The organism is Nonomuraea sp. CA-143628 (genome assembly GCF_050942315.1).
Classification (GTDB): Bacteria; Actinomycetota; Actinomycetes; order Streptosporangiales; family Streptosporangiaceae; genus Nonomuraea.
In genome coordinates, this window is the sequence record NZ_CP192072.1 from 393,803 (window position 1) to 617,586 (window position 223,784).

The following is a 223,784-nucleotide window of genomic DNA, read 5'->3' on the forward strand; positions in this document are numbered from 1 at the left end:
AAGAAGCTGAGGGACGCGCTCACGCCTTTCGTACAGCACGCTCGTCGGTCCGGTGCCGTGACCACGCGTCGGCGCGGTCGCGGCGGGCAGCGTGCGATGAGCCGCGAGAAGAGCTCGGAGATCCGGCAGTGGGCCAAGGCTCACGGTCTGCCGGTGAGCGAGCGTGGCCGAATCGCCTCTACCGTGGTGGAGAAGTACGAACAAGCTCACTAGAGAGCCATCTCCTGACCATGCGCTTATGCCGCTCGCCTAAGAACCCCGGCGAACGCCATAAGCGCATGATCATTTATAGCTGTCTCTCAAATGCTGGACGGTTCGTGACGGCGATCTTCTAATCGCCCATATGTGATCATTTTGGGCTGCCCGCTCGGTCGATTCCGGGCGGTTTTCTGGCATGGTGCGTTCCAGCCCCCGTGTGGGCTCCCCGGTGCGGCGACGGTCTGGATCGGTAACCGTGACCGTCCGGATCGGTAACCTCGCTGACCGGACCGGCGATTTCGCGGCCCGCGCGTGCCGTCCCGGGATCGGGATTTCGCGGCCTGCCGGGTGCCGTGGTGCGATCGGGATTCCGCGACTCGCGAGTGCCGTACCACGATCGATTGGCGGCGGGCGCGCTTCCTTACATAGGATGTTCGGGTATGGCTCACGGATGAGGCATCGGCGATGCGCGGGCGGGCTCTCTCCCCGGCACCGGCCGCAAGCCGATCCATGTTGATCTGCCGACGTCGTGGCGACCAATTCCAGGCGCTTCACGAGAGCGTCCTAAACATCGTTCGCTTGCGGCGTATCGGGAACACGTAACCCCCGATCGGTAGTTGGATAGAGGGTGAACGCCCTGCTCCCGGGGAACGTCTCTGCTATAGAGCGTGTCAGTGGCAGTGGGCACGGTTCGCCGAGCCAGGGCTAGCATGCGGGATGACGGGACCGGATTTACCGGCCTGACTGACCGCTCTGTGAGGAGCGACGAGATGTTCGAGAGGTTCACCGACCGAGCAAGGCGGGTTGTCGTCTTGGCCCAAGAAGAGGCCAGGATGCTCAACCACAACTACATCGGCACTGAGCACATTCTTCTTGGTTTGATCCATGAAGGTGAGGGCGTAGCCGCCAAGGCTCTGGAGAGCCTGGGCATCAGCCTTGAAGGAGTGCGTCAGCAGGTCGAGGAGATCATCGGCCAGGGCCAGTCGGCTCCGTCGGGGCACATTCCGTTCACCCCGCGGGCCAAGAAGGTTCTTGAGCTGTCGCTCCGTGAGGCTTTGCAGCTGGGTCACAACTACATCGGCACCGAGCACATCCTGCTCGGGCTCATCCGTGAGGGTGAGGGTGTGGCCGCCCAGGTGCTGGTCAAGCTTGGAGCCGATCTCAACCGTGTCAGGCAGCAGGTCATCCAGTTGCTCCACGGTTACCAGGGCAAGGAGCCGGCCGCCGCGGGTGGCCCGCAGGAGTCGGCCCCGTCGACCTCCCTGGTGCTCGACCAGTTCGGCCGCAACCTGACCCAGGCCGCCCGCGAGGGCAAGCTGGATCCGGTAATCGGCCGTGAGAAGGAGATCGAGCGGGTCATGCAGGTCCTCTCCCGGAGGACCAAGAACAACCCGGTTCTGATCGGCGAGCCCGGCGTCGGCAAGACCGCCGTCGTCGAGGGCCTGTCACAGAAGATCGTCAGGGGCGAGGTGCCCGAGACGCTGAAGGACAAGCAGCTCTACACCCTTGACCTCGGCGCTCTGGTGGCGGGTTCGCGCTACCGCGGCGACTTCGAAGAGCGCCTGAAGAAGGTGCTCAAGGAGATCCGCACGCGCGGCGACATCATCCTGTTCATCGACGAGCTGCACACGCTCGTCGGCGCGGGCGCGGCCGAGGGCGCGATCGACGCCGCCAGCATCCTCAAGCCGATGCTGGCGCGTGGCGAGCTGCAGACCATCGGTGCCACGACCCTCGACGAATACCGCAAATACCTGGAGAAGGACGCCGCTCTGGAGCGGCGCTTCCAGCCGATCCAGGTGGCCGAGCCCTCGCTCAGCCACACGATCGAGATCCTCAAGGGTCTGCGCGACCGCTACGAGGCGCACCACCGGGTGTCCATCACCGACGGCGCGCTGGTGGCCGCCGCGCAGCTGGCCGATCGCTACATCAGCGACCGCTACCTGCCCGACAAGGCGATCGACCTCATCGACGAGGCGGGTTCGCGGATGCGCATCCGCCGGATGACCGCTCCGCCGGACCTGCGCGAATACGACGAGAAGATCGCCAACGTCCGCAGGGACAAGGAGTCCGCGATCGACGCGCAGGACTTCGAGAAGGCGGCCGCGCTCCGTGACCAGGAGAAGCAGCTCCAGCTCAAGCGCGAGCGGCGCGAGAAGGAGTGGAAGGCCGGCGACATGGACGTCGTGGCCGAGGTCACCGAGGAGCTCATCGCCGAGGTCCTGGCGACGGCCACCGGCATCCCGGTCTTCAAGCTGACCGAGGAGGAGTCGCAGCGCCTGCTCCGCATGGAGGAGGAGCTGCACAAGCGGATCATCGGCCAGGACGACGCCATCAAGGGCCTGTCCAGGTCGATCCGGCGCACCCGCGCCGGGCTGAAGGACCCGCGCCGTCCCGGTGGCTCGTTCATCTTCGCCGGCCCGTCCGGTGTCGGTAAGACCGAGCTGTCCAAGGCGCTGGCGGAGTTCCTCTTCGGTGACGAAGACGCTCTGATCAGCCTGGACATGTCTGAGTTCATGGAGAAGCACACCGTCTCCCGGCTGTTCGGCTCGCCTCCCGGCTACGTCGGCTACGAGGAGGGCGGCCAGCTCACCGAGAAGGTGCGGCGCAAGCCGTTCTCCGTGGTCCTGTTCGACGAGATCGAGAAGGCCCACCCCGACATCTTCAACTCGCTGCTGCAGATCCTGGAAGACGGTCGCCTGACCGACGCCCAGGGCCGGGTGGTCGACTTCAAGAACACGGTCATCATCATGACCACCAACCTCGGCACCCGCGACATCTCCAAGGGCATCGGGGTCGGGTTCGCCAAGTCCAACGACGCCGACTCCAACTACGAGCGGATGAAGGCCAAGGTCCAGGAGGAGCTCAAGCAGCACTTCCGGCCCGAGTTCCTCAACCGTGTCGACGACATCGTGGTCTTCCACCAGCTGACGCCGGCGGAGATCATCCTGATCGTGGACCTGATGCTCGCTCAGGTCGACGCCCGGATGAAGGACCGCGACATGGGGCTCGATGTCTCGCCCGAGGCCAAGCAGCTGCTGGCCGACCGTGGTTACGACCCGGTCATGGGTGCCCGGCCGCTGCGCCGGACCATCCAGCGTGAGCTCGAGGACTCGCTGTCGGAGAAGATCCTGTACGGCGAGCTCCGTCCGGGGCAGATCGTCAAGGTCACGATCGAGGGCGAAGGCGACAACGCGAAGTTCATCTTCACCGGTGAGGACGCGTCGTCCAGCCAGGTCCCCGACTCGGCCGCGGCGATCGCGGCGCCGATCAAGAACTGACGGCGCCCGAGTTCGACCTAGGAACCCCCGTGTGAGGGATCACACGGGGGTTCCGTCGTTTTCTCCGTCGTTGCCGAATTTTTGGAAACCTGGGTACACCGCCACCGGGAGTAGTACTACACTGCGTAGAGCAATGCCAAGTCTCGCCCAAGTCGTCCCCAAGGCGGCGTTTTCAGGGTGAGGGCTGCTCCCTGGGGAGTACTCGGGAATCAACTCAGGGCGGACGCGTGCGCCCCCCGGCAGCAGGCATGCTCGACAGGTCCGCATGATCCCCAAGGCGGGCGACGGGAACGACCATGCAAGCCGTGGAGGATTAAATGCGTCTGCGTCACCAAGACGGAACGCTGGTGCACCTCGCCTACAACGCAGGCGTACACCCGGCGGAAGACCTGGAAAACCTGATCGCCCACCTGACCCGCTACGCGGTGCCGGTGCGCAAGCGGCTCGGGGTCGAGCGCATGGGCGTCGGGCTGTGGCTCTCGCCCGGCGTGGCCGACCACCTGACGGCCGACCGCATCGAGCTCGTACGACTGCGCAGGTCGCTGGAGGAGCGCGGCCTGGAAGTGGTGAGCCTCAACGGCACCGGCGGGCGCAACCTGGAGGTGCCCGGCCCCGACTGGGCCAAGCCGGAGCGCTACCGCTACACGATGGCGCTGGCCAAGATCCTCGCGTTCCTGCTGCCCGACGACGTACGCTTCGGCAGCATCTCCACCATCCCGATCGGCTGGCGCCACGACTGGCCCGCAGACCTGCACGCCATCGCCACCCGACGGCTCCAACGGCTGGCCAGGGAGTTGCGCGGCATCTACAGCGTCACCGGCAAGACCATCCGCGTCGGCTTCGAGCCCTGGCCCGGTTGCGTGCTGGAGACGACGGAGCAGGCGTTGGAGCGGGTGTGCGGGATCGACTCCGAGCACCTGGGCGTCTGCCTCGACGCATGCCACCTGGCCTGCGGCGACGAGGAGCCCGGCGCGGCACTGCGAGGGCTGGCCGCCGCGGGCGCGCCGGTGGTCAAGCTGGGGCACGTGCACAACCACACAGGGGATACGCCCAGCACGGGCGCGGTGCTGTACGACACGATGGCGGCGATGCTGTCGGGGGCCGTGAGCGGGAGCGCGCACATCGAGGTCGAGACGCACAACCTGGCGGTGCCGGGCCGCGCCAAGGGGCCGGGGGCGCTGGTGTCCCTGCTGGCCGAGCAGCTCGACTGGGCCCGCACCAGCCTGACCGGCCTGGGCCTGCAACTCGCCGCGTAGCCCCGGCCGGGTGCCCGCCGACGGCATGGTCCCGCCTTGGGTTCGCTGCCCACACCTTCGGTATGTGACCCGTGGACCGCTGGGCCGCATGCGGGCCCTACGCGCCCCGGCATGTGACCTGTGGACGGCTGGGCCGCACGCGGGCCCCACGCGCCTCGCCATGTGACCCATGGACCGCTGGGCCGCAAGCGGGCTCTACGCGCCATGGTTCGTGGCGCTGACGGAGCCGTTGCCAGAGGCGCGTCACCGTCTCGTGGTCCGGCGGTCCGATCCCCGAGGCGGCGGGGCCGGACGGGCCGGTCAGGAGTGGGGCAGGCGGTAGGTGCCGTCGTCGAGGTGTTCGGCGAGGCCGTCCGTGATCAGGCCGTCCAGGGCGCGCTCCCGTTGCACCGGGTCGTCCCACACAACGTCGAGCGCCGCCTTGGGCACCGGGCCGTGGGCGGCTCGCAGTACGGCCAGCAGGCGCCCCCGGCACTGCCGGTCCGTCCCCGCGTACGTCTGACCCTTGCGGGCGGGCCCGGCGTGCGGTGGTTTGCCGGCCAGGCGCCACGCGCACAGCTGGGCGATCGGGCAGTCGGCGCAGCGCGGCGTGCGAGCCGTACAGACCAGGGCGCCGAGCTCCATGACGGCCACGCCCCAGCGGGCGGCGCCGAGTTCGGGCAGGAGGGTCTCGGCCAGGCGGCGCTCGGCGGCGGAGGTGGCCGTCGGCGGGTACTCCTCGGCCCGTACCGCCCTCGCGAACACCCGCCGGACGTTGGTGTCGAGAACCGCGTGCCGCCCGCCGTACGCGAAGCTGGCGACCGCGGCGGCGGTGTACTCGCCGATGCCGGGCAGTGCCAGCAGGGTCGCGTGATCTGACGGCACCTCGCCGTCGTGCTCCTCGGTGATGGCCTTCGCGCACGCGTGCAGCCGCAACGCCCGGCGCGGGTAGCCGAGCCTGCCCCAGTGGCGTACGGCCTCGCCGGGGAGCTCGGCCGCCAGGGCCTTCGGGGTGGGCCAGCGGTCCATCCACTCGTGCCAGATGGGCAGGACGCGGACGACCGGGGTCTGCTGCAGCATGATCTCGCTGACGAGCACACCCCAGGGTGTCGCGTCGGGGGTACGCCACGGGAGGTCTCGGGCGTTGTCCTCGTACCACTCCAGAACGGGGACGTGTAGGAGGTTCGGCTCAACCACGCGCCCTAGGGTATGCCGAGATGGTGACCAGCGGCGTGTCGTCACCCTCCGTGGCCAATGGATTACCATGCTGTGAGTATGGATCCGGATACGATGGGTGACGGCAGCGGAGACGTCTACTGGCGACGGCGTATGAGCGTGCTGGTGGCGGTTCTCGTCGTGGTGGCGGTTGTCGCTTGGGCGTGTTCCAGCGGGGGGAGTGGGCCGCAGCGTTCCTCCAACGCGCAGACCTCCGCGAGCGCGTCGCCTTCGACGGATCCACTGCTCGACGGCCTGCGCACTCTCACCATGGGCACGGCCACCCCCACGGTGTCGGTGTCGGTGTCGCCCACACCGAGCTCCAGCAAGGTCACGCTCACGCCCATGACCCGGCCCAAGCGGCCGGGCGAGCCCTGCACCGAGGCCGACCTGGTGCTCAGCATGCAGGGCAAGCAGGACGTCTACGCGGCGGGGGCCCAGCCCAACTTCCTCATCAGCCTGGTCAACACCGGCCCCGTCATGTGCTTGGCCGACGTGGGTCCGCGCTCCATGGAGGTGCGCATCACCTCCGGGGAGGACCGGATCTGGTCGACCTCCGACTGCGTGAGTGGTGAGGCGAGCGAGATCAAGCAGCTGCAGCGCGGGGTTCCGTGGGTGCGCTCGCTCGACTGGAATCGGCGCCGCTCCAGCAGCGACTGCCGTACGGACCCGCCGGCCGCCCTGCCGGGGACCTACGTGGCCGTGGTGCGCATGGGCAAGCTCAAAAGCCAGATGGGCGTCTTCCACCTCCGCTGAGGAACGTCCCACCGAGCACGGCCGCACGGCGACCGCTCCAGGCGTCAGACGTACGGACGTTGTGCTGCGGGCTTGTGGGACGTATGGACGTTGTGCTGCGGGCGTGTTGTGGGAAGTACGGGCGTTGCGTTCTGGACGCGTCAGATGTCGCGCTGCGGGCGGGTCAGACGTAGCGCTCCAGGATGGAGGATTCCGCGAGGCGGGAGAGGCCTTCGCGGACGCTGCGCGCCCGGGACTCGCCGACGCCGCCCACCGCCTGGAGGTCGTCGATGCTGGCCGCCAGCAGCTTCTGCAGCCCGCCGAAGTGGTTGACCAGCCGATCGACCACGGTGGCGGGCAGGCGGGGCACCTTGGCCAGGAGGCGGAACCCGCGCGGGCTGACCGGGCTGTCGAGCGTCTCGTCGCCGCTGTGCCCCAGCACGTGGGCGACCGTCGAGAGGTCGAGCAGCTCCTCACCCGAGAGCTGGTCGAGGTCGTGCATGGCCTCCGCGAGGCGCCGGTGCCGGCGGCCGGCGGGGGCCGGGAGGTAGTCGCGGACGACCAGCTCGCGCTCCGAGTCGACGCCTGCCACCAGCTCGTCGAGCTGCAGTGACAGGAGTCGGCCGTCGGTGCCGAGCTCGACCACGTAGCCCTTGATCTCGTCGGAGATGCGCCTGACCATCTCCAGGCGCTGGGCGACGGCGGCCACGTCACGGACCGTCACCAGGTCTTCGATCTCCAGAGCCGACAGCGTGCCGGAGACCTCGTCGAGGCGGTGCTTGTAGCGTTCGAGCGTGGCGAGGGCCTGGTTGGCCTTCGACAGGATGGCCGCCGACTCCTCCAGCACGTAGCGGATGCCGTCGAGGTAGAGGGCGATGATCCGCATCGACTTGCTGATCGCGATGATCGGCAGGCCGGTCTGGCGGGCGACCCGCTGCGCGGTGCGGTGGCGAGTGCCAGACTCGTCGGTCGGGATGCCGGGGTCGGGCACCAGGTGCACGGCGGCGCGGACGATCCGCTGGCCGTTGCCCACCACGATCGCGCCGTCCATCTTGGCCAGCTCGCGCAGCCGCGTGGCGGAGAACTCGACGTCGAGCTCGAATCCGCCGCTGGACACCTCTTCGACCACTTTGTTGTAGCCGAGCACGATCAGGCCGCCGGTCTGGCCGCGCAGGATCCGCTCCAAGCCGTCGCGCAGTGGTGTGCCCGGGGCCACGGAGGCCAGGGCTTCGCGACGGCGGTCGTCGAGACTCCTGTCGTTTGGCACCTGACCCCCGTGTCGAATAGTCAAGCCAAGCTTAGCCGCGCTATGTGACGTGCGTGAGTGCGTCCCAGACGTTCTCCACCTCGACCACCTCGAAGCCGGCCGCGAACGCCACCGGCCCGACGGGCACCAGCGACCGCTGCCCATCCCGTTGCCCGTTGCGCCGGCCGGTGCCCTGATCGAGGGAGCCGGCGGGCACCAGCCCGCGCTTGAACCCCAGCCTGGCGGCCTCGCTCAGCCGCCGCCGGACGTCCTTCACCGGGCGCAACTCGCCGGACAGTCCCACCTCACCCATGGCCACCAGACCGGCCGGCAGCGGCTTGTCGCCGGCCGCGCTGGCCACCGCCAGCATCACCGACAGGTCGATGGCCGGGTCGGCCAGCTTGATGCCGCCGACGGTCGCGGTGAACACGTCGCAGCCGCCCAGCTTGGCGTTGAGCCGGCGTTCGAGCACGGCCAGGATCATCTGCACCCGATAGGTGTCGAGCCCCGAGGAACTGCGTCTGGGCTGCTGCGCCTCGGTGCGGGCGACCAGGGCCTGCACCTCGGCGGGCAGCGGCCGGGTGCCCTCGACCGTGACGGTCACACAGGTGCCCGGCACCGGCTGGCTGCGCCGCGAGACGAATAGCCCGCTCGGGTCGGTGATGCCCTCGATGCCGCGCTCGTGCAGGTCGAAGCAGCCGACCTCCTCGGTGGGGCCGAACCGGTTCTTGATCGCGCGGACCATCCGCAGCCGGGAGTGGCGGTCGCCCTCGAAGTTGAGCACGACGTCGACCAGGTGCTCAAGGGTGCGCGGACCGGCGATCGAGCCTTCCTTGGTGACGTGGCCGACGAGCACGGTGGCCATGTTGCGCTCCTTGGCCAGCCGTACGAGATTGGCGGCCACCTCCCGCACCTGCGTCACCCCGCCCGGCACGCCGGTGGCCTGCGCGGAGCCGACCGTCTGCACCGAGTCGACGACGAGCAGCTTGGGCTGGACCTTGTCGACGTGCGCGACCAGCGCCGACAGCTCGGTCTCCGCCGCGAGATAGAGGTGGTCGCGGATGGCGCCGATGCGGTCGGCCCGCAAGCGGACCTGGGCCGCCGACTCCTCACCCGTGACATACAGCACGGTGTCGCGCTCGGCGATGCGGGCGGCCGCCTCGAGCAGCAGCGTCGACTTGCCGATGCCGGGCTCGCCGGCCAGCAGCACCACCGCCCCGGGCACCAGCCCGCCGCCGAGCACCCGGTCGAGCTCGCTCACCCCGGTCGTGCGCGCGGCCGCCATCTCGGCCTTGACCTGGCCGATCGGTATCGCCGGCGCGGTCGTCGCGCCGGCCTGGACGACGTGCACCCCGGCACGCGCGCCTTCTTCGTCGACCGTGCCCCACGCCTGGCACTCGCCGCACCGGCCCACCCACTTCGTGGTGCGCCACCCGCACTCGGCGCAGCGGTATCCGGGCTTCTGCGCAGACTTGACCATGCGGAGCAGGCTAGCGGGCCGCGCCGACAAACTTCACGAGGTACGGGTGGACGTTCACAAGGTACGGCCGGTCCTTCACCAGGTACGGCCGGTTAGGCCAGGCCCAGTTCGGCCTCGATCATGCGCTTCGGCTTGGCCCCGACGACCTGCTTGACCGGCTGCCCGTTCTCGAACAGGAGCATCGTGGGCAGCCCCATGACGCCGTAGCGGGCCGAGATCTCAGGGTTCTCGTCGCTGTTGAGCTTGCCGATGGTCAGACCGTGCTCGGCCTCGATCTCCGCGAGTACGGGGGCGACCATGCGGCATGGTCCGCACCATTCGGCCCAGAAGTCGACGAGCACCGGCTGGTCGCTCTTGAGCACCTTCTCCTCGAAGTTCGCGGTGGTCAGCTCGATCATTTCTCTCCTCTAAGAACGCAACCAGGGCACGCCGCGCCCAACTGGGCGGCGACCTCGGCGCGGCGGGCGAGCAGGACGCGGATCTCGTCGTCGATCTGGGCCAGCTTGCGCTGGTAGACGGCGACCGACTCGCTGCAGGAGCCGCCCGTGCTGTGGCCGGAGCGCAGGCAGTCGACGAAGGGCCGCGTGTCCTCCAGCGTGAATCCCACGGACAGCAGCGCCCGGATCTCGGACACCAGCTTGATGTCCTCCTCCGCGTAGTCGCGGTAGCCGTTGGATCCGCGTCTGGCGGTGAGCAGACCGTGCTCCTCGTAGTAACGGAGTGATCGGGTGCTCACCCCGGTCCGTTCGGCCAGCTCTCCGATGCGCATGCCTCCACGGTAAACGTTGACACTGACGTCAATGTCAAGCGGTCTGGGTGCGGTGACCTTCGGTGGGTTCGTCACAGGATCGCTTTGGCTTCTGTGACGGTCCGTGGTGGTTGGTGTCCTTTGGAGGGATACCCCCTCCGGGGGAGCGGAAGAAGGCCGTCCGCAAGGGCCCTGTGGAGGGGACGGAGAGCCGGCGGGCGTCCGTGGACGTGACTCGTGGACGCCGGACCGATCGGGCCGCACCGATCAGTACGAGCACCAGCGCAGCACGTTCGGGTAGGGCAGTTCGAGGCCGGGTGTCTCCGCGATCGCCTGGGCGGCCACCTCGGGGGTGAACTCGATGCGGAGCACCGCCTCCAGGTCCGCCCGGCGGGAGAAGGCCATCCGTAGGTCGAGTGGCTGCCGCCGCCATCCGTGGCGGTCCCAGAAGGACTCCACCGTCCTGGCGGAGTAGGTGGGCACCGTGCGCTGGAACCACCTGCCGAAGGCCCCGCGGGTGGCGTCCAGGTCGATGACGAAGGCCGTGCCGCCCCGCCGTACGACCCTGGAGAGCTCCCGTAAGCCGGGCTCGCAGCCGGGGCCGAAGAAGTAGGCCCACCGCGCCACCGCGACGTCCACGGACGCGTCCGGCAGCGGCAGGGCCTGCGCGGTGGCGGCGTGGATCTCGACGGAGGGGAGCGCGGCGCAGCGGCGGCGGGCGAGCGCGACCAGGTCGCCGTGGGGCTCGACGCCGATCACCTTCGCCGCCTCGGCCGCGAAGGCCGGTAGGTGGTAGCCGGTGCCGCAGCCTATGTCGAGCACCGTGGCGCCGTCCCAGGAGCGCAGGGCGCGCATCGCCGCGTTGGCGGCGCCGTCAGGGTCGACGGCGCGATTCTCCAGCTCGTAGACCTGGGGGGAGTTCCAGATGTTGGGGCTGGGGATGGCGCCTTTGGCGATCCGTGGCATGGTCCAACCGTAGGGCTCGCGCGCCAGATCGGCGTCACCGGCTTAGGCTGGCAACGTGGCTGACGTCATCCGAGTGCCCAGTGCGAAGATCGCATTGTCCACCGCTTCGGTATATCCAGAACGCACCCCCGACGCGTTCGAGCTGGCCGCGCGCCTGGGTTACGACGGGGTCGAGATCATGGTCGGCGCCGATCCCGTGAGCCAGGACATCGACGTGATCGAGCGACTCTCGGAGCATTACGAACTCCCCGTGCTGGCCATCCACGCCCCCTGCCTGCTCGTCACGCAGCGCGTCTGGGGCCGCGATCCCTGGGCCAAGCTGGTCAAGGCCCAGAAGGCGGCCGAACGATTGGGCGCCTCGACGGTCGTGGTGCATCCGCCGTTCCGCTGGCAGCGCGAATACGCGCGCGACTTCGAGGCCGGGCTGGCCCGCATGCGTGAGGAGACCGGGGTCACGTTCGCGGTGGAGAACATGTTCCCGCTCAAGGCCAGGGGCAACGACGTGGTCCCCTACTCGCCCGACTGGAACCCGACCGACTACGACTTCCCGCACGTCACGCTCGACCTGTCGCACACGGCCGTCTCGGGCACCGACGCCATGGAGATGGCCACCAAGCTCGGCGACCGTCTCGCGCATCTGCACCTGGCCGACGGCCTCGGCGTGACGAACAAGGACGAGCACCTCGTGCCAGGCAGGGGCAACCAGCCGTGCGCGCCCATGCTGGAACGGCTGGCCAAGTCCGGCTATGGCGGCCTGGTCGTGCTGGAGATCAACACCCGCAAGGCGGCGAGCCGTACGGAGCGGATCGACGATCTGGCCGAGGCCCTCGCCTTCGCCCGCCTCTACCTGGCGGCCGCCCGATGAGCGTCGGACCGATGAGGAAACTGGGCAAGGTGTTCGACAGCGTCGCGGACGCTTACGACGCGGCCCGGCCGACATACCCCGACGAGATGTACCACGCGCTGTCGGAGGTGTCCGGCGTCGAGTTCGACGGCGCGACGGCGGTCGACGTGGGCGCCGGCACCGGCATCCTGACGCGCGCGCTGCGGGCCCGGGGCTCGCGGGTGATCGCGGTGGACGCGGGCGCGGCGATGCTGGCCCGCCTGCACTCGAAGGTCGAGGACGGCGGCACGGTCGCGGTGCTGGCCGATGGCAACGCGCTGCCGCTGACGGACGGGGTGGCCGATCTGGTGACCTACGCCCAGTCCTGGCACTGGCTCGACCCGGTGGTCTCGATCGCCGAGGCCAGGCGGGTGCTGCGGCCCGAGGGGGCCGTCGTGGGCTGCTGGAACTTCGCCCACGCCGCCCAGGCCGACTGGCTGGCCGCCTATGAGGTACGGCTGGCGGAGGCGTGCCCGACCTATTGGGGCCAGGCGCTGGAGGAGTGGTCCGTGCCGCCCATCGCCGCCGCCCTGGACGTGGTCGAGGAGCGCTGGATCGCCTGGACCAGGCTGATCGGCATCGAGGACTTCCTGCTGGATCTCCGCTCGCATTCCTACATGGCGGCGCTGTCCCCGGAGGCCGCCGACGAGCTCGTCGCACGCCAGCGGACGGAGTTGCGCAAGGTCTTCCCAGAGGGCGTCATGCACGTGCCGATGCGCGTCTACCTGGTTGTGGGCCGGTGACCACCAGGCGGCCGGGGCGGCGGCCGGGGTCGGCGGACACACGGGGGGAGATTCTCGCCGCGGCCCGGCGGGTCTTCGCCGAGAAGGGGTTCGACAAGGCGACCGTGCGCGGCATCGCCAGGGAGGCCAAGGTCGATCCGGCCCTGGTGCACCACTACTTCGACACCAAGGAAGGCATGTTCGCGGCGGCGATGCAACTGCCGGTCAGTCCCGAACAGGTCGTGCCGGTGCTGCTCGACGGGCCGCGCGAGGAGATCGGGGAGCGGCTCGTCCGGCTGCTCCTGACGGTGACGGCTCAGCCCGAGACGCGCGAGCCGATGATCGCGCTGATCCGGTCGGCCATGACGAACCAGCAGGCCGAGATGATGTTCCGGGAGTTCATCACCAACGCCCTGCTCTTCCGGGTCGCCGACCGGCTCGAGGTGCCGCCCCTGCGGATCGAGGCCGCCTTCGGGCAGATCTTCGGCATCGTCATGGGCCGTTACGTGCTCAAGCTGGAGCCGCTGGCGAGCGCCGATCCCGAGGAATTGGTCGAACTGCTGGCCCCGACGATACAGCGCTACTTGACGGGGTAGAGCATTGTTCTGGGCGCGCCACCGGTCATAAGGTTACCAGTCGGTAGGATTCCGGAAGTGCCTGGCCGGTGACGTAACCGTACGCTGGCAGCCAACATCGTCAGTGGGAGGTCCCGTGCTCTGGGTGGCCATCATCGGGCTCGTCATGACCGTCCTGGCGGTCGCCGTGGCGGGCCGCAGGACGCTGTTCCTGTACAAACTCGCCACGGTGGGCCCGCCCGCGCCCGAACGGATCGAGTACGCGAAGACGCACGCGGCCGATGAGCTGAAGACTCAGCTGGTGGAGGTGTTCGGGCAGAAGAAGCTGCTCAAGTGGACACCGTCCGGCGTCGCGCACTTCTTCGTGATGTGGGCGTTCTTCATCCTGCTTACCGTCTACATCGAGGCGTACGGCGCCATCATCCAGGGCGCGATCACCGGTGAGCCCGACTTCCACATCCCGCTCATCGGCACCTGGGCGGTGCTCGGCTTCCTGCAGGACTTCATCGCGGTGGCCTGCCTGCTCGGCCTGGTCACCTTCGCGGCCATCCGGGTCAAGAACTCCCCCAAGGCGCTCGGCCGCAAGTCCCGCTTCTCCGGCTCCCACCTCGGGGGCGCCTGGCTCGTCCTGTTCATGATCTTCAACATCATCTGGACGCTGTTCCTGGCCCGTGGCGCGTCGGCGGCCAACGGCAACTTCCCCTACTCCTCGGGCGCCTTCGCGTCGCTGGCCCTGGGCAAGATCCTTCCCGCCAGCTCGCTGCTGGAGGAGATCGCGCTGCTGCTGCACATCGGCTTCATGCTGGTGTTCCTGGTCATCGTGGTGCACAGCAAGCACCTGCACATCTTCACGGCGCCGCTGAACGTGTTGTTCTCCCGCCGCCCCGACGGCCTGGGCGGCGCGCCCGAGTTGCGCGTTGACGGCAAGCCCGTGGACTTCGAGGACGAGGACCTGGACCCGGAGCGGCTCGGCCGGGGCAAGATCGGCGACACCACCTGGAAGGGCTTCCTCGACTTCTACAGCTGCACCGAGTGCGGCCGCTGCCAGTCGCAGTGCCCCGCGTGGAACACCGACAAGCCGCTGTCGCCGAAGATGCTCATCCTCGACCAGCGCGACCACGCCTTCAAGGTGGCCCCCTACCTGATGGCCGCCTCCACCGAGCACGCCGACACCGACGTGCTGGCGCTGCTGAACAAGCCGCTGGTCGGCGAGGAGGGCGTGATTCACCCAGACGTCCTGTGGTCCTGTACGAACTGCGGCGCCTGCGTCGAGCAGTGCCCGGTCGACATCGAGCACATCGACCACATCCTCGACATGCGCCGCTACCAGGTGATGGTGGAGTCGTCGTTCCCGTCGGAGGCGGGGGTGATGGTCAAGAACCTGGAGAACAAGGGCAACCCCTGGGGCATGTCCGAGATGAAGCGGGCCGACTGGATCTCCGAGCTCGACTTCGAGGTCGAAATGGTCGAGGACAAGATGCCCGAGGACGCCGAATACCTGTTCTGGGTCGGCTGTGCGGGCGCGCTGGAAGACCGGGCCAAGAAGACCACCAAGGCGGTCGCGGAGCTGCTGCACATCGCGGGCGTGAAGTTCGCCGTGCTCGGCCCGATGGAGGCGTGCACCGGCGACCCGGCCCGCCGCCTGGGCATGGAATACCTGTTCAACATGCTCGCCCAGCAGAACATCGAGACGCTCAACGAGGCGGGCGTCAAGAAGATCGTCGCCACCTGCCCCCACTGCTTCAACACCCTGGCCAACGAATATCCGCAGCTCGGCGGCACCTACGAGGTCGTACACCACACGCAACTGCTGGCCAAGCTGGTCGACGAGGGCCTGCTCACCCCGATCACGCCGATCGAGGAGAAGATCACCTACCACGACCCGTGCTTCCTCGGCCGTCACAACAAGGTCTACTCCCAGCCCCGCGACATCATGTCGAAGGTGCCCGGTGTCCAGACCCAGGAGATGCACCGGCACAAGGACCGCGGTTTCTGCTGCGGCGCCGGCGGTGCCCGAATGTGGATGGAAGAGCGCATCGGCAAGCGCATCAACACCGAGCGGGTCGACGAGGCGCTGACCACGAATCCTGACACCGTCTCCACCGCCTGCCCGTTCTGCATGGTGATGCTCGGCGACGCCATCAACGAGAAGAAGAACACCGGCGAGGCGAAGGAGTCCCTCGAGGTCGTGGACGTGGCCCAGCTCCTGATCAAATCGGTTAAAAGCGCCTCCTGACGGGGGAATGTCGGACTCCTCTACAGCGCTTGTAGAGGAGTTCCGCACGTCAGGGGGCCCAAGTGGCGGAAAACTGCCATCCACATAACGGGAAAATCACGGTAACCTCAACGTCGCATGGCTTCATTCGACGGGGAGGGGGCTCGTGATGCGCGTCGTCGTCACAGACGCGGAAGTCACGCTCGCCGACGTGCTCTCCCTGCGACTCGCGATCGAGGAGCCGCTGAGGGAAGGCACAGAGCTCGTGCTCAGGCACCGTACGACGGGGGTCGAGCGGGACGTGTTGCTCGGCACGCCGGGGGCCAGGACGCGGGAGGCCAGCCTGGCGGTGTCGCTGGCGCCGCTGATGCTCAGCCCCGGCCGCTGGGACGCCTATCTGCGCCGCGATGGCAAACGCTCGCGGCTGCGCAGCATCGATCCGGGCTTCTCGCTCGATCACCTCGACGCCTACGCCCTGTGCAAGCGGACTCTCGCCTATCGCTCCTATCGCACCCGCAACGGGTTCCTGGCGCTGAAGATCGCGGACGCCGAGCCGGCGGCGGAGGTGCGCTCGATCTGGTTCAGGGAGGGCCGGTTCGAGGTGATGGGCCTGCTCGCCTACACCGGCCTGGAGAACGACGACTCGCGCCACGAGGCCAGGCTGGCGCTCCAGCGCGAGCAGCCCGCCGGTACGACCATCCGCACGGTGGCCACCGTGCAGGGGGTGCGCTTCCACGCCGCGTTCTCCCTGGTCGACGTCGTCGAGGCCGATCCGGAGTCCTCGGGTGTCTGGGAGCCGTCGCTGGAGGTCGAAGGGGTGCCGACGCCCATGGCCCTAGGTGCCCGGCTCGACGACATCGACGGCAAGCGCCGTCGGCTGCACTACCCGTCCGCCCGGGTCGACGGGGTGGCCGTCAGACCCGCCTACACCGCCGAGGACGAGCTCCGGATCGAGGTGGGCCGGTGAAGGTCAGCATCGTCGTCTCGTCCGCGTACTCCATGCGCGGCGAGGTGCGCTCCACCCTCAACCTCGCCACCGCCCTTGCCGACCGCCAGCACGACGTCGAGGTGATCAGCCTCAGGCGGCACAAGGACAAGCCGTTCTTCCCCGTCAGCCCGAAGGTGGCGCTGCGCCCCGTGGTCGACGTCCGGCCCGGCGTCAGGCACCTGCTGCCGAGGGGGCAGGTACGCACCGAGGTGGCGCTCTGGCGGGTGCTGCGCGGCCTCAAGACCGATGTCCTCATCACCACCAGGCCGGGGTTGAGCGTCCAGGCGGCCAGGCACGCGCCACGGGAGACGCTCAAGCTCGCCAGGGAGTGGACGAACCCGGCGATACCCGGACCCGTCAAACGCTTCTATCCGCGTCTCGACGCGGTCGTCACGGCCACGGAGAGCGCGCAGGAGGAGTGGGGCAGCCTGCTGGGCGAGGGGACGCCCGTACACGCCGTGCCGGACGCGCTGCCGGACGGTCCGTGGCCGCGCTCGCGGATGGACAACCGCATCGTCGCGGCGGGCGGCAGCTGGGAGCCCGTCAAGGCGTACGACAGGCTGATCCGGGCGTTCGCCACCATCGCCGACAAGCGGCCGGACTGGCAGCTGCGACTGTACGGCGGCGGCCCCGAGGAGCGGCGGCTGCGCGCGCTCGTCCGCGAGCTCGACCTGCACAACCACGTCTACTTCATGGGCGTCACGCCGGACCTGGCGGGTGAGTTCGCCAAGGCGTCGATCGTGGCCAACACCTCGAGCACCGCCGATCTCGGCATGACCGTGCTGGAGGCCATGGGCTGCGGGGTGCCGGTGGTGGCCTTCGACGGCGCCAGGGGGCCGAACGAGTTCGTGGCCACCGGCTACAACGGGGTGCTGGTGCCGGCGTCCGACGGTGGGCTGGAGATGTTCGCGGCCGCGCTGCTCGCGCTGATCGACGACGAGCGCCGGCGCCGCTCGCTCGCGGCGGGCGCACTGGAGACGGCCATCCGGCACGAGGCGACAGGAGTGGGCGAACAGTGGGAGAAACTGATCAGCGACCTCCGCTGAGCGATTCCGCTTCCGGGTACCTTAGGAACATGCATGGGTACAGCGGAGACAAGCAGGCATATCTGACGCGGCTCAGGCGCATCGAAGGGCAGATCAGGGGCCTGCAGCGGATGGTCGACGATGATGCCTACTGCATCGATGTGCTGACCCAGGTGTCCGCGGCGACGCGGGCGTTGCAGGCGGTGGCTCTCGGGCTGCTTGAGGAGCACATCTCGCACTGCGTGGCCGACGCCATCAACACCGGCGGGCCCGAGGCGGAGGCGAAGGTCAAAGAGGCGTCAGCGGCGATCGCGCGTCTCGTCCGTTCGTAGGAGACGGCGGGCTCAACTGACTAGTCATGTTGTGCCGTGGTGAACCATCCTTATAAACGACCGTCCCGGACCCCACGGGGATCCGGGACTAGGTCATTAGTGATGGTCTTCAGCGGCTCGCCGAAGTCCGCAATCCGAGCGCGTCGTCGAGCTCGTCCAAGGTCAACCGCCGCTCGCTGATAGCGACAGCGGTGAGCACCTCGGCGTAGAGCGCAATCTCGTCCAACGCGACACGGTCGTGGACCCGAGAGTCCAGGTCGTCGTGCCCCACCGCGTCGTCCTTCCTTCCGCAGCCCACACCCTCTACGAGGTTACGGCGGAGGCCCTTCCGGCGACATGGCCCATCGGAGTCATTCCTTTCAACGTCTCCTGGGCCCCACGGGGATCATTTCCCCAATCCGAGATCACAATTCAGCTAATGGTGCGTTGCCTCAAGTCTTAGAACGATATAGGCGAGGTTAGGGTGAAATATCGGTATTAGTGGTTTAGAACGGCAAGTCATCGCGTTCGGCGATCAAGCGGTGCACGAGCGCCGCCGCTCCCGCGAACCCACGCTCCGGCACCCGCGCTCCTGTGACCCGGCCCCACGCCAGCCCGACGGCGTACGCGGCCCCCAGCACGGCCGCCGCGGCCGCCCGATCGGGCGGCTCGACACCGGATCCTGACGCCCGCAGCCCCTGCCGCACGGGACGCTCCGCCTCAGACGCCCGCAGCCCCTCTCGCACGGGCTGCTCCGCCTCAGCCGCCCGCGGCACACCGAAGCCCGGCGCCCCCTGCGCGCCGTGTGTGCCCGTTCCAGGGAGCGCGTGGGCCCCTGTCTCGGGTATGGCGTGCGCGCCCGTTCCTGGCAGGGCGTGGGATCCCGTTTCGGGTATAGCGTGTGCGCCCGTTTCGGGCAGAGCGTAAGCCCCTGTCTCGGGCAGAGCGTAAGCCCCTGTCTCAGGTATGGCGTGTGCGCCCGTCCTCGGTACGGCCGCGTAGGCGCCCGTCTCCGGCGGCCCGGAGCGCCACGGATAGGGCAACGGCGCCTGCGTGGGGAAGCCCTCGGGCTGGGTGGTCTCCGCCGCAGACGTGCTCGTCAGCCCCGCCCGGGCGAGCTCCTCGTACGCCCGCCGCAACCGATGGTCCAGATACCCGGGAAGCAGCCCCCGCGAGTCGGAGAGGTCCGCCAGGAAGGCCGCCGCCGCCCGGGACGGCTCGGTGGTGAAGTCCAGCGCCTCCAGCAGGTCGTAGACGGTGTGGCGGAAGTGCGTCTCGGGGTCGGTCTCCACCAGCGCCGCCCGGCCCAGCCGCTCCGGCAGCCGGTCGAGCCACGCCTGCCGTACCGAGTGGTCGTCGCGCAGGGCCGCGCGGTCGTCGAGGTGCGGCTGCCTGAGCGTGGGCTCCACCATCGTGAGCAGCGCCAGCGCGCGCGGCCTGAAGCGGGCGTCGGACAGCAGGATCTGGGCCGTGTCGGCCATCGTGGCGGCCAGCCGGAGCGCGGCGCGGGAGTGCCCGGCGCGCAGCCGCTCCGAGACGAGCGTGACGAGGTCGAGCAGCGGCGGCGCGGGCAGCCAGCGCACCCACTCGTCACCGGGCAGCGGACGCCGCAGGTATTCGCCGAAGGCCGTGATGAGCCGCTCGTTGCCGTCGAAGGCGGGCGCGTACGCGCACCACATGATCGTTCCCCAGATCGCGGCGACCGTGCTCGGCACGTCTCTGGCGAAGATCGCGTCGAAGGCGCTCAACGGATAGTCGCGCTCCGACCGGCGTTCCTCGGCCCGCAGCAGCCGCCGGATCTGATCGGTGAGCCCGGCGGGCACGTCTGGACCGACGAACGCCTGCGTGGAGCCCGGCTCGGCGGCGAAGTCCGGCCCGCGGGGGATCACCCGGACGGGCAGCACCGCGGCGGGGTGCCGGGCGTCGCGCGTACGAGCGTCCCTGGGCGGCGGCGACAGGTGCCAGCGGCCGTCGGCGGGGTCGTGCAGGTACCAGCGCGCGTGCGCCCCGAACAGCCACCGGTCCCCTTCGGGCGTCACGAGGGCCCTGGCCGCTATCACCTGGGCGCGATCGGGCACGGGGAGCCCCGGCCAGCGCGGGTCGGCGACCATCGCGCGGACCGTCGCCTCGACGGCGGTGAACGCATTCCAGGACCGCACGGCGGCCATCGTACTGGTCCGTTCTGAATCAACAACGGGCTTTACCCGGCAGAATGTCCGCTATGAGGGCAACGCTAGTAGGGGTTCTGTCGGTCGTGGGTGTGCTCGCCGGGTGCGGCACGGCCACCTCGGTGCAGCCGTCCCCCACCGGCCCCGGCGTCCTGACCCTGAAGGAGGCCTTACCCCCCAAGCCCGGCGGAGAGGTGGGCTCGGCGTCGGACGAGTTCGACACCGCCAAGAATCTGTCGGTGTGGAGCAAGCTGAGCGACACCGAAAAGGACCTCGATCGGATCGCCAAACTCGATGTGAGCACGACCACCAAGGGCTCGCTGTACTTGGAGCCCAAGGTTTCCGCCTGGTTTGACGGCTTCCGGGGCCCGTTCGTCTACCAGGAGCTCGCCGGGGACATCGTCATGCACGCGCGGCTCAAGGTCGAGGGCAAGAAGGGCGCCAAGCCCACGCAGAAGTTCTCGCTCGGCGGCCTGATGGCCAGGGTGCCCAATTCGTCCGGGAACGCGAACTGGCTGTCGTTGACCACCGGCACGGCCGATACGAGCGGCCAGCTGGAGATGACGTACACCAGGAACGGCAGTTCCGCGCCGAAGGAGGCCAAGGTCAAGACCGGCTGGGTGGAGCTCGTCCTGGCCAGGGTCGGGACCGTCGCGGTGGCCCTGTACAAGGAGGACGGCGGCGCCTGGAAGGTCGGCCAGCGGTGGCCGGCCCAGCTGCCCGAGGTGCTGCAGTGGGGGATGACCGCCTACACCGACTGGAACAGCTACAACACCCTCAAGAAGGACGCCGCCAAGGGCAACGCCCAGCAGGTCAAGGGCATCCCCGACGTCAAGATGACCGTCGACTTCGTCCGGTTCCTCCGGCCTGAGCTGCCCGACTACGCGGACGCGCTCAACACCGCCTCGGTGCCGGACGACGTCCTGATCAAAGTGCTGACGCCGTCCGGTGCCTGAGCGCCTTGGCCTGGTAGTTGTCCGGCGTGCGGGCGAAGCTCGCTCGGTCGTCGTCGGTGAGCTCGCGCACGACCTTCCCCGGCACCCCGGCGACCAGCACCCCGGCCGGGATCTTCTTGCCCGGACCGATCAGGGCGCCGGCCGCGACCAAGGTGCCCGCGCCGACGCGGGCGCCGCCGAGCACGATCGCGCCGATGCCGATCAGCGCACCGGCTTCGACATGGGCGCCGTGCACCATGGCCTTATGGCCGAGACTGACCCGGTGCTCCAGGACCGCCGGCTCGCCTGGGTCAGAATGGAGGCAACACAGATCCTGTACGTTGCACTCTTCGCCGATCTCTATCCGCTCGTCGTCACCCCGGAGAACGGAGCCGTACCAGATGCTGGACGCCCGGCCCACCCGAACCCTGCCCACCACGACGGCGCCTGGCGCGATGTACGCCTCGGGATGAATGTCCGGGACTGCTCCGTTGTCCAATGCTGCGATGTACACCCGTCACATCGTAATTCCCGCCCCAGGTCTGGTGTTCCGGTTGCGGACGTGGGCAGATGGCAGGAAAGTCGATTCCTGACGTCTCGACGCCAGACCCTTACAAGCTGCCGGTTTCCCCCGCCTCACGCAAACCCTTAGGTAACCCCCATGACAAACCAGCACGAGAGCATTCCCGATCTGATGCAAGAGGACACCTTCGAAGTCGTGATGCGCGGCTACAACCGCCGTCAGGTGCACGACTACATGATCCGTACCCGTAACCAAGTCCGAGATCTGGAAGAGCGGCTGGCGCGGGCGATCGACCAGGCCGAACAGGGCCGTGTCGAGCTGGCGGAGGCCAGGCGGCGCATGGTGGAGGCGCCGCAGAGTTACGAGGACCTCAGCCCCAGGCTGGCGCAGATCCTCCGGCTGGGCGAGGAGGAGGCCGCCGCCAAGAAGGAGGACGCGGAGGCCGAGGCCGTCAGCGTGCGTGACGCCGCCAAGTCGGAGGCCGACCGGCTGGTCTCTTCGGCACGTGAGACGTCGGACAACATGCTCACCTCCGCCCAGTCGGAGGCGGAGCGGCGCGTGGGCGAGGCGACGGCGGCCGCCGAGCGCATGCTGGCTCAGGCGGGCGCCGACGCCGAGGAGAAGCTGACCAGCGCCCGTACCGAAGCCGAGGACACCGTGCGCGAGGCGCGGGCCGAGGCCGACGGCGTGCTCACCGCCGCCAAGCAGGAGGCCGAGCAGCTCGTGGGGTCCGCGAGCGCGGAGGCCGAGCGGACGCTCGCGAGCTCGCGCGCCGAGGCCGAGTCGACGCTGGCGTCGGCGCAGCAGCGGGCCGATTCGCTCGACGAGCACGCGGGGCGTCGCGTCGAATACCTGAGCAACACGCACACGGAGGTCGTACGGAGGCTGACCGAGATCAGCTCTGTGCTCGGCGACCTCATGCAGACCGAGGGCAAGGCGGGCCCGCTCGTCATCGAACCGCCCACCGCGCCCGAACCCGCCGCTCTGGAGGCCGCCCCGCAGGAGGACCAGGAGACCCAGCAGGTCGAGGTTGCCCAGGTGCAGGAGTTCCAGGAGGTCCACGAGGCCCACGAGGTCCACGAGCCGGAGAGCGTGCCGACGGCGGCTCCGACGCCGCAGGACGACGTGCGGGTCATCGTCGAGGACAACCCGGCCGAGCGTACGGCGGAGGTCGAGCGGCCCGTCTCGGACGACACGGACGTCGACATCATCGGCCGTCTCTCGGACGTTCGCCGGTAATCGGCGCTGGTGGGTTGACCACGGTCCGTCACCCGACCGTCTCGATCGGTGTGACGGCCCGTGGTGGCTGGGGTCCTTAAAGGGGAGTGGCCCCTTCGGGGGGAAGAAGACGATCTGGGATCCCTGCGGGGGAGCAGTAGAACGGATGCCCGGCGAACTCGAAGGGCCCCGCCCGATGTGGCGGGGCCCTTTTCACGTCCCACGGGCGGAAGCCCCCGCCCCCGATCGGGTCGGAGGCTTCCGCGATCGTGGCCCCTATGGGGGCCCGGTGCCGGGGCCGCCGAGTCGCTGACCCCGGCACCGGGCTGCTCGCGAGCGTCCGCGGCGCACCGCTGGAGCGGTCCGTCGCGACGCTGTCACGGAGGCGCGGGACCGGCTCGCGGCTCGTGCTCGTCGGCCCTGCTCTCCTGGTCCCGGAGTTGCTCGCGCAGGCTCTCCGGGTCGTCGGCGTCGATGGTCATCGCACACCCGGCCTCGCGCTGCGCGGCGCTGAGCGGGTGATGTCGCGTGGCCCACCAACGGCCGGCGTCGCTCCGCCAGATGGTCCAGAGCGCGAACTCCCGGGCGATGTCGGCTAGATGCCGATCAAAGGACATCTGATCATCCCTCCGGGACCCGCGCAGGTTCCATCTCCTTGAAGCCTGCGTCACATCTCTAGAGAAGGCAATGATCGCAAGGGACAGGTCAACCTATCGCTTGACATTTCTGCTTGACCTAGGCGTCGAAGTCGTACTGAAGTACGTACGCCGCCGAGTCCAGAACCATCTCGTTGAGCTCGACGGGCTGGCCGTTGGCGGTGTAGGCGGTCCGGGTGATCACGATCACCGGAGTGCCGCCGGGCAGGTCGAGCAGTCCGGTCTCGCGCGGTCCCGGCATCCTGGCGCGCACTTCCTCGGTGAAGTGGGCGGGTGGCAGGCCGAGATCGCGCAGCCGCGCGTACACGCCGCCCGGACCCGTGTCGGGAGCGGTGATGGCGCTGCCCTCGACCAGGCCGGCCGGGAAGTACGACGTGGCCAGCTGCACGGGCCGGGCGTCGACCGAGTAGCGGCGCCGCCGTACCCACACCTCGCCGCTTTCGAGGACGCTCGCGACCTCCTCGCGCGCCCGCTCGCGCGCCACCTCCACCTCGTCCACGGTGAAGGGCCGGCCACGGGTGTCGGCGTCCCAGATGGTACGGCCCTGACCCCATTGCTCACGGGAGAGCCGGCGTGAGCCGTGCCGGCGTATCGGTTTGAACAATCGCACGTAGACCCCCGAGCCTCGCTTCGGTACCGCCAGCCCCTCGTTGATCAGTACGGCGAGCGCCTGCCTGGCGGTGGCGCGGGCGATCCCGTAGTCGGCCATGAGCGTGTTCTCGCCCGGTAGCCGATCCCCGTCGCGCAGTTCGCCGGACAGGATCCGGGAGCGGAGACCGTCGGCGATGCGTCGATAGATCGGGGGTTCGTGGGATACCGGGACTTCAGACACGTTCGACCACCCTCTGTCACCAACCCGTATGGCGTCTCCAGAGAACTTGCCCCGTCTTGTCCACGATCGCACAGATAAGGGGGATGGTCGCGAGCTTCTTTTGAGCGAATCATGCCCGTGTGGTGAAGTCGGCGGGGTTTCAGCGGACCGTTACCTTGGAACGGTCCCGGCCACTACTCGGCTCGCCCACCAGCGGCGAGTAATCAGCGCGGCTATCACGGCTCCCGCTGTGTTGACGATCACGTCGTCGATGGAGGAGAGGCGGCCCAGCCGCAGGCCGTACTGGAGGGCCTCCACGGTGATCGACGCGACGGCCGCCACGGCGGCGACGCGGGCCGTCGACGCCATCCGCGCCGTGCGTACGGGCGCCAGCGCGCCGAGCGCCGCGAATACCAGCAGATTGCCTCCCACCTGCACCAACGCGGTCTCCCAAGGGGCGCTGAGCACGTCGGCGAGGTCCCTGAACGGCACGAGACTGACTCCGCTCTGACCGCTTGCCGGGGTGAGGATCATCCACACCCAGGGGGCGGTTCCGACGGCGATTCCGATGTCGGCGAGGGCGGTGCGCATGGGTGCCGGGTGGCCCGCTCGGGCGCGGTGACGGGCGAGGAGCAAGATTGCCAGTACGGCCAAAGGCAGCGCAAAGGTACCAGCAATAATGACGGTTCCCCACAAATCCCACGTCCGAGCCATCGGACCATGATGGCGGCCGTCCCGTGGGTACGGGAACCTGTCGCTTCGGACAGGTACTTACGGGCGCGCGGGGAGGTGGTCGGCGAGGAAGGCGAGCGCGACCTCCCAGGCCCGCGCGGCGGGCTCCGGTTGGTGGAACATCGGCGACTCGCTGTTGTGGAAGGCGTGCCCGGCCTCCTTCTCGACGTGCATGAGCACGTTGGCCCGGCCCGCCGCGGCCTGCTCGACCGTGGCCACCTGGTCGCGCGGGATGTACGGATCGCTCCCGCCGAACACCAGCAGCAAGGGCGAGCCGATGCGCTCCATCAACCCGGCCGCCTCGGGCACGGCCGAGCCGTAGAAGGACAGCACGGCGTCGAGCTCGGTCTGGGTGGCCAGCATGAACGCGAGCGATCCGCCCAGGCAGAACCCGAGCGCCCCGCAGCCGCCGCTCACCTCGGGCAGCTCGCGCAGCCGGGCGAGGGTGAGCGCGCAGTCGGCCACGGCCTGCGGGAAGTCGAAGCGCCCGGCCAGGTCGATCGAGGCGGCCGTGCCTTCAGGGGTGTGCTCGCCGATCCAGTTGGGCTGGAGCCGCCAGAACAGGTCGGGCGCGGCCACCACGTAGCCGAGGCCGGCCAGTTCCTCCGCCACCTTCGCGATGTACGGCCCGACGCCGTAGATCTCCTGGATGAGCAGGATGCCGGGCCCGCTGCCGCTGTCGGGCAGCCAGACGTGGGCGTCGAAGGAGCCGTCGTGGGCCGTGATGCGTTCTGTGCGCTTCTGCATGGAGTCAAGGATGGCGATCAGCGGGTGGTTGTGCAGCAAGACGGGCCGGTGTGGCACAGATCGGCTATGTACGGCATGGCGCCTGGAGCCGCCGGAGGAGACGATGCTAGAGACATTCCAGGGCCTACCCAAGGAGCAGCCCGATGCAGGACGAATGGTCAGCGGCGGTAGACGCCCGTGCCCACGCGGCCGACCGGTTGGCCGAGGCCGTGCGCTCGGGCAAGCCGTGCGCTCCCGTCAGGGACATGGTCAGCACCGCCGCCGAGGGCTACGCCGTACAGGAGATCAACACGCGGCGGGCGCTGGAGGCGGGGCGGCGGGTGGTCGGCAGGAAGGTCGGCGTCACCAACCCGCTGATGCAGAAGCAGTTCGGCATCGACGAGCCGGACTTCGGCATGCTTTTCGCGGACATGGCCTACCTCGATGGGCTTCCTATCCCGGTGGAGCGGTTCCTGCAGCCGCGGGCCGAGGCGGAGGTCGCGCTGGTGTTCGGCCGTGACCTGGTCGGCGGGCCTTTCACAGCGGCCGAGGTGATCAGGGCGGTGGAGTTCGCGCTGGTGGCCATCGAGATCGCGGACTCCCGCATCGCCGACTGGGACATCACGCTGGCCGACACGATCGCCGACAACGCCTCCGCGGGCGCGTACGTGCTGGGCAACACGCCGGTCTCCCTGATGGGCCTGGATCTGCGCGGTGCCGCGATGACGATGACGCGCGGCGGCCAGGAGGTCTCGACCGGCTCCGGCGCCGCCTGCCTGGGCCATCCGCTCAACGCGGCCGTATGGCTGGCGAGCCGGGTCGGCCGGACCGATCACGCGCTGCGGGCCGGAGACGTGGTGCTGACCGGCTCGCTCGGGCCCATCGTGCCGATCGGGCCGGGCGACGACTTCGAGGCGCACGTCGAGGGCCTGGGGTCGGTTCGCGCGGTGTTCTCCTCATGAAGCCGCGCGGCGTCGTGAAGCCGGGAGCGCTGCCGAGTCCTTCCCGGTCCGGGGCCTGAGGGGAGCGCCGGTGCGCGGGCCACTCCTCGGACTGGTGGTGGTGCTGATGGCGGCGGGCTGCGGTGTCTCGCCCACGCTGGAGTCGCAGCCGGATCCCACGCTCAAGGTCGGCGCGATCATCTCGCAGACCGGGGTCTACGCCGTGCTCGGCGACGACATGGAGGCGGCCATGCGCCTCTACCTGGACCAGCACGGTGGCAAGCTGGGCGGCAGACCGGCCACGCTGGTCGTCGCCGACGACGCGGGCAACCCGGAGAAGGGGCAGCAGCAGGCCAGGTCGCTCATCGCGCGCGATCGGGTGAGCGTGATCACCGGTCTGCTCGCCTCGCCGGTCGCGGTGTCGGTGGTCAAGGAGGCGGCCGGCACGCCGGTGGTGATCGCGAACGCCGGCGCCGACGAGCTGGGCGGGCCCGGCGTCTTCCGGGTCTCGTTCACCAACCACGCGCACGGCTACGCGGCGGGCAGGTACGCCGCCGAGCGGTACGGCAAGGCGGGGGTCGTGCTGATGGCCTCCGACTACTCGGGGGGCACCGAGACGCTCGACGGCTTCACCGAGGGCTACGGGGTCAAGCCGCTCAAGCGCATCCTCACCCCGTACGGGAAGAGCGAGGACCTGACGCCCTACTTCAAGCGCATCCCGCCGGACGCCAAGCTCCTGTACGCCTTCTACGCGGGCGGCGAGGCGGTCACGTTCGCCAAGACCTTCAAGCAGCTCGGCTACGACACCAAGATCGACCTGCTGGCCTGCCAGAACCTCGCCGACGAGGACGTGCTCGAAGCCATCGGGGCCGACGCCGAGGGGATGACCAGCGTCGGGCTCTACTCACCGGCGCTCACCACGCCCGAGAACGCCGCGTTCGTGGCCACCTGGAAGGCCAGGACGGGCCGGAACCCGTCGGCCGTGGCGCTGCAGAGCTGGGACGCCATGCAACTCATCGACCGGGCGGCCGCGCTGGGCGGCGACCTGTCCACGGCGCTCGGCCGGGTGGGCGACCTGGCGAGCCCGCGCGGCACGTTCCGGCTCGACCCCACGACGCACAATCCGGTGCAGAACTGGTACGTCCGGAAGTACGAAAATGGCATCAACCGGGTAATCGCCACGATTCCCCCAGAAAGGAAGTAATCGCGTGCTGGATCGCGACCGCTGCCTCGCGTTGGACGCCGAGGATCCGCTGCGGGACTTCAGGGACGAGTTCGTGCTGCCCGAGGGCGTCGTCTATCTGGTGGGCAACTCGCTCGGCGCGCTGCCCCGCCGTACCTCCGAACGGGTCCGGCAGGCCGTCGAGGACGAGTGGGGCGGGCACCTCGTCGGCGGGTGGAACCACGCGGGATGGTACGCCCAGCCGCTCACCACGGGCGATCGGCTGGCCCCGCTCATCGGCGCGGGCCCCGGCCAGGTGGTGGTGGGCAACACCACCTCGATCGCCATCTACCAGGCGGTCGCGGCCGCGACGCGGCTGCGGCCCGACCGGCGGGTGATCGTCTCCGACGTACGGAACTTCCCCACCGACCACTACATGGTCCAAGGGCTGGCCAGGACGCTGGGCTACGAGATCCGCGACTTCGCCGAGGGACGGTTCGACGACGCGGCCGTGGTGCTGCTGTCCGAGGTCGACTACCGCACCGGCGCCCGCCACGACGTGCCCGCGGTGACCGAGCGGGTGCACGCGGCGGGGGCGCTGATGGTGTGGGACGTGTGCCACAGCGTCGGCGCCATGGAGGTGGACGTCTCGAAGGCCGACTTCGGGGTCGGCTGCACGTACAAGTACCTCAACGCCGGTCCCGGCGCGCCCGCGTTCCTCTACGTGAACCCGCGCCACCAGGCCGCCGCCGAGAACGTCCTGTCCGGCTGGCACGGCCACGCGGAGCCGTTCGCGTTCGAGCGGGACTTCCGGCCGGCCGAGGGGATCAGGAGGTTCGCGGTCGGCACCCCGCACGTGCTGTCGTTCGCGGCGCTGGAGGCGGCGCTCGACGTGTGGGAGCGGGTGCCGATGCGCCAGGTCCGGGCCAAGAGCGTCGCGCTGACCTCGCTCTTCATCGACCTGGTCGGCGACTCCCTGGAGCTCGCCTCGCCGCGCGAGGCCGCCCAGCGGGGCAGCCAGGTCAGCCTCTACCACCCCGACGGCTACCCGGTGATGCGCGCGCTCATCGACCGGGGCGTGTACGGCGACTTCCGCGCGCCGGACATCCTCCGCTTCGGTTTCGCGCCGCTGTACACCCGGTTCGTGGACGTTTACGACGCCGCCGCCGTCCTGGCAGAGGTGCTGGACAAGGAGCTCTGGCGAGAGGAGAAGTACGCCCAGCGGCTCGCGGTCACCTGAGCGAGTCACGTGAGCGAGTCACGCGAGCGAGTCACCTGAGCGGCCGAGTGCCTCCCTCTCGGGAGTGAGGCGGAAGATCGCCTGCGTCGGCGATCCGGCCGGAGGGCGCGATCGACAGGATTGGGGCAGTCGAAATACCGCCTCTCACCTGGAGATATCCCATGAAGCGCACCCATGCCGCCGCTCTCGTCCTCTCGGCCGCCCTCACCGCCGGGGCCTTCACGGGTCCACAGGCTGTGGCTGAAGTAGGGGTGCCGCCCATCAACGCGGCGGCGCTGCAAAAGAGCATCGAGGGCCTGCCCGCCGCCGACGCCACCGCGGCGGACGTACGGGTGAGCGGTTCGGCGGGCTCTTGGCAGGGCGTGTCCGGCGTGACGGACCTGTGGACGAAGCGGCCCGCCAAGGCCGGGGCCCGGTTTCGGGCGGGCAGCGTCACCAAGACCTTCACGGTGTCGGTGGTGCTCCAGCTCGTCGCCGAGGGCAAGCTGTCGCTCGACGGCACGGTCCAGGAATACCTTCCCGGTCTGCTGCCCGCCGACTACCCGGAGGTCAAGGTCGGCCAGCTGCTCAACCACACCAGCGGGCTGCCCGCGCCCAAGGTGAGCGACGACTTCGCCGACATCTACGCCACCCGGTTCGAGAAGTGGACGCCCGAGGAGTACGTCGCCAAGGCGGTGGAGAACCCGATCGAGTTCACGCCCGGCAGTCAGCAGCACTACCTGAACACCAACACCTTCGTCGCCGGCCTGCTCATCGAGAAGATCACCGGGCGCTCCTACGAGCACGAGGTGACGACCAGGATCCTGCGGCCCGTCGGCATGACCGACAGCTACCTGCCGGGCACCACGGTCCGCATTCGGGGCAGGCACAACCAGGGCTACCAGACCGTGCCCCAGGGCTTCCCCGACGCGATCAAGTACGGCGATGGCTACGTGGTGAACATGACCACGACCAGCGTCACCTCGACCTGGGCCTCGGGTGACCTCATCTCCACCACCGCGGACCTGGAGAAGTTCGTCAAGGCGCTGTTCGGCGGCAAGGTCGTGCCCGCCGCTCAGCTGGAGCCGATGTTCACGGTGCCGCCGGTGAAGGCGTACGGCGGCAAGGGCGACGCCGTCTACACCTCGGGGCTGGCCAGGATGGAGCTGCCCGGCGGCCTCGTGGCGTACGGCAAGACCGGCGCCAGGTGGGGCAGCGCGGCCGGCATCGGCGCCACCCGTGACCTGAGCCGCACGCTCGTCTACTCGGTCAACTCCACCGACGCCAAGAGCTCCGGCCAGAACCAGCGCGCCCTCGCCATCGCCCTGGCCGCCTTCGGGAAGTGAACCTGAACGCGGGTGGTCAGGTCTCGCCGTCGAGCACCTTGATCGCCCGCTTCGGCGCGACGCTACCCAACGCGCCGGAACTCGGCCAGCTTGGCGTCGATCCGATCCCTGATCAGCTCGCGGGCCTCCATGCGCGGTACCCCCGACATGAGCAACTGGTCGTAGTCGGTGTCGAGGTGGCGGATCGAGGCCACCAGGGCGAGCGTGATCGCGTTCTCGTCGAGGACCTTGGCCGCCGCCGTGCGCCCGACCCGGCCGCTGCCGCGCTGACCGGCGTGGGCGGCCACCTCCTGGGCCCGCGCGGGCGGGCAGCCGGGGAAGAGCCGGGCGATCTCGGCAGCCATCCGCGCCTGGTATTCGACGTCCTGGTCCGCCCGGCGCTCCCGGTCGCGCTCGCGGCGGCGCAGCCGCACCTCCTCGTCGGCCAGGCAGCGCTCCTCCGCCGCCGCCCTCGCCTGCTCCTCGACCAGCAGCCCTTGGCGCTGGTAGACCTTGCGCCGCCGGTTGTACTGGACGACCACCGCCGACAGGCCGCTCTCCTGCTTCGCCCGGCGGCTGAGCGCCGCGTTGCCCGCCGGCAGGAAGACCAGATGGTCCATGTCCGCACAGGTCAGGCAGCGCTGCCAATCCGCTTCCATGATCAGATAGGGGCCCGTGTCGCCGCAGGTCGCGCACGTCCAGGCGGTGAGCGGGACCATCACCACCAGGTCGGGCGCCTTGCTCTGCCGCTCGGTGAGCTGCCGCACCCGGGCCTCGCTGAGGTCGGGTGAGACCCAGTGGACGCGGAACGCCTGCTGCGCGCGGCCGGCGACGAAGCGCAGCTCGCGGCGGTCGCGGCTGCCGGAGACATAGGGGGTCTCCAGCGGCCGCAGCCCCTTGGCGGTCGCCCAGTCCTTCAGCAGCGCGGCGACCGTGACCAGCCGGTCGTCGTCGACGGGCGTCAGCTCGGCCAGCGTGGCCGCACGGCCCTGCCGCCAGGTGTCGACGTGCCGCGAGTGCACCCAGCGCAGGCCGGTCACGACGTCGATGAACGTCACGTATTTACGGCTGGCCAGCGCGATCTCGGCGGCGTCCGCGACCCTGCGGGCCAGATTCGGCTTGCTCATCGCTCCAGTCTCCCGCGCCTTTGCCGGGAGATGGCCCGGTCGGACGCATTCCTCGTGCCGGTCCAGGTAAGTAGTCAGGCGGATCAGGATATGGGGGGAATCGGTGCGCTTGCTCTGGCTCGGCGTGCTCGTGCTCGCACTCCTCGCCGCCTGCGGGCCGATCGGGCAGGGCCCGCTGCCGGTCGTGACGGGGGCCTTCGGCGTCAGGCCGGTCATCACGATCCCGGACGGCGTGCCGGATCCCCGGCCGCGGGTGACGGTGCTGTCGGCGGGCAGCGGGCGGCCGACCATGCCGGGGGACGTGGTGCTGGCGGACGTCGAGGTCCGCCGGTGGTCGGGCAACCTGCCGTACGCGAACACGTACGACGACCATCAGCCCGCCAGGGTCGTCTTCGACGGGCGGCACGTGCCGGACTCCTGGCGCGAGGCGCTCATCGGGCGGCCGGCGGGCAGCCGGGTCATGCTCGTCGGTCCCGCGGCCCTCTCCTACGGCCCCGGGCCGCCGCTCGGCGGGACCCGCCCGGCCGAGACGCTGGTGCTGGTCTTCGACATCCTGGGCGGGTACCCACCGGACGCCCGCCTCGTCGGGCGGGCCCTGCCGGACGTGCCGAACGACCGCGCGCCCCGCGTCCTCATCGGCGGCTCCGGCCCTCCGGTGCGGGCGGGCGCGAAGGTCGTCGTCCAGTACGTCGCGGTGGAGTGGCCGGGCCGCCGGGTCGTGGACTCGTCGTACCTGCGCGGCGGCCCCAGCGCCTTCACGCTCGGCCCGGGGGCGGCGCCGCCCGGCTGGGTGGCCGGTCTGGCCGGCCAGCGCGTGGGCGCCCGCGTCGCCTTTCCCACCGAGGAGGCGGGCCGTCCCCTCCTGTACGTCGTCGACATCCTCGACGTACTCGACACCAAATAAGACGGCCCTGACACCGGAGGGGATGTCAGGGCCGTCGCACCGTGGCCGAGGGGGATCAGCCGCAGTGCTCGGAGGGGCTTTCATAGGTCGCCGTGCCGACCGAGCCGCCCCACTTCACGCACTTGTTGTCCGCGGCCGCCTTGACGGGCCCCGCGTAGTAGGTGAAGTTGCCCGAGTCGGTGGCCTTCGCCTTGCCGTCCACCTGAAGGAACGCGCTGGTCGCGCTGGCCTTGCCGAGCGAGGTCTTCTTCAGCGTGGCGACGCAGTTGTTGGCGTTGGTGCTGTTGTAGAGCAGGTAGACCGTGCCCGAGGTGCCGAGGGCCTGCGAGTCGATCACCTTGTAGCCGTCGCCGCAGACCTTCTCCGCCGTGTACGGGTTGGTGCCGCCGCCGGAGCCGCCGCCGACGTAGCTCATGTACTTGTTCCAGTCCCAGTGCGAACCGGGGTCGGTGTGGTCCGAGCCGGGCACCTCGACGTGGCCGATGATGTGGCTGCGGTCCTTCGGAATGCCGTACCGGTCGGCGATGTTCCTGGTCAGCGCGGCCGACGAGCGGTACATCTGGTCGGTGAACCAGGAGGCGTCGTTGATGAAGCCCTCGTGCTCGATGCCGACCGACCGGTGGTTGTAGGAGCTGACACCGGCGTGGAACGCGCGGTTCTTCTCACGCACCATCTGCGTGATCTGCCCGTCAGACGAGCGCACCACGTAGTGGGCCGAGACCTTGGCTGCGGAGTTCTGGAACCACGAGATCGTGCCCGCGTACGAGCCCTGGGTCACGTGGATGATGATCCGGTCGATCTTCTCGTCGGTCGGCCGGTTGGACACGGCGTAGTTCGACGAGCTGGCGGCGGCCCAGAGAGCCCCTGGATAGTCGGTGGTGGCCGCGAGTGTGCGCGGGTCCGCGTTGTCGTACTTGCCGCGGTCCGGCTCCACGACCTTCGCGGCGGCTTTCACACCCGCGGTGTTGATGCCGTTGGCCAGCACCTCGTAGACGGCGTCGGCGTAGATCCGGGCGGTGCTCGCGTTGGTCGCGCCGCCGTACGCGGCGACCGCCTCGTACCACTTGGCGGGGTCCTTGCGCTGGGCCGCGGTCAGGCCCAGCTTGTCGGCCTTGGCGCGCAGTACGGCGGCGCCACCGAGCACGTTGGCCGCGTCGTCGGTCTTGAGCTTCGCCGCGGTCTGGGACGTGATCTTGGCCGCGTCCTCCAGCGCCTTCGTGGTGGGGTTGCTGACCAGGTGCATCACGCCGTAGCCGCCGCTGGCGCTGGGCTCGCCACCGTGGCCGTCAAGGTGTGTCTCGGCGTAGCCGAGCGCGACCAGCAGGTCACGTGGCACCTCGTAGGTGGCGGCGGCCTTGTCGAAGGCGGCCGAGAGGGTGACGGCGGTCGCCTGCGCGGAGGTCGCCTGGGCGGAGCCCACCAGGGCCGCCTGCTGGGCGCCCACGATGAGCACACCGGCCAACAGGAGCTTCTTCATCATGATCAGGACCCGCAATGCTCGGAGGGACTGTTCTATGCGCTGACGCCGGCTTTGCCGCCCCACTTGACGCACTCGCCGGCCGCCGCGGCGGTCACCGGGCCCGCGTTGGAGGCGAAGTTGCCGGAGTTGTGATCCTTTCGAATGGGATCTGTGGGACTAGGGTCGGCATTCGGCGCACAAGAATCGTCCAGAACCGATACAAAAGGTGGTCAGGCCTCTAAAGAGGAGCTGATGCACCATGTCGGTCACCTTTCATGTTCTTGGGCCGTTGGAAGTCCGATCGTCGGGACGGTCCGTACGGATCTCCGGCAAGAAGCCGAGGATCCTGCTAGCCACGTTGTTGCTGGACAGCGGCCGTATCGTCGGGGCCGACCAGCTGGTCGAGGTGCTCTGGCCCGATCGCCCGCCACGCTCCGCACAGGCGAACTTACGCACGTATGTCAGCTCCTTACGGACAGACCTCGGTGCCGAGTACCTCCGCGGCGACGGCTCGGGTTACGCCATCGACATCCCAGACGGCGCGCTGGACCTGCTGGCATTCGAGGAGCTGGTCGCGCAGGCCCGTTTCGCCGACGCGCTGGCGCTCTGGCGCGGGGCGCCGCTGGCCGACCTGCCGGGCAGCCCGCTCTGGGACCGCCGCCTCGAACCGCTCAACGAGGTACGGTTACGCGCCGCCGAAGAGCTGATCGGCCAGCGGATCGAGAGCGGCGACCACGCCGGGGCCATCACCCAGCTGCGCGGGCTGCTGGTGGAGCACCCCTACCGGGAAGACCTGTGGAGCCGTCTGGTCCTGGCGTTGAACCGGGCCGGCCGCAAGGCCGAGGCGCTGCGGGCCTACGCCACGATCCGCGCCCAGCTGGTGGACGAGCTCGGCGTGGAGCCGGGCGCCGACCTGCGTCGCGCCCACGAGTCGATCCTGGCCGACGAGGCCCCGCCGGTCGCGCCCCGGCAACTTCCACCGGATCTGCCCGACTTCACCGGCCGGGCCGACCAGCTGGCCCTGCTGGACAAGCCCTTCTCCATCGCGGTCGTCTCAGGTTCGCCGGGGGCCGGGAAGTCGGCGCTGGCCGTACACGCCGCCCATGGCCTGCGCGACGCCTTCCCCGGCGGGCAGCTCTATCTCGAACTCGACGGCAGGGAGCCGGCCGACCTGCTGGCCGAGGCGCTCCGGGCGCTCGGCGTGGAGACGCCGCCGCCGACGATCCACGAGCGCTCGGCGCTGTTCCGGTCGCTGCTGTCCAAGCAATCGATGCTTGTGCTGCTGGACGACGCGCTCGACGCCGCCCAGGTACGGCCGCTGCTGCCCGGGAACGACTGCGCCGTCATCGTGACCAGCCGGCGCCGGATCACGGAGTTACCCGGCTCGATCCAGGTCGACCTCGGAGAGCTGTCCGCGCACGACGCGCTGACGCTACTCGGCAGGATCATCGGCATGGATAGGGTGTCCCGCGAGCATGAGGCGGCCCTGGCGATCGTGGAGGCGTGCGGGCGCCTGCCGGTGGCCGTGCGCAGCGCCGGATCGCGCCTGGCGGGCCGGCCGGGCTGGTCGCTCTCGGTGCTCAGACAGCGGCTGGACGACGACCGGCTGAGCGAGCTGAAAGAGGTGCGGGTCTGCCTCGACCGCAGTTACCGCCACCTACCTGACGATGCCGCCCGTACGCTGGGCACGCTCGGCCTCCTGGGCGCCGTGGCCCAGCCCGGCTGGGTGATCGACGCCGCGCTCGACAGGCACCGCGCCGACGACGTCACCGACCTGCTGGTGGACGTCAACCTGCTGGAGCTGGTCGGCACCGACCCGGTGGGCCAGCCGCGTTACCGGGTGCCCGATCTGATCCGCCGCCACGCGCTCGAACGCGGCTCCGACCGTACCGGCCTGACCAGGGTGCTCGCCGCCTGGACCGCGACCACCGAGCACGCCATGGCCCGGCTGCCCACCACCGTCTTCAGCCTCACCGCCGCCAGGGCGCCGCGCTGGCGGCTGCCCGAGCAGACGCTCGACCGGCTGACCTCCGACCCGCTGGGGTGGTTCGAGGCCGAGCACGAGACGCTGGTCGGGGCCGTCGGCGTCGCCGCGGAGGCCGGGCTGGCCGAGTCGGCCTGGGGGCTGGCCGCCGCGATGGTGCCCTACTTGGACCTGCACTGCCATCTCGACACGTGGGAGCGTACCCACACCGTCGCTCTCGGTGCCGCCCGCGCGTCCGGCGACACCTACGGAGAGGCCGCCATGCTGCGCGGCCTGGCCCAGGTCTCCCTCTACCAGGACCGGTACGAGGAGGCCGTCGAGGACTTCACCCGATCCCGGCGGCTCTTCCACGACATCGGCGACCTGCGGGCGGAGGCGACCTCGATCTGCGGGCTCGGCGCGGTGAGCCAGTTCAGAGGCCGGCACGCCCAGTCGCTCGGGCACTTCAAGCGCGCCCTGGCCATGTTCCTGGCGGCGGACGACCCGCACGGCGAGGCGTTCGCCAGGCAGGCCATCGGCCGGGTCTGCCTCAAGTCAGGCGACCTGGCCCTGGCGTCGGAATCCCTGGGCCAGGCCATGCGGCTGGCCCAGGAGCTCGGCGACGCCCACCGCGAGGGCTGCGTCTGCCTGCAGATGGGCAACCTGCACAAGGCCATGTCCTTCCACCGGCACGCGCTCGACATCTTCGAGTCGCTCGGAGACCGGCACTGCGGCGCGTACGCCCTGCAGAGCCTCGCCGGGCTGCAGGCGGCCCGTGGAGAGTGGGCACCGGCCTCCGCGGGGCTTGAGCGGTCGCTGGAGATCTTCCAGGCACTCGGAGACCGGAGCGGGGAGGCGTCGAGCACGCAGATGCTGGGCGAGGTGCACCACTCGGCCGGGCGCACCGGGCTGGCACTCGACTATCTCAACCACGCCACTGTGCTGCGCCGCAGCCTGCCCGCCTAGCTCCGTGGGTCCAGGTCCGCGCGGATCATGCTGTACAGGACGCCGTCGTGCCACTCGCCTGCGCGGAAGCCGATTCCGCGCAGGACGCCCTCCCTGGTGAATCCGACCTTCTCCAGGGCGCGCTGCTCGGCCAGGTTGCTCACCTCGGTCGACGCCTGGACCCGGTTGACCGTCGAATGGTCGAACAGGTAGCGCACCAGGAGTCGCTGCGCCTGGGTGCCGTGGCCCTTGCCGCGAAACTCGGGTGCCACGATAAGCCCCATCTCCCAGCAGTAGGAGATGCTGGAGGTCGTCTGCTTGCTCCAGGACACCAAGCCCACGCGGTCGTCGCCCTCGGCGATCAGCAGCATGCCGCCGTCGGCGTTGAGCATCCCGTTGTCCTCCCAGCGCCGGCGGAGGCGGTGGGGATCCTGCCAGCCGTACCACTGATGGAGGCCCGTGCTCTCCTGGTCGTTGAACAGCCGGTTGAAGAAGGGCAGATCGTCCTCGGTCACCGGCCGAAGCTCGCTCGTCATGATCCAGACACTATGCGACGGACAAATCGCTTGAGGCGGGATCGCTGCGGCATTCCAGCCAGCGCCTCAAGAGACTCGGCCGCGCTCGGGCGCTTGGCGGGTGAGTGGTCCAGCATCCGGCGCACCACGTCGGGAACCTCGGGACCCTGGGTGTCGGCGCTGGTCGGCAGCTCGCCGGTGAGCAGCTGGTAGGCGATCACCCCGGCCGCGTAGACGTCGGAGGCGGCCGTCATCATCTCGGGCCGCTCGTGGCACTCGGGGGCCACGTAGTGGGCGTCGAGCACGTTGCCCAGCTCGTGGGCGACCGTGTAGTTGCGCGCCCCCGGCTTGGCGTAGTCGAACCCCGTCAGCACCGCGTGCCCGTCGGTCACCAGCACGCAGGCCGGGGTCAGCGCCCGATGGATGACGCCGTGGGCGTGCGCGTGGGCCAGGCCGCGCAGCATGTCCTGGATCACGCCGAGCCGTACGCCGGTGCCCAGGCGCAGGTGCAGCGCCTCGCCGTGCACGTCGTCGAGCACCAGCACGAACCGGCTCTCGTCGTCGATGGCGAAGAAGTCCCGCGAGCGCACCACGCACGGGTGCGGCGGGATGCGGGCCAGCGTCTGATAGGCGTTGGCGATCCGCTGCCGTTCGGCCGCCCGCGACTCCTGGTCGGCGAGCGGGTCGGCCTGGTAGACCCGGAGCAGCACGGTCTCGCTGCCCGGGAGTGTCGAGTTGAAGGCCCGGTATTCGGTCACCTTCGCGTCGCCGCCGAGCTGCTCCTCGACCTCCCAGTTGCCGAACCTGGGCGGCGCGGTGCTCCGGCGTACGGTCTGGTTGAGCGAGTCGAGAATCCCGGTGAGGTACGGCTTGATGCGGTGACTGCACCCGCGCCTGACCCGCGAGACGTCGCTCAGCGTGGCCAGCAGCCCGTCGAGGGTGGTGACGTTGACCGCGTCGCGCCCGGCCGGGTCGACGAGCTCGGCATCGGGCGAGGTGAGGACCACGAGGCTGTCGACGTAGACGCGCTCCAACCGCGTGTCCTTGGAGACCAGCAGCCCCTTCAGCGCCTTCGCGATGCCCCGCAGCTTGGTCACGGGAGAGCCGAACGCCTCCCTGCGCGGCGGGAACCAGCGCGTGCCCGACACCTCGATCCGGCCACGGGTGCCCTTGACGTCGACGACGACCAGCGAGTGGCCGGTCAGCACGAGCAGATCCACCTCGAAGACGTCGTCGCCACGTGGGAGCTCGACGTTGTGCAGCAACAGCCAGTCGGCGGGCGCGTGGTCGCGCAGGAATGAGATCACCCGACGCTCGGCGTCGTTGACCGGACGTCCCCCTCCGACGATCTCTGCCATGGGGCTAATCCTCCCACGTTCCAGCGTCGACAACATGCTGTCAAAGTGACAGCATGTTGTCATGAAGCGGATCGTTCACCGCGCTGTTTACGACACTCTCGCCGCCTGGGAGACCGGTCACCTGACCGCCCACCTCCGAAACGGGCGTTACCAGCGTGACCCGGGAGGTTTCGAGGTTGTCACGGAGGTGCTGATGGCGGCATGAGTGAGGCAAGCGAGGCGAGCGCACTGCTGTCGGCGACCACGCTGATCGCCTTCCGGCTCAACGGCCAGTTTCTGGAGGTCGCCGAGGGGCTGGCCAGGCCTGTGGGGCTGACGGCGGCCTGGTGGCAGGTGCTCGGCGCGATCGTGCACGACCCGCTGCCCGTCGCCGGCATCGCCAGGGCCATGGGTATGACCCGCCAGGGCGTACAGCGCATCGCCGACCTGCTGGTCGAGAAGGGGCTCGCCGAATACCGGCCCAACCCCGCGCACCGCAGGGCCAAGCTGCTGCGGCTGACACCGGACGGACGGGCGGCGATCGGCCAGATCGCCCCGGGCCACCAGAGCCTCGCCGACCGGTTGGTGGCCGAGCTGGGGCCTGCGGCGACGCGCGAGAGCCTGGAGACACTCCAGCGACTGTCCGCCGCCCTGGAGCGGCTGAGCGGACCGCCGCGCACATAGCCGTTCTGGGGACGGTTCATACGCGCGCCTCACAGCGGACGCCGAGCTGCGCGCGGTCGCCGACTGGACGAAACTCACCGCTAGATGGCGGATCGCCACGGCCGGCGACACCGCACTGTCCGTCCCGGCCCGAGTCGACCCCGACGAGCCTCGTAGCGTCATCCGCACGACGCCGCATTGGCGTCGTTCACCGAGATCGACCTGGCTGTCAACGCGACCCGGGACCGCCGCAAGCCGATCTGGATGGCCGTGGTGCTGCCCGATCTCGTCGTACGGGGCGAGCGCGCGGCCGGTCGTCCCGGGTTGCCGGTCGCCCCTCTGTATGACCGGCAAATGGCCGGTCGCCGCCCTGTCGACGGTCCACTCACAGTCTCATCATCAGCAGTACAAGCGCCAGGTAAGCCCATTGATCTCCAGATCAGCGGAGAACCCGTTACAAGAAAGGTGCGAAAAGATGTATCAAACGAAAAAGCTGGCACGCCGAGTGGTCACGTTCGCGATGACTCTCTTCTTAGCCGGGACGGCCATGGTCGGGGCAGCGTCGGCGGATGACACACCTGATCCCACTCCCACCCCGCCGGTCGTGAGTTGGACGGACGAAGCGGGCGACACCTACTTCGCCCAGGCACTCACCGCGGACGAGATCAAGGAGAAGGGCCTGGACAAGTACGTTGACATGGACAACCTGACCATGACCACGCCGAGGCTGGAAGACGCCACGACGTCGGGGATGAAGCCTGCGGAGCCTGAGGAGAGCACCGGCGGAACAGCAGCCGTGAAGGCCAATGGCTGCTGGCATTACTGGTTCGGGTACGGGACGTTCTCATGGCCGCGCCTGTACGGAAAGACCGACGTGGACTGGTGCGGCGACGGACGATGGGTCAGGTACGCCAACTCCTTCTGCTACGGCTATGACGACTACACGACCTACAACTACGAGGGTTGCAGCAATTACCCGAACTACGGCGTCGGCTGGAACCTCTACCGAGTGAAGACCCAATGGAGCCTGTGCTATGCGTACAACCCCATCTGGGGCTCGTGTCTTGCGCGTTCGAAGCCGATTCGGAGTTACCAGTTCCTGGGCAGCGGCGCCGTCCAGTACCTGGGCGCCGGCTGACCGATGAGGAGCCTCCGCTCGCCTTTCGAGGACGAGCGGAGGCCGGCGCACCCCGGAAAGGCGCGAGAGGACCGCAGTCCCCGATCGCCGGTGAATGTCAGAACTTGATGCGGGCCGCGACTGCCAGGTGGTCGCTGCCGGTGGCGGGCAGGGTCCAGGTGGTGACGGAAGTCGCCGCGCGGGTCATAACGTGGTCGATCCGGGCTATGGGGAAGGCAGCAGGCCAGCTGAAGCCGAAACCCTCCTCCGCCGGGGTCATCCGGGAGGTGACGGGAGCCAGGCCCCGGTCATCGAGGGTGCTGTTGAAGTCGCCCAGCAGAACGATCCTGTCCAGCTCTTCCGCGGCGATGGCCGCGCCCAGTGCGGCAGCGCTCTCGTCCCGCCAGCCGGTGCCGAAGCCGTCCGGCAGTCGGATACGGACCGAGGGCAGGTGAGCGACATATACGGCCACGTCGCCGGATGGCGTCCGCAGGGTGGACCGCACTCCTCGGCTCCAGTCTCCTGTGACCTCCGCGGGCCTGATGTCCACCGGCAGAGAGTCCGCAAGGGGATACCTGGACCAGAGCCCGACAGTGCCCACGACCGCGTGGTAGGGATGGCCGGGCGCGAGAGCGGTCTCGTAGACGGGCAGGGCGTCAGGCATCACCTCCTCCAAAGCGATGAGGTCGGCTCCGGCTTGGGCCAGGGCTCGCGCGGTTCCTTCGGGATCGGGGTTCTCGTCGTTGACATTGTGCTGGAGCACGGTCAGGCCGTGAGCCGGTCCCCGATCAGCGGGTAGCAACCGCTCACCGAAGAGGGCGGCCCAGACCGCTGCGGGCAGCACCAGGGACGCCATCGCAGTGGCCGAGCGACGCAGTAGCGCCAGGACCATCAGCACGGGAACGGCCAGGCCACCCCAGGGCAGAAAGGTCTCCAGCAGGCTACCGAGATTGCCCACGGTATTGGGCACGACGCCGGGGAACGCCAGCAGCCCGGCCACCAGCACCGCAACCGCCGCAAGCACCCACCCACGCGTCCAGGACCAGGACGGCCGGCCGGGCACGCCCACTTCGCCGCGAAGCCACCGGCCGACGCGACGAGGGCGCTTCCCCGTAGCGTGAACCTTCCGATCTTCGATGCTCATACGCCCGACCGTACGGGTCACCATCTGTCCTTGTGGACCGCCCGGCCAGGTAGTAAGCAGCTCGCCGGGCGGACCGACGGTTCCTGGGTTCTTGGCGGTACGGCCGGGATATGGGTCCAGTTCAAGATCGCTACTCCGGATAGCGGCCGGAACGTTTCCGGGGGCCGCAGCGCGCAGCCGTTCCGGGACGGTTCAGCGGGCCGTCGCCAGGATGACGCCGGAGCCGTGCGTCAGCTCGACCGCGACCAGCCGATCGTGGTTCAGCAAGGTCTGTCGCACACCCTCCTGCCTGCGGACGAACTCCTCGTCCCAGGTCACCCCGGGGTAGGGCACCATGTCGTCCACCAGCAGCACGCCGTGGGGGTTGAGCGCGGCGATCGTCCGTTCGAGCCCCACCTGCTTGCCCGCACCCGCGTCGGCGAAGATCAGGTCGAAGGTGCCCAGCCCGGCCAGCAACTCCAGCGCGTCGCCGACGCGCGGGTGAACGAACTCCGGCCAGCCCTGAGCCGCGAGCCCGGCCCGTTCGGGGTCGCTCTCGATCGTCGTCACCGTGACGTCGGCCCTCGGCCAGAGCCCGCTGACCAGCCACCCGGCCCCCGCCCCCAGCCCGGTGCCGATCTCCAGAATCCGGCCACCCTCCGGCACCTGGGCGGCCAGTACGGCGAGCAGCCGCCCGACGTCCGGGTCGCAGGAGCGGTCGAACCCGGCCGCTTTCGCCCGCTCATGGGCCGCCCGCACGAGTTCCGGCAGATCAGCGTTCATGACCATTTTCTATCGCACCCCCTCTCGCCGCTGCGGCGCGGACACATCGCCCCCCTGGGGCTCTGGCACGGACGTATCGCACCCACTCTCGCCGCTGTGGCGCGGGCGTATCGCTTCTGTCTCGCCGCTGTGGGCGCGGAGGTATCGCGCCTGCCCCGTCAGCTGTGGGCGCGGACCTATCGCATCCGCCCCCGCGGCTTGAGCACAGACAGCGTGGTGGCGGTCAGGAGCATGGCCAGCTGGCCGCCCAGTACCGCGACCTGTCCCCACTGACGGCCCTCGGCAGGCCGCGTCGCGCCCTCGGTCGCGGCGGCCATCCCCTCGGGGTCGAACAGGAACATCCCCAGGCAGATGACCGACACCAGAAGCACCAGCTTGGCCAGCACCCAGTAGTGGCGGGCCAGTCCCCAGTGACTGGTCAGGCCGAGCGTGATGCCGGTGGCCAGCGCGGTGAGGCTGAACGGGATGCCGCCCGCGAACACCAGGCTCGGCATCAGCCGGTAGGCCGCGTGGGCGAGCCCGAGATCGTCCGTCACCGTCGCCACGGTGTTCAGCACGACGAGCCCCCACACCTCGCCGAGCAACGCGACGGAGGCGATGACATGAACGACGAGCACGCCCTTGCGTACGCGCGGCTGTATGACCCGATTTGCTATCCCGACCACGGTTCGACCTCCGGATTCGCGGACTCCGGCCCATCCTGCTCGGCGGATTCGTCCCCGACGTCCCACCACGGGCGATGATTGAGCTACATCGTTCGGTGTAGTGGTGCCAAGCCCGGGGTGATCCTTGCTAAACCGGCCCGCGCGACAAGCCAATCATTATCGATGCGCGGATAAATGAAACTCGTTTAGCCGTGTACGACGCAAGCGCATATGCAGTTGGCCGGCCGGGGGGCTGGGAAAGTCGAATGCCAAGAAAACGAGGCGCCTCCTTGACCGCGAGCAGGCGTTTTTGGGTTGCGACATCGATCGGCTGCCGCGATTGTTATTGGCGGCACCTTCACAGCCCTGCACAAAACGACTAAGGCGCCGGGAATTCCGCGCCCATCAAACGGAGGAAACAAACATGATCCGTCGCATTCTCGCTGGTGCAGCCATCGCGGGCGCCGCTCTCGGCTTCTGCGTCTCCGCGGCTTCGGCCGACGTCGGCCCGAACCCCTACCACAACGGCCCGTCCATTCTGGGCCAGACCAGCATCCTGGACAGCCTCGCCGAGGTGAGCGACGCGGCCAAGTACACCAACGTTCCGGTCACCGCGAACCTGCAGGACGTCAACGTGCTGAACAACAACCACTGACACCATCGCGGCATAGGCGGGAAGGTCCGCTCCCGGCTCCATGGGCGCATGCCGCCTGGCGTGCCGTAGGGCTTCACGGGCGCATGCCGCTTGGCGTGCCGTAGGGCTGGCTCCATGGGCGCGTGCCGTAGGGCTCCACGGGCACATGCCGTAGGGTCGCCGGCGGCACCTTCCGCCGGATCGACGCTTGTGCGATCCGCCTGAACCAACTCCGTGGATACTCGCGAGGCCACGGAATCCGCTCGGATGCGCACCGAGACGGAACGCTGAGCGGCCCGGGTCACGATCGCGATCACGACCCGGGCCGCGAGGTGCTCCCCTTCCGCCCGCCGCCGGAATGCCCGCTCTTGGCGGAGCGCCCATGCCTGGCGGAGTGCCTGCGCCTGCCGCCGGAATGCCCGTGCCTGGCGGAATGCCTGTGTGTGGCGGAGCGCCCGCGTGTGGCCGAATGCCTGGCCCTTCCGGAATGCTTGCTCTTGGCGGAGTGCCTGCGCCCGGCAGAGTGTCCGCGCCCGCCGCTGGAGTGCCTGCGCCCGGCGGCGTGCCTGTGTCTGCCGGATTGCCTGTGTCTGGCGGAGCGCGTGTCCTTGGAAAGCCCGCTGGTGGATCGCGTGCTGTCGGACCGTGTGCTGCTGGAAGGCGGACTGCTGCGACGTGCGCTGCTGGGACGTGCGCTGCTGGTATGCCCACTGCTGGGACGTGCGCTGTCGAGACGGGCGGGCTCGAGAGGGACGGTTGCGGGACGGACGGTCTCGGGCCGGAGGGTCCCGGGACGGATCACCCCCATGAAATGCGGCTTGTTCAGCGGGTCGAGGCGGACGACCTCCCCGGTGAACGGAGCGTCGACGATCCGTGTGCCGTCCACGGCCAGCCCCACGTGCTCTGGCCCCTGGCGTCGCGGTTTGCTGTCGTAGAAGACGAGGTCCCCTGGCGCGACCTGCTCCTTGGGCACTCTGGCCCCTGACCGCCACTGCTCGTGCGTCGTTGTACCGATCGACACGCCCGCGCTTGCCCAGGCGTACTCCGTGAGGCCCGAGCAGTCGAAGCCCTTGGTCTTCTTGCCGTGTCCGATGCCGTAGCCGGGGCCCTGGGGCCCGCCGCCGCCCCACGAATAGGGGACACCGAGCATCCCCAGCGCGGCCCGCACGGCGACGCCGCCAGCGGCTGCGCCGTCGGCTGCCGCGCCTCCAGCTGCCACGCCGTCGGCTGCCACGCCGCCAACTGCCGTGTCTCCGGCTGCCGCGCCTCCAGCCGCCCTGCGTCTGGCTGCCGCGCCGCCAGTTGCCGCGCCTCCGGCCGACCCGCCTCCGGCCGCGCCGTAAGTTGCCGCGCGGTCGATCACAGCCGCCTGCGGGCAGCGCCCGGTGCTCTTCTCGCACGTCCGCCGGACGTCGGCCGTCGCGGTGCCGGAGTCCGGCGTCGCGAGCGAGCCGCACGCCAGGACCGTCAGCAGCAGGGCCCGTTTCACGTTCACTCCAGGGAGCGTTCCTCATCCCCTTTAGGGATAAAACGCCCTTTAGTTAGGCGGGGCCTGCATATGGTCATAAGATGAAGTTTGTCCACGCCGTGATATGTCGATAAATCGTGACTGTCCGGACATTTGGTGCAAATGGCGATCAAGTGCTAAAGAATTTGAATAGAGAGCTCGCTTCAGAGCTGGTCGCCGGCAGAGTGGAAATTCGTTGGATGGTCATTTATTCAGCGCGTTGACAATGCCATTCTCTCGACAATTCTTCGACCGCCTGAACTGGTTGATCAATTTTACCCGACGCTGTGGTGATTGTGTCGCCGAGCGCTTCTAGATCGGCCGCGACCTTCCGCACGAGGATCTAGACGATCGCGCGGTCGCTAGGTGCGAGTCTCGGGCGGCGGAAGATCCGGCTGCCGGATGGTTCATGACTTCGCTGTAATACGTCCATATTTTCGTGCATATCAGGTGGTGAAACATACTTCGTGTAATGTGAGACCGGGTTCGTGTCGACGACAACCCCCATGCGTGAGGTCTGATTGGGGGGTGCGATGACTGTGAACGGCGAGGCGGCCGAAACGTCGGAGCGCCTGCTGTACGAGGACGACCAGCTGCGCATCTCCCAGCGGGCCAGGTGCGAGGTTCCGGCGCTGGCGCTGCGTGGCGAGATCGACATCACCAACAGCTGCGCCCTCGCCCGGACCCTCGCCGCCGCCCGCGAGGGCGAGACGCACATCATCGTCGACATCGGCGAGCTCACGTTCATCGATCTGTCGGGTCTGCGCGTGCTGGCCATGCCGATGCTCGACCCCGCTGAGCGCTGGATACGGCTGCGTAACCTCACGCCGTTCCAGCGACATCTCCTGAACCTGCTGGGATGGCACTGACACCCGCACGGCACACACGAAACACGCCGCCCGCACGGCAGACGCCGCCCACACGGCCCAAGCCGCGTCAGACGATCATCGCCGCCGAGGTGCCCAGGCCCGTCGGCCCGCCCAGCCGCCACTCCGGCGGCCGGTGGTGGCGCCGTAGCGACGCCTCGTCATAGCGACGGCAGTCGCGATGCCACCTGAGGATGCCCGCCATCCAGTTACGCAGCTCCGCCACGTAGCCGTTCACGGCCGCGCGTGCCTCCCCGTCCAGCCGGAGGTCGTTGTACATGACCGGGAACTCGTGCGCGAAGACGTGCTCGAACCCCTTCATCCGGGACGTCATCAGATCGGCGACGATGCCGAGCGCCACCGGGTAGTCACAGTCGAAGAAGTTCTGGACGACCAGCAGGCCGTTGTGCAGCTCACCCTCGAACTCGATCTCCTTCTGGTACGAGAAGACGTCGTTGAGCAGGGTGGCGTAGTCGGCGGCGGCGTGCTCCAGCGAGACCATCGGCCCGGCCCGATAGACCTCCTCCGGGATCTTCTTCTCGCGGGCCAGGCGGCACAGGCTCATGGTCAGGTCGGAGCCGAAGGTCAGCCGCCGCATCTCGATGTAGTCGACGGGGTCGGGCACCCGGTTCAGCAGCTGGTTGTCCAGCTCCCACAGCCAGGACCGGCACATGTCCTCGATGGCCGCGCGGAACCTGCGTCGTGCGGACATGCTCATCGGCCCCGCCGTACGGGTCCAGAGATCGGACAGGCCCCGCTCCAGAGCGGTCACCGGAGCCGGGGGAGCCGAGCCGTCGAGCGGCATGAAGGCGCCGAACCGGTCGACGGCGGCGCGGGCGGCGGCCAGGTTGCGGGATCGGCCGAAGACGGCGGGGAAGTAGTCGTCGCCGTACGTTCCCCACGCCAGCCAGGCCGCGGCCAGATCCAGCTCCTCCAGCGCCCCGTCGGGATGGAGCCCGGAGGCGCACAGCGCCAGGTCGTAGTCGACGAGCTTCTCCTCGTCCCAGACGGCCGAGCCGGTGACGCCCGGCTGCGCTTCGAGTATCCCCATCGCGCGCGCCCAGGCGACCACGTTCAGGCGGGCGGCCTCCAGGTGGGGCGAGCCGCCGACCTCGAACGGCATGTAGAAGTCGGGGATCCGCGACGGGCCGACGGGCGTGTGCGGGACGTGGGTGAAGCTGCGGATCCGCTTCGCGCCGAGCAGGTCGGCGATCGAGGTCGTGCCCAGTGGTCGGCGGGTCGCGCGCTCGTTCATGTAGCGGCTGGAGGCCATGTGCCATTCGTGGCCGCCCGACTGCCAGTCCTGGAGCCCTTTGACGTAGGCCAGCACGCCCGCGCAGGAGAGCGGGTCGAGGCCCTGCTCCACGAAGAGCGGGCCCAGCTCGGTGAACACGGTGTGCTCGAACTGCTGCAGCCGCGAGGTGAGCAGGTCGTTGACCGCGTCGGCGGCCTCCTGCGTGGTGCAGCCGAGGAACTTCTCCAGCACGAGGACGCCGTTGCTCAGCTCGCCCTCGTCCTGGGTCTCCCGCTGGTAGGAGAACAGGTCGTTACGCAGGTGCACCGCGTCGGCGAAGGTGTCGCGCAGCACCCGCATCGGCCGGGAGCCGGCGACGCGCGCCGGGACCTCGGCCCCCACGGCGTGCTCGACCAGCCCGGCCGACCATGGCGCCCCGCCGACCTTGCGCCGCATCTCGATGTACTCGATCGGATTGGGTATCCGGCCCGCGTTGATGTTGGACAGCTCCCAGAGCGACTCGTTCAGCAGGTTGCGGGTGCTCTCGGCGAAGCGCTCCCGCCAGGCGAGCGACCTGGCGGGGACCGTACGGGCCCACAGGTCGGCCAGCCCAGCCTCGACCGGGTTGGTCGGCTCCGGCGTCGCGCACGACAGGTCCATCGGCATGAAGGCGGGCAGCCGGTCCAGGTAGCGCTTGCCGCCCTCACGGTCATGGCCGCGCTTGAACGCCTCCAGGAAGTGGTCGTCGAAGAAGAAGACCCAGACGTACCAGTCGGTGATCAGCGAGAGCTCGGCGCCGTCGCAGTCGGGATGGGTGTAGCCGCACAGCAGGGCGTAGTCGTGGGCGTCGAGGTCGGCCTGCTCCCAGATGCCCGAGCCCTCCAGCATGCCCATGCCGCGCGCCCACTGCCTGGACTGCGCGCGCGCCTCCTCGACGTGCGGGTTGAGGCGGGCCGGATACGGAAGGTAGAAGTCCGGCAGCTCGAACGGCTGGGCCGCCTCCCCATCCACGGAACGCGTCATCAGCCCATCACCTCGACGTTCTCCAGCATGCCCAGCGCGTCGGGCAGCAGGACGGCGGCGGAGTAATAGGCACTGACCAGGTACGACATGATCCCCTTCCCGTCGATGCCGGCCAGGCGGACACTGAGCCCCGGCTGGTACTCATCCGGAATGCCGGTCTGGTGCAGGCCGACGACGCCCGAGTCCTCCTCGCCGGTCCTGAACGCGAAGATCGAGGTGGTGCCCTCAGGGCTGATCGGGATCTTGTCGCAGGGCAGGATCGGCACCCCGCGCCAGGCCGTCAGCCTGCTCCCGTCGAGCTGGACGGTGTCGGGGTAGACCCCGCGCGCGTTGCACTGCCGGCCGAAGGCGGCGATGGCGCGGGGATGGGCCAGGTAATAACGGGTCTTCTTCCTGCGGCTGAGCAGTTCGTCGAGATCGTCGGGCGTAGGCGGGCCGCCGTACGTGGAGATCCGCTGCCGGGCATCGACGTTGTGCAGCAGCCCGAAGTCCCGGTTGGTGACCAGCTCGTACTCCTGGCGTTCGCGTAGTGCCTCGATGCTCAGCCGGAGTTGCTGGTCGAGCTGGTTCATCGGCTGGTTGTACAGGTCGGAGACCCTGCTGTGCACCCGTAGGACGGTCTGGGCGAGGCTCAGTTCGTACTCGCGGGGGCTGAGTTCGTAGTCGACGAACGTGCCGGGCAGCGCGGGCTCGCCGTGGTGGCCGGCGGCCAGCTCGATCGCCGCCTCGCCATGCTTGTTCTGCGGCCGGGCCCGCCGGTCCTGATGCGCCTCGATCTGCGCCCGCAACGTCGGCGAGACCGCCGTCAGCGCGCGGAACACCGCCCAGGGCAGGAGCAGCACCGTGCAGGTGGTGGCGGCCCTGAGCGTGTACGCCCACCGGTCCTCCCGCTCGGGGAGGTCGTGGCCCGTGTGATCGCCATCGGCCAGCGTCTCCCGCAGGACGCTGGTGCCGTACGGGCCGGTCTGCAGCTTGTCGGCCTTGCCGTGCGCGAGGAGCAGAAGGGCGTCGGCCGGGCGGCCCTCCTGCACGATCGTCTCGCCCCGCGCGTATTCCCGCTGCTCGAACTCCCCGGCCAGGGTGTCGAGCAGCGGGTCGCCGTCGAACCCGTGCAGCAGCGGCAGCTCGGTCAGGCTGGGCGGGATCACCCGCGTCACAGCGCCCGCGCGGGCGAAGCTGACCCGGCCGCCGCCGACCTGATAGGTGAGCCGGCGGTTCACCCGGTAGGTGCCGGCTGCGGTTTGTACCCACGGAAGCGCCCGCAGCAGCCAGCGTGAAGAGATCTCCCGCATCTGCGGGGCAGTCTTGGTCGTGGTGGCGAGCCGGCGTGCCGCCTCCGTGCCCAGGCTCTGCCTTGAGTCCCGCTGGTCCAATTCCGTCAACCGAAACACCGCCAATCATTGGGCCGGGTGAACCGATCCGCGCTCAGCTGCCGAGTGCGACGTCTTCGAGAATGCCGAGTGCGTCAGGAACGAGTACGGCAGCGGAGAAGTAGGCAGTGACCAGGTAGGAGATGACGGCTTTCTCATTGATGTTCATGAAACGCACCGACAAGCTGGGCTGGTATTCGTCGGGGATGCCGGTCTGGTGCAGGCCGACAACGCCCTGGTTCTCGTGCCCTGTGCGCATGAGCAGGATGGAGGTCGTCCGGGCGCCGGTGATCGGGATCTTGTTGCACGGGAAGATCGGCACCCCGCGCCAGGCCGGGATGCGGTGCCCATTGACCTCGCTGGCCTGCGGGTAGATGCCGCGCTTGCTGCACTCCCTGCCGATGGCCGCGATGGCCTGCGGATGCGCGAGGAAGAAGGCGGGCTCCTTCCAGACCGTGGACAGCAGGTCGTCGAGGTCGTCGGGCGTGGGAGCGCCACTGCGGGTGCGGATGCGCTGACTGAAATCGGCGTTGTGCAGCAGCCCGAACTCGCGGCTGTTGATCAGCTCGTGTTCCTGGCGTTCGCGTAGCGCCTCGACGGTCAGCCGGAGCTGCTGGTCGAGCTGGTTCATCGGCTGGTTGTACAGGTCGGAGACCCGGCTGTGCACCCGTAGGACGGTCTGGGCGACGCTCAGTTCGTACTCGCGCGGGGTGAGCTCGTAGTCGACGAAGGTGCCGGGCAGCGCGGGCTCGCCGTGATGGCCGGCGGCCAGCTCGATCGCCGCCTCGCCGTAGGCGTTCTGGGACCGTCCTTCGGCGTCCCGCGTGCCGCGCAGGTGGGCGCGGAGCTCGGGGGACCGGTCGAGGACCGCCTGCAGGTTCTGCCGCGAGAGCGTGAGCACGGTACAGGCGGTCTTGGCCGTCGCCGAGAACGCCCACTGGCCCGGCTCGCCCAGCAGTTCCTCGCCGAAGTGGTCGCCGTCGGCCAGCACCCCGAGGTTCTGCTCGTCGTCGTACGCGCCGCGCCCGGTCTTGGCCACCCGGCCATGGGCGATCAGGACCAGCTGGTCGAGGGGAGCGCCCTCGCGGACGATCTCCTCGCCCGACTCGTACTCGCGCTGGCTGAACCCGTCGGCGAGCGACTGCAGGACCTCGCCGTCGCTGAAGCCGCGCAGCTGGTGCAGCTCGGTGAGCTCCGCCGGGATGACGCGCACGTCCGCGCCACTGGTGGTGAACGTGATGCGACCGTCGCCCAGGGTGTAGGTCAGCCGGCGGTTGACCCGGAAGACGCCACCGGAGGTCTGCACCCACGGCAACAGCTTGAGCAGCCAGCGGGAGGTGATCTCCTGCATCTGCGGGGCGGTCTTCGTGGTCGTCGCCAGGTTCTTGGCGGCATCGGTGCTGAGGCTGAGCTGCTGGCCGTTGGCCTCGGTCGACTCGGTCGTTTCGGTCATCGTGCACCACCAATCTTTAGAGGGTTGCTAGCCGGGGTTTCGAGTGGCTCTGAGTTGCGGGGGGTAGCGGAGTTCGGGCGGAAGGGAGAACGTGAGGGTCTCCTCGGTCAGCGTCACCGGCTCCACGTCGGCGTAGCCGCGGGCGGCGAGCCAGGCCAGCAACTGGCTGACCAGCTCTTCTGGGACCGAGGCGCCCGAGGTCACGCCGACGGTCCGTACGCCGTCGAGCCAGCGCTCGTCGGCGTCGCCGGCCCGGTCGACCAGGTGGGCCGCCCGCGCGCCGGCGTTCACGGCCACCTCGACGAGGCGCCGCGAGTTGGAGGAGTTGGCGGAGCCGACGACGATGACCAGGTCGCACTGGTCGGCGATCCTGGTGATCGCCTCCTGGCGGTTCTGGCTGGCGTAGCAGATGTCGTCGCTCGGCGGGTCGATGAGCTGGGGGAAGCGCTCGCGCAGCCGGGCGACGGCGTCCATGGTCTCCTCGACTGCCAGCGTGGTCTGCGACAGCCAGCTCATCCTGGCCGAGCCGACGCCCGTCAGCTCGTCGGGCCGGGCCGGATCGACCACGTGGATGCGGTCGGGCGCCTCGCCGACGGTGCCCTCCACCTCCTCGTGCTCCGCGTGGCCGATGAGCACGATCTCGTAGCCCGACTCGGCCAGGCGTACGGCCTCTCTGTGCACCTTGGTGACCAGCGGGCAGGTCGCGTCGATCGTGCGCAGACCTCGGCCGGCCGCCTCGTGCTTGATCGCGGGCGAGACGCCGTGGGCCGAGAAGACGACCAGGGCGCCCTCCGGGACCTCGTCGAGCTCGTCGACGAAGATCGCGCCCCGGCCGCTGAGGTCGTCGACCACGTAGGTGTTGTGCACGATCTGTTTGCGCACGTAGACGGGGGGTCCGTAGCGTCTGAGGGTCTCCTCGACGGTGTCGATGGCACGTTCCACACCCGCGCAATAGCCGCGCGGAGCCGCCAGAAGTACTCGTCCCATGGTGTTCGCTCCTACCGGTCCCGGTGCGCGAGCTGTCCGGCCAGCACGGTCAGCGCGTCGCGCGCCTCGGAAGTGATGGGCGCCGCCTCCAGCGCCTTGGCGGCCTCGCGTACCCGCTGGTCGATCATGTCCTCGACCTCGGCCAGCGCGCCGGTGTCGAGCAGGATCCCGCGCAGCTCCGCCGCCCGCTCCTCCGTCAGCTCCTGGTTGCCGTGCCAGCTGCGCAGGTAGGACAGCTGCGCGGGCGTCGCCCGTCTCAGGGCATGCGCGATCAGGACGGTGTTCTTGCCCTCGCGCATGTCGTCGAGCGCCGACTTGCCGGTGTCGGCCGAGGAGCCGAACGTGCCGAGCACGTCGTCGCGCAGCTGGAACGCCTCGCCGATCGGCACGCCGAAGCGCGAGTAGGAGTCGAGCAGGTCGGGATCCGCGCCGGCCAGGGCGCCGCCGATCTGCAGGGGGCGCTCGACGGTGTACTTGGCGGTCTTGTAGCGGATCACCGTCAGCGCCGCCGACACCGTGGCGCCCGCCCGGAGCTGGCCGAGGACGTCGAGGTATTGGCCGCTGATGACCTCGGTGCGCATGGCGTCGAACACGTGGTGGGCGCCGTGCAGCCGGGCCGGCTCCACGCCGCACGACGACAGCAGCGCGTCCGACCAGGCCAGGCTGAGCGCGCCGAGCAGGATCCCGCCCGCCTGGCCGAACGCCTCGGCGCCCGGCCCCTCGTGCAGGTCGGCCAGGCTGCGGTGGATCGTCGAGCGGCCGCGGCGCATGTCGCTGCCGTCCATGATGTCGTCGTGGATGAGCAGCCCGGCGTGGCAGAGCTCGAGCGCCGCCGCCGCACTGATGATCTCGTCGCAGTCGTCGCCCCCGGCTCCCCGCCACCCCCAGTAGCACAGCTGCGGGCGGATCCGCTTGCCGCCGCTGAGGATGAAGCTCGTCAGCAGCTCGTACGCCGCCGCCACGTCCGGATCGGACACAGGCGCGCGCCAGTCGTCCAGGAATCCATTGAGGCGCTTGTCGATGCGAGGTCCCACGGGGTCTTGCCATCCGCCGACCGCCATGCTGCAGGGCTCCTTCTGTAAAGCGTCCGCCACCAATAGTTACTCATCCAATACGGAGAGTGTAAAGTGCCTTTTTGCTGGCTCTCGGAGCGACGGGAGGTGCCCGATCCGCCCGCTCATCGGGTGGATTTGCCGACCCCGGAAACCAAGATCGCCGCTGCTGCTCGCCACGGGACAACCGGGGTTGTTTCCTGGGCGAATGCCGGTTGACGGTGTAATGCGCGGAGCGGCGGGCAGGGCGAAGGGTTGTCATTCGACGTGGTCGGACGCCCGGCGGAGATGAGGAGCTTGTCATGCGCACCCTGCTGGCCCAGTCCTTCACTCTCGATGAAGTGGCCGGGCTACGCCAGTCCGTGGCGGAGCGGGCGGCGGACTGCGGGCTGAGCGGCGCGCGGCTGGAGGACTACATCCTCGCCGTGCACGAGAGCGTCATCAACGCCGTGGAGCACGGCGGCGGGCGCGGGCACTTCACACTGTGGACGGGCGACCGGATGCTCCGCTCGGAGACCATCGACGAGGGCTCGGGCATCCCCGACGAGTACGTCGCCGAGCATCGGCGGCCGCCCGACATCGCGCCCACCGGCCGGGGCATCTATCTCATCCGCACTCTGTGCGACGGCGCCAGCTTCCACACCGGCCCCACGGGCACCACGGTCCGGCTCACGATGTGGCTGCCGCGCCTGGCCCACGTCGCGCTGCAGCGCGCGCCGATCAGGCGGATCAGGGTGGCGGCCGGGAGCGGAAAGAAGCAGCACCACGGATTTCGGGCGTAACTATTTATCCGATATCAACCAAAATTCAACCATGTCACTGCATGGTCATCCTCTGTGACTACGCAACAGCTCTCTCAGGAGCTAACTGATATCCCCCCTCGCCCTCCGGCGGAGGAGGAGGCGTCCGGCAGTGTCGTGGGGATGCTGGAGCTCATCGGCTCCGTGGTGGTCCCGGTGGGCGTCGGGCTGTACGCGATGCTGTACCTGGGCATCCAGCAGATGTACTGGGTCTTCGACATCAATCCCGAACAGGCGGGGATCGACCAGTCCGTCCTGCTCGGGCGGCTCATGGGCACACTGATCATGCTCCTGCTCATCCTGCTGCCCGTTATCGGGGTCCTGGTGGCGGTGGGGTGGCTGCTCGACAAGGTGACGGGCGGTGCGGTGAACCGGCTCGTCCAGGCCGTCAGGCGGCGGCCATGGATCGCGGCGGTGATCGCCGCCGCCTGGTGCGGGGTGACCTATCTCAGCACCACCTACCTGTTCACGCTGGAGCTCTCGCCGCTGCACGTGCTGGGGGCCCTGGTGCTCGGAGTCCTGGCGTTCGTGGTGCCGTTCCGGCTGCTGCGCCGCAAGCCGGTCGGGCGGGCCGGGATGAAGGTGCTCGTGGGCGCCCTCACCGGAATCGGGCTGGGCATGGTCCTGCTCGTCGGGCTCGTCATAGGCGCGGGCGACGTACGTAACACCGGGCAGGCCAATGACCTGCTGAACATGGTGGGGTTCCAGGACCAGTGGGTGGTGGTGAAGGACGGTGACGACAAGCCGCTGTACGACGGGCGCGACCTCATGCTGCTCGGCGAGAGCGACGGCACGTACGTCTTCTACGACTGCGACTACATGACCACCTTCCGGCGACCGGCGGAGTCGACGAACCTGGGGGACATCCGCCTCGATCCCGAGCGGGAGCCGGGCTACACCTGCGGGAGCCTGGTCAAGGACGGGGAGGCGACCAAGCCCGAGAAGAGCTGACCCATCAGGCCGCCCCGGAGCCGCCGTTGCCCGTGAGGGGGCGGCGGTGGGGAGGCTCCGGCGGGGACAGCGCGGCGGTGAGAGCGTCCTGGAGGGTGCTGTGGACCGGCAGGTGCTCACCTATCCGGGTGACCTCGACGATCCGGGCCGGCATGGGCTGCAGCGCCGCCAGGCGGACGCTGCCCCCGTGCTGCCGGGAGAAGGTATAGGTGCTGAGCAGCAGCCGGAGCCCCGCGCTGTCCATGAAGTGCACCTCCGCGAGATCGAACACGAGGTGGTCGCCGGGCCGCTGGCGGCACTCCCGGATGAAGGCGTCGAGCCTGCCCTCGTTCGTGGCGTCCAGCTCGCCGCCGACGGCGATCACCGTCGCGCCGGGCAGGTGCTGGCAGGCGTAGGTCAGCCAGGACATGGGGTGGTCCGTCGGCCACGCATGGCAGCGAGCGGACGCGGCCGCATTGGGGGATAGCTCGCCATGCCTGCACGATAGTCGGTTCGTCGCGGGATATCGCGTTACTGGCGGCTGAATCCCCCCTTTCTCCGAACAGTAATTCGCCCGCTGTTTAGCTATTTATCCGTCCAAAGCAGTACCCAAGGTGGACCCAAACCTCGCGTAGAAGGTGTGGTTTTGCGAGGTTTGGGGGTATTCGTTCACTTTGAGCCCGGTCGGCGTGCCCGCCGGGCAGACGGACGAGACTCGGGGGGATCGCCGTGGCCATGCAAACAGAGATCCGCAGCCTGCTCGGCAGCCGTGTCATCGGTGCGGACGGCGAGGAGATCGGAAAGGTGGGGCAGGTCTATCTCAACGACAGCACGGGCGAGCCCGAGTGGGTGACCGTACGCACAGGGCTTTTCGGGATGAGGCAGACATTCGTCCCGTTGATGAACGCCCGCCGGTCGGGAGAGGAGATCCGCGTTCCCTTCGACAAGGACACCATCAAGGACGCGCCCAACATCGACGTCGACGGCCGCCTCTCGCTGGAGGAAGAGGCCAGGCTCTACCGGCACTACGGCATCCGGCCCACGGGCGTGCCGTCGCAGCGCACGGCCGGCGCCGACATGGGGCTCGGCGATGAGACGGCTCACGTACACATTCACAAGTACGTGGAGGTCGAGGAGGCCATGCGGCTCCAAGGGGAGGAGACGGCGACGAGCCCCGTCGACTACCTGCGCAGCCTCCGTGGGAAGAAGCGGCCGGAGGCGGCCGGCCAGAACCGCGGTGAGCGGTACGAGGCGGAGCGGCGCGAGCCGGATCGCATGCCGCTCGACAGCGGCGACTACATGAACGAGCAGGACGAGGACGTTCCGCCCCCCTGACAGTGACGCGGGTGAGAGCGCACCAATGCAACGGCCGCACGGTGAGCGGGCGGTTGAGCGGGGGTTGAGCGAAGGCCCAGGCCGAAGAATCGGCCTGGGCCTTCGTCATGGCCGCCGGGCGACGGACGGGCAGGCGTTCGTCAGGAGACCGGCGGACGAGCGGCCGTCAAGAGACGGACAGGTTGGCGTTACGGGCCGCTGTCTGTCAGGAGACGGAGGAACAAGTGCTCGTCAGGAGACGGGCGGGTAGGCGTTCTGGAGCAGCTGGCGGAACTGGGCGGAGAACCACTGGCCGGACAGCGGCGCGTCGGGCAGCGCACCCGTCAGGTTGTGGCCGTTGAGGTCGTTGCCGGTGTAGGTGGGGTCGCACATCCGGTCGAACTTCTTGCCCTCGTCGTTCGGGATGTCCTTGCTGGCACCGTCCGACTCACCGGGCGGCTTGACCCACACGTAGGCGTCCAGGCCGGAGTCGGGGTTGGCGGTCGGCCGCGCGCCGAGGCCCGCGCCGCTCTGGTTGCACCAGTTGCCGGCGTGGATGCGCCGGTCGATGCGTGACTGGTCGACGAAGGTGTTGAGGTCCGTCGAGGTGCTCGGGCCGCTCGGGCGGGCGCTGCCGCCCCAGCCGTTGCGCGAGGTGTCGATCAGCATGCCGAGCCCCGACTTGAAGCCCTTGCCGATCAGCGCGGTGCGCAGGGCCTGGGCGAAGGACGTCTCGTCCACGTACCAGTTCCAGTCGACCCACTTGGACTGCCGGACCGAGGTGCCGTTCACCGTGGAGTTGATGGTGAAATACAGCTCCTTGGTGGCGGAGGTGTTGGCGGTGTTGACGATGAATCCGTCCACGCTGTCCACTCCGGCGGCCGCGCCTGCCGCTGTGGAGTAGAAGAGGTTGACCGACGGGTTGAAGTTCGAGTCCCAGCCGAGCCACGCGTGGTGGGCGGCGTCGATGTAGGTGTAGACGTTCGACATCGCGTGCAGCTTGTTCAGCGCGTACTGGACGCCCTGGACGTAGGCGCCGGTGGAGTTGGCCTCGGCGCACTTGGGGAAGCTCAGGTTGGTGATCAGGTTGGGCAGCGAGTCGGGCTCGATGATCGTGACGATCCGCAGGTTCGCGTACTTCGAGTCGCTCATGATGGCGGCGATCGGGTCGATGTACTCGGTCTTGTAGCGGTTGAGGCCGTTCTCGGCGACTAGCAGTTCGCCGTTGGAGGCCAGCGCCGAGCAGTCGCGGTTGGGCAGGTCGTAGATGACGAACTGCACGGTCAGCGGCGCGGAGCCGTTGGCGGCGTCCTGGGTGACGGCCGCGTCCAGGTGCGCCCGCAGGCCCATGACGGACGAGCTGCCGGCGATGGCGGCGATGCGGTCCAGCCACACGGCGGTGGAGGTGTTGGCCACCGCGGCACCGCCCGGCTCGGCCGCGGCCTTGGCCTTCCAGTTGGGGTTGACGTAGCCGGTGGCGCCCGCGTACGGGTTGTCGACGTGCCCGGCGGGCGGGGTGCCGTCGTCATCGGCCTCGGTGGCGGTGACCGTCCGGCTGGTCAGACCGCTGGAGGCGACGGTGAAGGTACGCGTGCCGTTGGTGGTGTCGGAGTCCTGGGCCGCGCCCACGGTAACGGTCTGAGCGGTGTTCCAGTTGGCGGAGGTGAAGGTGAGCGACCCGCCCGAGGTCACGGTGAGGTCGGCGTCGCCGCTGCCGGCCGTGGAGGTGACGGTCAGGTTCGCCGACGGCTGGATGGCCGGCTTGACCGTGTAGGTGGCACTGCCGCCTTCCGGTACGGTCACCGCGGTCGGGGTGACGACCAGCGACTGCGTCTGCGTGGTGTCGTCGTCGACCTCGGTGGCGTTGACGGTGGCGGCGGTGACGCCGGTTCCGCCGACGCTGAAGGCCGCCGTGCCGTTGGTGGTGTCGGAGTCCTGGGCCGCCGCGAGGGTCACGGTCTGGGCGGTGTTCCAGTTGCTCGGGGTGAAGGTGAGCGAGCCGCCGGAGCTCACGGTCAGGTCCGTGTCGCCGCTGGTCCGGGTGGTGGCGACGGTCACGTTGGCGGTGGGCGCGGCCGACAGCTTGGCGGTGAAGGTCGCCGTGCCGCCCTCGTTGACGGACACCGAGCTCGCGGAGGTGACGACTGAGGGCGTCGTCGGGTTACCGCCGCCACAGGTCACGTTGTTGACGGAGAAGGAGGCCGGGTTCGGGTTGCTGCCGCTCCACGTGCCGTTGAAGCCGATGTTGGTCGAGGCGCCGGTGGCGAGGTTGCCGTTGTACGACAGGCTCTGCCCGGTGACGCGGGTCCCGGTCTGGCTCCAGTTGGCGCCCCAGCCGCTCGGGGTGTACTTCTGCCCGGCGGTGGGGAAGTCGAAGGCCAGCGTCCACGCGGTGAGTGGGTCACCGAGGTTCTTGAGGGTGATGTTCGCGGTGAAGCCGCCCTGCCCCGGACTCGTCGTCCACGTGTTGGGTGTGTAGGAGACGTCACAGGCGACCGCGGCCTGTGCGGCCGTGGTCTGGCCGGCGACGAGCCCTAAGGTCGCCAGGCAGGCGGCGGTCGCGGTCACGGCCCATCTGCGCAGGCCGCGGTGGAGTTTCACGAGCAATCATCTCCAGGAGCTAGAGCTGATGTTTGGGAGCGCTCCCATACTGAGCCGTGCTCACGGGCGTGTACAGGGTGCGGTGAAGAGCGGCCGCACCGCCGACCCGGCATGCTCGCCGTATGTCGCGGAACGTCCATGAAACTTTCATGCCACGCAGCCAGGTGGGAGGAAATATGCGGGTCACCGGGACGGCATTCCGTTGACATCTCCATATGGCCACCGACAATCCATTTTGGGAGCGCTCCCACCCCCTACTCCCATGGAGACCTCGTGTCGTACACAATGCTCGCGCGCCTGAGAAGGCGGCTCGCACCGGCTTTCGCGCTTGTTCTCATAGCCGGGGCGACCACCGCGCTGACGGCCGCGCCCGCCAGCGCGGCCGTCGCCTGCGAGGTGACGTACACCACCAATGACTGGAGCCCCGGCTTCACCGCCAGCGTCACCATCAAGAACACCGGCGACCCGATCAACGGCTGGACGCTCGGCTTCAGTTTCCCCTCGACCACACAGAAGCTCAGCCAGGGCTGGAGCGCCACCTGGGCGCAGAACAACCAGGCCGTCACCGCCAAGAGCCTTGACTGGAACGGCAATCTGGCCACCGGCGCCTCCACCAACATCGGCTTCAACGGCACCTACATCGGCAGCAATCCGAAGCCCACCGCCTTCACCGTCAACGGCGTCACCTGCGGGGGAGCCGGCGTCAACAAGCCGCCGACCGTGGCGCTGACCTCGCCGGCCGCCGGGCAGACGTTCGCGGCGCCCGCCACGGTGCCGATCGCCGCGACCGCCGCGGACTCCGACGGCACGATCGCCAAGGTCGACTTCTACCAGGGCAGCACGCTGCTGAACAGCGACACCGCCGCCCCGTACGCCTACAGCTGGCCGAACGTGCCCGCCGGCAGCTACTCGATCACCGCCAGGGCCACCGACAACCTCGGCGCCACCACCACCTCCTCGCCCGTCGGGATCACCGTGACGGCCGACAACACGCCGGCGCTCGTGGTGAGCCCGACGAGCCTGGCCGTGCCGGAGAAGGGCACCGCGACGTTCGGCGTCCGGCTGTCGCGGGCGCCCACTGGCAACGTGGCCGTCGCCACCGCGCGGACCAGCGGTGACACCGACCTCACGGTCAGCTCGGGCGGCAGCCTGACCTTCACCACCGCCAACTGGAACACCGCGCAGAACGTCACCCTGGCCGCCGCCGACGACACCGACACGACCGCCGGCTCGGCCACCTTCACGGTGAGCGCCAGTGGCTACAGCCCGATCACGGTCACCGCCACCGAGGCCGATGACGACCTGCCGGGTGGCGACAACGAGTACGTCAGGCGGTTCACCGAGCTCTACAACGAGCTGCACGACCCCGCCAACGGCTACTTCTCGCCCGAGGGCGTGCCGTACCACTCGCTGGAGACCTTCATGGTCGAGGCGCCCGACCAGGGGCACGAGACCACGTCGGAGGCGTTCAGCTACTACCTGTGGCTGGAGGCGGTCTACGGGCAGATCACCGGTGACTGGGCCAAGTTCAACACCGCCTGGGCGACGATGGAGAAGTACATCATCCCGGCCACGGCCGACCAGCCGACCAACTCCTTCTACACCCCGTCGAAGCCGGCCACGTACATCCCCGAGTCCACCTCGATCAACAACTACCCGTCGCCGCTGGACACCAGCGTGACCGTGGGCTCCGACCCGATCGCCAACGAGCTGAAGAGCGCGTACGGCACCGGCGACATCTACGGCATGCACTGGCTGCTGGACGTCGACAACACCTACGGCTTCGGCCGCTGCGGCGACGGCACCACCAAGCCCGCCTACATCAACACCTACCAGCGCGGCCCCGAGGAGTCGGTCTTCGAGACGATCCCGCAGCCGTCCTGCGACCAGTTCAAGCACGGCGGGCCCAACGGCTATCTCGACCTGTTCGTCAAGGACAGCTCGTACGCGAAGCAGTGGAAGTACACCAATGCCCCCGACGCCGACGCACGAGCCGTGCAGGCGGCGTACTGGGCGCAGACCTGGGCCAAGGCGCAGGGCAAGGAGTCGCAGATCTCGGGGTCGGTCGCCAAGGCCGCGAAGATGGGCGACTACCTGCGGTACGCGATGTACGACAAGTACTTCAAGAAGCCCGGCTGCACCAGCCCCTCCTGCGCGGCGGGCACCGGCAAGGACGCCTCCAACTACCTGCTGTCCTGGTATTACGCCTGGGGCGGCGCGACCGACGCGAACGCCGGTTGGGCCTGGCGGATCGGCTCCAGCCACAACCACTCCGGCTACCAGAACCCGCTGGCCGCCTGGGCCCTGTCGAACGTCGCCGAGCTCAAGCCCAAGAGCTCGACCGGCGTCACCGACTGGAGCACCAGCCTGACCCGGCAGCTGCAGTTCTACACCTGGCTGCAGTCGGCCGAAGGCGCCATCGCCGGTGGCGCGACCAACAGCTGGGAAGGCCATTACGGGACGCCGCCGGCCGGTCTGCCCAAGTTCTTCGGCATGACCTATGACTGGCAGCCCGTCTACCACGACCCGCCGTCCAACCAGTGGTTCGGCTTCCAGGCGTGGACGATGGAGCGGGTGGCCGAGTACTACTACGCCACCGGCAACGCCAACGCCAAGACGCTGCTCGACAAGTGGGTCACCTGGGCGCTGGCCAACACCACGATCAACGCGGACGGCTCGTACCAGATCCCGTCCACGCTGCGCTGGACCGGTCAGCCCGCGAGTGACTTCAGCTCCACGAGCGGCATGCCCGCCGCCAACCCGGGCCTGCATGTGTCGATCGTGGACTACACGCAGGACGTCGGCGTCACCGGCGCCTACGCCAAGGCCCTGATGTACTACGCCGCCAAGGCCAACCACACGGCGGCCAGGACCACGGCCAAGGCGCTGCTCGACGGCGTCTGGAAGTACCGCGACGCCAAGGGCGTGTCGGTGCCGGAGACCAAGACGGACTACAAGCGCGTCGGCGACCCGGTGTACGTCCCGCCGGGCTGGAGCGGCACCATGCCGAACGGCGACCCGATCAACTCCAGCTCGACGTTCCTGTCGATCAGGTCCTTCTACAAGAATGACCCCGACTACGCGAGGGTCGACGCCTTCCTCAAGGGCACGGGCCCGGCGCCGGTCTTCAACTATCACCGGTTCTGGGCGCAGGTGGACGTCGCCGTCGCCCTGGCCGAGTACGGGCGGCTCTTCCCGTGATCCGTCCTTCATGATCGCCCCGCCCCGCCGCGTCCTGCCACGTCGGCGGGGCGGGTCACCATCGAAAGGCCGCCCATGAGAACCCGGCTCGCGGCGCTCGCCGCGCTGTTACTCCCGCTGCTCTTCCTCTCAGCTCCTGCGCACGCCGCCACCGGCATTCATGTGAGCGGTACGAAGATCCTCGAAGCGAACGGCCAGGAGTTCGTCATGCGCGGCACCAGCCACGCGCACACCTGGTACCCCACCCAGACCAAGGCGTTCGCCGACATCAAGTCCCTGGGCGCCAACACCGTCCGAGTCGTGCTCAGCGGCGGGCGCTGGACCGCCAACAGCGTCTCCGACGTGGCCGACATCGTCTCCCGCTGCAAGGCCAACCGGCTGATCTGCGTCCTGGAGAACCACGACACCACCGGGTACGGCGAGCAGAGCGGCGCCTACACCCTTGACCAGGCGGCCAACTACTGGATCAGCGTCAAGAGCGCCCTGGTCGGCCAGGAGAACTACGTCATCGTCAACATCGGCAACGAGCCGGTCGGCAACAACGCCGTCACCCCTGACTGGACCACCGCCACCGCCAACGCGGTCAAGAAGCTGCGCGCCAACGGCTTCGAGCACGCGCTCATGGTGGACGCGCCCAACTGGGGCCAGGACTGGCAGAACGTCATGCGCGACACCGCGCGGACCGTCTTCGACGCCGACCCCGCCAAGAACACGATCTTCTCGGTGCACATGTACGGCGTGTACGACACGGCCGCGGAGATCACCACCTACCTGGACGCGTTCAGGACCGCCGGGCTGCCGCTGGTGATCGGCGAGTTCGGCTTCAACCACTCCGACGGCGACCCGGACGAGGACACGATCATGGCCCAGTCCGTGAGCCGGGGCCTCGGCTACCTGGGCTGGTCGTGGAGCGGCAACGGCGGCGGCGTCGAGTACCTCGACCAGGTCACCAACTTCGACGTCAACCAGCTCACGTCATGGGGTCAGCGGCTCTTCAACGGCGCCAACGGCATCGCGGCCACCTCGCGCGAGGCGTCGGTGTACGGCGGCGGCACCCCCGACCCGACCCCGCCCAGCGTGCCCGGCACCCCGGTCGCCTCCGGCGTCACCTCGACGGGGGCCACGCTGAGCTGGACCGCCTCCACCGACAACGTGCGCGTGACCGGGTATGACGTCTACCGGGCGCCGAGCACGCTGCTCGGCCAGTCGGCGACCAACTCGATCACGCTGAGCGGGCTGACCCCCGCGACCGCCTACCAGGTCTACGTGAAGGCCAGGGACGCGGCGGGCAACGTGTCGGGGCAGTCGGGCCAGGTCACCTTCACCACCCTCAGTGGTGGTGGCGGGGGATGCACGGCCGTCGCGACCGTACAGACCCAGTGGAGCAGCGGGTACGTCGTGCAGCCCGTGACTGTGACCAACACCAGCGGCGCGGCCAAGACCAGCTGGACGGTGACGTTCACGCTGCCCGCCGGGCACGTGCTCACCGGCTCATGGAACGCCGCGGTGACGGTGAGCGGGCAGACCGTGACGGCCAGGAACCTGAGCTACAACGGCGCGCTCGGGCCGAACGCGAGCACCGCCTTCGGCTTCCAGGCCAGCCGGCCGAACGGCCAGACCACTGTGCCGTCCGGCTACACCTGCGCGAACTGAACCACGGACCGGCCGGTGCGGCTCGCCACACCGGCCGGTCAACGCCTGCGAACCGGCCGGATCGGTCGATCCGGCCGGTCGACGAGCCCGGCCGGTCGATCTGGCCGGTCGGTGAGCTCGGCCGGTCGATGAGGAGGTGGTGCCGACAACTGTCACTGGTGGAACCGTTCCATGACACCATCCCGCCCGGATGGCGTGGCCGCGGCCGGCCGCGAGACCTCCCCCTCCTGCCGGCCGCGTCCGCATGCCAGGCGGCGGGTCGGGCGCCACCAGGTCATCGGGCCGTCACCAGGGCGAACCTCTGGCGGGCCGCCTCGATCGCGTCCTCGTCGGCGAACTCGCCGAACGCCTCCTCCTGATACCGCTGGGGTATCACCTGCCGGACCCGCTCGGGGTAACCGGCGCCCGGCGTGGGCACCCGTACCAGAGGTGGATCGCCGAGCCGGACGGCGATCGGGCCCGAGGCGCGCACCGAGACGGCCCACCCGGCGCCCGGACCGGTGATGGCGCACATGTGGCGGGCATAGACCCACTTCACCTGGGCCGCCGTGGTCGCGGTCGGCGGGTCGAAGCCGAACGGATCGACCGCGCACACGACCCGGCCGGCCTGCTCGCCGAACTCGTGCCCGTGGTCGTGGTGCTCGGCCGGGGTGGATCTCTCAAGGATGTCCGTGACCTGGGCGGCGAGCTGGTCGCGCAGGTCCGATCGCCCCGCCTGGTGCAGGCCCACGAACAGCGCCGCACCGGCGACGGGGATCAGGGCCACGACGGCGATCGCCGCGGCCCTTCTGGTCCTCACTTCTTCCGGAATGCGCATGACCTACGGGCTGGTGCAGGTCAGCGTGGGTGCGGGGCTGGGGGCGGTGCCTGTGGCGTTGAACCCGAACGAGGTGGTCGCGTTCGGCGCGAGCTGCCCGTTGTAGGTGGCGTTCTTGACCGAGACGTTGGGCGGCTGCGCGCTCAGCACGCCGTTCCATGGCGACCCGTCGAAGCCCTGCCCGCCGCTGAAGGTCCACTTGACCGTCCAGCCGTTGAGCGCGGTGGTGCCGTTGTTCTTGACCGTCACGTCGGCCTGGAAGTGTCCGGGCCAGCCGGGGTTGTCGGTCGCGTGCCAGGTGGCGGAGCAGGCGCCCGGCGTTGGGGGAGTCGGTGTGACAGTGGGGTCGGGCGTGCTGCCGCCGTTGGGTCCGACGCCGGTGACCTCGCCGTGGCCGCCGTCGAAGACGACGTCGGAGCAGCTGAAGAAGTTCTCGGCGCTGTCGGAGCGGATCCAGTCGACGTAGATCATGTGCCGCCCGCTCTTGCCGGACGGGAGCTGGACGTTCCAGTAGTAGTAGTTGAGCGCGCCGGGCCCACCGGTGGCCGGCGGGTTGGTGACGCTGCCGAACGACTCCAGGTCGGACCACTTGAGCGGGGCGTTCGGGTTCCAGCCGTTCTTGGTGATGTAGTAGACGAACGTGCCGGGGTGCTGGGCCCAGTTGCTGTGCCACATCTGGATGCTCGCGCCCGAGGTCAGGTGGGTCTGCGGCCAGTCGGAGCGGACGGCGTTGTAGGCGGTGAAGTCGTACGGGCCGCCGGTGCCGCCGCTGCAGAGCTGCCCGTCGGGGATGAAGCCGCTGGTACGGCCGCCGGCGTCGGAGCGCAGCACGGCGAACCAGTTGTACAGCGGCGTGGCGCCGCTCTGCGCGACGGCAGCGGCGCAGGCCGGGTTGTAGGGGATGATCTGCCCGTTGTCCCGCAGACCGTCCTTCCAGCACAGGTAGGTACGGGCACCGGGGAACATCGTGACGCCATGCGCCTGCGCCTGGGGAGCCACCAGGGCGGAGGCGAGCAATGTCGCCACCAGCGCGGCGGCGAAGGCCACCGACCGGATGAATCTCATGGGGATTCCCTTGTTCGTGCGACAGAGATCCCGCCCACGACCTGCCCGCCCGGCAGCTAGACGGATTGAACCACGCGCCGACCCGGCCGACAACGCGGCGTGAAACTTTCACCCCGTCCCGGTCAGGGTTTGCCTGGTCGCTCGCCTCGCTGCGGGCGATGGCACGGACGCGCGCTTGCCGGGGGCCACGTCGGCCGTGATGCTGCGTTGTGGGAGCGCTCCCAAACCTCCTTGTCAGAGAAGCGGGAGCAACATGCCATGAGGCGCGTGCACATCCACCTGATCATCGCGGCGATCGGCTCGATCCTCGCCGCGGGACTGTTCGCCGTACCGGCCCAGGCCGCCCCGGTGATCTGCGGGAAAGTGGACTCCACCAGCATCCAGGGCAACAAGTACATCGTCCAGAACAACATATGGGGAGCCGACACGGCGCAGTGCATCGACGTCAACCAGGCCGCCGCCGGCTTCACGATCACCCAGGCGGCGCACAACAAGCCGACCAACGGCGCACCCGCCTCCTACCCGTCGGTCTACGCGGGCTGCCACTACGCCCTCTGCACGACCGGGAGCGGCCTGCCCATGCGAGCCAACGCGAGCGGCTTCGGCAACGTGCGCACCAGCGTCACCATGAGCTACCCGAGCGCGGGCACCTGGGACGCGGCCTATGACATCTGGTTCGACCCGACCCCGCGCACCGACGGGCAGAACACCGGGGCCGAGATCATGGTCTGGCTCAACAAGCAGGGCTCCATCCAGCCGGTCGGCTCGCCCGTCGGCACGGTGAGCCTGGCGGGCGGCACCTGGCAGGTCTGGTTCGGCAACACCGGCTGGAACGTGATCTCCTACGTCCGCACCTCGGCGGCGTCCTCGCTGGACTTCGCCGTCGACACCTTCCTCGCCGACGCGATCAGCCGTGGGTACGCCCAGCGGTCGTGGTACCTCACCAGCGTGCAGGCCGGGTTCGAGCCCTGGGTCGGCGGGACGGGGCTGGCCGTCAACGCGTTCTCGTACACCACCTCGGGAGGCGGCACCGACACGACGCCCCCGACCACGCCGTCCGGCCTGACGGCCTCGGGCACCACGTCGAGCGGCACCAGCCTGTCGTGGACCGCCTCCACCGACTCCGGCGGCAGCGGGCTGGCCGGATACGACATCCTGCGGGCGACCGGTACTGGCGCCTTTGCCCAGGTCGGCACGAGCACCACCACCTCGTACGCCGACAGCGGCCTGAGCGCCGCCACCACCTACCGCTACCAGGTACGGGCCCGGGACGGCGCGAACAACCAGTCACCGGTGTCGAACACGGTCAGCGTGACCACCTCGACCGGCGGCGGGGGCGGCGGCTGCTCGGCCGTCGGGACCGTACAGAACTCCTGGAGCAACGGCTATGTCGTGCAGCCCGTGACCGTGACCAACACCGGCACCGCCACCAAGAACGGCTGGACGGTCATCTTCACGCTGCCCGCCGGTCACACCGTCACGGGTTCCTGGAACGCGACCCTCACGGTCAGCGGGCAGACCGTGACGGCCAGGAACCTGTCGCACAACGGCACCCTGGCGCCCGGCGGCAGCACCACGTTCGGCTTCCAAGCGAGCCGGCCCGACGGCAACACCCAGGCGCCGTCGGGGTACGGCTGCAGCTGACCGCGTGTGAGGGGTGCGGCCGCGCGTGAGGGGTGCGGTCCAGCCGCACCCCTCACTGCGGGCCCAGCGCGGTGGCGATCCGCTCACACCGTCGCGGAGCGGCCGGGTGCGAATTGCCGGATATTGGCCTCGGTGACACCGTCAGCGAGGAGATCGCCCAGAGCCTCGCCGACCGCCGGCGCGTACTTGAATCCTCCGCCGGAGAATCCGACGGCGACCGCGACGTGCGCGGCGCCCGGGAGCAGCCCGACGACGGGCCGGCCGTCCCCCGTGTACGACTCCACGTGCACCGTGGTCTGCACAGGACGCGGGTTGAGCCGGGGCAGCCACCGCCCGACGACCTCGCGGACCTCCGCCATGTGCTCGTCGGTGAGGTGGGGGTCCGGTCGCGCCGGGTCGGCCACCTCTGGGTGCGGGCGGGTCTTCACGCCTATCTTGACCGTGGCGCCGTCCAGGCTCGGAAAGCCGTAGACGGAGGCGCCGTCCGGCAGGCCGGCCCGTTCGAAGACCGGAAAGCGTTCCGCGCTGTACTGCGACGGGTCGTCCGGTACGAACCAGGTCTGCGCCAGCCGACGGGCGGTCAGCCCGGCCACCCCGATCGCCTCCCGCACCCTCTCCGGCAACAGCGTGGCCGCCCAGGCGCCGGGGGCCACGACCACCGCGTCGAACGTCTCGCTGCGAGCGCTTCCTCCCGTACCGCGGTAGGTCAGCTCGACCGTGTCGGACCTCACGTCGATGTCGAGGACCTCGGTATCATGGCGCACCGTCGCCCCGAGCGTCGTGGCCTGTTCGATCGCGGCGAGGATGGCCGGCTCGGGACGGAGAAAGCCGGTCGCGGAGTCATGGACGGCGATGTCCTCGTCGTCGACGGCGTGCTGGGGGAAGCGCTGCCGCAGGTCCTGTGCGTCGAAAACGCGGTGGGCCAGCCCCCACTTCTCGCAGCTGGCCACGGCCTGCCGGACGGAGGGGCGGTCCGCGGGCCCGAGGATCAGTCCTCCGGTCTGCTCAAGCAGACGTCGTCCGGTCGCCTCCTCCAGCCGGCGCCACAGCCGCTCGGCCCGGAGAACCAGCGGCGGCAGGTCCGGGTCTCCCATGCTGATGACCGCGAACCGGCGGCTCTGCCCGCCGGAGGCCCCGCGGTGGTGCGGGACGCCCCAGCGATCGAAGGCATGCACGTCCAGGCCGCGCTCGGCCAGCTGCCAGGCGGCCATGCTCCCCACCGCTCCGGCCCCGATGACCGCCGCCCTCCTTCGAGCGGATCCGACCGTTCTCATGCCGCCCTCCTTCGAGCGGATCCGACCGTTCTCATGAGGCCAGCGCCGGAGCGGCGAGGTACTTGAGGTTCTGGTACTCGATGAGCCCTTCGGCGCCGCCCTCCCTGCCGAGCCCGGACTGCTTGATCCCGCCGAACGGCGCGGCCACGTGGGACAGCAGCCCCCGGTTGATGCCGACCATGCCGCTGTCCAACCGGCCCGCGACTCGCGCGATCCGGTCGCTGTCGCGCGCCACCAGGTATGCCGCGAGCCCGAACGGAGTGTCGTTGGCCAGCGCCACCCCCTCCTCCTCCGTCCGGAACCGGCGGATGCCGGCGACCGGGGCGAAGACCTCCTCCTGCTGCAGGAGAGCGTCGGCGCTGAGATGGTCGAGCACCACCGGGGCGAACCAGCTGCCGGGTCCGTCGGGTACGCCGGAACGCCCCAGAACAGTCGCTCCCTTCGAGACGGCGTCGTCGACCAGCCGGTCGGCCTTGGCCACCGCACGGTCGTCGATGAGCGGACCGAGATCGACGTCCGAGGTGCCGAGCCCGACCCTGATCGCGGTGAGGGCCTCGGTAAGACGGGCCGCGAACTCGTCGGCCACCGGTTCCTGGACGAGGAACCGGTTGGCCGCCACGCACGACTGACCCCCCAGGCGCATCTTGGCGATGACCGCCTCACGGACCGCGAGGTCGAGGTCGGCGTCGTCGAAGACCAGGAACGGGGCGTTGCCGCCGAGTTCCATCGACGTACGCAGCACGTGCGCGCCGGCCTGCCGCAGCAGCAGCTTTCCGACGGGGGTGGACCCGGTGAAGGACACCTTCCGCAGTCGTGGGTCGGCGATGAGGGCGCCGCAGACCGCCCCTGGATCCGTGGTGGTGACCACGGTGAGGACTCCTGCCGGAACCCCCGCGTCCTGGGCGAGTCGAGCGAAGGCCAGCGAGGTCAGCGGGGTGAGCTCCGCCGGTTTCAGCACGACCGTGCAGCCGGCGGCCAGGGCGGGCGCGACCTTGCGGGTGGCCATCGCCAGCGGCACGTTCCACGGGGTGATGAGCAGGCAGGGGCCGACCGGGCGCGGGACGGTGACGATGTGCCAGCCGCCGTCGGGGGTAGGGGTGCTCCGGCCGGAGCTGCGGACCGCCTCCTCGGCGTACCAGCGGATGTACTCGGCGGCGTAGCGGACCTCGCCGCGGGACTCGGTGAGGGTCTTGCCGACCTCCAGGGTGATGAGGGCCGCCAGGCGGTCCTCATCGGCGAGCATCGCCTGGTAGAGCCGGTGCAGAATGTCGGCCCGCAGCCGGGTCGGGGTGGCCGCCCAGGCGGGGAACGCCTCGCTCGCCGCGGTGAGCGCGAGCAGTCCGTCATCCGGCTCGCAGTCGGCGACGGCGGCGACCGGCCGGCCGAGCGCGGGATCGGCGACGGCGAAGGTCCGCCCGGAGCGCGGCGCCGTCCACTCGGCGCTCAGGAAGCCACTGGGCAGCGACGCGGCCGCGGTCTCGGTGAGTTCGCGGTGCCGGGCGAGGTCCGCCGACGCCGGCGTGGGCTCAGGCGGATTCGAGGGCACGGGCACGGTCGAGAGCGGACTTGAGGACGTCAGCGGCACGGGAGATCTCCTCGGCGGTGATGACGAACGGGGGACTGACGTGCAGGGAGTTGTCGGCCAGCAGCCGGGTCAGGACGCCCTGCTCACGCGCGGCGCGCAGCACGGGGCGGGCGTCGACGTCGGGGGCCAGCTGGACGGCCGCGAGCAGGCCGACCCCGGCCCGGACGTCGACGACGGCTCCATGGTCGACCAGCGGGGCGAGGGCCTGGGCCAGGACGGGTTCGAGGTCCAGGACGCGCTCCAGCAGACCTTCCTCCTCAAGGATGCTCAGGTTCGCCTCGGCGGCGACGCAGGCCGCGGCGTGGCCCGAGTACGTCAGGCCGTGGCGGAAGGTCGGGGCGTCGGAGGTCTCGGCGAAGAAGGGCTCCCAGACGCGCCGGGCCACCAGCACGCCGCCCAGCGGCAGGTAGCCGGAGGTGATGCCCTTGGCCATGGTGAGGAGGTCCGGCTCGATGCCGAAGCGCTGACAGGCGAACCACTGCCCGACCCGGCCGAAGCCGGTGATGACCTCGTCGGCGATGAGCAGGATGTCCAGGCGGCGGCACAGCTCGGCCAGCCCGGTGAGGTAGCCGGGCGCGGGCAGCAGCACTCCTCCGGTGCCGATGATCGGTTCGGCGATGAGGGCGGCGATGTTGTCGGGTCCGAGCCGGAGGAGTTCCGCCTCGGTGGCGGCCAGGTCGTCCCATGGCACGCGGGCGGTCTCGGGGATCAGCGAGTCGCTGCCGTACCCGTCGCGGTTACTCTGGATGCCGGTGATGCTGGTACCGAACCCGTGCAGGCCGTGGTAGGCGTGCTCGCGGGAGACGATGACGCGCTTACCGGGCCGCCCGGCCACCTGCCAGTGCCGGCGCGCCAGCTTGCAGGCGGTGTCGACGGAGTCGGAGCCGCCGCTGGTGAGGAAGACCTTCGCGTCGGGGATGGGACTCAGCGCGGCGAGGCGCTCGGCGAGCCGGATGGCGGGGCGGTTGGCCATGCCCTGGAACAGGTGGTAGGTCTCCAGGACGTTCATCTGCTCACGAACGGCGTCGGCGATGCGGGCTCGGCCGTGTCCGACGTTGGCGTGCCACAGGCCGGCCGGCAGGTCGAGCAGGTCCTGGCCGTCCTCGGTACGTACCCAGGCTCCCTGCCCCGACGCGATGACGGTGCGGGTCTCCTCGATGGTGGACATCGCGGTCTGCGGATGCCACAGGCTGGTGCTGGTCAAGAAAGGCTCCTCATCACGTCGGGGGAGTGCTGCCGGTGGTGGCGGGAACGGCGTGGGTCAGGCGGCGGCCACGACGTCCTCGACGACCTCGGCGTGGATGTGCAGCATCCGGGCCACCAGGCCGTTGCCGCGAGTGAACTTCAGGTCCTCCGGCGCCACGGCGTCGTCCGCGCCGGTGAAGAACGCGGCACCCTGGTCCATCGACTTGTCGGACTTGTCATCGGGGTAGAGCGGGTTGATCGTGTTCTCGATCTTCGGCCACAGGGCTCGGGCGGCCTCGGTGCTCTCGAACTCCAGCGTCATCACCAGCGTGTTGGAGATGAGCTCCCCCGCGCACTCGCGCAGAACCGAGCCCCCGAGGTATCCGGGGTGGCCCTCCAGACCGCGCAGCCAGTCGATGAGGCTGGTGCGGGCCTGGTCGACCTTGGTGGGCTCGGCAACGAAGATGAAGACGTCACGACGCTTGGACATGGTGTTCTCCTGTCTCGCCAGTGCGGCGGGGATGGCATGGGGCCTGCGCGGCGGTCACCGCGAGGAGCGCGGCAGGTCGTAGAAGACCGCGCCGGTGGCTCCGTTCGAGTCGTCGTGGATGAGCTGGGCGCCGAAGGACTCCCAGAAGGCGACGGCGCCCGGGGAGTGCTGGTAGGTGTGCAGAGCGATGGCCTCGTAGTGCCCCTCCTGGTCAGCGCGGTCGAGAACCGCGTGGACCAGGGCTCTGGCGATGCCGCGGCGGCGGGCTTCCTTGCGGACGTAGACGCGTACGAGCTGGCCGTGCCGGCCGTCCTCGTACCGGTCGACGACGTGTCGCGGGGTGCGGCCGGGCTTCAGCCGTCCGCTGCGGATCCCGCCTGTGGCCAGGACCTCGTCCGTGCTGTCGTCGGTCACCACCAGGAGGAAGGGGCCGGCTCCGGGGGCGTAGTGGGTCAGCGGGTCGTCGACGTCGGCGTGGATCAGCGGGTCGTAGGCGTCGCCGAAGTCCTCGGCGATGCTGCGTCGCATCACCGACTGCGCGCCGGGCAGGGTGCGCTCACTCAGCGGGTGGATCGACCATCCCGTCGAGCCGTTCACGGGGGTCACCGCGCGCCCTGCGCGGCGAGCTTGGCCCGGTACGCCTCCCGGGCCTCCTTCGAGGCGTGGTGGTCGGACAACTCGTGGAGGTCGTCGGGCACCACGCCGTCGAAGGTGGGGTGAACATGGACGGTGACCCGGTCGAGGTTGCCGACCGCGTGCATCAGGGAGTGCTGCACGTCCTCGGCCACGCGGTGGGCCTCGATGATGCTCAGCCGGGCGTCGACACCGATCTCGGCGTCTCCCTCCATGCGGTGACCGGACCAGCGGGCGCGCACGCCGCCGACGGTCTCGACGCCGGCGACGCCGGCGATGGTGGTGCGCATCCGGTCGATCGTCGCCGGCTCCACACCGTCCATGAGACGCCGGACGATGATGACCAGGGAGTTGATCAGGATGCCGGTGATCGCCAGGGCGATGAGCAGGCCGACGATCGCGTCGGCGCGGCTGAACCCGAGCCACACGCCGATCACGCCGGCGACGACGGCGATCGAGGTGTAGCCGTCGGCGCGGGCGTGCTGGCCCTCGGCGATCAGCGCCGCGGATCCGATGCGACGGCCGGCCCGGATGCGGTACACGGCCACCACCTCGTTTCCGAGGAAGCCGACGATTCCGGCGGCGAAGACCCACCACAGGTTGGTCGGCGGGTGCGGGTTGAGCAGCGCGTCGATCGACTCCCAGATGATCAGCGCGATCGAGGCGACGATGACCAGGGAGATGAACAACCCGACCAGGTCCTCGGCGCGCCGGTAACCGTAGGAGTACTTCTTCGACGCCGCGCGCCGGCCCAGCCGGAAGGCGATGATCAGTGGGATCGTGGTCGCCGCGTGTCCCAGGTTGTGGATGGTGTCGGCCAGCAGGGCGATCGACCCGGACATCGCGACGATGACCATCTGCCCGATCGCGGTGGCCATCATCCCGGCCAGCCCGATCCAGGCCGTGCGGATCCCGTGGTTGGCCGATTCCTCGGCGGTCTGGATCGCTTCGTTGGCGTCGTGGGCGTGGGGGATCAACGTGTGCTTGATCCGCGCCCACAGGCCGGTCCCGTGGTCGTGGCCCTCGTCGTGGCCGTGCCCATGGCCGTGCCCGTGACCGTGCCCATGCCCGTGACCGGTGGTGGCCGACGCCTCGGCCGCGTGGTGATCGGCCGCGTGGTCGTCGTGGGCGTGATCGGAGTGGTCGTGCCCGTGGTCGTTCACGGTGGCGGGCGCGTCGTCGTGGGGGTGGCCGTGACCGTGGCCATGGCCGTGTCCGTGATCGTGTCCGTGATCGTCTGGGGTCGTGGAAGCTCGCATCGGGAGTCCGTTCGTGCCGGCGGGGAGGGAGTCGCGGGGCCGGGAGATTGTCGGCCGGCTGCCGAGTGGCGCCTGCCGCGTGACCACATCTTGTGCACAACCGCCAGCGGCGGTCAACTGTTGTCAACAATCTTCCGGTGGCAGGAAGGGAAACTCCAGCAGCGAAAGTCAGCGCCACGACCTGGAAATAGTCGTTCAACCGGCTTATGAAGATCAAAGAAAGGCCGGGAAACGTACTCGTTACAAGTGGGCAACTCGAAATTGTTGACAACAGAGAATCGGGTCCTTAGCGTTCCAGACACCACGCCGACTGGCCGCCTCGGACGGCTCGCACCGGGCGTGATATCTCGCCGCTTCGCCGCCTGCCCAGTCGCACCGACGGGCTCCGGCCCTCACCGGACCGACCACCGACGCTCCCACACCCACCGGACCGACCCCCACCGGAGGAACTGCTCGTGGACCTGACCAGTGTGCGCCCCAAATACATCACTTTCGATTGCTACGGGACGCTGACCAGCTTCGACCTCAACCTCACCGTCAAGCCGCTGGTCGCCGACCGGATCTCCGAGGAGGACATGCCGGTCTTCCTCAAGGACTACCGCGCGTACCGGATGGACGAGGTGCTCGGCGAGTTCAAGCTCTACCCCGACGTGCTCAAGGACTCCTTCAAGCGCACCTGCGAACGCTGGGGCATCGGCTACCGCCCCTCCGACGGCGAGGCCATCGTGGCCTGCGTACCGACCTGGGGTCCCCATGCGGACGTTCCCGCGAGCCTGGCCAAGCTCGCCGACGCCTACCCTCTGGTGATCCTCTCCAACGCCGTCGACGAGCAGTTGCGGCACAACGTCGACCAGCTCGGCGCCCCCTTCCACAAGGTGTTCACCGCCGAGCAGGCCAGGGCGTACAAACCGCGCTACCAGGCCTTCGAGTACATGCTCGACCAGCTGGGCTGCGAACGCGACGAGATCGTCCACGTCTCCTCGCACATCTGGTACGACCTGATCCCCGCCCACGAGCTGCGGATCCCGCACAAGATCTACGTCAACCGCGGCTACGACCCCTCTACGCCCTTCTACCAGTACGCCGAAACCGCCGACCTGTCCGGCGTCCCCGCCGTGCTGGGTCTGTGAAGCCCGCGAGGAGCACGTCGTGAAGCTGACCAGCTACTGGCTCGACACCGCCGAACCGCCCGGCGACTTCCGCCGCACCGAGCTCCCTGAGAACGTCGATGTCGCGATCATCGGTGCCGGGTTGACCGGGCTGTCCGCCGCGCTGCATCTCGCTCGCCGTGGCGCCAGTGTCGCCGTGCTGGAGTCCCACACCGTGGGCTGGGGGGCCTCCGGCCGCAACGGCGGCATGGCCACGACCGGCCTGGCCATCTCCCTCCCCGCCGCGGTCAAGCGCTACGGCCCTGAGCGTGCGGCCATGATGTTCACCGCCTACGACAACGCGATCGACACCGTCGAGAAGATCGTCACCGAGGAGCGGATCGACTGCCACTTCGAGCGCTCCGGCAAGCTCACCCTGGCCGCCAAACCGGCGCACTACGCCGCTCTGGAGCGTTCGGCGCGGGTGATCGAGAAACTTGTCGGCCGCACGGTTCAGCTGGTCCCCCGCGGCCGCATGCGGGACGAGCTCGGCAGCGACCGCTACTACGGTGCGCAGGTCGACCCGAACGGTGCGGGCGCCCACGTCGGGAAGCTGGTCATGGGGCTGGCCCGTGCCGCGGTCGGTCACGGGGCCCTGATAGCGGAGAACGCCGCGGTAACCGGCGTCCGCCGCGGCGGACGGGGGCACCAGGTGCAGACCACGCGTGGCGCCCTGACCGCCTCCGACGTGCTCATCGCCACCAGCGGCTACACGGGGAAACTGACCCCGTGGCTGCGCCGCCGCATCGTGCCGGTGGGCAGTTTCATCGTCGTCACCGAACCCCTGCCGGACGACCTCGTCGCCCAGCTCATGCCGCACCGGCGGATGGCGTCGGACACCAAGAACCTGCTGTACTACTTCCGTCCCACACCGGACAACCGGTTGCTGTTCGGCGGGCGGGCCCGGTTCGCCCTGTCGGACGCCCAGTCGGACCTCAAAAGCGGGGAGATCCTGCGCAAGGCCATCGCCGAGGTGTTCCCGCGGTTGCGGGACGTCCGGCTGGACTACTGCTGGGGCGGGCTGGTCGACATGACGATGGATCAGATGGTCCACGCCGGCGTACGCGACGGGATGCACTACTCCGTCGGCTACAGCGGCCACGGGGTCCAGATGGCCACCCACATGGGCAAGGTCATGGCCGAGGTCATCGGCGGCGATTCCACGGCCAACCCGTGGCAGGGCCTGGCGTTCCCGCCGGTTCCCGGTCACTTCGGGCCGCCGTGGTTCCTGCCGGCCGCCGGGGCGTTCTACCGCGCGCTCGACGCCGTTCGCTGATCGATCCGAGAACGTGTGACGACCCGGAGGTATCCCGAGTGTTGTACATGCTGAGGCGGTTCGCCGTCCTCGTGACGACCCTGCTGGTCGCCTCTTTCCTGGTGTTCCTCATCCCCTACGTCACCTCCGGGGATCCGGCCGCGCGGATCCTGCGGGCCCGGGTGGGCGACCTGGTCCAGGACCCGGCGACGCTGGCCCGCCTCCGGCTCGAGTACGGGCTGGACCGGCCGCTGCTCCAGCAGTACCTGTCCTGGCTGGGCTCGGCACTGCAGGGTGATCTCGGCCGGTCGTTCACCAACGGCACGGAGGTTCTTCCTCAGCTGATGCGGGCATTGTCGGTCACCGCCTCGATCGCCGTTCTAGCGCTCCTGCTCGCCCTGTTGGTCGCGGTTCCGCTGGGCGCCCTCTGCGCGGTACGGCGTGGAACCAAGCTCGACGGGGCGATCACCGGCATCACGCAGGCATTCGTGGCCGTCCCGGAGTACTGGCTCGCCCCGGTCCTGGTGCTGGTGTTCGCCCTGCAGCTCGGCGTGCTGCCCTCCTCCGGCTGGCAGGGGCCGTCGTCGCTGGTGCTTCCCTGCCTGACCCTGGCGCTGCGGCCGATGAGCTACTTCACCCAGGTCGCCCGCTCGTCGATGGTCGAGGTGCTCGAGGCGCCCTACATCACCGCCGCCCGCGGTCGCGGGCTGAGCTTCGCCCAGACCATGCTGCGTCATGGGCTGCGCAATTCCGTCCTGCCGGTCCTGACCCTGTTCGCGGTCTGGCTGGCCGGTCTGCTCGGTGGGTCCGTCGTCGTCGAGGTGATCTTCGCTGTGCCCGGGGTGGGGCGGCAGATGTACGACGCGGTCATCAACAACGACGTCCCGCTCATCCAGGGTGGGGTCGTGGCGGTCGTCGGCCTGGCCGTGATCATCACCACCCTCACCGATGTGCTTTACACCGTCATCAACCCGACTGCGAGGACGAGCCGTGTCCGTGCTTGACGTCTTCGGCGACAACACCCGTCGCGACAATTCCGGTGCTGAGCATCCGCCGTCACCGGCCGGAGCCACCACCGCCCCGGCCCGCCGGGGGCGCGGAAGCTGGCCGCCGGCGTTGCTGGCCGGGTCCATCATGTTCGGTGTGATCGCCCTGCTCCTGCTGCTGGCACCGTGGCTGTCGCCCTATCCACCGGCTCAGCAGAACCTCGCCGCCCGTCTGGAAGGCGCCTCCGCGGCCCACCTGCTGGGCACCGACCACCTGGGCCGTGATGTGCTCAGCAGGCTGCTGGACGGGGGCCGGTTCTCTCTTGCCGTCGCCTCGGTCACGCTGGTGATCTGCGCCGTCACCGGCACTCTCGTGGGGTTCCTCGCCGCCCGGCGGGGTGGCCTGCTCGACACCCTCGTCATGCGCGTCACCGACATCCTGCTGGCCTTCCCCGAGATGGTGGTCGCGCTCTTCCTCGTCGCGGTCCTCGGCACCGGAGACCTGACGCTGCTGCTCGCCCTGACCATCGGCGGGTGGACCCCGTTCTGCCGGCTGGCCCGTGGTGTCGCCCTGGAACTCAACGGCCGTGACTTCATCGAAGCGGCTCAGGCCCTGGGGTGCTCGGGGTGGTTCATCATCCGCCGCCACCTGCTTCCCAACGCCATGCCCCCGTTGCTGGCCCACACGGCACTGCGCTTTGGCCACAAGCTCATCACCGTCGGCGCCCTGTCCTTCCTGGGACTCGGCGTCCAGCCGCCGTCCTCCGACTGGGGATCGATGCTGTCCGAGGCCACCCCGTACCTCGACCGCCTGCCGATGCTGGTCCTGGCGCCCGGTGCCGCGATCTTCCTGGCCGCCCTCAGCGTCACACTCGCCGGCCGCGGCCTGGAGACGCGCCGGGCCCGGGCAGGCGGGTCCTCATGACCTGCGGAACGCCGCTGAGCCCGCGCGGCGATCAGACTGGAAACGCTCACGCCCTCCTGCGCCTGCGGACTGTGAGTAGCGGAAACGGCCCACAAACCCGGAGAAGCACACCCATGACCGCTCAGACCCCGGCCCCGGCGGCCAAGACCTCGAAGCGCACGCTGACGGAGGTGGTCACCGGGCTGCTGCGTAACCGCATCCTCAGCGGGGAGTTCCCGCCCGGAACCCAGATGAACGAGGTCGAGCTCGCGGCCTCCTTCGAGGTCTCCCGCGGCCCGTTGCGCGAGGCGATGCAGCGTCTGGTACAGGAAGGTCTGCTGGTCAGCTACCCCCGTCATGGGGTCTTCGTCCCCACCTTGACCATTGAGGACCTGGAGGACATCTTCGTCGCCCGCCAAGCGATCGAGCGGGAGGCGCTGCGCCGGGTCACCACCCGAGGGGTCTCCGCGGGCCTGGTCGCCGACCTCGAAGTGATCGTCGCGCGGATGAAGGACGCCGCCGGCGGCCCGGACAGGAGCGCACTGGCCGCCCTGGACCTCGCCTTTCACCGCCGGTTGGTCAGCGGTGCCGGCAGCACCCGGCTGGATCGGCTGTACGGACTCATCTCCAACGAGATGCAGCTGTGCTTCCGGTTGATCGTCGACAGCTACAGCGATCGTTCCGAGTTGCCGACCGAGCACGAGCAACTGCTGCACGTCATCGCCAGCGGTGACAAGTCCGCCGCCCTGGCACTTCTGGACCGGCACTTCGCCGAGGTGGGCGAACTTCAGGCGGCGACATCGGGCAAGCCACACAAGCACCACCTTCGACCTCAACCGCATCACCACCAGGATCCGTTGGCGCATGAACAGATCTTTCACGAACACGCCGACGGCTACCGCCACGGAGACGACCACAAAGCCCCACCGCAACCCCGGGAGCAGCCATGAGCGCACGCCTGGAGGTCCGTGACCTGACCGTTCACGCTGGTCGGCCTGGACAAGCCCCGCCCATCCTCGACCGTGTCAGCCTGACCCTGGACCCCGGCGAGGTGCTGGCCCTGGTCGGTGAATCAGGGTCGGGCAAGAGCATGGCCGCCCACTCGATGCTGCGCATGCTGCCGACCGGGTTGCACATGCACGCCGAGGCGCTGCGGCTGGGGGACCTGGACCTGCTCGCCGCCTCCTCACGGGCGTTGGACGGCATCCGCGGCCGGCGCATCTCCATGCTCTACCAGCAGCCCAAGCGCATGCTCGACCCGACCGCGACGATCGGCAGCCAGGTCGCCGAGCCACTGCGCCGCCATCTCGGCATGAGCCGGCCGGCCGCCCGCCGCCGGGTCGTGGAGTTGCTCGCCGACGTCGGGATCCCCGATCCCGAACGCCGCGCCGGTGACCATCCGCACCAGATGTCCGGCGGCATGGCCCAGCGCGTCATGATCGCCATGGCGCTGGCCACCCACCCGGACGTCCTCATCGCCGACGAACCCACCACCGCCCTGGACGTCACCGTCCAAGCGCAGATTCTCCGTCTCATCGCCTCCCTGCAGGCCGAGACCGGAATGTCGGTCCTGTTCATCTCCCACGACGTCACCACCGTCGCCTCCATCGCCGACCGCATCGCCGTCATGTACGCGGGCCGCATCGTCGAGGACGGACCGGCCGACGAGGTCATCACCGCCGCCGAGCACCCTTATACCCAGGCCTTGCTGCGCTGCTCCACTCTGCAGACCGACGACACCGGTCATCTGCACGTCATCCCTGGCAACGCCACCTCGGCACGCGCCGCCGGTAACGGCTGCCGATTCCGCCCACGCTGCGCCGTCGCGGACGGCGACGCGAAGCTGGGCTCCCACTGTGACAGCGAGGAACCCGACCTCACCTTCTGCGGCACCCATCGCAACTCACGCTGCTGGGTCACCATCGACACCCCACGACAGGTTCCGGCATGAACGACCTCGCCCAGAACTCCGACATCGCCGTCCTCGACCATGTCAGCAAGCACTATCCGTTGTCGCGGACCGGTTTCGGCCGCCGGCCGCACGTGCACTCCGTCGACGACGTGTCCCTGCGCATCCGGGAGGGGGAGGTGCTGGGGCTGGTCGGTGAGTCCGGCTCGGGCAAGAGCACTCTGGCTCGGCTCCTGCTCGGCCTCGTACCAGCCGACGCCGGACTGATCGACGTCGATCGGCTGAGGGTCGGCAAGCTGCGCGGCGCCCAACTGCGGCAGCTGCGCCGGTCGGCGCAGCTGGTCTTCCAGGACCCGCACTCCGCGCTGGACCCGCGCATGACGCTGCGGGAATCGCTGCTCGCCCCCCTGCGACAACACCGCATCGGTACGCCGCCGGAGCGCCTGCGGCGAGTCGCCACCGCGCTGGCGGAAGTGGGCCTGGACGACAGCTTCCTGGAGCGCCGGCCGGGCGACTGCTCCGGTGGACAGTTGCAGCGGGTGGTCATCGCCAGAGCTCTCCTGCTGGAACCCAAGTTGCTCGTCTGCGACGAGCCCGTGTCGGCCCTGGACGCCTCGGTGCAGGCGACCATCCTGAACCTGCTGGTCGATCTGCGTCGCTCGCGGGGGCTGAGCATGTTGTTCATCTCCCACGACCTGAAGGTGGTCGAGTTCCTCGCCGACCGGGTGGCGGTTCTGTATCTCGGACAGGTCGTGGAGACGGCCACGCACGAAGGCATCTTCACCGGCGCCCTGCACCCCTACACCCTGGCACTGCTGCATTCCGGTCGTGGACACCGCATCGACGCCGGTGCGGCGGATCAGCTGAAGGGCGAACCACCGAGCCCTGTCTCCCCGCCTTCCGGCTGCCGCTTCAACACCCGCTGTCCGCTGGCCACCGACCATTGCCGTACCGAGCCACCCGACCTCGTCGACATCGGAGACGGCCACCAGGTCCGCTGTCACCGCTCGGCGGAGACCCGGAGCCGGCTGACAGTTGAGGAGCTCCCCGTATGAGCCTCATGACCGGACGCGCCGCCACGGCGGCCACTCGCTGGACCCCGCCCGGCAAAGCGTACGCCGCCGGACGCTGGCGGGAAACGGAACGGCACACCACCATCACCGACCCCGAAACCGGCGCTTTCCTCGGCGAGGTCGCCGACAGCACCGCCGCGGAGGTACGCGAGGCCGTCGACGCGCTGGTGCACACCTTTCGGGCCGGCGCCGCCGACCGTACCGGCTGGCCGCTGTGGCAACGCCGGGAGGCCCTGCACCGCGCCGCCGAACTGCTGAGGCAGCACGCCGGGCGGTTCACCGCCATCGTGAGCTCCGAGGGATGTAAGACCATCAGAGACGCCCGCCGGGAGGTGGCCCGGGCAGCGGAGACCTTGCAGCTTTCCGCCGGTGCGGGACACGCCCTGCAGGGCACCAGCGTGCCGTTCGAGGACACCTCCCGCGGCGCGGACCGGCTCGGGTGGAGCAGCAGGGAACCGCTCGGGGTCGTCGCCGCCATCACCCCGTTCAACGACCCGCTGAACCTCGTGGCGCACAAGGTCGGCCCGGCGCTGCTGGCCGGCAACGTCATCGCGGTCAAGCCGCACGAGGCGACGCCGCTGTCCGCGCTCGCCCTCGCCGAGCTGCTCCTTGAGGCCGGTGTTCCCGGCGACCGGATCGCCGTGCTGCCGGGCGGCCCGGCAGCCGGACGGGAGCTGGTGTCGCACCCCGGCATCGACGTCGTCTCCTTCACCGGCGGGGTCCGCACCGCCGACGAGGTGGCCCGGCTGGCCGGCGCCCGGACCCTGCTGATGGAGCTGGGCGGATCCAACCCGGTCATCGTCGACCATGGCGTGGACCTGGCGGCGGCCGCGCGGGCCATAGCCGAAGGGGCGTTCGGGTGCGCGGGCCAGAACTGCCTGTCGGTGCAGCGGGTTTACGTGGTCGCCGAGCACTACGACGAACTGCTCAGCCACCTGACCCAGATGACCGCTCACCTGAGCGTCGGCAGCAAGCACGACGAGAGCACCGACGTCGGGCCGCTGATCGACACGGCGGCCGCGCGGCGTGTGGAGCGCCGGGTCGAGGAGGCCGTCGCCCGCGGCGCGGTCGTACGCGCGGGAGCGGTCCGTCAGGAAGCCATCTACCAACCGACCATCCTCACCGACCTCGCCCCCGACGATCCCATCATCACTGACGAAATCTTCGGCCCCGTGGTCAGCGTGCTGCCCGTGGCCGATCTCGACGACGCCGTGATCCAGGCCAACCGCGCGGCCACCGGCCTGCAGGCCGGGGTCTTCACCCGCGACACCACCTCGGCCCTGCGCACGGCCCGCCTGCTGCGAGCCGGCGCGGTAATGATCAACGACACGTCCGACTTCCGCATCGACGCCATGCCGTTCGGCGGTTTCCACCGCAGCGGCATCGGCAGGGAAGGCGTCACCAGCGCCGTCGTGGCGATGACCGCACCCAAGGTCATCGCGGCCCGGTTGACCTCCATCAGCTGAGCTCACTAACCCACAACACCCATCGGCTCTGCCAGCCCGACCGGGACGAACAGCCGTCAGCGGGTCATGTCGTGGTGCCCATTTCCCCTTGCTCTCCCCCCAACGACGTTCCGGAGGAACACCAGCATGGCCCGCACCCTCAACACCATCGCCGGATTGTCGACAGGCCTCGTCCTGCTCGCCGGCTGCTCGTTCGACTCAGGAAGCCCCGACGCCACCACGAGCGGCACCTCCAAGCTGGTGATCGCCGACCTGTGGGCGCCCGACTCCGGGTACGCCCTGGAGACCGACGACGCCTTCACCCTCACCCGCGCCGGCTGCCTGGAGACCTTGGTGGCCGTGGACAAGGACAACCAGGCCCAGCCCGCTCTGGCGACGGAATGGAAGCAGTCGGCGCCCAAGTCCTGGACGTTCACCATCCGTGAGACCAAGTTCCAGAACGGCACCGCGCTCACCGCCAAGGTCGTCGCCGACGATCTCAACCGGCTGCTGAAGGCCACCGCACCGCCGCGCAGCTTCTCTCCCAGCGTCATCTCATCGGTCACCGCCGTCGACGACCGGACCGTACGGATCGAAACACCGGAAGAGGACCACTTCCTGCCGCTACGGGTCAGCGTGCCCAACACCGGGATCCTCGCCCCTGAGGCGTTCTCCGGCACCACCACCAACCCGGTCGGCACCTGCACCGGGCCGTTCAAGATCACCAGCACGGGAACGGGGCAGTCGCTGGCACTGACCGCCAACGCCGACTACTGGGGCGGGGCCGTCGCCCTCGGCAGCGCCGAGATCCGCTACGCCGAGAGCGGCGCCACCCGCGCCACACAGCTGCGTACCGGTGAGGTCTCGGTGGCCGCCAACCTCCCCGTCACCACTCTCACGACCCTGAAGGGCGACAGCAAGATCGCCCTTCAGCAGACCGCACTGCCCCGCACCACCGGCCTCTACCTCAACACCCGCAAAGCCCCCTTCGACAACGTAGAGGCCCGCCGCGCGATCCAGAAGGCCCTCGGACTCGACGCCATCGTCAAGGGGGTCTACGAGGGCACCGCCACCCCGGCGGCCGGACCGTTCACCCCCGACGAGCCCTGGACACCGGCCGAACTGAAGCCGGTGCAGGGAGACGCCGCGGCGGCCAAGGCCGCCATGGCCGCCGCCGGAATCGACCCCGGCTCCCTCGGCTTCGAGCTCATCGCCTACTCCGACCGGCCCGAATTCGCCGACCTCGCCCAGGTGATCCAGGCGCAACTGGCCGAGGCAGGCATCACCGTCAAGATCCGCACGGGGGACTACGCCTCGGTCGAGGACGACCTCATGAGCGGCAAGTTCCAGGCGACCCTGCTGTCGCGCAACCACCTCATCGACATGTCCGAGCCCATCAGCATGCTGCGCTCGGACGAGACCTGCAAGGGCAGTTTCAACCTCGCCGGATACTGCAGCCCGAAGGTCGACGGGCTGGTCAAGGAGGCCGGGAGCACGGCGGACACGACCAAGCGCCACGCCCTCTACGGTCAGATCGCCACCCAGCTGGCCACCGACGTGGCGTTCATCCCGCTCGTCCACGAGAGCCTCACCATGGGCGTGGCGGCCGCCGTCAAGGGCCTGCCGACCGACCCGCTGGAGCGAAGCCTGCTGACGAAGGACACGAAGCTGTCGTGACCACCACCCCCGAACACACCGGCCCCGGGACGACACGGCGCTACGTCGTCGACGTCGTCCCGGGGGACGGCATTGGCACCGAGGTCGTCCCCGCCGCCGTCCGCTGCGTCGACCACCTGGCCGGAACCTTCGGGTTCACCATCGAATGGCGCGACCGCGCGTGGGGCTGCGACCACCACCGGACGCACGGGCGCATGATGCCCGTCGACGGTCTCGAACAACTGGCCTCCTCAGACGCCATCCTGCTGGGCGCCGTCGGAGCGCCGGACATCCCCGATGACATCACCCTGTGGGGTCTGCTCATCCCCATCCGCCGGGAGTTCGTGCAGTACGTCAACCTCCGGCCGGTCCGATCCCTGCCCGGAATCCGCTCCCCGCTGCGGTCGGATGTCCCGATCGACCTGGTCGTCGTACGGGAGAACGTCGAAGGCGAGTACAGCGAGGTCGGCGGCCGGGTCAACCGCGGCCGGCCCGGTGAGTTCGCCGTCCAGGAGGCGGTGTTCACCCGGACCGGCATCGAGCGCGTCGCACGCTTCGCCGCCGACCTGGCCCGGCGACGCTCGGGCCGGCTGATCTCGGCGACGAAGTCGAACGGCATCATCCACACGATGCCGTTCTGGGACGAGGTGGTGGCCGAGGTGGCCGACGGCAGCGGGGTGGAGCTGGAGAAGGTCCTCATCGACGCCCTGGCCGCCCGCCTCGTGCTGCGGCCGGAGTCCGTCGACGTCATCGTCGCCTCCAACCTGTTCGGCGACATCCTCTCCGACCTCGCCGGTGCCCTGGCCGGGTCGATCGGGGTCGCGCCCAGCGCCAACCTCGACCCCACCAAGACGTACCCGTCGATGTTCGAGCCGGTGCACGGATCGGCACCCGACATCGCCGGCATGGGCATCGCCAATCCGGTAGGCACCCTCTGGGCGGCGGCCATGATGCTGGACCATCTCGGCGAACCCGCGGCCGCGGCCGGGCTCGTGTCCGCCTTCGAGCACGTCCTCCGTGCGGGGACCGCCACACCCGATCTCGGCGGCACGGCGAGCACCGAGCAGTTCACGACCGCCGTCGTCCACGCCCTCGCCGAGGGAACGCCGTGAGCACGCGCCCGCGCGTGCTCGGCTCGGCGGTGAGCGCGTGCCCGAGATTGGAGACTCGGCGGTGAGCACGTGCCCGAGATTGGAGGCCCGGCCGTGAGCACGCACCTGCGGGCCGAGGCCCGGCCGGATCCACTGGACGCGACCGCCGTCCGGCGTCATCTGCACCGGCGGCCCGAGATCGGCTTCCTCGAGATCGAGACCGCGGACCTGGCCTGGGACCTCCTCTCCGATCTGGGCTGGCGGCTGCGCGGCGGCGGCGACCTCGTCGACGTACACGATCACCCTGGTCTGCCGAGCCGCGACGAGCTCGACGCCGCCGTCCAGCGGGCCGTCGCGCGGGGTGTGCCGGAGTCATCGGTGCGGCGCTTCCGCGACGGGAACACCGCCTTCGTCGCGGAGCTGCGGGGCGTTCGCCCGGGTCCGCTGATCGCCCTTCGGGTGGACATGGACGCCCTGCCGATCCAGGAGAGCGGCGTAGGCAGCCACCACCCCGCGGCCCAGGGTTTCGGCTCGGAGATCGACGGCGCGATGCACGCCTGCGGACACGACGGGCACGTGGCCATCGCGTTGCGGGCCGCGGCCCTGCTGTCCGACAGGCGGTTCGCCGGCACCGTACGGCTGCTGTTCCAGCCGGCCGAGGAGGGTGTCCGCGGCGCCGCTCCCATGGTGGCCGCCGGGCTGGTCGACGACGTCGACGTCCTGCTGGCCGTCCACCTCGGTTTCGGCACCCCGGACGGGTGCGTCGCGGCCGCGACCGAGCTGTACGGGACCTCGAAGCTGCGCGCGGAGTTCACCGGGGTCGCCGCCCATGCCAGCGGAGCGCCCGAACAGGGCCGCAGTGCCTTGGTGGCGGCGGCGTCCGCCGTTCTGGGCCTGCACGGCCTGCCCCGCTACGCGACGGCGACGACCCGCGTCAACGTCGGGGCGCTGCACGCACCCGGTGCGGCGAACATCGTCAATGCCCACGCCGTCCTCGACGCCGAGGTCCGGGCGGACGCCGCCGCCGAACACGACGACCTGGAGCGGCGTGCCCGCGCTGTCCTCCACGGCGCGGCCGCCATGCACGGTGTCACCGTGGACATCACCAGAACCGGCTGGGCGACCAGCGCGACCACCGACGGCGCGATCCTCGCCAGGGTCGAAACCCTCGCCCCGAGCTGCGGTCTGCGTCTTCTGCCGCCGCTTCCCTTGCGCGCGAGCGACGACGCGACGCTGTTCATGCGGCACGTCCAGGAACGCGGGGGACTTGCCGGATACCTGCTCGTGGGTGCCGGAACATACGGACCCCATCACTCGCCGACCTTCGACCTGGACGAGACCGTGCTGACCCCGGCCGCCGACCTCCTGGCCACGCTCATCCGATCTCTAGAGGATCCTTAAGGGATGTCAGGCGCGGGGAAGGGGCCCGCGTCGGTCAGGGTTCGCTGTTCGGCGGATCAGGCAGGTCCTGGAGGAAGTCGGCGCTCGGGACGAAGAAGAGCGTGCCGGTCACGGCCGTCGAGAAGTCGAGGATCCGGTCGTGGCCGGCCGGCGGGGCGCCGAGGAACATCCTTTCGAGCATCCGCTCGGTGACCGTGGGGGTGCGGGCGTAGCCGATGAAGTACGTGCCGAACTCGCCGCGGCCCACGGCGCCGAAGGGCATGTTGTCGCGCAGGATCTGCCGTTCGGTGCCGTCGGCGTCGACGATCGTGGTCAGGGAGACATGCGAGTCGGCCGGTTTGCTGTCGTCGTCCAGTTCGATGTCGGTCAGCTTCCTGCGGCCTATCACTTTCTCCTGCGCCTCGACCGTCAGCGCGTTCCACGCTCGCAGGTCGTGCAGGTACTTTTGCACGATGACGTAGCTCCCGCCGGCGAACGCGGGATCCTCCTCGCCGATCAGGACCGCGTCGCGCGCATCGGCACCGACGGGGTTCTCCGTTCCGTCGACGAAGCCGAGCAGGTCACGTACGTCGAAGTACTTGAACCCGTGCACCTCGTCGCGGACGGTCACCGCGCCGTAGAGCCGGTCCATGATCTCCGATGCCAGCGCGAAGCACAGGTCGAGGCGCTGCGCCCGGATGTGGAACAGCAGGTCACCGGATGTGGACACGGCACGATGCCGGCTTCCGGCCAGTTCGCGGAAGGGGTGGAGCTCGGCGGGGCGAGGCCCGGCGAACAGCCGGTCCCAGGCGTGAGAGCCGATGGCGGCGACGCAGCTGAGCGTGCTGTCCGGCGCCCGAAAACCGATGGCACGCTGCAGCGCGTCCAGGTCGGAGAGGAGGCCTCGGACTGCCGGTCCGCCACCCGGATCGATCGTCGCCACGATGAAGATCGCCGCTCTGGTCAGCGGGCTCAGCACCTGTTGGGGGAGCGCGTCCGTGGGTTTCGCCATGCCGCTCCTCCTCAAGCGTTCGTGTTCATCGTAGCCCTGCTCAGCACCGACGACTGGGACCTGGGCAGGGCTGTCCGACGTCGTGGCGTGTGGCCGGTCGTGCCCCTCATTGGGGGCCCAGCGCGGTGGCGATCTCGTCGAGACGGGCCTGGAGCTGTGTTCGGCAGGACGGTGTGAGGCGGCCTTCGCGCTCGCGGTCGGCCAGCTTGCGCCTCAGTTCCGCCATGCCTGGCTCGATCGGGCCGGGGGTGTCGAGCACGCCCTGCAGGACCTGCTGGAGGTCCAGCGTGACGTCGTGATCGATGGCCCCGCACGCCGCGGCGCCCGACAGCGTTCCGTGGAAGCCGGCCACCGCCTGCCGGGCCGTACGCTCCTGGCCGGCCGACCGCAGGACGGTGTGGGTGGACGGCCCCTCGGTGACAGCAGGTCCTGTGGTGCGAGCCGGGTCCGCGGTGGCCGGCGGCAACGCGGTGGCGGCAGGGCTCGTGGACGGCCCGGCCGTGACGGCGCCGTCGCCGGATGTGCGCGGGACGGCCGCATCGCCGGGCGCTCGCGTAGCGGGGGTCATGTCCGATGCGCGCGGCGGGGTGGTGGTGGACGCTCGGGGTGCGGCCGTGGTGCCGGCGGGGGGTGAAGGCGAGGTGGGGAGGTGGTCGACCGGGCGGTTGAGCCACAGCACCGAGGACAGCACCATCACGCCCGTCCCGGCGATGGCCAGGCCATGCCGTACCCGCCGGCCGAGAGCGGCGCCCCTGAGTGTGGCGGCCAGCGAGTCCGCGATCTCCGCCGCCGTCGGCCGCCGCGCCGGGTCGTGCGCGAGGCAGTTGCGGCACAGTGAGGCGATGCCGTGCGGCACGCCGGTCACCCGGGGCGGCGGCGAGGTACGGTGGGCGGCCTCGATCTGCTCCCAGGTGGTCTCCGGATAGGGCGTACGCCCGGTGAGCATGGCGAACAACAGCACCCCGAGCGCGTACACGTCGACCGCCGGATGGGTGGGGGCGCCGGCCAGCCGTTCGGGGGCGACGTAGGGCGGGGTGCCCCGGTCGTCGTCGGGATCACCGGAGGCGGCCGCGATCCCGAAGTCGAGCAGCTTCGGGCCGGACGCGGTGAGCAGCACGTTGTCGGCGGTGACGTCCCGATGGACCACGCCGCGGGCGTGCCCGTCGCGCAGCGCCCGCGCCAGCCGCAGGGCGATGGCCGCGGCCTCGGTCCAGGGCAGCGGCCCCTCGGCGATGCGCTCGCCGAGGGTGGAGCCGTCGAGCAGCGGCATCACCACGTAGGCCGCCACCTCGCCGTCCTCCGTCACGGTTTCGCCGTAGTCGTAGATGTCGATCACGTCCGGATGGAGGAACCGGGCGGCGGCGCGGGCCTCACTGCGTACGCGGACGCGCTCGCCGAGCCCGGCCTGGAGCGACGCGGTCAGCACCTTGACCGCGACCAGCCGGTGCAGCGACTGGTCGAAGGCCCGCCAGATCATCGACATGCCGCCGCGGGCGAGGGGATCCAGCAGCAGGTATCTGCGGGCCAGGACGTCACCCGGGTCAAGCCGACTCACGGATGACCAGTTCCGTGGGGAGGACGGGGTCGATGCCGGTCGTCCCGGCCAGCAGCAGCCGGGTGGCGACCATCGCGAGCTCCTCGACCGGTTGCCGGACCGTGGTCAGCGCTGGGACGGTACGCCGGGCGACGGGGGCGTCGTCGAAGCCGATCACCGCGACGTCCGCGGGGACCCGGCGACCGGCGCGGCGCAGGGCTTGGACGGCGCCGGCGGCCATCAGGTCGGAGGCGGCGAAGACCGCGTCGAGCCCGGGGGCGTGCCGCAGCAGCCACTGCATGGCGTGCGTGCCGGAGGCGGCCGTGAAGTCGCCGTATGCGACGGGCACCTCCGTCGCTCCGGCGGTGCGCAGCGTACGCACCAGGCCGTCGAGCCGATCTCGCGCCCCTGGCAGGGACGGCGGGCCGCCGATGGCGGCGATCGTCCGGCGGCCCGACAGCAGCAGGTGCTCGGCGGCCTGCCGGCCGCCGTCGTGGTTGTCCACGTCCACGTACGGGAGTTTGAGGTCGTGCGGGGGGCGGCCGACGTTCCGCACGGGCACGCCCGATGTGCAGAGCTTGATGGCCAGGGGATGGCGTTCGCGGGCGCCGATGAGGAGCACCGCGCCGCCTAACTCGGGAAGCACCGACGCGGTCGGGGTCACCGTCGTCACCATGAGCTGCGTGCCGTGCTCGGCCAGTACGGCACCGGCGGCCGACAGCAGCCTGGCGTAGTAGGGCTCGGAGAATAATCGGGGCAGATGGTCACAGACCACCGCCGTCACCCCGGCGGCCGGTCCTCTGGCCCCCGTTCCCCTGGGTGCGCGATGACGTACGTATCCCATACGGGACACCGCGTCGTAGACCTGCCGGCGGGTCGAGGTGCTGACCCGTACGGAGCCGGTGAGGACCCTGGATGCGGTCGCGGGCGAGACCCCCGCTTCGGCCGCTACCTGTGCCAGTGTGGGCTGCTCAGACATGGGAGCACCTCGCGGAAAAAGATCCTGGGAGCGCTCCCACGTTACCAATGTTTCGCCGCTGTTAACAGGGCGATTTGACAGTGTTGTCAGCACGAGACCCGCGAGCACGGCGTGCTCGCGGGTCTCGGAACGCCGTATCGGCTAGTGGGGGAGCGTGTTGTCGATGATGGGGTCTTCGGTGTCAGTGTCGGTGTCGGTTTCGTCGTCCGGCGTCGTCCGTACGGGAGCACAGCCCTGACCGCAGCCGCCGAAGCGGGCGGAGTTGATCGGCGTGAACGGGGTGGGCTCGGTGTCCTTCAGCGCCGCCAGCATGGTGTCCTTCCAGATCGGCCCGGGCACGCTCGCGCCGAACACCTCTGGGAAGTACTGGCCACCGATGGTGATGTTGTTGAGCTTGTGCTCCTGGGAGCCCCGGATGTCGCCGATGCTCACCGCTCCGGCCAGGTCGGGGGTGAACCCGGCGAACCACGCGGTGGCCTGGTTGTCGGTGGTGCCGGTCTTGCCCGCGGCGGGCCGGCCGATGCCGCCGACCTTTGACATCGTGCCCTTGGTGAACACCCCGCTCAGGACGTTCGCCGTGGCGTCCGCGACCTCGGGGTCGAGGCCGGCCGCCTGGTGGCACTTGGGGTTGTACTTGGTGACCTTGCCGTCGCGGTCGGTGATCTGGGTGATGGCCATCGGCTCGCAGTACTTGCCGCGGGCGGCGATGGCGGCGTAGGCGTTGGCGACCGTGATCGGGTCCATCTCGTTGATGCCGAGCGTGAAGGTCTCGTACTCCTGCAGCTTGTTGCCGTCGGCCCGCTCGATGCCGAGCGACTTGGCGGTCTTGATGGTGTCGCAGAGGCCGACGCGCTGCTCCAGCGTCAGGAAGAAGGTGTTGACCGAGCCCCAGGTGCCGGTCTGCAGCGACTTGAAGCCGGTGCCGCCCTCGTCGTTGCTGACGGTGTGCGTCGGGTCACCGATGTTCTCGCCCTTGCAGTTCTTGAAGGAGGAGTAGTAGGGGGCCCGATAGGTGCTGCCGACGGTGAAGCCGTCGTTGATCTTCATGCCCTTCTTGAGGGCGGTGATCAGCGTGAACGTCTTGAAGGTCGAGCCGGGCTGGAAGCCGATGCCGCCGCCGTGCTCCACGTTGGCCACCACGTTGAGCGACACTTCGCGCTTCCGCTTGGACGTGCCGTATTTCCTGCTGACCGCCATCGCCTTGATCTCTCCGGTGCCCGGTTTGATCAGGGCCTCGCTGGCGATCGGGTTGTCGCTGGCGAACACGTGCTTCCTGATGGCCTTGTCGGCCGCCGCCTGCATCATGGGGTCGAGCGTGGTCTTGACCTTCAGGCCACCCCGGCTGAGCAGCGCGGTGCGGATCTTCTGCGTCTTGCCGAAGATCGGGTTCTTGGTGATCTCGTTGCGTACGTACACGCAGAAGAACGGGTATTTGCTGGACTCGCAGCCGCCGGGCAGCGGGGTGCCCTTGTAACCGAGCTTCTTGGCCTTGGCCTCGGCGGCCTCCTGCGGCGTGATCTTGCCGAGTTCTTGCATCCGGTTGAGTACGGTGTTGCGGCGGTTCACCAGGCGATCCCGGAACTTCTTGCCGAGGTTGGGGTCGGTCGAGTTGGGGTCCTGCACGGCGCCCGCCAGAGTGGCCGCCTGCGCCAGGCTGAGCTGGGAGGCGTGCACGCCGAAGAACCGCAGGGACGCGGCCTCCACCCCGTAGGCACTCGCGCCGAAGTAGGCGATGTTCAGATATTTCTCGAGGATCTGGTCCTTGGTGTATTTCTCCTCGACGGCCATCGCATAACGCAGCTCGTTGAGCTTGCGCGCGTAGGTGGCCTCCAGCGCCTTGTTCTTGTCCTCTTCGGTGGTGGCGTTGTTGAGCAGCACCTGCTTGACGTACTGCTGGGTGATGCTGGAGCCGCCTTGCGCCGTCCGGCCCGAACCCAGGTTCTTCGCCAGCGCGCGGATCGTGCCCTCGATGTCGATCGGGCCGTGCTCGTAGAACCGGTAGTCCTCGATCGAGATGATCGACTTCTTCATGAGGTCGCCCATGTCGGCCAGCGGGATGACCTTGCGGTACTGCTCGTAGAACTGCGCGATCTGGTTGCCCTTGGCGTCGAGGATCGCGGTCATCTCGGCCGGCGGCTCCTCGGGGAGATCTGTCGCCTTGAGATTCAGCTCGGCGGAAGCGGTCTTGAACAGCGCCCCCGCGCCGCCCACCGCGGGCAGGGCGATAGCGGCCACCAGCACACCCGCAGCCGCTCCCGCTCCGGCAAGACGCGCGATACTCCTGGTGATCACGTCAGTCCCCCCTATTAGTATTAGGATTAATCCTATAGCCTTTAGGGTTGCGGGGCGGACGATGCGTAAGAGACTAACGCGGCAGACGACGATAGATGGGGCGATCGCCTATGCCGATGAGCACGGCATCGACGCCCTGTCCATCAGCGCGCTGGCCCGCCATCTGGGCGTGGCACCACCCAGCCTGTACGTCCACCTGCCCGGCGGGCTGCGTGACCTCCGGATCGCCCTGTCCGTCAAAGGACATCGCGACCTGGCCGAACACTGCCGCCGCGCCGCCACCGGCCGGTCGGGAGCCGACGCCTTGAGAGCGCTGGCCCACGCCCAGCGAGCATATGCGCGCGAGCATCCGGCCCTGTACGCGGCCACGCACTTCGAGGTGGACGGCTTCGACGACGAGGAAGTACGCAGTGCCGCGGACGAGGCGGCGGCCGTCACCGTCGACGTCCTGGCCGTCGGCTCGCTGACCGGAGCCGCCCTGGTGCACGCCGCCCGCGGCATCCGCAGTGCGGTCCAGGGGTTCTGCGCGCTGGAGTCGGCCGGGGTGTTCGCGCTGCGCGTCTCGCTGGACGACAGCTTCGCCTGGCTGGTGGACGCGCTGGTGACCAAGGCCATGGCGGCCACCGCGCTGTCCACAGGAGCCGCCGCGCTGTCCACGGGGGCCACCGCCGTTTGGGAGAGTGGGCCTCGGCCAACCTGATGGGAGCGGCGGTGACGCCCCTCGTCGCGCGCCCCCTGCCAGGAGAGTTTGGTGTGATCAGGGGGCCTTTGTCGAGCATTTCGAAGATTCTGAAAGCGCCCGCCACCCCGTGAGCCGGACCCAGGTCGGGGTGTGACAGCCGAGGCTCGATACTGGGGAGATGGTGATGGACGCGGCGCTCGTGGCCCGGCTGTTCGACGGGTCCATCGATCGCTGGGCGAATCTCCTGGAGAGTGCATCAACGTGAGCGACATCCTCTTCCCCGTCCGGCGCATCGGCCGCCGCGAGTTCGACTTCGCGCGCCAGGTGGCCATCATGGCGATCGTCAACAGGACGCCCAACTCCTTCCACGACCAGGGCCGGACGTTCGAGCTCGACCGGGCCGTCGAGGCGGCGCGGGCCGCCGTCGCGGCCGGCGCCGACTGGGTGGACGTCGGCGGGTTCGCGTTCAGCGCCGATCAGGACGGCATCAGCGTCGGCGAGGAGGCCGACCGGGTGGTCCCCGTCATCGCTGAGATCCGCAACGTGACGGACGCCGTCATCTCGGTCGACACCCACCGCGCCGACGTGGCGAAGGCGGCCCTGGCGGCCGGCGCCGACGTCATCAACGACACCAACGGCCTGCGCGAGCCCGGCATGGCCGCGGTCGCGGCGGAGAGCGGCGCGACCGTGATCGTGACCCACAGCCTCGGCGGCCCGGGAAGGGCGGTCGTCCGGCCGGCGTACGGCGACGTCGTGAAGGAGGTCGCCGACTTCCTGCGCGAGCGGGTCCGGTTCGTGCTCGACTCCGGCATCCCCGCCGAGCGGATCATCATCGACCCCGGCCACGACCTGAACAAGAACACCTTCCACTCGCTGGAGCTCATGCGCAGGCTCGACGAGATCACCTCGATCGGCTACCCGACCCTGGTCGCCCTGTCGAACAAGGACTTCATCGGCGAGACCCTCGATCGCCCGCAGCGCGAGCGGACGGAAGGCACGATCGCCGCGAACGTGACCGCCGTCCTGAAGGGCGCCCGGATCCTCCGCGTGCACGACGTCCCCACTACGGTCGCGGCCGTACGGATGACCGAAGCCATGCTCGGCTGGCGGGCCCCGATCGCGCCCCGGCATAATCTTGGGTGAGAAGAGGGGTCGCGGATGACAGAGCGCAAACCAGGTGGGATGAGCTTCGAGTCATGGATCGACCGGCAGATCCGTGAGGCGACGGAGCGCGGCGAGTTCGACAATCTGCCCGGCTCCGGCAAACCTCTTCCCGACCTCGACAAGCCGTACGACGAGATGTGGTGGATCAAGCAGAAGGTGCGCAGCGAGGGCCTGTCGATGCCGCTGCCGCCGACACTCGCCCTGCGCAAGGACGCGGAGGAGGCGCGCGCCGAGGCCGTGGGCGCCAGGTCGGAGACCGAGGCGCGGCGGATCATCGAGGAGATCAACGCGCGCATCCGCGAGGCGATCAGGACCGGGCTGCAGGGCCCGCCGCTCAACCTGATGCCGTACGACGTCGAGCGCGTCATCTCCGAATGGCGTGACCGCCAGGGCCGCTAGCGCCAACGGCGACCCCAGCCACCACGGACCGCCTACCCCCGAAGGGGTATCCCCCGAGGACCCCAGCTACGACGGGCGGCCTTCTTCCATCCCCCGAAGGGGTATCCCCCTTAAAGAGCCCCAGCTACGACGGGCGGCCTTCTTCCACCCCCCGAAGGGGGTATTCCCCGTAAAGGACCCCAGCCACGACGGACCGTCACAGGGATCGAGGCGGGTCCCTGTGGTGAGGATGCCCCTCTACTACCGGGTCCAATAGCTGTCGATGATCGGCTCGCGGCTCAGCAACTCCGCGAACAGGTCCTCCCACAGCGGCATCACCGAGTCGGCGTGGTAGTTGGCGGCCGTCCGCTTGGCCGCCGCCCCCATCCGCACCCGCAACGCCTTGTCCGACATCAGCTGGTCGAGCGCGTCGGCGAGCCCGGCGACGTCCCCGGGCGGCACGAGCAGCCCGTCCTTGCCCGAGGTGAGCACGTCGGCGGGCCCGGTGGGGCAGTCGAAGGCGGCGATCGGCAGCCCCTGCCCCATCGCCTCGATCATCACCATCGGCAGCCCCTCGAAGCGGGACGAGAGCGCATAGATCGACGCCCCGGCCAGCTTCTCCTCCAGGCGGTCCGTACGGCCCATCAACTGCACCCGGTCCTCCAGACCGAGCTCGGCGATGAGCGCGTTGAGCTCGGCCTTCCTAGGCCCGCCGCCGTACACGCGCAGTCGCCAGTCCGGATGCCGTCGCGCCGCCTGCTGGAAGGCCGGGATCAGCAGGTCGAAGCCCTTCTGCTTGACCAGCCGCCCGGCCGCCACCACGACCGGGTTGACCTGCTTGGAGACCGGCCCTGACGTGTGCAGCGCGTTGGGGATGCGCACGATGGGCGTGTCAGGCAGGAGGATGCGGTATTCGATCTGGTTCTTCGTGGTCAGCACGACGACCGCGTCGAAGCGGCCGTAGTAGCGGGCGATGTCCCGGGTGATCGTCTCGGGGTAGGCGCCGACGTTCATGTGGTCCTGGGCGACGCAGATGACGCTCTTGGGAGTACGGCGGGCGGCGATCAGATTGAGCGCGGGCCGGGTCGTGACGAGGATGCCGCCTTCGAGGCGCGAGACATAGTCGATGACCGCCCTCTCCACCCGCTCGGTGAAGTAGTCGGCGGCGAACTCCCCGAAGGGCACGATCTTGCCGCGCATCCTCCGCCACAGCTTGCGGCCCAGCGAGTCGACCGGCACCCCGGCGCGCTGGTCGGCCAGCGGAACCAGCGTCACGCGGGGATCGATGGGGAACTGGGGCTTGTCGCGCCGTCGTACGGCACTGGCGATCTCCACCTCGTGACCGAGCGCGACCATCGCGTTGGCCTGGTTGATGACGGTACGGATCGTCCCGCCCTGCCCATAGGCATGCAGCAGCAGATATCGGATCTTCATGAGTATCCCCAGCTCCGGCACATGGCCTGGAGCGTGTCGGGCACCTCCTCAGGTGTGGGAAGTTCGCGGCCCGGCTGCACGCTGCCGGAGCGGATCTTGTCTCGCCAGTCGCCGAGCCCCTTGGTGAGCACGTCGGGCCGGCCGTACGTGAGCATCTCCGGCTCCCAGGGGACGCCCAGGAACTCGCAGACGGCTCTCGTCTCGCGCTCGGGGTCGGCGGTCAGGTCCTCGTAGCGCATGGTCAGGCCGGTGTGCGCCTTCCTGGCCCGCTGGACCGCCTTCATGTAGCGCAGCGCGTCGGCCGCGGCCGCTTCGCGGTCGCGCTTGTCCGGACTGGCCTCGTGCCAGGAGGCGGCGATGGAGGCCGGGTGGCGCAGCAGGAAGATGAAGCGCGCGTCGGGCCAGCAGGTGGCGATGCGCTGGTGGGCGAAGGCGTTGGCCGGGGTCTTGTCCACGATGTGCCGCTTGCCGCTGCGGACCAGCTCGCGGTGGAGCACCCGGTCCCAGAGCAGGTGTTCCAGATCGGCCCGGTTGTGGCCGAGCGCCGCCATCGACCGTTCCGCCAGTGACGTCCCGAACTCGACCCCGAGCCTGCGCACATGCAGCTCGTGCGGGGCGTGGACCAGGGAGTGGGCGTCGAGCATCGCGCGCAGCAGGGTGGAGCCCGATCTGACGGGCGACAGGATGAACACCGGCTCGCTCAACAGCCTGTCGGCGGGGTCGGCAGGTGGCCTTGCCGGGCTCTCCGGAGCCGCCTTGCTGACCCGCGAGAACTGGACGCCGGCATATTTGCCGAGCGCCTTGTTGATCTTGTGCTGCCAGGTCATGCGCTTGGAGGTTACCCAGCGTTCCTGGCAATTGGCTGGCAGCGGGCAATCGGCGCGGGTCAGGTGAAGAGGGAGTTAACGCTGGTGCAGCAGCGGATGATCGCCTGCGGGCAGGCAGGTGAGCGGGCCCGGCGACCGTGCGTACCCGCCATAAAGTCGCATCCGCAGGCGGACGAGGAGGAACCCGATGGCGCACGGCTACCCCACATCGGTGCCCTACCGGGCGGGCACCGACGGTTACCACACCTTCCGCATCCCGGCGGCGGTGGTGACCAGGGCCGGGACGATCCTGGCCTTCGCCGAGGGGCGGCACGGCTCGGCCGGCGACTCGGGCCACATCGACATCGTGCTCAAGAGGTCGACCGACGGCGGCGCCACGTGGGACGGACCGCGCGTGGTCGCCTCCGAACCGCACAAGGGCACCGCGGGCAACCCCGCCCCCGTCGTGACCCGCGACGGCCGGATCGTCCTGGTGTACGTACGCAATGGCCCCGCCGCCACCGAGGACAAGATCAGGCGCGGCCAGGTCGCCGCCGCCGACGGCCGCCGCGTGTACGTGCAGGCGAGCGACGACGACGGCGTCACCTGGTCGGCGCCCCGCGAGATCACCGCGAGCGCGAAGCGGCCCGAGTGGCGCTGGTACGCCACCGGCCCTGGCCACGCGGTCGAGCTGCGGCAGGGGCCGCACGCGGGCCGCCTCGTCGTACCCGCCAACCACTCGGTGCCCCCGACCGGTCGCGACAACGGCACGGAGGGCAAGTACAACGGCGGCCACTGCCTGCTGAGCGACGACGGCGGCACCTCATGGCGCATCGGGTACGTCGACGGCAACCCCGACGGCTACCTCAACATCAACGAGTCCACGGCCACCGAGCTGCCGGACGGCCGCCTCTACGTCAACTCCCGCACCGACTCCACCGCTCCCGGCAACCGGGCCGACGCCTACTCGGCCGACGGCGGGCAGACGCTCGAAGTGCCGTTCCGCCCGCAGGCCGACCTGGTCTGCCCGGTCGTGGAGGGCAGCGTGCTGCAGTGTTACGCGCCGGACGTCCTGCTGTTCTCCGCCCCGGGGGCGCCCGACGCCAGGGCGGTGCTGACGGTACGGGCCAGCGCGGACGGCGGCGTCACGTGGCGGCCCGTGCACACGGTGTCGGGCCTGCCCGCGGCCTACTCGGACCTGGTCAGGGTGGACGCGGACACGGTCGGGCTGCTGTACGAGACGGGTGACACCAGCGCCTACTCCACGATCGCCTTCCGCCGCGTCCCCATCGCCGAGCTCAGCTGATCCGGCTCTCCAGCCAGGGCCGCCGAGCTCACCCGGTCCGGCTCTCCAGCCAGGGCCGCCGAGCTCACCCGGTCTGGCTCTCCAGCCAGGGCCGCCGAGCTCACCCGGTCCGGCTCTCCAGCCAGGGCCGCAGGACCGGCAGGACGTTGGCGACCTGCATCGCCTGTATGTGGTCGAGGCCGTCGAGCACGCGCACCTCCCAGCCGAGCGCTTCGAGTTCGGCGCGCCGGTTGACCATCGGCCCGGCGATGTCCACGTCCACGCCGCCCCACCGCTCGCCGTATTCGATCTTGTCGGCCGAGCCCGCGAAGCACAGGCGCGGGCAGCTCAGGCTCGCCTGCGCCGCCCGGTCGTCGAAGTCCTGCAGACCCTCGTAGAGCGTGACGAACTGCCTGGTCTGGGCCTCCGTCATGGTGACCTCCGCGGAGTCCCAGTCGTACTCGTCGGCCTTGCGCTCCGTCTGCTGCGGGGCGGGGTCCTGGCCGGACATCTCGTAGGTGGCCATGGTCACGCTGAGCATCTCCGCGTACGGTCCGTCGAGCGGCGGGTAGCCGCCCATCACGAGCGCCGACAGCCGGTCGGTCCTGATCGCCAGCTGCAACCCGCTGAGCGCGAGCCACGAGTAGCCGTAATAGGCGAACCGGTCGGCGTCCACGGCGTCGGCGACGGCGAGCAGGTCGGCGGCGATGTTGGCCGGGGTCAGCGTGTCCGGCTTGGGGGTGGCCAGGACGTGGCCCTCGTAGTCGAAGGCGACGACCCTGAACGCGTCCGACAGCCCGTCGATGAGGTTGCGGCCGAGCGCCGGGTCGACGCCCCATTTGCGCATGTCGTCGGCCTTGGTGCCTTCGATCGGCACCGGGTTGACCGGCAGCAGCACTGTCGGGCCCCGGCCGTGCACCTCCAGGTGGATCGTGCTTCCGTCGTGCAGTTTCGCCTCGGTCATCAAGGATCTCCTTCTAACTCCATACGCCGTAAACCAATCATCCACACAATAGCTTATGCCGTAAAGAGTTGAGGGTGGCGACTAGCCAAGTTTCCGCAATGCGCGATAGCATTCCATTATTCGGAATACGCTAGGAGAATCCATGGCCGAGGCCCAGTCGCCGGTGGGCAGCGTCGACCGCGCCCTGCTGATCCTTCAGGAGATCGGCAAGCACAGCCGAGGGGTGACGCTCGACGAGCTGGCCACCCGGCTCGGCCTGCCCAAGAGCTCGCTCCACCGGTTGCTCGGCGCGCTCAAGCATCGCGGCTTCGCCGCGCAGCCGGAACCCAGCGGGCCCTACTTCCTCGGCACCGAGATGCTCGCCACGGCCTTCAGATTCTACGAAACCATGGACCTGCGCACGCTGGTGCGCCCGTTGCTGCTGCGGCTGAGCGAGGAGTTCGCCGAGACCGTGCACATGGCCATGCTGGACGGCGGCGAGGTCGTCTACCTGGACAAGGTCGAGGCGGTGCGGTCCATCACGATGACCTCCGTGGTCGGCGGGCGCAACGCGGCCCACTGCACGGGCGTGGGCAAGGCGCTGCTGGCGTGGACCTACCCGACCGACGAGGCGATCAAGGCATGGGCCGACCGCTACGGCCCGCTCGCGACCAGGACCCGCAACACGATCACGAACCCGGCCAAGCTGGCCACCCACCTGGACCAGGTCCGGCAGCGCGGCTACGCGCTCGACATGGAGGAGAACGAACCCGGCGTGCGCTGCGTGTCCGCCCCGGTCTTCCTGGGGCGGACGGCTCCCGTCGCCGCGGTGAGCGTGACCGCGATCAAGGACAGGATGTCACCTGCCCGGATGGAAGAGGTGGGCCACAGCCTGCGGCGGGCGGTCGCGGAGCAGGGCTGATCGGTTGACAGCGCGATCTTCCGGGTGATCTCCTGGCAGTCTATCTGGAATGCCGTTCTGACATACGGAACAAAGGAGTGGCGATGGAGGTCGTACCCGTACCGCGCGCGCGGCTGGGTGAGGGGCCGTGCTGGGACGAGCGGACGGGGACGCTGCTCTGGGTGGACATCCCCGCGGGCCTGGTGCACCGGCTCGACCCCGCCGACGGCTCGCACGAGTCGATCGACGTGGGGCAGCCGGTGGGTGTGGCGGTTCCGCGCGTCTCTGGCGGCTTGGCGCTCGCCGTCAGGGACGGTTTCGCCGTACATGATGGAGAGCTGACCGTCGTCGCGCCTGTGACGGCGGCCGAACGACCCGGAAACCGGATGAACGACGGCGCGTGCGATCGCGCGGGCCGGTTCTTCGCCGGGACCATGGCGCAGGACGACACCCCCGGCGCGGGCTCGCTCTACCGCCTCGGTCCCGACCGCCGGGTCGAGCGGATCCTCGACGGCGTCGCGATCTCCAACGGCATCGGATGGAGCCCGGACGAGCGGCTGCTCTACTACGTCGACACGCTCACGGACCGGGTCGACGTCTTCGACTACGACCCGGCGACCGGTCAGGTCGCGGATCGCCGGTTGTTCGCTGTGCTCCCGAGCCCCGACGGCCTCACGGTCGACGCGTCGGGGCACGTGTGGGTGGCGCTGTGGGGCGGCGGGAAGGTGGTCCGGCTGCGGCCGGACGGGCAGCTCGACCTGACGGTGGAGGTGCCCGCCACCAACGTGACGAGCTGCGCCTTCGGCGGCCCCGACCTCGACATCCTGTACGTCACCACCGCCTGGGACGGCCGGACCGGCGGCGAGCTGTGGCGTCGCCGCACCTCGTTCACCGGCCTGCCCACCAACCCCTACCGCGACCTCATCCCGTGACCGGGACCTCGGCCCTCGCGCCGCTCAGTCCGTGACCGCCCCGATCAGCCCTTGACCGCGCCGGTCAGCGCCTGGACGAACCGGCGCTGGCCGAACAGGAACACGCCCAGCACCGGCAGCGTCGTCAGCACCGTGCCCGCCATGATCGCCGGCCAGTCGGCCCGGTGCTGGCCCTGGAACGACGTCAACCCCACCTGCACGGTGTAGTTGGCGTCCGAGTTGATCGCCACCACTGGCCAGAACAGATCATTCCAGGCGGTGATGAACGTGATGACCGCCAGCGCGGCCAGCGCGGGCCGGGCCACCGGCAGCACTACCTTGAAGAACACCCCATACCGCGAGCAGCCGTCGATCCGCGCGGCCTCCTCCAGCTCCCTCGGGAAGGACTGGAAGAACGAGGTCATCAGGAAGATGCCGACCGCCGAGCTGAGCTGCGGCACGATGAGCGCGCCGAGCGTGTCGGTCAGCCCGACCTTGTTGAAGATCAGGAAGGTGGGGATCACCGTGAGCTGGAAGGGGATCAGCGCGGTGGCGATGACCAGGACCAGCGTGATCCTGGAGCCGGTGAACCTGATCCTGGCGAACGCGTAGCCCGCCAGGCTGCAGAGCGCCAGCTGGGCCAGCACGATGGCGCCCGACACGATCACGCTGTTGAGGAACCAGCGCGGGAAGTTCGAGCCGTTGAGCACCGTACGGTAGCCGCCCAGGTCGATGCCCTCCGGCCAGAACGGCGGCGGGAACCGGTTGAGCTCGCCCTGGGTCATCACCGAGCTGAGGATCATCCAGACGAACGGCAGCACGGTCACCACCGACATCGGCAGGAGCACCAGATGCCACTTGCTGGGCAGGCGGAGTTTCACGCCATGGCCCCTTTCCTGCGCGCGATCAGGAAGCCGCCCACGATCAGCACGAGGGTGCCGACGAACAGGACATACGCCACGGCCGCGCCGTAGCCGGCCGTGAAGTAGTTGAAGGCGAGCTGCCAGATGTAGTAGACGATCGTCACGGTCGCGTTGGCCGGGCCGCCCTTGGTCGTGGTCATGACCAGGTCGAAGAACTGCAGCGCGTCGATCACGCCCCAGACCGTGAGGAAGAGCGTCATCGGCCGTACGGACGGCACGATGATGTGCCGGAACGTGGTCCACCGGCCCGCCCCGTCGATCGAGGCGGCCTCCAGGATCTCCTTGTTGATCTCCTGGATCGCGGCCAGATAGATCACCACCGCGAACCCGAACCGGGTCCAGAAGAAGATCAGGGTGAGTACGAACATGGCCTGTGAAGGGCTGCTCAGCAACCCCTGCACCGGCAGCCCGAGCTTGACGAACAGCCCGTTCATCAGCCCGAAGTCCCGGTCGAAGATGTAGCCCATCAGCAGCCCGGCCGAGGTCGCCGAGGCGATGTAGGGCACCAGGAAGCAGGTCCGGTAGAACCCGATCCCGCGTACCTTCCTGTTCAGCAGCACGGCCACGAGCAGGCCCGCGATCAGCGACGCCGGGATGTAGAGCGCGACGAGCAGCCCGGTGTTGCGCAGTGCCTGGAAGAAGACGGGGTCCTCCAGCAGCGCCCGGTAGTTGGCCAGCCCCACGTTCCGCCCCGGTGTCTGCAGGTCGGAGTCGGTGAAGGACAGCGCGAGCGCCCACACCATCGGGATCAGCGAGAAGCCGAGGATGATCAGCGAGGCGGGGCCGGCGAAGGTCCAGCCGGCGACGTTCTCGGCGAGTCTGCGGCGGTCGCGCGGCTGCCGGTGGCCGACGGCGGCCCGGTCCAGGGCCGGCGCGGTGCTGTTCACGATCCTGGTACGGCGAGTGCCGCGTCGGCCTTGGCGGCGGCCTCGTCCAGGGCCGTCTTGGGATCGGCCTTGCCGAGCAGGGTCTGCGCGATGGCCTCGGCCACGAACGCCGACACCCGCGGATATCTGGTCGTCGGCGGCCTGACCCGCTTGGCGTTGGCCAGGTTGGTGGAGATCACCTCGATGCCCGGATATTTGGTGAGGTAGTCCTGGTAGCCGGGCAGCTTGGTGATCGACTCGCGAATGGGCAGCGAGCCGGTGTCCTTCATCCACTCCAGCTGCTGTTCGGCCGCGGTCAGCCAGGTCAGGAACGTGGTGGCGGCCTTGACCCGCCGGTCGTCGTGCTTGAACACCACCCAGTTGTCGGGCCCGGAGACCGTCTCGTGGTTGCCGTTCGTACCGGGGAGCTGGGCGACGCCGTAGTCGACCTTGGCGGCCTGTAGGTCGGGCAGCACCCAAGGACCGGCCAGGAACATGCCGAGCCGGCCCGATTCGAAGAGCTTCTGGCCCTTCTCTGCCGGGCTGGAGTCCAGGTAGAGCGACTTGTCGTCGATGGCCATGCCGCGTAGCAGGCCGAGCGCCTGCTGCCCGGCGGCGGAGTTGAAGACGGCCTTCTTGCGGTCGGGGGAGAGCACGTCGCCGCCCGCCTGCCAGACCAGCGGCCACAGGCCCCAGACGGCCTCCTCGCCACCGCTGATCGCCCAGGTGGTGCCGAAGGTGCCGGACCCGGCATCGGTGGTCTTCTTGGCGATCGCCCGGAAGTCGTCCCAGGTCCAGTCGGGCTTCGGCGCCTCGATTCCGGCCTTGGCCAGCAGCTTCTTGTTGTACAGGACCACCATGTTGTCGACCACCGCGGGGAAGCCGATGACCTTGCCCTCGACGGTGGCCGCCTCCCGCTCGCTGGCCCAGAAGTCCGCCCAGCCGACGGCCGGATCCTTCGCGTACTGCGTGAGGTCGGCCGTCTTCGGGTTCCTGGCCAGGTTGGGCGCCCAGGAGCCGTAGAGGTAGGCGATGTCGGGATAGGCGTCGGAGGTGAGCGCGGCGGTGAGCTTGGGCAGCATGCCGTCGGCGGTCGCGGCCCCGGACTCGAGGATCACCTTGATGTCCGGATGGGCCTGGTTGAACCGGGCCACCAGCTTCGCGATCGACTTGGCGGCGGCGTCCGACTGGCCGTCCCAGACGGTGATCCGCACCGGGCCGCTCGCCTGCTCGCTCCCGGCCGGCGAGCCGCAGCCGGTCGCGAGCAGGGCGAGGCCCGTGACGGCGGCCAGGGCGCGCCTGATCGGACGCCCTTGGGTAGCGGTCAGGGCGCGGCTCATCGGACGCCCTCGGGAAGGAGGTCGCCGTGGGCGGCGATCATCTCGTCCACAAGGTCGTGGATCTGCTGGAGGGTGAGCGTGGCGGCGGCGTTCGGGTCGAGCATGGCCGCGTGGTAGACGTGGTCGCGGCGGCCTTCGAGCGCCGCCCGTACCGTCAGGTCGCCGACGTTCAGGAACGTCTGGTTCAGCGCGGCGAGCTGGGGCGGCAGGTCGCCGATCCGGGTCGGGCGCATCCCCGACCGGTCGACCAGGCAGGGCACCTCGACGCAGGCGTCGGGCGGCAGGTTACTGATCAGCCCGTCGTTGCGCACGTTGCCGTGGACCACCCTGCGGGTGCCGGTCTCGATCGAGTGGATGACCTCGGAGGCCAGCTCCATCGCGGGCTCGATCTCCACGCCCTCGCCGGCCGCCAGGCGCCGCTTGGTCTCCTCGTAGGTGTCGAGGTTCTCCTCCGACCAGCGCAGGTAGATGTCCACCGGGATGCGGAAGTGCGCCACCTGGTCGTCGTGGTGCAGGAACCAGGGCAGGTATTCCGAGCCGTGCTCGCTCGACTCGGTGGGGAAGTAGCCGAAGCGGCGGTACATCTCCACCCGCACGGTCCTGCGCAGGTCGGGATCCCGGGCGATCACGTCGTCGAGCGCCGGGTAGAGGTCCTGGCCACCGTGCTCGAAGCGCAGCACGAACGCCTGGTGGTTGGCCCCGGCCGTGACGAAGGAGACCTCGTCCTCGGGTACGCCCACGAGCGAGGCGAGGCGGGCCTGCGTGTCGCGCACCGAGTGGCAGAGCCCGACGACCCGCTTGAAGGGGGTGCCCTGGTAGACGGCCCGGGGGATCATCGCCATCGGGTTGGTGTAGTTGAGCAGCAGTGCGTCCGGTGCCAGCTCGGCCAGGTCGTTCCCCAGCCCGACCATCACCGGGATCGTACGGAGCGCGCGGAAGATGCCGCCGATGCCGAGGGTGTCGGCGATCGTCTGGCGCAGGCCGTAGCGGCGCGGGATCTCGAAGTCGACGCGGGTCGCGGCGTGCCCGCCGACGGCGATCTCGTTGATGACGTAGTCGGCGCCGTCCACGGCGGCGCGGCGGTCGAGGTGGGCCTCCACCTTGGCGCCGAGGCCGAGCGCGGCGACCATCCACTCGGCCATGGCCGTCGCGGTGGCGAGCCGCTCGGGGTTGATGTCATGGAGGACCAAGGTCGAGTCCCCCAGCTCGGGGAAGGTCAGGATGTCGGAGAGGACGTTTTTGGTGAATTCGACGCTGCCGGCGCCGATGAAGACGATGCGTGCCATCGGGCTCTTTCCCTCCACAGACCACGGCGGGCGTGAGGGCCCGCTGCGTGCGGCGAGTATAGCCATCTATCCACGATACAGACTAGCGTTCCGTTATACGGAAAGCTCTGAGAGAACGTCCTGGTCGGCGTTGCACGCCTTTTGCGGGGAATTCTCGACATCGAGACAAGATTGACAACACATGATCTTGCCCGATTTCCTTGATGTTGGAATCGCATTCCACTCCTCGGAATAGAAGGTGTGAGTATGGTCAACCTCCGATCGTTCTTCACCCGGTCCGCCGTGGTCGCGGCGCTGGTCATCGCGCCGGTGGCGGTCCTCGGCGCCGCCGAATCGGCCACCGCCGCCACGGCTGCTCCCACGGCCGCCGCCACGTCCGCTCCCCAGGCCGCCGCTCGTGCGGCGATCTGGAAGCCTCCGCTGCAGAGCCGCTGGCAGTACCAGCTCCAAGGCAACTCCGCCTATCCCGCCACCGGCGGCGTCAACGTCGACATCTGCCAGGTCCCGCAGACCGGCGGCGCCTGCGTGAAGCCGACGGTGTTCGACATCGACCTCTACGCGGACGCCGATGTGGTGGGCAACAACACCACGCTCAACACCGCCGCCGTCTCCGCCATCCACGCGAAGGGCGCCAAGGCGATCTGCTACGTCGACGCCGGCTCGATCGAGGAGTATCGGCCCGACTACCAGACGTTCGTCGACTGGGACAACAGCCACGGCAATTCCCTGCTGGGCAAGCCGTTCAGCGAGGAGTTCCCGAACGAGCGCTGGGCCAACATCAACAACGACCAGGGCCAGCGGGACTTCCTGCTGACGATGATGGCGGCCCGGGTCGACAAGTGCGCCCAGGCCGGGTTCGACGGCGTCGAGTTCGACGTGGTGAACGCGCACGAGGAGGGCAAGTCGGTCACCGGCTGGACGGTCACCCCGGCCACCCAGCTCATCTTCAACCGGGCCCTGGCCGCCCTGGGTCACGCCAAGGGGCTGTCGGTGGCGCTGAAGAACGACCTCTCCCAGGTGTCCGACCTGGTGGGGGACTTCGACTACGCGGTCAACGAGCAGTGCTTCGAGTTCGACGAGTGCGGGGAGCTGACGCCGTTCATCCAGGCGGGCAAGCCGGTGTTCCAGGTGGAGTACCTGACCTCGCCGGCCGGCTTCTGCGGCAAGGCGGCCACGCTCAACGTCAACGCCATCAAGAAGGCGACCGACTACTCCCTCAAGGATCTGCCCTACAAGCCCTGTAGGTAGGCGGGCGAGGTGGCCCCACCGGAGTCGGGGCCACCTTTCCGTGAAACAGAACGCTGTTCCGGGCTACCCGCAGGTTATGAGCAGACTCCAGGGGCCAATGGAACCCGCTGTACTTTCCGAATAGCAGAATGCTCGTGCGTATAGCGGAACCAATGCTACGTTCGGAGCCGAGTCGCGACAGTGGAGGGCATCATGCGTGGACTGGCCGGAAAGCGGGTGCTGATCAGTGGTGGCAGCAGCGGCATCGGCGCCGCCACCGCGCGCCGGTTCCTGGAGGAGGGCGCCCGGGTCATCCTCGGCGGCCTCGACGAAGCCGAGGTGGACCAGGCGGTGACCGAGCTGGCCCCGCTGGGCGAGGTGCACGGGCTGGCGGGCGACATCAGCTCGGAGGGCGACGTCGCCCGGCTGGTGGACGGCGCGATCTCGGCACTGGGCGGGATCGACGTCCTGATCAACAACGCGGGCATCGCCTGGCGCGAGCCGTTCCTGGAGATCACGCCCGACCACTGGGACCGGATCGTGTCGGTGAACCTGCGGGGGATGTTCCTGGTCGCCCAGGCCGTGGCCAGGCATCTGGTGGCGCGCGGCACCGGCGGAGTGATCCTCAACATGTCGTCCACGAACGGGCTCGGCGGCGAGGCCGACTATGCGCATTACAACGCCTCCAAGGGAGGCGTGCTGCTGCTCGCCAAAACCATGGCCGTGGAGCTCGGGAAACACGGCATCCGCGTCAATTCCCTTTGTCCCGGATATATCAAGACCCCATTGAATTCCACCATCTCGGCCGGGCTGGCGGACGATTTCGTGTCGGCGTACGAGCGCGACCACATCCCGCTCGGCCGGGCCGGACTGGCCGAGGAGGTCGCGGCCGGATACGCCTTCCTGGCCTCGGACGACGCGGCTTTCATCCACGGTACCGAGCTGGTCATCGACGGCGGGCAACTCGCCATCATGTGAGCACTTTTCTCGCTGATCGCGGCTGAATCGCCGTTATTAATTCGCGTGGACTTTCCGATGAATCCGCGGTCTCATATCCCCGCCGGTGTCGCCGAGTGGGGAGAGATGAATGCGGAGAATAGTGGGCATCGCCGCGACCGTCGCGGTCACGATCGGCCTCGCCGCCGTGCCCGCAGCCACGGTGGCGAGTGCCTCGCCGCAGCCCGTCGAGATCACCCGTTTCCTCGGCGAGCAGCGTCTGCCGTTCAAGATGTCCTACGCCGGCACCACGGTCGGTGGCCTGTCCGGACTCGATCGCGACCCGCTCACCGGCACCTGGTACCTCATCTCCGACGACCGCGGCCGCTACGGCCCGGCCCGCTTCTACACCGGGCGACTCGCCTTCGACTGGCGGACCGGCGCGTTCACCGGCGTGCACCTCACCGGCGTCAACACCTTCCTGCGCCCCGACGGGAGCACCTACCCGCCGTACGGCGAGCCCGGGTCCGCCGACCCGGAGACCATCCGCTACGACCGGTGGACCGACCGGTTGCTGTGGGGTGACGAAGGCGACCGTCCGGACGCGGGGCACCCGGACATCTCGCCGTCCGGCCTGTACGTCCACCGGGCCGACGCTCAGGGCCAGCAGGTCGGCGAGCTGCCGATGCCCGCCAACCTGCTCATGACCACCACGGGCAGCGGGCCCAGACGCAACTTCGGCATCGAGGGCCTGGCACTCACTCCGCGCATGAAGCTGTACGAGATCGACTCGCAGCCCATACCATCCGATCTCCAAGCGCCTGGTTACCGGACCTCGACGAGGCCCGGACGCCAGTACAGAACCTGGAGAGCGTCTTCGGTTCCCTGTGTTTACCTAGGTAAAGCGGACATCAGCGTAGCCTCGTCGCATGCCGGCCGAGGCCGGGAAGCGATCCGGTGGAAGCCGAAGCCGCGTCCGTCCGGCAAACCGGGCGGACCGTGGTTGGAGAACCGCGTTGTCGGGGCCTGACTGCCCACTCCTGGAGGAAGTGCGCCTCTTGGGCCACCGCCCCGCCGGACGCTATCCCGATGGTGCGGACACCAACGGGGACGGGGACCGAGCGCCAGTCAGGCACCCGGCTGTGACAGAAAATTACCGCACGATTACCAACCGTCGCAACCGATCGCGTCAGAGAAATCCAACAACAGTTCTCACGGTAGCCATCGGCTCGCATAGCGCACGACAGTTCATACCCTGGCCGGGGCCCGCGGCTGCGCACGGGCGAGTGCACGCTGGTGGTCGGGTTCGACGACAACTTCTCCGCCGAGGAGACGACGCAGTTCCTGGCGTTCGCCACCCGGAGCTGCTGAACTCGCTCCTACTCGCTTCGCAAAACGGTGAAGCATCGCAGGGCGTCGGGGAACCCGAACTAGCCTGACTTTTCATGACGTACCGGCCGCCGCAACAGCCACCGTATCCACCCCATCACCAGCAGCAGTTCAACGCCCCGTATCCCCCACAGCAGCCTCCTACCTTCGCCCCGCCTCCCGTGGTGATCGACGTCGGCGGGGACGCCAAGACGAAGGCGTTGATCGGTGGCTCCGTGGCAGGGGTCATCGGGCTCATCACGATCGTGTCGACGCTCACCGGCCAGGTCAGGGGCGGCGCCGGGAGCACTGTCGTCGCCGGGTTGTTCGGGCTGCTGTTCCTGGCCATCGGGGCCCTCCCGATCATCACGTGGCGCAAGCTCAGCCGCCCCCGCAAGCTGGTCTTCGACGGTTACGGGGTGCGCTGGGACGATCCCCAGGGCAGGCCGTGGGCGGCGCCGTGGGCCGAGTTGTCGGGGGTGGGCATCTCGCGCACCCAGCAGCGCCGGGTCAAGCTCGCCGACTACATCATGCGCAAGGTGATGGTGCGCCTCGATCTCTTTCCCGCCGACCCCGGGTTTCGCGCCCGACACCCGGAGTTGGAGCACCTGTGGGAGTTCCACACGGTCAAGAACGGTTACCGGCTGCCCCTTGGCTCCAACCCCAAGTACATTCCGGTCATCGAGCGGGCGATGCAGCAATATCGTCCTGCGGCCTACCTGGGGATCCGGGACGAGGGGTTCATGGTCGGGCTGGTGTAGGACCGCGATGGTTCCTGGGGGTTCGTCACACGACCGTCTCGATTCCTGTGACCGTCTGTGGTGGCTGGGGTCCTTCTGGGAGAAAACCCCTTCGGGGGTGAGGAGGGCGACCTGAGGTCCCTCTGGAGAGGTGCCCCCTTCGGGGGTGAAGAGGAACATGGCGTGGTGGCTGGGGGTCCTGAGGACGGATAGCCCGTCCGTCGGGGAGGGGGTGCCTCTGGACGGCCTCAGTGGGGGCGGGAGAGGCGGCGGGCGGCCAGTAGGAGAGAGAACAGGCCGACTCCGGCGGTGACGGCGAGCTCCATGAGGACGGGCGAGTGGACGGCGGCGGGCTCCGGCCGGGCGAGGTAGGGGGCGATGGTCCGCCGGAGCAGGTCGATCACGTAGGTGAGCGGGTTGGCCATCATGAGAGCGGTCAACCAGCCCGGCAGGCCCGCGATCGGGAACAGCGCGCCCGACAGGAACACCAGCGGCGTCAGCGCGCACCCCAGCGCCGCGTGGAAGGACGGCGTCGGGGAGATGACCACGGCCAGCAGGGCGACGAACGCGGTCATGGTGAACGCGATCAGCGCCAGCTCGGCGACCAGGGCGAGCATCAGCTCAGGCGCGTACGGGATGTGCGCCACCCCTGCCAGACCCAGGACGAACACGCCCTGACAGGTGGCCACCGTGGCGGCGCCCGCGCACCGGCCCGCCAGCAGGCTCACCCGATGGACGGGCGCGACCAGCATCTCCCTGAGGAAGCCCGCCTCGCGGTCGACCGCGACGGAGGCGCCGATGGCGATGGCGGGCGCCTGGACGGTCATCAGCAGTACGCCGGGAAACAGGTAGGTGAGATAGCCGTCACCCCCTGGGAGCATGGCGCCGAGCCCGGTGCCGAGGACCAGCAGGTACACGACCGGCTGGACCAGGGTCATGATCAGGCGGGCCGGGTCGCGGACATAGTGGAGCAGTTCGCGCTGCCACACCACATGGGCGGCCCGCGTCTCCCACCAGACCCGGCGCAGGAGACGTGACCAGAGGGAGGGACGGGCGTCGACGGTCACGGCCACACCCCCGGACGTGACACGCCGTCCAAGGTCCGGCCGGTGTAGCGCAGGAACACCTCGTCGAGGCTGGGACGGCGTACCTCGATCGAGTGGACGGGCACCCGCAGCACGGTGCACACCCAGGGGATGGCGGTGGCCGCGTCGGTCACCTGGACGTACAGGCCGTCAGGCCCCCACGCGCTGGACAGGCCCAGATAGTCGGACAGCGTGGCGGCCGCGGCCTGGTCGTCGCCGGTGCGCAGATGGATGCGGTCGGTGCCGATCAGTCGCTTCAGCGCGGCCGGGGAGTCGTCGGCGACCACCCGGCCCCGGTCGACCATGGCGATGTGGTCGCAGTATTCGGCCTCCTCCAGGTGGTGGGTGGTCAGGAACACGGTGATGGCCCGGCGATGGCGCAGCTCGCGCAGATGCTCCCAGATCTCCGCGCGGGCCTGCGGGTCCAGGCCCACCGTGGGCTCGTCGAGGAACAGCACCCCCGGCTCGTGCAGCAGCCCGCGGGCGATCTCCAGCAGGCGTCTCATGCTGTCGGACAGGGTGCGTACCAGTGTGTCGCCGCGGCCGGTCAGGCCCACGAGGTCCGCGGCCTCGGCCACGCGGCGGCGCGCGTCGTGTTTGCCCAGGCCGTAGAGCGTGGCGTGGAAGGCGAGGTTCTCGCGTACGGTCAGGTCGGCGTCTACGGTCGGCTCCTGGAAGACCAGCCCGATGCGCCGGCGTACCTCCTTCGGGTCGTCGCGCACGTCGATGCCCGCGACGAGCGCCCGGCCGCCGCTGGGCCGCAGCAGCGTGGACAGCATCGAGATCGTGGTGGACTTGCCGGCCCCGTTGGGCCCGAGGAAGCCGAACATCTCCCCGGCCTCGACGTTCAGGCTGATCCCGCACACAGCGCGCATGCCCTGGTAGGACTTGCGCAGTGAGCGGGTGTGGATCGCCCCCGGCCTCATGGGGCGGTCTGGGGGGCCGCGACGGTCATGATCGGCCGGTAGTAGCCGGCCGGGTAGGACTCGCCGACGGGCTGCCCGTTCACCTGCACCCAGGCGTGCGCGCGGAACGGCTCCACGCGCACCCCCGCGCACCAGGTGGGCCAGGTGCCCCGGAGCCGGCACAGGATGGCCGTCGCCAGCGAGCGCTGCAGGCAAGCGGGCCCGGCGCAGCGCCTGCTCACGGCGACCACGTCGTCCCTGGCGGCCAGGGCCTGCGCGGCGGTGGCGGCGACGGCGCCGCGCCGGATCACCCCTAGGACGCGCCGGATGCGGTACGGCCTGAGCCCGGCCAGTGGCCGGGCCGCGGCGACGGCGAGGAGCGCCGCCGATGTCCTGGCCAGTGAAGTCCGAGCGCGTGACTCGGAGGTCATCGGGTGGCTCACGGCGTCACCAGTCCGGCTCGGCGCAGGGCCGCCAGCAGGTGGGCGACGTCGCGGTCCGCCTGCTCGACGGACAGCCCCGGGTGGTTGCCGGTCAGCCTCTTGGCCACCTCGCCCGGAGAGGCGCCGCAGAGCAGGGCGCGCAGGATCAGCGTGGCGGTGGCGTTGAGCTGCCAGTAGCGGCCGGCGTGCTCGTCGAGCAGCACCATGCCGTCGATGGAGTGCGCGGCGGACACGCCGCCGCGCAGGCTGAAGGGCATCAGGAGTCTCCCGTGGTCATGGCCGGCATCCGGTGTGGGGTCAGTGAGCGCAGCCATATCTCGCAGGCGAGCGTCTGCGACAGGGGTTCCATGACGTGTGGCCGCGGGTGCACGCCGAGCAGGGCGGCACGCAGGGCGCCGGTGTCGATCAGCCCGAGCCGGCCCAGCTCCGACGCCTCGAACAGCTCCAGCACGCTGTCACGATGGCGCCGCCAGCCGGCGTAGAAGTCGGCGCCGTATTCGCCCTTGGTCGAGCGCTCGAGCATCTCGGCCGGCACGACGCCGTCCATCGAGGCCGCCAGCAGCGGCTTGTAACGGCCGAGGCCGGCGCGCTCGTCCGGCCGTACCGACAGCGCGGCCTCGATCACGGCGTCGTCCAGGTACGGTGCGGCGTACGGGAGACCCAGGCGTGAGGTGGCCTGGTCGATCTGGCGCAGCCCGGCCCCGCCGGTGCGCGCGTAGAGCAGGGTCTGGTGCTGGGCGCGCCGCGGCGACAGCGGCGCCGGCCGCGCGGCGGCGATCCCGGCCAGTACGTCGCGGGCCGCGTGCACGGCGCAGGCGGTGGCCCAGGGCGGCATGCGCAGCGGCGGTCCCCAGGCCATCGAGTACGGGTCTGCGGTCGCGGCCGTGGTGCTCAGATCGGCGACGCAGCCTTCCAGCCAGGCCGGGTGGTCGGTGCGGTCGGCCACCGCCCGCAGCATCCGCCACCAGGAGCTGCGCCAGCGGGCCCGGCGGGCGCGCAGGTGTGCGGGCGCTGTGAACGGCCGGTCTCTGACCAGATCGTGGAGGTAGGGCGGAAGCGCCGAGAACAGCTCGTCGCCGCCGACCCCCATCAGGTGCAGCCGGGAACCGGCGGTGCTCAGCCGCCAGGCCAGGTCGGCCAGCCGCGCCGCGTCGCGTACCCAGCCGGAGGGTTCCTCCATCGACGGCTGGGGCTCGGTCAGCCCGGCGAACCACAGCGGGAGCTCGTCGCTGCCGATGACGTGGTGCGTCGCATCCGGCAGGCCGGTGGCCGCGCGGAAGGCCCAGGCCGGGTCGTCGTTGCCGGGGTCCATGCCCTCGCAGTGCACGGTGATCAGGCTCGCCCGGCCGCGGGCGGCCAGGAAGCAGAGGCTGGTGGAGTCGATGCCGCCCGACAGGTCGGCGCTGATCGTGCCGCCGTCGGCGGTGCACGCGTCCACGGCGCCGGTCAGCGCCTCGCGCAGCGCCGTCGCCCCCTGGGCCAGGGGCAGGGCCGGTTCGGGTGGGTGCCACCAGGTGCGGATGCCGGTCATGCCGGTGGGCTCGATCAGCAGCGTACGGTCGGGGGGAAGGCAGCTGACGTCGCGCCACACACAGAGGTCCTGCAACGGGCCGACCACCCCGCTCGGTAGCAGCCGCGTGGCCAGCACCCGCTCGTCGATCCGCCCGCCGGTCGCCCACGCGAGCACGTCGGAACGGCTGGCGGCCACGGTCACACCGCGTACGCGGGCATGGAAGACGCGGCGGACGGCCGAGGCGGTGCCCCGCACCGCGACCCGGCCGTCGATCGAGGCGACCAGGTGGAAGCTGCCCGTCAGCCCCGCGACGACCTGCTCGATCCGCTCCACGTCGGGTATCCGGGCCAGCCGCAGGGCCAGGTCAGTGGCGGTGACCGGACAGCGCCCGATCACCGCCACCCGTGCCGCTCCCGCCGCCGCCAGACGGATCTGGTGGCCGGGCCAGTCCCCGATCAACCACGGCCGCCCGGAGGCGTGGTCGATCACCTGGCTGGCTCCAGGAAGCAGCACGCCTGCCGCGGCAAGACCGGCTTCACCATCGGGGAGGACGGCGAACCACATCTCACCTAGCACCGATGCTCCCGCCCGTCAGCCGGAGAACCACTGGAACGGCTGGGGGGCCCAATCAAGGACGAAGCCTGACGGGAAACCGCGCGTCAGGTCGGCGAAATCGCCGACTTCGGCCAGGGCCGGCGGCTCGTACGCGGCTGGTGTGTGCATGACCTTCTCCTTTCAGAGATGATGTCGGTCACGCCCATGTCTATCTACCTGGCACTGTCACTGACAGTAGCTATTCAGTTACTAATAGCGATGACCATGGTCACGGTTTCTGTGCCGACCGGCTACTGGTCGCAGGGGACTGGGGACGGGCACGCAGAGGGGCCGGCAGGGACGGGCACCCGGGGGGTCAGGGACGGGCACGCAGCGGGTTGGGGACGGGCACGCAGCGCATCTCGCCGCCGTCGGCGCCGAGCCAGCGCAGTAGCAGGTTGGCCTTGGCGGGCACGTGGTCGGCGGCCAGCAGAGTGCGGACCTCTAGGTGATCCGCCGCGTACCCGGCGAGCAGATCTCTGGCCCCCGCCCACAGCTCGCCGCCGAGGCCGGGGTGGCGCTCCTCGATCGCGCCGGCGATCTCCCAGAGATTGTTGGTCACCAGGCAGTAGACCAGCCGCTCCCAGCCATAGGCCGCGCTGACGCGCGGTGTCGTGTCCGGGTGCCGGTCGGCGACCAGCTTGACGCCCTCGTGGTCACGGAAGATCACCTGCGCCGGGGCGCCGGTGGCGTCCACGCCGATCAGTACGTTCTGCAGGTGGCACTCCAGGACCACACCGTGACGCAGGTACGCGTGCAGGACCGGCGGTACGACGTGCTCCAGGTAGCCCTGCCACCAGGCGAGCGCCCGGTCCTCGTCGAGGCCGTCGAGCGGGTTGCCGGGAAAGCCCTCGCTGATGCCCGCCGCCAGCAGCGCCGTCAGGCCGGGCCGCAGGTGCGCCCCCAGGCCGTCGCGAACGACCACCGCCAGCGCCTCGCCGCCATCGCCGAGGTCCACGGTGCGGTAGCCCCGGTCGGAGAGTACGGACGGTCTCGGCAGGTGGGCGGGCAGGTCGTCGAAGACCTCCCGCAGCCGGCTGTCTATGGTTGTTAGCCGGCGCAGGTCGTGGGCCCAGAGGCGGCGCACGTCGTTCGTGATCCGGACGTCGAGACTGAACTTGCAGAACAGGTCCGTGTCGGGCAGGTACACGGTGCGCAGCGAAGAGGTGGGCACGGCTATGGCGGTGCTTTCGCCGAGATAGCGCAGTCGGCCGTCCCGTACGGCGGCGGTCTCGCCCAGATTCCGCAGCCGCCCGTCCCGTAGGGCGGTATGGCCGCCCAGCAGCTCCAGTTGCCAGGGGTGGGCGGGCAGCAGGACGCCGCCATCGGGCGGCGGCGGTCCGAGGGCGTCCAGCGCGGTGGCGTCGCCCTCCTCCAGCACGATCTCGGGCGCCAGCCCGAGCAGGATCAGCGGGAAGCGGGCGCGGGCCTCGGGCGCGTAGGGGAGCCAGGCGTCCGGGCCGAGCCCGCCACGGGCCTTGGGCGCCGGGTGGTAGCGGTGCCCGGCGACCAGGGCCTGCTCGGACCGTAGGAACAGCTCGGTGGGTTCGATGAACGGCTGGGTGCTGGATGTGGGGGTTCGCCGGGTGGACAGCAGGGTGGCGACGACGTCCCTGCTGTGGCGGATCTCGCCCGCGAGGGTGTGGTTGGACACGCCGGTGTACGCGGTCAGCTCCTCGGCGGTCAGCGCCACCAGGAGGTCCAGGGACAGGGGGAGCCAGCCACCGGGCGTGTAGAGGGCGGGGTGGCCGGGGTAGCGTCCGGCGCGTACGCGCAGCAGGTGGCCGGTCGTGGGCAGACGGTAGGTCCGGTGGCCGTCGTTCTGGCCGCTCTCGGGGCTGACCACTTCACGGACCAGGCAGTTGAGGAGAGCCGTCATCGTCAGGGCGTCGGCGCGGTCGTGGTCCGGGTCCCGGTCTCGGTCGCCGTCCCAGTACCGGGCGTGGTTCCAGTCTCGGTTGCGGTCCGGGTCGGATCGGACGGTCACCTGTACCGCGTCCGGCCCCTCGGGATGGTGCGCCATCGCGGATCCCTCACCACTCGTATCGGTGGTCATACACGGGGTAACTACCCGTTATGAGTATTGAATTGGAGGATCCCCCTCAAGGCCGGGCAGAAGCGGAATTTGCCGCAAAGCTGGCACAGGTCCGTCCCGGTCTGGCCGCCGCCTACGCCGAGGCGCTGCCCGGGGCGCGGGCCACCATCCTGGGCCTGCTCTGGCGGGGCCTGCTGTACGAGCCGGTGCCCGGGTCGGCCGGGCGGGAGAGCCCAGACGGGCCGGGCAGCCCAGACGGGCAGGACAGCGCGGCCGGGCGGGTCCGGTTGGCCGATGGGCGTCTGCTCACCGGGCCCAGCCGCCTGGCGTACGACCTGGAGATGGGGGAGGACTCGGCGGTGCTGCTGGATGGGCGGGCCTACACGCGGCCGGGCGAGCTGCTGGCCGCGCTCGGGCTGCCGGGATCGGAGCGCTTCGGCGCTGATCTGGACCGCAGTGTCGCCTCACTGGCACTCGCGCGTGCCGGAGCCAGGCTGGGGCTGGGGACCGAGGCGGAGGAGGGGTCGCTGGAGTGGTTCGAGCAGAGTGTGGTGGACGGGCATCCCTATCATCCGTCCTGCCGTAACCGGCCAGGGGTGTCGGTGGCGGAGCAGTTGGCGTACATGCCCGAGCACCGGCCCGTCGTCGATCTGGATCTGGTGGCGGTGCCGGCGTCCCGGTGCGTGGTCATCGGGGCCTGGCCCGACTGGCTGCGCGACGGTGACCGGCTGCTGCTGCCCGCCCATCCGTGGCAGAGCAGGCATGTGCTGCCGGAGCTGGGGTTCCGGCCGTTCGTGGCCGGTGGGATAGCGGCCAGGCCGCTGATCTGCGTACGTACACTCGCGCCCGTCGGCGGCGGGCCGCATTTCAAGACGGCGTTCTCCACGCGGCTGACGTCCAACGTACGGGACATCTCGCCGGGCTCGATCCGTGACAGCGCGCCGCTCTCGGCCATGCTGGTGCACCTGGCCCGGCGGCTGGGCGGGCCGCTGCGGATCACCCGCAACCTGGCCGCCGCCTGCGCGGTGGTGGATGGCGAGCCCAGTGCCGACCTGGCGGTCCTGGTGCGCGAGTCGCCGACGGAGTACGCGGGTGCGGGCGAGACCGTGCTTCCCGTGGCGGCCCTCATCGTCCGGCCTCCGACCGGTGGGCCGCCCTTGATTCACGGCGTCGTCCGGTCTTCGAGCGGTGGCCCGCCCTTGATTCACGGCATCGTCCAGCCTCCGACCGATGGCCAACCGTTCATCCATGGTGTCGTCCAGTCTCCGTCCGGCAGTCCACGTCTGGATGCGGCCGTGGAGTGGCTGGGGGAGTTCGCGCGGCAGGCGCTGGAGGCGGCGCTGGGGCTGCTGGCGTACGGCGTGACGCTGGAGGCGCATGGGCAGAACCTCCTGGTCGTCCTGGACCGTCACGGCCGCCCGATCCGCCTGGTCTACCGGGACCTGGCCGACATCCGAGTCAGCCCCGCGCGCCTGCGCCGCAACGGCCTTACGCCGCCGCCGCTCAGCGCCCGCCTCATCACCGACGATCCGGAGGAGCTGCACGCCAAGCTGTTCGGCTCGCTCGTCGGCACCACCTTCAGCAGCCTCGTCTCAGCTCTCGGGCAGGGCGACCGGGAGGTGGAGGGGCGGCTGTGGGCGGTGGTGGCGGCGGTGGCCGGTCAGGTGTTCGACGACCTGCCCGCCACCGCGGACACCCGCGCCGATCGGGCGGCGCTGTTCGGCGCGGAGCTCCCCGTCAAAGCGCACACGGTGATGCAGTTCGAAGGCGGCCCCACCGGCGACCGCTGGGCCCGGCTGCCCAACCCGCTGTCACGGCCCTGACCTACACGCCGGTCCCAAGACGCGGACCTGACCCGCTTGCCCTTCAGACGTCGAACCCCACCGGCACCCGAGCCCCCGTGCGGGCCGACTCCAGGGCGGCCGTCACCATGGCCAGGCTTCGAATGTTGTCGTGGCACTCACCCTGCGGTGGCCGCCCGGTACGCAGCCCGGCCAGGAACTCCTCCAGCCCCTCTGCCAGCCCGCTGAACCGGGCCCGCCCTGGGTACTGGTCCGGTTCGGGTGGATGTCTGCGTACCTTGTGGCCGTTTGCCCCTTCCACCGTCGGCCGTCGCTCGCCGTCCCAGCGTGCCGTGCCGTGCGTGCCGGCGGCCCGCCAGCTGCCGGTCCAGGACGTCGCCTGGCCGGGCGCGGACCAGCTCCCGGTGAACGTGTAGCGGAGCCCGCCGGTCATCTCGAAGATCGCCGTGGCGGAGCAGGCGCCGGGGTACCAGGTCCACGCCGGCCGGAACGACTCGCAGTAGACGCTGACCGGATCGGCCCCCGACACCGCGCGGGCCGCGTCGAACAGGTGGATGGCCATGTCCTGTAACAGCGGGTGCTCCAGCGCGTCCAGGAACGGCGGCCCCTTGTACGGCATGAAGAACTCCGAGGTCAGTAGCCCGAGCGGCCCGAGCTCGGCCACCGTCCTGCGGAAGGCCACCAGGTTCGGCAGGAAGCGGCGGTTCTGGTTGACCGCGAACAGCCGCCCCGCCCGGTCCGCCGCGCTCACCATGCTCCGCGCCTCGTCGAGCGTGATCGACATCGGCTTCTCGCTGAGCACCGACACCCCGCGCTCCAGGGCGGTGACGGTGACCTCGCGATGAGCCCCGGGGACGGTGCAGTTGACGATGAAGTCGGGCTCCTCGCCGTCGAGCACGGCGGTGAGCGAGGCGCTGACGGGCAGCCCGTCCAGGCCCAGGGCGGCGGCGGAGGCGCGGGCGCGCTCCTCGGCCACGTCCACCCAGCCGACCAGCTCGGTGCCGGGATGGGCGAGCAGTTCGGGTGCCCACTGGCCGCCGATGTACCCGGCGCCGACGACCACGGCCCGCAGCGGACGGTCCTCGTCGAGGGTGATGAAGGTCATGCGGCTCCTACCAGGTGATGGGGGTGTGGGCGTTCCGCAGCGGCTCGCCGACGCCGGACGCGGGGGCGGCCCACAGCACCGCGTTGGCCAGCACGCGCCGTACGTCGGGATGGTGGTAGACCGGGTGCCCTTGGTCGCCGGGGCTGAAGTAGAAGACCCGGCCCAGGCCCCGGCGGTAGCAGCAGCCGCTGCGGAAGACCTCGCCGCCGCTGAAGTTGCTGACGAAGACCAGCTCGTCCGGTTCCGGGATGCCGAACGGCTCGCCGTACGTCTCCTGCTCGCCGATGACCAGCGGACGCGGTACGCCCTCGGCGATGGGGTGGCCGGGGGCGACCGTCCAGACCAGCTCGCGCTCGGCCCCGTCGCGCCAGGTGAGCGTGCAGGTGGTGCCCATCAGTTTGCGGAAGATCTTCGAATAGTGGCCCGAGTGCAGCACCAGCAGGCCCATCCCGCCGAGCACGCGCTGATGCACCCGCTCCACGACCTCGTCGGATACCTCCTCGTGGGCCATGTGCCCCCACCAGGTGAGCACGTCGGTCTCGGCGAGAACCTTCTCCGACAGCCCGTGCTCCGGCTCCTCCAGGATCGCGGTGCGCACCTGTACGCGGTCGCCGAGCAGCTCGGTCAGCCCGGCGGCGATGGCGCCGTGAATTCCCTCCGGGTAGCGCAGGCGTACGTCCTCCTCGCGTGGCTCGTGGTAGTTCTCGCTCCAGACGGTGACCTTGATCGGCATCCGTGTGCCTCCCCGAGGGGCCCTGCGGCCCTCTGAACGTCGTGGACCCTTTGTTGGATGGTTCTCGCCGCTATCGGGGGCGTTGAAGCCGGTTTCGGGGGAGAGATCGCCCCGATGTGAACTTCGTGGCGATTCAACGGCCAGGTGACGCCGCTGACCGTAAAGCACGGCCACATTCGGCCGGTGGCGGCGTCATCTGCGCTGATCCTCTTTCGCGGATGATGAGCTGAAGGTCGCAAAGCCGCATGTTGCCCAGGAGCGCCCATGTCCACGATTGAGACGCCGGAATCCCAGCAACGCCCCGCCGAGTCGCCGGTCATCGAAGAGCCGGGCCGCCGCAGGTGGGTGACCGCGGGGATCGGCTCGGCCGTCGCGCTGGTCGCCCTGGCCGCGGCCGGGTACGGCATCTTCCAGACCGTCTCGGCCAAGCCCGCCCAGCCGTACGGCGGGACGCCGCCCTGGTCCGTCCCGGACGACCCGGCCCCCGGGATGAAGGCCGCCGGTCTCACCGCCGGGCCGATGGGCACCTCTGAGCACTACCACGCCCATCTGAGCCTCTTCGTGGACGGCAAGGAGGTGGCGGTCCCGGCCAACATCGGGATCGAGGGGGAGGACATGACCCCCGTACACACCCATGACGGCCGCGGCGTGATCCACGTCGAATCCCGCGCCAAGGGCGAGGTCTACACCCTCGGCCAGATCTTCAAGCAGTGGGGCGTCACCCTCTCGGGGAACCAGATCGGCGCGCTGCGGACCGGCAACGGCAAGGTCCTCACCACCCAGGTCGACGGCAAGCCGTTCACCGGCGACCCGGCGAGCATCGTGATCAAGGCGCACGAGCAGATCTCGCTCGTGTACGGCGTGCCGAACCCGTCCTTCACCCCGCCGACCAGCTTCCAATTCAAGGCGGACGAGTAGTACTCACGCCGATCGCTGCGTCAGCCGGTAGCGCGACGGCGGGATCCCGTAGCGGTCCACGAACGCCTGCCGCAGCGTCTCGGCCGTGCCGAAGCCGCAGCGGGCCGCGACACCGGCCATGGGCAGGGTGGTCGAGGCCAGCAGGTGGGCGGCCGCCTCCGTACGGGCCTGCCGGACGAACCGGCCGGGCGTCTGTCCCAGGTCCTTGATGAACAGCCGGGTCAGGTGACGCTCGCTCACCCCGGCGTCGGCCGCCAGCGTGGCGGTGGTCAGGTCGGCGGCCAGGTGGCTGGTGATGTACTCGGTCACCTGCCTGACCAGCTTGTCCTCGCCCGCCGGCGCGCCGGTGAAGATGCTCATCTGCGCCTGGTTGCCGGGCCGTTGCAGGTAGGTCACCAGAGTGCGGGCGACCTTCCTGGCCAGGGCCGCGCCGTGGTCGTCCTCGATGAAGGCCAGCGTGAGGTCGAGAGCGCTGGTGACGCCGGCCGCCGTGATGACGTTGCCGTCGCGGATGAAGATGGGGTCGGGGTCGAAGGTCACCGAGGGGTGCCGGATGGCGAGGTCGCGCGCCCACTCCCAGTGGGTGGTCACGCGCCGGCCGTCCAGCAGGCCCGTCGCGGCCAGGATGCCGGCTCCCGTGCACACCGACGCGACGCGGCGGCTCTCGCGGGCGAGCCGGCGCAGGTGCGCCAGGATCGGCTGGTTCTCCGCGGCCTCCTGGTGGCCGATGCCGCCGACGACGACGACCGTGTCGAGGGGGCCGGTGACGCGTTCGAGGACTTCCTGGGCCTGCAGCGTCAGCCCGGTGCCGCAGGTGATGGGGTTGCCGCCGAGGGTGGCGAGCCGCACTTCGTAGAGGGCGCGGCGGGCGTGGTGGTTGGCCGTCACCAGGGCGGTGGTGACGCAGGCGATGTCGAGCAACTCCGCCGCCGCGTACCCGATGACGATGATCCGCCGTCTGGTCATGGCCAGACCCTATGTCGGAAGGACCAGGACCCCAAGTTTCCGGACCTGTCGATTTGCCCGCCTTCTGGCGGGGTGACTCGGGGTGGGACAGTCGGCGCATGACACAGAGATCATGGGGCCGATTCGCCTGGCATTACGTGGAGATGGTCATCGCGATGTTCGCCGGGATGCTCGTGCTGGGCTTCCTGTTCGACGCCGTCGGACTCGGGCTGTCGTACGGCCGGGATCCCGAACTGGCCTACCTGCTCATGGCGTTCGAGATGTCCGTCGGCATGGCCGTCTGGATGCGCTTCCGGGGTCACGGATGGGCCGGCACGCTGGAGATGTGCGCCGCCATGTTCGTGCCGGTCGTGCCGTTGTTCCCGCTGTTGTGGCTGGGGGTCGTCGACGGGATGGGGCTGATGATGGTCGCGCACGTGGCGATGTTCCCGCTCATGCTGCTGGTGATGCTGCGCCGGCGCGACGAGTACGCCCACGCGCACTGAACCGGCTGGCGTTTGTAGCAAGCGTTTGGTTGGATCGCCGTATGGACGACCGCGAGATCGCCGACCGCCTCCAGATCGCCGAGGTGCTGGCCCGCTACGCCTACGCCATCGACTCGGGGGACTGGGACCTGCTCGACGAGGTGTTCACCCCTGACGCGCTGATCGACTACCGGACGGCGGGCGGCATCCGCGGCACGCGGGCCGAGGCCAAGATCTGGCTCGCCGACGTCCTGGCCAACTGGCCCGGACGGCTGCACCTGATCGGCGCCACGAGGATCGCCTTCGAGGCCGGTGAGGCCCGCGTGAGCGCGGCGTTCGCCGACACGCTCGCTCCCGCGCGCGAACTGGTCTCCGCCGACAGCAAGGGGCTGATCCAGGGCGGCGGCTGGTATCACCACCGGATGCTGCGCACCGCCGACGGCTGGCGGAGCCGCGAACTCGTCGAAGAGCAGTCCTGGCGCACCATCCAATGAGTCAAGGCTGGTCGATCAGCACGGCGCCGGTGCTGCCGCGCGGAGTCAGCCTGGCCGCCTGGTCCTCGAACGGGGGCACGGTCTCGCCCGCGATCAAGGCCAGCAGCCGCTGGGCGGCGTGCGCTCCGTACGCCGGGATGTCCCGGGTCAGCGCGGTGAGCGGCGGGCGGACCACCTGTGAGAGCGGGGAGTCGTCCCAGGCGACGATCGACAGGTCGCGCGGCACGTCGAGCCGCATCTCCTGGGCGACCGACAGGCCCGCCACCGCCATGATGTCGTTGTCGTAGACGATCGCGGTGGGCCGCGCCGCCGAGCTGAGCAGCCGCCTGGTCGCCCTGGCGCCCTCCTCGCCCGTGTAGTCGGTGTGCACGGTCACGTGCTCGGCCGCGCCGGCGCACGACTCCGCGAACGCCCGATCGCGTACGGCCGTGTGGACCAGGTCGGACAGTCCGGCGACGCGGGCGATGCGGCGGTGCCCGAGCGCGACGAGATAGGCGATGGTCTCGCGGATCGCCTCGCCGTCGTCGGACCAGACCGCCGGCAGCGGGCCCGACTCGGCGGGATGGCCGATCACCACGACCGGCATGCCCAGTCGCTCCATGGCGGGCACCCTGGCGTCGGAGTAACGCAGGTCGACGAGGAAGGCGCCGTCCGTGCGGCTCTCGCCCCACCAGCGCCGGTAGACCTCTATCTCCTGCTCATGGTCGGCGACCACTTGGAGCATCAGGGCGTACGAGTGGTCCGCGAGCTCGCCCTCGATGCCGCTGATGAGCTCCATGAAGAACGGCTCGACGCCCAGGAAGCGCGCGGGACGGCACAGCGCGAGCCCCACGGTGTTGGCCCTGGCGCCGTTCAGCGCGCGGGCGGCGCTGTTGGGGCGCCAGCCGATCTCCTCGGCGATGGCGACGATCCTCGCCCGGGTGGCCTCCGACACCCCCGGCTGACCGTTGAGCGCGTAGGAGACCGCCACCTTGGAGACTCCCGCCCGGCTGGCGATGTCGGCGATCGTCGGTCGCTTCACGAGACCCTCCTGTGAACCGGTTATCTGCCCACACCCTAGGCCACCCACTCCATATGACCAGGGCCACGGTCAACGGCGCTTATCCGGTTCAGTCAGAAATACTTACCCGGCAGAGGCATAGCGAGGCAGGATCCCCGGCGTCTGAGGGCTGATATCAACCCTTTGGAGGTGGTCGTGGACGCTGCGGACGAGCAAGGCTTCCGCGAGTTCGTCTCTGCGCGCTCTCCCGCCCTGATGCGGCTCGGCTTCCTGCTCACCGGTGGTGACCAGCATGGAGCCGAGGACCTGGTCCAGACCGCACTGACGAAGCTGGCGGCGAAATGGCAGCGGGTCGAGGCGCCCGAGGCGTACGCCAGGCAGATCATGTACCGCCAGCAGGTGAGCTGGTGGCGCGCGGCCAACCGGCGCGGCGAGATCGTCCAGGCGGCCCCGCCCGACCTGCCGGGAGCGGACCGCACGCACCAGAGCGAGCTGCGCATGGTGCTGCGCGGCGCTCTGGCCAAGCTCACCCCGAAGCAGCGCACGGTGCTCGTGCTCCGCTACTTCGAAGACCTGCCCGACCACCAGGTCGCCCGCGAGCTGGGGTGCTCGGTCGGCACGGTCAGAAGCACCACGCACCGATCACTTGCCCGGCTGCGGCTGATCGCCCCCGAGCTGGCCATGGAACTGGAGGCCGCGACATGAGCCGACTGCTTCGCGACACCCTGGAGGAGTGGGCCTCGGAGGCGCGGGTCCCGCACGACCTGGCGGACCGGGCGCTACGGAGGCGCGCCTGGCTGCCCATCGGCGCGACGGTGCTGGCCGTTGGGCTGGCGGTGGCCGTCGCCGTGTTCGCCTTCGGCCTGCGGGGCGACAACACGACCGTGCGCCCGGCGACCGACGGCGTGAGTGTCCCGGTCAGGCCGACGGTGACCTCGACCGACGTACGCGGCGACGAGGAGAACGCGCCGCCGCGGAAGCTGGTCGCGGCCGGGAACGTGGCCTTGTCCGCATACTCCGTCACCAAGGTCGAGAAGCTGGAGGGCAACTGGGTGCGGGACCGGCGTACCTGGTCGCTCTACGACCCGCGCGATGACACCTACGAGCAGACCCCCTGGGCCTGGGTGGACGTGGCGCCGGGACTCCAGCTCGCCGCGGTGGTCGAGGGCGACCTGATCGGCAAGAAGGTGGGCATCCTCGACCTGAACACCCGGCAGATCAAGGCCTGGATCGGGCTGGAGCACGCCGTGGGCTCGGTGGTCTGGTCGCCCGACGGAACCAAGGTCCTGGCCACGGCCTACTCCGAGTACCCGGACCGGTGGCAGGTCCTGGGGAAGGATTCCAGGTCGATGCCCGAGTCCACGCGGATCGGCTATTACGTCATCGACGTCGCCACGGGTGAGGCCGATTACCACGAGCTCGGGCCGATGAGCAGGGACGGGAACTCGAACGCGCGTCAGGATCTCGGCTGGAGTCTGGACGGATCGCTGCTCTGGCAGCCCAGTGTCACCGGGACGGGCAAGGTCTTCCTCGACCTCGACGGCGGGCAGCGGGAGGCGCCGGCCGGTGACCACTACATCTACTCCACCGGCAGGTCGAAGGTCTCGCCCGACGGCAAGCTGGTCCTCGGCCGTGACGGCCTGCCGACCCGCATCACCGACCGGTCCGGAGCGGTCGTCGGCAAACAGGAGGTGCTTCAGCTGCTCGCCTGGGCCGACAACGACAACGTGGTCGCGCTCGGTTGCGCGGGGAAGTGCGGGAACGAGTTCGACAACGGTCTGGTGCTGGTCAGCGTCGACGGCTCCCGGATGACCCGGCTCACCGGTAGCCATGACAGGAACAAAGACCGCTGGAACTGGGTCCTCACGCCCAGAAACTAGCCACCTGGACGCCGGTCAGTCGATCTTGAACTCGTCGACGTTCTCCGTGGTCGCGACCTTCACCGGCACGGCCACGGTCTTGTCGATCTTCTCGCCCTTGGCGGCCTTGACCGCGGCGGCCATCGCCTGCTGGCCGAGCAGCGCGGGCTGCTGGGCGACGCTGGCGTTCATCGTGCCCGCCTTGACCGCCTTCAGGCCGTCGGGGGTGCCGTCGAAGCCGACGACCTTGACCTCCTTGCCCGCCTTGGCGCCCAGGGCCTTGATCGCGCCCAGCGCCATCTCGTCGTTCTCGGCGAACACGCCGTTGATGCCGGGGTGCGACTGGAGCAGGTTCGTCATGACGTCGAGGCCCTTGGTCCGGTCGAAGTCGGCCGGCTGCTGGGCCACGACCTGGATGTTCGGGAACGCCTTGATCCCCTCGGTGAAGCCCTTCCCGCGGTCGTCGTGCGCGGAGGTGCCGGGCAGGCCCTGCAGCACGACGACCTGGCCCTTGTGGCCGAGCAGCTCGGCCAGCTCCTGGGCCGCCAGCTTGCCGCCCGTCACGTTGTCGGAGGCCACGGTCTGTGTCACCTCGGCGCCTTTGACGCCGCGGTCGGCCGCGATGACCGGGATGTTGGCGCGTTCCGCCGCCTTGGCCGCGGGCGCCGCCGCGTTGGAGTCGACCGGGTTCAGGATGATCGCCTTCATGGCCTGGCTGGCGAAGTTCTGGACCTGGTTGACCTGCTGGGAGGCGTCATTCTGGGCGTCGGTGACGGTGAGCGTGGCGCCGGTCTTCTGGGCCTCGGCCTGCGCGCCGTCGCGGAGCTGGACGAAGTACGGGTTGTTCAGCGTCGACAAGGTCATGCCGATCTTGATGTTGGCTCCGCCCGGCGAGGCGGAGGTGTTCGAGCCTGACGGGCCGGCGGAGCCACAGGCGGTGAGGCCGAGCGCGAGAGCGGCGCCGGCTATGACGAGCGCGGGAATCCGCATGATCTATCCCTTTCCTATGACATCCCCCTGCGCCGCAGCGTGTCGACGAGGACCGCGAGCGCGATGACCACGCCGATCACGACCTGCTGCCAGAAGGCCGAGACGGAGAGCAGGTTCAGGCCGTTGCGCAGGACGGCCAGGATGAGCGCGCCGACGAACGTGCCGAGCGCTGTGCCCTTGCCGCCGGACAGGCTGGCGCCGCCGATGACCACGGCCGCGATGGCGTCGAGCTCGTAGCCGGCGGCGGCCTGCGGCTGGGCCGAGGCCAGGCGGCTGGCCAGGACGATCCCGGCGACCGCGGCGAACCCGCCGGACAGCGCGTACGTGATGAGCTTCTGCTGGGACACCTTGATGCCCGACAGCCGGGCGGCCTCCTCGTTGCCGCCGATGGCGTACATCGCGCGGCCCACATAGGTCCGGTTGAGGATCACGGCCGCGAGGGCGCCCATGACCAGCATCACGAGGACGGGGACCGGCAGGTAGCCGCCGATGGTGTCGCCCAGATGGGAGACCGCGTCCGGCATCGGGATGGGGCTGCCCTGGGAGATGACGAGGGTCAGGCCGCGGGCGATGCCGAGCATGGCCAGCGTGGCGATGAACGGCGGCAGCTTGCCGTACGCGATGAGAGTGGCGTTGACCAGGCCGCACGCGACGCCGACCGCCAGTGAGATCACGGTGGCCGGCGGCCAGGGCAGGCCCGAGACGCTGGCGGTCCACGCCAGGACGATCGCGGAGAGGGCGGCGACGGAGCCCACCGACAGGTCGATGCCGCCGGTGACGATGACGAACGTCGAGCCGAAGGCGAGGATCGCGGTGACGGCCGCCTGCACGCCCACGTTGAGCAGGTTCGTCACGCTGAGGAAGTCGGACGACAGCAGCGACAGCGCCACGACCAGCACGACGAGCGCCGCGAGCGCGCCGTTCTCGGCCAGCCAGGACCGCCTGAGGAAGACGCTACTGGCCACGGGGACCCGCCACCTCGGCGACCGCCAGCGCCATCACGCCGTCCTGCGTGGCCTCGGCCGCGGACAGCTCGCCGACCAGCCGCCCGCGCGCCATCACCAGGATCCGGTCGCTCATCCCGAGCACCTCGGGCAGGTCGCTGGAGATCATGAGCACCGCGTGTCCCGAAGCGGTGAGCTGGTTGATCAGCTGGTAGATCTCCACCTTCGCGCCCACGTCGATACCGCGGGTCGGCTCGTCGAGGATCAGCACCCCCGCGTCGGCCTCCAGCCACTTGCCGATGACGACCTTCTGCTGGTTGCCGCCGGAGAGCGTGCGTACCTCCTGGGCCAGTCCGGTCATCCGGATGCCGAGCTGTTCCGCGACCGCCGCGGCGGCGCGGCGCTGCCCGCCGCGGTCGACGAATCCGGCGCGGGTGGCCTCGCGCATGGTGACCAGCCCGAGGTTCTCGCCGATGTCCGCGCCCAGGACCAGCCCTTGGCCCTTGCGGTCCTCGGGGACCAGCCCGAGGCCGGCCTCCATGGCCGCGACCACGTTCCCCGGCGCGGGCCGCCGGCCGCGCACGGTGACCTCGCCGGTGTCGTAGCGGTCGGCGCCGAACACCGCCCTCGCGACCTCGGTACGGCCGGCGCCCACCAGCCCCGCCAGGCCGACCACCTCGCCCGCGCGCACCTCGAAGGAGACGTCCTCGAAGACGCCCTTGCGGCCGAGCCCGGTGACCTTGAGCAGCGGATCGCCCGCCTGGCCGCGCTCGCGCGGGAACCGCTGGTCGATCGGGCGGCCCACCATGAGGCGGACCAGCTCGTCCTGGGGCGTGTCGGCGGGCACCTCGCCGACCGAGCGGCCGTCGCGCAGCACGGTCACGCGGTCGCCGATCTCGGCGATCTCCTCCAGGTGGTGGGTGATGAACACGATCGCCACCCCGTCCTCGCGGAGCCGGCGGACGATCGAGAACAGCTTCTCGACCTCGCCGGTGGTGAGCACCGCCGTCGGCTCGTCCATGATCAGGACGCGGGCGTCCAGGGCCAGCGCCTTGGCGATCTCCACCATCTGCATGCGCGCGATGCCCAGCCGGGCGACCGGCGTCCGCGGATCGACGTCCACGCCGACCCGGGCCAGCAACTCCACGGCCCGCTCGTGCATCCTCTTGGTGTCGACGAAGCCGAACCTGCGCGGCGGCCGGCCCAGCGACAGGTTCTCGGCCACGCTGAGCTCAGGGACCAGGTTGAACTCCTGGTAGATGGTGGCGATGCCGAGCCGTTGCGCGTCGCCGGCCGTACGGATGTGCACGACGCGCCCGTCGAGCAGCACGCGGCCCTCGTCCGGGTGGTAGGCGCCGGAGAGCATCTTGATGAGCGTGCTCTTGCCCGCGCCGTTCTCACCGAGCAGGACGTGCACCTCGCCGGCGCGTACGGTCAGGTCGACGCCGTCGAGCGCCAGCACTCCCGGGAAGCGTTTACGCAGGCCCTCGGCCCTGAGAAGCTCCACTCCACGATGGTGTCCGCCACCGCGCCGACCATTCCGCGAACGCGCAGGTAAAAGGCAGGTTTTTACGAGGAAAGTACCCGTCTGGCACGGTGGCCGCTCATGTCAGCCTTGGTACGAGCCGGCGCGTGTTCGCCGAGTAGACCTGTTCGAGTACGTCCGGTGGCAGGTCGAGGCCGGAGATGGTCCAGCGGCCCATCAGCGGCGGATCGTCCAGCGAGTGGGCGAACGCCTCGTCGTCCGTCTCCATGAACCGGAAGTGGATCCGGTAGCTCTCCCGGTCCGGCGGGATCTCGTCGGTGCCGAACAGCACCCGGTCCGGGTGGCGCAGCATCAGCGCCCGCGTCGCCCTGGGCTGGCGGCCCAGCTCGGCGACGCGGGCGGCGATGTCGATGTGGAAGTTCGGGTACGTGTCGAGCAGCCGAGCCGCGAAGCCCAGGTTCTCCGGCCAGCAGCCCGCGTGGACGCCGATCACCGTGGTGGCGGGATGCTTGGCGATCATCGCCTCCATCGCGTCCATCAGCCGCTCGAACGGCGGGAACTCCGGCCCGGAGAAGTTCCAGTCCGGGCGGGCGGTCAGCAGTTCGAGCCGTTCGTTGCGCTCGTCGGCGGGCTCGAAGAAGGCCACCGGGTCGGCGGTGTGCAGCGCGATGGGGATGCCCGCCTCGCCGACGGCCGCCCACAGCGGGTCCAGCCTCGGGTCGTCGAGCATCACCAGCTCGCCGCGGTGGTCGCGGACCCGCAGGCCGACGTCCTTCCAGACCTTCAGCCCCGCCGCGCCCTCGGCCGCCGAGCGGCGTAACTGCGCGGCCAGCCGCTCGCCGAAGCCCGGCTCGGCCGTCTGCGCCCAGTCGACGTGGCAGAAGGTGGCGAACCTGGCGGGGTGGGCCGCGTCGTAGCGCTCGATGTTCGCGGCCAGCTCGGTGCCCCAGCGGCCGTCGAGGTTGACCATGCCGCGCAGGTTGACCTCGTCCATCAGGCCGATCAGGGCCGGTACGTCCTTGACCGTCCAGTCCCCGTCCTCGCTCAGCCACCGGCCCAGGTGAACGTGGGCGTCCACGGCGGGCACACCGGCCCGGTCGACCTCGTGGACCGCGACCCGGAGCTGGGACACCGGTCGATAGCGGGACAACGGCGGATCGTCTGGGCGCATGGTTGCCACCTCTCAGGGGATCAGGAGGGCTTTGACCGGGGTGGTGTGGCCGTTCATCAGGGTCGTGAAGATGTCGGCGCCCTGGTCGAGGGGGTAGGCGTCGGTCCAGCTGAGGTCCCATCCGCCGACCAGGTCGATGGCGGCGGTGAAGTCGGCGCCCGTGTAGGCGAAGGAGCCGAGGACGCGCTTCTCGGTGCGTACGAGGTCGGTGGCGTCGAAGCCGGGGTCGGCGGCGGCCAGGCCGAGCCATACCGTCACGCCGCCGGGGCGCAGGTGGGTGAGGGACTGCTCATGCGTGGCGGCGGCGCCGACGGCGTCGAAGATGACGTCGTACTCGCCGGTCAGCTCGGGGCCGGTGGTGGCGCCGAGCCGCGCGGCGATGGCCAGGCGTTCGGGCGAGCGGTCGGCGACATGGACGGACGCGGCCTTGCCGGCGAGGGCGGTGTGCAGGCAGGTGAGCCCGATGGCGCCGGCGCCGATGACGCCGACGCGCGCCCCGGCGGGGTGGCCGGCCAGGCGCCAGGCGTGCACCGCGTTGGCGGCGGGCTCGACGAGCGCGGCGGCGGTGCGGCCGACGCCGTCAGGCAGGGGGATGACGGCGGCGGTGGGTACCGCGACGCGTTCGGCGAAGCCGCCGGGCCGGTGGATGCCGAGGATCTTCCGGTCGCGGCAGATGTTGGGCTGCCCTTGAGCGCACAGGTCGCACGTGCCGCAGGCCAGGATGGGATTGACGATGACGGCCTGTCCGTCGTCGGTGTGACCGGTGAACTCGTGTCCCATGATGAGGGGCGGTACCCGGAAGCCCGGTGTCCTGACGCCGTGCAACTCGCTGCCGCAGATGCCGGACGCGGCCACGTGGACGAGCACCTCGCCGGCGCCGACCACGGGCTCGGCCACCTCGCGCAGCTCAACGACGCTCGGACCGGTGAACACCAGGGCCTTCACGTGCACCTCTTTCTATTCCGTATTGTGGAATGCCATTCCGAATCAGCGCTAGCAGACCATTTCCAGGAAGGGGGTGTCAAGTGCCGGACGACTCGGGGCCCGCTCCAGCAGCGGCCATCCGGTGCCGCGCCCCCGTTCGCGCGTCCACACTGCGGTCAGCGATCCACACCTGCGCGACCTGCCTGTTAGCGTTATCGCGGAGGTGGTGATCCGCATGGCTGGGGGATCGGACGGCAAACCGCGCACCAGGCCCGCCGTGCTCGGCGATGTGGCCGCGCTGGCCGGCGTCTCGGCGATGACGGTCTCGCGGGTGCTCAACGCGCCCGACCGGGTCCGCGCCGAGACCAGGGAGCGCGTGCTGGCCGCCGTGCGCGAGCTGGACTACTGGCCCAACTCGGCTGCTCGCCAGCTGGTCACGGGCCGCTCGGGCGTGCTCGGCGTGGTCAGCATCGACACCACCCTGTACGGTCCGGCCTCGACCCTCTACTGCATCGAGCAGGCGGCCCGGCTGAGCGGCTACACCGTGAGCATCGCCAGCCTGAGCCTGCTCAACCGCAAGTCGATCGAGGAGGGCGTGCACCGCCTCCGGTCCCAGTCCGTCGACGGCGTGGTCATCGTCGCGCCCCACGAGTCGGCGGTCGACGGCCTGCGTTACCTGCCGCCCGACCTGCCGGTGGTCGCCGTCGACGCGGGCAAGGAGGTCCCGGTGCCGGTGGTCATGGTCGACCAGCGGGCGGGCGCCGCGCGGGCGACCCGCCACCTGCTGAGCCTCGGCCACGAGACGGTCTGGCACCTGAGCGGGCCGGTCGACTGGATCGACGCCAGCGGCCGGATCGAGGGCTGGCGAGGAGCCCTGGAGGCCGAGGGCCGGCCGGTGCCCGAGCTGTTACGCGGCGACTGGAGCTCGCGCTCGGGCTACCAGCACGGCCGGTGGCTGGCCGCCGACCCGTCGGTCACGGCCGTCTTCGCGGGCAACGACCAGATGGCGCTGGGCGTCCTCAGGGCGATGCGCGAGGCCGGGCGCCGGGTGCCGGAGGAGGTGAGCGTGGTCGGCTTCGACGACATCCCCGAAGCGGCCTACTTCTGGCCCCCGCTGACCACGGTCCGGCAGGACTTCGGCGAGGTCGGTCGCAACGCCTTCCACCTGCTGCTCGACCAGATGGCCGGCACGAAGCGGGAGACCCAGCGGCTGGTGGAGCCCGAGCTCGTGGTCAGAGAGAGCACGGGCGCCAGCCGTACGAGGTGATCAGCCGAGGCGGATCACGTTCCAGGACACAGGAGGCAGCAGCACGCGCAGGGGATCGTGCTGGACGTCCGGGTTGGTCCGAGGAGCGACCGTGTCCGGCGCCTCGGCCGTGTTGCGCGCGTAGACGTCGGGGCCCGACAGCGTGGTGGCCTCGACGACGCGGACGTCGCCCAGCGACCGCGCGTCGATCTCCAGGGAGAGCGGCTCGTCGGTCGAGCGGTTGACGGCGAAGATCACGGTCTCGTCGCCGGAGTGCGTGGCGACGGCGTGCAGCAGCGGCACCTCCCCATACTCCTTGGTGTCGTGGCTCGGGGAGGTCGCCTCGACGCGGAGCACGTCGCCGGCGGCCAGGCGGGACGCCTGCGCGAAGGGGTGGAAGGTGGTCTGCTTCCACGCCGATCCACCGGGTGAGGTCATGATCGGCGCGATCACGTTGACCAGCTGGGCCAGCGAGGCGGAGGTCACCCGGTCGCTGTTGCGCAGCAGGGTGATCAGCAGGCCGCCGAAGGCCACCGCGTCCGCCAGGTGGTAGTGGTCCTCCAGCAGCGGGGGCGCGACCGGCCAGTCACGCGGGGGCTCGGCGGCCTGGAAGCGGGACAGGTACCAGACGTTCCACTCGTCGAACGAGAGGTTGATCTTCTTGCGCGACTTCAGCCGGGCTCCGACGCTGTCGGCGGTGGACACGACCGACTGGATGAAGTACTCCATGTCGGTCGAGCAGGCCAGGAAGCTCGCCAGATCGCCGTCCTTCTCCTCGTAGTAGGCGTGGCAGGAGACGTAGTCGACCACGTCATAGGTCTCCTCCAGCACCGTGGCCTCCCACGCGCCGAAGGTCGGCATCGACGAGGCCGAGCTGCCGCAGGCGACCAGCTCCAGGTCGCCGTCCACCATGCGCATGGCGCGGGCGGTCTCGGCGGCCAGCCGGCCGTACTCGCGGGCGGTCTTGTGGCCGGTCTGCCACGTGCCGTCCATCTCGTTGCCCAGGCACCACATGTGGATGCCGTGCGGCTCCTTGGCGCCGTTGGCGATCCGCAGGTCCGACAGTGTGGTGCCGGACGGGTGGTTGCAGTATTCGAGCAGGTCAAGGGCCTCGGCGATGCCGCGCGTGCCGAGGTTGAGCGCCATCATCGGCTCCACCCCGGCCTTGCGGCACCAACGGACGAACTCATCCACCCCGACCTCGTTGGTCTCGGTGCTGTGCCAGGCCAGGTCGAGCCGCCGGGGCCGCTCGGCGACCGGCCCGATGCCGTCCTCCCAGCGGTAGCCGGAGACGAAGTTGCCGCCCGGATAGCGGACCGTGGACACGCCCAGCTCGCGGGTCAGGTCGAGCACGTCCCGGCGGAAGCCGTCCTCGTCGGCCGTCGGGTGGCCCGGCTCGTAGATGCCGGTGTAGACGCACCGGCCCAGGTGCTCGACGAACGTGCCGAAGGTGCGGCGGCGTACCGGGGCAACGCGGAAGGCGGGGTCGATCGTGAGATGTGCTTCGTGCACTGTGCAGACTCCTCGAAAGTGATGCCTAGATTGTTAGCGCTCTCATAGGTCCGGTCAAGGCTCTTGACAGCTCACGTGTTACCGCAAACACTCGGGTAACCCGAAAAGAGGCCGCTCATGGAAGGTCCCTCGTCCGTCTCCCGCCGCCACCTCCTCGGTGGCGGCCTCGCTCTTCTCGGTGCCGGCGCGGCCGGCTGCGCCATCCCCGTCGGCCTGGGCTCGGCCCAGCGGCGGGTCCGCTACTGGCACTTCCTCGGCGCGAGCGACGGCATCATCATGAACCGGATGGTCGGCGCGTTCGCCAAGGCCAATCCCGACGTCTTCGTCGAGGAGAACGTGCTCGCGTGGGGCGAGCCGTACTACACGAAGGTCGCGATGGCCGGAGCGGGCGGGCGCTCGCCCGACCTGGCCACGTTCCACCTGGCCCGCCTGTCCGGGATCGGCGCCGGCCGGATACTCGACCCGATCGACGTCGACCTGCTCGCCAAGAACGGCCTGCGGGCCGCCGACTTCAGCCCGCCCATCTGGGAACGCGCCCACGTCAACGGCGAGCTGTACGCCGTGCCGTTCGACGCCCATCCCATGGTCCAGTACTACAACACCGACCTCTCCCGCCGGGCCGGCCTGCTCGGCGACGACGGCAAGCTGAAGCCGACCACCGGGACCGACGAACTGCTGGCCATGCTGCGCAAGGCCAAGGACGCACTCGGCGGCAAGCCGCCGCTCGTCTTCGACGCGCTCGGCCTCGGCACGGTGGGCCCGTGGCGGGTGTGGGAGTCGCTGTACGCGCAGAGCGGCGGCACGCTGGTGTCGGACGACGGCACCCGGATCACCCTCGACGACACCAAGGCGCTGGCCGCGCTGCGGTTCATGCGCCAACTCGGCCAGGAGGGGCTCTGCAACCCCGAGACCGACTACGGCGCGTCCGTGGCCGCCTTCACCAACGGCCTGGCGGCCTTCCTGTGGAACGGCGACTGGGAGACGACCGGGCTGAAGGAACGCAAGACGCCGTTCAGCATGGCCCGCTTCCCGAGCGTCTTCGGCAGCGGCGCGGCCCAGGCAGACTGCCACTCGTTCGTGCTGCCGCACCAGCGCAGCCGGGACCCGGAGACCGAGGCGGCGACCTACCGGTTCATCGCCTACCTGGTCAAGCACAGTGCCGACTGGGCGGTGGCCGGGCACGTGCCCGCCTACCTGCCCGCGCTTGAGGAGCCCGCCTACCTGGCGCTGCAGCCGCAGTCGGAGTACCGCTCGGTGATCACCGAGGTGGCCCTGGACCCGAAGGTGTGGTTCGCCGGATCCGCCTCACGGTTGTGGATCGAGTTCGGTGGCGCGTTCTCGCCGGTCATCAGCGGGGCGCGGACGCCCGAGCAGGGCCTGGAGACGGCCAAGCAGGCGCTGCGCCGGCTCATGTCAGCCCCCAACCCCTTCCCCGCCAAGGAGGGATGATGGCCACCACCGTCGCCGCCCCCGCCGCCACCGCTCCCGCCGCCCACGTCCAGGTACGGCGCCGCTGGACCCAGCACGGACTGCTGTTCGTCGCGCCCTTCCTGGTGATCTATGCCGCCTTCCTGGTGTGGCCGACCCTGCTCGGCCTGCGGATGAGCCTGTCGAGTGTCAACATCGCGGGCGGCAACAACGAATTCGTCGGGTTCGCCAACTACGCCGAGGCGTTCGCCGACCCCAGGATGTGGCACTCGCTGTGGAACACCGTGGTGTTCACCGTGCTGAGCACGATCCCGCTGGTGCTGCTCGGCCTGGGATTCGCCCTGCTGGTGCACAACCTGCGCTTCCTGCAGTGGCTGTGGCGGCTGTCGTTCTTCGGGCCGTTCCTGCTGCCGTCGGCCGTGGTCGCGGTGCTCTGGCTGCAGATGATCTACCCGCCCGAGTACGGCCTGCTCAACGGCACCCTGGGCACCGACGTCCTCTGGCTGGGCGACCCGAGCGTGGCGATGTGGTCGATGGTGCTGACCACCGTCTGGTGGACGGTCGGCTTCAACTTCCTGCTCTACCTCGCCGCCCTGCAGTCGATCCCCCAGCACCTGTACGACGCCGCCGCGATCGACGGCGCGACGGCCTGGACCAAGCTGCGCTCGATCACGTTGCCGCTGCTCGGCCGGACGACCGGGCTCATCGTGATCCTGCAGCTCCTCGCGTCGCTGAAGGTCTTCGACCAGATCTACCTGATGACGAACGGCGGCCCCGAGGAGGCCACCCGGCCGATCATCGAGTACGCCTACGAGGTCGGCTTCTCCGGCTACCGCATCGGCTACGCGTCGGCCATCACCTACATCCTCTTCGTCCTGATCGTCATCGTGTCGCTGGGCCAGCTCCGGCTGCTCCGCAAGCGCGAGGAGGCCCTGTCATGACCAAGCGGTTCAGCCCCTCCCAGATCATCCTGCTGGTGGTCGCGGCGGCGCTCGCCATCGTCTGGCTCGCACCCCTCGCCTGGGCCCTCGCCACCTCGCTGAAGCCCGAGAGCGAGACCACCAAGCTGCCGCTCCAGTGGTTCGGCAGCGAGCTCACCCTGGACGCCTACCGGCTGGTGCTGGCGACCGGCGGCATCGTCAAGTGGGCGATCAACTCGACGGTCACCGCGGTCGTCGTCACCTTCATGACCGTGCTGTTCTCGGCGATGGCCGCGTACGGCTTCGCGCGCACGCAGTTCCGCGGCCAGCGGGTGCTCCTGGCGGTCATCCTGGCCGGGATCATGGTGCCGCCGCAGGTGCTCATGGCGCCGTTGTTCGCCGAGATGGTCTCGCTCGGGCTGGTCGACACCTGGTGGTCGATCATCCTGCCGCAGGTGGCGGCGCCGCTGATCGTGTACATCCTCTACAAGTTCTTCCAGGACGTGCCGCTTGAGCTGGAGCAGGCGGCCTTCGTGGACGGGGCCGGGCGCTGGCGGGTGTTCTTCACCATCGTCCTGCCGCTGTCGCGCCCGGTGCTCGCGGCCGTGTCGATCTTCACGTTCATCACGACGTGGAACAACTTCCTCTGGCCGTTCCTGGTCTCGACGGACCCCAACACGATGACGCTCCCGGTCGGGCTGGCGAACGTCGTGCAGGGCACGTTCGGGCTCCGGTACGCGCAGATCATGGCCAGTGTGGTGCTCGCCGGGCTGCCGCTGCTGGTGGTCTTCGTCCTCTTCCAGCGCCAGATCATCAGAGGAGTCGCCCACACCGGCCTGGCCGGTCAGTGACTTCCATTCCCTCCGGGGCAGCTTCCTCGGCTCCCCGGAGGGGGCGTCTCCTCGACGGGACCTCGGCCGCGATCGGTCGGTTTCTTTCGTTCCCTCGGAGGGGGTACCTCCCCGAAGGGACCCCGGCCACGACCGGCCGGCCTCTTTCGCTCTCCCGGAGGGGGTATCCCCTCCAAGGGACCCAGCCACGACGGACCGTCGCTCACACGCCGGGCTAGGGTGAGCGGATGGTCGACCGCTCGTCCCCGTCTCGGCGACGGTGGGGCTCCGCCGGGCTGGACGCCAGTGCGGCGATGGTGTGCGTCCTGGCGTTCTGGCTGCCCTTGACCGGCCGGTTCGGGCCGTCCGCGTCGGGCGGGCTGGTCGCGTTGCTGATCGGCGGCATGCTGCTGCGCTCGTCCTGGCCGTTCGTCGCGTTCGGCGTCGTCACCGCGGTCACCCTCGCCGGTCTCGCCGTGGAGGCGTCCGGCGATCCGTTCCTCGGCGCGGCGTGGACGCTCTATCCCGTGGCGGTGACGCGGGGCACGCCCAGATCGCTGTCCGTCGTGAAGGCGTCGATCGGCCTCGGCGTCGTGGCGATCGCCCTGTTGGGCACCGCGCAGGGCGGGCTGCGGTATCCGCTGCTGAGCCTGCTCGCGCTGGGCGGGGCCTGGGTGCTGGGCGGTACGACGCGCCGGGCGAAGCTGGAGGCCGAGCACGCGGCGCGGGCCGAACGGCAGGCGGCGGTGGTGGCCGAGCGGCTGCGCGTGGTACGCGAACTGCACGACGTCGTCTCACACTCGCTGGGCACGATCGCGGTGACCGCAGGGGTCGCGACACGAGTGAGCGCCGACGACCCGGGCCGGATGCGGGAGCGGCTGGAGCAGATAGAGGTGGTCAGCCGCGACGCGCTGGATGAGTTGCGTACCACGCTGGCGGCCGTCCGCGTCGGCGAGGAGGGCGCCGAGCGTCATCCCCAGCCGGGTGCCGGGGGCCTGCCCGCCCTGGCCGAGCGCGCCAGGGGCGGCGGCATCGCGGTGAGCATGACGGTGACGGATGCCGACGCCCTGCCGCCGGGTATCGGCCTGGCCGTGTACCGCGTCGTGCAGGAAGGGCTGACGAACGCGGTCCGGCACGCGCCCGGGACGCGTTGCGCCGTGACCGTCCGCGGCCTTGGTGACGAGGTCGTGGTCACCGTCGCGGATGACGGCGGGGAGCCGCGGACGCCACCGGAGGAGCACGGCTACGGACTGATCGGCCTGCGGGAGCGGGTCGAACTGCTCGGCGGCCGCTTCGCCGCCGGGCCGTGCCCGGGCGGCGGGTTCGAGCTGCGCGCGAGCATCCCGGTGACGGCGGCTGCGGCGGTGGCGGATGGGTGAGCGTTTGGGTGAGCGTTCCACCGGGCGGGTGAGTGAGCGGGCGGACGGGCGGATCGGGGTGCTGATCGCCGAGGACGAGGATCTGCTGCGGGCCTCGCTGCGCGAACTCGTGGACAGCGACCCGGGGCTGATCACCGCCGGTGAGGCGCGTGACGGGCGGGAGGCGGTCGAGGCGGCGGGGCGGCTCCTGCCCGGCGTCGTCCTCATGGACATCCGCATGCCGGTCATGGACGGTCTGGCGGCGACGCGCGTGATCTGCGAGAGGCACCCGGCGGCCAAGGTCGTCATCCTGACGACGTTCGACCTCGACGAGTACGTCTACGAGGCGCTGCGCGCGGGCGCCTCCGGCTTCCTGTTGAAGAACGCCGCGCCGGAGGACATTCTCCGGGCGATCCGGACCGTCCATGACGGCAACGCCATGCTCGCCCCCGAGGTGACCAGGCGCATGATCGCGCAGTACGCCCTGGGCAGGAACCGCCCGCGGCCGGGCCCCTCCCCGTTCGCAGCGCTGACCGAGCGGGAGCGGGACGTCGTGGCGGCCATCGTCCAGGGCATGTCCAACGAGGAGATCGCGGCCGCGCTCTTCCTCAGCCGGGCCACGGTCAAGACCTACCTGAGCCGGCTGTTCCTCAAGCTCGGCGTCAGGGACCGAACCCAGCTCGTCATCCTCGCCTACGACTCCGGCTACGTGGAGAGCCTCGGCTGACGGCCGGATGTCAACCTTTGGCCGATGCGTCAGGCGCGGTCCGCTTGGAACCCTGGGCGCCATGATCGAGATCGTTGGCCTCACCAAACGCCACGGGGCGCGACTGGCCGTGGACGACGCCGGTTTCACCGCCGCCCCGGGCCGCGTGACCGGGTTCCTCGGCCCGAACGGCGCCGGGAAGTCGTCCACGTTGCGCATCCTGCTCGGCCTGGACCGCGCCGACTCGGGCACCGCGCTGATCGGCGGCCGGCCGTACCAGAAGCTCCACAACCCGCTGCGCACGGTCGGGTCGCTGCTTGAGGGGAGCGGCGCGCATCGGTCCAGGACCGCTCGGGCTCACCTGTCGTGGGTGGCCCGCAGCAACGGGATCTCGAAGGCGCGGGTGCGCGAGGTGCTGGCGGAGACCGGGCTGGCGGACGTCGCCGGCAAGCGGGTCGGCACGTTCTCACTCGGCATGGGGCAGCGGCTCGGTGTGGCCGCGGCGCTGCTCGGCGAGCCGGAGGTGCTGGTCTTCGACGAGCCGGTCAACGGCCTCGACCCGGACGGCATCCGCTGGATCAGGCGGCTGCTGAAGGAGTACGCGAAGGCCGGGCGTACTGTGCTCGTCTCCAGCCACCTGATGAGCGAGATGGCGGAGACCGCCGACGATCTGGTGGTGATCAGCGCGGGCAGGATCGTCGCCCAGGGCCCGCTCGCCGAGGTCACCACCGGGTACGCCTCACTGGAGGAGGCGTTCTTCGCCTTGACCGATCCGGCCCACCCTTCCCGTGACGTCCGGAGCAGGCCGTGACCCTGGGCAACGCCATCGCCGCCGAGCTCAGGAAGCTGCTCACCCTGCCCTCGGCCCTGTTCGCACTCGCGCTCGGCGCGCTGTCCACACTCGGCTTCGCCGCCATGGCCGCCAATTCCCTGCGAGATCAGCTCGACCGCGGTGAGTCCGCCTACACCACCACGATGGAGGTCGGCTTCGACCTCATCCCGATGGGCGCCATCGGCACGATCGTGCTCGGCGTCGTCATCATCAGCAGTGAGTACGCCGCCAACCGCAAGGACGCCGGCGGCGGCAGGCAGATCCTGGCCAGCCTCACGTGCGTCCCAAGGCGCGGCGTACTGCTCGCGGCGAAGACGATCGTGCTGATCCTCGTCTCCGGCGGGCTCGCGGTCGTCACGATCCCCGCCACGATCGCGCTGTCGCAGCTCCTGCTCGGCGCGCACGGCAACGCACCGGGCGCGGTGGTGGCGGCGCTCGGCTGGCGGACCGCGGGTGGCGTCGCGTACTGGGTGCTCATATCGGTGATCGCCTTCGCCGTCACGGTGCTGACCCGCAGCGGCGTCGTGCCGCTGATCGCGTTCATCGCCAACCTCACGCTGGTGTCGGTCACCTTCATGCTGACCAAGCTGACCCCGCTGGCGAACTACCTGCCCGACGTGGCCGGCGCGGGGATGATCGGGGTGTTCCAGCGTACGGAAGGGATGCTCGATCCGCTGCCCGGCGGACTCGTCATGACCGCCTGGGCCGCCGGGCTGCTGGCCATCGCCGCGCGCGTGTTCGCCCGGCGGGACGGTTGAGGAGATGGCCGTCATGACCAACGACCTCCGGAACGTCGTCGCGGCGGAGCTGATCAAGCTCCGCACCCTGCCCGCGACGCTGATCACCATCGCCGTGACCGTGGCCGGCGCGACCACGCTCGCCGTCGCCTTCGCCACTGGACGGCAACAGCTCGGCGGCTCGGCCTCCGCCGCCGAGGCCGCACTGCGTGTCGTGGAGTACGGGCAGATCGGGTTCATCCTGCTCGGCATCCTGGCCGTCGCCACCGAGTACGGCGGCAGCCAGATCCGCGCCACCTTGACCGCGGCCCCAGGCCGTACGCTGCTCATGGCCGGGAAGGCGGCCGCTTACGTGCTGATCGCGGCCCCGACCGCGCTGCTGACCCTCGCTCTGTCGCTGCTGGCGGCCCGGCTCGCACCGGGCATGAGCTGGACCGGCGAGCACGTCGGCGCCCTGGCCGGCGCGGGCGCCTACCTCGTGCTGATCGGCCTGCTCGGCTACGCGGTCGCCGCCCTCGTCCGCGACCTGATCGGGGCTCTGGTCGCCACGCTGGCACTCGTACTCGTCCTGCCGCCGGTCCTGGCGGGCGTGACCACGCTCACGCGCTATCTGCCCAGCCACGCCGGGACGCGCATGTACGAGCTCGCGCCCGCGCTGCCGGAGGACCTCACCCCTGCTCAGGGAGCGGTCACCCTCGCCGCGTGGCTGGTGCTCGCCCTCGCCACCGGCGTGGCCCTTTTCGCGAAGAGGGACGCGTGAAGCTTTCGCGAAGAGGGGCGCGTGACGCGATGGTGGGCCGCCGGTGGTCAGAGCAGTTTGTCGAGCGTGATCGGCAGATCGCGGACGCGCTTGCCGGTGGCGTGGTGGACGGCGCTGGCGATGGCCCCGGCGACGCCCGTGATGCTCACCTCGCCGATGCCGATCAGGCCCAAAGGCATGGTCGGGTCCGGCTCGTCCAGGTAGACGATGTCGATCGGCGGGATGTCGGCGTGCACCGGGATGTGGTAGTCGCCCAGACCCGGGTTCATGACGCGCCCGTTGCGCGGGTCGACGAGCGTCTCCTCCGACAGCGCCATGCCGATCCCCATCACGATGCCGCCCCGGAGCTGGCTGGCCGCCGTCTTCGCGTTGATCACCCGGCCGACGTCGAACACGCCGAGCCAGCGTGACACCCGCACTTCGCCGGTGTCCTGATGGACGCGTACCTCGCAGAACTGGGCGCCGGACGCGGCCTTGACCCAGCGCCGCCGGTCGTTGAGGAACTTCGCCATGAACCTGATCTGCCCGGCCACCGCGCCGAGGCCCGATTCGGCGCCGATCGCCGCCTCGACGGACGGCCGGCCCGCCCTGGACAGGATGACCTCGTAGCTCTCGCCGGCCTCCGGCCGGTCGCGCCGGTAGAGCCCGCCGTCCCTGGCCTCGACCCCGGCGAGCCGCTGCCCGCGCAACGGCGAGTCGCCGGAGCGCCGGGCCAGGGCCAGCACCGACCCCTTCAGCTTCTCGCAGGCCGACAGCAGGCTGGCCGCGACGCTCGCGGTCTGCGCGGAGCCGCCCGCCATGGGCCCGGTCGGCAGGTCTGTATCGCCGTACTCCACCCGAACCGCCTCGAACGGCACGCCCAGCTCGTCGGCGGCGATCTGCGCCTGCGCGGTCGCGCCGCCCATGCCCATCTCGTGGAAGCCGCAACGCACCACGACCGTCCCATCAGCCGAGAGCCGCACGGTGACGTTGGCCGTGAACTGCACCGACGGGTGGAAGGCCGTGGCCACCCCCATACCGACGAGCCACCTGCCGTCGCGCATCGAGCCGGGCTCCGGCGTGCGCTCGGCCCAGCCGAACCGCTCGGCGCCCAGCGCGTACGCCTCGCGCAGCTTCCGATGCGCGAAGGGCTTGCCGTCGAGCGGGTCGCGCTCCGGCTCGTTGCGCATCCGCAGTTCGATCGGGTCGACGCCGAGCTCGCCGGCCAGCTCGTCGATCGCCGCCTCCAGCGCGAACGTGCCGATGGACTCGCCGGGCGCGCGCATGAAGGTGTTGGGGATCAGGTCCATCTCGACGAGCTTCTGATCAACGAGGATGTTCTCGGCGTCGTAGAGGTGCCGGGACGCCCCGGTCACCTGCTCGGGACCGCCGCCCACCTTCCCGGATCTGGTGACGCTGGTGTGGATCAGCGCGGTCAGCCTGCCGTCCTGGCCGGCGCCGAGCGCGACGCGCTGGGTCGAGGGGGTGCGCCCGCCGACCGTGCGGTAGACGCCCTCCCTGGTCAGCATCATCCGCACCGCTCTGCCGGTCGCCCGGGCGGCCAGCGCGGTCAGGATCGTGCCCGGCCAGACCGAGCCCTTGCCGCCGAAGCCGCCGCCGACGTAGGGGGCGGTCATGCGTACGTTCCGCTCGGGGATGCCGAACCTGACCGCGAGGTGCTTGCGCATCCAGGAGATGGCCTGGCTGCCCTCGTGAACGGTCAGCCGGTCGCCGTCCCAGACGGCCGTGGTCGCGTGCGGCTCGATCGCGTTGTGGTTGTGGGGCGGGGTGGTGAAGCGCAGGTCCACCGACACCGGGGCCACCGCCAGGGCCGCCTCCGCGTCGCCCTTCTTGCCGCTGCCCGAGCCCAGCAGGCTGTTCTGCTGCGGCTTGGCGTTCGCCTCCTCCGCGGCGAAGTCCACCGCGGCAGGGAACTCCTGGTAGGTCACCTCGACCAGGCTCGCGCCGTGCCGCGCCGCCTCCAGACTCTCCGCGACGACGACCGCCACCGGCTGACCGTTCCAGTGCACTTCGTCGGTGTTGAGGTAGTTGACCGACGTCGCGGAGACCATCGTGCTCAGGTCGAGCATGCTCCGCGCGGGCGCCGGCTTCAGCACGGGCGCGTTCAGATGGGTGAGCACCGACAGGACGCCCGCCACCGCCTCGGCCGCCTTGACGTCGATGCCGGTGATCCGGCCGCGCGCGACCGTCGCGTGCACCAGGGCGGCGTAGGCGAGGTCCGGGTACGGGAACTCGGCCGCGAACCGGGCCTCGCCCGTCGTCTTCTCCGGGCCGTCGACCCGGTCGATGCCCCGGCCCACGGCCCGCTCGCGCGGCGGGCTCTGCGTCTCGGTGGTGGTGGTGGTCATGCCAGGCTCCCGTCGCTGAGCCGCCGCAGCGTCGCCACGATCGTCCGTTGGGCCAGCTCGATCTTGAAGGTGTTGTCCGGCCGGCCGACCGCCGGCTCCAGCTCCGCCTCGGCCGCCCGGCGGAACGACTCCTCCGTGGCCGGGGCGCCGAGCAGGGCCGCCTCGGCCTGGTGGGCCCGCCACGGCTTGGCCGCCACGCCGCCGAGCGCCAGCCGTACCTCCGACACGACCCCGTCCGTGACCTCCAGCGCCGCGGCTACCGACACCAGGGCGAACGCGTACGAGGCCCGGTCGCGCACCTTGCGATAGCAGGAGGGCGCCGTCAGCGCCGGCACCTCGACCGCGGTGATCAGCTCGTCGGGCTCCAGGGTCGTCTCCAGGTGCGGTGTGCCGCCGGGCAGCCGGTGGAAGTCGGCCAGCGGCACGCGACGCAGGCCGCGTACGCTCTCCACCTCCACGGTGGCGTCGAGCGCGGCGAGCGCGACGCACATGTCCGAGGGGTGCGTGGCGATGCAGTCGTCGCTCGTGCCGAGGATCGCGTGGTTGCGGTTGAAGCCGCCGATCGCGTCGCAGCCGCTGCCGGGCGCGCGCTTGTTGCAGGCCGACGCGCCGTCGTAGAAGTAGGGGCACCGGGTGCGCTGCAGCAGGTTGCCGCCCACCGTGGCCATGTTGCGCAGCTGCGCCGACGCGCCCGCGAGCAGCGCCTGCGACAGCATCGGATAGCGGGTCCTGATCAGCCGGTGGGCGGCCAGGTGGCTGTTGCGCACCAGCGCCCCGACGCGCACGCCGCCGCCGGGCAGCTCCTCGATCTCGGTCAGCGGCAGCCGGGTGATGTCGACCACCGTGTCGGGCCGCTCGATGTCCTCGCGCATCAGGTCGACGAGGTTCGTCCCGCCGCCGAGGAACTTCGCGTTGGGCTCCGTCGAGATCGCGCGGACGGCCGTGGCCACGTCGGGCGCGCTGACGTACGCGAACGGCTTCATCGCGCGACCTCCTTGATGGCGTCGACGATCCCGTTGTACGCGCCGCAGCGGCACAGGTTGCCGCTCATGCGCTCCCTGATCTCGGCCTCCGACAGCCCGGTGGCGCCGGGCTCGGTGACCGCGCTGGGCATCCCCGCCCCGTGCTCGGCCAGCATGCCGATCGCCGAGCAGATCTGGCCGGAGGTGCAGTAACCGCACTGGAAGCCATCGTGCTCGATGAACGCCCGCTGGATCGGGTGCGTGATCCCCTCGATGGTGGTGATGTCGCGGTCCTCGTACTGCACCGCGAGGGCCAGGCAGGAGTTGATCCGCTCGCCGTCGACCAGCACCGTGCAGGCGCCGCAGGCGCCCTGGTCGCAGCCCTTCTTCGTGCCGGTCAGGCCGAGGCGCTCGCGGAGCGCGTCGAGCAGGCTGACCCATGGTTCGAGTTCGAGCGAACGGGTTACGCCGTTCACTCGCATACGCAGCGTGACCACATTGCCCTCCGAATGAATGCGCGTCAGTTGAGGGCGACGTTAACAGGACGGTGTAATCTTAACAAGAGGACGGTGTTTCCTTATCTTGCTCGTATGCTTGGCTCAACCATGACGCGGTCGGCGTTTCTCCGGGCCAGACGTCCGGAGCACAAGCAGCAGCGGCGCGAGGAGATCCTCGCCGCCGCTCGTCGGCTTGCCACCGAATCAGGGGTCCGCAACGTCAGCTTGGGCGGGGTCGCGTCGGCGGTCGGCCTGGCGAAGTCCAACGTGGTGCGATATTTCGGGACCCGGGAGGAGATCTACCTCGAACTCACCGTCGAGGAGTGGCACGGCTGGTCGGACGAGGTCGCCGCCCGGCTCGCCACGGCCGCCGGTCCGGACGACGTGATCGCCGCGCTGGTCGACACGCTGGCCGACCGGACGCTCTTCTGCGACCTGCTGGGCCATGTCTCGATCACGCTGGAGCACAACATCTCGGTCCCGGCGGCCCGTGCCTTCAAGCGCGCCGTGCATGGCGCGATCGACGACCTGGGAGCGCGCGTCGCCCTGGCCTACCCCGGCCTGACCACTGGTGAGGGGATCGAGCTGGCCGGGGCGGCCGCCGCGCTGGCGGGCACGCTCTTCCCGATGTCGAACCCGCCGCCCGCCCTGCGGGAGCTCTACGCCCAGGACCCCGACATCGCCGCCCGTTGCCTGCCGTTCCGGCCGACGATGAAACGCATGCTCGCCGCGCTCGCCGCCGGACTGCCCACACAGCGCTGACCCACACAGCGCTGACCCGCGCCGGGTTGAACGCGCCGGGCGGGCCGCCGTCGGGATGGCGGCGCCGGGCGGGTCAGGTGGCGCGGGTCAAGGTGGGTGGGTCAGGGTGTGGCGAGTGCCTCGGTCGGGGAGAGGCGGGAGGCGCGGATCGCCGGGTACAGTCCGGCGACGGCGCCGATGGCCAAGGTGGCCGCGAGCCCGCCGGCCGTCGCCCACGCGGGGATCACCGCGGGCCATCCCTGGTACAGCGCGTACCCCATGGTGACGCCGGTGCCGAGGAGCACCCCGCCCGCCCCGCCGAGCGCCGAGAGCAGCAGTGACTCGGCGAGGAACTGCGTACGGATCTGCCCGCGCGTCGCACCCAGCGAGCGGCGCAGGCCGATCTCGGAGCGCCGTTCGAGCACCGAGATGACCATGGTGTTGGCCACCCCGACCCCGCCGACCAGCAGCGCGACCGCGCCGACGCCCAGCAGCAGCCCGGTGAACGCCTGGCTGGTCGCCTGCTTGGCGGCCAGCGCGTCGGAGGGCCGCGAGACGTCGACCTCGTTGGGCGCCTCCGGATTGGCCGTGCCCGCCAGCACCGAGCGTACGTTCTCCAGCTTCGACTCTTCCGTGCGGGTGTAGAGGGTCGTCGGGTACCCGTCGAAGTCCAGCTCCGCCTCCGCGACGGGCCAGCCGACCAGCACCGCGGTGTCCAGCTCGTCGGCGAGCGGCACCGGGTCGAGTACGCCGACGACGGTGAACCGCTTGCCGCCCACGACCACCTGGGTGTCCGGCCCCGCCGCGCCCACCCCGAGCCGCTGGGCCGCGCTCGACCCGAGCACCGCGGCCGGGTAGCGCTGGGTGGCCGCGTTGAGCCAGGTGCCGCTGCGCAGGGTCGCGCCCACCGTGGCCGGCAGGTCGAGCCGGGCGGCGTAGGTGTTGATGCCGTTGGTCTGCGCCTTGGGCACCTCCTCCGACCGGTAGACCTTGGCCGCGCTGACCTTCCCGGCCGCCGAGACGGCCTGGACCGGCCCGATCCGCTCGATCATCGCTTCTGCCTCGACCGGCATCTTGGCCGGCTCGCCCATCAGCGTCTGCCCGGAGGAGACGGTGAGCAGGTTGGTGCCGAGGGCCGAGAGCGTACGGTCGAGCTCGGCTCCCGACGAGGACGAGATGCCGACCACGCCGATCATGGCCGCGATGCCGATGGCGATGCCGAGCGCGGACAGGAAGGCCCGCAGCGGGCGGGTCCGCAGGCCGACGGCGCCGACCCGCAGCACATCGCCCGCCCGCATCCTGGCCGGGGTGAGCTTCGGCAGTCCCGCGTGCTCGACGACGGCCGCCATCAGGCCACTCTCTCTTCGGCCGCGGAGTCGGCGACGATCTGGCCGTCGCGCATCCGTACCTGCCGGGGCAGGCTCGCGGCGATCTCCCGGTCGTGCGTGATGATCACGATGGTGGTGCCGGCCGCGTTCAGGTCGTGCAGCAGGTCCATCACCCCGGTGCCCGAGACGGAGTCCAGGGCACCGGTCGGCTCGTCGGCCAGGAGGAGCGGGGGGTCACCCGCCACGGCCCTGGCGATGGCCACGCGCTGCCGCTCGCCGCCGGACAGCTCGTGCGGCTCGTGGTCGAGGCGGTGACCGAGCCCGACCCGTTCCAGCGCGGTCGCGGCGCGCCGCCGCCGCTCGGCGCGCCCGATGCCGGTGTAGACGAGGCCGTCGGCCACGTTGTCGATCGCCGGGACCTTGGCGGCGAGGTGGAAGTGCTGGAAGACGAAGCCGATGCGGGTGGCCCGCAGCGCGGAGAGCCGGCCGTCCGACAGTTTCGCCACGTCGTAGCCGTCGATGCGGACGGTTCCCGAGGATGGGCGGTCGAGGGTGCCGACGACGTTGAGCATCGTCGACTTGCCCGAGCCCGACGGGCCGACGATCGCGACGAGCTCGCCGCGCTCGATCTCCAAGGACACCTTGTCCAGCGCGGTGACGCCGCCGGGATAGGAGCGGGTGACGTCGGTGAGAGAGATCATCGGAAAAGAGATCAGCGACGGAGAGGCCAGCGACGAAGAGGTCATCGGGGCATCCCGACGCTCATGCCCTCGGTGAGGCCGTCGCCGGTGATCTCGACCCGGCCGCCGGAGAACAGACCCGTCTTCACGCCGACATATCGTGACTTGCCGCCTTCGACGACCTCCACGCCGTACCCGCCTTCCTGGAGCGCCACGAGCGCGGCGATCGGCACGGTCAGCACGTTCTTGCGCTTCGACGCCGTGAACGTCACGTCCACCGCGGCCTGGTCGAGCCCCTTGGCCGCCTTCTGCTTGCCGAGGGAGACGAGCGCCTCCACCCGCGTCTCGGGATCAGCGCCCTGCCCGTCGCCCGGTTCGATGACGGTGGCGACCTCGGTGACCTTGCCGGACACGGTCTTGCCGTCGGGCAGCGTGACCGATGCCTTGGCGCCCTTCTTCGCCACCCGCTGATCCTCCGTCTCCAGTTTGACGGTGATCACCTTGTCGGTGCCGGTGTAGGAGAGCACCTTCTGGCCCGGCGCGGTGGGCTGGCCGGCCTCGGCCTCCAGGCTGTCCACGCGTACCTTGGCGGCCGCGAAGACGACCCGGCCGAGCTCGACGACGCCGGTCTCGTCCAGGTTGCGGTCCTCCTGCCACTCTCTGACCGCGTCGGCCGTGGAGTCGGTGTACTCGTCGTCCACGGTGAAGCCGTCGTAGCCGAGGGCCTTGAGGTTGCGTTCGAGCTGCTCGACGTCCTTGCCCTCGGTGCCGATCCGCAGGTCGCGGTAGGCGGGTGTGGTGCCGTACATCAGCACCACCGGCTTGGCGTCGAGCCGGTACAGGGACTTGCCCCTGCCGACCGTGTCACCGCTGTCCGGCAGCCAGGTGACCGTGCCCGGCTTCCTGCTCACCGCCGTGGTGGTCGGTCCGTAGCCGAGGTCGCCGTCGGCCTCCCGCGTGTCGAGCAGCGTCTGCCTGGTCACCGTGGTGGTGGCGGGCGGCAGGGCACTGGTCGTCTTGCCCGCCGCCCGGTCGCCGCCCAGGAGGCCCATGCCGTTCACGGCCGCGCCGGCCGTACCGATGACGGCGAGCGCGAGGAGCAGGCCCGCGACCCGCCTGCCGCGACCGCGCCGGCGGCGCGGGCGATCCCCGCCCGCCGCCGCCTTGTCGTCGAGGGTGGCGGTGGACATCAGGAGCCGCCCTGGCCCATCTCGGGCAGGAACTCCTTCGAGCACTTCTCCTGCGCGGCCTTGAAGTCGGGGTCGTTGCCCACTTCCCCGGTGACGCGCAGCCCGGCGCCCTCGGGGTCGGGGAAGGACTCGACGCCGTTGTCCCGCATGCACTGGGAGAACTTGCGCATCTGCTCGGCCCTCTTGGGGTCCACCTTCCCGCCCGGTCCACCGCCGTTCGGCGCGTACTGCTTGCAGGCCTCCTGCGCCTTCTGCGCCGTCTCCGGGGAGATGCTCTTGTCCATCTTGAGCATGACCCCCTTGCCGGGCTCGGGGTCGTCCATGGGGACGCCGTTCTCGCGCATGCACTGAGCGAACTTGAGCCCCATCGCCTGCGGGTCCTGGGCGGCCGTGGCACTGGCGGCGGCGGCCGGTTTGCCGCTGCTCACCGATGCCACGTCGGAGCCCGCCGGGTCGTTCGCGCCGCAGCCCGCCAGGGCCAGTGTCAGCGCGAGCGGGATCGCGGCCAGGATGCCTCGTCGTCTCATGGTCTCCTCTTTCTCTGATCGCCTGTACGAGACGAGAGCCAACAGCGCACGCCGTTTCCCCGGCGTTTCCATGGGTGCTAACGCCGAACAAACAGCGCAACCGGCACTATCGCCCCAGTACATGACCGAAAGGGACGGGCGCGATGCGGGTTCTGGTGGTCGAGGACGAGCGCATGCTCGCCGACGCGATAGCCGAGTGGCTGCGCGAGGAGACGCACGCGGTCGACACCGCGCACGACGGGGAGGCGGCGTTGCAACGCATCGCGGTCAACGACTACGACGTGGTCGTCCTGGACCGTGACCTGCCGCTCGTCCACGGTGACGACGTCTGCCGGGAACTGGTCGAGTCCGAGTCGACCGCGCGGGTGCTGATGCTCACCGCCGCCGCCGAGATCGGCGACCGGGTGACCGGGCTCTCCCTCGGCGCCGACGACTACCTGGCCAAGCCGTTCGCGTTCCCCGAGCTCGCGGCCCGCGTCCTGGCGCTCGGGCGGCGCTCGCGCCCGGCCGCGCCACCGGTGCTGCGGCGCGCGGGGATCACCCTCGATCCCGCGCGGCGGGAGGTGTTCAGGAACGGCAGGTACGTGCCGCTGTCGAAGAAGGAGTTCGCCGTGCTGGCCGAGCTGCTGCTCGCCGACGGGGCCGTCGTGTCCGCCGAGCACCTGCTGGAGAAGGCGTGGGACGAGCACGCCGACCCGTTCACCAGCGCGGTCCGCCTGACCATACTCAAGCTGCGCCGCAAGCTCGGCGAGCCGCCGGTCGTGGAGACCGTGCCGGGAGTGGGGTACCAGATTTCATGACCACTCCCACGCTCCGCGCCCGGCTCACCCTGGTGTACGGCACGTTGTTCTTCGTCGCGGGGCTCACGCTGCTCGGCGTCACGTACCTCCTGTTCAACCAGCAGCTCGCGCAGAAGAAGACGTCCATCCTCGTCAGAGGCACCAACCTGGGCCCGCTGGACCCCGAGAAGGTCATGGACTGGGCCGCGCAGCAGGAGAGCCTGCTGCGCGGTGCCGCGACCACCTCGCTGCTCACCCAGGGCGCGATCGCCCTGGTCGTGGTCGGCTGCGCGGCGGTGGCGGTGGGGTGGGTGGTCGCCGGGCGGGTGCTCACCCCACTGCGCCAGGTGACCGAGACCGCGCGGCGAATCGCGGCCGCCCCGGTCGCCGAGCGCGGCCTGCACGAGCGGATCGCGCTGAACGGCCCGGCCGACGAGGTGAAGGAGCTGGCCGACACCTTCGACACCATGGTCGAACGGCTGGACCACTCCTTCGACGGGCAGCGCAGGTTCGTCGCCAACGCCTCGCACGAGCTGCGCACCCCGCTGACGCTGAACCGCGCGCTGGTGGAGCTGGCCATGCACCGCCGTACGGCCTCGGCCGACGTCAAGCAGCTCGGCGAGAGCCTGCTGGAGATCAACGCCAGGCACGAACGGCTCATCTCCGGGCTGCTGCTCCTGGCCCGCGCCGAGCACGAGATCGGTGATCGGTCACCCGTGGATCTGGCCGACGTGGTGAGCCACGTGATCGCGCAGGCCACCGCCGAGGCGACGGAGTCGAAGATCACCCTGCACGAGGCGGCCGGGCCCGCGCCGACCAGCGGGGACGCGCTGCTGCTCGAACGGCTGGTGCACAACCTGGTCGAGAACGGGATCCGCCACAACATCGACGACGGCACCGGCTGGGTGCGTGCCGACAGCCGCATCGCGTATGACGGGCGCGTCGAGGTGGAGGTCAGCAACACCGGGCCCGCCGTGCCGCCGTACGAGATCCCGACGCTGTTCCAGCCCTTTCGCCGGCTCGGGCCCGATCGTGTGGTCACGGCCAAGAGCGCGGGGCTGGGGCTGTCCATCGTGCGCTCGATCGCGCTCGCGCACGGCGGCGAGGTCTCGGCCCGTCCCCGCGAAGGCGGCGGCCTGATCGTGACGGCCACCTTGCCACCCCAGAGCCCGGCCCATCACTAGACCCGCACCCGCTCACTGCCCGGAGCAGCAGGCAGTGCTCCGCCTCAGGCAATAGATGTGTGACCTAACTTGGCTTTGACCGGTACTCGGCCCACAGATCGACGGCCTCCCGGAGATCAAGAGCCGTTGGGCACCGCATCTGGGCCGATGCGCCGGAGATCAGCGACCGCCGGCGACGTGAAGACGACGTCGGACACCTGTCACATCACTCGTCGTCCGGGAGGGCGGCCAGCGACTCGCGAGAATGCCCGAAAGCGGCGATTACCTCATCGAGCGAGACGCGCTCTCCCGTATCCGCGACCGACCGGGCAAGTACAAGCGCCAAATCACGCAGATCGGCCCCTGCCTCCTCAAACGCCACGACCTCGCCTGCACCCCGAGCCGCCTCCTCGGCACGTTGATCGTAGGTGGGATCGGAGAAGGCGATCGAGTTCAGCCACCAAAGGTTGAGGAGCTCGGGCAGGCGGTGGTATTCACCGGGCTCACGCGCTGCCTCCCACGCCTCGTGATACTGGGCGCTCATGCCCCCACGTTACCCGCGGCTCCCCTCGCGCCCCAGCATCCGCACTATCTGACTGACGACTCAAGGCCGCTGGTCAGGGGTTGATCGCGGTTCGGCTACGAGGGTAGGCATGGGAACAGCCGTTTGGGCATGATCGGGTTTGCGAAGAAACGATCAACCAGGAACGATACCGTGCCGCTCCACGTAAAAGGTGCTCACCGTCCGGCCGGTCTCCAGACAGCCGGGCGGGCTCGCCAGCTTGGCGGGCAGGGGTATCCGTCCCAGGTGTCGGTTCCAGCCGCGGGCGACGTGTCGGGAATCCGCGGGGTACCCCCCCGTGACCCCTGGCGGGCGTGGCGGTGCCGTCCCTCCAGTCCCACGCCGCCACGCCCGGTTTATCGGGCCTGCCCGGACAGCAACGCTGTCCAGATCATCCCAGCCTCATGGATCGAGCACGGCGAGGTCTCGCGGACTTCCGGGGTGCCGTCGAGTTGGACGGTCCGCCGGATGAACGCCTGCCCGCCGCCCTCGCACAGCTCGTACACCGTGGCCCGGCAAGAACAGGTCCAGGCCACATGACGTACCCGTTCGAGAGCCTGGTGCGGACGTCGCCAGTCCAGCCGGGTGTGACCATGCTGGGCCCTGGGCACATGCAGGTTCAGGCACTCGTCAGACAGGAGCACAGCGCACCTCAGCCGGTACTACTGGCAATGGGGTGCGAAGCTCGCGATACCGGAGAGCGATGTGACCAGCGGTGGCGACCGGGTTCTCCGTGCCATGGACGGCGTACAGCCGTCTGCCCGTCTTCTGTGACATCCGTCCCGTCCACCATCGATACCAACGCCCGTTCGTCCAGATGACGAGGTCCAGCCAGACCGACACGAGCGCGATCCCCTGTCCCTCGTGAACGTCGGCGGCGATCTGGAGGCCAGCGAGCGAGAGCTTCAGGCGCTCCGCAGAGGCGACCCAGGACGGGCGAGTAGTGGGGCCGTTGTCAGAACCCCTGATGGTCTTCGTTCTGGGTGGTGATTCCATTGATCCACCTGAATAAGTCGGTCGCGCCAGGCCCTTGCGGGTTACGCTGGATCGGCTTGTTCGTGCTGGTGGCAACGCTATGAACAGCGCGAATGCTGCAGAACTGACCGGAAGTACGAGTACGGACGGCGGTGGCTCCTCTCATGGCTCCCCATGGCAGGGGAACCCTGACCATCGGTCGGGGTAACGCTGAGGGCCGGATCTCCGGGTATATGCTCAAGGTCATCCGTGAGTCCATCGGATTGACCCAGGAACGGTTCGCCGAACGCATTGGCCTGGATGTCACGACGATTCAGGGGTGGGAATCCGGACGCCGCCCTCTCATGGCGATCTCCACAGGGACGTACCTGTCGTTGCGCCACTGGCTTCTACGGTCCGGCATCCAGCCGCGTCTGCTCTTCCAACTGGACATGGCCCTTGAGGCGGATCGGTTCGTTGGCTACGTGCTCGGCACGGAGCCGGAAAAGGCCGGAATCGAGAATCATCCGTTGGCGTCATGGGTGATCACCCGCCCGTTCACTGACCTCGTGGCCTGGCCCTTCACCGGGACCGCACCGTCCGCCATGGTGGGAGCCGCTCGGGGAACCGGCCGCCGGGGGCCGGTGGCGACCGCGCCCTCTCTTCTGCCTGACGAAAGCGCGCGTTTCTTCGATCACTTGAAGGTAGCGGCCGAGTGCGCCGACACGGATCGGGTGGACGGCATGCTGCTGCGCCGCCAGGCCCACTACGTCGCCAGCTTCGACGCCACTGCGGAAACCACGGAGTGGCTCACAGCCATGCAACGAGCTGAAGAGCGCCGGATGAACCGGGCCGGTGAGTGGACTCCGTCATGGGCAGTCGTACGGTCCGGTGCCCACTCACTGGCCAGGCTCGGCGACCGCGAAGGGTTGCAGCACTTCATCCGGGTTCACCTGGCCGACGAGGTCTGCGAGATGGCGAACCTCAACTACTGGGCTTACTGGCTCGGTGAGGTCGGCGAGCCCCAGTTGGCGGACACGTTCATGATCGAGCTGAAGCCGGACGTCTGGCGCGGGACCGAGCTTCTCCGGCATCTGATCGGCAAGCTGGACTCCGCCAACCCCTACCTCGACGTGGTGGCCCATACGCTGTGGGCACTGGTCATGCTGCGCCCCTCGACGTTGGACGCACATCGTACAGATGCCCTCAGAGACGTGGCCTTCCGTACGCTGGACGAGGCCATCGCGTCACCGCAGTCCCAGCGCGAACTGGAGGCGGTCATCTACGCTCTGCGCATGATCCACCGAGGGTGAGAGGGGATTCCATGGCGGAGGAACTGTCGAGGCTGACGGGCCTGCTGTATGAGATCGGACTGCTCAAGCGCTACAAGCGCACGGGCTGGCTGGTCGCGGGAGTACGGGATCCCGAGAGCATCGCCGATCACTCCTTCCGAACGGCGGTCATCGCGAGTGTGATCACGGCCCTGGAAGGTGGCAATCCCGAGCGTGCGGCGTTCCTGAGCCTGTTCCACGACACCCAGGAGACTCGCGTTACCGACATCCCCTACATCGGCAAGCGTTATCTGAAAGCGGCGCCGAACGAGGAGGTCACCGCCGACCAGGTGCGCGGCGTTCCGGGGCCGGTCGCGGAGATGATGGGTGGCGCGGTCGGTGAGTACGAGGAGAAGAGCAGCCTCGAAGCCGTCTGCGCCCGCGACGCCGACAAGCTCGAATGCCTGATCCAGGCCGTCGAGTACCGCGAGCAGGGGCATCAGAACGTCCAACCGTGGATCGACAGCTCGCTCGCTGCGCTGCGGACGGCGTCCGCGAAGCGCCTTGCGGACGAGGTGCTCAGCACGGGATCGCTGGAGTGGATGACGCAGGTCCTCAACGGAGAATGAGTCACCTGAGAGCGAGTCTGGGCCGGAGCCGTTCCGCGGTCCGGCGCCGAGATCTGAAAGGCACCCCAAATGGGACGAGTCGAGTACTGGAATGACTCGAACGTCCCGAAGGGGAACAGCCTGGTGTCGGCCTGCGGGACGGTCACCGTGGACGACGCGGGCCGCATCCTCATGTAGTGCCGACGGGACACCGGCCAGTGGGCGTTGCTGATGGGCAAGATGGAGATCGGCGAGACGCCCTCGCAGTGCGCCGTGCGGGAGACCGAGGAGGAGACCGGCGTTCGCGTCGAGCCGGTCGGCATTCTCGGCATCTACTCCGACCCCGGCCACATCGTGGCCTACACGGATCGCCCCTTCGGATAGCAGAAGGCGGTCTGTTCGGTACGTGGACGGCCGCTTGACTGGCGTTCTGGGTATGGACCGGTCGGATCGCCATCATCAGAACGTGTTCTGATACACACTCATGGCGTGAGCACCAGCCATGTCGACGCAGTGACATTTTCTGACTTGTCGAGAAATCCCCGAGCGGTCGCCGAGCGCGCGGCACGCCTGGGACGCGTGCGTGTCACACATTGGGATGCTCCAGACTTCTATCTGACCGCGGCGGACCGTGAGGAGGAACGCGAACGGACGCTGGCTACCGCGTCCCGGCTGTTCCTTGCCTTGATCAAGCAAGATCCCACCGCGAGTGCGCTGGTCATAGCCATGCCGGAGGTCTTCCCGTGGGTTCGCCACCTGTCCTCGGACGAACTACGTTCCTTCACTCTGGAACTGGTCGAAGCGCTCTCCGACGCGGCCGAGCTGGATGTCGATGCCACCATCCGAGAGGTCATCGCGGGCTGGCGGGCCACGGCCAGAATCAAGGCCGACCCCGCGCGCTACGCCGAGGCTCGCAAGCCCACGAGCGGCGACTTCGGGCCGGTGCAGGTTTCTGCGTGAGCCCGAAGCGCGGAGATCGGGTTACGGTGCCTCCGCCGGATGGCGAGTGGAGATGAATTGCGCACCCTGGACATCCATCACCACTCTGCTGATCAGTGGGTACGTCGGTGAGGTGCCGGGACCTAGATACGGGTGATGCCGGGAGGGTCGTTACGCTCCCGTGGCCCCATCGATGCGCTCCCGGATCAGGTCGGCGTGCCCGGTGTGCTGCGCGTACTCCTCCAAGAGGTGGATGTAGATCCAGCGGAGGCTGACCTTGCCGGTCGGCGCCTTGGGGTCGTCGGCCAGCTCGTCGAGGTCGATGCTCGCGACCGCGGCGTCGCAGGCAGCCGTCTCCGCGAGGAAGGCGGCGTAGTCAGCCTCGGCATCGGCGTCGGCCACCAGGTCGAAGTCGCCGTCTTCGTACTCCTCGGTGATGTGCAGATCGGGCAAGTCCTCGTGCAGGAACTTCTCCCGGAACCACCAGCGCTCGACTTCCGTCATGTGTCGCAAGAGGCCGAGCAGCGTCAGGTTGGACGGCTCCACGGAGGCGGTCTTCAGTTGCTCGGCGGTGAGGCCGGCGCATTTGCGCAGCAGGAACACCCGGCGGAGCTTCAACCAGTTATCCAGCATCTCGCGTTCGCCACAGGCCATGTCCGTCCGAGATCGCCGCTCTACGTCGGGTGCTGTCCACGTCATGTCACCATCATGATGACCTGCGCAACCGATTTTGCGGGTACGCGCGTGTCATGCCCGCCGCCGCCCAGGCGGCAGCACGAAGGGACAACCCACGGGTTCGTGGTTGCCGAGTTGCGTAGACGACGCCTCAGCTGTCAGGAGCCCGCTCCTGTCCGCAGGCGTATCGCTCGAAGATGGGGCTCGACCAGGGCATCCCTGTCCCGGCCTCGGCGACAAATCCTTGTCAGCAGGCTCTGAGGGGTCGACGTCGATCGCCTCCACCAGGTCGGCAATGCTCACGCCATTGTGGAGAAGGGCCGCGCGCTTTGGTCGGACGCCGGGAGCCGCGCCTGCCCTTGTGAAGTACGGTTGAGTCAACTTTAGTTCGGTCAAGTACACTTCGGCGCGCCTCTTCGTGGACGAGCTGATCAGATTCACCGGCGCGCCCGTGTCGCGGCCTTCCGCAGCTCCGGGATGATCGACCGTATCGCTCAGGTGCGCGGGCCGAAGCCCTGGTCGGCGAGCCAGGTGGCGCAGAGGCCGGGCCAGGCGGACGCGGCCAGGCCGCCGCCCTGGGCGAGCCCGAGCCCATGCTTGCCCTCGGGAAAGACATGCAGCTCGTACGGCGTGCCGGCGCGGCCGAGCGCGTCGGCGAACAGCAGGCTGTTGGCGGCCGGCACCCCTCGGTCCGCCGCCGTGTGCCAGAGGAACGTCGGCGGCGTCTCGGCGGTCACGTTGAGGTGCGCGGACAGGGCCGTCGCCTGCTCCTCGGTGGCGTCAGGGCCGAGCAACTGGCGGCGCGAACCCGAGTGCGCGCTCCACCCGATGAGGTCGATGACCGGATAGCCGAGTATCAGGGCATCCGCGCGGTTCCCGTCCTTGGCGGTGGCGAAAGTGGCGGCGAGGTGGCCGCCCGCCGAGAACCCCATGACGGCGACCCGCGCGGCCCCGCGCTCCCGGACGACGCGCACCGCCTGACGCAGGTCGTACAGCGGAGCCGGATGCAGCGGCTCGCGCCCCGGCTCGCCACCGGCCACCCGGTACGCCAGCACGTAGGCGTCGATGCCGAGCGTGACCAGCCAGCGGGCCACGTCCGCGCCCTCGTGGTCGGCCAGCCGGGAGTAACCGCCGCCGGGGCACACCACCACCGCGCCCGTGGCCGGGCCGTCCGCCGCGTAAAGCGTCAAGCTCGGGGATTCACCGGTGGCCGGGCCGGGGGGAGTCTCCGGCCAAAGGGGAACGTCGATCATGCCGGGCACTCTACTCTCCAGAAAAGTTAGGAAACTTTCCTAAGCGGGTTGACCGGGCCCCGTAACGCTCGTTGGATGAGCTGTCATGACCCCCCGTATCATCGCCACCGCCGCCCTGGTCGCCTCTCTGGCCCTGCCGCTGCCCGCGGCCGCCGCCCCCGCGACCTTCACCCACCCCGGAGTGCTGCTCGGCCGGGACCAACTCGACTTCATGCGTACCAAGGTCAACGCGGGCGCGCAGCCGTGGAAGTCGGCCTACGACCAGATGATGGGCCACTCGCTGGCCTCACTCACCCGTGCGGCCAAGCCCCGCGCCGTCGTCGAGTGCGGCCCCTACTCCAACCCCAACAACGGCTGCACCGACGAGCGCCAGGACGCGCTCGCCGCGTACACGATGTCTCTGGCCTGGTACGTCACCAGGGACGCCAAGTACGCCAAGAAGGCCATCGAGATCATGGACGCCTGGTCCGCGGTGATCAAGGACCACACGAACAGCAACGCGCCCCTGCAGACCGGCTGGGCCGGCTCGGTCTGGCCACGGGCGGCCGAGATCATCCGCTACACCTACACGAGCTGGCCGAACGTCGACCGCTTCGCCACCATGCTGCGCACCGTCTATCTGCCGAAGGTCATCAACGGCTCCAACAGCAACGGCAACTGGGAGCTGAGCATGATGGAGGCGGCCGTCGGCATCTCCGTCTTCCTGGAGGACCGGACGAGCTACGACAAGGCGATCACCAAGTACCGCGGCCGGGTGCCCGCCTATGTCTACCTCAGCACCGACGGGGAGCTGCCCAAGGGCGCGCCCGGCAGCGGCAACGACACTCGAGACGAGCTCGTCAAGTACTGGCAGGGGCAGACGACCTTCGTCACCGGCCTCACCCAGGAGACCTGTCGCGACTTCACCCACACCGGCTACGGGATCTCGGCCATCTCCCACGTCGCCGAGACGACCAGGATCCAGGGCCAGGACCTCTACCCGGAGGTCGGCGAGCGGCTCAGGCAGGCGCTCGGTTTCCAGTCGAAGTACCAGCTCGGCGCGGCCGTGCCCTCCTGGTTGTGCGGCGGCAGCCTGAACCTGGGCCTCGGCCCGATCACCGAGGTCGGCTTCAACCAGCTCCACAACCGCCAGGGCATCCCGATGACGAACACCCAGCAGCTCACCGAGCAGCAGCGTCCCGCGGGCACCAACCAGCTCTTCGTCGCCTGGGAGACCCTCACCCACGCGGGCAGTTAAGCCTTTCCTTAGGTGAGCGTTGACAACCTCGCTGCGCAGGAGTCGTCTGAGGGCCCACGACGAGCGAGGGGGTGTCCGGATGCAGGTTCCAGCGCCGTTGGAGTACGAGCGGGCCACCAGCGTCGATCACGCCATCGGGCTGCTGGAGCGGCTCGGTGGCTCGGCGCGGCTCATCGCGGGCGGGCACAGCCTGCTCCCGATGATGAAGTTACGGCTCGCCACTCCCGAATATCTGATCGACATCAACGACCTGCACGCCGAGCTCGGTTACATCAGGACCGAGCCCGGCCAGGTCCGCATCGGCGCGATGACCCGGCATCGCGAGCTGCTGGAGTCGGCCGAGCTGGCCGCGACGTTCCCGATCTTCGGTGACGCCGAGCGGGTCATCGCCGACCCGGTCGTCCGCAACCGGGGCACGCTGGGCGGCTCGCTCTGCCAGGCCGACCCGTCGGAGGACCTGTCGGCGGTGTGCACCACATTGGGCGCCAGCTGTGTGATCCGGGGCGGCGCGGGCGAACGGGTCGTGAGCATGGAGGAGTTCTACCGGGGTCCCTATGAGACCGCGGTCGAGGACGCCGAGATGCTGGTGGAGATCCGCGTTCCGATCAGGCCCAACGGGTCCAGCGCGTACGAGAAGGTCGAGCGGCGCGCGGGTGACTGGGCGATCGTGTCGGCGGGCGCGGCCGTGTGGCTGGACGGCGACGTGATCTCCGACGCCCGCGTGGGGCTCGCCGCGGTCGGCCCGAACACGACCGGGATGCCCGCCGTCTCCGCGGCCCTGCGCGGCAGGGAGCCGTCCGAGGAGCTGTACGAGCAGGCCGGGGAGCTGGCCGCGCAGCACTGCGACCCGGTCACGGACATGCGCGGCAGCGCCCTGTACAAGCGCCACCTCGCCAAGGAGCTCACCAGGAGGGCCCTGCGCCGCTCCGTCGCCCGGCTCAGAGAAGGGGTGTGACGTGCGCGTATCGATGATCGTGAACGGCGAGGAGGTCACCAGGGAGATCGAGGGGCGCCTGCTCCTGGTCCACTTCCTGCGTGACCACCTCGGGCTGACCGGCACCCACTGGGGCTGTGACACCAGCAACTGCGGCACCTGCGTGGTCTGGCTCGACGGCGAGCCGGTCAAGTCGTGCACCGTGCTCGCGGCGATGGCCGGCGGCCACGAGGTGCGCACGGTCGAGGACCTCGAACAGAACGGCACGCTCGACCCCGTCCAGCAGGGCTTCATGGAGTGCCACGGCCTGCAGTGCGGGTTCTGCACGCCGGGGATGATGATGACCGCCAGGGCGCTGCTGGATCGCAACCCCGACCCCTCCGAGGGCGAGATCCGCGAGGCGATCTCCGGTCAGATCTGCCGCTGCACCGGTTACGCCACCATCGTCCGCTCGGTGCGCTGGGCCGCCGCCAAGGAGGCGACATCGTGACCAGCACCGAACACCGGCCCGCCGGATTCACCGACAACGACCAGAAGCCGCTCGGCCACGGCCGGATGCTCCGCAAGGAGGATCCGCGCTTCATCCGCGGCCGGGGCCGCTACGTCGACGACGTGCAGCTGCCCGCGATGCTGCACCTGGCGATCCTGCGCTCGCCCGTCGCGCACGCGCGGATCGTGAGCATCGACGTCAGCGCGGCGCAGGCGCACCCGAAGGTCAAGGCCGTCGTCACCGGCGCCGACCTGGCCGCCCAGGGCCTGGCCTGGATGCCCACACTCTCCAACGACGTGCAGGCCGTCCTGGCCACGGACAAGGTCCGCTTCCAGGGCCAGGAGGTCGCGTTCGTGGTGGCCGAGGACCGCTACTCCGCCCGCGACGCCCTGGAGCTGATCGACGTCGAGTACGACGTGCTCGACCCGGTGATGGACGCCCGCAAGGCCCTCGACCCCGCTGCGCCCGTGATCCGCGACGACCTCGACGGCAAGACGGACAACCACTGTTTCGACTGGGAGACGGGCGACGCGGCGGAGACGGCCGCGGTGTTCGACACGGCCGACGTCGTGGTGAGCCAGGACATCGTCTACCCGCGCGTACACCCCGCGCCGATGGAGACCTGCGGCTGCGTGGCCGACTTCGATCGGGTCGAGAGCAGGCTGACCCTGTGGTCGACGACGCAGGCGCCGCACGCGCATCGTACGCTGTACGCCCTGGTCGCCGGGCTGCCCGAGCACAAGATCCGGGTCATCTCGCCCGACCTCGGCGGCGGCTTCGGGGGCAAGGTCCCGATCTATCCCGGCTACGTCTGCGCGATCGTCGCCTCGATCGTGACCGGCAAGCCGGTGAAGTGGGTGGAGGACCGCGCCGAGAACCTCATCAGCACCGGCTTCGCCCGCGACTACATCATGCGCGGCGAGATCGCGGCCACCCGGGACGGCAGGATCCTGGCCATCCGCACGAACGTGCTGGCCGACCACGGCGCGTTCAACGGCGTCGCCGCGCCGACGAAGTATCCGGCGGGCTTCTTCGGCGTGTTCACCGGCAGCTACGACCTGCGGGCCGCCTACTGCAAGATGACCGCCGTCTTCACCAACAAGGCGCCGGGCGGGGTCGCGTACGCCTGCTCGTTCCGCATCACCGAGGCGGTCTACCTGGTCGAGCGGATCGTCGACTGCCTGGCGTACGAGCTGGGGATGGACCCGGTCGAGCTGCGCGTGAAGAACTTCATCCAGCCCGACCAGTTCCCGTACACGACCAAGACCGGCTGGGTGTACGACTCGGGCGACTACGAGCCCACCATGCGCAAGGCCATGGAGATCGCCGGGTACGAGGAGCTGCGCAAGGAGCAGATGGAGCGGCGCGCCCGCGGCGAGCTGATGGGCATCGGCGTCTCCTTCTTCACCGAGGCCGTCGGCGCGGGCCCGCGCAAGAACATGGACATCCTCGGCCTCGGCATGGCCGACGGCTGCGAGCTGCGCGTACACCCGACGGGCAAGGCGGTCGTCCGGCTGTCGGTGCAGAGCCAGGGGCAGGGCCACGAGACCACGTTCGCGCAGATCGTGGCCGAGGAGATCGGCATCCCGCCCGCCGACATCGACGTGGTGCACGGCGACACGGACCAGACGCCGTTCGGCCTCGGCACGTACGGCAGCCGCTCGACCCCGGTGTCCGGCGCGGCGGCGGCCCTGGTCGCCCGCAAGGTACGCGACAAGGCCCGCATCATCGCCTCCGGCATGCTGGAAGTCTCGGTCGCGGACCTCGACTGGGACAAGGGCGCGTTCCGCGTCAAGGGCGACCCGGCCAAGTCCGTCACGATCCAGGAGATCGCGATGCGGGCGCACGGCGCCGGGGACCTGCCCGAAGGCATCGAGGGCGGCCTGGAGGCGCAGATCTGCTACAACCCGGAGAATCTCACCTACCCGCACGGCGCCTACATCTGCGTCGTCGACATCGACCCCGGCACCGCCCAGGTCAAGGTGCGGCGCTTCATCGCGGTGGACGACTGCGGCACCAGGATCAACCCGATGATCATCGAGGGTCAGGTCCACGGCGGCCTCACCGACGGGGTCGGCATGGCGCTGATGGAGATGATCGCGTTCGACGAGGACGGCAACTGTCTCGGCGCCTCGCTCATGGACTACCTCATCCCCACCTCGCTGGAGGTGCCCGACTGGGAGACCGGCTTCACGGTGACCCCCTCACCGCACCACCCGATCGGGGCCAAGGGCGTCGGCGAATCGGCCACCGTCGGCTCCCCGCCGGCGATCGTCAACGCGGTCGTCGACGCGCTCAAGCCGTTCGGCATCCGGCACGCCGACATGCCGCTCACCCCCTCGCGGGTGTGGGACGCCATGCGTGGCGTGCCCACGCCGCCGATCTGATCTCCTTTTGGAGCCGTAGATGCCGTACACCAAGCGCATGGAGGAACTGGTCGCCGAGCGCGTCCCGTTCGTCCACGCGGTCGTCGTCCGGGCCCAGCTGCCCACGGCGGTCAGTCCGGGCGACGACGCCATCATCCTGTCCGACGGGTCCATCGAGGGGTTCGTCGGCGGGCAGTGCGCCGAGAGCTCCGTGCGTACGGCGGCGCTCTCGGCGCTGTCGGACGGGCGGACGGTGCTGCTGCGGGTGCTGCCGGAGGGCGAGCCGGACTTTCCCGACTCGCCGGGCGCGCAGGTCGTGGTGAACCACTGCCTGTCCGGCGGCGCACTGGAGATCTTCCTGCAGCCACTGCTGCCGCCTCCGGTGCTCTGGGTCGTCGGCACCTCGCCGATCGCCACGGCTCTCGCCGCCCTGGCCGGGCCCTTGGACTTCACCGTACGAGCCGCGGACGCCTCGCCCGGTCCGGCGGGTGCCACCGCGGCCGTCGTGTGCAGTCACGGGCGCGGCGAGCCGGAGGCGATCCGGGCCGCGCTGGAGGCCGGTGTCGGCTATGTCGGCCTGGTGGCCAGTCGGCGGCGGGGCACGTCGGTGCTGGAAGAGATGGGGCTGAGCGAGGAGGAGCGTCGGCGGGTTCACTCGCCGGCCGGTCTCGTGATCGGTGCCCGTACGGCGCCGGAGATCGCGCTGTCGATCCTCGCCGAGATCGTGACCGCCATCCGTACGGGGGATCTCGCGCGGGCGGGAGGGCGGTAAGGACGTGGCGTCTCATGCGCCTACCGCGTTCGCCGGCGCGGACGGCATTCGCCGCCGCCTTGACGAGCTCGACTACCTGGTGGACGACGGCACGGCGGCGGCGCTGTACTTCGCCCTGACCCTCGGGCGTCCTCTGCTGCTGGAGGGCGAGCCCGGAGTCGGCAAGACCACCGCCGCCAAGGCCCTGGCCCGCGCCCTGGGCACGCCGCTGATCAGGCTCCAGTGCTACGAGGGACTGACTGCGGGCGAGGCCCTCTACGAGTGGAACTACCAACGTCAGATGCTGGCCATCCGCCTGGCCGAATCCCGCCACGACCGGCTGAACGACGCCGACCTGTTCACCGAGGCGTTCCTCCAGGAGCGCCCGATCCTCCAGGCCATCAGGCACCGCGGGCCGCAGCCGCCCGTACTCCTGATCGACGAGATCGACCGGGCGGACGACGAGTTCGAGGCGCTGCTGTTCGAGTTCCTGGGGGAGGCGGCGATCACCATCCCCGAGCTGGGCACCTTCACCGCCGAACGCCGCCCGGTCGTCGTCCTGACCTCCAACCGCAGCCGCGACCTGCACGACGCGCTGCGCCGACGCTGCCTGTACCACTGGATCGACTTCCCCGCCCCGGAACGGGTGGCGGAGATCCTCCGGCGTACGGTCCCCGCCGCGAACGACGCGCTGATCCACGCGGTCACGGACTTCGTCGGCCAGGTGCGCCGCCTCGACCTCGACAAGGCGCCGGGCATGGCCGAGACCATCGACTGGGTCTCGGCCCTGTCCTCCTTGGGCGCGTCTGGGCTGGTCCGGGACGACGTCGTACGGACATTGAGCACCCTCGCGAAGACGCTGGACGACCGCGCCGCCATCACCGAGGCGCTCGACCGGAGGGTTAAATGAAGATCGACAACGAGTTCACGGTCAGCGTGCCCATCGAACGAGCCTGGGAGGTCCTCACCGACCTGGAGGGCATCGCGCCGTGCATGCCCGGAGCCCGCCTCACGGGCGTGGAGGGTGACGTCTATTCGGGCAAGGTACGGGTGAAGGTGGGGCCGGTCGTCTCCGAGTACGCCGGGACGGTCAGGTTCCTGGAGAAGGACGACGCGGAGCGCCGGGCCGTCATCGACGCCAAGGGGCGGGACTCGCGTGGGGCGGGCAACGCCTCGGCGGCCATCACCGCCCAGTTGCGTGCTGACGGGCCGCGCACGGTCGTGTCGGTGGACACGGATCTGAAGATCTCCGGGAAGGTGGCGCAGCTCGGCAGCGGCATGATCAAGGAGGTCTCCAACAAGCTGCTCGGCCAGTTCGTCACCTGCCTCGAAGCCAAGCTCACGGAGCCGGTCCCTGACACGGCGGCTCTCGACCCGGCGGCCCCCGACACATCCGCCCCCGACGCGTCCGCCCCCGACGCGTCCGCCCCCGACACGTCGGTCACCGACACGAATGAGGTGCCCACCACCGAGGCGCCTGCCGCTGAGCCCCGCGCTACTCAGACGCCCGTCACTGAGGCACGTGTTCGCGAACCGGAGCCGGAACCGGAACCGTTGGACGTGCTGGGCGTCGCCGGTGGGGCCATCTACAAGCGCCTGGTGCCGCTCGTCGTCGGGGTGGTCGTGGTCATCGTGGCGGTGGTCGTCATCTGGACCGTTGTCTCATAGCGGGCGGCGGCCGGGAGCCCTGCTGGCGGGCGTAGACCGGGCGGCTTTCGCCGCGGCGCTGGCCGTACGGCTGCGGCGGCACGGTGTGCCCGTGGGCTTCACCGGCATCGAGGACTTCACCCGCGCCCTCGCGATCGCGCCCCCGGGTACGCTGCCGGAGCTGTACTGGACCGCGCGCGTCAACCTGGTACGGCGGCAGTCGGAGATCGAGCCCTTCGACGAGGTGTTCGCGGCCGTCTTCCACGCGACAGGGCCCGCCCTCGACCCGCACGCCCGCCGCAGCCCCCTCAGCACGGCGAACGGCACCACCGACGAGGCGTTCGCCCCGCTGCCGACCGCTTCCCACGGGGGCGACGACCCCGGCGGGCTGCCCTGGATGACGCTGCCGGCGGTGGTCGCGACCGCCGAGAGCTCGGACGGCCCGGCCGTTCCGGAACGGCTGCCGAGTGACGCCGAGGGGCTGACCGACGTACCGTTCGAGCAGCTCGGCGACCGGGAGTGCGAGCTGCTCGGCGCGTGGCTCGCGGAGACCGTGACCGCCTGGCCGGTACGGCGCAGCCGCAGGCGGACGGTGTCGTCAAGAGGGCGCGCCATCGCGGTACGGGCCACGCTGGCGCATGCTCGCCGTACCGGCTGGGAGCCGCTCCGGCTGGCCAGGCAGCGGCCCGTCGACCGGCCCCGGCGCGTGCTCATGCTCTGTGACGTCAGCCAGTCGATGCAGGCCCAGGCGTCGGCGTACCTCCATCTGATGCGGGTGCTCGCGGTGGTGGCGGACGCGGAGGTGTTCGCGTTCGCGACGACGCTGACCCGGCTGACGCCGGTACTCGCGCACCGCTCGACGACCGCCGCGATCGAGCTGGCCTCCGAGCGAGTGAGCGACAGGTTTGGGGGTACGCGGATCGCGACCAACGTACGGGCGCTGCTGTCCTCGCACCACGGCGCGAAGGTGCGGGGCGCCATCGTGCTCATCGGCTCGGACGGCTGGGACGCCGACCCACCGGAGCAACTGGCCGCCGCGATGGCCCGGCTGCGCCGCCGAGCGCACCGGGTGATCTGGATGAACCCCCGGGCCGCCGCACCCGGCTTCGAACCGCGCGTGGCCGGGATGGCGGCGGCGCTGCCGTACTGCGACCTGCTGCTCCCCGCCGACACGTTCGGCTCGCTCCGCACCGTACTCACGGAACTCGCTCGCGCCTGACACGTTGCCTACCAGGGCAGACCTTCACGGCAGGCGCGACAGCGCGCCGGACCTTGCACCCTCTGGTCACGGGGGCAGACCTTGTGGGCGTTCGCGCGCTGCCGCGCCGTCCTTCAGACACGGCGTACGGCAAATGCGTCACCTTCCGGCACCTGGAGAGGTGAGTTGCCGCCGCCATGCCCGTCTGCGGGGTAATCGCGCTCGCCGGTAGCCGTGCTCTTGTTGCTCGTGCTCGTCAATCAGGGTGATCCAGACGAGACGCGCCTGTGAGTAGCGTCCTCTGCCTGTCTCCTCGTAGCCGTGTTCGGCCGGTCGCAGCACGAGGAACTCCCCGCCCTGACACACCCACTCATACGCGCCACAGCACGAGGTTTCGCCGATGCGCACCCGCTGACACCTGGACGTGTCGAAAGGCTCCCAGCTGATCACACGACTAGGCAGCCGACCAACCGTGCGTCGCGACCTCGCGGCTCCTTTGCGCCCGTCGTCGGGCACGTTCATGGACCGACCCCGAAGTTCACCTCTGATACGACCTCAGCGATCACAGGCGACCACGGGTGACGTTCGAGCAATTCGCGATACCGTTCGCCGACCAGTCGCGCCACGGACGAAACCCCAACAAACTGGCATCCGGTGTAGACCCACCGCCCCGTCTTGGGATTAATCCGACCGGTCCACCAGATATAGCGCCACACGCCGTCAGGGCCGCACTCGACCCAAACGACCAGATCAATCCAGACCGACGCCAGCGCTACGCCGTAGCCGTCATGTACGTCCGCCGTGATCCCCTGCAACGCCAGCTCATCGCGCAACCGGTTTGCTACATGCAGCGCCGGACCCTCCACGCTGGTGACTAGTTCGCTACTTTGGCGAGGAATGCCGTGTTTTTTCCGTCCCTCATGAGACGACTCATTGCTATGTCTGAGGAGCATGCAGGCAGGATTCACTGGATCATTTGGACAGCGCGCCGACACCCCTAGACATCTGAGGACATCTTCCGGTCAACTAGATTTCCTGGCTTGTCCTGTGATGAGAAAGTAGGGTCATGGTCAATGAACGCCTCCGCCGCACTATGCTTCGTGCTGGCCTGGACATCCAACAGCTCGCCGACATGGCCCAGGTCAGCGTAAAAAGCGTCGGCCGGTGGCTCCAAGGAACCTCCGTTCCTTATCCGAAGACTCGCTATCGGGTTGCTGCGCTTCTTGAGGAAGACGAGTCTTATCTATGGCCTGAGGCCGTCGATCAAGCGTCCCTGGTGGGGGCGGAGCTCGTCGCTAGCTACCCGCGCCGGAACGACGTGCCACGTCATCAGTGGACGAAACGCTCCGGACGGCCAGCCGGAATATCGATTTGCTCGCGTTCGCCGGATTGTTCCTGACCGAAGAACACCCTGACTGGATTCCAACGCTCATCGCCAAAGCGGAAGCCGGAGCCAGAGTTCGGCTGCTCCTCGGTGATCCACAGGGAAAACAGTTGGTATCGCGTGATGCCGAACATCAGATCGGCGGAGGAGTCGCTGGTCGCGTAACGGCGGTACTGAGCTACTACACCGAGCGCATGCCCCTCAGCGTACATATCCGCCTTCACGACACTCCGCTCTACAACAGCATCTATCGTTTTGACGATGAGATGCTGGTTAATGTCCATGTGTACGGCATCCTCGCCGCGTACACGCCCACGCTGCATCTCCGTCGGGTCGATGGGGCATGGTTCAACACGTATGTGGAGTCCTTCGAGCGGGTATGGGCATCTGCTCGCCCACTAGAGCGAGGGGCCCCGGCGTGAAGAAGAAACGGCGTATCGACTACTGGCGCGACCCGGACGCGCCTGAACCGACCAGTCGCAAGGCATCAGCAAGCGTGTTCGTCATCAACGATAACGGCTACCTATTACTACTCCGCCGCACCGACAACCACCTCTGGACCATTCCAACCGGTGCGGTAAAGAAGGGGGAGACTGTTTCCGAAGCCGGTGCTCGCGAATGCCTGGAAGAGACGGGCATAGAGGTTGAGGTCACGGGCCTGGTGGGAATTTTCTCGACACCGGATCACGTGATCGTCTATATGCACGGCGACAAGGTCGATGAGGTACGTCAGCCAATCAATGTCTGCCTACGTGCTCGCATGTTGAGTGGCGCTCTACGGCCCAATCCAAAGGAGTCCCGCGAGGTGCGTTGGGTAGATCCCTCTCAACTCGGTAACTACGAGATCCAGCCAGCCATTCGGCGCCGCATCGACTGTGGCCTAGAAGGCGTGGAGCCGTACATCGACTAAGTGGACTAAGACTCCTGCCACGGAAGAGAGTCACCCGCGACCACTGCCCCGTCACCGGTCCATCAGATCTAGCGCCACACGCCGTTACTGCCGCGCGGAGGCTCATCGTGACGTCCCAGCCCTCTCTATCCGGCATCGTCCGGCAGCTTGCGGACCTTGTGGCAACGGTCATCCGCGAGATCCGCCCCCGGCTGATCCAAGCTGCACTATCGGGAGACCGGTCAGAGAGCCAGAACCTTCGACATGCCGACAACTTCCTGTCGGAGTACGACCTGTGGATGCACAGGCGCTATCGGGAACTCCTGACACAGATTCTTCCTTCGTACGTCTACGCCTCCGAGGAGGCGGCCCCGCAGGTCATCGGCGACGATCCAGACCCAGACCTATGTGTTCTGGTCGATCCGCTCGACACGAGTGAGCTGGCTGTCCGGGCCTTGTACGGCTACACGCATGTCCTGGTTTACTCGCGGAGCCTCGCCCGCCCGATCGCGGCTGTAGTGGGCGACATCTTCCACCACCTCCAGATCTATACCGCCGCCCGCGACGATGCCGGGCAAGAGCAAGCCTTCGTCTTCACCCAGGACGGCACGTCTTATCCACTGCGACTCAACCGGTCTGCTCGACTGCCAGAGTCACTGATCACGAACTACTCCATGAAGCCTGCCGAGCGCTTCCTTCCGCTTGCCCAGCAGACTGGCCTGATCGAGCAGTTGGGCCAGCTCTCTCAAGACGGTGTGAGCCGAGGCAGGATCGGCGTTGACTTCGGCTCGATCGGGCTGTGCCACATCGCCGCAGGTTTCAGTGACGCGATGGTCGAGTTCGTCAAGGGCTTCGCCACCTGGGATCTCGCCCCAGGGCACTACATCCTCCAGGCGGCCGGAGGGGTGGTCCTCGACCTCGAAGGCCGTCCCATTCCACTGGACTACGGGTTCGGCACCATGGACAACATCCGGAAAGCCATGGACCACCGACGCAAGTTTGTCGCCGCCTCCAGCCTGCCCCTTGCCCGAGAGATCCTCTCCGCCATGACCCTCACCGAATGAGCATGCGGAGGGACTACCTGCTGTGGGCGGCTTCTAGGTCGGACTGGTGTGCGACGGCCCAGAGGCCCAAGGCGCGTACCGGCCCCAGGAAGGAGCGGCCCAGGTCGGTGAGCGCGTAGTCGACGCGCAACGCGACCCTCGGATGGACCGTGCGGCTGATCAGACCATCCTCTTCGAGGGCGCGCAGTGTACGGGTGAGCATGCGGCGGCTGAGCCCCTCCACGGACCTGTCCAGCTCGTTGAAGCCGTGCGCGCCGCGCTCCAGGATCGACAGAATCACGACGCTCCACTTGTCACCAACCCGGCGCAGCACGCTGGTCGCGGGGCAGTTCTCGTGCTCAGCCACCGTGACAGGGACGGTGATGGCTGCAGTGGACATGAATGTGCCTTCTTTCGGACCTTTCACCGGTTGGCCAAAGATCAGGGTACGCACATCGACCTCCAAGGGGGATTTATCGTGATCGTGGTCAGCGGAGCGTCCGGGCAGCTCGGACGCCTCACCGTCGGGCACCTTCTCCAGCGGGTGGACGCCGCCCGCGTCGTGGCGTTGTCCCGTACCCCTGATGCCGTCGCCGACCTCGGGGTGGCCACCCGGTACGCCGACTTCGACGATCCAGCCAGCCTGCCCGGCGCGCTGGAGGGTGCGGAGCGGCTGCTGATGATCAGCATGGGCTCGCTCATCGGGGCGCCTCGCGGGCACGTCAACGCCATCGAGGCGGCGGTCGAGGCGGGGGTAGGGCAGGTGATTTATACGTCGTTCGCCAGGGCGGGCGAGCCGGGCCAGCCCCAGGCGCTCATCCAGAACCACGGGGAGACCGAGCGGCTGCTGGCCGAGTCAGGGCTGACGTTCACGGCGCTGCGGTTCAACCAGTGGCCGGAGATGTGGAACCTCGTCGGCCTGCCCGCCATCGCCGCCGCCACCGGGGTGCTGCCCAGCAATTCGGGTGACGGCCGGGTGGGACACATCACCCGCGACGACAGCGCCGCCGTCGCCGCGGCCGTGCTGGCCGAGGGCGGCTGCGAGGGGCAACTCCTCGAGGTCACTGGCCCGGAGGCGGTCACGGATGCGGACGTCGCCGACGCGCTCGCCCAGGTCACCGGCCGCCCGATCCGCTGTGAACAGGTCTCGGACGCCGGCCTGGCCGCGACGCTGTCCGAACGTGGGCTCCCCGATATGTACGTTCAGGGATGGACGGGCCTGGGGACGTACAAGCGCGACGGCTGGTTCGACGTGACCACGCACGCGGTCGAACACCTCACCGGCCGCAAGCCCACCCCGATCGCCGACTACTTCGCCGCTCACCCCGAAGCCCTGCAGCTCCCGGCTCTTCGTTCACAGCACTGAGACGCTCAACTCCACAACGTGATGTGGATGGACGGGCGGAAGCGGCCCACGTTCACGCCAGGGCCGCGCAGCATCGCCTGGGTGGCGCGTGGCGTGGTGACGAACCTGACCAGCTCGGCCGCCGCCGGAGCCACGCCGCCCTCGGCCAGCGTCATCGTGACCCAGCCCCCGTCGAACCGCAGGGCGGGCCCGGCGACGCGCACCAGGCGCCCGTTGGCGAGGTCCGGTGCCACCGCGAACGAGATCGCCGGCGCCACGCCGCTGTTGCGCTGCGCCTCCTCCAGCGCCGCGGCGTGGCTCTGGTAGATCTGCTGGTGGTGTTCGGGCACGTTGAGCTTGCGCAGCATCGTCGGTACGGCGCCGAGGTCGGTCGCGGCCGATGGCCCGAGCAGCCACACCTGGTCGCGAAGCTGGTGTACGCCGACGTCGCGCCCGGCGAGCGGGTGCTCGGGCCCGCACACGACGACGAGCTGGAAGTTCAGGAACGGCTTGCAGGACAGAGTCTCGTCCACGTAGCCCCCGGGGCTGGGGCCGATCGCCACGTCGACGGTCCGCGCGCGCAGCAACGACCCGAACCGCCGAGGGTCGTGCACGCTCAGCTCCACGTCGAGATCGGCGGCCCGCCCGGCGAACAACCCGATCAGGCCGGGCGCCGCGTGCTCGGCGAACAGGCTCTCCGCGGCGACACGTAACAGCCGGCGCCCGCGTCCTGCCTGGCTCACCTCGATGATCGTACGTTCCTGCAGGCTCAGCAGCTCCGCCGCCCTGCTGGCCAGCCGCAACCCGCCGGGCGTGAACGCGAGCCCGGCGGCGGTCCTGGTGAACAGCCGGTCACCGAGCTCCTTGCGCAGCTGGCCGACATGCAGGGAGACGGCCGCCTCCGACACGTCGAGCTCGGCCGCCGCCTGCTTGACCGACCCGAGCCGCACCACGGCCGCGAACGCGCGAAGCTGCGTGGGCGTCATGAGCAAAAACTACTGGCCGGGCATCAAAGATCATAGAGGTCCGGTGAACCGGTGGTACCGCACCGCGATTCCCCTGGGCGGAGGAACGCTACGCCGCGTACGGCGCCGAGGAGGACAAGGAGGAACGACGATGAGCGACACATCGACAGGCACGCCCAGTAGCCGACCTGGTGCTGGTGACAGTAGTAGGACCCGAAGCTCGGCATCCCACGACATAACGAGATAGTTGGTGGGCAAACAGATCACTCACTCACCATGCGACCGCCTCCTTCCGCGTTCCCCGAAAATACCAAGATCTACGAATGCGGCACCGATAGGTGCAATGTCCACATATGGGCAGATTCGATTGAATTCGCATACCGTCAATTGGCTGCGCTGTCTTGTTGTGCAAGATAAGATGCGTCATCTGTGTATCGTGCGCGTGGCTAGGTGGCCAATGGTACGTCCCAAGAACAGACTTCCCAGCTTGTTGCTGGTTGTCGCCACCCTTCTCGGGATCATGATAGGTCTGCCGGTCAATGTGGTCAGCGATTACCTTCCGGCCGCTGTGGTCGGTTACAAGGGCATCTGGATAGCGGGTCTTCTCATTCTTGCCCTGGCAATCGGATGTCTGACCTGGGCGATCCCGCGGTTGCAGGAGCGACGTCCTGTCGGAGCCTTGTTCAGCGTACCGGTACGGGAATCCTGGATCGACCGACCCGAGCTAGAGACGGTCATCACGGAATTAACGAAGGGGTCGAAGAGGTTCGCGCCTCTGAGTCGAATCGCCCAGACGGTTCGCCGACGTATTTTCCCGCCTGTAGGTAAGCGCGTGCTCATCGCTTCTTGGGGCGAGCCGAAGGGTCCGGGAAGGATTGCGAACGATGCGTGCGTCGTGGCAATCTTCGGCCATGGGGGTGCCGGCAAGACCAGCTTGGCCACAACCGCGTGCTATAGCCCCGATGTTCGCCGCTATTTCAAGGGCGGAGTACTCTGGATAACCTTGGGGCGTGACAAAGGCGGCCTGGATCTCGTGGAGCGCATCAATGGCGCGGTCGCCGAAATAAGCGAGCTGCGTCCGGTGACCTCAGATCCGGAGCAGGCGAGCCACTACCTGAAGCGAGCCCTTGCGGACCGCAAGATGACTCTGCTGGTCGTCGACGATGTATGGGACGACCAGGAACTGGAGTTGTTTCTGCCCAATGAGTCGACGTATCGCCTGTTGTTCACCACCCAGGTGCGTGCTCTGGTGCCCCATTACGCCTGCCCAGTGAGCGTCGACCATCTGTTCGAGGGCACGGCGTCCCGCATCCTATGCGACGGCCTGCCGGTGCTGCCGCTGGGTGCGGAAGGCAAGTTGCTAGATGTCGCAGGTCGCCTGCCGTTGCTGCTGAGCTTGATGAACCGGCGCCTGCGGGAAGAGGTGGCGCGAGGCGGAGACATCAGCCTGGCCGTCGACCAGGCTATCGGGCGGTTGCGCGAGAAAGGCCCGGCCGCGTTCGACATGCGGTCGCGAACCGTCCGCAAAAGATTAGTCGCCGACACCATGGAATACAGTCTCGGTATTCTTGAGCCCCAAGAGCGAGAGCGTTTCCTGGAGCTGTCCATTTTTCCGCAGAACACGGACGTGCCCATCGAAGTTGTTGAGCTTCTCTGGTCTGAGACAGGCCAACTCACATCCCCGGAGACTGTTCAGCTCTGTGAGCGCTTGGAAGAACTGTCGCTGGTGTCGAGAAAGTGGAACCATGGGCGCCAACTTCTCGTTCTGCACGCGACCGTCCGCGCGTACGCTCGTGTGGCGCTTACCGCGGAGGAAGTGGTCCGCTGCAACACTCGCCTGCTGGAGGCCCTCCCGGTTAACTCGGCTGACGCATCCGGAAAGCGTCGATGGTGGTCGGTGCTGGTCGGCTCGGACTACTTCTGGGAAAACCTTGTTTATCATTTCAAGGAGGCTGCGCTGGCCGATGAGCTGCAGAAAATCGTTTGCGACCTACGCTGGCTCAGCGGCAGGGTGGCCCGCTCCGGTGTGTCGGCGGCCGAAAAGGACCTGTCGGAGCTGCGGACGCCTCTCGCAGACAAGCTCTGCAGCGTAATTCTGCAGAACATTCATCTCTTCGACCCGGCGGATCCCGTCGAGGTCGTGGCCGCGACGCTGGTGACCCGCTTGCATGACATGCCCGAACTATCCGAAGGGATTAGAGAATATGTCGAGTCGTCGGCGGCTTGGCACCTGAGCCCGCGATGGCCCTTTCCCGACCAGTCTCCCGATCCCTGGCTGGCCGTGCGCGGGCACAGATCCAGCGTGGCCGCCATCGCCGTCGCCTCCGGGGGATCCTGGTTCGCGTCGGCTGGATTGGATGGGGTGCTCAGCAGATGGAGTGTGGAGGGGCTTCAGCAAACGACGTTGATCGCTCAGTGCGCCGGAATGACGTCGGTGGCCATAGCGCCTACGGGGAATTGGATGGTGGCAGGCGATAGCGAAGGCGTCGTGCACGTGGTCGCGGCCGGTGGCGGCGATGTCGTGTCCATGCGAGGCCACCAGGATGCGGTCAATTCGATAGCCATTTCCCGGGATGGCTCCTGGTTCGCGTCCGCGGGAAACGACGGAAGCATTCTGCTATGGGGAGTCGACGGCTCTCGCCAGGGCCGCCTGTATGCCCGCAGGGGCGAGGTGCAGGCAGTGGCCATTCCGGGGATGGGGCCGTGGCTGGCCTCAGCGGATTCGGACGGTGCAGTGCGGTTGTGGGACGAAGGGGGTGGCATCAGCCGAGTGATCTTCGACCGTTCTCAGCGGCTGCGGGACTTGGCAATATCGCCTGACGGGCAATGGCTCGCCGCGGTCGGTGACCTGGGCGTCGTCCAGCTCTGGCACTCCGACGGCCGCGAACGTGCCGTTCTGTGGGGACATCGGGGAGTGGTGCGCAAGGTGGCCATAGCACCTGACGGTGAGTGGCTCGTGTCCGGAGGCATGGACGGGACTCTTCGTCTCTGGACGGCTGACGCGACGAGAAGGCGTGTCGCCGAGTGCAACTGCGGCGGTGTGTCGGCACTGGCCATCGAGCCCCGTGGTGCCTGGCTCGTGTCTGGAGGGCTGGACGGCAGCCTCCAGATCTGGAAGCCCGAAGCTCTCTGGCGAATGGGATCCGCCAGCCATGGCGTAGACGTCAGGTCGGTCGCTGTTTCGCCCGACGGGACCTGGCTGGCGTCCGCCTGTAGTGACGGCTCCGTCCGTCTCTGGGATGCGAACGGAGCTTCGCGGGAACTGCTGGGACGGCATGGCCGCTGGACCAGCCAGGTCGCCATCGCAACGGACGGCACGTGGTTCGCATCCGCGGGATGGGATGGCCAGGTGCGCCTCTGGGCCCCGGACGGTTCCCAGAGAGGAATGCTGGCTGGACATCGAGGCGGTGCAACCGCCGTCGCGATCGCACCGGACGGGTCGTGGCTCGCCGCCGCTGACTGGAGCGGCTCGGTGCGCGTCTGGGATGTGGACTATCGGGAGACTCGCCGTGTGCTGACCGGTAGCAGGTTGTGGGTGAGCTCCATCGCGATCGCACCCGATGGCGCCTGGTGGGTGACGGCCGCGGAGGACGGTGCGCTGCTCCTGTGGGAGGAGGATGGCTCGTTGCGTGGCGAACTGCGTGGGCATCAGAGCGGTATCCGCTCGGTGGCGATCGCACCCGACGGCTCATGGCTCGTCTCGGCCGACACCGACGGTGAGATGCGGCTGTGGGACGTCAAGGGCTCCCTCAGGTGCGTGCTCTCAGAAGGCGACGGCGCCATAGAGAGCGTCGCCATCTCGTTCGACGGCTCACTGATCGCTGCGGCGTATACGAACGGCCTGGTCCGTTTGTGGGATCCGCATCGTGCGAGCAGCCTGACCGTTGTACGGCTCTCGGGCCCATTACGCTCATGCGCCTGGTTCCCTGGCACCCTCACCCTGTGCGTAACCGGTGCGAAAGGCATGTACTGCTTTACAGCCAACGGACCGCCGGCGACTGGCGAGCGGCAACTGCCGACGTGAACGCGGCGTATGGCCGGTATGCGGAAGGCAGGCCGGTTTGGGCGAAGAGCTGCCCCATAAGCGACTGCCTGTTGAGTTCGGCTCTCCTGTGCAGCACGGTCAGTCGCCTGTAACGCTGATCTGGGCGGTCCAGTCGGCGACGACACGTGTTCTCTTCGACGGTGCGGCCGGGACGACGGCGGCGAACCAGGTGGCCTGGACGAGGATGACCCGGTTGCGGAACTCCTTCTTGCCGCTCAGCACGGCGGGCTCCGGCCGGGTGAAGGAGAGTGTCGCGGCGTTGGGCCGGGCGGTGAAGCTCTGCTGTTCCCGTACGCCGTACCAGACGACGGCCCCTCCTCCGGAGGCGCGCAGCGCGTAGATCGTCGGGACCACCTGGGTGCGGTCGCGTACGTCCCACTGGCCGCGCAGGAGGCGCATGTCGGCGAGCCGGGCGGTGGCGGACTGGGTCGTGTAGGGGCCGGCGGCCAGGAGGCGCTTGGCCTCCGTGTCCTTGCCGTTGGTGGCCAGGGAGCGCGCGTGCGCGGCGGCCATCGCGCGGGGGGCGACGGCGAGGTTCTCGGTGTCGTCGGCGGCCACCGCGGTCGCCAGTCCCTCGTCGTCCACCGCGATCGGCAGGGCGGGTGCCTGGAGCGGGGTGGTCGATCCGGCGACCAGGCGCCAGCCGTCGGCGGTCTCCTGGAGGATGAGCTGGGTCCGGTAGTCCCTGCCCTGCTCGGTGATCTCGGCCAGGAACCAGCGGGCGCCGCCGGGGTTCTTCGGGATCACGAAACGCGTGCTGGTGAGGCGGGGCAGCGTGCCGAGCCGGTCACCCCGTAGCCTGGCGAGCCGGAAGACGGCCCGGTCGAGCTCCAACGCCAGGCCGGCGCTCGTTTCCTGCAGCCCGGATCCGTTCCGTTTCCTGGCCTGCTGCAGTCGCTCACGGTAGCCGTTGAGGACGAACTCGGCCCCGTCCTCCGTCAGTGTGGGCTGCGCCGGTGCGGCGCTCACCCGGGGCCCGGCGCTCACCGACCAGGCACCGGCCTGGGGTGACGTCCCGGAGGCACTGCACGCGGTGACCATGGCCAAGGCCAGGCCACTCACGAACAGCTGGCGATTCACCGGCACGGATACCTCCGCGACATGCCCGTGGGAGCGTCCTGAGCTGTCCTCATGATGTACGGCCCGCACCTGGCCCCGGTTCAAACCACCGGGGCTGGGACTCCATACGGACCGTGTTCAATCTACCGGGATCGTACGGACCGTGTTCAATCCACCGAAACCGTATGACGCGGCTCAGAACTCGGCCGCCGCGAGCCGGTGCGCACGGACGGTCGCGGGGCGCTCGTCGTACGCGGGGCGGGTCAGCAGCGCCTGCGCGAGGTTGGCCTTGATCAGGGCGGCGCCGCGCACGACCGGCACCAGCGTCAGTGCGAACAGGACGCCGATCACGGTGTTGAAGACCACGAAGGTGGTGGTGTCACTGCCGAGGCCGAGCAGCTCGGGCAGCCCGCCGTGGAACTCGGGCAGGCCGGCGATGATCCAGCCGTAGAGCGGGAAGGTCAGGCCGGCGATCGTCCCCGCCCACCAGACGATGGTGACGACGAAGGTGGCGATGGCGAGGGGGAAGGCGATGACGGCGTGCAGCATGTCCAGCACCGCCTGCCCGCTGGTCAGCGGGTTCATCGTGCGGCGGAACCAGCCGGCGTCCGAGGGAGCCTGGCGGTAGCGGGGACGCGCGACGCGGCGGCCGAGCACGTCGGGCAGCAGCACCCGCTCGACGTCGGCGAAGTTACGCGCCATGGCGGCGGCCGCGGCCAGGATCGGCAGGCCGACGAAGGCGACGGCGCTGCCCACTCCGGCCGCGACACCGGTCAGGACCAGGACGAAGGACATGACCGCGGTGGGGAAACCCAGCAGGGCGTAGCGGGTGTCGGTGGCGATGCGGTGCCGGAGCGTTGTCATGCCAAGAACGTTACGAGTCGACACCCCTCCAGATCGCTCCCGCTCACTGGCGTATCGAGGTAGTGCAGGCCCTACCAAGAACATCAGGTGGTGATGGCGTGCGACTCCATGTCGGCCACCGTCCACTCCTCGACCTCGTCCAGGTGGATCGCGGCCGCCGCCTGCGCCGCCGCGACGTCGCGGCCCGCCATGGCGTCGAGGATCTCCAGGTGGCGGCGGGTGGAGCCGGCGATCCGGTGCGGGCCGGTGGCGCCCAGCACGCGCAGCCACTGCACGAACGGCTCCGTCGAGGAGCGGACCCGGATGAGCCGCTCGTTGCCGGTGGCCGCCACGATCTCGGTGTGCAGGCGCGTGTCGCTGACGAAGAACGGCTCGTAGTCACCCTTCTCCGCGTACGCCAGCGCCTCGACGACCTCGGCGCGGAGTTCGGCGATCCGGGGGAGCGGCATGACGGCGGCGGCGATGCCGGTCGCCAGCCACTCGATGCCTTTGCGCAGCTGGCAGACCTCGTGGACGTCGGTGACGTCCGGCCGGGCCACGAACGTCCCCGACCGAGGCCGCGTCTCGATGAGCTGGTCGTGCTCCAGGCGGGCCAGCGCCTCGCGGACCGGCGTGCGCGAGACGCCGAACTCCGTGGCCACCGAGTTCGGGTCGAACCGGGAGCCGGGGGCGTAGACCCCGCTGGTGATGCGGTCGCGCAGGATCCCGTAGAGCTGGTCCGCGATGGAATCCACGACCAGGGACGAACCCTTCGAGAGCTTGACGGACTGACCCGGCACGATCTCTCCCTGCAGATGTGTGATGTCTAGTCGATCAGATTAGCCGCGCGGAGGGCCACCGCGATCCGCTCGCGTTCGGCGGGGCTCGCCGGCGCGAAGGGCTTTCGGGGACGTCCTCCGTTGCGGCCCTGCAGCTCCAGTGCCGCCTTGAGCGTGGCCGGCAGGTTGGGTCCGTCGATCGCCCGCCACACCGTGAGAATACGCTCGTGCAGCGTCAGGGCGAGCGCGTGGTCGCCGTCCTGGATGGCGTTCCACAGGTCGACGCTGAGCCGCGGCGTGACGGTCGGGATGGCCGCGAGCGCGCCGTGCGCGCCGAGCACGAACGCCGGGTAGTGCAGGTCGTCGAGCGCCGCCAGGATGGTGAACCGGTCGCGTACCCGGGCCAGCAGGTCGACGAGCAGGTGCATGTCGCCGCCGCTCTGCTTGATGGCCACCAGCTGCGGAACGGCCGCGAGCCGCTCGATCACGTCCACGGGTACGAGGGCCCACGGCACCACGTTGTAGAGCACGATCGGCAGGTCCACCGCGGCTCCGATCTCGCGGTAGTACGCCACGGTCTCCTCGGCCGACGGCGCGAAGACATAGTGCACCGGCGTGATCTGCAACGCGTCGACGCCCACCTCCTTCAGCGCCAGCGAATAACGGATCACCTGGGCCGTCGAGTTCTGGATCACTCCGGCGATCACCGGCACCCGCCCGGCGACCTCCTCGACCACGACCTGGCAGATGTCCCGGCTCTCCTCCAGGGAGAGCGTCTGGCCCTCCCCGGTGCTGCCGCACGCGCAGATCGCGGTGACCCCGGCTTCCAGCAGGTACTTGACCTCCTGGCGCAGTAGATCGAGGTCCACCTCGTCGTTCTCGTCGAACGGGGTCACCACCGTGGAGATCATCCCGTGCAGGTCCAGGTCGCTCATCGACATCCTCCTCGTGGCGCGGCTATTGCGGCCATGTTAAATCTAGTGTCTGATACATTAGATTATCACTCGGACATGAAAGGATGTCCAATGCAGAGCGGGACGCCAGTCAAACGTGTCGTCTGGGCCAGCGCCCTCGGCACGACCGTGGAGTACTACGACTTCACGCTCTACGCCACGACGGCCGCGCTGGTCTTCAACAAGGTCTTCTTCCCGGCCGAGATCCCCCTGGTCGGCACGCTGGCCGCGTTCGCCACGTTCTTCGTCGGCTATCTGGCGCGCCCGCTCGGCGGCCTGATCTTCGGCCACTTCGGTGACCGGCTGGGCCGCAAGAACATCCTCATCACCACGATGCTGATGATGGGCACCGGCACCTTCGCCATCGGGCTGATTCCCTCGTACGAGTCGATCGGCATCGTCGCGCCCCTGCTGCTGGTGCTCATCCGGCTGATCCAGGGCCTGGGGATGGGCGGCGAGTACGGCGGCGGCGTGCTGATGGCCCTGGAGTACAGCCCGAAGCGACGCCAGGGCTTCTTCACTTCACTGGTGCACATCGGCACCCCGGCCGGTGTGCTGCTGCCGGTCGCCCTGGTCACGGCGCTGGACGCGTTCCTGCCGGCGGGTGCGTACGAGTCGTGGGCCTGGCGCCTGCCGTTCCTGGCGAGCATCGCGCTGGTCGCCGTCGGCTTCTACATCCGGCTGCGCATCAGCGAGAGCCCCGAGTTCGTCAAGATGCGGGCCGAGCGCGAGGTGCGGAAGCTGCCGGTCAAGGAGCTGTTCGCCGACTACACGGGCAAGGTGCTGCTGTCGATCGTCGCCAAGGTGGCCGAGAGCGGACTGTTCAACGTCTACTACGTGGTCGCCATCGCCTACGTCACCACGGAGCTGGGTCTGCCGCGCGGGCCGGTGCTGATGGCGGTGCTGATCGCGTGCCTGGCCGAGTGTTTCACGCTGCCGCTGTTCGGGGCGCTGTCCGACCGGATCGGCCGGCGCAAGGTGTACGTGGGCGGCGCGGTGTTCCAGCTGCTGCTCGCCGTGCCGTTCTTCCTGCTCGTGCAGACCGGCAGCCTGCCTTTGATGACCCTGGCCATGGTGCTCGGCCTGGCCGTCGGTCACGGCTCCATGTACGGCGCGCAGGCAGCGCTGTTCGCCAACCTCTACCCGGTTCAGGTGCGCTACACGGGCCTGTCGGTCACCCAGCAGGTAGGGGCCACGCTCGGCGGCGGGCTCGCCCCGCTGGCCGGCACCGCGCTGCTCGCGGCCGGGGGCGGCCACTGGACCTACCTCGTGGTCTATATGATCGCGATCGCGGCTCTGTCCAGCCTGGCGGCCGGTCGGCTGGGCTCGGGCGAGCTCGACCGTGAGGCGCTCGGTGGAGTGCCCGCCGCCAAGGAGGCGATCCAATGAGCCTGTTCCTCGCCGAAGGCGACCCCGTGACGCTCGCCCTGCGCGGGTTCGCGCGGGTGCACGCCGACCTCGTCGAACTCAGCGAGGACCCGGTCTTCCTGCGGGCCCGCGACCGCGATCCGCGCCGGACCGTCGGGCTGGTGTCCGGCGGCGGCTCGGGGCACGAGCCGCTGCACGGCGGGTTCCTCGGCCGGGGGATGCTCGACGCGGTGGCACCGGGGCAGGTGTTCGCCTCGCCGCACAACCGGCAGGTGCTGGCGGCCAGCCGGGCCGCCGCCGGTCCCGGCGGGGTCATCCACATCGTGAAGAACTACACCGGCGACCGGATCAACTTCGGCATCGCCGCCGAACGCCTGCGGCACGACGGCATCGAGGTCCGCCGGGTTCTGGTCGACGACGACCTGGCGACCGAGAGCGCGGAGACGGCGACGGGACGGCGGGGCACCGGCGCCACCGTCATCGTGGAGAAGCTCCTCGGTGCCGCCGCCGACGAGGGGCTCGGCCTCGACGAGCTGGCCGCACTCGGCGCGCGGTTCGCCGCCGCCTCGCGCAGCCTCGCGGTGGCGGCACGGGCCCAGACCTCGCCGCAGACCGGCGCCCCCTCGTTCGAGCTGGGGCCCGACGAGCTGGAGTACGGCGTGGGCATCCACGGCGAGCGGGCGGCCAAGACGATCACCAGGCCGCCCGTCGGCGAGCTGGTCACCCGGATGCTCGACGAGTTGCTGGCCGGTCTGCCACCGGGCCCCGACGACCTAGTGGTGCTGGTCAACGGGCTCGGCGGGACCACCCAGCTGGAGCTGTACGGCGTCTTCGACCAGGTGGCGGGCGAGCTGTCGGCGCGCGGGCTGGGCGTGCGCGGCTCGCTGGTGGGGACGTACGTGCCCGCGCTCGACATGGCGGGCTTCTCGCTGACCCTCACCCGGCTCGACCCGTCCTGGGACCGCTGGTGGCGGGCCCCGGCCATGACACCCGCCTTCGTCCGCCTTGAGGAGAACCGATGACCGCGTCGCCCGTACTCCGCCGCTACGCCGCCGATGTGGAGGCGGCCCACGCCGAGCTGACGCGGCTCGACCAGCTCAGCGGGGACGGCGACTTCGGCGACAACCTGCGCTCCGGGCTGCGCCGCGTCATCGACGAGCTCGACCGGTCCGGCGCGGAGGGGCACGGGTTCGACGTGGCGGGACGGGTGTTCCTCGACGACGTCGGGGGCACGAGCGGGCCGCTGTTCGGGCTGCTGTTCACCGAGATCGGCCGGGCACTCGACGGTGATGTGCCGAGCTGGGCCGCGGGCGCCTCTGCCGGGCTGGCCGCGATCCAGCGGGTGGGCGAGGCCAACGTGGGCGACCGCACCCTGGTCGACGCGCTCGTGCCCGCGGTCGCGGCGCTGGAGTCGGACGGGGCCGGAGCCTTCGCCCGCGCCGCCACGGCCGCCGCCGACGGCGCCCGGAGCACGGCCGGGCTGCGGGCTCGGCTCGGGCGCGCCAGTTACGTGGGCGAGCGGGCCAAGGGTGTCGCCGATCCCGGGGCGGTGGGGGTGGCGCTGCTGTTCCGAGCGCTGGCCGAGGTCGAGGAGCCCGGCTCGGGAATCGCCCCGCCGTACTGACGGACGTGCGGTTACGAGACGCGCGCTGACGTACGGCTACCGGAAGCGGGCTGACGTACGGGGCGTGCGGTTACGGGACGCGCGCGACGCCGCCCAGGACGCCGCCCTTCGCCAGGCTGGCCGGGATGTACTGCTCGTCGTTGCGCCAGTCCTGCGCGGGTACGACGCCCGGTTCGAGCAGTTCGAGGCCGTCGAAGTAGCCGCGTACGGTGTCGCGGTCGCGCCAGGTCATCGCCCCCGAGCTGGTCTGCCGGTAGACGTCCTGGGCCTCGGCGAGCCTGGCCGGGATGCCCTCGTTCTCCTCGATGTACCCGTGCGAGATGATCAGGTAGCTGCCCGAGGCCAGCGGCTCGCGCAGAGTCTGGACGATGCGGGCCACCTCCTCGTCGTCGGCGAGGAAGTGGAACACGGCGACGACGAGGAGGGCGACCGGCTGCCTGAAGTCGAGGTGCGCGGCGGCGGCGTCCAGGATGGCCTTCGGGTCGCGCGTGTCGCCCTCGACGATCACCGTGTCGGGGTTGTCGGCGAGCAGGGCACGGGCGTGGACCAGGACGATCGGGTCGTTGTCGGTGTAGACGACCTTGGCGTCCGGGATGACGCGCTGCGCGACCTGGTGCACGTTGTTCTGGGTAGGCAGACCGGTGCCGATGTCGAGGAACTGCCGCACACCCGCCTTGGCCGCCTCCTCCACCGCGCGGATGAGGAACCCACGGTTCGCTCGGGCGATCTCGCGGATGTCGGAGCCGGTCTCCAGACTGATCCGGATGATGTGTTCGGCCGCCTCGCGATCGGCGGAGAAGTTGTCCTTCCCGCCCAGGAAGTAGTCGTACATCCGGGCGACGCTGGGGACGGTCGGGTCGACTTTCCCCGCGGGCGGCTCGTGCTCGGTCACGCCTGCACCCTCCTCACCTATGCCCGCATCTTACGAGGAATCAGGTGATCTGTGGCGATCTGTCAGTCCGGCGCCCAGTACTTCACGAGAAACCGCTCCATCCGCTGTACCACCGGGGTCCAGGTGGCGGTCAGGGTGTAGCGGCTGACGCGGTGGCCTCGGTAGGTGAGGGTGTATTTGAGGAAGTCGGCTCCCTGGGGCTTGGCCTGGGAGTGGCCGAGGCGCAGGAGCTTCAGGTCGTGGTGGAGTTTGCGCTGTTCGCCGCGGGTGAGGCACTTGTCCACGGTCGGGCCCGTACGACGGCTCAGGCGTACGCAACCGTTGGTGTAGACGATCACCCGGTTGTCGAAGCCCGCGAAGCCGCCCTGCTCGCGCAGCTCGACCAGCACCTTCTTGGCGACGGGCGTGGCCGATGCGGCGGGTGCCATGGTGGCGCTCAGGGCGGTGCTCAAGACCACGATGAGCGCGATCCGCAAGATTCTCATACCCCTACGACGCACGGAGCAGCGAATCGGCTCAACAGACGTGGGGGAGCGGCGTATCGGCTCATCGTCCCAGACCCGCGTCCCGCGCCCGGACGATCGCCTCGGCCCGGTCGGCGACGTGCAGCTTGGCGAAGATGTTCGACACGTTGTTGCGCACGGTCTTCGGCGACAGGAACAGGGCCGAGGCGATCTGCGCGTTCGAACGGCCCGCCGCGACCAGCGAGAGTATCTCCCGTTCACGGGGCGTGAGCTGCGGAAAGGCCGGGTCGTCCGAGCGCCCGGTCGCGTTGCCGGTGAAGAAGTCGGCGACGCGACGGGCGACGGCCGGGCCGAAGATCGCCTCGCCGTGGGCCACCGCGGTGATCGCGCGGACGATCTCGGCCTGGTTCGCCCCCTTGAGCAGGTAGCCGCGGGCTCCCGCGCGCATCGCGGCGAACAGCGTGGCGTCCTCCTCCGACATGGTCAGCACCACGACCGCGATGTGCGGGCTGTCGGCGACGACCCGCCGGGTGGCCTCGATGCCGTCCAGCCCTGGCATCCGTACGTCCATCACCACCACGTCTGGCTGCGACTCGGCGGCCCGCTCGACCGCTTCGGCGCCGTTCGCGGCGGTGCCCACCACCTCGATGCCGGGAATCGAGCCCAGCAGCACCGCCAGGCCGTCACGGTAGACCGGGTGGTCGTCGGCGAGCAGCACCCGGATCGTCTCGTCAGACACCGGCCGTCTCCATCGCCTGCTCCAGCGGGAGCCGCGCGCCGACCAGCGTCCCGCCGCCGGGCGGGCAGCTCACCTGGCAGTCGCCGCCCAGCTCGGCGGCGCGCTCCCGGAGTGACAGCATGCCGACGCCGGCCACCACGTCGACCCCGATGCCCACGCCGTCGTCGCGGATCTCCACGTCCAGCCTTCCTTCTCGCACGGTCAGCGTGATCTCGCACCGTGTCGCGCTCGCGTGCCTGGCCACGTTGGTGAGCGCCTCGGACACGATCCGGTAGGCCGCCACCTCCACGGCCGCGGGCAGCATATCCAGCCGCTCGTCGCCGCCGACCATGACCCGGAGCCCCGCCGACCGGAAGCGGTCCGCCTGCTGCTCGATCGCGCCCAGCAGGCCCAGCTCGTCCAGGGCGGGCGGGCGCAGGTCGTGCACCAGCCTGCGTACGTCGGCCAGCACACCGGTCACCTCCTCGGCCGTCTGCGCCAGGATGCGGTCGGCCTCGGCGGGCGCGGTGGCCGCCAGGTTCCTGGCCGCCTCGACGCGTAACGCCACCGCCCCCAGGCTCGGGCCCAGGCCGTCGTGCAGGTCGCGGCGGAGCCTGCGGCGTTCCTCCTCCCGGGCGAGGACCAGGCGGGCGCGGATGCGCTGCAGGTCGGTGCTGAGCTCGCTGGCCCGCGCCGCCGCGGCGGCCTGCCGTACGAGATCGCCGAGAAGCCGCTGGTCGCGTTCGGTGAGGTCGGTACGGCACAGCACCAGCAGCCCCACCACCTCGCCCCGGTAGGCGACCGGCAGCGACACCGACGGCCCGCGTGGCGAGCCGTGCTCCACCACGGAGCGTTCCCCGCCCGGCCCTTCGATCTCCACCCTGACGTAGGCCAGCCGGAACGCCTCGGCCAGCGTCCTGGCCACCGCGAGCAGCTGCTCGTCCGGGTCGGTGGCCAGTTCCAGCCGCTCGGCCAGCGTCGAGACCGTGGCGTACGGATCGTCTCGCGACCCGCGCACCAGCCGCCGGGCCACCCGCCACAGCCAGGTACGCAGCGGCGCGTACAGCACCGCGACGATCGCGATGGCGGCCAGCGCCGAGTCGCGCTCGCCGAGCACGCTCCCCGCCACGGTGAACACCGCCACGTCCACCAGCACGACCAGCGCCGCGAGCACGGCGTAGGTGACGGTGGCCGACAGCAGCCGGTCGACGTCGTACAGCCGGTACTTGGTCACCGCGACGACCACGGCGCCCGAGGTGACCGCGATGGACAGCCCGAGCAGCAGCGCGGGGACCTGCGGCGGCAGCCGGAGCGGGAACAGCAGCACGAGCATGTCGGCCAGCGCCGCCCACATCAGCCAGCGGATCTGGGCCCGCCGCTCGGCGCCGGAGGCCCGGTAGCGGCGCACCACCACCGCGAACGGCACCACGACACTCACCAGCACCGACACGTACGCCACCCGCAGCGCGACCTCCCAGACCGCGTACGGGAGCGGGACGGCGAACAGGTCGAACTCCAGGCGGTCAATCTCCGGCGGTAGCGCGGTCTGGTGGAAACGCTCCATCACCGCCGCGGGCGCCAGCGACAGCAGCACCGTCAGCGACCCGGTCAGTGCGAGGCTGGCCCTGGACAGCCACCGCCACAACGGGGCCGAGGGCAGCCGCCCGTCCGGGAACAGCAGGATCAGCAGCGGCAGCCCGAGAAGCAGCGACGCCCCGAAGCACGCGTAGAACCAGTACGCCGCGGCGGTTCCCGGCGTGCCCGGCGCGACATAGACGCCGTACACCGCCCAGCTCGCCGCGAGCCCGTCCATCAGCCACAACAGCCCGAACCCGGTCAGCACCCAGGCCACCGGGTGGCGGGGCAGCCGGCGCAGCAGCAGCACACCGGGCCCGAGCAGGGCCAGCCCCGACAGCGCTGCGGACCAGCCCGGATCCAGCTCGGCGTTGGGCGGGATCCGCACGGCGGCGGCCCGGACGTCCAGCGCCACCGTCGCCACGGTGATCGCCACCGCGACCGCGGCCAGCAGAACGGGCATGACCAGCGCCCGAGTCTTCATCACGTGAAGCATTACACCGGATTTGTCCGTTCCTGTCCCGGGACAGGAGTCCCGGGACAGGAACGGGACACCGGGCCCTGCCTGCCCGGGTCTGCCCACCCGGAAGCTGGTCCTCGTTGCTCACCACCCTGTGGAAAGGACCAGATCACCATGGATCCGCACATCACCACGACACCCGCGAAAGCCCGCACCGACATGCCTGTCTCAGGCGAACCGCCCATCACCGGCAAGCCGCCGCTCTCGCTCGGCATGGTGCGTGGCCTGGGCCTGTCGCTGACCGCCGGCACGCTCGCCTGGGCGACGAGCATCTTCCTGTACGGGACGCAGAACACCGGGTTCGAGGAGCGCGTCGGTGACCTGACCGGGCTCCTCTTCCAGGGCGGCGTGTTCGCCCTGCTCACGGTGCAGGCCAGGAGCCAGGCCACCGGGCTCACCCGGATCTCCCGGGGCATGCTCCGGGTCGAGGTGGTGCTGCTCGCGCTGGCCAGCGTCTGGTCGCTGCTGCACGGCGTCCTGCCCGAGCCCCAGCAGGACGGTCCGCTGCTGGCGATCCTCGACCTCTTCTGGCCGCTGTCGATGCTCGGCATGATGGTGATCGCGGTGAAGCTCGCGGTGGCCGGACGGTGGCGCGGGCCGCTGCGCTGGTGGCCGCTGATCGCCGAGAGCTGGGCCGTCGTGACCGTCCCGCTGTTCATCGTGTTCGGCGAGCAGGCGGCCCGGTGGGTGGGCGGGACACACCTGATCATCGGGTACGCCACCCTCGGCGTGCTCCTGGCCTGGCGTCCGGAGCTGACCCGTTAGGGCGAGCCGCCCGATGTCGGGCATTTAGCGATGAATTAGGGGCTTACCGATACGATCAGCTACTTATGGGGGATGCGCAGTTTGATCGGCGCGTCACCGTCGGTCCCGTACCCCTGGAGGATCGCTGATGGCGAAGGTCGACCTTCACCGCCAGGCGCTCGAAGACTGCCAGTCGGCGGCGAACCGGTTGTCCAAGGAGTTCGCCGACCTCGCGGGCGGGTATCCGGCCAAGACCGCCGACTCCTCGATCTTCGGTGACCTGACCGGCTCCTCCTCGCTGGCCGCTCTCCTCGACAAGATCGAGACCGGGGTCTCCGGCGAGCTGGGACACGTCCAGAACAAGCTCCAGGGCGTCGAGCGGGCGCTGGAGAAGGTACGCGACAACGTCCACACGGCCAACCAGGCCTCAAGCGTGTGATCAAGGAGTGAAGCGTGGAGCTCGGCGACCTGCCCGGCGGTAGCGGCCTCGCGGCCATCCTCAAGTCCGTCAGCGGCGATCCCGGCTCGATCCGCGGTGTGGCCAAGCGCTGGCGCGGCGCCGGCGGCAAGACCGGCGAGTACGTCGGCCGCCTCGGCACGTCGGTCAAGGGCGTCAACACGGCCTGGCAGGGCGACTCCGCCGACGCCTTCGACAAGTACATGCGCCGCTACTCCACGGCCGGCGGCGCGCTCCACGACGCACTGACGGACAGCGCGACGGTTCTCGACGACGTCGCCCAGGCGCTGGAGACGGCCGCCTCGAAGGTACGCGGGATCTGCGGCGACGTCCTCGACAAGGCCCGCGCCTACAAGACCAACAATCCGGACGCCACGCAGGCGGAGTTCGACAAGGCGCTCGCGTCTCCCGTCGCCGACGCGGTCGAGGACGCGAAGACGCACCTCACCTCGGTCAACAAGGTCGTGACCAAGGCCGTGAAGACGATCGGCGAGCACTGGAACGGGCGGGAGGCGACGTTCGCCGCCATCAAGGCACCCGGCGACCAGACGTTCGTGCCGGCGCCGGGCCACACCGTCCACTGGGACCCGACGCCGCTTCCCGACTGGCAGAAGACGACACTGGCGAGTGCGAACGGGGGCGGCAACGCCTACAGCCCCGCCTCCGCGTCCGCCCCGGTGGCCGCGTCTTCCGGGTCCGGCGGATCCTCGGGGTCTGGGGGCTCCGGGGGATCTGGGGGAGCGGTCGCCCAGGCCGTGCCGTACGTGCCGGGTGGCGGCACCGGCGCCGACATCGTCAACGCCGCCCGGCAGCATCTCGGCAAGCCGTACGTCTGGGGCGCCAACGGCCCGAACGCCTTCGACTGCAGCGGGCTCATCTACTACTCGCTGAACCAGGCGGGCATCAAGATCGGCGACACCACGGCGGCCGGCTACCAGGCGAGCGGGAAACCGATCTCAGGGCCGCCGCAGGCCGGTGACATCGTCTTCTTCGGCGCCCCGCCCGACCACGTGGGGATCTACATCGGCGACGGCAAGATGATCCACGCGCCGCACCCGGGGGCGAACGTCCGGGTGGGAGAGGTGGCGGTCCAACACGGCCCGATCACCTACCGCCGCTTCTGAACACACGCGAGCCGGGACCCGCGTGTGCGGACCCCGGCTCGTCGTGGTGTTACGTCGTTGATCAGACCGGAACGATGTTCTCGGCCTGCGGGCCCTTCTGGCCCTGCGTGATGTCGAAGCTCACCTTCTGGCCTTCCTGCAGCTCGCGGAAGCCCGAGGTGGCGATGTTGGAATAGTGGGCGAAGACGTCGGCGCCGCCGCCGTCCTGCTGGATGAAGCCGAAGCCCTTTTCAGAGTTGAACCACTTCACGGTGCCAGTCGCCATGTCGATCTCCTTTGATAGGCGCAGAGCCGGGACTCGCAGGTCACGAATCCCATGTCGCCGCAATGACCCATCCGGAAATGACCGGTGAAAACAACACGCCTTCGGGGGCGGAACCCGTCGGGCGCGCAAAGTTCGTGGGTACCAAAACTGCAACAGCTGCCACGCTAGCACGTGGCCTCTCATACTCCCTCCCGAAAAATGGGAGATCTTGCGGCCTGCCTGCGGGAACGGAAAATCGCCGCCTGGACACCGGCTCCCGACAGGTCGAGAAGCGCCGCCTGCCCCTGCCGCACGGGCCCGAGAGCGCGCGGCATCTGGGCGGTCGTGGCCATCGGCCATGCCCGACGCGGTCGACGCACTCTCGCCGCCGGCGCGACCGCAAAATTTATGTCAACCCGACATAGATAAAACAAAGCGGCATATCAGACATCTCTCATGTGGCGTCGGCAGAGTTCAGGGCGTGCGGATGACCTTCGGGGGCCGAATTCATCGGGATGCGGCCGGGTCATCCAGGATTGGACGTTGATCTCAGTGCGTTTCCTGAAGCCCCTCACCGTGACCCTGGCGAGTGCCGCCCTCGTCGCCCTGCCGTTCGCGGGCGGCGCCTTCGCCGACAGCGGCCAGCCGCAGCCCGCCCCGACGGTCACGCCGGGCGTGAAGACCACCCAGAAGGTCACGCCGGGTGTGAAGACCACCCCGACCACCAAGCCCACCGCACCGGTCAAGACCGGCCGCCCCACCGCGACGGACGAGAACGCCCGGCCCAAGCGCCCGACCTCCACCGCCCACGAGCGGGAGACCACGACCTCCACCCTCTACCTGAAGGAGCGCCGGACCTCCCTCGACGTGTCGGTCAACCCGACCCGCGTCAAGCAGGGCGCCTCCTACGGGGTGACCATCGTGGTCAAGGGCGCGTCGGCGGGTAAGGCGGCCACGATCACGAGCCCCGAGGGCAAGAGCTACCGCGTGTCGCTCGACCAGCGGACGGTCACCAAGACGCTGACCGTACCGGCCAAGGCCAAGCTCGGCGCCAAGACGGTCACCGTCAAGGTCGGCAACAGGACCGCCACCGCCCAGTTCACCGTCGTCCGCGGCGGCGACCACCGCGACGACCGCCGTCACGAGGGCAAGTAACCGACCACCGCCACGAGGGCGAATATCGGGAGGCCCTCGCGACGGAACCAGCCCGCGCTCCGGATCGGCCCCTCCCCGTGGCCGGTCCCGCCAACGCGGGCGCCCGCGCCGCCGTACCAGCTCTGCTGATACGGCGGCGCGGGCTTTTTCAGCGCTGACTCAGCGCGGGATCACACGCCGAAGGGCGGCGCGTACCGGATCGTGCCCGCCGGCAGCGGGCTCCCGTCCAGCGACATGGCCATCAACGCCTCGTCGGGCACGTCGAAGGACACGCCGATGCCGTGACCGGAGGCGATCGTGAACCCGAAGCGCGGGTAGTACTCGGGATGCCCGAGCACGACCACGGCACTCTCGCCCAGCTCGCGGGCCGCCTGGAGGGCCGCCCGGGTCACTGCCGCGCCCGCCCCCTGCTTCTGTACGGCCTGCGACACGGCCACCGGCCCGAGGGCCAGCGCGGGCGCCTGCCCGACGTGGCAGCGGGTGAGGAGGGCATAGGCGACGATCTCCCCGTCAGGGGCGACCCCCACCCAGGACAGGCCCGGAATCCAGGCCGGGTCGAGGCGCAGCGCCTCGACGAGGTCGGCTTCCAGCGGGGTGGGGAAGGCCGACAGGTTCACCGCGCGGATGGCGGCGGCGTCTTCGGGCATTTCCGCCCGCGTGATGATGTCGAACGGCGTGATGTCGAGCGGTGTGGTGTTCAACGGAACCCTTCATCGGAAGAGAGGGCTCCCGCGGAGAACGGCCGAGCTCAGCGGCAGTGACCGGCTCCCGGGCAGCCCGGAAGGACAGAGGAGGAGATGCCGCGCACAGCGGCCACCCAACGGGCGGTCATACGCTCCTCGCTCCCTTCCTGCTCAACCGGCATATCAGCCGTCGTTTCAACCGACGTCGATCAAGGTACCGCATGACTGTCCGCTATGTCACCTCGCACCGACCGAGATCATTCAGGTCTCGTCGTCCTGCAAGGAGCGGTGCAGGCGGCCGCTGGCGGCGTCCATGTGGCCGCGCATGGCTGTGACGGCCGCCGACGGCGAGCGCTGTTCGATCGCGGCCAGCACGGCCGCGTGTTCGGCGATGGTGGTCTGCGTTTCTCCGGCCTCGTGGATCGCCCGCCGGATCCAGACCCGCAGGAGCGAGCGGATGCTGCCGAGAATGTCGTCGAGGACCGAGTTGCCCGCCGCGTGCGCCAGCGTGAGGTGGAAGGCGACGTCCGCTTCCACGAAGGCCGTGCTGTCCTGGGCGGTGCGCATGTCGGCCAGGTGGGCGCGCAGTTCCTCGACGGCAGCGGCGTCGGCGCGTTCGGCGGCCAGCTCGGCGATCACCACCTCGATGTGCTTGCGGGCCTCGATCAGGTCGAGGACCTGGGGCTGGCCCAGCATGAGACCCCATTCGATGGCGCTGGGCAGCAGGCTGGACGTGCTCTGCCTGAGGTAGGTCCCATCTCCCTGGCGTACCTCGATGATGCCGAGCACGTCCAGGGCCTTCAGCGCCTCCCTGACCGTGGAGCGTCCGACGCCGAGCGTTTCGGACAGCTGGCGCTCGGACGGCAGCCGGGTGCCCGGCGCGAGGTGACCCGAGAGCAGCTGAGACAGCAGCTGCCTGGCGATGTCGACCACTGTGCTCTCGCGCTGGGGCGCGGCGAGGGAGATGGACGCCGTCTCCGCTCTCCCCGCGCGCCTGGCCTTGCCTTCGGACTCCGCCACGGTCTTCCCTTCCTCCATCAGCCAAAAGGCCTCATCAGCCAAAAGGCCTCATCAGCCCGAGGGCTTCATCGGCCTCAAGCCCATCGTTGGCCCCAAGGCTCGTCGACCCGAAGGTCCCAGCAGCCCGAAGGCGTCCGCCACGTCCACCAGGGTTCGCTCGTCGCCCACGTTCCCGGGCACGACGGCGTAGGAGAGCGTAGCCCCGCCGGGTACGCCTATCTCCCAAACGGCCACGCCGGGCCGCAGCGGTCCCAGCACACGCGCGCGATCCGCCCCCAGCCCGTCGCGCGCGACCTGCGCCGAGGTGATGCCACCCTTGGCGATCACCGCGGTGAGGTGCGGACGGAGCGAGGTCACCGTAGCGCACAGAGCGGCCATGACCTTGGCGCCGTGCCCGAGCGTACTGTGCCGGGAGTGCCTGACCCGCTCACTGGCGACGAGGGCGACACCCCGTTCGGCGAGGTCGAAGCGGGCGAGTCCGGCGACCCGGCGGCCCTCTGCCTCGGGCTCCGACAGGGCGGCGTCGGTGGAGGTCGTACGTACGGGAACACGAAGCTCGGTGGCGAGTGCGGCGAGCTGCGCGCCGGCGGCCTCGGTGTGGGACCCGCAGACGACCAGCGTGCCGCCGGTGCGGCGGTGTAGCGGCCGGTCGAGCAGCCTGTACGCCAGGCGCCCCGCGCGCATGGCGGCGAGGGGCGCGGCGCAGCGCAGCACGACGGGGACGTTCGCGGATCGGGCGGCGTCGATCGAGGCGGAGATGGCCGCCAGGTCGGCGTCCGTCTCCACATCGGGGACGACGACCGCACCCGGTACGGCCCGGCGCAGCACCGGATCCAGACCGCCGCGCCGTACCGTCTCCAGAGGGACCGTCGTCGCCGCGCGCCCGCCGGTCTCCCTGACCCAATCCGTCATGGTCCTGGCCGAGTAGCCGAAGACCGGGTCGGCGGCGAACTCGGTGTCGGCCGCCACCGTCCAGCGACCGTTCACCATGACGCGGTGTACCCCGCCGACCGTCGCCCGCCCGATGGCGGGATAAGCCGGGACGAACACCAGCACCCCGTCGGCCGCCCCGAGCGCGTCGGCCTCGGCGAACACGTGCCCGCGCAGGGTGGAGTCGCCGCGCAGGACGTACTCGGCGTCGTCGCCGCACCTGGCGCGCAGCCGGCGTACCAGGCTCACGGCCCGGCTCTCCTCCACGGCGCGGGTGTTGGTGAGGACGTAGTACGACGGGTCGGCGGGGAGTTCGGCGTCCGGGTCGAGCAGCACCGGCACGTCGGCCGCGGCCTGGGTGCCGGTGGGATCGTCGTCCAGGACGATGACCCGGCTCATCGCACCGGATCCCGCTCGGTCAGCTCCACGCGGACGCCGTTCGGCTCCCCCAGCAGGAAGCAGGCTCGCCGGCCCCGGCCGCCCATGAAAATCTGGGCGCTCTCCTGCCCCGGCAGGCCCGCGAGCGTCGTCTCGATGTCGGCGACGCTGAAGCACACATGGTGCAGCCCCTCGCCGCGCTCGCGCAGGAAGCGGGCGACGGGCCCGTCCCTGAACGGCTGCACGAGCTGGAGCATGACATTGCCCGCGTCGAGGTACGTGAGCCGCACCCCGGGATCCTCCGCCCGCTCGTCGCCGATCACCGTCATGCCCAGCCGCTCCACATAGAAGGGCAGGGCCTGGTCGGCGTCGTGGACGGCGATCCCGACGTGGTCGACGTGGTCGAAGTCAGCCAAGTTCCCTGACCTCGCGCAACCCGGTCCGCAGCGCCGCCTGGTAGATCCACAGGTCGCCGCCGTACGCGAGGATCCTGAACCCGCGCGCGATGAGCATGGCGGCCTCCTCCTTGCTCCCGGCCATGAACCCGGCGAACTTACCGGCGGCCCGCGCCGCCTTGGCCACCCGGTCGAGCGCCGCCAGGTAGTCGGGATGGTCGAACTGCCCGGGAATGCCCATGCTGTTCGTCAGGTCGAAATGCCCGACCCAGAGCACGTCCACCCCGTCCACCGCGGCGATCTCCTCCACGGACTCCAGACCGGCGACGGTCTCGATCTGGGTGATCACCATGGTCCGGGCGTTGGTGTCGCGCATGTAGGCCACGTTGTCGGTGACGGCGTAGTCGTCGTGCGCGACCCCGAAGGCCGCCCCCCGTACCCCGTCGGGCGGGTACTTCGCCCAGCGCACCACGTCCCGCGCCTGCTCGGCCGAGTCCACCATCGGGATCATGATCCCGCGCGCGCCGGCGTCCAGTGCGCGGGAGATCTGGGTGCGCTCGGCGGTGGGGACGCGGATGTACGGCTCGACGCCGGTCGGCCGGGTGGTGGCCACGACCCTGCCGAGGGTCTCCCACCCCCAGCCGGTGTGCTCCGCGTCATAGATGACGAACTGCGCTCCGGCGCCCGCCACGAGCCGGCCGATGCCCGTGGTCGCGAACTCGAAGACGAAGGTGCCGAGTACGAGCTCGCCGCTGTGGAGCGCCTGCTTGATGGGACCGGTCAACGGAGGACCTTTCTGCAGATTCTGGAGAAGTGGGGTGTGGAGTCGGTCACTGGAGGGCCTTTGCCGGATCGGTCACCGGAGGGCCTTCACGGCGAGACGGGTCGGTCATCGGAGGGCCTTTGACGAGAGACGCGGGTGGTCGAGAGCCGCCGGGTTGACCGGGTACGCCGGTGTGCGACCGGCGGCGACGTCGAGAGCGGCCTGGATGGCGCCACGCCCGTTGCCCAGCGCGAGCTCGTCGGTCCAGGCGACGGCGTGCGGGCTGAGCAGCACGTTGTCCAGCGCCAGCAGCGGGTCGGCCGGATCGGGCGGCTCGACCTCGAACACGTCCAGCGCCGCCCCCGCGATACGCCCCTGAGTGAGCACCTCAGTGAGCGCGGCCTGGTCGACGATCGGACCCCTGGCGACGTTGACCAGGTACGCGGTCGGCTTCATCCCGGCCAGCCGCCCGGCATCGATGAGGTGGTGGGTCTCCGGGGTCAGCGCGCACGTGACCATCACGAAGTCGGCCTCGGCGAGCAGCGTGTCCAGCTCGACGAGCGTGACACCGGCCGCCGCCGCCCGCTCGGGATCGGCGTACGGGTCGGCGGCGAGCTGCCGCATACCCAGCGGCGCGCACAGCCGCGACAGCTCGCGGCCGATGTTGCCCCAGCCGACCAGGCCGAGCGTCCTGCCGGTGACGCCGGTCCCCATGTAGTCCAGCTTGTCGTGCCACCGGCCCGCGCGTACCAGCCGGTCCTTCTCGCCGAGCCGGTGCGCGGCGGCGAGCAGCATCGTCAGCGCCGACACCGCCACCGGCCCGCGCACACCATCGGGCGTGATGGTGACCAGCACGCCGTGCCGGGTACACGCCTCGACGTCCACGTTGTCGTAGCCGACACCGAACCGGGCGACCAGAACCAGCCGGTCGGCACCCTTGAGCGTGTCGGCGGTGACCCTGGGGGTCAGGACGATCAGGGCGTCGTAACCGCGCACCGCCTCGGGCGGGATGTCACCGTCCACGGCCTCGATGAAGTCCCACTCCACCCCGTCGGCCGCGTCGAGCGCGGCCAGGCCGATGTCACCCCAGCCGATCCGCCCGTCGTCGGTCAGGAAGTCTCGGGTCAGGCCGATCCTGAAGGGCATCAATGGTCTCCTTCTGAGGGCGGTACGGGTTCGGGCGACGACGCCGGTCCTGGCTGGTGCGCTTGTCCTCTGGGCGCGTCTCTTGGGGGCGCGGGTCTCGCGGGTTTTGTGGATGCGGGTCTTGCGGGTGTGAGGCCTGCGGGCGAGATGAGGATCGCGACGGCCGGCGCGGTGAGGGCCGTCGTCTCGGTGCCGGGCGGATGCTCCTGTACGACCACGCCGCCTGCGTCGCCGCCACCGGTGATCGTGGTGACGGTGTGGCCGCGAGTGTCGATGAAGACCGGCTCGCCGCAGCCGTCACCGCCGCCGTGGCCGTGCTCGTCGTCGCCATGGCGATCGTCGCCGCAGCCGCAGCCGTCGCAGCCGCTGTGGCCGTTGCCACCGCCGTCGGCGTCCAGCGCCGCTGCCAGGACGAGCCGTCGTCCGCCATGGTGCACGGCCAAGCCGACCAGCCCCGCCGCAAGCCTGGGGTCGACGAGTCGCCCTCCTACGAAGGGGCGCAGGACGGCGAGCACATGCAGCAGCCCGGACGGCATGGCGTCGGCGCCGGTGGCCTGGTCGTCCGCATAGCTCTCGGCGGCGGCGGAGGCGGTGGGGGTGTCGATGGCGGTTGCGGTGGTGTGGTGGCTGTTCGCGGAGCCCTCGGCGGTTGTGGGGGCGAGGCGGTCGTTCGTGGAGGTCTCGGCGGCATCGCAGGCGTCTACGGAGATCGCGGCTGCTCCGGCGTTGGCGAGAGTGATCAGGGCGGCGGTCAGCCAGGTCGTACGGAACAGGGCGGACGACGCGGGATCGTGTGCGCCGCGCGGGGCGGCGAAGCCGAAGGTGGGCAGCAGGCCGACCGGGCCCACGAGCACGGGCAGGCCGTGTTCGGCGGCCTGCCCGACGAGCAGCGGGTGGACCGCCAGCGTCTCCCGCGCGCTCGCCTCGTCGTCGTGGTGAGCCTGGGCCGCGATGGGGAAGCAGACCAGGTCGAGCAGGTCGGACGGTAGAGACACGGCCCGGTTCAGCTCGGCGAAGTGGGCTCGGCTGCCGCCGCCGATCCGCACGGGCGCACCGGCGAAGGGCACCTGCGGACCGTGGAATGACGGTGGCCCACCTCGGAAGGGCCGGCGGGCGGCCTCGGCGAGTTCTCGGGGAGTGCCATGTGTACGGTCGAACGCCAGGAGTGTGTCGAGGCCCGGGACGTCACGCAGTGCGGCCACCTGGTCGGGGGACGAGCAGACGGCGCTCAGCGTGAGCGTCGCCCCGGCGGCCCTGGCGGCGGTGGAGAACCGGTCGGCCACCTCGCGCCACCCCGGCTCGTCCAGATCCACGGTCCCGTGCAGGAACGAGGGTCCGGCAAGCTTCCGTCCGTCCGCCGGAGGTCGCCCCAGGTACAGCCCCACCGACGGGAGCGTCCCTCCGCTTGGCTGTTCCCGCTGGGTGTGCGGCTCCGAGAAGGGGGGTGCCTCTCCGGCTGGCGGTTCCCCCTGGGTGTGTGGTTCCTCGTAGGGGAGCGGGCCTGCAGGAGAGGGCTGCGGGACTCGGAGTTGTACCCGTGTTGTCGCGCCACCGCGGATCCGGCGTCGGCGCGGGCGTGGCTGGGACAGTGGGTGGTCGGTGACCGTCAGGTGGAGGCGCTGGTGGACGTGGTCGCCGCGGCGTACCGGCACCGGCCGGCCCAGGCCGAGCGGCGTCCCATAGGTCTTGTAGCCGGCGTCGCTCCAGTTCCGGTGGTCCTCGGTCTCGAAGGTCTCGCCGTTCAGCTCGATCGTGACCAGCGCCCCACCGTCCCGGTAGCTCATGGTCCTGATGCCGGTGAAGATCTGATGCGGGCTGATCCGCCGCGGGAACTCCCCGGCGGCCAGTCCGTTGACCTCGACCGGGGTGCCCGCCAGATGCGGCGGGTGGATGAGACAGAGGCCGATTCTGGTTCGCTCGAAGTCGCGCTCCGCCCGACCGTCGAACGTGAACGTGAGTGAGTCCTCCGTGACGGTCGCCGTCCCACGCCAGCTGAAGTCCGCGCCGTGCCGCACAACCAGCGAGAGCGACGACGGGGGCGAGAGGGAGGGAGAGGGCGGCAATAGCGAGGGCGAGGGCAAGGCAGAGGTGGTGGCCGTGCCAGGGTCGGTCCGCAGCAGCCGCCCCGGCACGGTCATCCACCGGCCGTCCCTGACCAGCACGCCCACCCGGCGCAGCAGGAGCAGCCCGCCCAGCCGCACCCGGTCCAGATGCGGCCCGGCCAGCTCGAAGGAGACGGTCGTCGCACCCCCCGCCCCGGTCGCCACACGCTTCAGCCCGGTCATCGCCCACCAGTCCCGGTCATCGCTCGACCTCCTGTGGGCGTCCCTCGCCCGTCCGCAGCCTGAGCAGGCTCTGGGCGGTGCGCGGATACGACGGAACGGCGGTCAGCGCGTCCAGCTGGGCCGGTTCCAGGCGTAGGTCGGCGGCGGCCACGCTGGTCGTCAGCTCGGCGAGGTCCTCCGGGCCGATGACCGCGCTGGCCACCGCCGGACGGGACAGCAGCCAGGCGAGGGCCAGGTGTGCAGGCGGATGGCCCCACTCGGCACCCAGCGAATCCAGACGCTCGGCCGTAGCCAGGTGTTCGGGCGAGAAGCCACCGCCGCCCCAGCGAAGCTCCCCGCTGTACTCCCGCCCCCTGGCCCCGGCCAGCAGGCCGCCGCTCAGTGGGCTGAACGCGACCAAAGACAGCCCGAGGCGCAGGCAGGCGGGGACGAGCTCGGTCTCCGGCGTGCGGTCGAACAGGTTGTAGCGCACCTGGGCGCAGACCGGGCCGTGGAGGTTGCGGGCCGAGCAGATCCACAGGGCCTGGACGGTCTCCCACGCGGGATAGGTGGACAGCGCGGCATGGCGCACCTTGCCCTGCCTGACCAGGTCGTCGAGCGTGGCGAGGGTCTGTTCGAGCGGCGTGTCGGGGTCGGGGTGGTGGGCGTAGTAGAGGTCCACGTGGTCGGTGCGGAGGCGGCGCAGGCTCCGTTCGAGCTGCTGGATCAGGTGCCGCCGCGACAGGCCCCGGTCGTTGACGCCGGGTCCGACGCTCTCGCGGGCCTTGGTCGCCAGGACGACCTCGTCCCGCCGCCCCGCCAGCGCCCGGCCGAGTATCTCCTCGGCCGACTCGCGCTCGGTCCAGGGCGGTACGCCGGGGCGGTCGAACTGCGGGCGGTTGCCGTAGGCGTTGGCGGTGTCGAAGAAGTTGATCCCATGGTCCAGCGCGCCGCGCACGAGCCCGGCGGCGTCGGCGGCGCGGGGGGCCACCCCGAACGTCGCCGTGCCGACGCAGAGCCGCGACACCCTGATGCCCGTCGGGCCGAGCAGCGCGTAGTCCATGACATGGGACGGTACGTCTCAAAAGCGGCATTGGTCAACCGGTTGACCAATCGCGCAACGTCGATGTAACGTGCGCCACACCGGCCCTCTTAAAACGATTCAGATCGGTTGTGGGCCTGCGAAGGGAAGTGGTCAAGACCATGCCCAGCCTGTCTCCGTACGGCCTCACCTGCGAGTTCCTCGATCAGCCACTCGGCATGGACGAGACCGCGCCCCGTCTGTCCTGGAAGCTCCGCTCCGACGACCACGGCGATCGACAGACCGCCTACCGGCTGATCGTGCGTGCCGGAGACCAGGTCGTGTGGGACACCGGAGGCGCCGGCGAGCACCAGGTCGTCTATGAGGGAGCGCCCCTCCGGCCCTCGACCCGTTACGACTGGTCGGTGGAGGTGCGTGACGCGTGGGGAGCCGCGGCGGGCCGTACGGGTTCGTGGTTCGAGACCGGACTCATGGGCGGCTGGCGCGCGGCCTGGATCGCCAGGGACGACGGCGCGCAGCCGGTCTTCGAGCCGCCGGTCGAGGACGACCGCTCGTTCACCACCCGCAAGCTGACCGCGTGCGCCCACCTCCGCCGGGCCTTCGACCTGGCCGAACTCCCCGTGCGGGCGCGGCTGTACGCCAGTGCCCGCGGCCTGCACCGGTTCTCGCTGAACGGCGCGCGCGTCTCCGACGCCGAGCTCGAACCGGGTTGGACCGACTACCGGCACCGGATCAGATACCAGTCCTACGACGTCACGGCGCGGCTGCGGAAAGGGCCGAACGTCCTGGGCGCGCTGCTTGCCGACGGCTGGTGGAGCGGCTTCGTCGGGATGGACCCCCGCAAGGCGGGCAAGCTGTACGGCGACGCGCCCGCGCTCATCGCCCAGCTCGTGCTGGAGTTCGCCGACGGATCCCGCCATGTGATCGCCACGGATGAGGACTGGCGCGAGTCGCCGGGCCCGCTGCGCCACTCCGACCTGCTGATGGGCGAGTACTACGACGCCCGCGCCAGGCTGGACGGCTGGGACGGTCCCGGCTACGACGACGCCGCCTGGACGCCCGTGGCCGTCACCGGCACGGACACCTCGGAGCTGGTCTGGTCACGCAGCGCCCCCGTACGCGTGGTCGAAGACGTCCCGACCGTGCGCGTCCTGCGCGGACCCGGTGGCGAGACCATCGCCGACCTGGGCCAGAACATGGTCGGCCGGGTCCGGCTCACCGTCCACGGCGCCGAGCGCGGGCGGCGGATCCAGCTCCGCCACGCCGAGATGCTGGAAGAGGACGGTTCCCTGCACCTGGCGAACCTGCGTCGCGCCGAGGCCACGGACGTCTATGTCTGCGGCGGCGACCCGGTGGAGGTGTACGAGCCCGCCTTCACCGTCCATGGCTTCCGCTATGTCGAGATCACCGGGTTCGACGGGCGGATCGAGGTCACCGGGCGGGTGCTGCAGAGCGAGCTGCCGTGGACGGGTGAGTTCTCCTGTGACGACCCGCTGGTCGACAAGCTGCACGAGAACATCCGCTGGGGCCAGCGCGGCAACTTCGTCTCGGTGCCCACCGACTGCCCCCAGCGCGACGAGCGGCTCGGCTGGCTGGCGGACGCGCAGGTCTTCCTCCCTACGGCGGCCCGCGGTGCCGACGTGTCGGCCTTCTTCGCCGACTGGATGGAGGACGTGCTGACCGGGCAGGACGCGGAGGGCTCCTTCCCCGACGTGGCGCCGCTGGTCTGCCTGACCAGGGAGGGCGCGCCGGGCTGGGGCGACGCGGGAGTGATCGTCCCCTGGTCGCTCTACCGCCTGTACGGTGACCGCCGCGTGCTGGAGCGCTGCCTGCCCGCGATGGCCGCCTGGGTGGACCAGATCGAACGGCACAATCCCGACCTGATCTGGCGCCGCCGTACCGGAAGGAACTACGGCGACTGGCTCCAGATCGGCGTGGACACCCCGCGCGACGTGCTGGCCACGGCCTACTTCGCGCAGTCGGCCACGCTCGTCGCCGAGGCGGCGCGGATCCTCGGCAGGCCCGAGGCCGAAAGGTACGAGCAGCTGGCCGCGGCGATCAGAAGGGCCTTCAACCAGGAGTTCGTCGCGCCGGACGGCCGCATCCACGGCGACACCCAGACCTGCTACCTACTGGCCATCGAGTTCGGCCTGATGCCCGCCGAAGTGGCCGCCGAGCACCTGGTGCGTGACATCGCCGCGCACGACGGCCATCTCACCACCGGCTTCCTCGGGGTCGCGCTGCTGTGCCCGGTGCTCACCAGGATCGGCCGCGCCGACCTGGCCTACGAACTTCTCCACCAGGAGACCTTTCCCAGCTGGCTGTTCTCCGTCAGGCACGGCGCCACGACCATCTGGGAACGATGGGACGGCTGGACCCCCGACCGGGGCTTCCAGGCGGCCACCATGAACTCCTTCAACCACTACAGCCTGGGCGCCATCGGCGACTGGCTGTACGGAGGAGTCGCCGGGATCGGCCAGACGGCGGACTCGTCCGCGTACGCCGGTCTGGTGATCCGCCCGCGGCCGGGTGGCAAGCTCACCCGGGCCCGCGCCGTGCAGGAGACCGCTCGGGGGCGAGTCGAGTCCGCATGGTCGGTGACGGACGGCGTGCTCACGGTGGACGTGCTGATCCCCCCGGGGACGGACGCCACGGTGCACCTCCCCACCGGCGATCCCGAGGCGATCGAGTCCACCGCTCACGTCACCGTCCTCGAACGGCGTGACGGGACGGTCGTGTGCTCGGTGGCCTCCGGACACCACCGTTTCACGGCCCCCTGGGCCGCACATGAGAGGACAACGCCTTGAACACCCCCACTCGCCGCGATTTCCTCCGCACCGGTGGCTTGGCCGCCGCGGCGGTGACGCTCAGCTCCTGTGGCTGGGGCCGGACGGACCCCGCACCGGCGAGCGGAGGTACGGCCGGCGCGAGCCTGAAAGTGTGGGACCAGTTCACCACCTCCCCGCAGAACGAGACCGTCAAGAAGGTCTACGACCTGTTCAAGGGCGCGACGATCACCCGTACCTCGCAGACTGGCGACCAGCTCACCACGGTCGGCAAGACCGCGCTGGCCTCGGGCACCGGCCCGGATGTCATCTACTACCAGGTCGGCGCGGGCAACGCCGGCGTGCTGGCCGAGGCGGGCCTGATCAAGCCGCTCGACGACGTGGCCGCGAAGTACGGCTGGCTGGACCGGCTGACGCCGTTCGCGATCAGGGAGGCGTCGCTCGGCGGCAAGCTCTACGGCCTGCCCGACGAGTCGGAGAACACCGTCCTTTTCTACAACAAGACCCTCATCGACAAGGCGGGCCTGACCGTCCCCGAGACCTTCGACGACTTACTGACCTTCGCCTCGGCCGCCGCCAAGAAGGGCTACACGCCCATCGCGTACGGCCAGTCGGACGTCTACCCGAGCTGGTGGGCCTTCTCGATGATGGCCAACAACCTCGCGGGCGCCCAGCCGATGGGCGACCTGATCTTCGACAACAAGGGCAGCTGGAACACCCCGCAGCTGGTCGAGGCGATCAAGCTCTTCTTCGTCGACCTGGTCAAGGCCGGCGGGTTCATCAAGGATCTCAACTCGCTCGGCGGCCCCGACGCCCAGTCGCTCTTCCTGGCCGGCAAGGCGCTGATGAACCTCAACGGCACCTGGGCGGTCGGCACGATCGAGAAGGAGATGCAGGGCCAGGAGATCGGCATCATGGCCATGCCCTCGGTCAACGGTGGGCCCCGCGTCTATCCCGGTGGCATCGGCTCGGCCTACTACATCTCGGCCAAGAGCAAGAACGCGGACGTGGCCGCCCAGTTCCTCGACTCGCTCTACAAGCCGGAGGCGGTACGGCTCTGGGTCGAGGGCGCCAAGATCTTCCCGCCGGTGCCGTTCGACTCCGCGGGCTGGAACCTCAGCCCGCTGCAGAAGCTCGCCATGCAGGCGGCCCAGACCGGCGGTGGCGACGCCAAGACCAACATCGGTTACGCCGTCAACCACGGCCTGGCCGCGCCCGGCTTCCTCAACGCGATGACCAGCGGCTTCCAGGCCGTGGTCGCCGGGGACAAGACCCCGGCCAAGCAGGCGGAGGAGCTGCAGAAGGCGTGGGAGGCGGGCGTGACCTCATGACGCTCACTCTTACCGCTACGCGTCGCGGGGCCCGCGTGACTCCGTCGCCGTCCGGCAGGACGCTCGGCTACCTCTTCCTGCTCCCGGCCGGGCTGTTATATGTGGGTTTCATCCTGTGGCCGCTGGCCCAGTCGGTCTACCTGAGCCTCACCGACTGGGACGGCGCCAGCCCCGAGAAACGGTTCGTCGGCCTGGCCAACTTCCAGCGGATGCTCGGAGACGGCCTGTTCTGGCGCTCGCTCGGGCACAACCTCGTCTGGGTCGTCGTGGGCACCGCGCTGACGATGGGCGTGGCGCTCCTGCTGGCCATGTTCGTGTGGAACCGGCCACGGGGTTTCACCGCGCTGCGCACGATCTACTTCATGCCGCAGGTGCTGCCCGCGATCATCGTCGGCATCGTCTGGAGCTGGATCTACAACCCCGCCTTCGGCATCATCAACCGGGCGCTGGAGGCGGTGGGCCTCGAATCGTGGACCAGAGGCTGGCTCGGCGACCCGACCTTCGCCCTGTACGCGGTGATGGTGGCCTCGGTCTGGGCGACCGTCGGACTGGCCTTCGTGATCTTCACCGCCGCGCTGCACAACGTGGACACCGACCTGCTCGACGCGGCCCGGATGGACGGCGCGAACGGCTGGCAGCGCTTCCGGCACGTGGTGATCCCGCAGCTGTCCAACGCGATCACGCTCGTCACCGTGCTGCTGCTGGTCCACGGCTTCCAGGCGTTCGACCACGTCTGGATCATGACCAAGGGCGGCCCGGACAACGCCACCCAGCTCATCGCCACCTACACCTACCAGAAGGCGTTCATGGAGAACGAGGTCGGCTACGGCTCCACCCTGTCGCTGGTGCTCACCGTGATCTCGCTGCTGGTGTCGGTCGCGGTGGTCCGGGTCAGGGAGCGCGCATGACGATCACCGTGAAGACGGCCAGGTACCTGATACTCGGGCTGTTCGCGCTGCTGTTCGTGATGCCGTTCCTGTGGATCTGGTTCTCGGCGCTGAAGAGCACGTCGGAGATCAACCAGGACCCGTTCGGCATCCCGACCGCTTTGCACTGGGAGAACCTCGCCGAGGCGTGGACGACCGGCCGGTTCGGCTCCTACATCGGCAACTCTGTCCTGTACGCCGCCTTCGTGGTGCCGCTGGTGACCCTCTTCTCCTGCCTCGCGGGGTACGCCCTGGGCACCCGCCGGCTGCCCGGCGAGCGGCTCATCTTCGGCGCCTTCCTGCTCGGCATCATGATCCCGTTTCAGTCGATCATGATTCCGCAGTACTACCTGGTCAGGGATCTGGGCATCCTGGGGACGTACTGGGGGGTGATCGTGCCGAGCGTCGCGCTCGGCCTCGCCTTCGGGGTGTTCCTGATGCGCGCGTTCTTCCGCGGGCTGCCCGAGGAGATCTCCAACGCGGCCCGGATCGACGGCGCCACCGAGTGGCGGGTCTTCACCCGCATCGTCCTGCCGCTGGCCAGGCCCGGCATCATCACGCTGGTCGTGCTGCAGTTCATGTTCACCTGGAACATGTTCCTGATCCCCCTGCTGTACGGCCAGGACGAGGGGCTGCGCCCGATCTCCACCGGGATCATGTTCTTCGTCGGTGAGTACAGCGTGGACCGGTCGATGATCGCGGCCGGGGTGACGCTCGCGAGCATCCCCATCATCGCCCTCTATCTCCTCCTCCAACGGCACTTCATCCAGGGCATGACCGCCGGAGCTCTCAAGTGACCAGGGCACTCAAGTGAAAGGTTGCGGTATGAGGTTGGCAGGCAGAAAGGCCGTCATCACCGGCGCGGGCGGCGCCATGGGCAAGGTGTTCGCCCAGGTGCTGGCCAGGGAGGGCTGCGACGTCGCCGGGCTGGACGTGGCGGCCGAGGGGCTGGAGCTGTTCGGCGCGGCCGTACGCGAGACCGGGCGGCAGGCGCTCGAACTCAAGGCCGACATCACCGACCTCGACGCGACCCAGGGCGCGATCGACGAGGTGATCCGGGCCTGGGACGGGATCGACATCCTGGTCAACAACGCGGGCGGCGGCATGGTGCGGCCCTTCCACGAGATGACCGCCGCCGAGTGGAAGCGGATGGTCGACGTCAACCTGACCAGCGTCTTCAACGTGACCCGCGCCGTCGTACCGTCGATGCTGGCGCGCGGGGGCGGCCGGATCGTGAACATCGCCTCCATCGCGGCCCTGCGCGGCGGGCGCCTGGTCCGGCACGCGAGCGGCTACGCCGCCGCCAAGGCGGGCGTGGTCGGCCTGACCAAGGCCCTGGCCATCGAGTACGCCACCGACGGCATCACGGTCAACTGCATCGCCCCCGGCGCCCAGCACACACCGGGCCGCGACCGCGACACGCCCGAGCAGCGGGAGGCCCTGCTGGGCCAGATCCCCACCAGAACGCTCGGCAGCCCGGAGGACCTGGCGGAGAGCATCGTGCACTTCTGCCTGCCGTCCGCCGCCTACCTGACCGGCGTCATCCTGCCCCAGGACGGAGGTCACTCGATCTGATGTCGATGGACAGCGGCAGAGCGAAGTACGACGAGGTGTACGGCGAGGGCGCGGCCGACCGGCTGCTCGACGCGCTGTCGGGACCCGGCGCCGACCTCGGGCGCTACGGCGTGGAGTTCAACTTCGGCGAGATCTACTCGCGCCCCGGCCTGGACCTCAAGCAGCGGCAGATCGCCTCGATCGCCTCCCTGGTCAACATCGGTGGCGTCGAACCTCAGCTCACCGGGCACATCAACGCGGGGCTCAACGTGGGCCTCACGCCCGGGGAGATCGTCGAGGTGATCATTCATTGCGTCCAGTACGCGGGCTTCCCAAGGGCGATCAACGCGATCAATGTGGCGAAGAAGGTCTTCGAACAGAGGGGTGTGGCGTGAGATGCCGACCGTCGTACTGATCGGGACGCTCGACACCAAGGGCGAAGAGTACGCGTGGCTGCGCAACCGGCTGGTGGAGCTGGGCGGCGACGTGCTCGTGGTCGACGCGGGGGTGAAGGAGCCCGGCGTGCCGCTGCTCGCCGACGTCTCCAACACGCGGGTGGCCGAGGCGGCCGGAGGTGACCTGCGGGCGCTCCAGGAGGGGGGCGACCGCGGGGCCGCCGTCACCGCCATGGGCGAGGGCGCGGCGGCGATCCTGGCCGGGCTGTACGCCGAGGGCCGGGTAGACGCGGTGCTGGCCGTGGGCGGCAGCGGCGGCTCGTCGATCGCCGCGCGGGCCGTCCGCGACCTGCCCATCGGCCTGCCCAAGCTGATCGTGTCCACGATGGCGTCGGGCGACGTGTCGCCTTATGTCGGAGCAAGGGACGTCACGCTGATGTACAGCGTGGTCGACATCGCCGGCGTCAACCGGGTCTCCCGGGCGATTCTCGGCAACGCGGCCGCCGCGGCGGCGGGCATGGCCAAGGCACACCAGCTGGCCAGGGCGGCGCGTACCGCGCAGAGCGACGAACGGCCGCTTGGCGACGAACGGGTGCGGAGCGACGAACGGCCGCTGATCGGCGCGTCGATGTTCGGCGTGACCACGCCCGCCGTGGACGCGGCGCGCGAGCGGCTGGACGAACTCGGCTACGAGGTGCTGGTCTTCCACGCCACCGGGTCGGGCGGCCGGGCGCTGGAGGGGCTGGCGGCGAGCGGGCTGCTGGCCGGAGTGCTGGACCTGACCACTACCGAACTGGCGGACGACCTGGTCGGCGGGGTGCTGTCGGCGGGGCCCGACCGGCTGACGGCGGCGGGCGCGCACGGTGTGCCGCAGGTGGTCGCCCCCGGCGCGCTGGACATGGTCAACTTCGGCCCGCGCGACACCGTGCCCGAGCGGTTCGCGGGCCGGCTGCTGTACGTGCACAATCCGACCGTCACGCTGATGCGCACCACGCCGGAGGAGATGGCCGAGCTGGGCGCTCGGGTGGCCGCCAAGCTCGGCGCGGCGGGCGGCCCGACGGAGCTGTTCGTCCCGCTGGGCGGCGTGTCCGCGCTGGACGCGCCGGGCATGGACTTCCACGATCCCAAGGCCGACGCGGCCTGCTTCGAGGCGCTGGCCGCCTTTCCCGCGACCGAGCGGCTCGACCTGCACATCAACGATCCGGAGTTCGGCCGGAGGATGGCCGACCGGCTGCACCACCTGATCTCAGGAGGGGATGCCGCGTGACCAGGCGACTGGGGAACGGATCCCGCGTGACCAGGCGGCTCGGCAGGAGATCTCCCGTGACCCGGCGGTTCGGAGGTGAGTGCGCGTGACGAGGGAAGAGGTGCTGGCCAGGCTGCGCCGTACCGTCGCGGAGGGGCGGCCGGTGATCGGCGCGGGCGCGGGCACGGGCCTGTCGGCCAAGTGCGCCGAGGCCGGCGGCGTCGATCTGATCATCATCTACAACTCCGGCCGCTATCGAATGGCCGGGCGCGGCTCGCTGGCCGGGCTGCTGCCCTACGGCGACGCGAACCAGATCGTCGTCGAGATGGCCGCCGAGGTGCTGCCCGTCGTCGCCGACACCCCAGTGCTCGCGGGCGTCTGCGGCACCGACCCGTTCCGGGTCATGCCGCGCTTCCTCGACCAGCTGGCCGCGATGGGCTTCGCCGGCGTCCAGAACTTCCCCACCGTGGGCCTGTACGACGGCGTCTTCCGGCAGAACCTGGAGGAGACCGGCATGGGCTACGACCTGGAGGTGGAGATGGTCCGGCTGGCCCACGAACGCGACCTGGTGACGGCCCCGTACGTCTTCGACGAGGACCAGGCCCGAGCCATGGCCGAGGCCGGCGCCGACGTCCTGGTCCCGCACGTCGGGCTGACCACCAAGGGCAGCATCGGCGCGGGCACCGCCCTGACCCTGGACGAGGCCGTGACCCGGGTGCAGGCCATGCGCGACGCGGCGGCGGCCGTCCGGCCCGACATCCTCGTGCTCTGCCACGGCGGCCCGATCGCCGAGCCCGCCGACGCGGCCCACGTCCTGTCGCACACCGAGGGCGTGGTGGGCTTCTTCGGCGCCTCGTCCGTCGAGCGGCTGCCCACGGAACGGGCCATCACCGAGCAGGTACGAGCCTTCAAAGCGTTGAACTTCTGAGGAGCTGCCATGCACGTCAGTCCGGACTCCGTGCCCACGATGGCCTTCGACTGGGGGTCCATCAAGTGGTTCGTCACCCCGTCGGCCATCGAGGGGGCGAGCAGCACACTGGGCGAGGTCATCATCAATCCCGGGCAGGGACACGCCCGGCACAACCACCCGACGGCCGAGGAGATCATCTACGTCATCTCGGGCGAGGCGTCGCAGATGGTCGACGACGGCGAGCCGTTTCCGATCAAGGAGGGTGACACCGTGCACATTCCGGCGGGGGCCTACCACTCGACGTTCAACTCGACCTGGCGGCCGTTGCGGCTGATCGTCACGTACACGCCCGGTGGCGAGGAGAAGGCCCTGGAAGGGGCCCCCGACCTGCACCTGCACGAGCCCGGCAGCGTGGCGGAGTGGCGCCAGGCCTGACGAGCGCCCGGCTGGATGGCCTGTGACGGACGAGCGCCCGATCGGGCTAGGTGACGGGCCGGGTGAGGTGATGCCCCGCGGCCGGGCGGCCGGCCGCGGGGCATCGTTCTGCTCGGGCGGCCGCTACTTGGCGGCGAAGTCCTGGGTCCAGTAGATCTGGCCCTTGGAATTCTTGGCCGCGCCGACACCTATGAGGTTGTACTTGCAGTTCATGATGTTGGCCTTGTGGCCCGGGCTGTTCATCCAGCCGGTGACCACCGAGGCCGGGGTCGGCTGGCCCATGGCGATGTTCTCGGCCCAGCCGGTGCCGCCGGTGAAGCCCGCTCCGCGGATGCGGTCCATGAAGCTGCGGCCGTCCTGCGAGGTGTGGCTGAAGTAGTTCTTGGTCGCCATGTCGGAGGAGTGGCCGAAGGCGGCCTTGTGCAGCTGGACGTCGTGCTTGAGCGGCTTGCAGCCGCCCTTCACCCGCTCGGCGTTGGTCAGCCGCAGGACCTCGTTCTCGTCGACCGTTCCCACCACGTCAGTCGGCGGATTGGTGGTGTCGGTCGGAGTGGGGGTGGGAGTGGTGGTGGCCGTCGGCGATGGCGTCGGCGTGGTCGTGTCGGTGGGCGTCGGAGTCGGCGTCGTCGGCGTGCAGGACGACAGCCGGACCGGCCGCGACTTGCCGGAGTTGCCGGCGTAGTCGGTGGCGACCGCGTAGTAGACACCGGGGGCGCACAACATCGAGACCGTGACCCGAGGGCTGATGCCCCTGCCCGACGCGCTCTTGACGATCCGGTCGGGGCCGGCCACCGCGCGCTTGATGCGGACGCGGACGAGGGCGCTGCCTTCGCAGCCGCGCCTGGTGGCGGAGGTCTGGATCTTTCCGGCGGCGGTGACCTGCGGCTTGGCGACGGTCACACGGCATGCGGGTTGCGGCACCGTCGCGGCGTGGGCCGTGGCTACCGGCGCACCGAGGGTGGCCAGGCTCACGACACACGCGAGTACCCCTAGGGGTCTACGCATATGGGTGTCCTCCGTATGGATGGACGGCGGGTGGGCGTTCCGCATTCTGTCGGTGCCAGGCACCCTTTGTCATGAAATTTCGGACATCAATCTGTGATGTGGGTAAACCAGAGGGATGCCTGAGGCGTCGGGAACCCCTGCTCGGCCGGTGATTTGCGGCTGTAAGAGGTGGTTCGGGATTTTACTTAAGCGACGCCGGTTATGTCACAGTCTGTGACTGAGATGCTCTGGGCCGTGGTGGAAAGAACGGCCGGACCCCGGCTCGACGCGGCGCGTGGCCGGGTGGCGGAAGCCGTACATGCGGTGTCGCAGATTGACGTGGTAATCCGTATGGCTAACACTTGCTAGTGAAATAGGGGGATGGCCACGTCCAGTGCGCCCCCTGTTTCTCCATGGGACGCCTTGCCGGATGGCTCCGCGCTCCTCGCATCCCCAAAGGAAGTCAGCATGGAGATCTGGATCAACCCCGACTGCTCCAAGTGCACCTCCGCGCTCGAACTCCTGGACACCGAGAACGCCGACTACACCATCCGCCGCTACCTCGACGACCCGCCCAACGAGCTCGAGCTGCGCGAGGTGCTCACCAGGCTGCGCCTCGAACCGTGGGACATCACCCGCTTCGGCGAGGCCACGGCCACCGATCTCGGCATCGCCGGCTGGCCCCGCGACGCGGCCAACCGCAACCGCTGGATCAAGGCGCTGGCCAGCCACCCGATGCTCATCCAGCGCCCGATCATCACCGCCGGGGACGGGGCGGCCGTCGTCGGTCGCACCCCGGAGGCCGTCCGCTCGGTGCTGTCCCGCTCATCCTGACCACCGCACGTCCTGACCTTCACCTTTAACGGTGTGGCTCGCCCCAGATCGGCAGGTCCGGGTCAGGGGTGGGCAGCGCCGCGAGGACGGTGGTCACGTTCTCCCAGTCGGTGACCTCGGTCCGGTCGGCCACGAGCCGCAGCCGCTTCGGGATCTCGTGATGGGCGTCCTGGAGGACGTCGATGCCCTCGATGACCTGACCTGACACGGCCTCGTAGCCCATGCGGCCGCCTTCGCCTTTGAAGAAGGTGGTCCCGAGTTTGTCGTCGCCCCAGAAGTTGCCGATGGCGTTCAGCTCCGCCGCCGCCGCGTTGACGAATTCGCCGAGGTCGTGTTTCTCGGTGTCGAAGCCTCCGGCGGCGGCCCTGATGTGACCCGGGTAGATCTCCATCGGCAGGCGGAGCCGCATGCCCGGCCGCACGTCGTAGGGGCTGTCGAGGACGTCGCGGTTCGCCTGGTAGATGCTCTCCCAGAGTGAGGGGTCCTCGAAGAGCCGCTGGGCGATCTCCTGGAGCGAGTCGTAGTCCCCGCCGGGGGGCGTGACGGTGACGGTGTCCGGCCGCTCCGGCGGCTTGGGGTCAGGTTCAGGAGCCATGCGTCATCCCGCCGGTTTGTGGGCCATCGTGAAGTAGAGCAGCACCCTGCCGAGCGTCTGTTTCCAGGTGGGGATGAGGTCCGTGCCGCTCTCCCCGTTCAGGGCGTCGTACGTGGGGCCGTAGGCGGCTCCGCCGACCATCCGGCTGATGAAGTACTGCACGTCGGCGTTCTTGCTCACCGCTCTGGCCACCGGCATGGCGGCGTCGAAGGCGCCGTAGAACGCGACCGACGCGGTGAACTCCTTCAGCATCTGCTTCCCGTTGTCGCCCCACGAGCCCGGGTCCTCGCCGCGCAGCGCCTTGACTCCGGCCACCACGCCCACGTCGCCGACCGCGAAGAAGGCGCTGCCGATGCTGTATTCGGTGAGCTTGCTCAGCACGATCTTGGCGATGCTGTGTTCGAGCAGTTTCGCCAGCAGGCCCGCCTCGGCCCGCCGCATGAGGAACTGGGTGAGCTGGTAGGCGGCCCCGGCCTGCCAGGGAAAGGTGGTGATGAAGATGAAGCTGGCGAAGTTGGCGAAGGCGAGGGTCCAGTAGGCGTGCCGCGCCTTCTCGATGAGCTCCGCGTACTCCAGGCACGCCTCGCTGTTCTGCCGGCAGCGCTGGGCGAGCTTGTCGGCGTAGCCCAGCGCGGGAGGGTTCGGATAGAGCCCGGCGGTCACGGCCTTCTTGTAGGCCTCGATCCCTTCGCCGCCGTTGCGTTTCCACACCGCCTCGGCGAACGGGTAGGTCCGGTTCTGGCTCTGCTCCAGCCGGTCCGCGAGTCGCGCCCAGACGGCGGCGGCCTGCCGGGCCTTCGCCGGATCGCCGTCCGGGTAGTCGACCGCGAGCATCTTGAACACGAAGACGGCGATGCCGGCCGAGCCGGCGCCATAGATCGCACCGCGTGCGGGGCTGATGGCCATGGGAGATCAGCCGGCTATCGGCTGTCCCGAGGGCGACGGGTCGATCCCAGCACGGTGTCCGCGATGAACGGATCGACCAGGTCGGTCATCTCCTCCTCCGCGTTGCGCGCCGCCGCCTCGGCCGCTTCGACGATCGCGGCGGACAGCTCGTCGGAGCCCAGCCGCATGGCGCGCGGATCGATCGTGAGGCTCACGAGTGCTCCGGTCGGCCCGGTCTCGGCGACGACCCGCCCGTCCGCCGCCTCACCTCGGCCGCGCACCTCGGTGATCCGGTCCCTGAGCTGCTCCACCTGCGCGACGTCGGCGTTGAACTGCGCGAGCAGCCGCTCGATCTCCGGATCTCCGCTTCCCCGAAGCGCGTCTGCGGGCGATGTCATTGGGTCTCCCAGAGGTCGGTGCGCGTCGGCAAGGCATGACATGAGTACGTCCCCACGAGGCTCGTCTTACACACCCACCCCGCGTGTAACGTAGATCGTAACCCCTACAAAAGATAGTTTAGCGGTCGGAAATAGGGGATTTACCAACGCTCTCGGCAGGTCAGTCCAGGATGACCCATTGACACCTTCCGAAAACCTTTTAGCTTTTTGATTGGGCGTGCTGACGGGGGAAGCGACCATCCCTGGACCCATCCGTGAGGAACTAGAGGTCGAGCACATGGAAAAGATCCATCCCAAGGTCGAAGAGGCAGTCGAAACCCTCAGCCTCACCCCGGTCGCCCGGCGGCGCCTGCTCTCCGGCGCCGGTCTGGTCAGCGCCTCGGCGGCGGCGTCCGCGCTGCTGGCGGCGTGCACCTCCAGCCAGGGCAAACCCGCCGCCTCCGGCGGCTCGGGCGCTCCCGGAGACTTCCCGGCCACACCCAAGTGGAAGTTCGTGCTGGTCTGCCACGTCACGACGAACCCGTTCTTCACCCCCACCCAGTACGGGGCGCAGGACGCGTGCGCGCTGCTCGGCACCGACTTCCAGTGGACCGGCTCGAAGGACTCGATCGTGGCCGAGATGGTCAACGCCTGCAACACCGCCATCTCGGCCAAGGCCGACGGGCTTGCGGTGGCCGTGGTGGACAAGGCCGCCTTCCGCGAGCCGGTGGCCAAGGCGCTGGACGCGGGGATCCCCGTGGTGTCGTACAACGCCGATGGCGCCCGCGACGACAAGGGCAGCGCGCGGCTGGCCTACATCGGCCAGGGACTCTACGAGTCCGGGTACGCCCTCGGTCAGCGGGCCCTCCAGCAGGTGGACTCCGGGGAGATCGTCGGATTCATCGCCACCCCCGGCGCGCTCAACATCCAGCCGCGGATCGACGGCGCCCAGCAGGCGATCAAGGACTCCGGGAAACCCGTCAAGTTCACCCCGGTCGGCACGAACGCCGACATCACCAAGGGCCTGTCGATCATCGACGCGTACGCCCAAGGCCACGCGAACCTGGCCGGGATGCTCGCCGTCGACGCCGGGTCCACGCAGTCGATCGGGCAGACGGTCAAGAAGTACGGCATGCGGAGCAAGGGGCTCAAGGTCGCCGGCGGCTTCGACCTCGTACCCGAGACCCTGACGGCGATCAAGAACGGGGACCTCGACTACACCATCGACCAGCAGCCCTACCTCCAGGGCTTCCTGCCCGTGCTCTACCTGTACCTCTACAAACTGTCCGGCGGGCTGCTCTTCCCCTCCGAGACCAACACCGGCCTGCTCTTCGTGACGAAGGACAACGTCGGCCCCTACCAGACCACCAAGACCCGCTTCGAGGGCTCCGACACCGCGCAGAAGCTCGTGCCACGCTCCGGTGCCATCCCCCATGCGTAGGATCCGCGCGGAGTTCTTGCGGCACCGGGAAGCCAGCGTCCTGGTGGTCGCGATCGGCCTGGGACTGTACTTCGTGTCGGCGACGGACGTCTTCCTGTCCTACGACAACCTGGTCAACATCTCCCAGGCCACCGCTCCGGCGGCGATCGTCGCGTGCGGCACGGTCCTGCTGCTGGTCAGCGGCGAGATCGACCTGTCGGTGGGGGTGGTGGCGGCGCTGGCGCCGTTCATGATGCACTACGCCATCGACTTCTGGGGCGTGCCCGCGATCCCGGCGATCCTGCTGGCGCTGGCGACGGGGACCGCGATCGGGTTCGGGAACGGGTTCATCACCGTCGTGCTGCGGGTGCCGTCGTTCGTGACCACGCTGGGCACCTTCTACGCGGTGACCGGCGTGGTGCTCACCACCTCGCACGCCTATCCGGCCGAGATCCCCGCCTCCGTGGACGGGACGATCGGGCAGTGGCTCGGCGCGGCGAACTGGGCGCACCTCGGCTGGGCCCTGGTCATCGTGGCCGTCCTGCACATCCTGCTGACCAGGACCCGGTGGGGACTGCACACGATCGCGGTCGGCGGCAACCCGCTGGGCGCCTCGGAGGCGGGCGTGCGTACTGGCCGCATCAAGATAGGAAATTTCATGATTGGCGGGACGTTGGGAGCGTTCGCCGGGCTGATCGAGGCGTTCCGCATCCACACCATCGACCCGAACATCGGCGGCGGCACCGGGCTGATGTTCACCGCGGTCTCGGCGGCGGTGATCGGCGGCACGGCGCTCGCGGGCGGGTCCGGGACCATCATCGGCTGCGCGCTCGGGGCACTGGTGCTGGCCGAGCTGCAGAACGGGATGAACCTCATCGGCATCTCCGCCAACCCGTACTTCCTCATCCTGGGCGCCGCGATCCTGCTGTCCATGATCGCGAACGTCTCCCTCACCCGGTTGCGAAGGGCGGGACGGACATGACCGCGATCCTCCGTACCGAGTCCCTGTCCAAGCGGTTCGGGGCGGTCACCGCGCTCCGCGAGGTCAGCCTGACCCTGGAGCAGGGGGAGGTGCTGGGGCTCATCGGCGACAACGGCGCGGGCAAGTCCACGCTGGTCAAGCTCCTGTGCGGGTTTCACCAGCCCGACTCGGGCCGCATCCTGCTCGACGGCGAGGAGATCGCGCTGAAGTCCGTACGGCAGGCTCGATCGCTGGGCATCGACATCGTCTACCAGGACCTCGCCCTGATCAACGAGCTCAGCGTCTATCACAACATGTTCCTGGGGCGCGAGCACGTCGGGTTCGGGCGGCTGCTGAGCAACCGACGCATGCGCCGGCTGGCCGCCGAGCACCTGGAGGCCATGGGGGTTCGCATCCCCTCGGTCGACGTCGAGGTGGCCAAGCTCTCCGGCGGGCAGCGGCAGGCGATCGCCGTGGCCCGCTCGGTGTACTCGCGGTCGCGGATCCTGCTGCTCGACGAGCCGCTGGCCGCCATGGGCGCCAAGGAGGGCGCGCTGATCCTCGACCTGGTCAGCGACCTCAAGGCGCGCGGCGAGGTGTCCATCGTGATCATCGCGCACAACTACGCCCAGATTCTGGAGGTCTGCGACCGGGTCAACCTCCTCCAGCACGGCACGATCACCTTCGACAAGCCCACGGCGCGGACCTCGCTCCAGGAGCTCACGGATCTGGTCGTCGCGGAGTATCGCCGAGCCCGCACGAGAGGAGCACCGGAGTGACGCCTGCCCGCCTAGGGCAGCCAGCTCACCTTGCCGTGCAGGGCGGCGTAGCCGGCGAAGGCGACGGCGTCGATGAGCGTGTGCGCGACGACGAGCGGCATGGCCCGGCCCCAGCGCTGGTACAGGCGGCCGAACACCAGCCCCATCACCACGTTGCCGACGAAACCCCCGAACCCCTGATAGAGGTGGTACGACCCGCGCAGCAGCGCCGCCACCACGACGGAGCGCCAGGGCGCCCATCCCGCCTGCTCCAGCCGGTGCAGCAGGTAACCGCTGACCAGCACCTCTTCGAGTACGCCGTTCTGCGCGGCGGCCAGCAGCAGGACCGGGATCCGCCACCACACGTCGGGCAACTGCCCGGCGACCACCGAGAGGTTGATCCCGATGGCGTACACGACCAGGTAGAAGGCCAGCCCGGACCCGCCGATCGCGGCCGCGAGCAGGGCGCCGCGCACCAGGTCGCGGCGCGGCTCGCGGAGGTCGACGCCGATGGTCCGCATCGACTCGCCGGAGCGGACCATCAGGTAGGCGACGAGCGCGACCGGAGCCACGCTGATCGCGATGTTGACGAGCTGCAACGTCAGGTCCAGCCAGGGCCGATCCGGAGCCAGCGACCGGACGAGCACGGCCTGCTGGCCCTTCAGCTGCTCGGGCGCCGTGAGCGCGCCGATCAGCCGGACGAGGGCCAGGAGGCCGCTGGCCCCCAGCGAGACGGAGAACACCACGAGGATCTCGGCCCTGATCAGCCTCGGTCCGAGAGTCGGGAGCGGTGTGGCGGGGGATTGCGCGGTCATGGGCGCGGGGCAGACGGTCGAGGAGCCGCCGGAGGGGCGGACGGTTGCGGAACCGTCGGCCAGCTGTCCGGCCGCCCGCCGAAGTCGTAGTCGTGGACCTCGATGTCGGCGTAGCGGTCCGGTGTCAGGATGGCGCGTGCCGCGTCCTGGTCCGGGGCCCGGAGCAGCACCGCCGTGCCCAGCCAGGTGGTGCCGTCGTCGGCCAGCAGCGGCCCGTACGCGATCAGCTCGTCCCGGCCGGGCGGCACGGTGAGGTCGGCGGCCTGCCCCGAGCCGAGGCCGAGCACCAGGTATTTGTTGTCACTGGTCCGGCCACCGGGGAAGTCCCACATGGTGCGCCCCAGCAGGTTGCGCCACCGGCGCACCAGCACGTCACGGTAGACGCCGGCCTGGTAGTTGGGCTCGTCGAAGGCGAACGCGCGGGCGGCGGCGGAATCCGGCAGGTCGAGGATGTGCACGCTACCAGTGGGCGTCTCGTCGTCGTCGTCGGCGGCGAAGGTCGGGCCGCGGGCGATCATCTCCTTCGCGTACCCGTCCATGTAGGACCAGTGCTCCTCCAGCAGCTCGTCGCGCAGCGCCACCGAGCCGGGGCGATCGCGGTGGTAGCAGAAGAACTCCATCCCCACAGTGTGTACTACCTGGATCCCGGCCTTAGCCGTCAGCGCGGGAAGAAGTCGGCGCTCTGGACATACTCCATCGCCTTGACGAACGCCGGGTCGCTGAGGCGCGCCTCGAGCTCTTCCGGCCCGACCTCTTCGACGCGGGTCTGGATCCACCACAGGTTGCCGAGCGGGTCGCGCACCCGTCCTACCTTGTCGCCCCAGTACAGGTGGGTGACCTCGGTCACCGAGGTGCCACCGGCCGCGACGGCCCGCCGGTGCACGGCGTCGGCGTCGTCCACGTACAGGCGCAGGAACGCGGGCGTCGGCGGCCAGTCCGGCACCGCGTCGAACATCATCACCACCGCGTCGCCGATCCGGACCTCCGCGTGACCGATGCGGCCCTCCTCGTCGGCCACCCGGCCGAGTTCCTCGGCGCCGAACGCCTCCTTGACGTAGTCGATGAACCGGGCGCTGTCGCGGCAGGCGACGAACGGCGTCACGGTGGTGTAGCCCTCGGGAACGGCCATGATCTCTCCTTCGAAGCGGGTAGCCCGACGCTAGAGGGCGTATAGGTCAGTTTCTGTCCCACATGCTGGGCGAGGGCGGCCTGGGCGGCTTATGCGAGCGAGCCGGCTGACGGCCGCGCTGCCCGCGCCGACGCCCTGGAGTGGCCGACCTTCCGGCTGACACCGCTGGCCTGTGACTTCGAGGTCCACGAACCCGCCGAACCCACCGGGCATCCGCCCGCGATCGGCCCGCGCCGCAGGCCCAGGGCCACTTCAACCGTGAAGGTTGTGTTACGTCTACGTTATCGGCTGCGCTTGACACCGGAAATGTTAGCGATAACACTCGCGGGATCGGCTGTCTCCCGTGACGCACGGGCACCTCCCCATTTCCGCAAGGAGAAACATGAGATTTCCACGACTCGCGGCCGTGGTCTCCGTCCTGGCGCTAGCCACGGTCGCGACCGCGTGCGGCTCGGCCGAGAAGACGGTCGACAAGGAAGCGGCCGCCAGCGCCTCGGCCGGCTCGGCCGGCGCCCTGGTGGGCGTGACGATGCCGACCAAGTCGTCGGAGCGCTGGATCCACGACGGCGACAACGTCAAGTCCAGCCTGGAGAAGCTCGGCTACAAGGTCGACCTGCAGTACGCCGAGAACGACATCCCGACGCAGGTCAACCAGATCGAGAACCAGATCACCAAGGGCGCCAAGCTCCTGATCATCGCCTCGATCGACGGCACGGCCATCACCACGCAGCTCCAGGAGGCGGCCGACAAGAAGATCCCGGTCGTCGCCTATGACCGGCTGATCCGTAACAGCCCGAACGTCGACTACTACGCCACCTTCGACAACTTCAAGGTCGGCGTGCAGCAGGCCACGTCGCTGCTGGTCGGGCTGAAGCTGCTCAACGCCGACGGCTCCGCGGGCAGCGCCAAGGGCCCGTTCAACGTCGAGCTGTTCGCCGGTTCGCCCGACGACAACAACGCGACATTCTTCTTCAACGGCGCCATGTCGGTGCTCAAGCCGTTCATCGACAAGAAGACGATCAACGTCAAGAGCGGCCAGACCGACTTCAAGACGGTCGCCATCCTGCGCTGGGACCCGGCCACCGCGCAGAAGCGCATGGAAGACCTGCTGACCAAGACCTACAGCGGCGGCACCAAGGTCGACGGCGTCCTGTCGCCCTACGACGGCCTGTCGATCGGCATCCTGTCGGCGCTCAAGAGCAACGGCTACGGCACCTCCGGCCAGCCGTACCCGATCGTGACCGGTCAGGACGCCGAGCTCGCGTCGGTGAAGTCGATCATCGCGGGTGAGCAGTACTCCACCATCTACAAGGACACCCGGCAGCTGGCAGACGTGACCGTGAAGATGGCCGACGCCGTGCTCAAGGGCGGCAAGCCCGAGGTCAACAACACCAAGGACTACGACAACGGCAACAAGGTCGTGCCGTCGTACCTGCTCCAGCCGCTGATCGTCGACAAGACCAACTACGAGAAGGAACTCGTCTCCACCGGCTACTACACCAAGTCGCAGCTGGGCTGACGTCATGACTGATGACATCCTGTGGATGCGCGGGATCACCAAGACCTTCCCCGGAGTAAAGGCGCTGCAAGACGTCAACCTGTCCGTACGACAGGGTGAGATCCACGCGATCTGCGGCGAGAACGGCGCGGGCAAGTCCACGCTCATGAAGGTGCTGTCGGGCGTCTACCCGCACGGCTCCTATGAGGGCGAGATCTTCTTCGAGGGAGATCCGTGCCGGTTCGCCGACATCCGTGACAGCGAGCACCGCGGGATCGTCATCATCCACCAGGAGCTGGCCCTGTGCCCGCAACTGTCCATCGCCGAGAACATCTTCCTCGGCAACGAGCAGGCCACTCGCGGCCTGATCGACTGGAACCGGACCAACCACGACGCGGCCGAGCTGCTGAACCGGGTCGGGCTGCGGGAGAACCCCGTGTCGCTCATCTCCGACATCGGGGTCGGCAAGCAGCAACTCGTGGAGATCGCGAAGGCGCTGTCCAAGCGGGTGCGCCTGCTCATCCTCGACGAGCCGACCGCGGCGCTCAACGACGAGGACTCGGCGCACCTGCTCGACCTGCTGCGGGGCCTGCGTGACGAGGGCATCACCTGCGTGATCATCTCGCACAAGCTCAACGAGGTCATCGACATCGCCGACTCGATCACCATCCTGCGCGACGGCCAGACGATCGAGCGGCTCGACATGGTGGCCGACCACGTCACCGAGGACCGCATCATCTCCGGCATGGTCGGCCGCGCCCTGGAGCACCGCTTCCCGCCGCACGAGCCGAACGTCGGCGAGGAGGCGCTGCGCATCGAGGACTGGACGGTGCACAGCCCGGCCCAGCGGGGCCGGGTGGTGGTCTCCAACGCCAGCCTCACCCTGCGCAAGGGCGAGATCGTCGGCCTGGCGGGGCTCATGGGGGCCGGCCGTACGGAGCTGGCCATGAGCGTCTTCGGCCGCTCCTACGGCACCGACATCTCCGGCCGCATCTACAAGAACGGTCAGCAGATAGAGATCAAGTCGGTGCAGGACGCGATCCGCCACGGCATCGCGTACGCCACCGAGGACCGCAAGAGGTACGGCCTCAACCTGATCGAGGACATCAAGCGGAACGTCTCCGCCGCCGCGCTCGGCAAGCTGGCCCGCCGTGGCTGGGTCAACGACAACGAGGAGCACGAGGTCGCCGAGGGGTTCCGCAAGAGCATGAACATCAAGGCGCCCAGCGTGCTGAGCGTCACCGGCAAGCTCAGCGGCGGCAACCAGCAGAAGGTCGTCCTGTCGAAGTGGATCTTCACGGACGCCGACGTGCTCATCCTGGACGAACCGACCCGGGGCATCGACGTCGGGGCCAAGTACGAGATCTACTCGATCATCAATCGGCTCGCCGACGACGGCAAGGCCATTCTGGTCATCTCATCGGAGCTGCCGGAACTACTGGGCCTGTGCGACCGGATCTACGCGCTGTCGGCCGGTCGGATCACCGGTGAGGTCCCGCGCGAGGAGGCCACGCAGGAGGGCCTCATGCAGTACATGACGAAAGGACAGGACGAGATCCGATGAGCAGCAGTACCTCATCCACCGCCGCGGAGCCGGCGCCCATCGGGCAGGAGCCGCCTCCGCCGCGGGAAGCGGGCAAATCATCGTGGCTGTCGTTCAACGTACGGCAGAGCGGGATCTATGTCGCGTTCGCGCTGATCGTCGTGCTGTTCGCCTTCCTCACCAAGGGGGCGCTGCTCCAGCCGCAGAACATCTCCAACATCATCGTCCAGAACTCCTACATCCTGATCCTGGCCATCGGGATGATCCTGATCATCATCGCCGGGCACATCGACCTGTCGGTGGGCTCCGTCGTGGCCGTCACCGGGGCCATCGCCGCCGTGCTGATGGTCAACTACGGTGTGCCGTGGCCGGTGGCGCTGGTCATCACGCTGATCGCGGGCGGGCTGATCGGCGCGTGGCAGGGGTTCTGGATCGCCTACTACGGCATCCCGGCGTTCATCGTGACGCTGGCCGGCATGCTGCTGTTCCGCGCGCTCACGCTGACCGTGCTGGGCAACCAGGGCATCGGGCCGTTCCCTGACGCCGTCCGTACGCTGTCGAACGGCTTCACCGACAGCTACCTCGGCAACGTCGGGCTCGGCCCGCTGGGCGGCGCCGACGTGTTCAGCCTGCTGCTCGGCCTGGTGGCGGTGGCCGGCATGGCCGCCAGCCAGTGGCGCAGCCGGGTGGCACGGCTGGGTTACCGCCAGAGCGTGGACCCGCTGCCGATCTTCCTGCTCCGCATCGCCGCGGCCGCCGCGGTGATCCTCGCCGTGGTGGTGCAGCTGGCCAGGTTCAAGAATCTGCCCTGGGTGCTGCTCCTGCTCGCGGCGCTGGTGCTGGGGTACTCGCTGGTGACCAACCGCGCCGTGTTCGGCCGGCGGATCTACGCCATCGGCGGCAACCTCCAGGCGGCGCTGCTGTCCGGCGTCAAGGTCAAGTCGGTCGTCTTCTGGATCTTCGTGAACATGGGCGTCCTGTCCGCGCTCGCCGGGATCATCTTCGCCGGACGGCTGAACCAGGCGGGGCCCACGGCGGGCAACTCCTTCGAGCTGGACGCCATCGCGGCGGCGTTCATCGGCGGCGCGGCCGTACAGGGCGGCGTCGGCAAGGTGGTCGGCGCGGTGACCGGCGGTCTGATCATGGGCGTCATCAACAACGGCATGTCGCTGGTCGGCGCGCCGAGTGAGCGGGTCATGCTGGTCAAGGGTGCCGTCCTGCTGGCCGCGGTCGCCTTCGACGTGTGGACCAAGCGCCGCGCGGCGGCCGCCACCCGCTGATCGGTTCAGCTCACCTCGACTGAGGTGAGCTGGGCTGGGTCGTCAGCGGGCCGGTGCGGTGAGCGCCAGTTCGTCCAGCACGGTGTCGGCCAGCGCCCTGGCGCTCGGCGCGTAGTCGCGGGCCAGGGCGCGGAACACCTGCTCGGCCCGGATCGCCGGCCAGTCGGCCGGCAGGTGCTCGGCCGGCAGGTGCGGGTCCTGGCGGACCAGCTGCAGCCAGTCGGTGTGCAGGAGGAGCTGCCGGGCCAGGTCGTCGGCCGCCGAGGGGAGTGGGCGCGGGGTGTCCCAGCGGTCGAGGAAGGCCCGGTAGCGGGCGGCGATCCGCTCGGTGCTGAACGCCTTGCGTACGAGGTCGGCCGTCTCGGTCGGCTCGAACGCCCGCGCTTTCAGAACGGTGATGTGATCGCCGAGTTCGAGCGGGGCGAGGATGCCCGCGACGTCCTTGGCGCCCGGCGCGATCCACAGCCCGCTCTGCAGCAGCCCGAACCCGGCCCAGATGAGCTGGGAGCGCAGGTCGTGCCGGGTGCTGCGCCGGCTGTCGGGGATCGAGAAGCCCACCAGGGTCCAGGCGCCGTCCCAGTCGCGGTTGACCGCGCCGGTCTCCCAGACCCGGCGGCGCCCGTCGTCGAGCACCTCCGCCGCGTGCTCGGTGAGCCCGAAGTACATCCTGCGCCCCTGACGGTGCCGGGTCAGCAGGTTGCGCTTGACCATGCGGGTGAGCGTCGAGCGCACCGCCTCCTCGGTGACGCCGAGCCGGGCGAAGACGTCGATGACGCTGCCCGAATAGACGGCGGTGTCGCGCCCCAGCACGTAGACGCCGAGAAAGCTGAACATCAGGGACTGCGGACGGGCCGTCAGCACGTCTCCTTCGCCGAGCATCACAGCAAGAGGGTAGACGGATCCGTCACAGCCGGCAAAACTCTGACTCAGGTTGGGAAATTGCCGACCGACGCTGTTGACGGGCGTGATCGTGCTGCCTAGCCTCGCGATCACGGCGACTTACCGACGCGGGAGGCCGTACGCCCATGAACAACGCGGGAGTGGGAGGGTGGCCGGCTCGCCGGGCCCAGATGACGCCGGATCGTACGGCGTTCGTCTTCGAGGGCCGGGCGGTCACCTACGCCGAGGTGCACACGCGTGCGACGAGGCTGGCCGCACGCCTGCGCGAGGCCGGGGTGCGGCCGGGGGACCGGGTCGCCTACCTGGGCCCCAACCATCCGGCTCTGGCGGAGACCATGTTCGCCACGCACCTGCTCGGCGGGATCTTCGTGCCGCTGAACTTCCGGCTGGCGGCGCCCGAGATCGCCTACATGCTGGGCGACTGCGAGCCGGCCGTGCTGATCCACGCGCCCGAGTGCGCCGAGGTGGTCGGGGCGCTCCCCGAGGTCCCGCCCTTGCTGGTGCCGGACCACGAGGCCTTTCTCGCCGAGGGTGATCCGGCGCCGATCGACGTACGCGTCGGGCTCGACGACATCGCGCTCATCCTCTACACCTCCGGCACCACGGGCCGGCCCAAAGGCGCCATGCTCAGCCACGCCAACCTGGTGTGGAACACCTACAACATGCTGATCGGCGTCGATGTCACGAGCGAGGAGATGACGCTGATCAGCGCGCCGCTCTTCCACGTCGCGGCGCTGAACCAGACGTTGCTGCCCACGTTCGCCAAGGGCGGCTGCTCGGTGATCATGCCGGCCTGGGACGTGGACGGGTGCTACGACCTCATCGAGAAGCACGGCATCACCTGGATGTTCGGTGTCACCACGATGTTCGCCGCGTTCGCCCGGTCGCCGCGCTGGGCCACGGCCGACCTCTCCTCGCTGCGCAACCTGATGTCGGGCGGCGCCCCCATCCCGCCCGCGCTCATCCGCGTCTACCAGGAGCGGGGCCTGGTGTTCTGCCAGGGCTACGGGCTGACCGAGACGGCGCCGGGCGCGACCTTCCTGGAGGCCGGGCAGAGCGTGCGCAAGGTGGGCTCGGCCGGGGTGCCGGTGTTCTTCGCCGACGTACGGGTGGTCCGGCCCGATCTCACCGACGCCGCGGTCGGCGAGCGGGGCGAGGTGCTCGTCCAGGGGCCCAACGTGAGCCCCGGCTACTGGCAGAACCCCGCCGCGACCGCGGCGGCGTTCGCGGATGGCGGCTGGCTGCGCTCGGGCGACGTCGGCGCGTTCGACGCCGAGGGGCACCTGTACATCGTGGACCGGGTC

General features: G+C 69.7%; 213 protein-coding genes (2 of these 213 running past the window's edge). 109 read left to right on the forward strand and 104 right to left on the reverse strand.

Translation table 11 applies throughout. The features are described from left to right. The 3 genes from ACQP2T_RS01910 to ACQP2T_RS01920 all read left to right on the forward strand — a co-directional run. Window positions 1-213, forward strand: partial view of a histone-like nucleoid-structuring protein Lsr2 gene (locus ACQP2T_RS01910; RefSeq protein WP_357653944.1) — the 3' portion only. 120 nt of this gene lie to the left of the window's left edge; the window shows 213 of its 333 coding nt (coding positions 121-333); its start codon lies off the left edge, out of view; the stop codon is at window positions 211-213. A gap of 755 nt (window positions 214-968) precedes the next feature. Then, complete coding sequence (locus ACQP2T_RS01915; RefSeq protein ID WP_357938814.1) at window positions 969-3,476, forward strand: ATP-dependent Clp protease ATP-binding subunit; 2,508 nt, start codon at window positions 969-971, stop codon at window positions 3,474-3,476. Window positions 3,477-3,793: 317 nt separating this feature from the next. Continuing rightward, the gene (locus ACQP2T_RS01920) at window positions 3,794-4,732 is read left to right on the forward strand and encodes a sugar phosphate isomerase/epimerase family protein (RefSeq protein WP_433514471.1); all 939 of its coding nucleotides are present in this window, start codon (window positions 3,794-3,796) and stop codon (window positions 4,730-4,732) included. Between the two features lie 300 nt (window positions 4,733-5,032). Here ACQP2T_RS01920 and ACQP2T_RS01925 read toward each other — a convergent pair whose 3' ends face one another. Continuing rightward, window positions 5,033-5,908, reverse strand: coding sequence for an A/G-specific adenine glycosylase (locus tag ACQP2T_RS01925; protein WP_357938818.1), 876 nt, complete (start codon window positions 5,906-5,908; stop codon window positions 5,033-5,035). Window positions 5,909-5,986: 78 nt separating this feature from the next. On the opposite strand from ACQP2T_RS01925, the gene ACQP2T_RS01930 reads away from it, so the two are divergent. After that, a complete protein-coding gene (locus ACQP2T_RS01930; RefSeq protein WP_433514472.1) occupies window positions 5,987-6,682 on the forward strand; it encodes a hypothetical protein in 696 nt (231 codons plus the stop codon). Between the two features lie 163 nt (window positions 6,683-6,845). Here ACQP2T_RS01930 and disA read toward each other — a convergent pair whose 3' ends face one another. The 5 genes from disA to ACQP2T_RS01955 all read right to left on the reverse strand — a co-directional run bounded on the left by disA (window position 6,846) and on the right by ACQP2T_RS01955 (window position 11,101). After that, window positions 6,846-7,928: a DNA integrity scanning diadenylate cyclase DisA gene (gene disA, locus ACQP2T_RS01935; RefSeq protein ID WP_357938822.1), complete on the reverse strand. Its 1,083-nt coding sequence runs from the start codon at window positions 7,926-7,928 to the stop codon at window positions 6,846-6,848. A gap of 40 nt (window positions 7,929-7,968) precedes the next feature. Further along, window positions 7,969-9,387 (reverse strand): DNA repair protein RadA, encoded by a 1,419-nt coding sequence (radA, locus tag ACQP2T_RS01940; protein ID WP_433514473.1) that lies wholly within the window; start codon window positions 9,385-9,387, stop codon window positions 7,969-7,971. Between the two features lie 92 nt (window positions 9,388-9,479). Beyond that, complete coding sequence (gene trxA / locus ACQP2T_RS01945) at window positions 9,480-9,785, reverse strand: thioredoxin (protein WP_358431185.1); 306 nt, start codon at window positions 9,783-9,785, stop codon at window positions 9,480-9,482. After that, window positions 9,782-10,156, reverse strand: a complete 375-nt coding sequence (locus ACQP2T_RS01950) for a MerR family transcriptional regulator (protein ID WP_357938828.1) — start codon at window positions 10,154-10,156, stop codon at window positions 9,782-9,784. Before ACQP2T_RS01950 ends, trxA begins: the two co-directional genes overlap by 4 nt. A gap of 246 nt (window positions 10,157-10,402) precedes the next feature. Further along, the gene (locus ACQP2T_RS01955; RefSeq protein WP_433514474.1) at window positions 10,403-11,101 is read right to left on the reverse strand and encodes a class I SAM-dependent methyltransferase; all 699 of its coding nucleotides are present in this window, start codon (window positions 11,099-11,101) and stop codon (window positions 10,403-10,405) included. 55 nt (window positions 11,102-11,156) lie between these two features. Between ACQP2T_RS01955 and ACQP2T_RS01960 the strand changes: the two genes are divergently transcribed. The 7 genes from ACQP2T_RS01960 to ACQP2T_RS01990 all read left to right on the forward strand — a co-directional run bounded on the left by ACQP2T_RS01960 (window position 11,157) and on the right by ACQP2T_RS01990 (window position 17,841). Next, window positions 11,157-11,966, forward strand: a complete 810-nt coding sequence (locus ACQP2T_RS01960; RefSeq protein ID WP_357938832.1) for a sugar phosphate isomerase/epimerase family protein — start codon at window positions 11,157-11,159, stop codon at window positions 11,964-11,966. Between the two features lie 11 nt (window positions 11,967-11,977). Next, a complete protein-coding gene (locus ACQP2T_RS01965) occupies window positions 11,978-12,727 on the forward strand; it encodes a class I SAM-dependent methyltransferase (protein WP_433514475.1) in 750 nt (249 codons plus the stop codon). Then, window positions 12,724-13,302 (forward strand): TetR family transcriptional regulator, encoded by a 579-nt coding sequence (locus ACQP2T_RS01970; protein WP_433514476.1) that lies wholly within the window; start codon window positions 12,724-12,726, stop codon window positions 13,300-13,302. Before ACQP2T_RS01965 ends, ACQP2T_RS01970 begins: the two co-directional genes overlap by 4 nt. 115 nt (window positions 13,303-13,417) lie before the next feature. Beyond that, complete coding sequence (locus tag ACQP2T_RS01975; RefSeq protein ID WP_433514477.1) at window positions 13,418-15,517, forward strand: (Fe-S)-binding protein; 2,100 nt, start codon at window positions 13,418-13,420, stop codon at window positions 15,515-15,517. A 148-nt stretch (window positions 15,518-15,665) separates the two neighbouring features. After that, window positions 15,666-16,463: a hypothetical protein gene (locus ACQP2T_RS01980; RefSeq protein WP_433514478.1), complete on the forward strand. Its 798-nt coding sequence runs from the start codon at window positions 15,666-15,668 to the stop codon at window positions 16,461-16,463. Beyond that, window positions 16,460-17,530 carry a glycosyltransferase gene (locus ACQP2T_RS01985; RefSeq protein WP_433514479.1) on the forward strand — a complete coding sequence of 357 codons (1,071 nt, stop codon included), beginning with the start codon at window positions 16,460-16,462 and terminating at the stop codon, window positions 17,528-17,530. Before ACQP2T_RS01980 ends, ACQP2T_RS01985 begins: the two co-directional genes overlap by 4 nt. Window positions 17,531-17,559: 29 nt before the next feature. Next, window positions 17,560-17,841: a metal-sensitive transcriptional regulator gene (locus ACQP2T_RS01990; protein WP_080044376.1), complete on the forward strand. Its 282-nt coding sequence runs from the start codon at window positions 17,560-17,562 to the stop codon at window positions 17,839-17,841. 109 nt (window positions 17,842-17,950) lie between these two features. Here the strand turns inward: ACQP2T_RS01990 and ACQP2T_RS01995 are convergent, their stop codons facing one another. Continuing rightward, a complete protein-coding gene (locus ACQP2T_RS01995) occupies window positions 17,951-18,112 on the reverse strand; it encodes a hypothetical protein (RefSeq protein WP_175589978.1) in 162 nt (53 codons plus the stop codon). Between the two features lie 214 nt (window positions 18,113-18,326). Beyond that, window positions 18,327-19,979 carry a hypothetical protein gene (locus tag ACQP2T_RS02000; RefSeq protein ID WP_433514480.1) on the reverse strand — a complete coding sequence of 551 codons (1,653 nt, stop codon included), beginning with the start codon at window positions 19,977-19,979 and terminating at the stop codon, window positions 18,327-18,329. A 62-nt stretch (window positions 19,980-20,041) separates the two neighbouring features. On the opposite strand from ACQP2T_RS02000, the gene ACQP2T_RS02005 reads away from it, so the two are divergent. Then, complete coding sequence (locus ACQP2T_RS02005; RefSeq protein WP_433514481.1) at window positions 20,042-20,944, forward strand: hypothetical protein; 903 nt, start codon at window positions 20,042-20,044, stop codon at window positions 20,942-20,944. On the opposite strand, the gene ACQP2T_RS02010 is transcribed toward ACQP2T_RS02005, so the two are convergent. Further along, on the reverse strand, window positions 20,916-21,437 hold the full coding sequence (locus ACQP2T_RS02010; RefSeq protein ID WP_433514482.1) for a gamma carbonic anhydrase family protein: 522 nt from the start codon (window positions 21,435-21,437) through the stop codon (window positions 20,916-20,918). The two genes, ACQP2T_RS02005 and ACQP2T_RS02010, sit on opposite strands and share 29 nt — an antisense overlap. A 147-nt stretch (window positions 21,438-21,584) precedes the next feature. On the opposite strand from ACQP2T_RS02010, the gene ACQP2T_RS02015 reads away from it, so the two are divergent. Further along, the gene (locus tag ACQP2T_RS02015; protein WP_433514483.1) at window positions 21,585-22,685 is read left to right on the forward strand and encodes a hypothetical protein; all 1,101 of its coding nucleotides are present in this window, start codon (window positions 21,585-21,587) and stop codon (window positions 22,683-22,685) included. A gap of 356 nt (window positions 22,686-23,041) precedes the next feature. Here the strand turns inward: ACQP2T_RS02015 and ACQP2T_RS02020 are convergent, their stop codons facing one another. The 4 genes from ACQP2T_RS02020 to ACQP2T_RS02035 form a co-directional block, all read right to left on the reverse strand. Then, window positions 23,042-23,281: a hypothetical protein gene (locus ACQP2T_RS02020; protein WP_357938852.1), complete on the reverse strand. Its 240-nt coding sequence runs from the start codon at window positions 23,279-23,281 to the stop codon at window positions 23,042-23,044. A gap of 118 nt (window positions 23,282-23,399) precedes the next feature. Continuing rightward, entirely contained in the window at window positions 23,400-24,152 is a 753-nt protein-coding gene (locus tag ACQP2T_RS02025; protein ID WP_433514484.1) for a GntR family transcriptional regulator, read from the reverse strand. 150 nt (window positions 24,153-24,302) lie between these two features. Next, entirely contained in the window at window positions 24,303-24,722 is a 420-nt protein-coding gene (locus tag ACQP2T_RS02030; protein WP_433514485.1) for a VanZ family protein, read from the reverse strand. A 180-nt stretch (window positions 24,723-24,902) separates the two neighbouring features. Then, on the reverse strand, window positions 24,903-25,610 hold the full coding sequence (locus ACQP2T_RS02035; RefSeq protein WP_433514486.1) for a dienelactone hydrolase family protein: 708 nt from the start codon (window positions 25,608-25,610) through the stop codon (window positions 24,903-24,905). A gap of 143 nt (window positions 25,611-25,753) precedes the next feature. Between ACQP2T_RS02035 and ACQP2T_RS02040 the strand changes: the two genes are divergently transcribed. From ACQP2T_RS02040 to ACQP2T_RS02055, 4 genes are all read left to right on the forward strand, one after another. Continuing rightward, entirely contained in the window at window positions 25,754-26,551 is a 798-nt protein-coding gene (locus tag ACQP2T_RS02040; protein WP_433514487.1) for a 2-keto-4-pentenoate hydratase, read from the forward strand. A 70-nt stretch (window positions 26,552-26,621) separates the two neighbouring features. Next, complete coding sequence (locus ACQP2T_RS02045) at window positions 26,622-27,734, forward strand: ABC transporter substrate-binding protein (protein WP_433514488.1); 1,113 nt, start codon at window positions 26,622-26,624, stop codon at window positions 27,732-27,734. A gap of 4 nt (window positions 27,735-27,738) precedes the next feature. After that, window positions 27,739-28,932, forward strand: a complete 1,194-nt coding sequence (kynU, locus tag ACQP2T_RS02050) for a kynureninase (protein ID WP_433514489.1) — start codon at window positions 27,739-27,741, stop codon at window positions 28,930-28,932. A 161-nt stretch (window positions 28,933-29,093) separates the two neighbouring features. Beyond that, complete coding sequence (locus ACQP2T_RS02055; protein ID WP_433514490.1) at window positions 29,094-30,257, forward strand: serine hydrolase domain-containing protein; 1,164 nt, start codon at window positions 29,094-29,096, stop codon at window positions 30,255-30,257. Window positions 30,258-30,319: 62 nt separating this feature from the next. On the opposite strand, the gene ACQP2T_RS02060 is transcribed toward ACQP2T_RS02055, so the two are convergent. Beyond that, window positions 30,320-31,363: a DUF2293 domain-containing protein gene (locus ACQP2T_RS02060; RefSeq protein WP_433514491.1), complete on the reverse strand. Its 1,044-nt coding sequence runs from the start codon at window positions 31,361-31,363 to the stop codon at window positions 30,320-30,322. Window positions 31,364-31,466: 103 nt separating this feature from the next. On the opposite strand from ACQP2T_RS02060, the gene ACQP2T_RS02065 reads away from it, so the two are divergent. Then, window positions 31,467-32,267: an FKBP-type peptidyl-prolyl cis-trans isomerase gene (locus ACQP2T_RS02065; RefSeq protein WP_433514492.1), complete on the forward strand. Its 801-nt coding sequence runs from the start codon at window positions 31,467-31,469 to the stop codon at window positions 32,265-32,267. 55 nt (window positions 32,268-32,322) lie between these two features. On the opposite strand, the gene ACQP2T_RS02070 is transcribed toward ACQP2T_RS02065, so the two are convergent. After that, on the reverse strand, window positions 32,323-33,747 hold the full coding sequence (locus ACQP2T_RS02070; RefSeq protein ID WP_433514493.1) for an N-acetylmuramoyl-L-alanine amidase: 1,425 nt from the start codon (window positions 33,745-33,747) through the stop codon (window positions 32,323-32,325). Window positions 33,748-34,015: 268 nt separating this feature from the next. Here ACQP2T_RS02070 and ACQP2T_RS02075 point away from each other — a divergent pair, with 268 nt between their 5' ends. Beyond that, a complete protein-coding gene (locus tag ACQP2T_RS02075; RefSeq protein WP_433514494.1) occupies window positions 34,016-36,655 on the forward strand; it encodes a BTAD domain-containing putative transcriptional regulator in 2,640 nt (879 codons plus the stop codon). On the opposite strand, the gene ACQP2T_RS02080 is transcribed toward ACQP2T_RS02075, so the two are convergent. Both ACQP2T_RS02080 and mads6 read right to left on the reverse strand, forming a co-directional pair. Further along, the gene (locus ACQP2T_RS02080; protein WP_433514495.1) at window positions 36,652-37,170 is read right to left on the reverse strand and encodes a GNAT family N-acetyltransferase; all 519 of its coding nucleotides are present in this window, start codon (window positions 37,168-37,170) and stop codon (window positions 36,652-36,654) included. The genes ACQP2T_RS02075 and ACQP2T_RS02080 overlap by 4 nt on opposite strands. Next, on the reverse strand, window positions 37,167-38,507 hold the full coding sequence (gene mads6, locus ACQP2T_RS02085) for a methylation-associated defense system protein kinase MAD6 (protein ID WP_433514496.1): 1,341 nt from the start codon (window positions 38,505-38,507) through the stop codon (window positions 37,167-37,169). The genes ACQP2T_RS02080 and mads6 overlap by 4 nt, the downstream gene beginning before the upstream one ends. A gap of 61 nt (window positions 38,508-38,568) precedes the next feature. On the opposite strand from mads6, the gene ACQP2T_RS02090 reads away from it, so the two are divergent. The 3 genes from ACQP2T_RS02090 (at window position 38,569) to ACQP2T_RS02100 (ending at window position 40,287) form a co-directional block, all read left to right on the forward strand. Next, window positions 38,569-38,712, forward strand: a complete 144-nt coding sequence (locus ACQP2T_RS02090; protein WP_433514497.1) for a hypothetical protein — start codon at window positions 38,569-38,571, stop codon at window positions 38,710-38,712. Continuing rightward, entirely contained in the window at window positions 38,709-39,170 is a 462-nt protein-coding gene (locus ACQP2T_RS02095) for a MarR family winged helix-turn-helix transcriptional regulator (RefSeq protein WP_433514498.1), read from the forward strand. Before ACQP2T_RS02090 ends, ACQP2T_RS02095 begins: the two co-directional genes overlap by 4 nt. Window positions 39,171-39,624: 454 nt before the next feature. Continuing rightward, window positions 39,625-40,287: a hypothetical protein gene (locus ACQP2T_RS02100; RefSeq protein ID WP_433514499.1), complete on the forward strand. Its 663-nt coding sequence runs from the start codon at window positions 39,625-39,627 to the stop codon at window positions 40,285-40,287. 97 nt (window positions 40,288-40,384) lie between these two features. On the opposite strand, the gene ACQP2T_RS02105 is transcribed toward ACQP2T_RS02100, so the two are convergent. The 3 genes from ACQP2T_RS02105 to ACQP2T_RS02115 all read right to left on the reverse strand — a co-directional run bounded on the left by ACQP2T_RS02105 (window position 40,385) and on the right by ACQP2T_RS02115 (window position 42,837). After that, a complete protein-coding gene (locus tag ACQP2T_RS02105) occupies window positions 40,385-41,290 on the reverse strand; it encodes an endonuclease/exonuclease/phosphatase family protein (protein WP_433514500.1) in 906 nt (301 codons plus the stop codon). Between the two features lie 312 nt (window positions 41,291-41,602). After that, on the reverse strand, window positions 41,603-42,172 hold the full coding sequence (locus ACQP2T_RS02110; RefSeq protein WP_433514501.1) for an O-methyltransferase: 570 nt from the start codon (window positions 42,170-42,172) through the stop codon (window positions 41,603-41,605). Between the two features lie 176 nt (window positions 42,173-42,348). Continuing rightward, window positions 42,349-42,837, reverse strand: coding sequence for a hypothetical protein (locus tag ACQP2T_RS02115; RefSeq protein WP_433514502.1), 489 nt, complete (start codon window positions 42,835-42,837; stop codon window positions 42,349-42,351). Window positions 42,838-43,240: 403 nt separating this feature from the next. On the opposite strand from ACQP2T_RS02115, the gene ACQP2T_RS02120 reads away from it, so the two are divergent. Then, window positions 43,241-43,471, forward strand: coding sequence for a hypothetical protein (locus tag ACQP2T_RS02120; protein ID WP_433514503.1), 231 nt, complete (start codon window positions 43,241-43,243; stop codon window positions 43,469-43,471). 292 nt (window positions 43,472-43,763) lie between these two features. On the opposite strand, the gene ACQP2T_RS02125 is transcribed toward ACQP2T_RS02120, so the two are convergent. Continuing rightward, window positions 43,764-44,945, reverse strand: a complete 1,182-nt coding sequence (locus ACQP2T_RS02125; protein ID WP_433514504.1) for an NlpC/P60 family protein — start codon at window positions 44,943-44,945, stop codon at window positions 43,764-43,766. A gap of 545 nt (window positions 44,946-45,490) precedes the next feature. On the opposite strand from ACQP2T_RS02125, the gene ACQP2T_RS02130 reads away from it, so the two are divergent. Further along, window positions 45,491-45,826, forward strand: coding sequence for an STAS domain-containing protein (locus ACQP2T_RS02130; RefSeq protein ID WP_433514505.1), 336 nt, complete (start codon window positions 45,491-45,493; stop codon window positions 45,824-45,826). Window positions 45,827-45,893: 67 nt separating this feature from the next. On the opposite strand, the gene ACQP2T_RS02135 is transcribed toward ACQP2T_RS02130, so the two are convergent. Genes ACQP2T_RS02135 through ACQP2T_RS02155 form a run of 5 tightly spaced genes read right to left on the reverse strand, consistent with a single transcriptional unit; the run spans window position 45,894 to window position 52,951 of the window. After that, complete coding sequence (locus ACQP2T_RS02135) at window positions 45,894-48,080, reverse strand: terpene synthase family protein (protein WP_433514506.1); 2,187 nt, start codon at window positions 48,078-48,080, stop codon at window positions 45,894-45,896. Then, on the reverse strand, window positions 48,080-49,462 hold the full coding sequence (locus ACQP2T_RS02140; protein WP_433514507.1) for a family 2B encapsulin nanocompartment shell protein: 1,383 nt from the start codon (window positions 49,460-49,462) through the stop codon (window positions 48,080-48,082). Before ACQP2T_RS02140 ends, ACQP2T_RS02135 begins: the two co-directional genes overlap by 1 nt. A 43-nt stretch (window positions 49,463-49,505) precedes the next feature. After that, window positions 49,506-50,903 (reverse strand): family 2B encapsulin nanocompartment shell protein, encoded by a 1,398-nt coding sequence (locus tag ACQP2T_RS02145; protein WP_433514508.1) that lies wholly within the window; start codon window positions 50,901-50,903, stop codon window positions 49,506-49,508. A 27-nt stretch (window positions 50,904-50,930) separates the two neighbouring features. After that, window positions 50,931-51,890, reverse strand: coding sequence for a 4-hydroxy-3-methylbut-2-enyl diphosphate reductase (locus ACQP2T_RS02150; RefSeq protein WP_433514509.1), 960 nt, complete (start codon window positions 51,888-51,890; stop codon window positions 50,931-50,933). A gap of 11 nt (window positions 51,891-51,901) precedes the next feature. Beyond that, a complete protein-coding gene (locus ACQP2T_RS02155) occupies window positions 51,902-52,951 on the reverse strand; it encodes a polyprenyl synthetase family protein (protein ID WP_358533430.1) in 1,050 nt (349 codons plus the stop codon). A 293-nt stretch (window positions 52,952-53,244) separates the two neighbouring features. Between ACQP2T_RS02155 and ACQP2T_RS02160 the strand changes: the two genes are divergently transcribed. Then, window positions 53,245-53,724, forward strand: a complete 480-nt coding sequence (locus ACQP2T_RS02160; protein ID WP_433514510.1) for an ATP-binding protein — start codon at window positions 53,245-53,247, stop codon at window positions 53,722-53,724. Between the two features lie 141 nt (window positions 53,725-53,865). Further along, the gene (locus ACQP2T_RS02165; RefSeq protein WP_433514511.1) at window positions 53,866-54,693 is read left to right on the forward strand and encodes a hypothetical protein; all 828 of its coding nucleotides are present in this window, start codon (window positions 53,866-53,868) and stop codon (window positions 54,691-54,693) included. A gap of 4 nt (window positions 54,694-54,697) precedes the next feature. On the opposite strand, the gene ACQP2T_RS02170 is transcribed toward ACQP2T_RS02165, so the two are convergent. Further along, the gene (locus ACQP2T_RS02170; protein ID WP_357938906.1) at window positions 54,698-55,102 is read right to left on the reverse strand and encodes an STAS domain-containing protein; all 405 of its coding nucleotides are present in this window, start codon (window positions 55,100-55,102) and stop codon (window positions 54,698-54,700) included. 305 nt (window positions 55,103-55,407) lie between these two features. Between ACQP2T_RS02170 and ACQP2T_RS02175 the strand changes: the two genes are divergently transcribed. After that, on the forward strand, window positions 55,408-56,007 hold the full coding sequence (locus ACQP2T_RS02175; RefSeq protein ID WP_433519697.1) for a PRC-barrel domain-containing protein: 600 nt from the start codon (window positions 55,408-55,410) through the stop codon (window positions 56,005-56,007). Between the two features lie 231 nt (window positions 56,008-56,238). Here the strand turns inward: ACQP2T_RS02175 and ACQP2T_RS02180 are convergent, their stop codons facing one another. Continuing rightward, window positions 56,239-58,587 carry a glycoside hydrolase family 6 protein gene (locus tag ACQP2T_RS02180; RefSeq protein WP_433514512.1) on the reverse strand — a complete coding sequence of 783 codons (2,349 nt, stop codon included), beginning with the start codon at window positions 58,585-58,587 and terminating at the stop codon, window positions 56,239-56,241. Window positions 58,588-58,860: 273 nt separating this feature from the next. On the opposite strand from ACQP2T_RS02180, the gene ACQP2T_RS02185 reads away from it, so the two are divergent. Beyond that, the gene (locus tag ACQP2T_RS02185; RefSeq protein ID WP_433514513.1) at window positions 58,861-61,788 is read left to right on the forward strand and encodes a glycoside hydrolase family 48 protein; all 2,928 of its coding nucleotides are present in this window, start codon (window positions 58,861-58,863) and stop codon (window positions 61,786-61,788) included. Window positions 61,789-61,863: 75 nt separating this feature from the next. After that, complete coding sequence (locus tag ACQP2T_RS02190) at window positions 61,864-63,441, forward strand: cellulase family glycosylhydrolase (protein ID WP_433514514.1); 1,578 nt, start codon at window positions 61,864-61,866, stop codon at window positions 63,439-63,441. A gap of 274 nt (window positions 63,442-63,715) precedes the next feature. Here the strand turns inward: ACQP2T_RS02190 and ACQP2T_RS02195 are convergent, their stop codons facing one another. Both ACQP2T_RS02195 and ACQP2T_RS02200 read right to left on the reverse strand, forming a co-directional pair. Beyond that, a complete protein-coding gene (locus tag ACQP2T_RS02195) occupies window positions 63,716-64,240 on the reverse strand; it encodes a hypothetical protein (RefSeq protein WP_433514515.1) in 525 nt (174 codons plus the stop codon). Window positions 64,241-64,261: 21 nt separating this feature from the next. Further along, window positions 64,262-65,323 carry a lytic polysaccharide monooxygenase auxiliary activity family 9 protein gene (locus ACQP2T_RS02200; protein WP_433514516.1) on the reverse strand — a complete coding sequence of 354 codons (1,062 nt, stop codon included), beginning with the start codon at window positions 65,321-65,323 and terminating at the stop codon, window positions 64,262-64,264. A 258-nt stretch (window positions 65,324-65,581) separates the two neighbouring features. Between ACQP2T_RS02200 and ACQP2T_RS02205 the strand changes: the two genes are divergently transcribed. After that, window positions 65,582-66,967, forward strand: coding sequence for a GH12 family glycosyl hydrolase domain-containing protein (locus ACQP2T_RS02205; RefSeq protein WP_433514517.1), 1,386 nt, complete (start codon window positions 65,582-65,584; stop codon window positions 66,965-66,967). 83 nt (window positions 66,968-67,050) lie between these two features. Here the strand turns inward: ACQP2T_RS02205 and solA are convergent, their stop codons facing one another. Genes solA through ACQP2T_RS02235 form a run of 6 tightly spaced genes read right to left on the reverse strand, consistent with a single transcriptional unit; the run spans window position 67,051 to window position 73,393 of the window. Then, window positions 67,051-68,241, reverse strand: a complete 1,191-nt coding sequence (solA, locus tag ACQP2T_RS02210) for an N-methyl-L-tryptophan oxidase (protein WP_433514518.1) — start codon at window positions 68,239-68,241, stop codon at window positions 67,051-67,053. Window positions 68,242-68,272: 31 nt separating this feature from the next. After that, window positions 68,273-69,793, reverse strand: a complete 1,521-nt coding sequence (locus tag ACQP2T_RS02215) for an NAD-dependent succinate-semialdehyde dehydrogenase (protein WP_433514519.1) — start codon at window positions 69,791-69,793, stop codon at window positions 68,273-68,275. Further along, window positions 69,768-71,030 (reverse strand): aspartate aminotransferase family protein, encoded by a 1,263-nt coding sequence (locus ACQP2T_RS02220; protein ID WP_433514520.1) that lies wholly within the window; start codon window positions 71,028-71,030, stop codon window positions 69,768-69,770. The genes ACQP2T_RS02215 and ACQP2T_RS02220 overlap by 26 nt, the downstream gene beginning before the upstream one ends. Window positions 71,031-71,087: 57 nt before the next feature. Next, window positions 71,088-71,501, reverse strand: coding sequence for a hypothetical protein (locus tag ACQP2T_RS02225; protein ID WP_358533395.1), 414 nt, complete (start codon window positions 71,499-71,501; stop codon window positions 71,088-71,090). A 54-nt stretch (window positions 71,502-71,555) separates the two neighbouring features. After that, a complete protein-coding gene (locus tag ACQP2T_RS02230; protein WP_433514521.1) occupies window positions 71,556-72,098 on the reverse strand; it encodes a GNAT family N-acetyltransferase in 543 nt (180 codons plus the stop codon). 5 nt (window positions 72,099-72,103) lie between these two features. After that, on the reverse strand, window positions 72,104-73,393 hold the full coding sequence (locus tag ACQP2T_RS02235) for a cation diffusion facilitator family transporter (RefSeq protein ID WP_433514522.1): 1,290 nt from the start codon (window positions 73,391-73,393) through the stop codon (window positions 72,104-72,106). Window positions 73,394-73,848: 455 nt separating this feature from the next. Between ACQP2T_RS02235 and ACQP2T_RS02240 the strand changes: the two genes are divergently transcribed. The 11 genes from ACQP2T_RS02240 to ACQP2T_RS02290 all read left to right on the forward strand — a co-directional run bounded on the left by ACQP2T_RS02240 (window position 73,849) and on the right by ACQP2T_RS02290 (window position 86,261). Next, window positions 73,849-74,523: a haloacid dehalogenase type II gene (locus ACQP2T_RS02240; protein ID WP_433514523.1), complete on the forward strand. Its 675-nt coding sequence runs from the start codon at window positions 73,849-73,851 to the stop codon at window positions 74,521-74,523. 19 nt (window positions 74,524-74,542) lie between these two features. Further along, window positions 74,543-75,817, forward strand: coding sequence for an NAD(P)/FAD-dependent oxidoreductase (locus tag ACQP2T_RS02245; protein WP_433514524.1), 1,275 nt, complete (start codon window positions 74,543-74,545; stop codon window positions 75,815-75,817). Window positions 75,818-75,864: 47 nt separating this feature from the next. Then, window positions 75,865-76,800, forward strand: coding sequence for an ABC transporter permease (locus tag ACQP2T_RS02250; protein ID WP_433519698.1), 936 nt, complete (start codon window positions 75,865-75,867; stop codon window positions 76,798-76,800). Next, a complete protein-coding gene (locus ACQP2T_RS02255; RefSeq protein ID WP_433514525.1) occupies window positions 76,787-77,707 on the forward strand; it encodes an ABC transporter permease in 921 nt (306 codons plus the stop codon). Before ACQP2T_RS02250 ends, ACQP2T_RS02255 begins: the two co-directional genes overlap by 14 nt. 113 nt (window positions 77,708-77,820) lie before the next feature. Continuing rightward, entirely contained in the window at window positions 77,821-78,636 is an 816-nt protein-coding gene (locus ACQP2T_RS02260; protein WP_433514526.1) for a GntR family transcriptional regulator, read from the forward strand. Next, window positions 78,633-79,637 (forward strand): ABC transporter ATP-binding protein, encoded by a 1,005-nt coding sequence (locus tag ACQP2T_RS02265; protein WP_433514527.1) that lies wholly within the window; start codon window positions 78,633-78,635, stop codon window positions 79,635-79,637. The genes ACQP2T_RS02260 and ACQP2T_RS02265 overlap by 4 nt, the downstream gene beginning before the upstream one ends. Continuing rightward, a complete protein-coding gene (locus tag ACQP2T_RS02270; RefSeq protein ID WP_433514528.1) occupies window positions 79,634-80,650 on the forward strand; it encodes an oligopeptide/dipeptide ABC transporter ATP-binding protein in 1,017 nt (338 codons plus the stop codon). The genes ACQP2T_RS02265 and ACQP2T_RS02270 overlap by 4 nt, the downstream gene beginning before the upstream one ends. After that, complete coding sequence (locus ACQP2T_RS02275) at window positions 80,647-82,134, forward strand: aldehyde dehydrogenase family protein (protein ID WP_433514529.1); 1,488 nt, start codon at window positions 80,647-80,649, stop codon at window positions 82,132-82,134. The genes ACQP2T_RS02270 and ACQP2T_RS02275 overlap by 4 nt, the downstream gene beginning before the upstream one ends. A gap of 126 nt (window positions 82,135-82,260) precedes the next feature. Next, window positions 82,261-83,790 carry an ABC transporter substrate-binding protein gene (locus ACQP2T_RS02280; RefSeq protein WP_433514530.1) on the forward strand — a complete coding sequence of 510 codons (1,530 nt, stop codon included), beginning with the start codon at window positions 82,261-82,263 and terminating at the stop codon, window positions 83,788-83,790. After that, window positions 83,787-84,881, forward strand: a complete 1,095-nt coding sequence (locus ACQP2T_RS02285) for a tartrate dehydrogenase (protein ID WP_433514531.1) — start codon at window positions 83,787-83,789, stop codon at window positions 84,879-84,881. The genes ACQP2T_RS02280 and ACQP2T_RS02285 overlap by 4 nt, the downstream gene beginning before the upstream one ends. Window positions 84,882-84,974: 93 nt before the next feature. Next, a complete protein-coding gene (locus ACQP2T_RS02290; RefSeq protein ID WP_433514532.1) occupies window positions 84,975-86,261 on the forward strand; it encodes an amidohydrolase in 1,287 nt (428 codons plus the stop codon). 34 nt (window positions 86,262-86,295) lie between these two features. Here the strand turns inward: ACQP2T_RS02290 and ACQP2T_RS02295 are convergent, their stop codons facing one another. The 4 genes from ACQP2T_RS02295 to ACQP2T_RS02310 form a co-directional block, all read right to left on the reverse strand. Then, entirely contained in the window at window positions 86,296-87,252 is a 957-nt protein-coding gene (locus ACQP2T_RS02295) for a Dyp-type peroxidase (protein ID WP_433514533.1), read from the reverse strand. Between the two features lie 106 nt (window positions 87,253-87,358). Further along, window positions 87,359-88,807 carry a protein kinase domain-containing protein gene (locus ACQP2T_RS02300; RefSeq protein WP_433514534.1) on the reverse strand — a complete coding sequence of 483 codons (1,449 nt, stop codon included), beginning with the start codon at window positions 88,805-88,807 and terminating at the stop codon, window positions 87,359-87,361. Next, on the reverse strand, window positions 88,794-89,765 hold the full coding sequence (locus ACQP2T_RS02305) for a LacI family DNA-binding transcriptional regulator (RefSeq protein ID WP_358533355.1): 972 nt from the start codon (window positions 89,763-89,765) through the stop codon (window positions 88,794-88,796). The genes ACQP2T_RS02300 and ACQP2T_RS02305 overlap by 14 nt, the downstream gene beginning before the upstream one ends. Window positions 89,766-89,906: 141 nt before the next feature. Further along, a complete protein-coding gene (locus tag ACQP2T_RS02310) occupies window positions 89,907-92,057 on the reverse strand; it encodes a transglycosylase domain-containing protein (RefSeq protein WP_433514535.1) in 2,151 nt (716 codons plus the stop codon). Window positions 92,058-92,118: 61 nt separating this feature from the next. Here ACQP2T_RS02310 and ACQP2T_RS02315 point away from each other — a divergent pair, with 61 nt between their 5' ends. From ACQP2T_RS02315 to ACQP2T_RS02325, 3 genes are all read left to right on the forward strand, one after another. Next, window positions 92,119-92,757, forward strand: coding sequence for a TetR/AcrR family transcriptional regulator (locus ACQP2T_RS02315; protein ID WP_433514536.1), 639 nt, complete (start codon window positions 92,119-92,121; stop codon window positions 92,755-92,757). Window positions 92,758-93,000: 243 nt separating this feature from the next. Continuing rightward, window positions 93,001-93,882, forward strand: a complete 882-nt coding sequence (gene folP, locus ACQP2T_RS02320) for a dihydropteroate synthase (RefSeq protein WP_433514537.1) — start codon at window positions 93,001-93,003, stop codon at window positions 93,880-93,882. Between the two features lie 39 nt (window positions 93,883-93,921). Beyond that, window positions 93,922-94,302, forward strand: a complete 381-nt coding sequence (locus ACQP2T_RS02325) for a DUF1992 domain-containing protein (protein ID WP_433514538.1) — start codon at window positions 93,922-93,924, stop codon at window positions 94,300-94,302. A gap of 240 nt (window positions 94,303-94,542) precedes the next feature. Here the strand turns inward: ACQP2T_RS02325 and ACQP2T_RS02330 are convergent, their stop codons facing one another. Both ACQP2T_RS02330 and ACQP2T_RS02335 read right to left on the reverse strand, forming a co-directional pair. Continuing rightward, the gene (locus tag ACQP2T_RS02330; protein ID WP_433514539.1) at window positions 94,543-95,715 is read right to left on the reverse strand and encodes a glycosyltransferase family 4 protein; all 1,173 of its coding nucleotides are present in this window, start codon (window positions 95,713-95,715) and stop codon (window positions 94,543-94,545) included. Further along, window positions 95,712-96,542, reverse strand: coding sequence for a sulfotransferase family protein (locus tag ACQP2T_RS02335; protein WP_433514540.1), 831 nt, complete (start codon window positions 96,540-96,542; stop codon window positions 95,712-95,714). Before ACQP2T_RS02335 ends, ACQP2T_RS02330 begins: the two co-directional genes overlap by 4 nt. Window positions 96,543-96,729: 187 nt before the next feature. Between ACQP2T_RS02335 and ACQP2T_RS02340 the strand changes: the two genes are divergently transcribed. Further along, entirely contained in the window at window positions 96,730-97,827 is a 1,098-nt protein-coding gene (locus tag ACQP2T_RS02340) for a sialidase family protein (RefSeq protein ID WP_433514541.1), read from the forward strand. 100 nt (window positions 97,828-97,927) lie between these two features. Here the strand turns inward: ACQP2T_RS02340 and ACQP2T_RS02345 are convergent, their stop codons facing one another. Beyond that, window positions 97,928-98,770: an alpha/beta fold hydrolase gene (locus ACQP2T_RS02345; RefSeq protein WP_433514542.1), complete on the reverse strand. Its 843-nt coding sequence runs from the start codon at window positions 98,768-98,770 to the stop codon at window positions 97,928-97,930. A 142-nt stretch (window positions 98,771-98,912) separates the two neighbouring features. Here ACQP2T_RS02345 and ACQP2T_RS02350 point away from each other — a divergent pair, with 142 nt between their 5' ends. After that, window positions 98,913-99,671, forward strand: a complete 759-nt coding sequence (locus tag ACQP2T_RS02350; protein ID WP_433514543.1) for an IclR family transcriptional regulator — start codon at window positions 98,913-98,915, stop codon at window positions 99,669-99,671. A gap of 83 nt (window positions 99,672-99,754) precedes the next feature. Beyond that, window positions 99,755-100,582 (forward strand): SMP-30/gluconolactonase/LRE family protein, encoded by an 828-nt coding sequence (locus ACQP2T_RS02355; protein ID WP_433514544.1) that lies wholly within the window; start codon window positions 99,755-99,757, stop codon window positions 100,580-100,582. A 44-nt stretch (window positions 100,583-100,626) separates the two neighbouring features. On the opposite strand, the gene ACQP2T_RS02360 is transcribed toward ACQP2T_RS02355, so the two are convergent. From ACQP2T_RS02360 to ACQP2T_RS02375, 4 genes are read right to left on the reverse strand one after another with little or no spacing between them, the layout of a single operon-like run. Then, a complete protein-coding gene (locus ACQP2T_RS02360; protein ID WP_357938982.1) occupies window positions 100,627-101,442 on the reverse strand; it encodes a carbohydrate ABC transporter permease in 816 nt (271 codons plus the stop codon). Then, window positions 101,439-102,371 (reverse strand): carbohydrate ABC transporter permease, encoded by a 933-nt coding sequence (locus ACQP2T_RS02365; RefSeq protein WP_433514545.1) that lies wholly within the window; start codon window positions 102,369-102,371, stop codon window positions 101,439-101,441. The genes ACQP2T_RS02360 and ACQP2T_RS02365 overlap by 4 nt, the downstream gene beginning before the upstream one ends. Continuing rightward, window positions 102,368-103,690 (reverse strand): ABC transporter substrate-binding protein, encoded by a 1,323-nt coding sequence (locus tag ACQP2T_RS02370; RefSeq protein ID WP_433514546.1) that lies wholly within the window; start codon window positions 103,688-103,690, stop codon window positions 102,368-102,370. The genes ACQP2T_RS02365 and ACQP2T_RS02370 overlap by 4 nt, the downstream gene beginning before the upstream one ends. Then, window positions 103,687-104,976: an alpha-glucosidase/alpha-galactosidase gene (locus ACQP2T_RS02375; RefSeq protein ID WP_433514547.1), complete on the reverse strand. Its 1,290-nt coding sequence runs from the start codon at window positions 104,974-104,976 to the stop codon at window positions 103,687-103,689. The genes ACQP2T_RS02370 and ACQP2T_RS02375 overlap by 4 nt, the downstream gene beginning before the upstream one ends. 246 nt (window positions 104,977-105,222) lie before the next feature. Between ACQP2T_RS02375 and ACQP2T_RS02380 the strand changes: the two genes are divergently transcribed. From ACQP2T_RS02380 to ACQP2T_RS02395, 4 genes are all read left to right on the forward strand, one after another. Beyond that, a complete protein-coding gene (locus ACQP2T_RS02380; protein WP_433514548.1) occupies window positions 105,223-106,224 on the forward strand; it encodes an endo alpha-1,4 polygalactosaminidase in 1,002 nt (333 codons plus the stop codon). Window positions 106,225-106,416: 192 nt separating this feature from the next. Then, window positions 106,417-107,181 carry an SDR family NAD(P)-dependent oxidoreductase gene (locus tag ACQP2T_RS02385; protein ID WP_433514549.1) on the forward strand — a complete coding sequence of 255 codons (765 nt, stop codon included), beginning with the start codon at window positions 106,417-106,419 and terminating at the stop codon, window positions 107,179-107,181. Between the two features lie 109 nt (window positions 107,182-107,290). Then, window positions 107,291-108,169 carry an esterase-like activity of phytase family protein gene (locus ACQP2T_RS02390; protein WP_433514550.1) on the forward strand — a complete coding sequence of 293 codons (879 nt, stop codon included), beginning with the start codon at window positions 107,291-107,293 and terminating at the stop codon, window positions 108,167-108,169. 415 nt (window positions 108,170-108,584) lie between these two features. Beyond that, window positions 108,585-109,268, forward strand: a complete 684-nt coding sequence (locus tag ACQP2T_RS02395; protein WP_433514551.1) for a hypothetical protein — start codon at window positions 108,585-108,587, stop codon at window positions 109,266-109,268. Between the two features lie 227 nt (window positions 109,269-109,495). Here ACQP2T_RS02395 and ACQP2T_RS02400 read toward each other — a convergent pair whose 3' ends face one another. From ACQP2T_RS02400 to ACQP2T_RS02430, 7 genes are all read right to left on the reverse strand, one after another. Next, on the reverse strand, window positions 109,496-110,314 hold the full coding sequence (locus ACQP2T_RS02400; protein ID WP_433514552.1) for an ABC transporter permease: 819 nt from the start codon (window positions 110,312-110,314) through the stop codon (window positions 109,496-109,498). Continuing rightward, on the reverse strand, window positions 110,311-111,258 hold the full coding sequence (locus tag ACQP2T_RS02405; protein WP_433514553.1) for an ATP-binding cassette domain-containing protein: 948 nt from the start codon (window positions 111,256-111,258) through the stop codon (window positions 110,311-110,313). Before ACQP2T_RS02405 ends, ACQP2T_RS02400 begins: the two co-directional genes overlap by 4 nt. Then, complete coding sequence (locus tag ACQP2T_RS02410; RefSeq protein ID WP_433514554.1) at window positions 111,255-111,680, reverse strand: lasso peptide biosynthesis B2 protein; 426 nt, start codon at window positions 111,678-111,680, stop codon at window positions 111,255-111,257. Before ACQP2T_RS02410 ends, ACQP2T_RS02405 begins: the two co-directional genes overlap by 4 nt. Continuing rightward, the gene (locus ACQP2T_RS02415) at window positions 111,677-111,937 is read right to left on the reverse strand and encodes a lasso peptide biosynthesis PqqD family chaperone (protein ID WP_433514555.1); all 261 of its coding nucleotides are present in this window, start codon (window positions 111,935-111,937) and stop codon (window positions 111,677-111,679) included. Before ACQP2T_RS02415 ends, ACQP2T_RS02410 begins: the two co-directional genes overlap by 4 nt. Continuing rightward, the gene (locus ACQP2T_RS02420) at window positions 111,937-113,769 is read right to left on the reverse strand and encodes an asparagine synthase-related protein (RefSeq protein WP_433514556.1); all 1,833 of its coding nucleotides are present in this window, start codon (window positions 113,767-113,769) and stop codon (window positions 111,937-111,939) included. The genes ACQP2T_RS02415 and ACQP2T_RS02420 overlap by 1 nt, the downstream gene beginning before the upstream one ends. A gap of 15 nt (window positions 113,770-113,784) precedes the next feature. After that, window positions 113,785-113,916 (reverse strand): lasso RiPP family leader peptide-containing protein, encoded by a 132-nt coding sequence (locus tag ACQP2T_RS02425; RefSeq protein ID WP_358431348.1) that lies wholly within the window; start codon window positions 113,914-113,916, stop codon window positions 113,785-113,787. Window positions 113,917-114,103: 187 nt separating this feature from the next. Beyond that, window positions 114,104-115,810 (reverse strand): IucA/IucC family protein, encoded by a 1,707-nt coding sequence (locus tag ACQP2T_RS02430; protein ID WP_433514557.1) that lies wholly within the window; start codon window positions 115,808-115,810, stop codon window positions 114,104-114,106. 53 nt (window positions 115,811-115,863) lie between these two features. Between ACQP2T_RS02430 and ACQP2T_RS02435 the strand changes: the two genes are divergently transcribed. Continuing rightward, complete coding sequence (locus ACQP2T_RS02435) at window positions 115,864-117,645, forward strand: IucA/IucC family protein (protein WP_433514558.1); 1,782 nt, start codon at window positions 115,864-115,866, stop codon at window positions 117,643-117,645. 43 nt (window positions 117,646-117,688) lie between these two features. Here the strand turns inward: ACQP2T_RS02435 and ACQP2T_RS02440 are convergent, their stop codons facing one another. Both ACQP2T_RS02440 and ACQP2T_RS02445 read right to left on the reverse strand, forming a co-directional pair. Continuing rightward, window positions 117,689-118,729, reverse strand: coding sequence for a Gfo/Idh/MocA family protein (locus tag ACQP2T_RS02440; RefSeq protein ID WP_433514559.1), 1,041 nt, complete (start codon window positions 118,727-118,729; stop codon window positions 117,689-117,691). A 7-nt stretch (window positions 118,730-118,736) separates the two neighbouring features. Beyond that, window positions 118,737-119,462: a ThuA domain-containing protein gene (locus tag ACQP2T_RS02445; protein ID WP_433514560.1), complete on the reverse strand. Its 726-nt coding sequence runs from the start codon at window positions 119,460-119,462 to the stop codon at window positions 118,737-118,739. Window positions 119,463-119,726: 264 nt separating this feature from the next. Between ACQP2T_RS02445 and ACQP2T_RS02450 the strand changes: the two genes are divergently transcribed. After that, window positions 119,727-120,380, forward strand: coding sequence for a hypothetical protein (locus ACQP2T_RS02450; RefSeq protein WP_433514561.1), 654 nt, complete (start codon window positions 119,727-119,729; stop codon window positions 120,378-120,380). A gap of 3 nt (window positions 120,381-120,383) precedes the next feature. Here ACQP2T_RS02450 and ACQP2T_RS02455 read toward each other — a convergent pair whose 3' ends face one another. Beyond that, window positions 120,384-121,346 (reverse strand): GlxA family transcriptional regulator, encoded by a 963-nt coding sequence (locus ACQP2T_RS02455; protein WP_433514562.1) that lies wholly within the window; start codon window positions 121,344-121,346, stop codon window positions 120,384-120,386. Window positions 121,347-121,444: 98 nt separating this feature from the next. Between ACQP2T_RS02455 and ACQP2T_RS02460 the strand changes: the two genes are divergently transcribed. Together ACQP2T_RS02460 and ACQP2T_RS02465 are read left to right on the forward strand one after the other, a co-directional pair. Continuing rightward, on the forward strand, window positions 121,445-121,831 hold the full coding sequence (locus ACQP2T_RS02460; protein ID WP_433514563.1) for a hypothetical protein: 387 nt from the start codon (window positions 121,445-121,447) through the stop codon (window positions 121,829-121,831). Window positions 121,832-121,872: 41 nt separating this feature from the next. Next, window positions 121,873-122,304, forward strand: coding sequence for a nuclear transport factor 2 family protein (locus ACQP2T_RS02465; protein ID WP_433514564.1), 432 nt, complete (start codon window positions 121,873-121,875; stop codon window positions 122,302-122,304). Window position 122,305: 1 nt separating this feature from the next. Here ACQP2T_RS02465 and ACQP2T_RS02470 read toward each other — a convergent pair whose 3' ends face one another. Then, on the reverse strand, window positions 122,306-123,325 hold the full coding sequence (locus ACQP2T_RS02470; protein WP_433514565.1) for a LacI family DNA-binding transcriptional regulator: 1,020 nt from the start codon (window positions 123,323-123,325) through the stop codon (window positions 122,306-122,308). A 174-nt stretch (window positions 123,326-123,499) separates the two neighbouring features. On the opposite strand from ACQP2T_RS02470, the gene ACQP2T_RS02475 reads away from it, so the two are divergent. Next, on the forward strand, window positions 123,500-124,009 hold the full coding sequence (locus tag ACQP2T_RS02475) for a SigE family RNA polymerase sigma factor (RefSeq protein WP_433514566.1): 510 nt from the start codon (window positions 123,500-123,502) through the stop codon (window positions 124,007-124,009). Continuing rightward, window positions 124,006-125,184, forward strand: coding sequence for a hypothetical protein (locus tag ACQP2T_RS02480; RefSeq protein WP_433514567.1), 1,179 nt, complete (start codon window positions 124,006-124,008; stop codon window positions 125,182-125,184). The genes ACQP2T_RS02475 and ACQP2T_RS02480 overlap by 4 nt, the downstream gene beginning before the upstream one ends. A 15-nt stretch (window positions 125,185-125,199) precedes the next feature. Here the strand turns inward: ACQP2T_RS02480 and ACQP2T_RS02485 are convergent, their stop codons facing one another. The 5 genes from ACQP2T_RS02485 to ACQP2T_RS02505 form a co-directional block, all read right to left on the reverse strand. Then, window positions 125,200-126,153: a substrate-binding domain-containing protein gene (locus ACQP2T_RS02485; RefSeq protein WP_433514568.1), complete on the reverse strand. Its 954-nt coding sequence runs from the start codon at window positions 126,151-126,153 to the stop codon at window positions 125,200-125,202. A gap of 14 nt (window positions 126,154-126,167) precedes the next feature. Then, complete coding sequence (locus tag ACQP2T_RS02490; protein WP_433514569.1) at window positions 126,168-127,118, reverse strand: ABC transporter permease; 951 nt, start codon at window positions 127,116-127,118, stop codon at window positions 126,168-126,170. Then, window positions 127,108-128,604 carry a sugar ABC transporter ATP-binding protein gene (locus ACQP2T_RS02495; RefSeq protein WP_433514570.1) on the reverse strand — a complete coding sequence of 499 codons (1,497 nt, stop codon included), beginning with the start codon at window positions 128,602-128,604 and terminating at the stop codon, window positions 127,108-127,110. Before ACQP2T_RS02495 ends, ACQP2T_RS02490 begins: the two co-directional genes overlap by 11 nt. 97 nt (window positions 128,605-128,701) lie before the next feature. After that, window positions 128,702-129,754 carry an amidohydrolase family protein gene (locus ACQP2T_RS02500; RefSeq protein ID WP_433514571.1) on the reverse strand — a complete coding sequence of 351 codons (1,053 nt, stop codon included), beginning with the start codon at window positions 129,752-129,754 and terminating at the stop codon, window positions 128,702-128,704. A gap of 12 nt (window positions 129,755-129,766) precedes the next feature. Next, window positions 129,767-130,699 carry an alcohol dehydrogenase catalytic domain-containing protein gene (locus ACQP2T_RS02505; RefSeq protein ID WP_433514572.1) on the reverse strand — a complete coding sequence of 311 codons (933 nt, stop codon included), beginning with the start codon at window positions 130,697-130,699 and terminating at the stop codon, window positions 129,767-129,769. Window positions 130,700-130,913: 214 nt separating this feature from the next. Between ACQP2T_RS02505 and ACQP2T_RS02510 the strand changes: the two genes are divergently transcribed. Beyond that, window positions 130,914-131,945: a LacI family DNA-binding transcriptional regulator gene (locus tag ACQP2T_RS02510; protein WP_433514573.1), complete on the forward strand. Its 1,032-nt coding sequence runs from the start codon at window positions 130,914-130,916 to the stop codon at window positions 131,943-131,945. On the opposite strand, the gene ACQP2T_RS02515 is transcribed toward ACQP2T_RS02510, so the two are convergent. Further along, window positions 131,946-133,436 carry an alpha-N-arabinofuranosidase gene (locus tag ACQP2T_RS02515; protein ID WP_433514574.1) on the reverse strand — a complete coding sequence of 497 codons (1,491 nt, stop codon included), beginning with the start codon at window positions 133,434-133,436 and terminating at the stop codon, window positions 131,946-131,948. A 117-nt stretch (window positions 133,437-133,553) separates the two neighbouring features. Between ACQP2T_RS02515 and ACQP2T_RS02520 the strand changes: the two genes are divergently transcribed. The 8 genes from ACQP2T_RS02520 to ACQP2T_RS02555 all read left to right on the forward strand — a co-directional run bounded on the left by ACQP2T_RS02520 (window position 133,554) and on the right by ACQP2T_RS02555 (window position 141,007). Continuing rightward, window positions 133,554-134,885, forward strand: coding sequence for an extracellular solute-binding protein (locus ACQP2T_RS02520; protein WP_433514575.1), 1,332 nt, complete (start codon window positions 133,554-133,556; stop codon window positions 134,883-134,885). After that, complete coding sequence (locus tag ACQP2T_RS02525; RefSeq protein ID WP_433519699.1) at window positions 134,885-135,805, forward strand: carbohydrate ABC transporter permease; 921 nt, start codon at window positions 134,885-134,887, stop codon at window positions 135,803-135,805. Before ACQP2T_RS02520 ends, ACQP2T_RS02525 begins: the two co-directional genes overlap by 1 nt. Further along, entirely contained in the window at window positions 135,802-136,635 is an 834-nt protein-coding gene (locus tag ACQP2T_RS02530; protein WP_433514576.1) for a carbohydrate ABC transporter permease, read from the forward strand. Before ACQP2T_RS02525 ends, ACQP2T_RS02530 begins: the two co-directional genes overlap by 4 nt. A gap of 227 nt (window positions 136,636-136,862) precedes the next feature. Continuing rightward, on the forward strand, window positions 136,863-137,993 hold the full coding sequence (locus ACQP2T_RS02535; RefSeq protein WP_433514577.1) for a sensor histidine kinase: 1,131 nt from the start codon (window positions 136,863-136,865) through the stop codon (window positions 137,991-137,993). A gap of 4 nt (window positions 137,994-137,997) precedes the next feature. Next, window positions 137,998-138,699, forward strand: a complete 702-nt coding sequence (locus tag ACQP2T_RS02540; RefSeq protein ID WP_433514578.1) for a response regulator — start codon at window positions 137,998-138,000, stop codon at window positions 138,697-138,699. Between the two features lie 61 nt (window positions 138,700-138,760). Further along, a complete protein-coding gene (locus tag ACQP2T_RS02545; RefSeq protein WP_433514579.1) occupies window positions 138,761-139,489 on the forward strand; it encodes an ABC transporter ATP-binding protein in 729 nt (242 codons plus the stop codon). Next, window positions 139,486-140,268 (forward strand): ABC transporter permease, encoded by a 783-nt coding sequence (locus tag ACQP2T_RS02550; protein ID WP_433514580.1) that lies wholly within the window; start codon window positions 139,486-139,488, stop codon window positions 140,266-140,268. Before ACQP2T_RS02545 ends, ACQP2T_RS02550 begins: the two co-directional genes overlap by 4 nt. 13 nt (window positions 140,269-140,281) lie before the next feature. Then, window positions 140,282-141,007, forward strand: coding sequence for an ABC transporter permease (locus ACQP2T_RS02555; protein ID WP_433514581.1), 726 nt, complete (start codon window positions 140,282-140,284; stop codon window positions 141,005-141,007). Window positions 141,008-141,054: 47 nt separating this feature from the next. Here the strand turns inward: ACQP2T_RS02555 and ACQP2T_RS02560 are convergent, their stop codons facing one another. Genes ACQP2T_RS02560 through ACQP2T_RS02570 form a run of 3 tightly spaced genes read right to left on the reverse strand, consistent with a single transcriptional unit; the run spans window position 141,055 to window position 144,799 of the window. Beyond that, entirely contained in the window at window positions 141,055-143,355 is a 2,301-nt protein-coding gene (locus ACQP2T_RS02560) for a xanthine dehydrogenase family protein molybdopterin-binding subunit (protein ID WP_433514582.1), read from the reverse strand. Continuing rightward, on the reverse strand, window positions 143,352-144,338 hold the full coding sequence (locus ACQP2T_RS02565) for an FAD binding domain-containing protein (protein ID WP_433514583.1): 987 nt from the start codon (window positions 144,336-144,338) through the stop codon (window positions 143,352-143,354). The genes ACQP2T_RS02560 and ACQP2T_RS02565 overlap by 4 nt, the downstream gene beginning before the upstream one ends. Further along, window positions 144,335-144,799 (reverse strand): (2Fe-2S)-binding protein, encoded by a 465-nt coding sequence (locus ACQP2T_RS02570; RefSeq protein WP_433519700.1) that lies wholly within the window; start codon window positions 144,797-144,799, stop codon window positions 144,335-144,337. Before ACQP2T_RS02570 ends, ACQP2T_RS02565 begins: the two co-directional genes overlap by 4 nt. Before the next feature lie 108 nt (window positions 144,800-144,907). Here ACQP2T_RS02570 and ACQP2T_RS02575 point away from each other — a divergent pair, with 108 nt between their 5' ends. Then, window positions 144,908-145,576, forward strand: coding sequence for a TetR/AcrR family transcriptional regulator (locus tag ACQP2T_RS02575; protein WP_433514584.1), 669 nt, complete (start codon window positions 144,908-144,910; stop codon window positions 145,574-145,576). Window positions 145,577-145,677: 101 nt separating this feature from the next. Here ACQP2T_RS02575 and ACQP2T_RS02580 read toward each other — a convergent pair whose 3' ends face one another. The 4 genes from ACQP2T_RS02580 to ACQP2T_RS02595 are packed head-to-tail and all read right to left on the reverse strand — an operon-like array spanning window position 145,678 to window position 149,280. Further along, on the reverse strand, window positions 145,678-146,904 hold the full coding sequence (locus ACQP2T_RS02580; RefSeq protein ID WP_433514585.1) for an ABC transporter permease: 1,227 nt from the start codon (window positions 146,902-146,904) through the stop codon (window positions 145,678-145,680). Further along, the gene (locus ACQP2T_RS02585; protein ID WP_433514586.1) at window positions 146,904-147,629 is read right to left on the reverse strand and encodes an ABC transporter ATP-binding protein; all 726 of its coding nucleotides are present in this window, start codon (window positions 147,627-147,629) and stop codon (window positions 146,904-146,906) included. Before ACQP2T_RS02585 ends, ACQP2T_RS02580 begins: the two co-directional genes overlap by 1 nt. Then, a complete protein-coding gene (locus ACQP2T_RS02590) occupies window positions 147,626-148,753 on the reverse strand; it encodes a peptidoglycan-binding protein (RefSeq protein ID WP_433514587.1) in 1,128 nt (375 codons plus the stop codon). The genes ACQP2T_RS02585 and ACQP2T_RS02590 overlap by 4 nt, the downstream gene beginning before the upstream one ends. Next, window positions 148,753-149,280, reverse strand: coding sequence for a hypothetical protein (locus tag ACQP2T_RS02595; RefSeq protein ID WP_433514588.1), 528 nt, complete (start codon window positions 149,278-149,280; stop codon window positions 148,753-148,755). The genes ACQP2T_RS02590 and ACQP2T_RS02595 overlap by 1 nt, the downstream gene beginning before the upstream one ends. 143 nt (window positions 149,281-149,423) lie before the next feature. Between ACQP2T_RS02595 and ACQP2T_RS02600 the strand changes: the two genes are divergently transcribed. Together ACQP2T_RS02600 and ACQP2T_RS02605 are read left to right on the forward strand one after the other, a co-directional pair. After that, window positions 149,424-150,080 (forward strand): response regulator transcription factor, encoded by a 657-nt coding sequence (locus ACQP2T_RS02600; RefSeq protein WP_433514589.1) that lies wholly within the window; start codon window positions 149,424-149,426, stop codon window positions 150,078-150,080. Further along, window positions 150,077-151,243, forward strand: coding sequence for a sensor histidine kinase (locus tag ACQP2T_RS02605; protein ID WP_433514590.1), 1,167 nt, complete (start codon window positions 150,077-150,079; stop codon window positions 151,241-151,243). The genes ACQP2T_RS02600 and ACQP2T_RS02605 overlap by 4 nt, the downstream gene beginning before the upstream one ends. Window positions 151,244-151,448: 205 nt before the next feature. Here the strand turns inward: ACQP2T_RS02605 and ACQP2T_RS02610 are convergent, their stop codons facing one another. Then, window positions 151,449-151,766 carry a hypothetical protein gene (locus tag ACQP2T_RS02610; RefSeq protein ID WP_433514591.1) on the reverse strand — a complete coding sequence of 106 codons (318 nt, stop codon included), beginning with the start codon at window positions 151,764-151,766 and terminating at the stop codon, window positions 151,449-151,451. A gap of 374 nt (window positions 151,767-152,140) precedes the next feature. Next, window positions 152,141-152,428: a hypothetical protein gene (locus ACQP2T_RS02615; RefSeq protein ID WP_433514592.1), complete on the reverse strand. Its 288-nt coding sequence runs from the start codon at window positions 152,426-152,428 to the stop codon at window positions 152,141-152,143. Window positions 152,429-152,992: 564 nt separating this feature from the next. Here ACQP2T_RS02615 and ACQP2T_RS02620 point away from each other — a divergent pair. The 4 genes from ACQP2T_RS02620 (at window position 152,993) to ACQP2T_RS02635 (ending at window position 155,577) form a co-directional block, all read left to right on the forward strand. Beyond that, complete coding sequence (locus tag ACQP2T_RS02620) at window positions 152,993-154,051, forward strand: helix-turn-helix domain-containing protein (protein WP_433514593.1); 1,059 nt, start codon at window positions 152,993-152,995, stop codon at window positions 154,049-154,051. Window positions 154,052-154,062: 11 nt separating this feature from the next. Beyond that, the gene (locus ACQP2T_RS02625; RefSeq protein WP_433514594.1) at window positions 154,063-154,638 is read left to right on the forward strand and encodes an HD domain-containing protein; all 576 of its coding nucleotides are present in this window, start codon (window positions 154,063-154,065) and stop codon (window positions 154,636-154,638) included. A 210-nt stretch (window positions 154,639-154,848) separates the two neighbouring features. Next, on the forward strand, window positions 154,849-155,001 hold the full coding sequence (locus ACQP2T_RS02630; protein WP_433514595.1) for an NUDIX hydrolase: 153 nt from the start codon (window positions 154,849-154,851) through the stop codon (window positions 154,999-155,001). A gap of 105 nt (window positions 155,002-155,106) precedes the next feature. Beyond that, on the forward strand, window positions 155,107-155,577 hold the full coding sequence (locus ACQP2T_RS02635; RefSeq protein WP_433514596.1) for a hypothetical protein: 471 nt from the start codon (window positions 155,107-155,109) through the stop codon (window positions 155,575-155,577). A gap of 150 nt (window positions 155,578-155,727) precedes the next feature. Here the strand turns inward: ACQP2T_RS02635 and ACQP2T_RS02640 are convergent, their stop codons facing one another. Beyond that, on the reverse strand, window positions 155,728-156,255 hold the full coding sequence (locus ACQP2T_RS02640; RefSeq protein ID WP_433514597.1) for a DinB family protein: 528 nt from the start codon (window positions 156,253-156,255) through the stop codon (window positions 155,728-155,730). A 470-nt stretch (window positions 156,256-156,725) separates the two neighbouring features. Next, a complete protein-coding gene (locus tag ACQP2T_RS02645; protein ID WP_433514598.1) occupies window positions 156,726-157,484 on the reverse strand; it encodes an alpha/beta hydrolase in 759 nt (252 codons plus the stop codon). A gap of 85 nt (window positions 157,485-157,569) precedes the next feature. On the opposite strand from ACQP2T_RS02645, the gene ACQP2T_RS02650 reads away from it, so the two are divergent. The 8 genes from ACQP2T_RS02650 (at window position 157,570) to ACQP2T_RS02685 (ending at window position 166,128) form a co-directional block, all read left to right on the forward strand. Continuing rightward, window positions 157,570-158,721: an alginate lyase family protein gene (locus ACQP2T_RS02650; RefSeq protein ID WP_433514599.1), complete on the forward strand. Its 1,152-nt coding sequence runs from the start codon at window positions 157,570-157,572 to the stop codon at window positions 158,719-158,721. A gap of 79 nt (window positions 158,722-158,800) precedes the next feature. Beyond that, on the forward strand, window positions 158,801-159,676 hold the full coding sequence (locus ACQP2T_RS02655) for an FAD binding domain-containing protein (protein WP_433514600.1): 876 nt from the start codon (window positions 158,801-158,803) through the stop codon (window positions 159,674-159,676). A 1-nt stretch (window position 159,677) separates the two neighbouring features. Further along, window positions 159,678-160,145 carry a (2Fe-2S)-binding protein gene (locus ACQP2T_RS02660; RefSeq protein ID WP_433514601.1) on the forward strand — a complete coding sequence of 156 codons (468 nt, stop codon included), beginning with the start codon at window positions 159,678-159,680 and terminating at the stop codon, window positions 160,143-160,145. Next, window positions 160,142-162,532, forward strand: coding sequence for an aerobic carbon-monoxide dehydrogenase large subunit (locus tag ACQP2T_RS02665; RefSeq protein ID WP_433514602.1), 2,391 nt, complete (start codon window positions 160,142-160,144; stop codon window positions 162,530-162,532). The genes ACQP2T_RS02660 and ACQP2T_RS02665 overlap by 4 nt, the downstream gene beginning before the upstream one ends. A 19-nt stretch (window positions 162,533-162,551) precedes the next feature. Further along, a complete protein-coding gene (locus tag ACQP2T_RS02670; RefSeq protein WP_433514603.1) occupies window positions 162,552-163,283 on the forward strand; it encodes an XdhC family protein in 732 nt (243 codons plus the stop codon). Window positions 163,284-163,287: 4 nt separating this feature from the next. Continuing rightward, entirely contained in the window at window positions 163,288-164,172 is an 885-nt protein-coding gene (locus ACQP2T_RS02675; protein ID WP_433514604.1) for an AAA family ATPase, read from the forward strand. Continuing rightward, entirely contained in the window at window positions 164,169-164,930 is a 762-nt protein-coding gene (locus tag ACQP2T_RS02680) for an SRPBCC family protein (protein ID WP_433514605.1), read from the forward strand. The genes ACQP2T_RS02675 and ACQP2T_RS02680 overlap by 4 nt, the downstream gene beginning before the upstream one ends. Continuing rightward, window positions 164,920-166,128 carry a vWA domain-containing protein gene (locus ACQP2T_RS02685; RefSeq protein WP_433514606.1) on the forward strand — a complete coding sequence of 403 codons (1,209 nt, stop codon included), beginning with the start codon at window positions 164,920-164,922 and terminating at the stop codon, window positions 166,126-166,128. The genes ACQP2T_RS02680 and ACQP2T_RS02685 overlap by 11 nt, the downstream gene beginning before the upstream one ends. Window positions 166,129-166,625: 497 nt before the next feature. On the opposite strand, the gene ACQP2T_RS02690 is transcribed toward ACQP2T_RS02685, so the two are convergent. Together ACQP2T_RS02690 and ACQP2T_RS02695 are read right to left on the reverse strand one after the other, a co-directional pair. Beyond that, complete coding sequence (locus tag ACQP2T_RS02690) at window positions 166,626-167,060, reverse strand: hypothetical protein (RefSeq protein WP_433514607.1); 435 nt, start codon at window positions 167,058-167,060, stop codon at window positions 166,626-166,628. 376 nt (window positions 167,061-167,436) lie between these two features. Continuing rightward, window positions 167,437-167,775 (reverse strand): hypothetical protein, encoded by a 339-nt coding sequence (locus ACQP2T_RS02695; RefSeq protein ID WP_433514608.1) that lies wholly within the window; start codon window positions 167,773-167,775, stop codon window positions 167,437-167,439. Window positions 167,776-167,909: 134 nt separating this feature from the next. Here ACQP2T_RS02695 and ACQP2T_RS02700 point away from each other — a divergent pair, with 134 nt between their 5' ends. Together ACQP2T_RS02700 and ACQP2T_RS02705 are read left to right on the forward strand one after the other, a co-directional pair. Next, window positions 167,910-168,401 carry an NUDIX domain-containing protein gene (locus ACQP2T_RS02700; RefSeq protein WP_433514609.1) on the forward strand — a complete coding sequence of 164 codons (492 nt, stop codon included), beginning with the start codon at window positions 167,910-167,912 and terminating at the stop codon, window positions 168,399-168,401. A gap of 107 nt (window positions 168,402-168,508) precedes the next feature. Next, on the forward strand, window positions 168,509-169,444 hold the full coding sequence (locus ACQP2T_RS02705) for an inositol monophosphatase family protein (RefSeq protein WP_433514610.1): 936 nt from the start codon (window positions 168,509-168,511) through the stop codon (window positions 169,442-169,444). Between the two features lie 13 nt (window positions 169,445-169,457). Here the strand turns inward: ACQP2T_RS02705 and ACQP2T_RS02710 are convergent, their stop codons facing one another. Beyond that, window positions 169,458-169,823, reverse strand: coding sequence for a winged helix-turn-helix transcriptional regulator (locus ACQP2T_RS02710; RefSeq protein WP_433514611.1), 366 nt, complete (start codon window positions 169,821-169,823; stop codon window positions 169,458-169,460). Window positions 169,824-169,853: 30 nt separating this feature from the next. On the opposite strand from ACQP2T_RS02710, the gene ACQP2T_RS02715 reads away from it, so the two are divergent. Continuing rightward, window positions 169,854-170,789 (forward strand): NAD(P)H-binding protein, encoded by a 936-nt coding sequence (locus ACQP2T_RS02715; RefSeq protein ID WP_433514612.1) that lies wholly within the window; start codon window positions 169,854-169,856, stop codon window positions 170,787-170,789. 5 nt (window positions 170,790-170,794) lie between these two features. Here ACQP2T_RS02715 and ACQP2T_RS02720 read toward each other — a convergent pair whose 3' ends face one another. Beyond that, the gene (locus tag ACQP2T_RS02720) at window positions 170,795-171,754 is read right to left on the reverse strand and encodes a LysR family transcriptional regulator (RefSeq protein ID WP_433514613.1); all 960 of its coding nucleotides are present in this window, start codon (window positions 171,752-171,754) and stop codon (window positions 170,795-170,797) included. 322 nt (window positions 171,755-172,076) lie between these two features. On the opposite strand from ACQP2T_RS02720, the gene ACQP2T_RS02725 reads away from it, so the two are divergent. Next, window positions 172,077-175,757 carry an NB-ARC domain-containing protein gene (locus tag ACQP2T_RS02725; protein WP_433514614.1) on the forward strand — a complete coding sequence of 1,227 codons (3,681 nt, stop codon included), beginning with the start codon at window positions 172,077-172,079 and terminating at the stop codon, window positions 175,755-175,757. A gap of 99 nt (window positions 175,758-175,856) precedes the next feature. On the opposite strand, the gene ACQP2T_RS02730 is transcribed toward ACQP2T_RS02725, so the two are convergent. The 4 genes from ACQP2T_RS02730 to ACQP2T_RS02745 all read right to left on the reverse strand — a co-directional run bounded on the left by ACQP2T_RS02730 (window position 175,857) and on the right by ACQP2T_RS02745 (window position 179,394). Next, complete coding sequence (locus tag ACQP2T_RS02730) at window positions 175,857-176,864, reverse strand: hypothetical protein (RefSeq protein WP_433514615.1); 1,008 nt, start codon at window positions 176,862-176,864, stop codon at window positions 175,857-175,859. A gap of 168 nt (window positions 176,865-177,032) precedes the next feature. Continuing rightward, window positions 177,033-177,701 carry a sensor domain-containing protein gene (locus tag ACQP2T_RS02735; RefSeq protein ID WP_433514616.1) on the reverse strand — a complete coding sequence of 223 codons (669 nt, stop codon included), beginning with the start codon at window positions 177,699-177,701 and terminating at the stop codon, window positions 177,033-177,035. A gap of 83 nt (window positions 177,702-177,784) precedes the next feature. Continuing rightward, complete coding sequence (locus tag ACQP2T_RS02740) at window positions 177,785-178,480, reverse strand: GntR family transcriptional regulator (protein WP_357939127.1); 696 nt, start codon at window positions 178,478-178,480, stop codon at window positions 177,785-177,787. 26 nt (window positions 178,481-178,506) lie between these two features. Next, window positions 178,507-179,394, reverse strand: coding sequence for a dihydrodipicolinate synthase family protein (locus tag ACQP2T_RS02745; protein WP_433514617.1), 888 nt, complete (start codon window positions 179,392-179,394; stop codon window positions 178,507-178,509). 90 nt (window positions 179,395-179,484) lie between these two features. Between ACQP2T_RS02745 and ACQP2T_RS02750 the strand changes: the two genes are divergently transcribed. Genes ACQP2T_RS02750 through dhaL form a run of 3 tightly spaced genes read left to right on the forward strand, consistent with a single transcriptional unit; the run spans window position 179,485 to window position 182,404 of the window. Then, window positions 179,485-180,801 carry an MFS transporter gene (locus ACQP2T_RS02750; RefSeq protein WP_433514618.1) on the forward strand — a complete coding sequence of 439 codons (1,317 nt, stop codon included), beginning with the start codon at window positions 179,485-179,487 and terminating at the stop codon, window positions 180,799-180,801. After that, on the forward strand, window positions 180,798-181,802 hold the full coding sequence (locus tag ACQP2T_RS02755) for a dihydroxyacetone kinase subunit DhaK (protein ID WP_433514619.1): 1,005 nt from the start codon (window positions 180,798-180,800) through the stop codon (window positions 181,800-181,802). The genes ACQP2T_RS02750 and ACQP2T_RS02755 overlap by 4 nt, the downstream gene beginning before the upstream one ends. Then, the gene (gene dhaL, locus ACQP2T_RS02760; RefSeq protein WP_433514620.1) at window positions 181,799-182,404 is read left to right on the forward strand and encodes a dihydroxyacetone kinase subunit DhaL; all 606 of its coding nucleotides are present in this window, start codon (window positions 181,799-181,801) and stop codon (window positions 182,402-182,404) included. The genes ACQP2T_RS02755 and dhaL overlap by 4 nt, the downstream gene beginning before the upstream one ends. A 70-nt stretch (window positions 182,405-182,474) precedes the next feature. Here dhaL and ACQP2T_RS02765 read toward each other — a convergent pair whose 3' ends face one another. The 4 genes from ACQP2T_RS02765 to ACQP2T_RS02780 form a co-directional block, all read right to left on the reverse strand. After that, a complete protein-coding gene (locus tag ACQP2T_RS02765; RefSeq protein ID WP_433514621.1) occupies window positions 182,475-183,296 on the reverse strand; it encodes an SAM-dependent methyltransferase in 822 nt (273 codons plus the stop codon). Between the two features lie 62 nt (window positions 183,297-183,358). Next, the gene (locus ACQP2T_RS02770; RefSeq protein WP_357939139.1) at window positions 183,359-183,781 is read right to left on the reverse strand and encodes a hypothetical protein; all 423 of its coding nucleotides are present in this window, start codon (window positions 183,779-183,781) and stop codon (window positions 183,359-183,361) included. A gap of 61 nt (window positions 183,782-183,842) precedes the next feature. Continuing rightward, window positions 183,843-184,499: a response regulator gene (locus tag ACQP2T_RS02775; protein WP_433514622.1), complete on the reverse strand. Its 657-nt coding sequence runs from the start codon at window positions 184,497-184,499 to the stop codon at window positions 183,843-183,845. After that, window positions 184,492-186,537 carry a sensor histidine kinase gene (locus ACQP2T_RS02780; RefSeq protein ID WP_433514623.1) on the reverse strand — a complete coding sequence of 682 codons (2,046 nt, stop codon included), beginning with the start codon at window positions 186,535-186,537 and terminating at the stop codon, window positions 184,492-184,494. The genes ACQP2T_RS02775 and ACQP2T_RS02780 overlap by 8 nt, the downstream gene beginning before the upstream one ends. 150 nt (window positions 186,538-186,687) lie before the next feature. Here ACQP2T_RS02780 and ACQP2T_RS02785 point away from each other — a divergent pair, with 150 nt between their 5' ends. From ACQP2T_RS02785 to ACQP2T_RS02795, 3 genes are all read left to right on the forward strand, one after another. Beyond that, on the forward strand, window positions 186,688-187,338 hold the full coding sequence (locus ACQP2T_RS02785; RefSeq protein ID WP_433514624.1) for a hypothetical protein: 651 nt from the start codon (window positions 186,688-186,690) through the stop codon (window positions 187,336-187,338). 127 nt (window positions 187,339-187,465) lie between these two features. Continuing rightward, a complete protein-coding gene (locus ACQP2T_RS02790; RefSeq protein ID WP_397297685.1) occupies window positions 187,466-187,756 on the forward strand; it encodes a hypothetical protein in 291 nt (96 codons plus the stop codon). A 14-nt stretch (window positions 187,757-187,770) separates the two neighbouring features. Then, a complete protein-coding gene (locus ACQP2T_RS02795; protein WP_433514625.1) occupies window positions 187,771-188,898 on the forward strand; it encodes an NlpC/P60 family protein in 1,128 nt (375 codons plus the stop codon). 61 nt (window positions 188,899-188,959) lie between these two features. Here the strand turns inward: ACQP2T_RS02795 and ACQP2T_RS02800 are convergent, their stop codons facing one another. Continuing rightward, on the reverse strand, window positions 188,960-189,163 hold the full coding sequence (locus ACQP2T_RS02800; RefSeq protein WP_433514626.1) for a cold-shock protein: 204 nt from the start codon (window positions 189,161-189,163) through the stop codon (window positions 188,960-188,962). A gap of 522 nt (window positions 189,164-189,685) precedes the next feature. Between ACQP2T_RS02800 and ACQP2T_RS02805 the strand changes: the two genes are divergently transcribed. Beyond that, the gene (locus ACQP2T_RS02805) at window positions 189,686-190,297 is read left to right on the forward strand and encodes a hypothetical protein (protein WP_433514627.1); all 612 of its coding nucleotides are present in this window, start codon (window positions 189,686-189,688) and stop codon (window positions 190,295-190,297) included. 170 nt (window positions 190,298-190,467) lie between these two features. On the opposite strand, the gene ACQP2T_RS02810 is transcribed toward ACQP2T_RS02805, so the two are convergent. From ACQP2T_RS02810 to ACQP2T_RS02845, 8 genes are all read right to left on the reverse strand, one after another. Beyond that, complete coding sequence (locus ACQP2T_RS02810) at window positions 190,468-190,944, reverse strand: GNAT family N-acetyltransferase (protein WP_433519701.1); 477 nt, start codon at window positions 190,942-190,944, stop codon at window positions 190,468-190,470. A gap of 297 nt (window positions 190,945-191,241) precedes the next feature. Then, window positions 191,242-192,000, reverse strand: coding sequence for a FadR/GntR family transcriptional regulator (locus tag ACQP2T_RS02815; RefSeq protein ID WP_433514628.1), 759 nt, complete (start codon window positions 191,998-192,000; stop codon window positions 191,242-191,244). 51 nt (window positions 192,001-192,051) lie between these two features. After that, window positions 192,052-193,329 carry a four-carbon acid sugar kinase family protein gene (locus ACQP2T_RS02820; RefSeq protein WP_433514629.1) on the reverse strand — a complete coding sequence of 426 codons (1,278 nt, stop codon included), beginning with the start codon at window positions 193,327-193,329 and terminating at the stop codon, window positions 192,052-192,054. Next, complete coding sequence (locus ACQP2T_RS02825; protein ID WP_357939157.1) at window positions 193,326-193,724, reverse strand: VOC family protein; 399 nt, start codon at window positions 193,722-193,724, stop codon at window positions 193,326-193,328. The genes ACQP2T_RS02820 and ACQP2T_RS02825 overlap by 4 nt, the downstream gene beginning before the upstream one ends. After that, window positions 193,717-194,487 (reverse strand): HpcH/HpaI aldolase family protein, encoded by a 771-nt coding sequence (locus tag ACQP2T_RS02830; protein WP_433514630.1) that lies wholly within the window; start codon window positions 194,485-194,487, stop codon window positions 193,717-193,719. Before ACQP2T_RS02830 ends, ACQP2T_RS02825 begins: the two co-directional genes overlap by 8 nt. A gap of 105 nt (window positions 194,488-194,592) precedes the next feature. Next, window positions 194,593-195,612: a hydroxyacid dehydrogenase gene (locus ACQP2T_RS02835; protein WP_433514631.1), complete on the reverse strand. Its 1,020-nt coding sequence runs from the start codon at window positions 195,610-195,612 to the stop codon at window positions 194,593-194,595. After that, window positions 195,612-197,897 carry a hypothetical protein gene (locus tag ACQP2T_RS02840; RefSeq protein WP_433514632.1) on the reverse strand — a complete coding sequence of 762 codons (2,286 nt, stop codon included), beginning with the start codon at window positions 197,895-197,897 and terminating at the stop codon, window positions 195,612-195,614. Before ACQP2T_RS02840 ends, ACQP2T_RS02835 begins: the two co-directional genes overlap by 1 nt. A 16-nt stretch (window positions 197,898-197,913) precedes the next feature. Further along, window positions 197,914-198,939 (reverse strand): aldo/keto reductase, encoded by a 1,026-nt coding sequence (locus ACQP2T_RS02845; RefSeq protein ID WP_433514633.1) that lies wholly within the window; start codon window positions 198,937-198,939, stop codon window positions 197,914-197,916. Between the two features lie 140 nt (window positions 198,940-199,079). On the opposite strand from ACQP2T_RS02845, the gene ACQP2T_RS02850 reads away from it, so the two are divergent. From ACQP2T_RS02850 to ACQP2T_RS02890, 9 genes are all read left to right on the forward strand, one after another. Beyond that, a complete protein-coding gene (locus ACQP2T_RS02850) occupies window positions 199,080-201,725 on the forward strand; it encodes a family 78 glycoside hydrolase catalytic domain (RefSeq protein WP_433514634.1) in 2,646 nt (881 codons plus the stop codon). Next, window positions 201,722-203,035 carry an ABC transporter substrate-binding protein gene (locus ACQP2T_RS02855; RefSeq protein WP_433514635.1) on the forward strand — a complete coding sequence of 438 codons (1,314 nt, stop codon included), beginning with the start codon at window positions 201,722-201,724 and terminating at the stop codon, window positions 203,033-203,035. Before ACQP2T_RS02850 ends, ACQP2T_RS02855 begins: the two co-directional genes overlap by 4 nt. Before the next feature lie 101 nt (window positions 203,036-203,136). Further along, complete coding sequence (locus ACQP2T_RS02860; RefSeq protein ID WP_433514636.1) at window positions 203,137-203,943, forward strand: carbohydrate ABC transporter permease; 807 nt, start codon at window positions 203,137-203,139, stop codon at window positions 203,941-203,943. Further along, complete coding sequence (locus ACQP2T_RS02865) at window positions 203,940-204,758, forward strand: carbohydrate ABC transporter permease (protein ID WP_433514637.1); 819 nt, start codon at window positions 203,940-203,942, stop codon at window positions 204,756-204,758. The genes ACQP2T_RS02860 and ACQP2T_RS02865 overlap by 4 nt, the downstream gene beginning before the upstream one ends. Window positions 204,759-204,786: 28 nt before the next feature. Next, window positions 204,787-205,536, forward strand: coding sequence for an SDR family NAD(P)-dependent oxidoreductase (locus ACQP2T_RS02870; protein ID WP_433514638.1), 750 nt, complete (start codon window positions 204,787-204,789; stop codon window positions 205,534-205,536). Continuing rightward, entirely contained in the window at window positions 205,536-205,910 is a 375-nt protein-coding gene (locus ACQP2T_RS02875) for a carboxymuconolactone decarboxylase family protein (protein WP_357939177.1), read from the forward strand. The genes ACQP2T_RS02870 and ACQP2T_RS02875 overlap by 1 nt, the downstream gene beginning before the upstream one ends. Before the next feature lies 1 nt (window position 205,911). Beyond that, window positions 205,912-207,177: a Tm-1-like ATP-binding domain-containing protein gene (locus tag ACQP2T_RS02880; protein ID WP_433514639.1), complete on the forward strand. Its 1,266-nt coding sequence runs from the start codon at window positions 205,912-205,914 to the stop codon at window positions 207,175-207,177. 85 nt (window positions 207,178-207,262) lie between these two features. After that, window positions 207,263-208,084, forward strand: coding sequence for a phosphoenolpyruvate hydrolase family protein (locus tag ACQP2T_RS02885; protein ID WP_433514640.1), 822 nt, complete (start codon window positions 207,263-207,265; stop codon window positions 208,082-208,084). A 9-nt stretch (window positions 208,085-208,093) separates the two neighbouring features. Continuing rightward, window positions 208,094-208,501, forward strand: a complete 408-nt coding sequence (locus ACQP2T_RS02890) for a cupin domain-containing protein (RefSeq protein ID WP_357939184.1) — start codon at window positions 208,094-208,096, stop codon at window positions 208,499-208,501. A gap of 123 nt (window positions 208,502-208,624) precedes the next feature. Here ACQP2T_RS02890 and ACQP2T_RS02895 read toward each other — a convergent pair whose 3' ends face one another. Further along, window positions 208,625-209,506, reverse strand: coding sequence for a CAP domain-containing protein (locus ACQP2T_RS02895; RefSeq protein ID WP_433514641.1), 882 nt, complete (start codon window positions 209,504-209,506; stop codon window positions 208,625-208,627). 447 nt (window positions 209,507-209,953) lie between these two features. On the opposite strand from ACQP2T_RS02895, the gene ACQP2T_RS02900 reads away from it, so the two are divergent. After that, window positions 209,954-210,319 (forward strand): ArsC/Spx/MgsR family protein, encoded by a 366-nt coding sequence (locus ACQP2T_RS02900; RefSeq protein WP_357939188.1) that lies wholly within the window; start codon window positions 209,954-209,956, stop codon window positions 210,317-210,319. A 25-nt stretch (window positions 210,320-210,344) separates the two neighbouring features. On the opposite strand, the gene ACQP2T_RS02905 is transcribed toward ACQP2T_RS02900, so the two are convergent. Genes ACQP2T_RS02905 through ACQP2T_RS02915 form a run of 3 tightly spaced genes read right to left on the reverse strand, consistent with a single transcriptional unit; the run spans window position 210,345 to window position 212,197 of the window. Beyond that, window positions 210,345-210,914 (reverse strand): LysM peptidoglycan-binding domain-containing protein, encoded by a 570-nt coding sequence (locus ACQP2T_RS02905; protein WP_433514642.1) that lies wholly within the window; start codon window positions 210,912-210,914, stop codon window positions 210,345-210,347. A gap of 3 nt (window positions 210,915-210,917) precedes the next feature. Beyond that, entirely contained in the window at window positions 210,918-211,820 is a 903-nt protein-coding gene (locus ACQP2T_RS02910) for a hypothetical protein (protein ID WP_433514643.1), read from the reverse strand. A 14-nt stretch (window positions 211,821-211,834) separates the two neighbouring features. Next, window positions 211,835-212,197, reverse strand: a complete 363-nt coding sequence (locus tag ACQP2T_RS02915; RefSeq protein ID WP_433514644.1) for a YbaB/EbfC family nucleoid-associated protein — start codon at window positions 212,195-212,197, stop codon at window positions 211,835-211,837. A 277-nt stretch (window positions 212,198-212,474) separates the two neighbouring features. Between ACQP2T_RS02915 and ACQP2T_RS02920 the strand changes: the two genes are divergently transcribed. Genes ACQP2T_RS02920 through ACQP2T_RS02930 form a run of 3 tightly spaced genes read left to right on the forward strand, consistent with a single transcriptional unit; the run spans window position 212,475 to window position 215,336 of the window. After that, window positions 212,475-213,617, forward strand: a complete 1,143-nt coding sequence (locus ACQP2T_RS02920) for a sugar ABC transporter substrate-binding protein (protein WP_397304290.1) — start codon at window positions 212,475-212,477, stop codon at window positions 213,615-213,617. After that, a complete protein-coding gene (locus ACQP2T_RS02925; RefSeq protein WP_433514645.1) occupies window positions 213,610-214,578 on the forward strand; it encodes an ABC transporter permease in 969 nt (322 codons plus the stop codon). Before ACQP2T_RS02920 ends, ACQP2T_RS02925 begins: the two co-directional genes overlap by 8 nt. After that, a complete protein-coding gene (locus ACQP2T_RS02930) occupies window positions 214,575-215,336 on the forward strand; it encodes an ATP-binding cassette domain-containing protein (RefSeq protein WP_433514646.1) in 762 nt (253 codons plus the stop codon). The genes ACQP2T_RS02925 and ACQP2T_RS02930 overlap by 4 nt, the downstream gene beginning before the upstream one ends. 11 nt (window positions 215,337-215,347) lie before the next feature. On the opposite strand, the gene ACQP2T_RS02935 is transcribed toward ACQP2T_RS02930, so the two are convergent. Genes ACQP2T_RS02935 through ACQP2T_RS02945 form a run of 3 tightly spaced genes read right to left on the reverse strand, consistent with a single transcriptional unit; the run spans window position 215,348 to window position 217,259 of the window. Then, a complete protein-coding gene (locus ACQP2T_RS02935) occupies window positions 215,348-216,130 on the reverse strand; it encodes a CPBP family intramembrane glutamic endopeptidase (protein WP_433514647.1) in 783 nt (260 codons plus the stop codon). Beyond that, window positions 216,127-216,750, reverse strand: a complete 624-nt coding sequence (locus ACQP2T_RS02940; protein WP_433514648.1) for a YciI family protein — start codon at window positions 216,748-216,750, stop codon at window positions 216,127-216,129. The genes ACQP2T_RS02935 and ACQP2T_RS02940 overlap by 4 nt, the downstream gene beginning before the upstream one ends. Before the next feature lie 38 nt (window positions 216,751-216,788). Beyond that, the gene (locus tag ACQP2T_RS02945) at window positions 216,789-217,259 is read right to left on the reverse strand and encodes a VOC family protein (RefSeq protein WP_433514649.1); all 471 of its coding nucleotides are present in this window, start codon (window positions 217,257-217,259) and stop codon (window positions 216,789-216,791) included. 382 nt (window positions 217,260-217,641) lie between these two features. On the opposite strand from ACQP2T_RS02945, the gene chvE reads away from it, so the two are divergent. The 3 genes from chvE to mmsB are packed head-to-tail and all read left to right on the forward strand — an operon-like array spanning window position 217,642 to window position 221,580. Continuing rightward, on the forward strand, window positions 217,642-218,778 hold the full coding sequence (gene chvE / locus ACQP2T_RS02950) for a multiple monosaccharide ABC transporter substrate-binding protein (protein WP_433514650.1): 1,137 nt from the start codon (window positions 217,642-217,644) through the stop codon (window positions 218,776-218,778). Between the two features lie 4 nt (window positions 218,779-218,782). Then, window positions 218,783-220,321: a multiple monosaccharide ABC transporter ATP-binding protein gene (mmsA, locus tag ACQP2T_RS02955; protein ID WP_433514651.1), complete on the forward strand. Its 1,539-nt coding sequence runs from the start codon at window positions 218,783-218,785 to the stop codon at window positions 220,319-220,321. Next, window positions 220,318-221,580 (forward strand): multiple monosaccharide ABC transporter permease, encoded by a 1,263-nt coding sequence (gene mmsB, locus ACQP2T_RS02960; protein ID WP_433514652.1) that lies wholly within the window; start codon window positions 220,318-220,320, stop codon window positions 221,578-221,580. The genes mmsA and mmsB overlap by 4 nt, the downstream gene beginning before the upstream one ends. Window positions 221,581-221,622: 42 nt before the next feature. Here mmsB and ACQP2T_RS02965 read toward each other — a convergent pair whose 3' ends face one another. After that, complete coding sequence (locus tag ACQP2T_RS02965; RefSeq protein WP_433519702.1) at window positions 221,623-222,459, reverse strand: PaaX family transcriptional regulator; 837 nt, start codon at window positions 222,457-222,459, stop codon at window positions 221,623-221,625. A 146-nt stretch (window positions 222,460-222,605) separates the two neighbouring features. Here ACQP2T_RS02965 and ACQP2T_RS02970 point away from each other — a divergent pair, with 146 nt between their 5' ends. Further along, a protein-coding gene (locus tag ACQP2T_RS02970; protein ID WP_433514653.1) for an acyl-CoA synthetase crosses the window boundary here: on the forward strand, window positions 222,606-223,784 show its 5' portion. Its footprint extends 306 nt past the window's final position; only the first 1,179 of its 1,485 coding nucleotides appear in the window; its start codon is at window positions 222,606-222,608; its stop codon lies off the right edge, out of view.

Bases quoted from the DNA above. Each gene is read 5' to 3' on its own strand.
- ACQP2T_RS02270 (WP_433514528.1), top strand. From the start codon at position 79,634: ATGAACGACCTCGCCCAGAACTCCGACATCGCCGTCCTCGACCATGTC.
- ACQP2T_RS02250 (WP_433519698.1), top strand. From the start codon at position 75,865: ATGCTGAGGCGGTTCGCCGTCCTCGTGACGACCCTGCTGGTCGCCTCT.
- ACQP2T_RS02945 (WP_433514649.1), bottom strand. From the start codon at position 217,259: ATGGCCGTTCCCGAGGGCTACACCACCGTGACGCCGTTCGTCGCCTGC.
- ACQP2T_RS02790 (WP_397297685.1), top strand. From the start codon at position 187,466: ATGGCGAAGGTCGACCTTCACCGCCAGGCGCTCGAAGACTGCCAGTCG.
- ACQP2T_RS02070 (WP_433514493.1), bottom strand. From the start codon at position 33,747: ATGATGAAGAAGCTCCTGTTGGCCGGTGTGCTCATCGTGGGCGCCCAG.
- ACQP2T_RS02605 (WP_433514590.1), top strand. From the start codon at position 150,077: ATGACCACTCCCACGCTCCGCGCCCGGCTCACCCTGGTGTACGGCACG.
- ACQP2T_RS02555 (WP_433514581.1), top strand. From the start codon at position 140,282: ATGACCAACGACCTCCGGAACGTCGTCGCGGCGGAGCTGATCAAGCTC.
- ACQP2T_RS02325 (WP_433514538.1), top strand. From the start codon at position 93,922: ATGAGCTTCGAGTCATGGATCGACCGGCAGATCCGTGAGGCGACGGAG.
- ACQP2T_RS02935 (WP_433514647.1), bottom strand. From the start codon at position 216,130: ATGACCGCGCAATCCCCCGCCACACCGCTCCCGACTCTCGGACCGAGG.
- ACQP2T_RS02895 (WP_433514641.1), bottom strand. From the start codon at position 209,506: ATGCGTAGACCCCTAGGGGTACTCGCGTGTGTCGTGAGCCTGGCCACC.
- ACQP2T_RS02380 (WP_433514548.1), top strand. From the start codon at position 105,223: ATGGTCAACCTCCGATCGTTCTTCACCCGGTCCGCCGTGGTCGCGGCG.
- ACQP2T_RS02040 (WP_433514487.1), top strand. From the start codon at position 25,754: ATGCAGGACGAATGGTCAGCGGCGGTAGACGCCCGTGCCCACGCGGCC.
- ACQP2T_RS02460 (WP_433514563.1), top strand. From the start codon at position 121,445: ATGACACAGAGATCATGGGGCCGATTCGCCTGGCATTACGTGGAGATG.
- ACQP2T_RS02110 (WP_433514501.1), bottom strand. From the start codon at position 42,172: ATGAACGCTGATCTGCCGGAACTCGTGCGGGCGGCCCATGAGCGGGCG.
- ACQP2T_RS02595 (WP_433514588.1), bottom strand. From the start codon at position 149,280: ATGAGACGACGAGGCATCCTGGCCGCGATCCCGCTCGCGCTGACACTG.
- ACQP2T_RS02500 (WP_433514571.1), bottom strand. From the start codon at position 129,754: ATGCGCCCAGACGATCCGCCGTTGTCCCGCTATCGACCGGTGTCCCAG.
- ACQP2T_RS02835 (WP_433514631.1), bottom strand. From the start codon at position 195,612: ATGCCCTTCAGGATCGGCCTGACCCGAGACTTCCTGACCGACGACGGG.
- ACQP2T_RS02395 (WP_433514551.1), top strand. From the start codon at position 108,585: ATGACGTACCGGCCGCCGCAACAGCCACCGTATCCACCCCATCACCAG.
- ACQP2T_RS02735 (WP_433514616.1), bottom strand. From the start codon at position 177,701: ATGACAACGCTCCGGCACCGCATCGCCACCGACACCCGCTACGCCCTG.
- ACQP2T_RS02330 (WP_433514539.1), bottom strand. From the start codon at position 95,715: ATGAAGATCCGATATCTGCTGCTGCATGCCTATGGGCAGGGCGGGACG.
- ACQP2T_RS02440 (WP_433514559.1), bottom strand. From the start codon at position 118,729: ATGACCTTCATCACCCTCGACGAGGACCGTCCGCTGCGGGCCGTGGTC.
- ACQP2T_RS02095 (WP_433514498.1), top strand. From the start codon at position 38,709: ATGAGTGAGGCAAGCGAGGCGAGCGCACTGCTGTCGGCGACCACGCTG.
- ACQP2T_RS02205 (WP_433514517.1), top strand. From the start codon at position 65,582: ATGAGGCGCGTGCACATCCACCTGATCATCGCGGCGATCGGCTCGATC.
- ACQP2T_RS02355 (WP_433514544.1), top strand. From the start codon at position 99,755: ATGGAGGTCGTACCCGTACCGCGCGCGCGGCTGGGTGAGGGGCCGTGC.
- ACQP2T_RS02030 (WP_433514485.1), bottom strand. From the start codon at position 24,722: ATGCGCACCGCCCTCGCCGACATCGGAATCGCCGTCGGAACCGCCCCC.
- ACQP2T_RS02335 (WP_433514540.1), bottom strand. From the start codon at position 96,542: ATGACCTGGCAGCACAAGATCAACAAGGCGCTCGGCAAATATGCCGGC.
- ACQP2T_RS02575 (WP_433514584.1), top strand. From the start codon at position 144,908: ATGCTTGGCTCAACCATGACGCGGTCGGCGTTTCTCCGGGCCAGACGT.
- ACQP2T_RS02510 (WP_433514573.1), top strand. From the start codon at position 130,914: ATGGCTGGGGGATCGGACGGCAAACCGCGCACCAGGCCCGCCGTGCTC.
- ACQP2T_RS01965 (WP_433514475.1), top strand. From the start codon at position 11,978: ATGAGGAAACTGGGCAAGGTGTTCGACAGCGTCGCGGACGCTTACGAC.
- ACQP2T_RS02585 (WP_433514586.1), bottom strand. From the start codon at position 147,629: ATGACCTCTTCGTCGCTGGCCTCTCCGTCGCTGATCTCTTTTCCGATG.
- ACQP2T_RS02170 (WP_357938906.1), bottom strand. From the start codon at position 55,102: ATGTCCTGGCTGACCTACGCCTGCCAGCACCTGCCCGGCGCGACGGTG.
- ACQP2T_RS02865 (WP_433514637.1), top strand. From the start codon at position 203,940: ATGACGATCACCGTGAAGACGGCCAGGTACCTGATACTCGGGCTGTTC.
- ACQP2T_RS02965 (WP_433519702.1), bottom strand. From the start codon at position 222,459: ATGCTCGGCGAAGGAGACGTGCTGACGGCCCGTCCGCAGTCCCTGATG.
- ACQP2T_RS02560 (WP_433514582.1), bottom strand. From the start codon at position 143,355: ATGACCACCACCACCACCGAGACGCAGAGCCCGCCGCGCGAGCGGGCC.
- ACQP2T_RS02750 (WP_433514618.1), top strand. From the start codon at position 179,485: ATGCAGAGCGGGACGCCAGTCAAACGTGTCGTCTGGGCCAGCGCCCTC.
- ACQP2T_RS02055 (WP_433514490.1), top strand. From the start codon at position 29,094: ATGAAGCGCACCCATGCCGCCGCTCTCGTCCTCTCGGCCGCCCTCACC.
- ACQP2T_RS02810 (WP_433519701.1), bottom strand. From the start codon at position 190,944: ATGCCCGAAGACGCCGCCGCCATCCGCGCGGTGAACCTGTCGGCCTTC.
- ACQP2T_RS02430 (WP_433514557.1), bottom strand. From the start codon at position 115,810: ATGGCGCACCATCCCGAGGGGCCGGACGCGGTACAGGTGACCGTCCGA.
- ACQP2T_RS01950 (WP_357938828.1), bottom strand. From the start codon at position 10,156: ATGCGCATCGGAGAGCTGGCCGAACGGACCGGGGTGAGCACCCGATCA.
- ACQP2T_RS02785 (WP_433514624.1), top strand. From the start codon at position 186,688: ATGGATCCGCACATCACCACGACACCCGCGAAAGCCCGCACCGACATG.
- ACQP2T_RS02755 (WP_433514619.1), top strand. From the start codon at position 180,798: ATGAGCCTGTTCCTCGCCGAAGGCGACCCCGTGACGCTCGCCCTGCGC.
- mads6 (WP_433514496.1), bottom strand. From the start codon at position 38,507: ATGGCAGAGATCGTCGGAGGGGGACGTCCGGTCAACGACGCCGAGCGT.
- ACQP2T_RS02260 (WP_433514526.1), top strand. From the start codon at position 77,821: ATGACCGCTCAGACCCCGGCCCCGGCGGCCAAGACCTCGAAGCGCACG.
- ACQP2T_RS02445 (WP_433514560.1), bottom strand. From the start codon at position 119,462: ATGCCGATCAAGGTCACCGTCTGGAGCGAGAACTACCACGAGCCACGC.
- ACQP2T_RS02120 (WP_433514503.1), top strand. From the start codon at position 43,241: ATGATCCGTCGCATTCTCGCTGGTGCAGCCATCGCGGGCGCCGCTCTC.
- ACQP2T_RS02920 (WP_397304290.1), top strand. From the start codon at position 212,475: ATGGAAAAGATCCATCCCAAGGTCGAAGAGGCAGTCGAAACCCTCAGC.
- ACQP2T_RS02345 (WP_433514542.1), bottom strand. From the start codon at position 98,770: ATGACCGAGGCGAAACTGCACGACGGAAGCACGATCCACCTGGAGGTG.
- ACQP2T_RS02405 (WP_433514553.1), bottom strand. From the start codon at position 111,258: ATGAGGCCGGGGGCGATCCACACCCGCTCACTGCGCAAGTCCTACCAG.
- ACQP2T_RS02745 (WP_433514617.1), bottom strand. From the start codon at position 179,394: ATGAGCGACCTGGACCTGCACGGGATGATCTCCACGGTGGTGACCCCG.
- ACQP2T_RS02770 (WP_357939139.1), bottom strand. From the start codon at position 183,781: ATGAGAATCTTGCGGATCGCGCTCATCGTGGTCTTGAGCACCGCCCTG.
- ACQP2T_RS02390 (WP_433514550.1), top strand. From the start codon at position 107,291: ATGCGGAGAATAGTGGGCATCGCCGCGACCGTCGCGGTCACGATCGGC.
- ACQP2T_RS02565 (WP_433514583.1), bottom strand. From the start codon at position 144,338: ATGAAGCCGTTCGCGTACGTCAGCGCGCCCGACGTGGCCACGGCCGTC.
- ACQP2T_RS02080 (WP_433514495.1), bottom strand. From the start codon at position 37,170: ATGACGAGCGAGCTTCGGCCGGTGACCGAGGACGATCTGCCCTTCTTC.
- ACQP2T_RS02630 (WP_433514595.1), top strand. From the start codon at position 154,849: ATGGGCAAGATGGAGATCGGCGAGACGCCCTCGCAGTGCGCCGTGCGG.
- ACQP2T_RS02640 (WP_433514597.1), bottom strand. From the start codon at position 156,255: ATGACGTGGACAGCACCCGACGTAGAGCGGCGATCTCGGACGGACATG.
- ACQP2T_RS02375 (WP_433514547.1), bottom strand. From the start codon at position 104,976: ATGGCACGCATCGTCTTCATCGGCGCCGGCAGCGTCGAATTCACCAAA.
- ACQP2T_RS02850 (WP_433514634.1), top strand. From the start codon at position 199,080: ATGCCCAGCCTGTCTCCGTACGGCCTCACCTGCGAGTTCCTCGATCAG.
- ACQP2T_RS01980 (WP_433514478.1), top strand. From the start codon at position 15,666: ATGCGCGTCGTCGTCACAGACGCGGAAGTCACGCTCGCCGACGTGCTC.
- ACQP2T_RS02145 (WP_433514508.1), bottom strand. From the start codon at position 50,903: ATGACCGAAACGACCGAGTCGACCGAGGCCAACGGCCAGCAGCTCAGC.
- ACQP2T_RS02780 (WP_433514623.1), bottom strand. From the start codon at position 186,537: ATGAAGACTCGGGCGCTGGTCATGCCCGTTCTGCTGGCCGCGGTCGCG.
- ACQP2T_RS02385 (WP_433514549.1), top strand. From the start codon at position 106,417: ATGCGTGGACTGGCCGGAAAGCGGGTGCTGATCAGTGGTGGCAGCAGC.
- ACQP2T_RS02485 (WP_433514568.1), bottom strand. From the start codon at position 126,153: ATGCGGATTCCCGCGCTCGTCATAGCCGGCGCCGCTCTCGCGCTCGGC.
- ACQP2T_RS02720 (WP_433514613.1), bottom strand. From the start codon at position 171,754: ATGACGCCCACGCAGCTTCGCGCGTTCGCGGCCGTGGTGCGGCTCGGG.
- ACQP2T_RS02890 (WP_357939184.1), top strand. From the start codon at position 208,094: ATGCACGTCAGTCCGGACTCCGTGCCCACGATGGCCTTCGACTGGGGG.
- ACQP2T_RS02370 (WP_433514546.1), bottom strand. From the start codon at position 103,690: ATGAGCCGCGCCCTGACCGCTACCCAAGGGCGTCCGATCAGGCGCGCC.
- ACQP2T_RS02905 (WP_433514642.1), bottom strand. From the start codon at position 210,914: ATGGCTCCTGAACCTGACCCCAAGCCGCCGGAGCGGCCGGACACCGTC.
- ACQP2T_RS01930 (WP_433514472.1), top strand. From the start codon at position 5,987: ATGGATCCGGATACGATGGGTGACGGCAGCGGAGACGTCTACTGGCGA.
- ACQP2T_RS02465 (WP_433514564.1), top strand. From the start codon at position 121,873: ATGGACGACCGCGAGATCGCCGACCGCCTCCAGATCGCCGAGGTGCTG.
- ACQP2T_RS02820 (WP_433514629.1), bottom strand. From the start codon at position 193,329: ATGAGCCGGGTCATCGTCCTGGACGACGATCCCACCGGCACCCAGGCC.
- ACQP2T_RS02155 (WP_358533430.1), bottom strand. From the start codon at position 52,951: ATGGCGGTCGGCGGATGGCAAGACCCCGTGGGACCTCGCATCGACAAG.
- ACQP2T_RS02655 (WP_433514600.1), top strand. From the start codon at position 158,801: ATGCAGGTTCCAGCGCCGTTGGAGTACGAGCGGGCCACCAGCGTCGAT.
- ACQP2T_RS02840 (WP_433514632.1), bottom strand. From the start codon at position 197,897: ATGACCGGGCTGAAGCGTGTGGCGACCGGGGCGGGGGGTGCGACGACC.
- ACQP2T_RS02165 (WP_433514511.1), top strand. From the start codon at position 53,866: ATGCTGGAGCTCATCGGCTCCGTGGTGGTCCCGGTGGGCGTCGGGCTG.
- ACQP2T_RS02305 (WP_358533355.1), bottom strand. From the start codon at position 89,765: ATGTCTGAGCAGCCCACACTGGCACAGGTAGCGGCCGAAGCGGGGGTC.
- ACQP2T_RS02580 (WP_433514585.1), bottom strand. From the start codon at position 146,904: ATGGCGGCCGTCGTCGAGCACGCGGGACTGCCGAAGCTCACCCCGGCC.
- ACQP2T_RS01915 (WP_357938814.1), top strand. From the start codon at position 969: ATGTTCGAGAGGTTCACCGACCGAGCAAGGCGGGTTGTCGTCTTGGCC.
- ACQP2T_RS02870 (WP_433514638.1), top strand. From the start codon at position 204,787: ATGAGGTTGGCAGGCAGAAAGGCCGTCATCACCGGCGCGGGCGGCGCC.
- ACQP2T_RS02225 (WP_358533395.1), bottom strand. From the start codon at position 71,501: ATGTCCAAGCGTCGTGACGTCTTCATCTTCGTTGCCGAGCCCACCAAG.
- ACQP2T_RS02190 (WP_433514514.1), top strand. From the start codon at position 61,864: ATGAGAACCCGGCTCGCGGCGCTCGCCGCGCTGTTACTCCCGCTGCTC.
- trxA (WP_358431185.1), bottom strand. From the start codon at position 9,785: ATGATCGAGCTGACCACCGCGAACTTCGAGGAGAAGGTGCTCAAGAGC.
- ACQP2T_RS02455 (WP_433514562.1), bottom strand. From the start codon at position 121,346: ATGACCAGACGGCGGATCATCGTCATCGGGTACGCGGCGGCGGAGTTG.
- ACQP2T_RS02600 (WP_433514589.1), top strand. From the start codon at position 149,424: ATGCGGGTTCTGGTGGTCGAGGACGAGCGCATGCTCGCCGACGCGATA.
- ACQP2T_RS02450 (WP_433514561.1), top strand. From the start codon at position 119,727: ATGTCCACGATTGAGACGCCGGAATCCCAGCAACGCCCCGCCGAGTCG.
- ACQP2T_RS02710 (WP_433514611.1), bottom strand. From the start codon at position 169,823: ATGTCCACTGCAGCCATCACCGTCCCTGTCACGGTGGCTGAGCACGAG.
- ACQP2T_RS02280 (WP_433514530.1), top strand. From the start codon at position 82,261: ATGGCCCGCACCCTCAACACCATCGCCGGATTGTCGACAGGCCTCGTC.
- ACQP2T_RS02930 (WP_433514646.1), top strand. From the start codon at position 214,575: ATGACCGCGATCCTCCGTACCGAGTCCCTGTCCAAGCGGTTCGGGGCG.
- ACQP2T_RS02725 (WP_433514614.1), top strand. From the start codon at position 172,077: ATGTCCACATATGGGCAGATTCGATTGAATTCGCATACCGTCAATTGG.
- ACQP2T_RS02880 (WP_433514639.1), top strand. From the start codon at position 205,912: ATGCCGACCGTCGTACTGATCGGGACGCTCGACACCAAGGGCGAAGAG.
- ACQP2T_RS02670 (WP_433514603.1), top strand. From the start codon at position 162,552: ATGCCGTACACCAAGCGCATGGAGGAACTGGTCGCCGAGCGCGTCCCG.
- ACQP2T_RS01920 (WP_433514471.1), top strand. From the start codon at position 3,794: ATGCGTCTGCGTCACCAAGACGGAACGCTGGTGCACCTCGCCTACAAC.
- ACQP2T_RS02570 (WP_433519700.1), bottom strand. From the start codon at position 144,799: ATGCGAGTGAACGGCGTAACCCGTTCGCTCGAACTCGAACCATGGGTC.
- ACQP2T_RS02235 (WP_433514522.1), bottom strand. From the start codon at position 73,393: ATGCGAGCTTCCACGACCCCAGACGATCACGGACACGATCACGGACAC.
- ACQP2T_RS02295 (WP_433514533.1), bottom strand. From the start codon at position 87,252: ATGGCGAAACCCACGGACGCGCTCCCCCAACAGGTGCTGAGCCCGCTG.
- ACQP2T_RS01955 (WP_433514474.1), bottom strand. From the start codon at position 11,101: ATGCCACGGATCGCCAAAGGCGCCATCCCCAGCCCCAACATCTGGAAC.
- ACQP2T_RS02090 (WP_433514497.1), top strand. From the start codon at position 38,569: ATGAAGCGGATCGTTCACCGCGCTGTTTACGACACTCTCGCCGCCTGG.
- ACQP2T_RS02625 (WP_433514594.1), top strand. From the start codon at position 154,063: ATGGCGGAGGAACTGTCGAGGCTGACGGGCCTGCTGTATGAGATCGGA.
- ACQP2T_RS01990 (WP_080044376.1), top strand. From the start codon at position 17,560: ATGCATGGGTACAGCGGAGACAAGCAGGCATATCTGACGCGGCTCAGG.
- ACQP2T_RS02480 (WP_433514567.1), top strand. From the start codon at position 124,006: ATGAGCCGACTGCTTCGCGACACCCTGGAGGAGTGGGCCTCGGAGGCG.
- ACQP2T_RS02535 (WP_433514577.1), top strand. From the start codon at position 136,863: ATGGTCGACCGCTCGTCCCCGTCTCGGCGACGGTGGGGCTCCGCCGGG.
- ACQP2T_RS02915 (WP_433514644.1), bottom strand. From the start codon at position 212,197: ATGACATCGCCCGCAGACGCGCTTCGGGGAAGCGGAGATCCGGAGATC.
- dhaL (WP_433514620.1), top strand. From the start codon at position 181,799: ATGACCGCGTCGCCCGTACTCCGCCGCTACGCCGCCGATGTGGAGGCG.
- ACQP2T_RS02680 (WP_433514605.1), top strand. From the start codon at position 164,169: ATGAAGATCGACAACGAGTTCACGGTCAGCGTGCCCATCGAACGAGCC.
- ACQP2T_RS02940 (WP_433514648.1), bottom strand. From the start codon at position 216,750: ATGGAGTTCTTCTGCTACCACCGCGATCGCCCCGGCTCGGTGGCGCTG.
- ACQP2T_RS02900 (WP_357939188.1), top strand. From the start codon at position 209,954: ATGGAGATCTGGATCAACCCCGACTGCTCCAAGTGCACCTCCGCGCTC.
- chvE (WP_433514650.1), top strand. From the start codon at position 217,642: ATGAGATTTCCACGACTCGCGGCCGTGGTCTCCGTCCTGGCGCTAGCC.
- solA (WP_433514518.1), bottom strand. From the start codon at position 68,241: ATGAGAACGGTCGGATCCGCTCGAAGGAGGGCGGCGGTCATCGGGGCC.
- ACQP2T_RS02650 (WP_433514599.1), top strand. From the start codon at position 157,570: ATGACCCCCCGTATCATCGCCACCGCCGCCCTGGTCGCCTCTCTGGCC.
- ACQP2T_RS02135 (WP_433514506.1), bottom strand. From the start codon at position 48,080: ATGACGCGTTCCGTGGATGGGGAGGCGGCCCAGCCGTTCGAGCTGCCG.
- ACQP2T_RS02910 (WP_433514643.1), bottom strand. From the start codon at position 211,820: ATGGCCATCAGCCCCGCACGCGGTGCGATCTATGGCGCCGGCTCGGCC.
- ACQP2T_RS02800 (WP_433514626.1), bottom strand. From the start codon at position 189,163: ATGGCGACTGGCACCGTGAAGTGGTTCAACTCTGAAAAGGGCTTCGGC.
- radA (WP_433514473.1), bottom strand. From the start codon at position 9,387: ATGGTCAAGTCTGCGCAGAAGCCCGGATACCGCTGCGCCGAGTGCGGG.
- ACQP2T_RS02645 (WP_433514598.1), bottom strand. From the start codon at position 157,484: ATGATCGACGTTCCCCTTTGGCCGGAGACTCCCCCCGGCCCGGCCACC.
- ACQP2T_RS02845 (WP_433514633.1), bottom strand. From the start codon at position 198,939: ATGGACTACGCGCTGCTCGGCCCGACGGGCATCAGGGTGTCGCGGCTC.
- ACQP2T_RS02350 (WP_433514543.1), top strand. From the start codon at position 98,913: ATGGCCGAGGCCCAGTCGCCGGTGGGCAGCGTCGACCGCGCCCTGCTG.
- ACQP2T_RS02695 (WP_433514608.1), bottom strand. From the start codon at position 167,775: ATGGACATTAACCAGCATCTCATCGTCAAAACGATAGATGCTGTTGTA.
- ACQP2T_RS02015 (WP_433514483.1), top strand. From the start codon at position 21,585: ATGACAAACCAGCACGAGAGCATTCCCGATCTGATGCAAGAGGACACC.
- ACQP2T_RS02620 (WP_433514593.1), top strand. From the start codon at position 152,993: ATGCTCAAGGTCATCCGTGAGTCCATCGGATTGACCCAGGAACGGTTC.
- ACQP2T_RS02875 (WP_357939177.1), top strand. From the start codon at position 205,536: ATGTCGATGGACAGCGGCAGAGCGAAGTACGACGAGGTGTACGGCGAG.
- ACQP2T_RS02525 (WP_433519699.1), top strand. From the start codon at position 134,885: ATGGCCACCACCGTCGCCGCCCCCGCCGCCACCGCTCCCGCCGCCCAC.
- ACQP2T_RS02160 (WP_433514510.1), top strand. From the start codon at position 53,245: ATGCGCACCCTGCTGGCCCAGTCCTTCACTCTCGATGAAGTGGCCGGG.
- ACQP2T_RS02610 (WP_433514591.1), bottom strand. From the start codon at position 151,766: ATGAGCGCCCAGTATCACGAGGCGTGGGAGGCAGCGCGTGAGCCCGGT.
- mmsB (WP_433514652.1), top strand. From the start codon at position 220,318: ATGAGCAGCAGTACCTCATCCACCGCCGCGGAGCCGGCGCCCATCGGG.
- ACQP2T_RS02150 (WP_433514509.1), bottom strand. From the start codon at position 51,890: ATGGGACGAGTACTTCTGGCGGCTCCGCGCGGCTATTGCGCGGGTGTG.
- ACQP2T_RS02275 (WP_433514529.1), top strand. From the start codon at position 80,647: ATGAGCCTCATGACCGGACGCGCCGCCACGGCGGCCACTCGCTGGACC.
- ACQP2T_RS02520 (WP_433514575.1), top strand. From the start codon at position 133,554: ATGGAAGGTCCCTCGTCCGTCTCCCGCCGCCACCTCCTCGGTGGCGGC.
- mmsA (WP_433514651.1), top strand. From the start codon at position 218,783: ATGACTGATGACATCCTGTGGATGCGCGGGATCACCAAGACCTTCCCC.
- ACQP2T_RS02130 (WP_433514505.1), top strand. From the start codon at position 45,491: ATGACTGTGAACGGCGAGGCGGCCGAAACGTCGGAGCGCCTGCTGTAC.
- ACQP2T_RS02545 (WP_433514579.1), top strand. From the start codon at position 138,761: ATGATCGAGATCGTTGGCCTCACCAAACGCCACGGGGCGCGACTGGCC.
- ACQP2T_RS02020 (WP_357938852.1), bottom strand. From the start codon at position 23,281: ATGTCCTTTGATCGGCATCTAGCCGACATCGCCCGGGAGTTCGCGCTC.
- ACQP2T_RS02100 (WP_433514499.1), top strand. From the start codon at position 39,625: ATGTATCAAACGAAAAAGCTGGCACGCCGAGTGGTCACGTTCGCGATG.
- ACQP2T_RS02005 (WP_433514481.1), top strand. From the start codon at position 20,042: ATGAGGGCAACGCTAGTAGGGGTTCTGTCGGTCGTGGGTGTGCTCGCC.
- ACQP2T_RS02315 (WP_433514536.1), top strand. From the start codon at position 92,119: ATGCGTAAGAGACTAACGCGGCAGACGACGATAGATGGGGCGATCGCC.
- ACQP2T_RS02690 (WP_433514607.1), bottom strand. From the start codon at position 167,060: ATGCTCCTCAGACATAGCAATGAGTCGTCTCATGAGGGACGGAAAAAA.
- ACQP2T_RS02060 (WP_433514491.1), bottom strand. From the start codon at position 31,363: ATGAGCAAGCCGAATCTGGCCCGCAGGGTCGCGGACGCCGCCGAGATC.
- ACQP2T_RS02035 (WP_433514486.1), bottom strand. From the start codon at position 25,610: ATGCAGAAGCGCACAGAACGCATCACGGCCCACGACGGCTCCTTCGAC.
- ACQP2T_RS02340 (WP_433514541.1), top strand. From the start codon at position 96,730: ATGGCGCACGGCTACCCCACATCGGTGCCCTACCGGGCGGGCACCGAC.
- ACQP2T_RS02530 (WP_433514576.1), top strand. From the start codon at position 135,802: ATGACCAAGCGGTTCAGCCCCTCCCAGATCATCCTGCTGGTGGTCGCG.
- ACQP2T_RS02435 (WP_433514558.1), top strand. From the start codon at position 115,864: ATGAGTATTGAATTGGAGGATCCCCCTCAAGGCCGGGCAGAAGCGGAA.
- ACQP2T_RS02425 (WP_358431348.1), bottom strand. From the start codon at position 113,916: ATGCACACACCAGCCGCGTACGAGCCGCCGGCCCTGGCCGAAGTCGGC.
- ACQP2T_RS02175 (WP_433519697.1), top strand. From the start codon at position 55,408: ATGCAAACAGAGATCCGCAGCCTGCTCGGCAGCCGTGTCATCGGTGCG.
- ACQP2T_RS02200 (WP_433514516.1), bottom strand. From the start codon at position 65,323: ATGAGATTCATCCGGTCGGTGGCCTTCGCCGCCGCGCTGGTGGCGACA.
- ACQP2T_RS02590 (WP_433514587.1), bottom strand. From the start codon at position 148,753: ATGTCCACCGCCACCCTCGACGACAAGGCGGCGGCGGGCGGGGATCGC.
- ACQP2T_RS02415 (WP_433514555.1), bottom strand. From the start codon at position 111,937: ATGCCCTTCAGCCTGCGCGGCGGCGTGTCCGCCGCGCACTCCATCGAC.
- ACQP2T_RS02265 (WP_433514527.1), top strand. From the start codon at position 78,633: ATGAGCGCACGCCTGGAGGTCCGTGACCTGACCGTTCACGCTGGTCGG.
- ACQP2T_RS02925 (WP_433514645.1), top strand. From the start codon at position 213,610: ATGCGTAGGATCCGCGCGGAGTTCTTGCGGCACCGGGAAGCCAGCGTC.